Annotated in this window: 223 protein-coding genes, 4 tRNA genes and 4 pseudogenes (2 of these 231 cut by a window edge); 93 read left to right on the top strand and 138 right to left on the bottom strand. The window is 38.9% G+C overall.

What is annotated here, in order from left to right; all coding sequences use genetic code 11:
* The 5 genes in view from QAP06_RS05170 to hopJ are tightly spaced (at most 45 nt apart) and all read right to left on the bottom strand, a layout consistent with a single transcriptional unit that may run on beyond the window.
* Nucleotides 1–391, bottom strand: the start of a protein-coding gene (locus tag QAP06_RS05170) for a DNA adenine methylase (RefSeq protein WP_286465190.1). 539 nt of this gene lie to the left of the window's left edge; 391 of the gene's 930 nt are visible here — the first part of the coding sequence; its start codon is at nt 389–391; the stop codon falls past the left edge of the window.
* A 15-nt stretch (nt 392–406) separates the two neighbouring features.
* The gene (gene typA / locus QAP06_RS05175) at nt 407–2206 is read right to left on the bottom strand and encodes a translational GTPase TypA (RefSeq protein WP_000790221.1); all 1800 of its coding nucleotides are present in this window, start codon (nt 2204–2206) and stop codon (nt 407–409) included.
* Between the two features lie 45 nt (nt 2207–2251).
* Nucleotides 2252–3100 carry a glycosyltransferase family 9 protein gene (locus QAP06_RS05180; protein WP_286465192.1) on the bottom strand — a complete coding sequence of 283 codons (849 nt, stop codon included), beginning with the start codon at nt 3098–3100 and terminating at the stop codon, nt 2252–2254.
* Complete coding sequence (locus QAP06_RS05185) at nt 3066–4703, bottom strand: class I SAM-dependent methyltransferase (protein ID WP_286465193.1); 1638 nt, start codon at nt 4701–4703, stop codon at nt 3066–3068. The genes QAP06_RS05180 and QAP06_RS05185 overlap by 35 nt, the downstream gene beginning before the upstream one ends.
* Before the next feature lie 8 nt (nt 4704–4711).
* The gene (gene hopJ / locus QAP06_RS05190) at nt 4712–5821 is read right to left on the bottom strand and encodes a Hop family outer membrane protein HopJ/HopK (RefSeq protein ID WP_286464960.1); all 1110 of its coding nucleotides are present in this window, start codon (nt 5819–5821) and stop codon (nt 4712–4714) included.
* Nucleotides 5822–5938: 117 nt separating this feature from the next.
* Here hopJ and gltX point away from each other — a divergent pair, with 117 nt between their 5' ends.
* Nucleotides 5939–7330, top strand: coding sequence for a glutamate--tRNA ligase (gene gltX / locus QAP06_RS05195; RefSeq protein ID WP_286465195.1), 1392 nt, complete (start codon nt 5939–5941; stop codon nt 7328–7330).
* 168 nt (nt 7331–7498) lie between these two features.
* Here gltX and QAP06_RS05205 read toward each other — a convergent pair whose 3' ends face one another.
* From QAP06_RS05205 to modA, 3 genes are read right to left on the bottom strand one after another with little or no spacing between them, the layout of a single operon-like run.
* Nucleotides 7499–8296, bottom strand: a complete 798-nt coding sequence (locus QAP06_RS05205) for an ATP-binding cassette domain-containing protein (protein ID WP_286465196.1) — start codon at nt 8294–8296, stop codon at nt 7499–7501.
* The gene (modB, locus tag QAP06_RS05210; RefSeq protein ID WP_286465197.1) at nt 8293–8967 is read right to left on the bottom strand and encodes a molybdate ABC transporter permease subunit; all 675 of its coding nucleotides are present in this window, start codon (nt 8965–8967) and stop codon (nt 8293–8295) included. The genes QAP06_RS05205 and modB overlap by 4 nt, the downstream gene beginning before the upstream one ends.
* 21 nt (nt 8968–8988) lie before the next feature.
* Nucleotides 8989–9729, bottom strand: coding sequence for a molybdate ABC transporter substrate-binding protein (modA, locus tag QAP06_RS05215; protein WP_286465198.1), 741 nt, complete (start codon nt 9727–9729; stop codon nt 8989–8991).
* A 222-nt stretch (nt 9730–9951) separates the two neighbouring features.
* Here modA and QAP06_RS05220 point away from each other — a divergent pair, with 222 nt between their 5' ends.
* From QAP06_RS05220 to QAP06_RS05345, 26 genes and pseudogenes are all read left to right on the top strand, one after another.
* Nucleotides 9952–10512, top strand: a complete 561-nt coding sequence (locus QAP06_RS05220; protein WP_033602689.1) for an outer membrane beta-barrel protein — start codon at nt 9952–9954, stop codon at nt 10510–10512.
* Nucleotides 10496–10678 (top strand): hypothetical protein, encoded by a 183-nt coding sequence (locus QAP06_RS05225; RefSeq protein ID WP_286465206.1) that lies wholly within the window; start codon nt 10496–10498, stop codon nt 10676–10678. The genes QAP06_RS05220 and QAP06_RS05225 overlap by 17 nt, the downstream gene beginning before the upstream one ends.
* Nucleotides 10679–10830: 152 nt before the next feature.
* Complete coding sequence (locus tag QAP06_RS05230) at nt 10831–12081, top strand: cation:proton antiporter (protein ID WP_000431950.1); 1251 nt, start codon at nt 10831–10833, stop codon at nt 12079–12081.
* Between the two features lie 97 nt (nt 12082–12178).
* Nucleotides 12179–13915: a M3 family oligoendopeptidase gene (locus QAP06_RS05235; RefSeq protein WP_286465210.1), complete on the top strand. Its 1737-nt coding sequence runs from the start codon at nt 12179–12181 to the stop codon at nt 13913–13915.
* The gene (locus QAP06_RS05240; protein WP_286465211.1) at nt 13900–14388 is read left to right on the top strand and encodes a hypothetical protein; all 489 of its coding nucleotides are present in this window, start codon (nt 13900–13902) and stop codon (nt 14386–14388) included. The genes QAP06_RS05235 and QAP06_RS05240 overlap by 16 nt, the downstream gene beginning before the upstream one ends.
* Nucleotides 14389–14399: 11 nt before the next feature.
* On the top strand, nt 14400–15887 hold the full coding sequence (locus QAP06_RS05245) for a DUF5644 domain-containing protein (protein ID WP_286465213.1): 1488 nt from the start codon (nt 14400–14402) through the stop codon (nt 15885–15887).
* A 1-nt stretch (nt 15888) separates the two neighbouring features.
* On the top strand, nt 15889–16203 hold the full coding sequence (locus QAP06_RS05250; RefSeq protein ID WP_286465215.1) for a hypothetical protein: 315 nt from the start codon (nt 15889–15891) through the stop codon (nt 16201–16203).
* A gap of 9 nt (nt 16204–16212) precedes the next feature.
* A complete protein-coding gene (locus tag QAP06_RS05255) occupies nt 16213–16980 on the top strand; it encodes a TerB family tellurite resistance protein (protein ID WP_286465217.1) in 768 nt (255 codons plus the stop codon).
* Nucleotides 16981–17005: 25 nt separating this feature from the next.
* Nucleotides 17006–18901, top strand: a complete 1896-nt coding sequence (locus QAP06_RS05260) for a motility associated factor glycosyltransferase family protein (RefSeq protein WP_286465219.1) — start codon at nt 17006–17008, stop codon at nt 18899–18901.
* A gap of 47 nt (nt 18902–18948) precedes the next feature.
* Entirely contained in the window at nt 18949–19611 is a 663-nt protein-coding gene (locus QAP06_RS05265) for a type I restriction endonuclease (protein WP_350317255.1), read from the top strand.
* Between the two features lie 196 nt (nt 19612–19807).
* Nucleotides 19808–22078 carry a DEAD/DEAH box helicase family protein gene (locus QAP06_RS05270; protein WP_286465221.1) on the top strand — a complete coding sequence of 757 codons (2271 nt, stop codon included), beginning with the start codon at nt 19808–19810 and terminating at the stop codon, nt 22076–22078.
* Nucleotides 22071–23702, top strand: coding sequence for an N-6 DNA methylase (locus QAP06_RS05275; RefSeq protein ID WP_286465223.1), 1632 nt, complete (start codon nt 22071–22073; stop codon nt 23700–23702). Before QAP06_RS05270 ends, QAP06_RS05275 begins: the two co-directional genes overlap by 8 nt.
* Nucleotides 23695–24786, top strand: coding sequence for a restriction endonuclease subunit S (locus QAP06_RS05280; RefSeq protein ID WP_286465224.1), 1092 nt, complete (start codon nt 23695–23697; stop codon nt 24784–24786). The genes QAP06_RS05275 and QAP06_RS05280 overlap by 8 nt, the downstream gene beginning before the upstream one ends.
* A 65-nt stretch (nt 24787–24851) precedes the next feature.
* A tRNA-Pro gene (locus tag QAP06_RS05285) sits at nt 24852–24929 on the top strand.
* A 93-nt stretch (nt 24930–25022) separates the two neighbouring features.
* Nucleotides 25023–27050 (top strand): RNA degradosome polyphosphate kinase, encoded by a 2028-nt coding sequence (locus QAP06_RS05290; protein WP_286465226.1) that lies wholly within the window; start codon nt 25023–25025, stop codon nt 27048–27050.
* Between the two features lie 36 nt (nt 27051–27086).
* Complete coding sequence (locus QAP06_RS05295) at nt 27087–28142, top strand: quinone-dependent dihydroorotate dehydrogenase (protein WP_286465227.1); 1056 nt, start codon at nt 27087–27089, stop codon at nt 28140–28142.
* Entirely contained in the window at nt 28139–29473 is a 1335-nt protein-coding gene (gene pqqE / locus QAP06_RS05300; RefSeq protein ID WP_286465229.1) for a zinc protease PqqE, read from the top strand. Before QAP06_RS05295 ends, pqqE begins: the two co-directional genes overlap by 4 nt.
* A 14-nt stretch (nt 29474–29487) precedes the next feature.
* Entirely contained in the window at nt 29488–30390 is a 903-nt protein-coding gene (gene dapA, locus QAP06_RS05305; RefSeq protein ID WP_286465231.1) for a 4-hydroxy-tetrahydrodipicolinate synthase, read from the top strand.
* Nucleotides 30387–31175 carry an enoyl-ACP reductase gene (locus tag QAP06_RS05310; RefSeq protein WP_001014516.1) on the top strand — a complete coding sequence of 263 codons (789 nt, stop codon included), beginning with the start codon at nt 30387–30389 and terminating at the stop codon, nt 31173–31175. Before dapA ends, QAP06_RS05310 begins: the two co-directional genes overlap by 4 nt.
* A 9-nt stretch (nt 31176–31184) precedes the next feature.
* The gene (locus QAP06_RS05315; RefSeq protein WP_286465234.1) at nt 31185–31793 is read left to right on the top strand and encodes a hypothetical protein; all 609 of its coding nucleotides are present in this window, start codon (nt 31185–31187) and stop codon (nt 31791–31793) included.
* Entirely contained in the window at nt 31790–32329 is a 540-nt protein-coding gene (gene pgsA, locus QAP06_RS05320) for a CDP-diacylglycerol--glycerol-3-phosphate 3-phosphatidyltransferase (protein ID WP_001890782.1), read from the top strand. Before QAP06_RS05315 ends, pgsA begins: the two co-directional genes overlap by 4 nt.
* A gap of 214 nt (nt 32330–32543) precedes the next feature.
* On the top strand, nt 32544–33986 hold the full coding sequence (locus QAP06_RS05325; RefSeq protein WP_286465237.1) for an amino acid permease: 1443 nt from the start codon (nt 32544–32546) through the stop codon (nt 33984–33986).
* Nucleotides 33987–34030: 44 nt separating this feature from the next.
* Entirely contained in the window at nt 34031–35461 is a 1431-nt protein-coding gene (locus tag QAP06_RS05330; protein ID WP_140607757.1) for a Do family serine endopeptidase, read from the top strand.
* A 21-nt stretch (nt 35462–35482) separates the two neighbouring features.
* Complete coding sequence (locus tag QAP06_RS05335; protein ID WP_286465251.1) at nt 35483–36703, top strand: bifunctional 2-C-methyl-D-erythritol 4-phosphate cytidylyltransferase/2-C-methyl-D-erythritol 2,4-cyclodiphosphate synthase; 1221 nt, start codon at nt 35483–35485, stop codon at nt 36701–36703.
* A gap of 21 nt (nt 36704–36724) precedes the next feature.
* Complete coding sequence (locus tag QAP06_RS05340) at nt 36725–37621, top strand: OriC activity response regulator (protein WP_140471266.1); 897 nt, start codon at nt 36725–36727, stop codon at nt 37619–37621.
* A 408-nt stretch (nt 37622–38029) separates the two neighbouring features.
* Nucleotides 38030–38711: pseudogene (locus QAP06_RS05345) on the top strand (5'-3' exonuclease).
* 92 nt (nt 38712–38803) lie between these two features.
* On the opposite strand, the gene QAP06_RS05350 reads toward QAP06_RS05345, so the two are convergent.
* Nucleotides 38804–40054: a hypothetical protein gene (locus QAP06_RS05350; protein ID WP_286465256.1), complete on the bottom strand. Its 1251-nt coding sequence runs from the start codon at nt 40052–40054 to the stop codon at nt 38804–38806.
* Nucleotides 40055–40221: 167 nt separating this feature from the next.
* On the opposite strand from QAP06_RS05350, the gene QAP06_RS05355 reads away from it, so the two are divergent.
* The 4 genes from QAP06_RS05355 (at nt 40222) to fur (ending at nt 43253) form a co-directional block, all read left to right on the top strand.
* On the top strand, nt 40222–41088 hold the full coding sequence (locus QAP06_RS05355; protein ID WP_286465259.1) for a DnaJ C-terminal domain-containing protein: 867 nt from the start codon (nt 40222–40224) through the stop codon (nt 41086–41088).
* A 9-nt stretch (nt 41089–41097) separates the two neighbouring features.
* Nucleotides 41098–41469, top strand: a complete 372-nt coding sequence (locus tag QAP06_RS05360) for a heat shock protein transcriptional repressor HspR (protein ID WP_000332994.1) — start codon at nt 41098–41100, stop codon at nt 41467–41469.
* A complete protein-coding gene (locus QAP06_RS05365) occupies nt 41466–42641 on the top strand; it encodes a replication-associated recombination protein A (RefSeq protein WP_286465262.1) in 1176 nt (391 codons plus the stop codon). The genes QAP06_RS05360 and QAP06_RS05365 overlap by 4 nt, the downstream gene beginning before the upstream one ends.
* Before the next feature lie 159 nt (nt 42642–42800).
* Nucleotides 42801–43253 carry a ferric iron uptake transcriptional regulator gene (gene fur, locus QAP06_RS05370; RefSeq protein ID WP_001253272.1) on the top strand — a complete coding sequence of 151 codons (453 nt, stop codon included), beginning with the start codon at nt 42801–42803 and terminating at the stop codon, nt 43251–43253.
* Between the two features lie 20 nt (nt 43254–43273).
* Here the strand turns inward: fur and QAP06_RS05375 are convergent, their stop codons facing one another.
* The 13 genes from QAP06_RS05375 to rpsO all read right to left on the bottom strand — a co-directional run bounded on the left by QAP06_RS05375 (nt 43274) and on the right by rpsO (nt 53400).
* Complete coding sequence (locus QAP06_RS05375; protein ID WP_000780285.1) at nt 43274–43771, bottom strand: DUF2147 domain-containing protein; 498 nt, start codon at nt 43769–43771, stop codon at nt 43274–43276.
* On the bottom strand, nt 43768–44304 hold the full coding sequence (locus QAP06_RS05380; RefSeq protein WP_286465265.1) for a NanQ anomerase/TabA/YiaL family protein: 537 nt from the start codon (nt 44302–44304) through the stop codon (nt 43768–43770). The genes QAP06_RS05375 and QAP06_RS05380 overlap by 4 nt, the downstream gene beginning before the upstream one ends.
* A gap of 28 nt (nt 44305–44332) precedes the next feature.
* Entirely contained in the window at nt 44333–45196 is an 864-nt protein-coding gene (gene fliY / locus QAP06_RS05385; protein ID WP_286465267.1) for a flagellar motor switch protein FliY, read from the bottom strand.
* A gap of 3 nt (nt 45197–45199) precedes the next feature.
* Nucleotides 45200–46264 carry a flagellar motor switch protein FliM gene (fliM, locus tag QAP06_RS05390; protein ID WP_078296028.1) on the bottom strand — a complete coding sequence of 355 codons (1065 nt, stop codon included), beginning with the start codon at nt 46262–46264 and terminating at the stop codon, nt 45200–45202.
* Nucleotides 46257–47024, bottom strand: coding sequence for an RNA polymerase sigma factor FliA (locus QAP06_RS05395; protein ID WP_140499285.1), 768 nt, complete (start codon nt 47022–47024; stop codon nt 46257–46259). Before QAP06_RS05395 ends, fliM begins: the two co-directional genes overlap by 8 nt.
* Complete coding sequence (locus tag QAP06_RS05400; protein WP_000868000.1) at nt 47002–47316, bottom strand: hypothetical protein; 315 nt, start codon at nt 47314–47316, stop codon at nt 47002–47004. The genes QAP06_RS05395 and QAP06_RS05400 overlap by 23 nt, the downstream gene beginning before the upstream one ends.
* A 4-nt stretch (nt 47317–47320) precedes the next feature.
* Nucleotides 47321–48205, bottom strand: coding sequence for a flagellum site-determining protein YlxH (gene ylxH, locus QAP06_RS05405; protein ID WP_097567158.1), 885 nt, complete (start codon nt 48203–48205; stop codon nt 47321–47323).
* Nucleotides 48202–49578: a flagellar biosynthesis GTPase FlhF gene (flhF, locus tag QAP06_RS05410; protein WP_033761289.1), complete on the bottom strand. Its 1377-nt coding sequence runs from the start codon at nt 49576–49578 to the stop codon at nt 48202–48204. Before flhF ends, ylxH begins: the two co-directional genes overlap by 4 nt.
* The gene (gene folK / locus QAP06_RS05415) at nt 49575–50063 is read right to left on the bottom strand and encodes a 2-amino-4-hydroxy-6-hydroxymethyldihydropteridine diphosphokinase (protein ID WP_194150195.1); all 489 of its coding nucleotides are present in this window, start codon (nt 50061–50063) and stop codon (nt 49575–49577) included. The genes flhF and folK overlap by 4 nt, the downstream gene beginning before the upstream one ends.
* Nucleotides 50063–51136 carry an aminopeptidase gene (locus QAP06_RS05420; protein WP_286465280.1) on the bottom strand — a complete coding sequence of 358 codons (1074 nt, stop codon included), beginning with the start codon at nt 51134–51136 and terminating at the stop codon, nt 50063–50065. Before QAP06_RS05420 ends, folK begins: the two co-directional genes overlap by 1 nt.
* 12 nt (nt 51137–51148) lie before the next feature.
* Entirely contained in the window at nt 51149–51679 is a 531-nt protein-coding gene (gene aroQ / locus QAP06_RS05425) for a type II 3-dehydroquinate dehydratase (RefSeq protein ID WP_140547901.1), read from the bottom strand.
* A 129-nt stretch (nt 51680–51808) separates the two neighbouring features.
* Nucleotides 51809–53098: an O-antigen ligase family protein gene (locus QAP06_RS05430; protein WP_286465284.1), complete on the bottom strand. Its 1290-nt coding sequence runs from the start codon at nt 53096–53098 to the stop codon at nt 51809–51811.
* 29 nt (nt 53099–53127) lie between these two features.
* Entirely contained in the window at nt 53128–53400 is a 273-nt protein-coding gene (rpsO, locus tag QAP06_RS05435; protein ID WP_001207122.1) for a 30S ribosomal protein S15, read from the bottom strand.
* A gap of 137 nt (nt 53401–53537) precedes the next feature.
* Between rpsO and flhA the strand changes: the two genes are divergently transcribed.
* Nucleotides 53538–55739 carry a flagellar biosynthesis protein FlhA gene (flhA, locus tag QAP06_RS05440; protein WP_001262894.1) on the top strand — a complete coding sequence of 734 codons (2202 nt, stop codon included), beginning with the start codon at nt 53538–53540 and terminating at the stop codon, nt 55737–55739.
* Nucleotides 55740–55769: 30 nt separating this feature from the next.
* Nucleotides 55770–56813, top strand: coding sequence for a 3',5'-cyclic-nucleotide phosphodiesterase (locus tag QAP06_RS05445; protein WP_286465287.1), 1044 nt, complete (start codon nt 55770–55772; stop codon nt 56811–56813).
* Nucleotides 56814–57175: 362 nt separating this feature from the next.
* Here QAP06_RS05445 and hsrA read toward each other — a convergent pair whose 3' ends face one another.
* Together hsrA and QAP06_RS05455 are read right to left on the bottom strand one after the other, a co-directional pair.
* Nucleotides 57176–57847, bottom strand: coding sequence for a response regulator-like transcription factor HsrA (gene hsrA, locus QAP06_RS05450; RefSeq protein WP_286465290.1), 672 nt, complete (start codon nt 57845–57847; stop codon nt 57176–57178).
* 340 nt (nt 57848–58187) lie between these two features.
* Nucleotides 58188–59300: a metallophosphoesterase gene (locus QAP06_RS05455; protein WP_286465294.1), complete on the bottom strand. Its 1113-nt coding sequence runs from the start codon at nt 59298–59300 to the stop codon at nt 58188–58190.
* 204 nt (nt 59301–59504) lie between these two features.
* Between QAP06_RS05455 and acs the strand changes: the two genes are divergently transcribed.
* Entirely contained in the window at nt 59505–61493 is a 1989-nt protein-coding gene (gene acs, locus QAP06_RS05460) for an acetate--CoA ligase (protein ID WP_286465297.1), read from the top strand.
* A 107-nt stretch (nt 61494–61600) separates the two neighbouring features.
* On the opposite strand, the gene rimP is transcribed toward acs, so the two are convergent.
* The 12 genes from rimP to QAP06_RS05520 are packed head-to-tail and all read right to left on the bottom strand — an operon-like array spanning nt 61601 to nt 72207.
* On the bottom strand, nt 61601–62041 hold the full coding sequence (rimP, locus tag QAP06_RS05465) for a ribosome maturation factor RimP (protein WP_120992172.1): 441 nt from the start codon (nt 62039–62041) through the stop codon (nt 61601–61603).
* Nucleotides 62034–62369: a 30S ribosome-binding factor RbfA gene (gene rbfA, locus QAP06_RS05470; RefSeq protein ID WP_286465300.1), complete on the bottom strand. Its 336-nt coding sequence runs from the start codon at nt 62367–62369 to the stop codon at nt 62034–62036. The genes rimP and rbfA overlap by 8 nt, the downstream gene beginning before the upstream one ends.
* Nucleotides 62369–65227, bottom strand: coding sequence for a translation initiation factor IF-2 (gene infB / locus QAP06_RS05475; protein ID WP_286465302.1), 2859 nt, complete (start codon nt 65225–65227; stop codon nt 62369–62371). Before infB ends, rbfA begins: the two co-directional genes overlap by 1 nt.
* A complete protein-coding gene (locus QAP06_RS05480) occupies nt 65224–65478 on the bottom strand; it encodes a DUF448 domain-containing protein (protein WP_194145791.1) in 255 nt (84 codons plus the stop codon). The genes infB and QAP06_RS05480 overlap by 4 nt, the downstream gene beginning before the upstream one ends.
* A complete protein-coding gene (gene thrB, locus QAP06_RS05485) occupies nt 65465–66346 on the bottom strand; it encodes a homoserine kinase (RefSeq protein WP_286465308.1) in 882 nt (293 codons plus the stop codon). Before thrB ends, QAP06_RS05480 begins: the two co-directional genes overlap by 14 nt.
* A gap of 53 nt (nt 66347–66399) precedes the next feature.
* Nucleotides 66400–66873 (bottom strand): tRNA threonylcarbamoyladenosine biosynthesis protein TsaB, encoded by a 474-nt coding sequence (locus tag QAP06_RS05490; protein ID WP_286465309.1) that lies wholly within the window; start codon nt 66871–66873, stop codon nt 66400–66402.
* Between the two features lie 20 nt (nt 66874–66893).
* On the bottom strand, nt 66894–67781 hold the full coding sequence (lpxC, locus tag QAP06_RS05495; RefSeq protein WP_120804046.1) for a UDP-3-O-acyl-N-acetylglucosamine deacetylase: 888 nt from the start codon (nt 67779–67781) through the stop codon (nt 66894–66896).
* Nucleotides 67778–68365: a septum site-determining protein MinC gene (minC, locus tag QAP06_RS05500; protein ID WP_180605045.1), complete on the bottom strand. Its 588-nt coding sequence runs from the start codon at nt 68363–68365 to the stop codon at nt 67778–67780. The genes lpxC and minC overlap by 4 nt, the downstream gene beginning before the upstream one ends.
* A 2-nt stretch (nt 68366–68367) precedes the next feature.
* Entirely contained in the window at nt 68368–69690 is a 1323-nt protein-coding gene (locus QAP06_RS05505) for a M23 family metallopeptidase (protein ID WP_286465318.1), read from the bottom strand.
* 9 nt (nt 69691–69699) lie between these two features.
* Nucleotides 69700–70644, bottom strand: coding sequence for an outer membrane beta-barrel protein (locus QAP06_RS05510; RefSeq protein WP_286465321.1), 945 nt, complete (start codon nt 70642–70644; stop codon nt 69700–69702).
* An 8-nt stretch (nt 70645–70652) separates the two neighbouring features.
* On the bottom strand, nt 70653–71495 hold the full coding sequence (locus QAP06_RS05515) for an outer membrane beta-barrel protein (RefSeq protein ID WP_286465323.1): 843 nt from the start codon (nt 71493–71495) through the stop codon (nt 70653–70655).
* A complete protein-coding gene (locus tag QAP06_RS05520; protein WP_121100754.1) occupies nt 71485–72207 on the bottom strand; it encodes a hypothetical protein in 723 nt (240 codons plus the stop codon). Before QAP06_RS05520 ends, QAP06_RS05515 begins: the two co-directional genes overlap by 11 nt.
* A 148-nt stretch (nt 72208–72355) precedes the next feature.
* On the opposite strand from QAP06_RS05520, the gene panB reads away from it, so the two are divergent.
* From panB to QAP06_RS05565, 9 genes are all read left to right on the top strand, one after another.
* Entirely contained in the window at nt 72356–73168 is an 813-nt protein-coding gene (panB, locus tag QAP06_RS05525; protein WP_140528355.1) for a 3-methyl-2-oxobutanoate hydroxymethyltransferase, read from the top strand.
* Nucleotides 73169–74179: a Holliday junction branch migration DNA helicase RuvB gene (ruvB, locus tag QAP06_RS05530; RefSeq protein ID WP_000664489.1), complete on the top strand. Its 1011-nt coding sequence runs from the start codon at nt 73169–73171 to the stop codon at nt 74177–74179. It begins immediately after the preceding gene.
* 67 nt (nt 74180–74246) lie between these two features.
* The gene (gene tatB / locus QAP06_RS05535) at nt 74247–74729 is read left to right on the top strand and encodes a Sec-independent protein translocase protein TatB (protein WP_286465335.1); all 483 of its coding nucleotides are present in this window, start codon (nt 74247–74249) and stop codon (nt 74727–74729) included.
* Nucleotides 74722–75468: a twin-arginine translocase subunit TatC gene (gene tatC / locus QAP06_RS05540; RefSeq protein WP_120936260.1), complete on the top strand. Its 747-nt coding sequence runs from the start codon at nt 74722–74724 to the stop codon at nt 75466–75468. Before tatB ends, tatC begins: the two co-directional genes overlap by 8 nt.
* The gene (gene queA / locus QAP06_RS05545) at nt 75469–76506 is read left to right on the top strand and encodes a tRNA preQ1(34) S-adenosylmethionine ribosyltransferase-isomerase QueA (RefSeq protein ID WP_286465337.1); all 1038 of its coding nucleotides are present in this window, start codon (nt 75469–75471) and stop codon (nt 76504–76506) included.
* Nucleotides 76503–77039, top strand: coding sequence for a 16S rRNA (guanine(527)-N(7))-methyltransferase RsmG (gene rsmG, locus QAP06_RS05550; protein WP_286465338.1), 537 nt, complete (start codon nt 76503–76505; stop codon nt 77037–77039). Before queA ends, rsmG begins: the two co-directional genes overlap by 4 nt.
* Nucleotides 77033–77263 (top strand): PP0621 family protein, encoded by a 231-nt coding sequence (locus tag QAP06_RS05555; protein WP_000944428.1) that lies wholly within the window; start codon nt 77033–77035, stop codon nt 77261–77263. Before rsmG ends, QAP06_RS05555 begins: the two co-directional genes overlap by 7 nt.
* Before the next feature lie 2 nt (nt 77264–77265).
* The gene (locus QAP06_RS05560) at nt 77266–77673 is read left to right on the top strand and encodes a hypothetical protein (protein WP_180665649.1); all 408 of its coding nucleotides are present in this window, start codon (nt 77266–77268) and stop codon (nt 77671–77673) included.
* Nucleotides 77674–77716: 43 nt separating this feature from the next.
* Nucleotides 77717–77804 (top strand) — tRNA-Ser (locus QAP06_RS05565).
* Nucleotide 77805: 1 nt separating this feature from the next.
* Here QAP06_RS05565 and QAP06_RS05570 read toward each other — a convergent pair.
* Nucleotides 77806–78408 carry an outer membrane protein gene (locus QAP06_RS05570; protein ID WP_000291621.1) on the bottom strand — a complete coding sequence of 201 codons (603 nt, stop codon included), beginning with the start codon at nt 78406–78408 and terminating at the stop codon, nt 77806–77808.
* Nucleotides 78409–78698: 290 nt separating this feature from the next.
* Between QAP06_RS05570 and QAP06_RS05575 the strand changes: the two genes are divergently transcribed.
* The 7 genes from QAP06_RS05575 to copP are packed head-to-tail and all read left to right on the top strand — an operon-like array spanning nt 78699 to nt 85359.
* Entirely contained in the window at nt 78699–79073 is a 375-nt protein-coding gene (locus QAP06_RS05575; protein ID WP_000772148.1) for a chemotaxis response regulator CheY, read from the top strand.
* A 12-nt stretch (nt 79074–79085) separates the two neighbouring features.
* Complete coding sequence (gene prmA, locus QAP06_RS05580) at nt 79086–80063, top strand: 50S ribosomal protein L11 methyltransferase (RefSeq protein WP_286467566.1); 978 nt, start codon at nt 79086–79088, stop codon at nt 80061–80063.
* 8 nt (nt 80064–80071) lie between these two features.
* Nucleotides 80072–81970 (top strand): ATP-dependent zinc metalloprotease FtsH, encoded by a 1899-nt coding sequence (gene ftsH / locus QAP06_RS05585; protein ID WP_286465344.1) that lies wholly within the window; start codon nt 80072–80074, stop codon nt 81968–81970.
* 2 nt (nt 81971–81972) lie between these two features.
* Nucleotides 81973–82233 (top strand): hypothetical protein, encoded by a 261-nt coding sequence (locus QAP06_RS05590; RefSeq protein WP_286465346.1) that lies wholly within the window; start codon nt 81973–81975, stop codon nt 82231–82233.
* Complete coding sequence (pssA, locus tag QAP06_RS05595; RefSeq protein ID WP_286465348.1) at nt 82223–82936, top strand: CDP-diacylglycerol--serine O-phosphatidyltransferase; 714 nt, start codon at nt 82223–82225, stop codon at nt 82934–82936. Before QAP06_RS05590 ends, pssA begins: the two co-directional genes overlap by 11 nt.
* Nucleotides 82933–85158, top strand: coding sequence for a copper-translocating P-type ATPase CopA (gene copA, locus QAP06_RS05600; RefSeq protein WP_286465350.1), 2226 nt, complete (start codon nt 82933–82935; stop codon nt 85156–85158). Before pssA ends, copA begins: the two co-directional genes overlap by 4 nt.
* The gene (gene copP / locus QAP06_RS05605; RefSeq protein WP_000869069.1) at nt 85159–85359 is read left to right on the top strand and encodes a copper-binding metallochaperone CopP; all 201 of its coding nucleotides are present in this window, start codon (nt 85159–85161) and stop codon (nt 85357–85359) included.
* Between the two features lie 158 nt (nt 85360–85517).
* Here the strand turns inward: copP and QAP06_RS05610 are convergent, their stop codons facing one another.
* Nucleotides 85518–85652: a hypothetical protein gene (locus tag QAP06_RS05610; protein WP_286465351.1), complete on the bottom strand. Its 135-nt coding sequence runs from the start codon at nt 85650–85652 to the stop codon at nt 85518–85520.
* A 379-nt stretch (nt 85653–86031) separates the two neighbouring features.
* Entirely contained in the window at nt 86032–87348 is a 1317-nt protein-coding gene (gene csd4, locus QAP06_RS05615) for a DL-carboxypeptidase Csd4 (protein WP_286465353.1), read from the bottom strand.
* A 135-nt stretch (nt 87349–87483) separates the two neighbouring features.
* Between csd4 and QAP06_RS05620 the strand changes: the two genes are divergently transcribed.
* Nucleotides 87484–87999 (top strand): flagellar FLiS export co-chaperone, encoded by a 516-nt coding sequence (locus QAP06_RS05620; protein ID WP_286465357.1) that lies wholly within the window; start codon nt 87484–87486, stop codon nt 87997–87999.
* A 3-nt stretch (nt 88000–88002) separates the two neighbouring features.
* On the opposite strand, the gene QAP06_RS05625 is transcribed toward QAP06_RS05620, so the two are convergent.
* The 6 genes from QAP06_RS05625 to pyrB form a co-directional block, all read right to left on the bottom strand.
* Nucleotides 88003–88998 carry a HoxN/HupN/NixA family nickel/cobalt transporter gene (locus tag QAP06_RS05625; protein WP_050842103.1) on the bottom strand — a complete coding sequence of 332 codons (996 nt, stop codon included), beginning with the start codon at nt 88996–88998 and terminating at the stop codon, nt 88003–88005.
* Between the two features lie 124 nt (nt 88999–89122).
* Entirely contained in the window at nt 89123–89692 is a 570-nt protein-coding gene (locus QAP06_RS05630) for a restriction endonuclease (protein WP_286465360.1), read from the bottom strand.
* Nucleotides 89693–89695: 3 nt separating this feature from the next.
* Nucleotides 89696–90319 carry a neuraminyllactose-binding hemagglutinin family protein gene (locus QAP06_RS05635; protein WP_286465361.1) on the bottom strand — a complete coding sequence of 208 codons (624 nt, stop codon included), beginning with the start codon at nt 90317–90319 and terminating at the stop codon, nt 89696–89698.
* Nucleotides 90313–91968: an ABC transporter ATP-binding protein gene (locus tag QAP06_RS05640; protein WP_286465363.1), complete on the bottom strand. Its 1656-nt coding sequence runs from the start codon at nt 91966–91968 to the stop codon at nt 90313–90315. Before QAP06_RS05640 ends, QAP06_RS05635 begins: the two co-directional genes overlap by 7 nt.
* A gap of 91 nt (nt 91969–92059) precedes the next feature.
* Nucleotides 92060–93499 carry an outer membrane beta-barrel protein HofB gene (gene hofB / locus QAP06_RS05645; protein ID WP_286465365.1) on the bottom strand — a complete coding sequence of 480 codons (1440 nt, stop codon included), beginning with the start codon at nt 93497–93499 and terminating at the stop codon, nt 92060–92062.
* 293 nt (nt 93500–93792) lie between these two features.
* Nucleotides 93793–94716: an aspartate carbamoyltransferase gene (gene pyrB, locus QAP06_RS05650; RefSeq protein WP_286465367.1), complete on the bottom strand. Its 924-nt coding sequence runs from the start codon at nt 94714–94716 to the stop codon at nt 93793–93795.
* 66 nt (nt 94717–94782) lie between these two features.
* Between pyrB and QAP06_RS05655 the strand changes: the two genes are divergently transcribed.
* The 8 genes from QAP06_RS05655 (at nt 94783) to QAP06_RS05690 (ending at nt 105924) form a co-directional block, all read left to right on the top strand.
* Nucleotides 94783–95298: a hypothetical protein gene (locus tag QAP06_RS05655; RefSeq protein ID WP_000523557.1), complete on the top strand. Its 516-nt coding sequence runs from the start codon at nt 94783–94785 to the stop codon at nt 95296–95298.
* On the top strand, nt 95298–96005 hold the full coding sequence (tlyA, locus tag QAP06_RS05660) for a 23S rRNA (cytidine-2'-O)-methyltransferase TlyA (RefSeq protein WP_286465369.1): 708 nt from the start codon (nt 95298–95300) through the stop codon (nt 96003–96005). The genes QAP06_RS05655 and tlyA overlap by 1 nt, the downstream gene beginning before the upstream one ends.
* Nucleotides 95971–96813, top strand: coding sequence for a bifunctional riboflavin kinase/FAD synthetase (locus QAP06_RS05665; protein ID WP_286465371.1), 843 nt, complete (start codon nt 95971–95973; stop codon nt 96811–96813). Before tlyA ends, QAP06_RS05665 begins: the two co-directional genes overlap by 35 nt.
* Before the next feature lie 46 nt (nt 96814–96859).
* Nucleotides 96860–98785 carry a transketolase gene (gene tkt, locus QAP06_RS05670; RefSeq protein WP_286465373.1) on the top strand — a complete coding sequence of 642 codons (1926 nt, stop codon included), beginning with the start codon at nt 96860–96862 and terminating at the stop codon, nt 98783–98785.
* Complete coding sequence (gene addB, locus QAP06_RS05675) at nt 98782–101118, top strand: ATP-dependent deoxyribonuclease AddB (protein ID WP_286465375.1); 2337 nt, start codon at nt 98782–98784, stop codon at nt 101116–101118. The genes tkt and addB overlap by 4 nt, the downstream gene beginning before the upstream one ends.
* Nucleotides 101115–103613: a DNA translocase FtsK gene (locus tag QAP06_RS05680; protein ID WP_286465377.1), complete on the top strand. Its 2499-nt coding sequence runs from the start codon at nt 101115–101117 to the stop codon at nt 103611–103613. Before addB ends, QAP06_RS05680 begins: the two co-directional genes overlap by 4 nt.
* A 167-nt stretch (nt 103614–103780) precedes the next feature.
* Complete coding sequence (locus QAP06_RS05685; protein WP_286465379.1) at nt 103781–105061, top strand: MFS transporter; 1281 nt, start codon at nt 103781–103783, stop codon at nt 105059–105061.
* A 53-nt stretch (nt 105062–105114) separates the two neighbouring features.
* Nucleotides 105115–105924 carry a flagellar hook-basal body protein gene (locus QAP06_RS05690; protein ID WP_286465381.1) on the top strand — a complete coding sequence of 270 codons (810 nt, stop codon included), beginning with the start codon at nt 105115–105117 and terminating at the stop codon, nt 105922–105924.
* A 218-nt stretch (nt 105925–106142) separates the two neighbouring features.
* On the opposite strand, the gene QAP06_RS05695 is transcribed toward QAP06_RS05690, so the two are convergent.
* From QAP06_RS05695 to QAP06_RS05730, 8 genes are all read right to left on the bottom strand, one after another.
* Nucleotides 106143–106355, bottom strand: a complete 213-nt coding sequence (locus QAP06_RS05695) for a hypothetical protein (RefSeq protein ID WP_286465383.1) — start codon at nt 106353–106355, stop codon at nt 106143–106145.
* 279 nt (nt 106356–106634) lie between these two features.
* Nucleotides 106635–107393: a protein NO VEIN domain-containing protein gene (locus QAP06_RS05700; protein WP_286465385.1), complete on the bottom strand. Its 759-nt coding sequence runs from the start codon at nt 107391–107393 to the stop codon at nt 106635–106637.
* 15 nt (nt 107394–107408) lie between these two features.
* Nucleotides 107409–109199, bottom strand: a complete 1791-nt coding sequence (gene lepA / locus QAP06_RS05705; protein WP_286467579.1) for a translation elongation factor 4 — start codon at nt 109197–109199, stop codon at nt 107409–107411.
* Between the two features lie 14 nt (nt 109200–109213).
* Nucleotides 109214–111064: a 1-deoxy-D-xylulose-5-phosphate synthase gene (gene dxs / locus QAP06_RS05710; RefSeq protein WP_286465386.1), complete on the bottom strand. Its 1851-nt coding sequence runs from the start codon at nt 111062–111064 to the stop codon at nt 109214–109216.
* A gap of 2 nt (nt 111065–111066) precedes the next feature.
* Nucleotides 111067–111843 (bottom strand): flagellar assembly protein FliH, encoded by a 777-nt coding sequence (gene fliH, locus QAP06_RS05715; RefSeq protein ID WP_286465387.1) that lies wholly within the window; start codon nt 111841–111843, stop codon nt 111067–111069.
* Nucleotides 111830–112861, bottom strand: a complete 1032-nt coding sequence (gene fliG, locus QAP06_RS05720; protein ID WP_077656576.1) for a flagellar motor switch protein FliG — start codon at nt 112859–112861, stop codon at nt 111830–111832. Before fliG ends, fliH begins: the two co-directional genes overlap by 14 nt.
* 17 nt (nt 112862–112878) lie before the next feature.
* Nucleotides 112879–114582: a flagellar basal-body MS-ring/collar protein FliF gene (gene fliF / locus QAP06_RS05725; protein WP_286465391.1), complete on the bottom strand. Its 1704-nt coding sequence runs from the start codon at nt 114580–114582 to the stop codon at nt 112879–112881.
* A gap of 43 nt (nt 114583–114625) precedes the next feature.
* Nucleotides 114626–115288, bottom strand: coding sequence for a phosphatase PAP2 family protein (locus QAP06_RS05730; protein WP_286465393.1), 663 nt, complete (start codon nt 115286–115288; stop codon nt 114626–114628).
* A gap of 258 nt (nt 115289–115546) precedes the next feature.
* Here QAP06_RS05730 and pyrG point away from each other — a divergent pair, with 258 nt between their 5' ends.
* From pyrG to QAP06_RS05745, 3 genes are read left to right on the top strand one after another with little or no spacing between them, the layout of a single operon-like run.
* Complete coding sequence (gene pyrG / locus QAP06_RS05735; protein WP_286465395.1) at nt 115547–117163, top strand: glutamine hydrolyzing CTP synthase; 1617 nt, start codon at nt 115547–115549, stop codon at nt 117161–117163.
* 8 nt (nt 117164–117171) lie between these two features.
* Nucleotides 117172–118722, top strand: coding sequence for a single-stranded-DNA-specific exonuclease RecJ (gene recJ, locus QAP06_RS05740; RefSeq protein WP_286465397.1), 1551 nt, complete (start codon nt 117172–117174; stop codon nt 118720–118722).
* Nucleotides 118722–119618: an RluA family pseudouridine synthase gene (locus QAP06_RS05745; protein ID WP_286465398.1), complete on the top strand. Its 897-nt coding sequence runs from the start codon at nt 118722–118724 to the stop codon at nt 119616–119618. The genes recJ and QAP06_RS05745 overlap by 1 nt, the downstream gene beginning before the upstream one ends.
* Here QAP06_RS05745 and QAP06_RS07750 read toward each other — a convergent pair.
* From QAP06_RS07750 to QAP06_RS05820, 17 genes and pseudogenes are all read right to left on the bottom strand, one after another.
* Nucleotides 119601–120155 carry a hypothetical protein gene (locus QAP06_RS07750; RefSeq protein WP_350317258.1) on the bottom strand — a complete coding sequence of 185 codons (555 nt, stop codon included), beginning with the start codon at nt 120153–120155 and terminating at the stop codon, nt 119601–119603. The genes QAP06_RS05745 and QAP06_RS07750 overlap by 18 nt on opposite strands.
* On the bottom strand, nt 120156–120821 hold the full coding sequence (locus tag QAP06_RS07755; RefSeq protein ID WP_350317259.1) for a hypothetical protein: 666 nt from the start codon (nt 120819–120821) through the stop codon (nt 120156–120158).
* Nucleotides 120818–121603 carry a hypothetical protein gene (locus tag QAP06_RS05755; protein WP_286465399.1) on the bottom strand — a complete coding sequence of 262 codons (786 nt, stop codon included), beginning with the start codon at nt 121601–121603 and terminating at the stop codon, nt 120818–120820. The genes QAP06_RS07755 and QAP06_RS05755 overlap by 4 nt, the downstream gene beginning before the upstream one ends.
* Nucleotides 121603–121984, bottom strand: a pseudogene (locus QAP06_RS05760) (DUF1294 domain-containing protein). The gene QAP06_RS05755 and the pseudogene QAP06_RS05760 overlap by 1 nt, the downstream one beginning before the upstream one ends.
* A 303-nt stretch (nt 121985–122287) precedes the next feature.
* Complete coding sequence (locus QAP06_RS05765; RefSeq protein WP_001883605.1) at nt 122288–122554, bottom strand: hypothetical protein; 267 nt, start codon at nt 122552–122554, stop codon at nt 122288–122290.
* 20 nt (nt 122555–122574) lie between these two features.
* Nucleotides 122575–122712, bottom strand: a complete 138-nt coding sequence (locus tag QAP06_RS05770) for a lysozyme family protein (protein WP_286465401.1) — start codon at nt 122710–122712, stop codon at nt 122575–122577.
* A 57-nt stretch (nt 122713–122769) separates the two neighbouring features.
* A complete protein-coding gene (locus QAP06_RS05775; protein WP_286465402.1) occupies nt 122770–122922 on the bottom strand; it encodes a glycoside hydrolase family protein in 153 nt (50 codons plus the stop codon).
* A 50-nt stretch (nt 122923–122972) separates the two neighbouring features.
* The gene (locus QAP06_RS05780) at nt 122973–123533 is read right to left on the bottom strand and encodes a hypothetical protein (RefSeq protein WP_286465404.1); all 561 of its coding nucleotides are present in this window, start codon (nt 123531–123533) and stop codon (nt 122973–122975) included.
* Nucleotides 123517–123855 (bottom strand): hypothetical protein, encoded by a 339-nt coding sequence (locus QAP06_RS05785; RefSeq protein ID WP_127943425.1) that lies wholly within the window; start codon nt 123853–123855, stop codon nt 123517–123519. Before QAP06_RS05785 ends, QAP06_RS05780 begins: the two co-directional genes overlap by 17 nt.
* Before the next feature lie 127 nt (nt 123856–123982).
* Nucleotides 123983–124066, bottom strand: a pseudogene (locus QAP06_RS07800) (sel1 repeat family protein); the annotation flags it as partial.
* Nucleotides 124035–124448 carry a tetratricopeptide repeat protein gene (locus tag QAP06_RS05790; RefSeq protein WP_434059340.1) on the bottom strand — a complete coding sequence of 138 codons (414 nt, stop codon included), beginning with the start codon at nt 124446–124448 and terminating at the stop codon, nt 124035–124037. The pseudogene QAP06_RS07800 and the gene QAP06_RS05790, both read right to left, overlap by 32 nt.
* A 129-nt stretch (nt 124449–124577) precedes the next feature.
* Nucleotides 124578–124982: a Holliday junction resolvase RuvX gene (ruvX, locus tag QAP06_RS05795; RefSeq protein ID WP_140471383.1), complete on the bottom strand. Its 405-nt coding sequence runs from the start codon at nt 124980–124982 to the stop codon at nt 124578–124580.
* A complete protein-coding gene (dprA, locus tag QAP06_RS05800; protein WP_286465405.1) occupies nt 124979–125779 on the bottom strand; it encodes a DNA-processing protein DprA in 801 nt (266 codons plus the stop codon). Before dprA ends, ruvX begins: the two co-directional genes overlap by 4 nt.
* 11 nt (nt 125780–125790) lie before the next feature.
* Entirely contained in the window at nt 125791–126024 is a 234-nt protein-coding gene (gene minE / locus QAP06_RS05805; RefSeq protein WP_000051412.1) for a cell division topological specificity factor MinE, read from the bottom strand.
* A complete protein-coding gene (gene minD / locus QAP06_RS05810) occupies nt 126021–126827 on the bottom strand; it encodes a septum site-determining protein MinD (protein ID WP_015643959.1) in 807 nt (268 codons plus the stop codon). Before minD ends, minE begins: the two co-directional genes overlap by 4 nt.
* 23 nt (nt 126828–126850) lie before the next feature.
* Complete coding sequence (gene ilvC / locus QAP06_RS05815; protein ID WP_286465407.1) at nt 126851–127843, bottom strand: ketol-acid reductoisomerase; 993 nt, start codon at nt 127841–127843, stop codon at nt 126851–126853.
* 87 nt (nt 127844–127930) lie between these two features.
* Nucleotides 127931–128007, bottom strand: a tRNA-Arg gene (locus QAP06_RS05820).
* 84 nt (nt 128008–128091) lie between these two features.
* On the opposite strand from QAP06_RS05820, the gene QAP06_RS05825 reads away from it, so the two are divergent.
* Nucleotides 128092–128874: an NAD+ synthase gene (locus QAP06_RS05825; protein ID WP_286465409.1), complete on the top strand. Its 783-nt coding sequence runs from the start codon at nt 128092–128094 to the stop codon at nt 128872–128874.
* Complete coding sequence (locus QAP06_RS05830; protein WP_286465410.1) at nt 128871–129809, top strand: tetraacyldisaccharide 4'-kinase; 939 nt, start codon at nt 128871–128873, stop codon at nt 129807–129809. Before QAP06_RS05825 ends, QAP06_RS05830 begins: the two co-directional genes overlap by 4 nt.
* Here the strand turns inward: QAP06_RS05830 and pseH are convergent.
* The 4 genes from pseH to flgH are packed head-to-tail and all read right to left on the bottom strand — an operon-like array spanning nt 129742 to nt 132558.
* Entirely contained in the window at nt 129742–130284 is a 543-nt protein-coding gene (gene pseH / locus QAP06_RS05835; protein WP_286465411.1) for a UDP-4-amino-4,6-dideoxy-N-acetyl-beta-L-altrosamine N-acetyltransferase, read from the bottom strand. The genes QAP06_RS05830 and pseH overlap by 68 nt on opposite strands.
* On the bottom strand, nt 130281–131153 hold the full coding sequence (locus QAP06_RS05840; RefSeq protein ID WP_286465412.1) for a CMP-N-acetylneuraminic acid synthetase: 873 nt from the start codon (nt 131151–131153) through the stop codon (nt 130281–130283). Before QAP06_RS05840 ends, pseH begins: the two co-directional genes overlap by 4 nt.
* On the bottom strand, nt 131144–131827 hold the full coding sequence (gene pseF / locus QAP06_RS05845) for a pseudaminic acid cytidylyltransferase (protein ID WP_286465413.1): 684 nt from the start codon (nt 131825–131827) through the stop codon (nt 131144–131146). Before pseF ends, QAP06_RS05840 begins: the two co-directional genes overlap by 10 nt.
* Nucleotides 131828–131844: 17 nt before the next feature.
* Nucleotides 131845–132558, bottom strand: coding sequence for a flagellar basal body L-ring protein FlgH (flgH, locus tag QAP06_RS05850; protein ID WP_286465415.1), 714 nt, complete (start codon nt 132556–132558; stop codon nt 131845–131847).
* A gap of 140 nt (nt 132559–132698) precedes the next feature.
* Here flgH and QAP06_RS05855 point away from each other — a divergent pair, with 140 nt between their 5' ends.
* A complete protein-coding gene (locus QAP06_RS05855) occupies nt 132699–133436 on the top strand; it encodes an outer membrane protein (RefSeq protein ID WP_001905615.1) in 738 nt (245 codons plus the stop codon).
* A 6-nt stretch (nt 133437–133442) separates the two neighbouring features.
* Here QAP06_RS05855 and QAP06_RS05860 read toward each other — a convergent pair whose 3' ends face one another.
* Nucleotides 133443–133985: a phospholipase D-like domain-containing protein gene (locus QAP06_RS05860; protein ID WP_000932496.1), complete on the bottom strand. Its 543-nt coding sequence runs from the start codon at nt 133983–133985 to the stop codon at nt 133443–133445.
* A gap of 142 nt (nt 133986–134127) precedes the next feature.
* On the opposite strand from QAP06_RS05860, the gene QAP06_RS05865 reads away from it, so the two are divergent.
* The 6 genes from QAP06_RS05865 (at nt 134128) to QAP06_RS05890 (ending at nt 140434) form a co-directional block, all read left to right on the top strand.
* The gene (locus QAP06_RS05865) at nt 134128–135537 is read left to right on the top strand and encodes a hypothetical protein (RefSeq protein ID WP_286465416.1); all 1410 of its coding nucleotides are present in this window, start codon (nt 134128–134130) and stop codon (nt 135535–135537) included.
* The gene (gene gmk / locus QAP06_RS05870) at nt 135530–136150 is read left to right on the top strand and encodes a guanylate kinase (RefSeq protein WP_000551231.1); all 621 of its coding nucleotides are present in this window, start codon (nt 135530–135532) and stop codon (nt 136148–136150) included. The genes QAP06_RS05865 and gmk overlap by 8 nt, the downstream gene beginning before the upstream one ends.
* 70 nt (nt 136151–136220) lie before the next feature.
* A complete protein-coding gene (tatA, locus tag QAP06_RS05875) occupies nt 136221–136460 on the top strand; it encodes a twin-arginine translocase TatA/TatE family subunit (protein WP_000508588.1) in 240 nt (79 codons plus the stop codon).
* Between the two features lie 2 nt (nt 136461–136462).
* A complete protein-coding gene (gene argS, locus QAP06_RS05880; protein ID WP_286465417.1) occupies nt 136463–138088 on the top strand; it encodes an arginine--tRNA ligase in 1626 nt (541 codons plus the stop codon).
* A 60-nt stretch (nt 138089–138148) separates the two neighbouring features.
* Entirely contained in the window at nt 138149–138904 is a 756-nt protein-coding gene (locus QAP06_RS05885; protein ID WP_286465418.1) for a HugZ family heme oxygenase, read from the top strand.
* Nucleotides 138905–139288: 384 nt separating this feature from the next.
* Nucleotides 139289–140434, top strand: coding sequence for a YbfB/YjiJ family MFS transporter (locus QAP06_RS05890; RefSeq protein ID WP_286465420.1), 1146 nt, complete (start codon nt 139289–139291; stop codon nt 140432–140434).
* Between the two features lie 5 nt (nt 140435–140439).
* On the opposite strand, the gene QAP06_RS05895 is transcribed toward QAP06_RS05890, so the two are convergent.
* The gene (locus QAP06_RS05895) at nt 140440–141402 is read right to left on the bottom strand and encodes a CobW family GTP-binding protein (RefSeq protein ID WP_286465421.1); all 963 of its coding nucleotides are present in this window, start codon (nt 141400–141402) and stop codon (nt 140440–140442) included.
* The gene (locus tag QAP06_RS05900) at nt 141402–141776 is read right to left on the bottom strand and encodes a hypothetical protein (RefSeq protein ID WP_128073264.1); all 375 of its coding nucleotides are present in this window, start codon (nt 141774–141776) and stop codon (nt 141402–141404) included. The genes QAP06_RS05895 and QAP06_RS05900 overlap by 1 nt, the downstream gene beginning before the upstream one ends.
* A gap of 95 nt (nt 141777–141871) precedes the next feature.
* On the opposite strand from QAP06_RS05900, the gene QAP06_RS05905 reads away from it, so the two are divergent.
* Together QAP06_RS05905 and QAP06_RS05910 are read left to right on the top strand one after the other, a co-directional pair.
* Nucleotides 141872–142981: a DNA-methyltransferase gene (locus QAP06_RS05905; RefSeq protein ID WP_286465423.1), complete on the top strand. Its 1110-nt coding sequence runs from the start codon at nt 141872–141874 to the stop codon at nt 142979–142981.
* 10 nt (nt 142982–142991) lie between these two features.
* Complete coding sequence (locus tag QAP06_RS05910) at nt 142992–143684, top strand: restriction endonuclease (RefSeq protein WP_286465424.1); 693 nt, start codon at nt 142992–142994, stop codon at nt 143682–143684.
* 51 nt (nt 143685–143735) lie between these two features.
* Here QAP06_RS05910 and QAP06_RS05915 read toward each other — a convergent pair.
* From QAP06_RS05915 to rplU, 15 genes and pseudogenes are all read right to left on the bottom strand, one after another.
* Nucleotides 143736–144616, bottom strand: a pseudogene (locus QAP06_RS05915) (polysaccharide deacetylase family protein).
* Nucleotides 144617–144628: 12 nt separating this feature from the next.
* Nucleotides 144629–145513 (bottom strand): carbon-nitrogen hydrolase family protein, encoded by an 885-nt coding sequence (locus tag QAP06_RS05920; RefSeq protein WP_286465425.1) that lies wholly within the window; start codon nt 145511–145513, stop codon nt 144629–144631.
* Nucleotides 145514–145596: 83 nt separating this feature from the next.
* Entirely contained in the window at nt 145597–145998 is a 402-nt protein-coding gene (locus tag QAP06_RS05925; RefSeq protein ID WP_286465426.1) for a hypothetical protein, read from the bottom strand.
* A 15-nt stretch (nt 145999–146013) separates the two neighbouring features.
* Complete coding sequence (locus QAP06_RS05930; RefSeq protein ID WP_162970701.1) at nt 146014–146277, bottom strand: AtpZ/AtpI family protein; 264 nt, start codon at nt 146275–146277, stop codon at nt 146014–146016.
* A gap of 5 nt (nt 146278–146282) precedes the next feature.
* On the bottom strand, nt 146283–147575 hold the full coding sequence (gene hemL / locus QAP06_RS05935; RefSeq protein WP_286465427.1) for a glutamate-1-semialdehyde 2,1-aminomutase: 1293 nt from the start codon (nt 147573–147575) through the stop codon (nt 146283–146285).
* 9 nt (nt 147576–147584) lie between these two features.
* The gene (locus QAP06_RS05940; RefSeq protein ID WP_286465428.1) at nt 147585–148139 is read right to left on the bottom strand and encodes a YceI family protein; all 555 of its coding nucleotides are present in this window, start codon (nt 148137–148139) and stop codon (nt 147585–147587) included.
* Between the two features lie 248 nt (nt 148140–148387).
* The gene (locus tag QAP06_RS05945; protein WP_286465429.1) at nt 148388–149383 is read right to left on the bottom strand and encodes an alginate lyase family protein; all 996 of its coding nucleotides are present in this window, start codon (nt 149381–149383) and stop codon (nt 148388–148390) included.
* Nucleotides 149384–149419: 36 nt separating this feature from the next.
* Nucleotides 149420–150502 carry a GTPase ObgE gene (gene obgE, locus QAP06_RS05950; protein ID WP_286465430.1) on the bottom strand — a complete coding sequence of 361 codons (1083 nt, stop codon included), beginning with the start codon at nt 150500–150502 and terminating at the stop codon, nt 149420–149422.
* A gap of 19 nt (nt 150503–150521) precedes the next feature.
* Entirely contained in the window at nt 150522–151328 is an 807-nt protein-coding gene (locus QAP06_RS05955; RefSeq protein ID WP_000770452.1) for an ABC transporter ATP-binding protein, read from the bottom strand.
* Entirely contained in the window at nt 151325–152188 is an 864-nt protein-coding gene (locus tag QAP06_RS05960; protein ID WP_000599882.1) for an ABC transporter ATP-binding protein, read from the bottom strand. The genes QAP06_RS05955 and QAP06_RS05960 overlap by 4 nt, the downstream gene beginning before the upstream one ends.
* An 11-nt stretch (nt 152189–152199) precedes the next feature.
* Nucleotides 152200–153057: an ABC transporter permease gene (locus QAP06_RS05965; protein ID WP_000443372.1), complete on the bottom strand. Its 858-nt coding sequence runs from the start codon at nt 153055–153057 to the stop codon at nt 152200–152202.
* The gene (locus QAP06_RS05970) at nt 153057–154061 is read right to left on the bottom strand and encodes an ABC transporter permease (RefSeq protein WP_000947972.1); all 1005 of its coding nucleotides are present in this window, start codon (nt 154059–154061) and stop codon (nt 153057–153059) included. The genes QAP06_RS05965 and QAP06_RS05970 overlap by 1 nt, the downstream gene beginning before the upstream one ends.
* 9 nt (nt 154062–154070) lie before the next feature.
* Nucleotides 154071–155720 carry an ABC transporter substrate-binding protein gene (locus QAP06_RS05975; RefSeq protein ID WP_286465432.1) on the bottom strand — a complete coding sequence of 550 codons (1650 nt, stop codon included), beginning with the start codon at nt 155718–155720 and terminating at the stop codon, nt 154071–154073.
* Nucleotides 155721–155836: 116 nt separating this feature from the next.
* Nucleotides 155837–156103, bottom strand: coding sequence for a 50S ribosomal protein L27 (gene rpmA, locus QAP06_RS05980; RefSeq protein ID WP_000940618.1), 267 nt, complete (start codon nt 156101–156103; stop codon nt 155837–155839).
* Between the two features lie 14 nt (nt 156104–156117).
* Nucleotides 156118–156432: a 50S ribosomal protein L21 gene (gene rplU / locus QAP06_RS05985; RefSeq protein WP_000119324.1), complete on the bottom strand. Its 315-nt coding sequence runs from the start codon at nt 156430–156432 to the stop codon at nt 156118–156120.
* A gap of 231 nt (nt 156433–156663) precedes the next feature.
* On the opposite strand from rplU, the gene flgL reads away from it, so the two are divergent.
* The gene (flgL, locus tag QAP06_RS05990; RefSeq protein WP_286465433.1) at nt 156664–159150 is read left to right on the top strand and encodes a flagellar hook-associated protein FlgL; all 2487 of its coding nucleotides are present in this window, start codon (nt 156664–156666) and stop codon (nt 159148–159150) included.
* An 82-nt stretch (nt 159151–159232) separates the two neighbouring features.
* Here flgL and QAP06_RS05995 read toward each other — a convergent pair whose 3' ends face one another.
* The 13 genes from QAP06_RS05995 to QAP06_RS06055 all read right to left on the bottom strand — a co-directional run bounded on the left by QAP06_RS05995 (nt 159233) and on the right by QAP06_RS06055 (nt 181275).
* A complete protein-coding gene (locus tag QAP06_RS05995; protein ID WP_286465434.1) occupies nt 159233–160252 on the bottom strand; it encodes an aliphatic amidase in 1020 nt (339 codons plus the stop codon).
* Nucleotides 160253–160446: 194 nt separating this feature from the next.
* Complete coding sequence (locus QAP06_RS06000; RefSeq protein ID WP_286465435.1) at nt 160447–162126, bottom strand: bifunctional chorismate-binding protein/class IV aminotransferase; 1680 nt, start codon at nt 162124–162126, stop codon at nt 160447–160449.
* Nucleotides 162127–162999, bottom strand: a complete 873-nt coding sequence (locus QAP06_RS06005) for a DUF2156 domain-containing protein (protein ID WP_286465436.1) — start codon at nt 162997–162999, stop codon at nt 162127–162129.
* A gap of 12 nt (nt 163000–163011) precedes the next feature.
* Nucleotides 163012–163302 (bottom strand): chorismate mutase, encoded by a 291-nt coding sequence (locus QAP06_RS06010; protein ID WP_001171435.1) that lies wholly within the window; start codon nt 163300–163302, stop codon nt 163012–163014.
* A 4-nt stretch (nt 163303–163306) separates the two neighbouring features.
* The gene (gene lysA, locus QAP06_RS06015) at nt 163307–164524 is read right to left on the bottom strand and encodes a diaminopimelate decarboxylase (protein WP_286465437.1); all 1218 of its coding nucleotides are present in this window, start codon (nt 164522–164524) and stop codon (nt 163307–163309) included.
* A 48-nt stretch (nt 164525–164572) separates the two neighbouring features.
* Entirely contained in the window at nt 164573–173293 is an 8721-nt protein-coding gene (imaA, locus tag QAP06_RS06020) for an immunomodulatory autotransporter protein ImaA (RefSeq protein WP_286465438.1), read from the bottom strand.
* A gap of 48 nt (nt 173294–173341) precedes the next feature.
* Nucleotides 173342–173815 (bottom strand): DUF4149 domain-containing protein, encoded by a 474-nt coding sequence (locus QAP06_RS06025; protein WP_286465439.1) that lies wholly within the window; start codon nt 173813–173815, stop codon nt 173342–173344.
* Nucleotides 173816–173827: 12 nt separating this feature from the next.
* Complete coding sequence (gene bioV / locus QAP06_RS06030) at nt 173828–174346, bottom strand: pimelyl-ACP methyl ester esterase BioV (protein ID WP_286465440.1); 519 nt, start codon at nt 174344–174346, stop codon at nt 173828–173830.
* Nucleotides 174347–174348: 2 nt separating this feature from the next.
* Nucleotides 174349–176001 (bottom strand): AAA family ATPase, encoded by a 1653-nt coding sequence (locus QAP06_RS06035; RefSeq protein WP_286465441.1) that lies wholly within the window; start codon nt 175999–176001, stop codon nt 174349–174351.
* Nucleotides 175988–177244 (bottom strand): tRNA (N(6)-L-threonylcarbamoyladenosine(37)-C(2))-methylthiotransferase MtaB, encoded by a 1257-nt coding sequence (gene mtaB / locus QAP06_RS06040; RefSeq protein ID WP_286465442.1) that lies wholly within the window; start codon nt 177242–177244, stop codon nt 175988–175990. The genes QAP06_RS06035 and mtaB overlap by 14 nt, the downstream gene beginning before the upstream one ends.
* Nucleotides 177241–178812 carry a mechanosensitive ion channel family protein gene (locus tag QAP06_RS06045; RefSeq protein WP_286465443.1) on the bottom strand — a complete coding sequence of 524 codons (1572 nt, stop codon included), beginning with the start codon at nt 178810–178812 and terminating at the stop codon, nt 177241–177243. The genes mtaB and QAP06_RS06045 overlap by 4 nt, the downstream gene beginning before the upstream one ends.
* Nucleotides 178803–179834 (bottom strand): 3-dehydroquinate synthase, encoded by a 1032-nt coding sequence (gene aroB / locus QAP06_RS06050; RefSeq protein ID WP_286465445.1) that lies wholly within the window; start codon nt 179832–179834, stop codon nt 178803–178805. The genes QAP06_RS06045 and aroB overlap by 10 nt, the downstream gene beginning before the upstream one ends.
* A gap of 4 nt (nt 179835–179838) precedes the next feature.
* Nucleotides 179839–181275, bottom strand: a complete 1437-nt coding sequence (locus tag QAP06_RS06055; RefSeq protein ID WP_286465446.1) for a COG3400 family protein — start codon at nt 181273–181275, stop codon at nt 179839–179841.
* Between the two features lie 56 nt (nt 181276–181331).
* On the opposite strand from QAP06_RS06055, the gene tgt reads away from it, so the two are divergent.
* A complete protein-coding gene (tgt, locus tag QAP06_RS06060; protein ID WP_286465448.1) occupies nt 181332–182447 on the top strand; it encodes a tRNA guanosine(34) transglycosylase Tgt in 1116 nt (371 codons plus the stop codon).
* A gap of 60 nt (nt 182448–182507) precedes the next feature.
* On the opposite strand, the gene QAP06_RS06065 is transcribed toward tgt, so the two are convergent.
* The 19 genes from QAP06_RS06065 to QAP06_RS06155 all read right to left on the bottom strand — a co-directional run bounded on the left by QAP06_RS06065 (nt 182508) and on the right by QAP06_RS06155 (nt 200143).
* On the bottom strand, nt 182508–183494 hold the full coding sequence (locus tag QAP06_RS06065) for a lipid A biosynthesis lauroyl acyltransferase (protein WP_286465450.1): 987 nt from the start codon (nt 183492–183494) through the stop codon (nt 182508–182510).
* Entirely contained in the window at nt 183491–184501 is a 1011-nt protein-coding gene (gene waaC / locus QAP06_RS06070; protein WP_286465451.1) for a lipopolysaccharide heptosyltransferase I, read from the bottom strand. Before waaC ends, QAP06_RS06065 begins: the two co-directional genes overlap by 4 nt.
* On the bottom strand, nt 184498–185952 hold the full coding sequence (locus QAP06_RS06075) for a Ppx/GppA family phosphatase (RefSeq protein ID WP_286465452.1): 1455 nt from the start codon (nt 185950–185952) through the stop codon (nt 184498–184500). The genes waaC and QAP06_RS06075 overlap by 4 nt, the downstream gene beginning before the upstream one ends.
* 9 nt (nt 185953–185961) lie before the next feature.
* On the bottom strand, nt 185962–186216 hold the full coding sequence (locus QAP06_RS06080; protein ID WP_000055463.1) for a YfhL family 4Fe-4S dicluster ferredoxin: 255 nt from the start codon (nt 186214–186216) through the stop codon (nt 185962–185964).
* 56 nt (nt 186217–186272) lie between these two features.
* On the bottom strand, nt 186273–186830 hold the full coding sequence (locus tag QAP06_RS06085) for a beta/alpha barrel domain-containing protein (RefSeq protein WP_286465453.1): 558 nt from the start codon (nt 186828–186830) through the stop codon (nt 186273–186275).
* The gene (locus QAP06_RS06090) at nt 186818–188113 is read right to left on the bottom strand and encodes a tetratricopeptide repeat protein (protein ID WP_286465454.1); all 1296 of its coding nucleotides are present in this window, start codon (nt 188111–188113) and stop codon (nt 186818–186820) included. Before QAP06_RS06090 ends, QAP06_RS06085 begins: the two co-directional genes overlap by 13 nt.
* A 36-nt stretch (nt 188114–188149) precedes the next feature.
* Nucleotides 188150–188548 carry a YkgJ family cysteine cluster protein gene (locus QAP06_RS06095; RefSeq protein ID WP_286465455.1) on the bottom strand — a complete coding sequence of 133 codons (399 nt, stop codon included), beginning with the start codon at nt 188546–188548 and terminating at the stop codon, nt 188150–188152.
* Nucleotides 188549–188563: 15 nt separating this feature from the next.
* Nucleotides 188564–189103 (bottom strand): hypothetical protein, encoded by a 540-nt coding sequence (locus QAP06_RS06100; protein ID WP_021305042.1) that lies wholly within the window; start codon nt 189101–189103, stop codon nt 188564–188566.
* Nucleotides 189100–189633 carry a hypothetical protein gene (locus QAP06_RS06105; RefSeq protein ID WP_286465457.1) on the bottom strand — a complete coding sequence of 178 codons (534 nt, stop codon included), beginning with the start codon at nt 189631–189633 and terminating at the stop codon, nt 189100–189102. Before QAP06_RS06105 ends, QAP06_RS06100 begins: the two co-directional genes overlap by 4 nt.
* A complete protein-coding gene (locus QAP06_RS06110) occupies nt 189623–190603 on the bottom strand; it encodes a DUF8569 domain-containing protein (protein WP_286465458.1) in 981 nt (326 codons plus the stop codon). The genes QAP06_RS06105 and QAP06_RS06110 overlap by 11 nt, the downstream gene beginning before the upstream one ends.
* Nucleotides 190596–191249 (bottom strand): lysophospholipid acyltransferase family protein, encoded by a 654-nt coding sequence (locus QAP06_RS06115; protein ID WP_000053540.1) that lies wholly within the window; start codon nt 191247–191249, stop codon nt 190596–190598. Before QAP06_RS06115 ends, QAP06_RS06110 begins: the two co-directional genes overlap by 8 nt.
* Nucleotides 191250–191287: 38 nt before the next feature.
* A complete protein-coding gene (gene miaB / locus QAP06_RS06120) occupies nt 191288–192601 on the bottom strand; it encodes a tRNA (N6-isopentenyl adenosine(37)-C2)-methylthiotransferase MiaB (RefSeq protein ID WP_286465459.1) in 1314 nt (437 codons plus the stop codon).
* A gap of 9 nt (nt 192602–192610) precedes the next feature.
* The gene (locus QAP06_RS06125; RefSeq protein WP_000780041.1) at nt 192611–192853 is read right to left on the bottom strand and encodes a nuclease; all 243 of its coding nucleotides are present in this window, start codon (nt 192851–192853) and stop codon (nt 192611–192613) included.
* A gap of 60 nt (nt 192854–192913) precedes the next feature.
* On the bottom strand, nt 192914–194143 hold the full coding sequence (locus QAP06_RS06130) for an adenosine deaminase (protein ID WP_286465461.1): 1230 nt from the start codon (nt 194141–194143) through the stop codon (nt 192914–192916).
* Complete coding sequence (locus QAP06_RS06135; RefSeq protein ID WP_286465462.1) at nt 194128–195264, bottom strand: amidohydrolase family protein; 1137 nt, start codon at nt 195262–195264, stop codon at nt 194128–194130. The genes QAP06_RS06130 and QAP06_RS06135 overlap by 16 nt, the downstream gene beginning before the upstream one ends.
* Before the next feature lie 9 nt (nt 195265–195273).
* Nucleotides 195274–195993, bottom strand: coding sequence for a cytochrome c biogenesis protein CcdA (locus tag QAP06_RS06140; protein WP_286467583.1), 720 nt, complete (start codon nt 195991–195993; stop codon nt 195274–195276).
* A gap of 56 nt (nt 195994–196049) precedes the next feature.
* Complete coding sequence (locus tag QAP06_RS06145; protein ID WP_286465463.1) at nt 196050–198620, bottom strand: ATP-dependent Clp protease ATP-binding subunit; 2571 nt, start codon at nt 198618–198620, stop codon at nt 196050–196052.
* Nucleotides 198621–198692: 72 nt separating this feature from the next.
* A complete protein-coding gene (locus QAP06_RS06150; RefSeq protein WP_286465464.1) occupies nt 198693–199451 on the bottom strand; it encodes a DNA-methyltransferase in 759 nt (252 codons plus the stop codon).
* On the bottom strand, nt 199448–200143 hold the full coding sequence (locus tag QAP06_RS06155; protein WP_286467586.1) for a BsaWI family type II restriction enzyme: 696 nt from the start codon (nt 200141–200143) through the stop codon (nt 199448–199450). Before QAP06_RS06155 ends, QAP06_RS06150 begins: the two co-directional genes overlap by 4 nt.
* A gap of 182 nt (nt 200144–200325) precedes the next feature.
* On the opposite strand from QAP06_RS06155, the gene QAP06_RS06160 reads away from it, so the two are divergent.
* Complete coding sequence (locus QAP06_RS06160; protein WP_286465465.1) at nt 200326–200940, top strand: hypothetical protein; 615 nt, start codon at nt 200326–200328, stop codon at nt 200938–200940.
* Between the two features lie 10 nt (nt 200941–200950).
* Complete coding sequence (locus tag QAP06_RS06165; protein WP_286467588.1) at nt 200951–202087, top strand: DNA methyltransferase; 1137 nt, start codon at nt 200951–200953, stop codon at nt 202085–202087.
* A 35-nt stretch (nt 202088–202122) separates the two neighbouring features.
* Here the strand turns inward: QAP06_RS06165 and xseA are convergent, their stop codons facing one another.
* The 7 genes from xseA to hopF form a co-directional block, all read right to left on the bottom strand.
* Nucleotides 202123–203385 (bottom strand): exodeoxyribonuclease VII large subunit, encoded by a 1263-nt coding sequence (xseA, locus tag QAP06_RS06170; protein WP_286465466.1) that lies wholly within the window; start codon nt 203383–203385, stop codon nt 202123–202125.
* A 12-nt stretch (nt 203386–203397) separates the two neighbouring features.
* Entirely contained in the window at nt 203398–204444 is a 1047-nt protein-coding gene (gene rseP, locus QAP06_RS06175; protein ID WP_286467603.1) for an RIP metalloprotease RseP, read from the bottom strand.
* Entirely contained in the window at nt 204444–205103 is a 660-nt protein-coding gene (locus QAP06_RS06180; protein ID WP_286465467.1) for a MotE family protein, read from the bottom strand. Before QAP06_RS06180 ends, rseP begins: the two co-directional genes overlap by 1 nt.
* Complete coding sequence (locus QAP06_RS06185) at nt 205096–205524, bottom strand: flagellar export protein FliJ (protein ID WP_286465468.1); 429 nt, start codon at nt 205522–205524, stop codon at nt 205096–205098. Before QAP06_RS06185 ends, QAP06_RS06180 begins: the two co-directional genes overlap by 8 nt.
* Nucleotides 205521–206756, bottom strand: coding sequence for an adenylosuccinate synthase (purA, locus tag QAP06_RS06190; RefSeq protein WP_286465469.1), 1236 nt, complete (start codon nt 206754–206756; stop codon nt 205521–205523). The genes QAP06_RS06185 and purA overlap by 4 nt, the downstream gene beginning before the upstream one ends.
* Nucleotides 206757–206854: 98 nt before the next feature.
* Nucleotides 206855–208288 (bottom strand): Hop family outer membrane protein HopG, encoded by a 1434-nt coding sequence (gene hopG, locus QAP06_RS06195; protein ID WP_286465470.1) that lies wholly within the window; start codon nt 208286–208288, stop codon nt 206855–206857.
* A gap of 12 nt (nt 208289–208300) precedes the next feature.
* Complete coding sequence (gene hopF, locus QAP06_RS06200; RefSeq protein WP_286465471.1) at nt 208301–209743, bottom strand: Hop family outer membrane protein HopF; 1443 nt, start codon at nt 209741–209743, stop codon at nt 208301–208303.
* Between the two features lie 163 nt (nt 209744–209906).
* Here hopF and QAP06_RS06205 point away from each other — a divergent pair.
* From QAP06_RS06205 to QAP06_RS06215, 3 genes are all read left to right on the top strand, one after another.
* Nucleotides 209907–209982 (top strand) — tRNA-Ala (locus QAP06_RS06205).
* A 104-nt stretch (nt 209983–210086) separates the two neighbouring features.
* The gene (locus QAP06_RS06210; RefSeq protein ID WP_286465472.1) at nt 210087–211109 is read left to right on the top strand and encodes an ABC transporter permease; all 1023 of its coding nucleotides are present in this window, start codon (nt 210087–210089) and stop codon (nt 211107–211109) included.
* Between the two features lie 9 nt (nt 211110–211118).
* Entirely contained in the window at nt 211119–212669 is a 1551-nt protein-coding gene (locus tag QAP06_RS06215) for a dipeptide ABC transporter ATP-binding protein (protein ID WP_286465473.1), read from the top strand.
* 38 nt (nt 212670–212707) lie between these two features.
* Here the strand turns inward: QAP06_RS06215 and QAP06_RS06220 are convergent, their stop codons facing one another.
* The 3 genes from QAP06_RS06220 to QAP06_RS06230 are packed head-to-tail and all read right to left on the bottom strand — an operon-like array spanning nt 212708 to nt 215841.
* Entirely contained in the window at nt 212708–213247 is a 540-nt protein-coding gene (locus QAP06_RS06220; RefSeq protein WP_286465474.1) for a DUF2393 domain-containing protein, read from the bottom strand.
* Nucleotides 213248–213253: 6 nt separating this feature from the next.
* The gene (locus QAP06_RS06225) at nt 213254–214342 is read right to left on the bottom strand and encodes a prohibitin family protein (protein WP_001121047.1); all 1089 of its coding nucleotides are present in this window, start codon (nt 214340–214342) and stop codon (nt 213254–213256) included.
* A 20-nt stretch (nt 214343–214362) separates the two neighbouring features.
* The gene (locus tag QAP06_RS06230) at nt 214363–215841 is read right to left on the bottom strand and encodes a DEAD/DEAH box helicase (protein ID WP_286465475.1); all 1479 of its coding nucleotides are present in this window, start codon (nt 215839–215841) and stop codon (nt 214363–214365) included.
* Nucleotides 215842–216029: 188 nt separating this feature from the next.
* On the opposite strand from QAP06_RS06230, the gene QAP06_RS06235 reads away from it, so the two are divergent.
* The 12 genes from QAP06_RS06235 to hcpE all read left to right on the top strand — a co-directional run bounded on the left by QAP06_RS06235 (nt 216030) and on the right by hcpE (nt 226347).
* A complete protein-coding gene (locus tag QAP06_RS06235; RefSeq protein ID WP_286465476.1) occupies nt 216030–217058 on the top strand; it encodes a flagellar basal body P-ring protein FlgI in 1029 nt (342 codons plus the stop codon).
* Nucleotides 217055–217372, top strand: coding sequence for a hypothetical protein (locus QAP06_RS06240; RefSeq protein WP_286465477.1), 318 nt, complete (start codon nt 217055–217057; stop codon nt 217370–217372). The genes QAP06_RS06235 and QAP06_RS06240 overlap by 4 nt, the downstream gene beginning before the upstream one ends.
* Nucleotides 217369–218514: an acid survival sensor histidine kinase gene (flgS, locus tag QAP06_RS06245; protein WP_140528291.1), complete on the top strand. Its 1146-nt coding sequence runs from the start codon at nt 217369–217371 to the stop codon at nt 218512–218514. The genes QAP06_RS06240 and flgS overlap by 4 nt, the downstream gene beginning before the upstream one ends.
* Nucleotides 218515–218737: 223 nt before the next feature.
* Nucleotides 218738–219172, top strand: coding sequence for a DNA starvation/stationary phase protection protein (dps, locus tag QAP06_RS06250; RefSeq protein WP_286465478.1), 435 nt, complete (start codon nt 218738–218740; stop codon nt 219170–219172).
* A 21-nt stretch (nt 219173–219193) separates the two neighbouring features.
* A complete protein-coding gene (locus QAP06_RS06255; RefSeq protein ID WP_001206044.1) occupies nt 219194–219478 on the top strand; it encodes a DUF2018 family protein in 285 nt (94 codons plus the stop codon).
* Nucleotides 219471–219866 carry a hypothetical protein gene (locus tag QAP06_RS06260; protein WP_286465480.1) on the top strand — a complete coding sequence of 132 codons (396 nt, stop codon included), beginning with the start codon at nt 219471–219473 and terminating at the stop codon, nt 219864–219866. Before QAP06_RS06255 ends, QAP06_RS06260 begins: the two co-directional genes overlap by 8 nt.
* A 9-nt stretch (nt 219867–219875) precedes the next feature.
* On the top strand, nt 219876–220799 hold the full coding sequence (locus tag QAP06_RS06265; RefSeq protein WP_286465481.1) for a polyprenyl synthetase family protein: 924 nt from the start codon (nt 219876–219878) through the stop codon (nt 220797–220799).
* Complete coding sequence (hemA, locus tag QAP06_RS06270) at nt 220799–222148, top strand: glutamyl-tRNA reductase (protein ID WP_286465482.1); 1350 nt, start codon at nt 220799–220801, stop codon at nt 222146–222148. Before QAP06_RS06265 ends, hemA begins: the two co-directional genes overlap by 1 nt.
* A gap of 3 nt (nt 222149–222151) precedes the next feature.
* On the top strand, nt 222152–223885 hold the full coding sequence (gene proS / locus QAP06_RS06275; protein ID WP_286465483.1) for a proline--tRNA ligase: 1734 nt from the start codon (nt 222152–222154) through the stop codon (nt 223883–223885).
* A gap of 10 nt (nt 223886–223895) precedes the next feature.
* On the top strand, nt 223896–224816 hold the full coding sequence (hemC, locus tag QAP06_RS06280; RefSeq protein ID WP_286465484.1) for a hydroxymethylbilane synthase: 921 nt from the start codon (nt 223896–223898) through the stop codon (nt 224814–224816).
* Nucleotides 224816–225187: a c-type cytochrome gene (locus tag QAP06_RS06285; RefSeq protein WP_286465485.1), complete on the top strand. Its 372-nt coding sequence runs from the start codon at nt 224816–224818 to the stop codon at nt 225185–225187. The genes hemC and QAP06_RS06285 overlap by 1 nt, the downstream gene beginning before the upstream one ends.
* Nucleotides 225188–225279: 92 nt before the next feature.
* Complete coding sequence (gene hcpE / locus QAP06_RS06290) at nt 225280–226347, top strand: Sel1-like repeat protein HcpE (RefSeq protein WP_286465486.1); 1068 nt, start codon at nt 225280–225282, stop codon at nt 226345–226347.
* Nucleotides 226348–227067: 720 nt separating this feature from the next.
* Here the strand turns inward: hcpE and QAP06_RS06295 are convergent.
* The 4 genes from QAP06_RS06295 to dsbK are packed head-to-tail and all read right to left on the bottom strand — an operon-like array spanning nt 227068 to nt 230263.
* Nucleotides 227068–227598: a hypothetical protein gene (locus QAP06_RS06295; RefSeq protein ID WP_286465487.1), complete on the bottom strand. Its 531-nt coding sequence runs from the start codon at nt 227596–227598 to the stop codon at nt 227068–227070.
* Nucleotides 227598–228770: a glutathionylspermidine synthase family protein gene (locus tag QAP06_RS06300; protein ID WP_286465488.1), complete on the bottom strand. Its 1173-nt coding sequence runs from the start codon at nt 228768–228770 to the stop codon at nt 227598–227600. The genes QAP06_RS06295 and QAP06_RS06300 overlap by 1 nt, the downstream gene beginning before the upstream one ends.
* A gap of 23 nt (nt 228771–228793) precedes the next feature.
* Nucleotides 228794–229450: a UPF0323 family lipoprotein gene (locus tag QAP06_RS06305; protein ID WP_286465490.1), complete on the bottom strand. Its 657-nt coding sequence runs from the start codon at nt 229448–229450 to the stop codon at nt 228794–228796.
* A gap of 15 nt (nt 229451–229465) precedes the next feature.
* On the bottom strand, nt 229466–230263 hold the full coding sequence (dsbK, locus tag QAP06_RS06310) for a protein disulfide-isomerase DsbK (RefSeq protein WP_286465491.1): 798 nt from the start codon (nt 230261–230263) through the stop codon (nt 229466–229468).
* Between the two features lie 111 nt (nt 230264–230374).
* Here dsbK and kdsB point away from each other — a divergent pair, with 111 nt between their 5' ends.
* Nucleotides 230375–230686, top strand: partial view of a 3-deoxy-manno-octulosonate cytidylyltransferase gene (gene kdsB, locus QAP06_RS06315; protein WP_286465493.1) — the 5' portion only. The gene runs 420 nt beyond the window's last position; only the first 312 of its 732 coding nucleotides appear in the window; the start codon lies at nt 230375–230377; its stop codon lies off the right edge, out of view.

Raw genomic sequence — 230686 nt, forward strand, 5'->3', positions numbered from 1 at the left:
TTTTATAGTGGGCTTTTAACTCTTGTTTGATAATGCTGTAAGTTTCTTGATTAGGTTCTAAAGAGAACAAATTATCATAAAGAGCTTGTTTGTCTTTGAGCAGCGCTTGATAAAAATTCACTAAAATGTCAAAAATATCAAAGCCTAGCACTTCTAAACCCAACTCTGTTGCGCATGCAATTTCTACGCTCCCCCCACCTATAAAAGGGCTAATAACCCTACGCACACCATTAGGTATATACTCCACTATTAACCCTACAGCTAAAGACTTGCCCCCACCATATCTTAAAGGGGCTTTTATGTAGCGTTTGTAACGCCCATTATTGGAGCGTAAATTGTGCAAAAAAACATCTTTTTTACTAGCGTTTTGGTTGAATAAATTCGCATGCATTCCAAAAAATTCTATTTATTTCTTCGCCCTTTTCCTCATGTTAGGGTCTAAAATCTTTTTCCTAATCCTTAAATTCAAGGGGGTAACTTCTAAAATCTCATCTTCTTCAATCCATTCTAACGCTCTTTCCAACACCATAGTCCTAGGCGGGGTGAGTTTGATCGCATCATCGCTCCCGCTCGCTCTCATGTTGGTTAAATGCTTGGATTTGATGGGATTGACATCTAAATCATTATCCCTACTGTGCTCGCCAATGACCATGCCCACATAAACCTTAGTTTGGGGGTTGATAAAAAGCGTGCCTCTTTCTTGGATATTGAATAGCGAAAAAGCGGTCGCTTCGCCATTTTCCATGCTGATTAGCGCCCCATTTTTGCGCGATTCCACGCTCCCGCTGAAAGGGCGGAATTCTAAAAAGCTATGATTCATCACGCCTTCGCCCTTAGTGTCGGTTAAAAACTCGCTCCTATAGCCGATAAGCCCTCTTGCAGGGATTTCAAATTCTAATCTTGTATAGCCGTCGCTCATGGGATTCATCGCTTTCATCTCGGCTTTTCTTTTGCCTAATCTCTCAATGATAGCCCCGCTAAAATCTTGGGGCGTGTCAATCACTAAATGCTCAAAAGGCTCGCATTTAACGCCATTTTCTTCTTTAATGATGACTTCAGGGCGTGAAATGCTAAACTCAAACCCTTCACGGCGTAAATTTTCAGCTAAAATAGTGATTTGCAATTCCCCACGCCCGCTCACTTTAAACTTGCCTTCGCCCATTTCTTCGCATTTCATAGCGATATTGGTTTGCATTTCTTTTAAGAGCCTGTCTTTCAATTTATTGGCAGTAACATGCTTTCCTTCTAACCCGGCTAAGGGCGAATCATTGACGGCAAAATACACGCTCATTGTAGGCTCTTCTAAATGCATGGGGTCTAAAGGCATGGGGTTAGCAGGATCAACGACGCTATCGCCCACATCCATTGCGTTAAAGCCGGCAATCGCTACAATATCGCCCGCATAAGCGTTTTCAATCTCAGTCCTAGCCAGTCCTAAAAAGCCTATAAGCTTAGTGATACGGCCATTCTCTTTACTCCCATCGCTTTTCATCAACAGCACGCTTTCATTCTTTTTAACCGAGCCGTTAAACACTCTAGCGATACCGATTTTGCCTACATAATTGTCATAATCAAGCGTAAAAATTTGCATTTGCAAAGGCTCATCAACGCTCCCGCTAGGGCTTGGCACATGCTCTAAAATCGTTTCAAACAAAGGCTCTAAATTTTTCTTTTCATCGTCTAAACTTTTCATCGCATAGCCATCTCTAGCAGCAGCATACACCACAGGGAAATCCAATTGTTTATCGCTAGCCCCCATCGCTACGAACAAGTCAAAAACTTCATCCACCACTCTGTCCGGTTCAGCGGCAGGCTTATCAATTTTATTCACCACCACAATGGGGCAAATCCCAAAACTCAAAGCCTTTTTAACCACGAATTTAGTTTGAGGCATGACCCCTTCTTGAGCGTCCACTAAAAGCAACACCCCATCCACCATTTTTAAAACGCGCTCCACTTCGCCCCCAAAATCAGCATGCCCGGGAGTGTCAATGATATTGATTTTAGTGTCTTTGTAATAAATAGCGGTGTTTTTAGACAGGATAGTAATGCCTCTTTCTCTTTCTAAATCGTTGCTATCCATCACCCTTTCATCCACTTTTTCCCTCTCACTAAATGTGCCAGATTGAGAAAGTAAGCCATCTACTAAAGTGGTTTTCCCATGATCAACATGCGCGATTACAGCGATATTTCTAATATTTTTCATGAATGTCCTAACAAGCAAAATTGAGATTAGAAGTATAACACAATATTACAATAGCCCCAAATGACGGAATTTTTTGGCTAAATCCTGTTCTATAGAATGGCTTTTGTGGGCTTTTAAAAAATTTTCATTTCCGCCATTAGGCGGCATGAAATCGTCATTATCCCTATAAAAAAAGATAAAATAATTTTTCTTTAAATAGTAAGCCAAATGGATCAAAAACGAATCCCCCCCTATATACAAATCGCTTTCTAAAATCAGATTTTTAACTTCTTCTAAACTGGTTTTAGCGCGATAATGAGCGACTTCATTTTGTAAAAAAGTGTATCGTTCTTCAAAATCTAAAAGCGTAACACAAAAGGGTTTTAAGAGCTTTAAAATAATTTGCAAATGCTCTAAAGGGATACTTCGGTCTATGGATCTTGTGAAAGGGTTGATCAAAATCTTTTTAGGGTTTTTTAAATTCATGGGATATGAAGAATTGTCAAAAACATGCCCATAAACTTGAGAAAACAACTCCTGGCGGTTGTGATAAACATTTTTAATTTCTTTATTGGGAGTGGTTATGGGAATGAATTTGGCTAAAAGAGCGCTTCTAAAATCCTGTTTTTCTAAAATCAAATGTTTGATTTTGTGCTTTTTAATCGCTTTTAACAACCATAAAAAATCCTTCATCGCTAAAAAAACGCCTTGTTTTTTAAAATCATAAAAAGCAGGGACATTTTCAAAAAGAGGAATGATTTCAAAATATTTTTCGCATTCTAAAAGCCTAGCGATCTTTAAAGTCAAATGAGTGCCTAGGATTTTAAGGGGTTGTTGCTGTTTGAAAGCGATTTCTTTTAAAAGGCTAAGCGTGATGAGATTATCCCCTAAAGCCAAAAGGCAAGCAACATGCATGATTTTTCCTGATTGTAAAATGTTTAGGGTCTTTTTTTTCTATCCCTAAATTTTTTAAATAAAATTTTTCATCAAAACTATTGTTAATAAATTGCACAAATAGGGGCAAACATTCCAAATCTTTTCTTAAGATTTTATGCGTTTTAAAAAGCGATTCAAAAATAAATTGCATTAAATCGCTGTTCAATAATTCTTTTAGCGCATGAGCGTTGATGGGGAAATTTTCTTTTAAAACAAACATGTTCGCGCTATTTAAAAAAAGGCGTTGCTTATTATCATAAAAAAAGACAAGCTTTGAAGAAATGAATTTATACACGATTTTTTCTCTAGATTGATAAAGGCTTAAGGGAGCGACTTGCTGGCAGTCTTTTAAATCAGCGTTAATGAATTGGCTAGGGGCTTTCAAGCCGTCTTTTAAAATATCTGAACCCCTAAAAATAGGAATGGTATTTTTTTCTTGTTTGGAGTGTAATTTTTCTTTATTGTTACCTGTAACAATCCCTAAAGCAAAATGAGCGTTATTTTTTAAAGTTATATGAGGAATGGAAAAAAGGTGGTCTAAAATTTTATTTTCTTTGCTAGAGCAATGGATATTAAAAATCTTTTTAGGGTTGTTAAAAAAAGAAGAGGGCGAGCGTTTGAACTTGCTATTTTGATAAAAGCATGAGATTTTTTGATCCTTGTTAGGGGTTTTTTTAAGCACCAAACCCACAGCCTTAGTCATTAGATTTTTAAAAGGTTTGTCAAAATCAATCAGGCTTCTAATTTGAAACTTTAAAGCCACTTCTCGCATTTTGCTAAACGCATCAATATTCAAACAACTTTCGGGTAATAATAGCCCCAAATGAGCGTTTTCTTTTAAGCAATTCAAACTCGCTACAAAAAAGAGCGACGCGCTATCTAGGCTTTGAGAGAGGTTGAATTTCTGTTTGAAATTTTCTTTTTGGTTTTGGTTGTATTTCTTACCCCATGGCGGGTTAGTGAAAATGCAATCAAATTGCGGGGTGTGTTTTAAATTTAAAAAATCTTTTTGCGCAATATTAGGGCAATCTAAATGGTAACGCTCTTTAATACGCTTCTTAGTCAAAGCGATAGCAAAAGCGTCCGTATCATAGCCATAAATATTTTCAACCTTAAACCCCAGTTTTAAAGCATGCATGATAAAATTCCCACTCCCCACAGCCGGATCGCAAAAAACCGCTTGAGAGGTATCAAAATCTTTAGGGAGCATGAAAAGTTGTTCTACTATTTTATTAGGAGTGTAGTAAATGCCTTCTAAATTTCTGGTGGTGTTAGAAAGCTCTTCTTCATAATAAGAACCCAACTTTTCTAAATCAGAGCTATTTTCTAGTATTTTTAGGTATTTTAAAATCAATTCTTGATGGTTATGCACGCCTTTTAAGGATTTGTTAGCGTATTTGTTGAGCTTGTTTTTCCCTAAATGGTTGCGGCAAAAATCTAAAAAAGAGCTTGTTTTCACATAAATTTTACGATCAATCTCTAGTTTCTCTAAAAGATTGGTTTTGATCCAATTATGCACGCTGCTGTGAGAAACATTGATTAGGCGAGCGACTTCTTCAATCAAAAGAGCGTTTGAAGGCATTTACCCCCCTAAAAACTATAAACATAACTCACATTAAACATGACAAGGCGTTTAAAAAACAAAGAGGTGTTCAACCCTTTGCCATGCGTTTCATAAAAGGAATTGACCGCTAAAGGGATTTTTAAGCCCATTTCAAAGCCGTTATGCCTATTGACATTCACGCGAACCCCAAAATTCAAAGGGATTTGGAAAAAACTCGTGTGCATTTTAGCCTGATAATTGGTCAAATAGTTGTTGATAAAATCCGTTTGGCTCACCCACATGCTCAAACCACTCCCTACCCACGAACTCCCCGCTAAAGCAAAGCCCGCATAAAAACCCACGCTAGAATGTTTTTGCGCATTATCAATGAAATTATAAAGATAGTCTATTCCAAGCCCATAAAGGTGGTTATTCATTTTGCCCAAACCATCAAAGCCATTACCCACAAAACCAAAATTAGTATAGCCATAGTCATAGAACAAGTAATAGCGAAACCCTTGATTTTTTTTCTTGGTAAAGAAATGCTTATACCCTACGCTCAAACTCACCCCATACATGCTTGAAATGTTTTTAGAATAAGAGTTAGGATCAAGCGCGTTTAGGGAATTTGAAATTTGAGCGATTTGAGAAGATAAAGAAGAAAGCATGCGGTTTTGGGATTGATTGAATTGCACTTCTAAATTTTTTAAGTTTTCTTCAAATTCTAAAGGGCTATTAGTGGGTTCTTGTATTTTTTCTAATGCTTGGACTAATTGGGGGTTAGATGCAACGCCACCGCTAAGTGTGATGATTTTTTCAATATTTTGAAAGGTGGATTGGAGGTAGTATTTCTCAGCTTGCATTTCAGTGGGGGTTAATTTAGAATGGTTTTTTAAATTATTGTTAATATAGGCAAAGGTGTTAGGCATGCTGGTGATTTCATTTTTAACTTGATTGAGCTTATCGATCTTATTTTGAGCGTTAGAAATGGTTTGGATGCGTTCTTGATTGAAAAAAGGGTTATTGTGTTGGATAGCATGACTGATAGAATATTCAAACCCCACGCTCGCATACGCCCCATTTTCTTCAGCGATACAAAAAGATAAAAATAAAGGTAAAAAGAATGATGAATGTAATAAGGCTTTTGGAAATTGCATGGTTAATCCTAATCAAAAATAATCTCAATCATACACTAATTTTAATAGAAAAAAGTGAAACCATTTTTAAGCCATTTTTGAATACAATAAGCGTATTTTATTTTTAAGGTTAGAATAATGAGTTTGATCGTTACGCGCTTCGCTCCATCGCCCACTGGCTATCTCCACATAGGAGGCTTAAGAACAGCCATTTTCAATTATCTTTTTGCACGAGCCAATCAAGGAAAATTTTTTTTACGCATTGAAGACACGGATTTGAGCCGCAACTCTATAGAAGCGGCTAACGCCATTATAGAGGCTTTCAAATGGGTAGGGCTAGAATACGATGGAGAAATCCTTTATCAATCCAAACGCTTTGAAATTTATAAAGAATATATCCAAAAACTCTTAGATGAAGACAAAGCCTATTACTGCTACATGAGTAAAGATGAGTTGGATGCTTTGAGAGAAGAACAAAAGACCAGGAAAGAAACCCCACGCTATGACAATCGTTATCGTGATTTTAAAGGCACGCCCCCTAAAGGCATAGAGCCTGTGGTAAGGATTAAAGTCCCGCAAAATGAGGTGATTGGTTTTAATGATGGGGTTAAAGGCGAAGTGAAAGTGAATACTAGCGAATTAGACGATTTTATTATCGCCAGGAGCGATGGAACGCCCACTTATAACTTTGTGGTTACCATTGATGACGCTTTAATGGGGATTACTGATGTGATTAGAGGCGATGATCACCTTTCTAACACCCCTAAACAAATCGTTCTCTATAAGGCTTTAAATTTTAAAATCCCTAATTTTTTCCATGTGCCGATGATTTTGAATGAAGAAGGGCAAAAATTAAGCAAACGCCATGGGGCCACTAATGTGATGGACTATCAAGAAATGGGCTATCTTAAGGAAGCCTTGGTGAATTTTTTAGTGCGTTTGGGGTGGAGCTATCAAGATAAAGAAATTTTTAGCATGCAAGAATTGCTAGAATTATTTGACCCTAAAGATTTAAATTCTTCGCCCAGTTGCTTCAGCTGGCACAAACTTAATTGGCTCAACGCTCACTATTTAAAAAACCAAAGCACGCAAGAATTGTTAAAACTTTTAAAGCCTTTTAGTTTTAGCGATCTCTCGCATTTAAACCCCGCTCAATTGGATCGCTTGTTGGACGCTCTCAAAGAAAGATCCCAAACTTTAAAAGAATTAGCCCTTAAAATAGATGAGGTTTTGATCGCTCCTATAGAGTATGAAGAAAAGGTTTTTAAAAAGCTCAATCAAGCGCTCGTTACGCCCTTGTTAGAAAAATTTAAGCTGGAATTGAATAAAGCCAATTTCAACGATGAAAGTGCGCTAGAAAACGCCATGCACAAAATCATTGAAGAAGAAAAGATTAAAGCGGGTAGTTTCATGCAGCCCTTAAGATTAGCCCTTTTGGGTAAGGGGGGCGGGATAGGCCTTAAAGAAGCGCTTTTTATTTTAGGCAAAACAGAGAGCGTCAAAAGAATAGAGAATTTTTTGAAAAGCTAAAAGATTGACTCTGTTTTCATTGAACGCTAATCATAAAAGGGTTTGATTTTGGCGGTTGTTATGAGAGCCACTCCCTAAGACTTTAGCGTTATTTCTAATCCTAAAATGGGCGCATAAAGTTTGCATTTTTGAAAAATAAGAGGGTTTTAAGAGAAAAGTAAAATATTTCTAAAATTTTTTGCCTTGATTGAAATCAAGCTTAAAAGTTGGATTCAGACAATCTTTTGGCAAACTGATCGTTTGAGGAATGACCTCATAATGGCAATAATTTTCATCTTCAAAGAGAGGTTTTATCAACAAGCGGTTTGAAAAAAGCCGATTTTCTTGATTAGGATCAATAACGCCATTGTTTAAAAAGAGAGAAGTTTGCGCGAGTTTGGTTATTTCATTGGGGTTATGACTGACTAATAGCACGCTTAAATTTTCACGCTTGATAAAATCAAGCAAACCTTGTTGTACTTCGTTTTTTAAGGCGTTATCTAGGGCGTTTAAAGGCTCATCTAAAAGCAATAAATTCTTGGCTGCAATTAAAGCTCTTGCTAAAGCAACTCGTTGGGCTTGTCCGCCAGAGAGTTGAAGAATTTTTTGCTGGCTTAGATTTTCTAAACGCATTAAGCGTAACACTTCGTGGATTTTATTTTTATCTTTAGGGTGAGCAAAGGCGATGTTTTGATACACGTTTAAATGAGGAAATAGAGCGTAATCTTGAAACACAAAGCCGATTTTTCGTTGTTGTGGTTTTAAAAAAATCTTTTTTTGAGTGTCTAGCCACACTGAACGATTGACTTCAATATAGCCGCTACTCACCGCTTCAAGCCCTGCTAAAATGCGTAAAATCGTGCTTTTACCCGCTCCCGATTCTCCTAATAAAGCGACAACTTCCGCTTCTTTCATTTCTAAGTCTATATTCAAATCAAACGCGCCCCTAGATCCTAAAAGGTGTTTTTTAAACCGCGCTTTTATCATAAAAACGAGCTTTGTTTTTTATTCAAAAATAGGGTAACAAACAAGAGGCTAAAACTGATAAGCGTGAGCGTTAAGGCGTATTGGTAGGCTTTAGGGTAATTGAGCGCTTCAGTTTCGTTAAAAATCGCAATACTAGCCACTCTTGTTTCCCCTAATATATCACCCCCAAGCATCATCACCACGCCAAATTCACCGATAGTGTGCGTGAAAGTGGTAATGATAGCCATCAATAAACTGGGTTTGATGTTAGGGAGTAGGACAAAAAAAAGGGTGTAATATTCCCCCTTACCCAAACTATAACTGGCTTCTTTTAAAGAAGTGGGCAAGGAAATTAACGCGCTTTTAATAGGGCTTACCATAAAAGGTAAAGAAAAAATCACACTCCCTAAAACAAGCCCTTGAAAACTAAAAACAAGTTTCACATTTAACGCATCTTGTAAAAACGCTCCCAAAAAAGAAGAAGGCGAAAAGATTAAAAGAAGATAAAACCCTAGCACGCTTGGAGGTAAAACTAAAGGCATATACACAAGCGTTTCTGTTAAGCTCATTAAGAGATTGCGTTTAAGGCTTAAAAAATAGCCTAAAAAAATCCCTATAGGGAGTAAAATAAGGGTGGTAATAAAGGCTAGAGAAAAGCTCAAACGCATGGTAATCAAAAACTCATGATCCATTGCTCGCCTTTTTTATGCGTTTTAATCCACAATATAGCCGTATTCTTTAAAAATAGCTCTAGCTTTAGGGTTGAATAAAAAATCTTTAAAGGCTTTGGCTAAAGGGTTATTAGCCCCATTTTTAGTAGTGATCAAGGCTTGTTCAATAGGGTTATAAAGGGCTTTATCAATGATGAAATAAGAGAGGTTTTTATCTTTTTTATCCATCAAGGATAACGCTCCAAAGCCTATTTGAGCGTTTTTAGTAGCGACAAATTGATGGGCTTGAGAAACAGAAGTGCCATAAATGATTTTAGGTTTAAGACTGGAAGTGAGTTTTAAATGCTCTAAGACTTCCATACTGGCTTTTCCATAAGGGGCTAGTTTAGGATTAGCCATAGCGATATATTTAATTTTAGGGTCTTTAAGAATTTCTAAAGAATCCACTTTTAGATTTTCACTCCACAAAACCAACACGCCTTTAGCATAGACTTCTTCTTTAAAAGGGGTTATTTTTTCATCATAAAGCTTTTTAGGTCTAGTAATATCTGCTGAAATGAATAAATCAAAAGGGGCGTTTTGAGTGATTTGAGCGTAGAGTTTGCCTGAAGAATTAAAACTAATTCTAATAGCGTCTTTTTGGTGTTCTTTTTGAAATTCTTTAACAAGGGCTTTTAAAGCGCGTGTGAGATTAGCAGCAGCAGCGATTTTTAAATCCTGTGCCAACAGAGCGCTTGAAAAAAATACGATTAAAAAGGCAAACGCTTTGAAAGTATTTTTCATAGAACTCCCTTTTGTTAAATGATTAAAGTTGGTGATTATACCTATTTGTATCTTAAAAATTTGTATTTTAAAAGTTTGAGGTAGTTTTGTGGGTGTATCCCGCTTATGCCTATTCAATTAATATTTTAAGCTCTAAAAATCTCATCTTTGATAAAAAATTAAACCTTTTAGAAAAATAACCGATTTTAGGGCGTAACTTTAATTCAACAAGAAGGATTTATTATGATTAAAAGAATTGCTTGTATTTTAAGCTTGAGTGCGAGTTTAGCGCTTGCTGGCGAAGTGAATGGGTTTTTTATGGGTGCGGGTTATCAGCAAGGTCGTTACGGCCCTTATAACAGCAATTACTCTGATTGGCACCATGGCAATGATCTTTATGGTTTGAATTTCAAATTAGGTTTTGTAGGCTTTGCCAACAAATGGTTTGGGGCTAGGGTGTATGGCTTTTTAGACTGGTTTAACACTTCAGGGACTGAACACACCAAAACCAATTTGCTCACCTATGGTGGCGGTGGCGATTTGATTGTCAATCTCATTCCTTTGGATAAATTCGCTCTGGGTCTCATCGGTGGCGTTCAATTAGCCGGAAACACTTGGATGTTCCCTTATGATGTCAATCAAACGAGATTCCAGTTCTTATGGAATTTAGGCGGAAGAATGCGCGTTGGGGATCGCAGCGCGTTTGAAGCGGGCGTGAAATTCCCTATGGTTAATCAGGGCAGCAAAGATGTAGGGCTTATCCGCTACTATTCTTGGTATGTGGATTATGTCTTTACTTTCTAACTCATTCTTTCATTCGCTCTTCTTCATCAAATTAAACCCTAGCCGACTCTTGAAAGGTTGGGGTTCAAAAATCTTTTTCATAAATAGAAAGTTTGCCTTAGCGCAGTATAATCTTGGCGTTTTAATTTTTATTTTACTCAATAGAGTGTTTGGTGTTTGCGTTTGAAGGCGGATTTAGTAAGATTTAAATAATAAATTACTTATATATATTTGATAGATATTATTTTATTCAATAGTGCTATTTAATGGCTCAATTTAATAGGATAGTTTCGCTTTGATTTCTTTAAAACAAATCGATTCTACTGGGGAAAGGTTTTTATGGAAAACAGCACACTTTATATTGTTATTGCTGGCTTATGGCTTGCTGTAGGCTTTGGAATCTTTTTAAAGAAATTAGACATGCCTGTTATCATTGGCTACATTTGCACAGGAACGGTCTTAGCAGCTTTTTTTAAAATTAATGATTTTAATTTGTTGTCTGATATTGGTGAATTTGGTATCGTCTTTTTAATGTTTATGATAGGCATTGAGTTTAATTTTGACAAGCTCAAATCCATCAAACAAGAAGTGCTGGTTTTTGGGCTTTTACAAGTAATTTTATGCGCTTTAATCGCTTTTTTAGTGGGGTATTTTGTTTTAGGTCTTTCACCCATTTTTTCCCTTGTTTTAGGCATGGGGCTTTCGCTCTCTTCAACCGCTATTGTGCTGAAATTCTTTGAAGATTCCAAACAGCTTAGCACGCCCATGGGAAAGAGTGCGGTGGGGATTTTGATTTTCCAAGATATTGCCGCCATTCCCATGCTTTTAATTCTCACTATTCTAGGCAGTAAAGATTCTAATGTCAATTTACTCATTCTTAAAACCCTTATTTCAGCAGGGATTATTTTAGTTCTTTTATTATTGCCTGGAAAAAAAGGGGCTAATCTCATCTTAGAGCAAGCAAAAGACACGCGCTTGCCTGAAATCTTTATAGGCACGATTTTAGTGATTGTTTGCAGCGCAGCAGGGTTGAGCCATTTTTTTGGGTTTTCTATGTCTTTAGGAGCGTTCATTGTGGGCATGGCGATTTCTAAATCGCGCTATAAAATCAATGTCCAAGAAGAATTCGCGCAATTAAAAAATCTCTTCTTAGCCCTTTTTTTCATTACGATAGGGATGCAAATTAATGTGAGTTTCTTTATGGAGAAATTCTTTGTTGTCATCTTCTTACTCATTTTAGTGATGGGTTTTAAGACTGCTATCATTTATGCGCTTTTGCGTTTTTTTAGAGACGCTAAAACTGCCATCAAAACCGCCCTTTCTTTAGCGCAAATCGGGGAGTTTTCTTTTGTTATCTTTTTAAATTCAGGCTCGCACCAGCTCTTTAATTTGCAAGAAAAAAAAGGGATTCTTGGTTTTTTGCACCAAAAAAATATCTTAAATATCGCTCAAAATGACATCCACCAACTCCTTATCCTCATGGTGGTCTTTTCCATGTTAGCAACCCCTTTTATTTTAAAATACCTAGAATCCATCGCTCAATTCATTTTGCACCAAAAGAGCCAAGAAAATGAGCCGGCTAAAAAATAATGGCGCAAAAACCAAATGATAAGTTTGCTTGTATTGTCAGTGTTATGTTAAAATACAAGCATATTTTAACTCCAAATTGGTATAAAAAGGGGATTTCATGAAAGAACAAGAATGGGATTTAAGTGCTTTATTTGAAAATAAAGAAAGTGCAGAAGAATTTTTAAAAACCTTACAAACAGAAGCACAAGAATTTGAGAGCGCTTATCAAAACAACCTTAAGAATTTAGACACTGCAGGATTTGCCAACGCTCTTAAACATTACGAAGATTTGTCAGAAAAAATCTCTAAAGTGATGACTTACGCCCAATTGCTTTTTGCTAAGAACGCCAAAGAAGCGAAGTTTTATTCGCAATGCGAAATGGCTTGCACAAATATCCAACAACACCTTTTATTCTTTGAAATTGAATTTAAGAATTTGGACGCCAAAAAACAACTCGCTTTCATTAAAAAATGCAAAGATCATGCTTTTTATCTAAACAATCTCATAGAAAAGAAAAAGCACACCTTAAATTTAGATGAAGAAAAGATCGCTCTAGCCCTTTCACCTGTGGGGGTGGGCGCGTTTAGCCGTCTTTTTGATGAGCATTTTTCTTCTTTGAAAATCCCTTTTGAAGAGCAAAATTTAAGCGAAGAAGAAATTTTAGCCCTCTTGCACAACCCCAAACGCAAGATCCGTAAAAAATCTCAAAAAGCTTTCAGCAAAGTGTTAGAAAAATCCCGCCCTTTACTCACTTACATTTTAAACATGGTGCGTAAGGATTTGCTCATTGAAACTAGGCTAAGAAAATACGATAAAAAAGAGAGTTTCCGCCACATTGACAACCAGATCTCCCAAGAGAGCGTGGATAGCATGATAGAGATTGTGAACGCTAATTTTTCTTTAGTGCATCGTTACTACCATCAAAAAGCACAAATTTTAGGGCATAAACTCAAAGATTACGATCGCTACGCCCCTTTAAGCGATGAAAACACCACCATGACTTACTCTCAAGCTTTAGAAGAAGTGCTTAACACCCTTAAAGCCTTTAGCCCTGAATTTTATAAAATCGCTTCTAAAGCAATTAAAGAGGGGTGGGTGGATTCACACCCTAAAGACTTTAAGCAAGGCGGGGCTTTTAGCCATGGTGGGGTGCCTAGCACTCACCCTTATGTGCTATTAAACTACACAGGAAACCGCCGAGACGCTTTCACTATCGCTCATGAATTTGGGCATATGATCCACCAAGAATTGTCCAAAAAACAAGGCGTATTGAACATGGATACGCCCTTAACCACCGCAGAAACCGCTTCCGTCTTTTCTGAAATGCTGTTTTTTGAGCATTTAAAAAAGGGTTTAAAATCTGATGAACTCCTTTTCATGCTGGCAGGCAAGCTAGAAGATATTTTTTCTACCCTTTTTAGGCAAGTGGTGATGACTAATTTTGAAAGAAGAATCCATGAAATTGATGAAGAATTAGACACCAAGGATTTTGATCGAATCTGGTTTGAAGAAAATCAAAGAATGTTTGAAAAGAGCGTGAAACTCACTAAAAACTACCATTTATGGTGGAGCTATATCCCCCATTTTATCCATTCGCCTTTTTATTGCTACGCTTATAGTTACGGGCAGCTTTTAACTTTGGCGCTTTATGGGCTTTATAAAAAAAGCGACGCTAAAGAGTTTGTTAAAACTTACACGGAATTTTTGAGCTTAGGAGGGTCAAAAAGCCCTAAAGAATTAGTGTCCATGTTTGGCTTTGACATTGATAGCAAGGAATTTTGGGAAATTGGCATGCAAGAGGTGCGTCATTTGTTAGAAGAATTTGAAAGGTTGCTCGCATGCAAAAAGAATTAAGGCTTTTAAACAACAAGCATTGCATTGAATACTTGCAATTTCTGTCCAAAAACCATTTGAGTTTCAACCTTTTGTGCGAAAGAGATGCGATTGATTTTTCCCCCAAGCTCCCTAAAGAAATCCATGAAAAATTCGGCACATTAGTGCTGTTTGTTTTAGCCGGATACACCTTAGAAAGCTTGATGATTGATGCAAAAAGCGTGCAGTTTGAAGCCGGGTTTGGCCCTAATAACATTGGCAGCGTGGTTCAAGTGGAACTTCCTGGCATCATTCAAATCCTTATCAAAGAAAACAATGAAAATGCCGTTTTATTCAATCGTTGCGATTCGCTTGAATTGTTTCAAAAAGAAGAACCGCTCCTTCAAGAGCCAAAAAATGATGAGCGGGAGTCTAAAGAATGGTTGGATTCTAAAGAGGCCCTTTTTTCCAATTCCAAAAACCGCACGATTTTAGAAAATCTGCACAAAAGCTAAAGGAATCATTGATGAGCGTTTTGAAATTGCATGTAAAAGTCTTTCGTTTTGAAACCAACAAAGATTACAACCCTGCTTATGAGTCTTATTTTTTAGAATACCAAGAAGATCAATACCTTTTGGATCTTTTAAAACAACTCAAAGGCGTGAGCTATAGTGAAAATATCGCGCTTAAAATCAATCAAATTGCGGTGTTTGAAGACGCTAAAGTGAGCGATTTGGTGGCGTTTTTTTCTAAAGAGTGGGTGCTAGATCCCCTATCCAAACGATACGCTTTAAAAGACTTAATGATTGATGAAAAGGCGGTTTTAAAAAACTATGAAGATTTTTTCAAACAAGTCCCCTACATCACTAAAGGCGAAAAAGAAGAATTAGAAAAGTTTATTCAAATCAATTTTATCAACCCCCAAACAAACCCTAAATATCTGGGCGATGGCTTTTTCTTGTATGTTAAATGGCTGATGAAGCGCTACCCCACAGAGCGCAACCGGTTATTAGAGATGATTTCTCAGCCTGAAAGCGGCGTGATGAATTTTTTAAGCGTGGTGCATTACCTCTATAAAAACGATGACAATATTGACCATGAAATCTATGAATTGCAAGAAATCCTAACCAATTCCAAAATCAAGCCATGGAAAGATTTTTCTAAAAACCTTTTAAGCCTTTTCCAATACCATTCTAACCCCCCTAAAACGCCTAACCCCCCTAAAACTTGCGCGCTCTTTAACGCTTATGCGAAGCATTTAAACGCGCAATCGCTTCTAAAAAGCGCTAAGCTCTATTTAGAAAAAATGGGGCAAAAAATCATTGATCTGCCTTTTTGTTATGATGGAGGCTATTATGGGAAGATTATAAGCACGCATGATTTCCTCACAGCTTCTGCGTATAATCTGGCTCTAGCCAAAGCCAATGGCGTTTCGCTCATTTTTTGCGAAGAAGACGCGTATTTGAATATCTTGCATGCTAAAGAAGTTTTAGACAACAACCCTGAAATCATCGACTCCGTCAATGAAAAATTGAAAAAATACCAGCTTGTTTATGAAAAAGGCGTTGAGATAGTCTATCTTAATGAGTGGGTTAATGAATTTTTGGCATGGGAATTGAAAAGCCCTTTTGATGCGTTTTTGGGGGCTGAATTTTCCCGCATTAAACAAAGCGATCATTTTTTCAATAAAATCCATTTAAAAGCCCCCTATTTTTTAGAGTCTTTTCAAAATTACGCCCCCCTTTTAGAAGTCAATGAAGAAAGCGGCTTACTCCAGTGTGCGCATTTACGCTATTTAGGGATTGATTTGGGGGCGGATTTTTTAATCGCGCATTCTTTGGGGCTTTTTCATGCTTTTGAAAATTTAAGCTTAAAAGCTTCAAAAGTTTATAAAAGAGATAATGACAACACCCCCACTTTATTTTTACCTCAAATCGCGCTAATGGCTATGGGGGAAAAAAACACGCAAGCTTTAGGGCTTGATACGCATTATCATAAGGTTACTTTCATTTAAGATGAACGCTTTTTTAAAACTCGCTCTCGCTTCTTTGATGGGAGGGCTTTGGTATGCTTTCAATGGCGAAGGCTCTGAAATTGTCGCTATAGGGATTTTTGTGTTGATTTTGTTTATTTTTTTCATCCGCCCTGTGAGTTTCCAAGACCCAGAAAAACGAGAAGAATACATAGAACGGCTTAAAAAAAACCATGAGAGGAAAATGATCTTACAAGACAAGCAAAAAGAAGAGCAAATGCGTCTTTATCAAGCCAAAAAAGAGCGAGAGAGCAGGCAAAAACAAGACCTCAAAGAACAAATGAAAAAATACTCATAAAGGAAAATCATGGAAATCATTTTATTAATTGTTGCGGCGGTTGTGTTGTTTTATTTTTACAACACCCTCAAAGAATATTTGAAAAACCCCCTAAACCCTAAAACCAAAACCGAAGAATACGACTTGAAACATGACCCCTATTTGTTAGTGCAATCTAGCCCCCTAGACAAATTCAAACAAACCCAAACAGGTGCGTATATGCGTCTTTTAAAGTTTTTAGACATTCAAAAAAACGCTTTGGATAACGCCTTAAGAACACTTTTTATCCATGAATTAGAGCAGCCCTTAAACAGCGAACAGCAAAATTTAGCCAAAGAGATTCTCAATGAGCCTGTGGATAAAAAAGAAAATTTTGAATCCTTATGCCAAGAAATCGCTGAGCACACGCATGGGGAATACGCCAAACGCTTGAAATTAGTGGAATTTCTTATGTTATTAGCCTATACTGACGGGATTTTAGATGGCAAAGAAAAAGAATTGTTTTTAGATGTGGGGGCGTTTTTGCAGATAGACAATCAGGATTTTAACGAGCTTTATGATAATTTTGAACGCTTCAATTCCATAGAAATCCCCATGTCTTTAGAAGAAGCAAAAAATCTTTTTGGAATCCAAACTAATATAACCAAGCAAGATTTAGAGGAAAAAGCCCTGAATTTAAGCACCCCCTATTACCATAAAATGAATGACAACAAACGCTACAGCGAACAAGATTTTATCTCTTTGAAAAAAATCGCCCTCGCTTCCCAACTCTTAGAAAATGATTTAAAAGACTCCTAAGGGGTCTTGTGAAAAAGGCTATTGAATGCCCTTTTTAAAAGCCCTAGAATCTTTTGATGCGCCCTTTTTAGAAAAAGAAATTTTAAAGCGTTTTAGGGATAATTTAGTTTTTTTCAAATCTTATAATCCTAATCTTTTTAACGCTCTCAATACGCCTTTTAAAAATTACCAATTGCTTTTTGAAAAAAACCACTTCAATCTCTTACACACGCCCACAAACGCTTTAAGCTACCCTAAAAATCAAATGATAGAAACCGCTTTTAACATGGCTTCTAACCCCCTGAATAATCCCAGATGGTCATTAGACAATAACCATCTCTCTTTAAATTATTTAAAAACTCAAAACAACCCCAAACTCCCCATAACCCTTAAAGCCACGCATGCGATCTCAAACTTTTTAGATAATGATCAAACGCCTTGCTCTTTAAAGAAATTCTTACCCCCTACCATGATTTATGGCGTCTTGGACGGCTTGTTTTTGGCTATTTTGCAGGCTCAAAATTACCGCTTCCATTCGCTTTATTTGTTTGAAGAAAATTTAGATTTGTTTAAAATCAGCTGTTATTTTGTGCGTTATGAAGATTTGATTACAAAAGGGGCTAAACTCTTTATTCAAGGGTTTTTTAACCCCAATGAATTGAAAATGGATTTTTTGAAACGCCCTATCACGCATTCTTTTTTAAAGTTAGAAATCATGCCCTATAAAAGCACTTTTAATTCACGCATGCGAGAAACCATTCAAAGCTATTACAAACAGGCTTTAAGGGGTTGGGGGAGTTTTGAAGATGAATTACTAGGGTTAAAAAACACGCTTAAAAACTTACCCTTATACCAAACTCTAAAGATTAAACCTAAAAAGATTAACGCTCCCATTTGCGTGGTGGGTAACGGGCCAAGCCTGGATTTATTGCTGGATTTTTTAAAAGAAAATGAAGATCATTTCATTATTTTTTCATGCGGAACCGCTTTAAAGCCTTTAAAAACGCATGGCATCAAAGTGGATTTTCAAATAGAAGTGGAGCGCACAGACTACCTTAAAGAGGTTTTAGAAAAAGCCCCCCTAGAAGACACCCCCTTAATGGGGGCTAACATGCTCAATCCTAACGCTTTTAATACAGCCAAAGAAGCGTTAATGTTTATGCGTGGGGGGAGTGCTTGCGCGTATATAAGCCCTTTAAGTATAGAATACGCAGCGCCTTTTGTGGGCAATGCTGGGGTGGCTTTAGCGGGTTTGATGAGCGATGAGATTTATTTGTGCGCTTTAGATTGTGCTTACATTAAAGGGTTTAAAAAGCACGCTCAAAATTCCTATTATGAAAATGAAAAAGAAATTGACACTTCATCTTTAATCAGCATAGAGGGTAATTTTAAGGGTTATGAAACTTTTAGCGACTCGCTTTTTTTGCTCTCTAAAGAAAGGATTGAAGAAGCCCTTAATTATTACCGGCCTAAAAAAGTCTATAATTTAAGTTATGGGGCTAAAATCAAGCATGCTGTTAGCCTCAATCGCTCTCAAGTGAAATTGAAACAAATCAACAAACAAGACACTATCGCTCGCATTAAAAGCATGTTTAGCCCTAGAAGTCATCATGCTAAGGATTTAAAAAATTTACAAAAAAATCTTATTAGTTTTAAAGAGGATTTTTTCATGCGTTTAAACACGCCTTGCAAAACCAAGCAAGAAATATTTGAATGGGTGGATAGCTTGAATGAATTTTGCCAAACAATAAGTGCTAAAACTCCTACTATAGGCATTTTATTTGAAGGGAGTATCGCTCATATCTTACAAAGCGTTCTAATCGTTTCATTGCATCTTAAAAAAAATGAGCTGACGCGTTTTATCAAATTCTCTCAAAACGCCTTGAAACAATTCCTTAAAAAAGCTTGTTTGTTGTTGCAAATGCAACTCAAACAACCATGATTTTCACTTTTACACTATAATAACAACCTTAAATCTAAGGGGTGTGCATGCCATACAATGAAATCACAAGGGTTCAAATCCCTGCCTTAATGCATTTAGCCAAGTTGGGCTATAACTTTATTTCTCAAAAAAATAAGCTTAACCCAGACACGGCCACTAATATTTTAACAGAGAGTTTCACTCAAGCGTTTAACCGATTAAACCCCTTAAACCCTACTAAAGACGCAAAAGATGTTCTTGCTGAAATGAAAAAACGCTTGAATTATGATGATTTGGGCAAAAGCTTTTATGAATACTTGCTCAAAAGCGAGCATCAAATCATAGACTTTGATAACCCTAACAACAACCTTTATGAAATGATGGCTGAATTACCCTATAAATCCTTTAGGCCTGACATCACCCTTTTTATCAATGGCTTGCCTTTGGTGAATATAGAAGTTAAACAGCCTTTAGCCGGACAAGGCATTAGAGAGGAAAAAGATCGCCACATCAAACGCTATAAAAACCCTGAAAACAAAGTTTTTTATAACCTTGCGCAAATCTGGCTCTTTAGCGATGACTTAGCCTATGATGAAAACAACCCCGATCAAGGCGCGTTTTATAGCGCTTCTTATTCGCCCATTTTCCAACGCTTTATTGAAGCCAATAAGTTAGATATTACCCCCCCCCCCCGAAAATCATCAAAATCATCAAAACCATCAATCGCTTGAAGAAATTCAAAAACGCGTCTTAAACGAATTTAACCTTAAAGACACCGACTACCTAAAACGCCCTAAAGACAGCCCCACAAACTCCCTTTTAACTTCGTTTTGCTCCAAAAAAAGGCTTTGCTTTATCCTAAAATACGGCATCAGTTTCCTAAAAGAAAAATCAGAGTTTAAAAAACACATTTGGCGTTATGCGCAGATGTTTGCGAGCTTGAATGTTTTAAAAGAATTACAAAAGCATTATGAAACTAACCCAAAAGATCCCCCAAAAGACCCCTTAAAAGGCATCATTTGGCACACGCAAGGCAGCGGTAAAACCGCCTTAACCTACCATTTAACCAAACTCATCAGAGACTTTTTTAGCCAATCCAACCTAAACAAAAAGACTAAATTTTATTTTATTGTGGATAGGTTGGATTTATTAGAACAAGCCAAAAACGAGTTTTTAAAAAGAGGCCTTCAAGCGCATGAGGCAGAAAATAAAGAGGACTTGAGCCAAAAATTAAAAAGCTCTAGCGTGTTTGAAAGCCTTCAAGGGAATGATGAAATCATCGTTGTGAATATCCAAAAATTCAAAGCCCCCAATGAAGACTCCTCTGATAGCACTCCTAAAGAAATTGTTTCTAAAACGGACTTGCAAGAATCCATTCAAAATAGCCACGATTTACAAAGGGTGTTTATCATAGATGAAGCCCACAGGAGCTACGATCCTAAAGGTTGTTTTTACGCTAATTTGATAGAATGCGACAAAAATGCGATTAAAATCGCTCTCACAGGCACGCCCCTGTTAGAAGACAACGCACAAGATAAAGCCACTAAAAAAACTTTTGGCAACTACTTTCACACCTATTCTTATGCAGAATCCATTAAAGACAGACACACCCTAAAACTCTTTTTAGAAACCATTGAAAAGAGCTACAAAGAAGAACTGCAAGAAATCTATCGCCTTTTACAAGAAAGCATCACTATTGAAGACATAGAGGTTAAAAAAGAAATGATCTTTAATGATGAGAAATACATTAAAGCCATGCTCTCTTATATCATTAGAGATTTATTGGATTTCAGGCGTTCGAATGGCAATGATAAACATTTAAAGGCTATGGTGGTTTGTTTTTCAAGCCAGCAAGCCAGATTAGCCAATTTGCTTTTTAATGAAGTCCAAGAAAAAATCTTACAAGAAAACCCTAACCTGCAAATTTTAAACAAACTCAAATCCAGCCTGATTTTGCATGACGAACAAGAAGTTAAAGAAAAGATTTATTCTTTCAAACATGAAGATACGGATATAGCCTTTGTGTTTAACATGCTTTTAACCGGCTTTGATTTACCCAATCTCAAGCGCCTTTATATCCACAGAGAGTTAAAAGATCACAATTTACTCCAAGCCCTAGCCAGAGTGAATCGCCCCTATAACAACATGTCTTTTGGCTACCTTATAGATTTTGTAGGGATTGAAGAAAATTTTGACAAAACGACTGATGATTATTTGAAAGAATTAAACCGATTCAATCAAAGCGATGCCAACAGCGATTTTAATATCAAAGACATTTTTGCGGATCGTGAGGTTTTAGAAAAAGACATTAAAAACGCCTATAATGATCTTTTTGATTACCCCATTGACAATATAGAGGGCATGACTAGCGCCATTGTCAATATGAGCGGAATTAACGAGTTACAAAAAGTCTCACACGCTATTAAAACGCTCAAAGAGCGCTACAATTTAATCCGCACTTCTATTGATGAAACAATCCTTTCACTAAAAGAAAAAATTGATATTGAAAAGATCAATAAAATCTCTTTCATGCTCAGCCAAAAAGCCAAACAACTCCATGCATTAAAAAATATCAATGAGCCTAAAAACCCCAACGATTTAATCATTTTAGAAGACCTCATCGCTCTTTTAGACTTTAAAATAGCGTTTAAAGAACGCAAAGAATTACACTTTAAAGAAAGCGAAGAAATTAGCGCCAAACAAAAGCAAGTTAAAGAGATTTTAGAAAAAATCCCGGATCAAAAAGATAAAGAAATCCAAAAGATTTATAAAGAACTTTCAAAACTGCTCCAAACGCCCGCAACAAGCCAGAATTTTGATGGGATTTCTCATTCTTATAGCGCGATCATTTCACAACTCAAACAACACAACCAACAAACCACCCACTTATTAAATAAATACGATAATAATTTAGCTTATGCGATCACGCATAAGCGCCTTATGGAAGAAAACATTTCTGACCCAGTGGGAATTTTCACGCTTTTAAGCGTGTTAAAAAGCGCTATTGATGATCGTATTTCTAAGCGTCAAGAAATCTTAAACGAAGAAGATTACCTAAAAAATGCCATAAAACTAGAATTAAGGAACGCCTTCAAAGAAAACCCCTCCTTAAAAGATTTAGAAAAAGAAAAAGAATTTATCATTCAAACCCTTTTTAACGAGCTGCAAAACCACCATCAAGGAAATTTGAATGCCTAATAACGCTTTATTACAAATCAAACAAGACACCCTAAGCCTCATTGATGAGTTAAAAGCCACTTGCGCGAGTTTTGGTTTAGGGAACGACGGCAACGAATACAAAATCATCACGCAATGCTTTTTGTATAAATTCTTATGCGATAAGTTTGAATTCCTTTTTGAACAAGAATTTCCTAACCAAACAATACAAGATTACAAAGACTTTAACGAAGAAGAGAAAGAAAATTTTTTTATTACCTTAATAGATAAAAGACTCCCCAAACTCGCCTATGATGATCTTTTAAGCTATCTTTTTGAAAAACATTTTAACGATAACGATTTACACCTAAAGCTAGATATTATTTTTAATCGTATTTCTAGCAATAATGCCGAGCTTTTTAACACCACAAGCACGGATAAAACCACTATCGCCCTATTTGAAAGCGTCTCACAATACATTAATGAAGAATCTAAAAGGGCTAATTTCACCAGAGCTTTACTAGACAAACTCAAAAATTTTAATTTCAAACAAGCTTTTTTAAACTTGCAAAACCAACAAGGCTATGATTTTTTCGCCCCCATTTTTGAATACTTACTCAAAGATTACAATAACGCCGGCGGAGGCAAATACGCCGAATACTACACCCCTTTAAGCATCGCTAGCATCATTGCTAAGCTTTTAATTAATGAGCCAACTCAAAGCGTCAAAATCTATGACCCAAGCGCGGGCACAGGAACGCTTTTAATGGCATTAGCCCACCAAATAGGCACGGATTCTTGCACCCTTTATGCCCAAGACATTTCGCAAAAATCCTTAAGAATGCTCAAACTCAACCTCATTTTAAACGACTTGACCCACTCTTTAAAAAACGCCATTGAGGGAAACACTTTAACCAACCCCTACCATTCTAAAGACCTTAAAGGGAAAATGGATTACATCGTGAGTAACCCCCCTTTCAAGCTGGATTTTTCCAACGAGCATGCCGAGATTTCGCAAAACAAAAACGATTTTTTCTTAGGCGTGCCTAATATCCCTAAAAACGCTAAAGACAAAATGCCCATTTACACGCTCTTTTTCCAGCATTGCTTGAACATGCTTAGTAATAAGGGTAAAGGGGCTATAGTCGTGCCAACCGGATTCATTAGCGCTAAAAGCGGGATAGAAAATAAGATTATCCGGCATTTAGTAGATGAAAGGCTCGTTTATGGGGTGGTTTGCATGCCCAGTCAGGTTTTTGCCAACACCAGCACTAATGTGAGCATCATCTTTTTTCAAAAAACGCCAAGCGCAAATGAAGTAGTTTTGATTGACGCTTCCAAACTCGGCGAAGAATACACCGAAAACAAAAACAAAAAAACGCGCTTAAGAACAAGCGATATTGATTTGATTTTAGAAACTTTTCAAAATAAAACCCCAAAAGCGGATTTTTGCGCTCTGGTTTCTTTTGATGAAATCACAGAAAAAAATTATTCTCTAAACCCCGGGCAGTATTTCATTATAGAAGACACCAGCGAGAAAATCAGCCAAGCAGAGTTTGAAAATTTAATGCAGCAATATTCAAGCGAACTCACAAGCCTTTTTGATGAAAGCCAGAGCTTGCAACAAGAAATTTTAGAAACTTTAAAAGGGGTTAGGTTTGAGTGATAATAAAACATATAAACTTAAAAATATAGGAAAAATCGTAACAGGAAAAACCCCTAAAACTTCTAATTTAGACTTTTTTAATGGCAAATACATGTTTATTACACCAAATGATTTGCATGGCATATATCGTATTATTAAAACACCAAGAACGCTTAGTGATAGTGGTTTAAAAAGCATACAAAACAACACAATAGATAACACAAGCATTCTTGTAGGGTGTATAGGTGATGTGGGTATAGTTCGCATGTGTTTTGATAAATGCGCAACAAATCAGCAAATAAATTCTATTACAAACATTAAAGATTTTTGTAATCCATTCTACTTATACTACTATCTATCTAACAAAAAAGAGCTTTTTAAAAATATAGCTCTCTCTACAGTTGTGCCAATTATTCCAAAAACAATTTTTCAAGAAATAGAAGTCTTATTGCCAAATATAGAAACACAACAAAAAATAGCCCGCACGCTTTCTGTCTTAGATCAAAAAATAGAGAACAACCACAAAATCAATGAGCTTTTACACACGCTCGCTTATAAAATCTATGAATATTATTTCAAATACAAACCTAAAAATGCAAAGCTAGAACAAATCATTATTGAAAATCCTAAATCTAGTATTATGGTTAAAAATGCCCAAAAAACCCAAGATAAATACCCCTTTTTTACAAGCGGAGATAATATCTTATCCTATCCTAAAGCGATCATTGATGGCAGAAATTGCTTTTTAAATACTGGAGGTAATGCTGGTATTAAATTTTATGTAGGCAAAGCTTCTTATTCAACGGATACTTGGTGTATTTGCGCTAACGAATTTAGCGACTATTTATATTTACTGCTCTCAAGTATAAAAACCCATATCAATCAAAGCTTTTTTCAAGGAACTAGCCTTAAACACTTACAAAAAAATTTGCTTAAAAAATACCCTATTTACATGCCGTCCGTGCATGAAATTAAAAAATTCAATCAAATTATTATGCCACTACTCACGCTTATATCCATTAACACAAGAACTTCTAAAAAATTAGAACAAATCAGAGATTTCCTACTCCCCCTACTTTTAACCCAACAAGTCAAACCCCAATGAAAACATAAAAACCAAAAATAAGCAACAACTAAGCAAACTCGCGCTACAATCTCTCTTTTTTATTGCGGAGTATGGCGCAGCCTGATTAGCGCGCACCCTTGGGGTGGGTGAGGTCGTGGGTTTGAATCCCGCTACTCCGACCATGACTTTTTAAAAAAACTTCAATGATTATCATTTCATTATATAATCACACTAAACAAACTGATTTTTAAACATGATGATTTAAAGGATTTTTATTGAATCGTTTCTTTAACCGAGAGCTTTCATGGTTAGCTTTTAACACAAGGGTTTTAAACGAAGCCAAAGATGAGAGCTTGCCTTTATTAGAGCGCTTGAAATTTTTAGCCATTTATGACACGAATTTAGACGAATTTTACATGATAAGAGTAGCAGGGCTTAAACAACTCTATGAGCATAAAATCGCTTCTAAAGGCATTGATGGCGCAAGCCCTGAAGAACAATTAGAAAAAATCAAGCATTATTTAGCGCATGAAATTGAAGAAAGGGAGTTGGAATTCCAAAAAATTCAAGCCCTACTCTTTAAAAAAGGGCTTTGTATCACCCCCTATAATGAATTGAATTTAGAGCAAAAAGCTAAGGCTAAAACCTATTTTAAAGAGCAACTTTATGCGTTAGTTTTGCCTTTTAAGTTGGATTCTTCGCACACTTTCCCGCCTTTAGCGAATTTGACTTTCGCGCTTTTTGCCCGCATTAAAGACAAAGAAACCCAAACCACCTCCTATGCACTCATCAAACTCCCCTCTTTTATCTTCCGTTTTGTAGAGCTAGAAAAAGGCTTGTTCGTGCTGGCTGAAGAAATCGTAGAAGCGCATTTAGAAGAATTGTTTTTAGAGCATGAGATTTTAGATTGCATGGCGTTTAGGGTAACTTGCGATGCGGATATTGCCATCACTGAAGATGAAGCGCATGATTATGCGGATTTGATGAGTAAGAGCTTAAGGAAAAGAAATCAAGGCGAAATCGTGCGCTTGCAAACCCAAAAAGGGAGCCAAGAGCTTTTAAAAACCCTTTTAGCGTCTTTAAGGAGTTTTCAAACCCACTCTCACAAAAAACACAAACCCACCGGCATGCATGCCTATAAAAGCATGATCATGCTCAATTTAGGGGATTTGTGGGAATTAGTCAATCATAGCGATTTTAAAGCGCTCAAATCGCCCAATTTCACGCCCAAAATCCACCCTCATTTCAATGAAAACGATCTCTTCAAATCCATAGAAAAGCAAGATCTGTTGCTGTTTCATCCTTATGAAAGTTTTGAGCCTGTGATTGATTTAATAGAGCAAGCCGCTAGCGATCCAACCACCCTTTCTATCAAAATGACGCTTTATCGTGTGGGCAAGCATTCCCCCATTGTCAAAGCTTTAATTGAAGCGGCGAGCAAGATTCAAGTGAGCGTTTTAGTGGAATTAAAAGCGCGCTTTGATGAAGAAAGCAATCTGCATTGGGCAAAAGCTTTAGAAAGGGCGGGCGCGTTAGTCGTTTATGGCGTTTTCAAACTCAAAGTGCATGCTAAAATGCTCGTAATCACCAAAAAAGCAGACAACCAATTACGCCATTTCACCCATTTAAGCACGGGCAATTACAACCCTTTGAGCGCTAAAGTCTATGCCGATGTGAGTTTTTTTAGCGCTAAAAATGAAATCGCTAACGACATTATCAAGCTTTTCCATTCCTTGCTGACGAGTAGCGCCACTAGCAACACATTAGAAACGCTTTTTATGGCGCCTAAACAAATTAAGCCTAAAATCATTGAACTCATTCAAAATGAAATGAATCACAAACAAGAAGGCTATATCATTTTAAAAGCCAACGCCCTAGTGGATAGCGAAATCATTGAATGGCTCTATCAAGCCTCTCAAAAAGGGGTTAAAATTGATCTCATTATTAGAGGGATTTGCTGTTTAAAGCCCCAAGTCAAGGGGTTGAGCGAAAATATCAGGGTGTATTCTATTGTGGGGAAATATTTAGAACATGCACGCATTTATTATTTTAAACATGAAAATATCTATTTTTCTAGCGCGGATTTAATGCCCAGGAATTTAGAAAGGCGCGTGGAATTGCTTGTTCCCGCCACAAACCCAAAGATCGCCAATAAATTGTTGCATATTTTAGAAATCCAATTAAAAGACACCCTAAAACGCTACGAGTTAAATTCTAAAGGCCGTTACGCTAAAGTTTCAAACCCTAACGATCCTTTAAATTCACAGGATTATTTTGAAAAACAAGCCCTTAAAACCTTTTAAAGGTTATCGTTCAAATCATAAAAGACAAGGATTTAAATGTTTTATTCATTAGTAAAAAAATATCTTTTTAGCCTGGACGCTGAAGACGCGCATGAAAAGGTTTGTCAAATTTTAAGAACGCTTTCTAGATCGCCCTTTTTGTGTAATTTAATCCATTCTCAATGGGGTTATAAAAACCCAAAACTTGAAAATGAAATTTTAGGCTTAAATTTCCCTAACCCCTTAGGCTTAGCCGCCGGCTTTGATAAAAACGCTTCCATGCTTAGGGCGTTAATCGCTTTTGGGTTTGGCTATTTGGAAGCAGGCACATTGACTAATATTGCGCAAAGCGGGAATGAAAGACCAAGGCTTTTCAGGCACATTGAAGAAGAGTCCTTACAAAATGCGATGGGGTTTAATAATTACGGGGCGATTTTAGGAGCGAGATCGTTTAAGCGCTTCGCCCCTTATAAAACCCCTATTGGCATCAATTTAGGCAAAAACAAACACATAGAGCAAGCGCATGCCTTAGAAGATTACAAGGCGGTTTTAAATCAATGTTTAAACATTGGCGATTATTACACTTTCAACCTTTCTTCTCCCAACACCCCTAATTTAAGGGATTTACAAAATAAAGCGTTTGTGCATGAGCTTTTTTGCATGGCGAAAGAAATGACCCATAAGCCTTTATTTTTAAAAATCGCCCCGGATTTAGAAACAGATGACATGCTAGAGATTGTCAATAGCGCTATTGGAGCGGGAGCGCATGGGATTATTGCGACTAACACCACGATTGATAAAAGCCTAGTGTTCGCTCCTAAAGAAATGGGGGGCTTGAGCGGGAAATGCTTGACTAAAAAAAGCCGTGAAATCTTTAAAGAACTGGCTAAAGCTTTTTTTAATAAAAGCGTTCTTGTTTCTGTGGGGGGGATTAGCGATGCCAAAGATGCTTATGAAAGGATTAAAATGGGAGCGAGTCTGTTACAAATTTATAGTGCTTTTATTTACAATGGGCCAAATTTATGCCAAAATATTCTTAAAGATTTGGTAAAATTACTCCAAAAAGATGGATTTTTGAGCGTCAAAGAGGCTATAGGAGCGGATTTAAGATGAAACATTTTTCTGTTAAAAGACTTTTGAGGCTTAGTTCTGTCTTGCTAGTCACTTTAGGAGCGAGCATGCACGCACAATCTTACTTACCCAAACATGAGAGTATTACTTTAAAGAATGGGTTGCAAGTCGTAAGCGTCCCCCTAGAAAATAAAACCGGGGTTATAGAAGTGGATGTGCTTTATAAAGTCGGCTCTAGAAACGAAGTCATGGGCAAGAGCGGGATCGCTCACATGTTAGAGCATTTGAATTTTAAAAGCACTAAAAACCTTAAAGCCGGCGAATTTGATAAGATCGTTAAGCGTTTTGGGGGCGTGAGTAACGCTTCTACGAGCTTTGATATTACACGCTATTTCATTAAAACTAGTCAGGCTAACTTGGATAAATCTTTAGAATTGTTCGCTGAAACCATGGGTTCTTTGAATTTAAAAGAAGACGAGTTTTTGCCTGAGCGTCAAGTGGTCGCTGAAGAAAGGCGATGGCGCACTGATAATTCCCCTATCGGCATGCTTTATTTCCGCTTTTTTAACACCGCTTATGTCTATCACCCCTACCATTGGACGCCCATTGGTTTTATGGACGATATTCAAAACTGGACTTTAAAAGACATTAAAAAATTCCATTCGCTCTATTATCAGCCTAAAAACGCTATCGTTTTAGTGGTAGGCGATGTCAATTCCCAAAAGGTTTTTGAATTGAGTAAAAAGCATTTTGAATCCTTAAAAAACCTTGATGGAAAAACTATCCCCACCCCTTACATGAAAGAGCCTAAGCAAGATGGAGCCAGAACGGCGATCGTGCATAAAGATGGGGTTCATTTAGAATGGGTAGCGTTAGGGTATAAAGTGCCTGCTTTCAAGCATAAGGATCAAGTCGCCCTAGATGCGTTAAGCAAGCTTTTAGGCGAAGGTAAAAGCTCATGGTTACAAAGCGAATTAGTGGATAAAAAACGCCTGGCTTCTCAAGCTTTCTCACACAACATGCAATTACAAGATGAAAGCGTGTTTTTATTCATTGCGGGGGGTAATCCTAATGTCAAAGCCGAAGCCTTACAAAAAGAAATCGTAGCGCTTTTAGAAAAGCTTAAAAAAGGCGAAATCACTCAAGCGGAGTTAGACAAGCTCAAAATCAATCAAAAAGCTGACTTTATTTCTAATTTAGAAAGTTCTAGCGATGTGGCGGGGCTTTTTGCGGACTATTTAGTGCAAAACGATATTCAAGGCTTGACGGATTATCAGCAACAATTTTTGGATTTAAAAGTGAGCGATTTGGTGCGTGTGGCCAATGAATATTTTAAAGACACCCAATCAACCACCGTGTATTTGAAACCTTAAAAGAGCCTTATAATATGCAATTCCATTCATCTAGTGCGTTAATTACGCCTTTTAAAAAAGATTTGAGCGTTGATGAGGCCGCTTATGAAGCCTTGATCAAGCGCCAGATTTTTCAGGGCATGGACGCATGCGTGCCTGTTGGCACGACAGGAGAATCCGCCACGCTCACCCACAAAGAGCACATGCGTTGCATTGAAATCGCCATAGAAACTTGCAAAAACACTAAAACGCTCTCCAATTCGTGCATGAAAGTGTTAGCCGGCGTGGGCAGTAACGCCACAAGCGAGTCCCTTTCTTTAGCAAAGTTCGCTCAAAAAATCGGCGCGGATGCGATTTTATGCGTAAGCCCTTATTATAACCGCCCCACCCAACAAGGCTTGTTTGAACATTATAAAACGATCGCTCAATCGGTGGAAATCCCTGTCATGCTTTATGATGTGCCAAGCCGAACGGGCGTGTCTATTGAAGTTCCAACCGCTCTCAAACTCTTTAGAGAAATCCCTAACATTAAAGCCATTAAAGAAGCGTCTGGCTCTTTGAAAAGGGTAACAGAATTGCATTATTATGAAAAAGATTTTAAAATTTTTAGCGGGGAAGATTCACTCAACCACTCTATCATGTTTTCAGGGGGGTGTGGGGTGGTTTCAGTGACCGGTAATTTAATGCCTAATTTGATTTCACAAATGGTCAATTGCGCGCTCAAACTTGAATACCAACAAGCCCTAGAAATCCAAAATAAGCTTTTTCATTTGCACCAAGCCCTTTTTGTAGAAACAAATCCTATCCCTATTAAAATGGCTATGCATTTAGCCGGCTTGATTGAAAACCCAAGTTACAGACTGCCTTTAGTGGCCCCAAGCAAAGAAACGATTCAACTTTTAGAAAAAACTTTACAACAATATGAGGTAATTGCATGAATGGTTCCAATCACATGAAAAATAAAACCCTAGTGATCAGCGGCGCGACGAGAGGGATTGGCAAGGCGATATTGTATCGCTTCGCTCAAAGCGGCGTGAATATCGCTTTCACTTACAATAAAAATGTTGAAGAAGCCAACAAAATCATAGAAGATGTGGAGCAAAAATATTCCATCAAAGCCAAAGCCTACTCTCTCAATGTTTTAGAGCCTGAGCAATACACAGAGCTTTTCAAGCAAATTGACGCGGATTTTGACAGAGTGGATTTTTTTATTTCTAACGCTATTATTTACGGGCGCTCTGTTGTGGGGGGATTTGCACCTTTCATGCGATTAAAACCTAAGGGGTTGAACAATATTTACACAGCCACCGTGTTAGCGTTTGTGGTAGGGGCTCAAGAAGCGGCAAAACGCATGCAAAAAATAGGCGGCGGGGCGATCGTGAGCTTAAGCTCTACCGGGAATTTGGTCTATATGCCTAATTATGCTGGGCATGGCAATTCTAAAAACGCCGTAGAAACCATGGTCAAATACGCTGCTGTGGATTTAGGCGAATTTAACATTAGAGTGAATGCGGTTAGTGGCGGGCCTATTGATACGGACGCTTTGAAAGCCTTCCCTGATTATATGGAGATTAAAGAAAAAGTAGAAGAGCAATCGCCCCTAAAACGCATGGGTAATCCTAACGATCTAGCCGGAGCGGCTTATTTTTTATGCGATGAAACCCAAAGCGGTTGGCTTACAGGGCAAACGATCGTTGTAGATGGCGGGACCACTTTTAAGTAAAGATTTTTCTTGCAAAACATTATCCACATCCACCAAAACAAAGAGTTGCAATTCATTAAAAAATGCTTGTTGTGCTATTTTTTCGCCCCTTTGTGTGGGGCTATTTTGTTGGTGCTTTTTCTTGTTTCAAGCGGGGCGAAATCGTTTCAAATTTCTAACCTATTCAGCCATCAACTAGCTTATATCGTGTTATTGTCTCTTTTTTTGTGCGCGCTTGGGTTTATTGCCGGAGCGATTGGTTTTTACAGGCTTTCTAAAATCACGCACCATCTGAGTTTTTTTGAAAATTTCGCTTTCAGTTTTTTAGCGGTGATTTTATGCGCTCTTTTAAGCTATTTTGTCCCTAACGCCAGTAACGCCCTTTCGCTAATCGGTAATGGCGTTTCTATTTTTTATTTGCACAAACTCTATAGAGAATTGAGCCTTTACGCGCAAGAAAGATTTTTTTTAAGCGGGTTTAGGTTATTGCTTTTTAGTTTCATGCTGGCTCTTTTGGGGGTTTTAGCACAAGCGTTAGTTATCATCTTTTTAACGATCGCTGTGATTTTAATGTGTGTGGCGCTTAGCTTTTTAGGGCGCGCGTTTTTGAATTTTTCACAAGTCTTTTTGAAAGCATGAAAGTTTTAAAACTCCTGCCTAATTTTTTGACGATTTTACGCATTGTCTTATCCTTATTTTTATTATTTTTATTGTTAAACACCCATACTTATTTTAGTTTTTTAACCCCCTTTCACATCAACATGATCTCTTCATTGGTTTTTTTGTTTGCTGCGCTCACGGATTTATTGGACGGCTATATCGCTAGAAGCTATAAAGCCAAATCGCGCTTTGGGGAAATCTTTGATCCTTTAGCGGATAAAATCCTTATTTTGAGCGCGTTTTTAGGGTTAGTTTATTTGGATCGTGTGAATGCGTGGATCCCGTTTGTGATTTTAGGGCGCGAATTTTTTATTTCAGGGCTTAGAGTCTTAGCCGCTAATGAAAAAAAGGATATTCCTGTCAATGCGTTAGGCAAGTATAAAACCGTGTCTCAAGTCGTGGCGATTGGCGCTTTATTAGCCAATTTAACTTATTCTTATGTGCTTGTGGCTATAGCGGTTTTTTTAACCCTTTATTCGGGGATAGATTACACGATTAAATATTATAAATCTTAATGTTTTAAAAGAAGTTTTTAGCGTTCTTTAAAAAAACCTTAAAACGCTTAAAAAACTATCGCTTGATCAAGCTCTTTTGCTATTTAATCTTTAAAAAATGCTTTTGATCGTTTTTTTTTAAATTTTATTTTCAATATTCAATTAAAAAAAATCATTTTATTTTATTTTTGTTATAATTCAAGCTATTTTTATTTTCAATCTAAGGAGGTGCCGCATGGACAATCAAAAGATAACGCATCAAGAAATAACGCAAAAACAAGGCGAGCTTAAAAGAGACATGAAAATGCGCCATCTCTTAATGATTGCATTTGGGGGAGCGATTGGCACAGGGCTTTTTGTAGGCACTGGGGGTAATATTGCGAACGCTGGCCCTTTAGGGACCTTGATCGCTTATTGTTTTGGAGGGCTTGTGGTTTATTGCATCATGCTCTCTTTAGGCGAATTGGCTAGCGTTTATCCCACTACGGGAAGTTTTGGGGATTATGCGGCTAAATTCATAGGCCCTGGCACGGGCTATATGGTTTTTTGGATGTATTGGCTTGGCTGGGTGATCACGGTGGCGTTAGAATACATCGCTATAGGCATGCTCATGCAACGCTGGTTTGCTGGTATTCCTATCCATTATTGGGTTATTTTATGCATTGCGTTAGTTTTTTTATTGAACTTTTTTTCGGTTAAAATTTTTGCCGAGGGCGAGTTTTTCTTTAGCCTGATTAAAGTTTTAGCGGTGATCGCTTTTATAGGCATTGGCGCGATTGGGATCATCTATCAAATCTATTTGCATGGGTTTAGTTCTATTTTTGATAATTTCCATTTTGGCGATAAGGGGTTTTTCCCTAACGGGAGCGCAGCGGTTTTTAGCGCGATGCTTGCGGTGATTTTCGCATTCACTGGCACAGAGGTGATTGGGGTGGCTGTGGGAGAGACTAAAAACGCTAGCAAAGTGATGCCTAAAGCGATTAAAGCGACCTTGTGGCGGATTATCTTTTTCTTTTTAGGCTCTGTGTTTGTCATTTCTGTTTTTTTACCCATGAATGATTCTTCTATCACGCAAAGCCCTTTTGTGAGCGTTTTAGAACGCATCAACTTGCCCTTTATTGGCATGGGTATCCCTTATGTGGCTGATATAATGAACGCTGTTATCATTACGGCGATGTTTTCTACCGCTAATTCAGGGCTTTATGGAGCGAGCCGCATGATTTATGGGCTGTCCAAACAAAAGATGTTTTTTAAGGTTTTTTCCAAACTCAACCGGCAAGGCACACCCACTTATGCGATGTTTTTTTCTCTTTCTTTTTCTCTCATAGGGCTTTTAGTCCAAATTTATGCCAAAGAAAATGTCGTGGAAGCTTTGATTAATGTGATCAGTTTCACGGTGATTATTGTGTGGGTTAGCGTGTCTGTTTCGCAATATTCTTTCCGCAAGCAATACTTAAAAGCCGGGCATTCTTTAGAGGATTTGCCTTATAAAGCCCCCTTTCTACCCTTTTTGCAACTCATAGGGATCACTGGGTGTATCATCGGCGTGATTGGTTCGGCTATGGATAAAGATCAACGCATTGGGATGATTTTAACGATTGTTTTTGCTGTTATTTGTTACATTGGATACTATTTTACACAGAAAGCTAATGAAAATAACAAAAAAGATTTGATATAATCTCTTTTTAATTTTGAAGTTTAGCACATTTTAAGGAAGTAACCATGATGAAAAAAACCCTTTTTATCTCTTTGGCTTTAGCGTTAAGCTTGAATGCGGGCAATATCCAAATCCAAAACATGCCCAAAGTTAAAGAGCGAGTGAGTGTCCCCTCTAAAGACGATACGATCTATTCTTACCACGATTCTATTAAGGATTCGATTAAGGCGGTGGTGAATATCTCCACTGAAAAGAAGATTAAAAACAATTTTATAGGTGGCGGTGTGTTTAATGACCCCTTTTTCCAACAATTTTTTGGGGATTTGGGCGGCATGATCCCTAAAGAAAGAATGGAAAGGGCTTTAGGCAGCGGCGTCATCATTTCTAAAGATGGTTATATTGTAACTAACAACCATGTGATTGATGGTGCCGATAAGATTAAAGTTACCATTCCAGGGAGCAATAAAGAATATTCCGCCACTCTAGTAGGTACTGATTCTGAAAGCGATTTAGCCGTGATTCGCATCACTAAAGACAACTTGCCCACGATCAAATTCTCTGATTCTAATGATATTTTAGTGGGCGATTTGGTTTTTGCGATTGGTAACCCTTTTGGCGTGGGTGAAAGCGTTACGCAAGGCATTGTTTCAGCACTCAATAAAAGCGGGATTGGGATCAACAGCTATGAAAATTTCATTCAAACAGACGCTTCCATTAATCCTGGGAATTCCGGTGGCGCTTTGATTGATAGCCGTGGAGGGTTAGTGGGGATCAATACCGCTATTATCTCTAAAACCGGAGGCAACCACGGCATTGGCTTTGCCATCCCTTCTAACATGGTTAAAGATATTGTAACCCAACTCATCAAAACCGGTAAGATTGAGAGAGGTTACTTGGGCGTGGGCTTGCAAGATTTGAGTGGCGATTTGCAAAATTCTTATGACAATAAAGAAGGGGCGGTAGTCATTAGCGTAGAAAAAGACTCTCCGGCTAAAAAAGTAGGGATTTTGGTGTGGGATTTGATCACTGAAGTCAATGGGAAAAAGGTTAAAAACACGAATGAATTAAGAAATCTAATCGGCTCCATGCTACCCAATCAAAGAGTAACCTTAAAAGTCATTAGAGACAAAAAAGAACGCACCTTCACCCTCACTCTTGCCGAAAGGAAAAACCCTAACAAAAAAGAAACCATTTCTGCTCAAAACGGTGCACAAGGCCAATTGAACGGGCTTCAAGTAGAAGATTTAACTCAAAAAACCAAAAGGTCTATGCGTTTGAGCGATGATGTTCAAGGGGTTTTAGTTTCTCAAGTGAATGAAAATTCCCCAGCAGAACAAGCCGGCTTTAGGCAAGGCAACATTATCACTAAAATTGAAGAGGTTGAAGTGAAAAGCGTTGCGGATTTTAACCATGCTTTAGAAAAGTATAAAGGTAAACCCAAACGATTCTTAGTTTTGGATTTGAATCAAGGTTATAGGATCATTTTGGTGAAATGATAGAGGTGGGTTGTTGGTCGCATGTCTTTGATTAGAGTGAATGGGGAAGCTTTTAAACTCTCTTTAGAAAGTTTGGAAGAAGACCCTTTTGAAACTAAAGAAACGCTAGAGATTCTTGTTAAACAAACGAGCGTTGTTTTATTGGCTGCTGGGGAATCGAAACGATTTTCTCAAACGATTAAAAAACAATGGTTGCGCTCTAATCATACCCCCTTATGGCTCAGCGTTTATGAAAGCTTTAAAGAAGCCCTAGACTTTAAAGAAATCCTTTTAGTCGTAAGCGAATGGGATTATATTTATATCAAACGCCATTACCCTGAAATCAAGCTTGTAAAAGGCGGGGCATCAAGGCAAGAATCCGTTCGTAACGCTTTAAAAATAATTGATAGCGCTTACACGCTCACCAGCGATGCGGCTAGGGGTTTAGCCAATATGGAAACGCTCAAAAGTTTGTTTTTGACTCTCCAACAAACAAGCCATTATTGCATCGCTCCTTACTTGCCTTGCTATGACACAGCGATCTATTATAACGAGGCTTTAGATAGAGAAGCGATCAAACTCATTCAAACCCCGCAATTAAGCCACACCAAAGCACTCCAATCAGCCCTAAACCAAGGGGATTTTAAAGATGAAAGCAGTGCGATTTTACAAGCTTTCCCTGATCGTGTGAGTTATATTGAAGGCAGTAAAAATTTGCACAAACTCACCACGAGCGACGATTTGAAACATTTTGCTCTCTTTTTTAACCCAGCAAAAGACACTTTTATAGGCATGGGCTTTGATACGCATGCGTTCATTAAAAATAAGCCTATGGTTTTAGGGGGGGTTGTTTTGGATTGCGAGTTTGGGTTAAAGGCCCATAGCGATGGCGATGCTTTGTTGCATGCGGTTATTGATTCGATTTTAGGAGCGATTAAAGGAGGGGATATTGGCGAATGGTTCCCTGATAATGACCCCAAATACAAAAACGCCTCTTCTAAAGAGCTTTTAAAAATCGTGTTGGATTTTTCTCAAAGCATTGGGTTTGAATTGTTTGAAATGGGGGCGACCATCTTTAGCGAAATCCCTAAAATCACTCCTTACAAACCGGCGATTTTAGAGAGTTTGAGCCAACTTTTGGGTTTAGAAAAATCTCAAATCAGCTTGAAAGCCACTACAATGGAAAAAATGGGGTTCATTGGCAAACAAGAAGGGCTGTTAGTCCAAGCGCATGTGAGCATGCGTTATCAACAAAAACTTTAAACGCGATAAAAGGAAGAATGGATGAAAATCTTAATCATTGAAGACGATTTAGCGCTAGCTAGGAGTATCTCTCATAATTTGCATGATTTAGGGCATTTTTGCGAGATCATCTCTAGCATTTCAGAAGAAAACAAAGAGCCTTATGATGTGATTTTAGTTTCTTCTAAAGTTTGCACTCAAGGGCGTTGCGAACATTTTGTGCGTTATAATTCCAAGCAAATCATTATCATGATGGCTTCGCATGTCAATGAAGATGGCGTGAATAAACCCATTCAAGCGGGAGCGAGAGATTATATTCTAAAACCTTTTAAAATGGATGAATTGTTGCGCAAAATCCAATACCACAAAGCCTACCAAGAAATGACCGCTCGCTTGGGATTTTATGAAAATTACTTAGACTTTATCCATGCGGAATTGCCCTTGCCTAAAGATTTTTCTTACCGGCCGCCCTTTATCATCCACACGCCCTCTCAAGAGCTTGCGAACGCTTATTTATTGCAATACGCTAAAGAAAGGCAAATGGATTTTTCTTTTTTCTCTTTAAAGGATACCACTTGGAAAGAACTATACAGGAATAAAGACAAACTAGAACGCCCTTTTTACATCATGCATTTAGAAGAGCTTAAAAAAGATGAGCAATTGAAATTGTTAGAATTGGCCCGTTCATGCCCTATTGTTTTGTCCTATACCCATAAAGAACCCTTAGAATTTCCTAAAATTGTGAGGATTGAGTGCGGCAATAACCCTCTATCTTTGTTCAGCAACCACACGACTTTCCTTTCCATTCAAGAATATGAAAGAGAAGCGATCAGGCATTTTTCTTCTACTTGCACCGATACAGAATTGGCTAACAAGCTTGGCATTAGCCGCAAAAGCCTTTGGGAAAAACGCCGTAAGTATAATTTGCCGCGCAAATAAAAGAAAATCCTTAAGCCCTGTTTTTTGTGGGCGTTCGATCATAAAATGTAAAAATGCCAAAAGCGTTTTTACAATCAAAAGATCTAAAGCGAGCGATAATCTCTCAAAATTTAGCGTATTTAATGAGAATAGAGCTAATTATTATTAAAATAACTTATTATTTGCTATATATTTACTATAATAGTTTAGCCTTTAAAAAAGAGAAATTCAGCTTAAGGATTAACCATTAGACAAGCGTTTAACAAGGCAAGATTCACGCATTCAAAAACCCTTTTACTAGACATTGATTGTGTTATCCCTAATATTGTTAGGCGTTTGCTCTCTAATAAAACGCTCCCTAAAAGATTCGCCGCTTGTAGCTTGCAAGAGGTGGGCATCATCTTTCTTACCACTCAAATTTTATCCATCATGCGCAAAACCCGTTGCTCTAAAACGCTTTTTTTTATCACTAGGGGCAGAGAGTTTCCGCTACCAGCTGTGCGATCATTACAAACAAAAACGCCACCAATTTGATGAAGATTTTAGATCCCTTTTAAAAGCTCTAAAGATCGCTTTAGTGGAAAAATACCCCCTAAAAAAAGGGGCTAGAATCCGGGGCGAACATTGTTTTGAATATGAAGCCGATGATATTATCTCTTATTACAAAAAGAAAGACCCCAACAATTATGTAATAGCCAGCATGGATAAGGATATTTTGTATTCCAATAGAGGCTCTCATTTCAACCTCAAAACCAACGCTTTTTTCAATGTGAGTCAAAAAGAGGCTCATTTTTTTGCTTATTATCAGTGCGTTGTGGGGGATAAGGGGGATAATATTAAAGGGGTTAAAGGGATTGGTGGCTTCAACTATAAAGATTTTTTAAACGAAGACGCTAAAGAGCATGAGCTGTGGGAGCAAATCATTCAAGCGTTCAAAATTAAAGAAGATTTGAGCGATAGCGAAGCTAAAGAAAAGGCTCTTTTAAACATGCGTTTAGTCAATATGCACCAGATGACCCACCATGGCGTGATCAAATTATGGGAACCTGAGTTTAAAAAAGCTTTTTTCCCTAAAAAACCCCAAAGACCTGATTTTAAAAGAATTTCTTAAAACATTTTTATTTTTGATTTTTTAAAAAGAAGAAATTATCGCTTACTTTATTGCACAATCTCTTCCGCTATTGATTGCAAAGATGGTGTTTTTTAAAACAAAAACTTCCCAAAAAAGACAAAAGAACTATTTCCAAGACTTTTTCTCGTGGCTTTAGAATTGTAAGCATACACATACCCCCCACCCATATCAAAAGACAAACCCCTATAAGTCCAAACCCTAAAACTGCTCATTAAAGAATATTCTTGGTAATCCCCAAAAGCCACCATCGCGTCTAAACGCACCCTTTTAGTCTTAAGCCCTAAAAAAACATAGCCTGAAATGCTAGAGTTTGCAAAATAAATCGCTGGCACGCCGGGTGCGTTGATCCCACGACCATAGAATTTAGTCCTGTCATTAAAAGTCCATAGATAGCCATTATTGTTTCTTGCCGGAACGATATAAAAACCCGTTCCAAAATTAAAAATTTTGTATTTAAAAGTTTGATCGATCAAAAACAAGCCGGCATTTTTAGCGTTGGTGGCACTATCAGTGTTGCCGTATTGATACATGCCATGCACTAGAGTGTGCGAAGTGAAACCCTTAGCTAAAGAAGCGTCATACTCCAACTTACCCCCCACTTGCACCAAAACATTTTGGGTGGGCAAAGGCAAGCGGGTGTCCGTTAAAATAAAAGGAAGCACTTTAAGATTTTCATGCCTGTATTCTGCGCCTAAAACAAACACTTCCCCCCCAACATACAAGCGTTTAGACACAGGGTCATAAGACGCTAGAGCGTTTAGGGAAGTAGCGATCCGATTCCCTTGCTCTTTGTTGATTTGATGCCCATTATAAAGCATGCTATCCATAAAAATCCCAAAATAACGCATGGAATTTTGCTTAAAAGCCACAGAAACCCCTTGAATATTACCCCCTATCCAATCAAAATCCACAAAATCGGTATTGAAACGCCCTAAAGCTATTTTAAAACGCTGGTTAGTGTATTGAACATACGCATCTGAAACATCGCCAGCGCTCAAATAAGGTTTAACATTGTTAGAACTACCAAAAAAATTCCCTAGACTGATGTAAAGGTTGGCCAAACGCTGTTTGTTATAAATATTCCAAGCTCCAATCGCTCCAATGCCAAAGGACCACCCATTGCTATAAGAAAAATCCACCCCAAGGCGCGCTAAAGCCCCCACATAGCTGTGAGGGTTTTTTTGCACCCCTTGATTATACAATAGCCCCAGATAGCCAAAAGGTTTGACTGCGATTTCTAAAGCTTTCAAAGACAGACCATTTAAAAAAAGGATCCATAACGCTAAACAATAATATCTTTTCTTATTTTTCTTGTATTGCATTAAAAACTCATCGTGGATTTAAACCCAATATTTTAGTTAAAATTCCTTTTAATTGCACTGAAACGGGTTTAAAATCTCCATTACCTAAAAGCATTATCAATAAACTTGATTGACTAACACTAAAGATTTATGATAGTATTCTAATAAAACTATTTTAAAGGTGATCCATGAGCAAGAGCTTATACCAAACTTTAGATGTGAGCGAAAACGCCAGCCAAGATGAAATCAAAAAATCCTACCGCCGTTTAGCCAGAAAATACCACCCGGATTTGAATAAAACCAAAGAAGCCGAAGAAAAATTCAAAGAAATCAACGCCGCTTATGAAATTTTAAGCGATGAAGAAAAACGCCGCCAATATGATCAGTTTGGCGACAACATGTTTGGCGGGCAGAATTTCAGCGATTTTGCCAGAAGCCGCAGTGCTAGTGAAGATTTAGACGATATTTTAAGCTCTATTTTTGGGAGAGGAGGCTTTTCGCAAAGATTTTCTCAAAACTCGCAAGGCTTTTCTGGCTTTAATTTTTCCAATTTCGCCCATGAAGATTTAGATATAACCACCACTTTAAATGTCTCTGTTTTAGACACCCTTTTAGGCAATAAAAAACAAGTGAGCGTCAATAATGAGACTTTTAGCCTTAAAATCCCTATCGGCGTGGAAGAGGGCGAAAAAATCAGGGTTCGCAACAAGGGGAAAATGGGGCGAACGGGCAGGGGCGACTTGCTCTTGCAAATCCATATTGAAGAAGATGAAATTTATAGGCGCGAAAAAGACGATATTATCCAAATCTTTGATTTACCCTTAAAAACGGCTCTTTTTGGAGGGAAAATTGAAATCGCTACTTGGCATAAAACCTTAACCCTAACCATTCCCCCTAACACAAAAGCGATGCAAAAATTCCGCATTAAAGACAAAGGGATTAAAAACAGAAAAACTTCGCATGTGGGGGATTTGTATTTGCAAGCTCGTTTGATTTTGCCCAAAACTGAAACGCTTTCTAGCGAGTTAAAAGCGTTATTAGAAAAAGAATTGTAAGGAGGAATCGTGTGCGATTATGATGAACCGCTTTATTTGATAAGCGTTGTGGCTAAAATCTTAGGCGTACACCCTCAAACCTTGCGCCAATACGAAAAAGAGGGTTTGATAGAGCCTAGTCGGACTGATGGGAAAATGCGCTTGTATTCCCAACGAGACATGGATAAAATCAAAACGATTTTACGCCTTACAAGGGATATGGGGGTTAATCTAGCGGGCGTGGATATTATTTTGCGTTTAAAAGAAAAGCTTGATGAATTAGACAACCTGAATAAAGAATTGCAAGACGCTCTGCACAAACACTCTAAAAACACCAAAACCCCAACGAAAAATTTAAACACCCCTACCAATTTTTATGAATTGATTTTATTTAAAAAATGAGCCTGACTTCGCTTTTAAACCCCACAAGCCTAGAAGATTTTTTAGGCCAAGAGCATCTAATAGGGAAAGATGCCCCCTTATTTAAAGCCCTACAATCCAAACACTTCCCCCACGCCTTTTTCTATGGCCCTCCTGGCGTGGGTAAAACAAGCCTGGCTCAAATCATCGCCCGCATGCTAGAGCGCCCCATTCTTTTATTCAATGCGACAGATTTCAAATTAGAGGATTTACGCCTTAAGCTTAAAAATTACCAAAACACCCTTTTAAAACCCGTTGTTTTTATTGATGAAACCCACAGATTGAATAAAACCCAACAAGAATTTTTACTCCCCATTATGGAAAAAGATCACGCTTTAATCTTAGGGGCTAGCACGCAAGATCCTAATTACAGCCTAAGCCATGCGATCCGCTCAAGAAGTTTTATTTTTGAATTAACCCCCCTAAACAAAAGCGATTTAGACAAGCTTTGTGCTAAGGCTTTAGCATTGTTAAAAAAACAAATAGAGCCTGACGCTAAAACCTATCTTTTAAACAACAGCACTGGCGATGCTAGAGCGTTATTAAACCTTTTAGATTTGAGCGCTAAAGTAGAAAATCCTATCACTTTAAAAACGCTCAAATCCTTACGGCCCCATAGCCTAAATGACGGATCTTATAGCGATGATACGCATTATAACCTCACTAGCGCATTAATCAAGTCTTTAAGAGGGAGCGATGAAAACGCTTCCATCTATTATCTGGCGCGCTTGATTGCTGGCGGGGAAAACCCGGAATTTATCGCCAGAAGACTGGTGATTTTTGCGAGCGAAGATATTGGTAACGCTAACCCAAACGCCCTTAATTTAGCCGCTTCTTGCTTGTTTTCAGTCAAACAAATCGGCTACCCTGAAGCGCGCATTATTTTAAGCCAATGCGTGATTTATCTGGCTTGTTCGCCCAAGTCTAACACGGCTTATAGAGCGATCAATCAGGCTTTGGATTGCGTTCAAAAAGGCTCACTCTACCCTATCCCTAAACACCTGCTGCCTAACGCTAAAGACTATCTTTACCCGCATGATTATAACGGCTATGTCAAACAAGATTATTTGGAAAAACCCCTAGATTTGGTTTCTTCTCAAGGCATAGGGTTTGAAAAAACCCTTTTAGAATGGCTTGATAAGATAAGAAATTGATCTTATAAATTACATTAAAATGCGACAATGGTAATAAAAAATCAATATTTTTTGATTAAATTAAAATAATAATGAGTTTTATCTATGGTTCATCGCATTATTATTGTATAATAATATTCTAGTTATAAAAATCATTTTACGGACAAGGGAAATATTAGCATGAGAAGATTAGAAACTTTAGAATCTATTTTAGAGCGCTTGAGGATGTCTATCAAAAAAAACGGACTCAAAAATTCAAAACAAAGAGAAGAAGTGGTGAGCGTTTTGTATCGCAGCGGCACACACCTAAGCCCTGAAGAAATCACGCATTCTATCCGCCAAAAGGACAAAAACACCAGCATTTCTTCAGTGTATCGCATTTTGAATTTCTTAGAAAAAGAAAATTTTATCTGCGTTTTAGAGACTTCAAAAAGCGGTCGGCGCTATGAAATTGCGGCTAAAGAACACCATGATCACATCATTTGTTTGCATTGCGGTAAGATCATTGAATTTGCAGACCCCGAAATTGAACACCGCCAGAACGAAGTCGTTAAAAAATATCAAGCCAAGCTAATTAGCCATGACATGAAAATGTTTGTGTGGTGTAAAGAATGCCAAGAGAGTGAATATTAAAAGATTTTAAAAAAGCTAGCTTAAATAGGGCTATCTTTAATGGTTTTAAGGACTTCGTCCAAGTTAAAACGCTTGAGTTTTAGATTTTTGATTTCTTCATCGCTCAAGCGTTTCCAAGTGAAAGTCTTGCCCACATACCCCCATTTATCATAGCTTGAAGTGAATTCTAAATCCCCGTTTGAATTTTGAGTGACTCTCACATAGTAGGTCTTGCCGTCATAAAAATTATACGCTTTACCGCCTTTATAAGATCGTTTTCCAACCTTAATCAAATCGCTTAAAAACACCACGCCTTTATCGCTGCGATTCCTTAGCTTTGGGTTAGGGTTAAGCTTGTCTTTTTTGGCTTTAGAGCCATCCACATCAGAAATACCATAGGCATAGAACTTCCCATTATGCTCAAAAAACTCCACAAAAGAGCTTTTCATGTATAAAAATTCTTGAGTTTGATAAATTCCAGGCAACTCTACAGCCCCTAAAAAACAACAAAAAACTATAACAAGACTCACCAATTTCATAATTTTAATTTGATCAATCCATTAGGCGCTTTAACGACCGCTTTGAAAATCGGCTCTTCCCTATATTTTTCAAAAGACTCCCCATAAAACCTCAACGCATGCACGTCGCTTTCAAAAAAAATAGCCAGCATGCCCGCATCTAAACGCAAAAAAGAAGCTTCACTAACCGGCTCATAAACGATCAAATCTCTTTTTTCATCGTAAGGGTTTTTAATGACAGCTTGATTGATACCCACCACTTTAGCCCCCTCAACGCCTTTGACAATCAGCTGGAAATCCACATATTGTTTGTGGCTTTCAAAAAAGCCTTTCTCGCTTTCTTTGGCATGTTCTAAACAATAACTCTGCTCTATGCTAAAGATGCCATGCCCTAAAGGCGTTTGAAATTCCGTATTAGGATCGAGATTTAAAACCCTTTGATTCGCTCCACTACCCTTTTGCACAACATCTTTTAAATACCCATGCAAAATTTCTAATTCTTGCGTTTTTTTAAACAAATGCCCAAGCGAGCTTAATTCCCCAAAAATGGCCATAATCCTTCCTTTTTTACTCTAAAATGGTTTAATTTTTCAGTTGCTCTAAGCGTTCCTTTTTAGTGCCAATATCCGTGATCTGAATGCCAAAATTCCCATCCACGATCACCACTTCGCCCTTAGCGATCACCTTGTCATCTACAAGAATTTCCAAAGGATCATTCACCAATTGATCCAACTCCACCACGCTCCCTATATCCATAGAAACCACATCTTTTAAAATCATCTTTTTTTGCCCGATACGCACCTTAACGTTCAATTTCACATCCAAAAGCATGCTGATATTGCGGATTTCTATGTTTTCTAAAGACGCATCATGGGTTTTAATCTCTTCAGTAGTGCTCTGTGTCGTTTCTTCTTTTTCTTCTTTATGCGTTTTTTCAAATTGGCACTCAAAAGCCTCCGTAGTCAATAAAATGATTTGGCTTTCTTTGATGGCTTCCATTTTAAAAGAAAACACCATCGCTTTAGCGTAATCTTCTTTTTTAGGAAGCTCTTTAGCGATTTCAGCGTTCGTGGTAGTGAAATTGAGTTTGGGGAGCAATTCTTGAGACTTCAAGCTCGTAGCGATCGCGCCAAAAATATTAGAAGCCATTTCTTTAAAAGCGTCTAAATCGTCATTATCCATTTCTTCCTTACTCGCCCCCTCACCTCCTAACATCAGATCGCTTAAAGCGGTAACTAAATCTACCGGAGTCAATAATTCAATAGGGCTCTCTTCTTTTTCAATCGCATTAATCTTAACCCTTGCATAAGGCACGCTGATTAATTTCAAAAAAGATTCTTCACTACTAGAAATTTCTTTTTCTAATCCCACGCTCGGAGCCTTACCCACTAACCCTTCTAAAGTAGAGACAACCTCTTGAATAAAAATCTTAATAAAATCTTGCATTTCTCACTCTTCTTCTATTTTCATAATATCGCCCACTTTGCCTCTGCGCTGTTCTTCTAACATTTCTAAAATTTCTTTAGTGCGTTCTTTTTCGCTATAGATCACTTCTTTAATTTGAATGGTTTTTCTATACCCTTGAAACCCCACGCTCGCTAAATAACGCTTTTTTTTATGCACATACACGCTCACTTCATCATTAGCGACTTTATTCAACCGGATAGTATCCCCCACATCTAAATCCAACATTTCTTTCAAACTCAATTCCACCGCGCCCAAAAACACCATCATATCCACGCTCACCCCACTCAATAGCGCTTGCAATTCCTTATTACGGCTCTTTTTAGAGTTCGTTTCTGAAAGCATCAAATCCCTACTCCCCATTTTAGAAAGAATGCTCTCAATGGAAATCACCGGGTAACAAATGTTCATCATCCCACGGCTATGCCCAATGATAATCTCTAAAACCACCATGATAGAAATTTCATTTTGAGCGACGATTTGGACCACATTCGCGCTGGATTCTTTAGCGTCAATGGTAGGATACATCTCCACCACGGGCGACCACACTTCTTTTAAAATTTGCATCACCTGGCGTAAAATCGTATCCAATAAATTCAATTCAATATCGCTAAACTCCCTGTTTTGATCATACGCGCTCCCCTTACCTCCTAATAGTCTGTCAATCATAGGGAAAGCGATGCTAGGATTAATTTCTAAAACCCCTGTTCCTCCCATAGGCTTCATGGAAAAGACATTAAAGCTCGTAGGGCTAGGCAAACTCATCAAAAATTCGCCATAAGTCATTTGATCCACGCTATGGAGCTGGATCTCTACAATAGAACGCATGATAGAAGAAATTTGACTGGAAAGATTCCTAGCCATTTTGTCATGGATACTCCTAAAAGAACGCAGTTGCTCCTTACTCACACGATTAGGGCGTTTGAAATCATAGAGGGTTACGCTGCGCTGCGGGATAATATCCTTTTTTTGGACATTTTGAATATCCACGTTCTCATCAACGACTTCTAAAAGCGCATCAATTTCTTCTTGGCTTAAAATATCAGCCATGATCCACTCCTAAGGATTTACGCACCTTTTTAATCACTTCTTTAATGATTTGAGAAATACGCGATTCGGTAATGCCTAAAATCTCTTTAATCTCGCTCAAATTCAACTCTTCAAAGTAATAAAGCTGGATAAGGATTTGCTCTCGTTCGCTCATTTGATCCAGTGCTTTTTGGACATGCTCTAACAACTCTTCTGCTTCAATCTTTTTAGTGATTTCATCTTGCTCAATCGCATTGAATTGCTCATCTATTGGCACTAGCGCATAAATATCTGAGGCCGTTTTGGCTTCTCTAATTTTTTCAATATTCTCGCCTAAAACTTCCGCTAAATACGCATCGCTAGGCTCTTTCCCATGCTCATTAAGGTGTTTGGTAATTTCAATATCAATGCTTTTAATGAGTTTCCTGCTAGAGCGAGAAATCACATCTAAAGAACGCAAATAATCTAGCATCGCCCCATTGACACGAGTTTTAGCATACCCCCAAAAAGAATCGTTTAACGCGCTCTCATAACGCCTAGCTAATTTAATCAATTCTTCAGTGCCAATAGAAACCAGATCGTTAAAATCAATAGAGCTGGGCAAGCGCTCTTTTAAACGAAACGCCATAGCGCGCACGGCCGGTAGATACTGGATAGCGAGATCGTCTTGATGGTGGTGTTGTTGCTTATCATAGGCGTTCAAAACCTTTTCTATATTTTTTTCGCTTGTTTCAGTTTTTTGAATTCCTTTGGGCATTCTATTTTCCATCATCAAAATCATAACTTCTAATGTATTCTAAAATACTAGCCACTTCTTTTTCTCTGTTCTTAAACTCATGGTTGAAACGAAGCAAGCTCTCTTCAGTGCCTTTTTTGTCAAAAAGACAAATATCTAAATCCGTGCAAGCGATAAAAATAGACGCAAACAATAAGGCGATCAAGTATCCCCCAAGCGTGGATAACACCGTCCATAATAAAATGCTCTCTGGCTCATTGAATTTCAACACCGAAAACACTAACCCTAAAAAAAACCCTACCACAACAGAAAAATGGATAAAATTTTGCACTTTCATCAGCCTACCCCAAATACTTCAAAAGCCTTTTAAAAAAGCTTTTCAAACCTTCTTTTGGTATTTCTAAAGCACCGGTTTCTAATTTAGAAACCAAAAGACCCGCTATCTGGTCAATGGATTGCGAAAACAAATCGTTAGGGGCTATTTTTCTTAAAATTTTGCGCTCTCTCACATAGCGTTTCAATAAGGAGCTGTTTTCAATCGCTCCTAAGTAATGCAATTCTAATGAAGCGATATTGTTTTTAGCCACTTTAAACAGCCTTTCATAAGTCGCCCTACCCTCTTTAGGTTGGGCTACCATGTTAGCGATAAGAAACAATTCATCTTTATTCTTGGAGTTGATTTTAATGCATGCATACGCATCCGTAATCGCTGAAGGATCGGGTGTGGTAACAATCACCACGCAATCGCTCGCATTCAAAAACGCTTGCGTAGTAGCTCCAATCCCAGCACCTGTATCAACCACAATATAATCTAAAGAGCTTAAAACCCCCTCTTCATCCACAAATTGATCTAAAGCTTCCGCGCCGCTAATGTATTTTAATATTTCTTCACCGCTATCCCCAGGGATTAAGCAAAGCCCGGGTTCAATCTCGCAAATGATTTCTTGCAATTTGGCTTCACCCTTTAAGGCATGCAAGATATTTTTATGGGTTTTCACCCCAAAAATCACGTCTAAATTCGCTAAACCAATATCCGCATCAAACACCCCCACCTTATAACCTTTCTTGTATAAAGAGTAAGCTAAATTAGCGCTAATATTGGATTTCCCCACGCCTCCCTTACCGCTTGTGATAGCGATGAATTTGGTATTCCCCTTATTATCAAAAAAACTTTTGGGATTTTTAGCGTTCATAAAATTATCCAAATGGCTCGCTTGATTGTTCATGCTTGTTCCTTATTAGGGTTACTAAAGCCATCTAGCATGCAATCCACTAAATACTCATTAGTAGCCACTTTCAAATCCATAGGCACTTCTTGGCCGACAGAAAGATAGCTGATAGGCTTTTGGCTTTCATGCACTAAAGAAAACAAATTCCCTAACCCCCTACTCTCATCTAATTTCGTAAAGATTAAAGTGTCAATCCCTAACACCCCAAAAGAATCATAAATATCTTTCATGTCTTCATACTTAGTGGTAACCGAAAGCACTAAGGACACATCAATATTATAACCCCCATCTATAAATTCCTTCAAACCGGCGATTTTTTCTTTATCGTATTGCGAATGCCCTGTCGTATCCACTAGAATAAAATCGCAGTATTCCAAAGCTTCAATTTCTTTAGCAAAATCTTTAGCGTCAATCACCGCTTCTATGCTCATTTTCATTTTATTAGCATACCAGCTTAATTGCTCCAAAGCCCCAATGCGATAATTGTCTAAAGTGATAATGCCCACCTTGTATTTTTTAGCTAACATCCTAGAATAGCGCGCGGCTAATTTGGCTAAAGTCGTCGTTTTCCCCACGCCTGTTGGCCCTACAAGCATTAAGATGCGTTTTTGCCTTAAATTCAAATCTTCAGGGCGGCACAAGATCATTTTGCGCAACACTTCCCTGAAATAACGCTTAATCGTTACGGAATTTTCCCGCATGCGTAAAGGCATCAATTCCAGGCTCAATTGCATGATTTCATCTAAATGGCTGGATTTCATCCCGCTTTGTTTGGCCAATTTGTAAATTTCGGCAAATTCTTGAGGGATATTGACAGAGTTGGGGTTTTTCTCATCCCAAAACATGTTTTGAATGAGTTTCAGGCTGTCTCTGATTTTGCTTAATTGCAGATTGATGTCTTTAATCTCTTCTTCTTGTTTGACTTCTCTTTTTTCTCTTTCTTTTTTATGGTTGGCTTCATCTTTTAAAGCTTGCAACAAAGCGTCTTGCTTATTAGCCTCTAAAGGCGCATCCTCTAAGGGAGCGTCTTTTTCTAAAAGGGTCTTATTTTTTGAAAAACTATAGTTGCGCTGATTAGATGAAACCCCGGCGAGTTTGCGCATTTCTTCTACAGTGCTTGAAAGCTGCATGACCACATCTTCTTCATTCAATTCTTCATCATACAAACTTTCTGGAATAAGGGGGGCTTTAGGGGGTTTGTTTTCGTTTTCTTCTTCAACCGCCACAACGATTTCATAAAGCCCAGAAGAAGTGAGCGTTTTTTTACGGATTTCTTGGGTTTTAAACACCAGCGTATCCACCCCATGGTGGCTTTGAGCGATCTTTAGAGCTTCAGCGGCCGTCTCCCCACTATAGGTATAGAATTTCACCACTCCCCTTTTTTAAAAAGAATTTGTTGCAAAATTAACGGCACCAACACCGAATCCCTTTCACTCCATTTAGGATGAGGTAAAGTCAAATCATTCTGTCTTAAAATGACTTGATTAAAAGCGATAATATCAATATCTAAAGTTCTTGGAGCGTCTTTAAAATCGCGCTTCCTTTTGCGCCCAAAACGCCTTTCTATATAAAAAACCAGAGCGAAAAAATGGCGCAAACTTAAAGATGTTTTAAGGATAATCGTAGCGTTATAAAAGTTAGGTTGGTTAGTGTAACCAAAAGGCGGATTGATATAAATGGGCGAAGAAAAAATTTTCCCGATTTTACTATGATTTTTAAAATACAAAAAACAATTTTTTAATATTTTTAAAGGATTTTTAAGATTAGATCCCAACCCTAAAACCACCCTGTTAGAAAAATCAAGCCTTTTTTTAAAAAGGCTAGGGAAAAAGCGGTTAGTAAGGATCTCTCGCATCACAAAAGCTCAGCCCTAGAATTTTTGATCACCACTAAATCTTCAATGCGCACCCCAAAAAATCCAGGGATATAAATCCCAGGCTCTACAGAAAACACCATGCCATCTTCTAAAATGGTTTCACTGCGCGATGAAATATAGGGAAGCTCATGGATGTCTAAGCCAATGCCATGCCCGGTGCTGTGAGTGAAATATTGCCCGTAACCATAACCGCTAATCACTCCCCTAGCCAAGCTGTCCGCTTCTTTACCGGTCATACCCGCTCTAATGCCTGAAATAGCCTTTTCTTGCGCTTCTTTCACAATGTCATAAATCTTTTGACGCTCTTTATCCTTGAAATTCTGCTCTCTTTTGAAGACAAAATCTTTAGGGTCAAAAAAAGCCGTGCGAGTCCTATCAGAGCAATAGCGTTCGTATTTGATCCCCATATCCAAAAGAATGCTATGCTCCGCTTTTAAAAAATCCTTCGCGCTAGGCAAGGCATGGGGCTTGCTCGCATTCGCATTCAAGGCTAAAATAGGCTCAAAACTCAGATCATAAACCCCCTCTTTAGTCAAAAAGTCCTTAACCTTATGCTGCAAATACCGCTCGCTCAATGACTCTTTTTCATCAAAAACCTTTTTCACATACTCAGCAAAATTTTCAAAAGCTTCAACATTCAGCGCTTGAGATTTTTTGAGGAGTTGGATTTCATGATCGTTTTTAATGATGCGTTTCTGGCGGTGGTAACTAGGCACGCCCTCTAAAGTAACCTTATCCCCAACCGCTGAATCCAAACGCTTATAGGTTTGCAAATTCACTTGATTGGGGTCAAAAAAGAGCTTTTTAACCGAACTCTTTGCGATCAAATCAATCGCACTCTGCACTAAATCGCTGGATTCTATCACTTCCGCTAAAACGCCATTTTTAGGCTGAACGCTTTCTTTAGCTTCTTGAGTGTAGCGAGAATCAGTGATAAAAAACGAGCGATCGTCTAATTGCAAAAACAAAGCGTTATCGCAACTATAAGCGCATTCAAAAAACATCGCGTTCTCATTGAGCGTGAAATGCGATTCTCTTTCTAATCCTTTCATCAATAACCCCTTTTACTTTTGATTGTTGATCGGGTTATTAGGGTTATTAGGGTTATTAGGGTTATTAGGGTTGTTTTTTTGGGCTTCTTGGAACGCTTTCATTTCGGCTAAAATATTGACCATCGCCATTAAAGCCATGTTGTAGCCAAGCGGACCAAATCCCATGATCACGCCTCCACAAGCCGCTCCAGTGTAAGAATTTTTCCTGAATTCTTCTCTGGCTTGAATGTTAGTGAGATGCACTTCAATAACGGGTTTGCCCGCTAGCATGATCGCATCCGCAATCGCAATAGAAGTGTGCGAAAACGCTCCAGGGTTAATGATGATCCCTTCATAATCGCTGCCCACACTCTCTTGGATTTTATCAATGATTTCGCCCTCAAAATTGGTTTGAAAAAACTCTAATTCCACATCTAAATTGCCTTGTTTCACGAAAGTTTGCATGATTTCATGGATTTGGTCTAAGGTTACCATGCCATAAAGTCTTGGGTCTCTGTGTCCTAACATGTTTAAATTAGGCCCTTGAATCACTAAAATTTTCATTAATTTATTTCTCCTTGTTGAATATGGAATGAAACCACATTATAGCATAAGTTTTTATCTTACCCCTTAAATCCCCCTAAGAGCGCCTCACAAGAAACTACCACTTGACTAACATCAAACTCTTTGATGCTAAAAAGCGCTTTTATCCTTTTTTAAAAAAACAACCATCATGACCATTCCTACAAAAAAACTTCCCGTAATGAAGAAATCAAAAGGGTCAAACCCAATACCAAAAATGAGGTAAAAAGTGAATGCCGTTAATATAAAGAATGATATTAAAGAGTTTTGCTTGATCCCGCTCCAAAAAATCTTTACAACCGCTAATAAAAAAAAGAGCCAGATCAAAAAGCCTATGATCCCCCTAGTGGCTAGAACATGAATGATTTGATTGTCGTATCTTTCATAACAAAGAATCAAGTCTTTGGCTCTGTAAGAATGCGATAAAGATAAAATCTCTTCTAGCCTCTGGCATTTCTCGCTAGCGGCCATACCAAAAAAGGGCCTTAAACGCAAAACCGTTAGGGCTTCTTTCCAGCGCTCCAAACGCCACCCGATACTGCTATCAGCGTCCTTTTTAGCGTAGCGTTTCAAATCTTCTTCAAAGCTTTGGTTTTGAACCCTAGATTGCTCTATTGCCCCCTTTTTTTCTAAAGCACTACTCCCCATATATAAAGCGCTCAAAATAAGACTCACAACCACCATATAACCCAATGGTTTGAGCGATTTTTTGGCGTATAAAATAAAGCAAGAAAGGATTAAAAAAGTAGCCACAAAAGCGATTGTCGCGCTCCTTGTGGCGCTTAAAATAACCACTAAAAACCCCACGAAAACAGAAAGGGTGAAAAAAAGTTTTTCTTTTTGATTTTGCGAATAAAGCGCATAAATATAACAGCCTAAAATGGAAACGCTCACTAAAACCACATACTCCTTAACCGTGCTAAACCCTTGCGCTCTAGGCATGTTAAAATAAATTTTTTGCACCAATGAAAGCAAGCCGTTGATGAAATTTGCAACAGCCATGCTGTAAAAAAGGATTTTTTGATTCAATTTGATTCTTAAACAACTGGCAAAAAGCAAGCATAACGCCCCGCAAGCGTAAGTTAAGGACATGTTTAGAGCGAATAAATTGTAGCGGAAGGTTTGGCTATCATACATGTTAAACATGTTAGGGAAGATGCTTAAAAACACGCCTAAAAAAGCCAGAGTGAGCCATTTAAAAGGCATGGTTTTTAAATGATTAATCGTGAAAGTTTCTTTCAAAGACGCTTGGAAATAACACCTAAGAAACAAAAAAACCATTAAAACAATCAATAAGACTTGAGTTAAAGGTTTTTTAAACGAAGTGAGAAAAAAAAGAGCAAAAATTAGAGTGAAAACAGAGTCCGCACTAAAAAAGGCCTTCAAACGCTCTTTCAACACAAACTCGCCATACCCTAAAACCGATAAAATTATCTGTCTTTAATGCCTAACTTTTCAATCAAAACCACATAACGCGCATGATTAGTGCGTTTGATGTATTTCAACAAGTTGCGTCTTTGAGCGACTAATTTTAAAAGCCCTAAACGACTGGAATGATCTTTGGGGTTAGCCTTTAAATGCTCGGTTAAAAGCTTGATCCTTTCATTCAGCAACGCCACTTGCACCTCACAAGAACCCGTATCGTTTTCTTTAGTGGCAAACGCTTTAATGATTTCTTGTTTTTTCTCCAGATTCAAAGCCATAACGACCTCCTAATTGGTAATTTAATAAAGGTCGTATTATAGCGTAAAATAAGCTTTTTTGTGTCATACGCTTAAACTTTATATTATAATAAGCCTAAAAAGACAAACCACCTACCTTAAGGCATTGATTTTAGATTATGGCAAACGAACGCTCCAAATTAGCTTTTAAAAAGACTTTCCCTGTTTTTAAACGCTTCTTGCAATCCAAAGACTTAGCCCTTGTGGTCTTTGTGATCGCTATTTTGGCGATCATTATCGTGCCGTTACCGCCTTTTGTGTTGGATTTTTTACTCACGATTTCTATCGCACTGTCGGTGTTGATTATTTTAATCGGGCTTTATATTGACAAGCCGACTGATTTTAGCGCTTTCCCCACTTTATTGCTCATTGTAACCTTGTACCGCTTGGCTTTAAATGTTGCCACAACTAGAATGATTTTAACGCAAGGCTATAAAGGGCCTAGTGCGGTGAGCGATATTATCACGGCATTTGGGGAATTTAGCGTGAGCGGGAATTATGTGATTGGGGCTATTATCTTTAGTATTTTAGTGTTAGTGAATTTATTAGTGGTTACTAATGGCTCTACTAGGGTTACTGAAGTTAGGGCGCGATTCGCTCTAGACGCTATGCCAGGAAAGCAAATGGCGATTGATGCGGATTTAAATTCAGGGCTTATTGATGATAAGGAAGCTAAAAAACGCCGCGCCGCTCTAAGCCAAGAAGCGGATTTCTATGGCGCGATGGATGGCGCGTCTAAATTCGTCAAAGGCGATGCGATCGCTTCTATCATTATCACGCTTATCAATATCATTGGAGGGTTTTTAGTGGGCGTATTTCAAAGGGATATGAGCTTGAGCTTTAGCGCTAGCACTTTCACTATCCTAACCATTGGCGATGGGCTTGTAGGGCAAATCCCTGCCTTAATCATTGCGACAGCGACCGGTATTGTCGCCACTCGCACCACGCAAAACGAAGAAGAGGACTTTGCTTCTAAACTCATCACACAGCTCACCAATAAAAGCAAAACTTTAGTGATTGTGGGAGCGATTTTATTGCTTTTTGCCACCATTCCTGGACTCCCTACCTTTTCTTTAGCGTTTGTAGGGACTCTCTTTTTATTCATCGCATGGCTGATTAGCAGGGAGGGAAAAGACGGACTGCTCACTAAATTAGAAAATTATTTGAGTCAAAAATTCGGCTTGGATTTGAGTGAAAAACCCCACAGCTCCAAAATCAAACCCCACACCCCCACCACAAGGGCTAAAACCCAAGAAGAGCTTAAAAGAGAAGAAGAACAAGCGATTGATGAAGTGTTAAAAATTGAATTTTTAGAATTGGCTTTAGGCTATCAGCTCATCAGTCTTGCGGACATGAAACAAGGGGGCGATTTGTTAGAAAGGATTAGGGGTATTAGAAAAAAGATAGCGAGCGATTATGGTTTTTTGATGCCTCAAATCCGGATCAGAGATAATTTGCAGCTCCCCCCAACGCATTATGAAATCAAACTTAAGGGCATTGTGATTGGTGAGGGCATGGTGATGCCAGACAAGTTTTTAGCCATGAATACCGGTTTTGTGAATAAAGAAATTGAAGGCATTCCTACTAAAGAGCCGGCTTTTGGAATGGACGCTTTATGGATTGAAACTAAAAATAAAGAAGAAGCCATCATTCAAGGCTATACCATTATTGATCCAAGCACCGTTATTGCGACGCACACCAGCGAATTAGTGAAAAAATACGCTGAAGATTTTATCACTAAAGATGAAGTGAAATCCCTTTTAGAGCGCTTGGCTAAAGACTATCCTACGATTGTAGAAGAGAGTAAGAAAATCCCCACCGGTGCGATCCGATCAGTCTTGCAAGCCTTATTGCATGAAAAAATCCCCATTAAAGACATGCTCACTATTTTAGAAACGATTACCGATATTGCCCCATTGGTTCAAAACGATGTGAATATCTTAACCGAACAAGTGAGGGCGAGGCTTTCTAGGGTGATCACTAACGCTTTTAAATCTGAAGACGGGCGTTTGAAATTTTTAACCTTTTCTACCGATAGCGAACAATTTTTGCTTAATAAATTGCGAGAAAATGGCACCTCTAAGAGCCTGCTACTCAATGTGGGCGAATTGCAAAAACTCATTGAAGTGGTCTCTGAAGAGGCTATGAAAGTCTTGCAAAAAGGGATCGCTCCGGTGATTTTGATCGTAGAGCCTAATTTAAGAAAAGCCCTTTCTAATCAAATGGAGCAGGCCAGGATTGATGTGGTCGTGCTAAGCCATGCGGAATTAGATCCTAACTCCAATTTTGAAGCTTTAGGCACGATCCATATTAACTTTTAATGGATAAATAATTAATAAAAAAGGAGAATGATGCAAGTTTACCACCTTTCACACATTGATTTAGACGGCTATGCATGCCAGCTTGTTTCAAAACATTTTTTTAAGAATGTCCAATGCTATAACGCTAATTACGGGCGTGAAGTCTCAGCGAGAATTTATGAAATTCTAAACGCAATCGCTCAATCTAAAGAAAGTAAATTCCTTATTTTGATTAGCGATTTGAATTTGAATTTAAACGAAGCAGAGTATTTGCAGGATAAAATCCAAGAACACCGCTTGCAGAATAAGAACATTCAAATCCAGCTTCTAGATCACCATATCAGCGGTAAAGAAGTGGCTGAGAGTTTCCATTGGTATTGTTTAGACACGAACCGCTGCGCAACTAAAATCGTGTATGAGTTTTTGAAAAAGCATTACGCTATTTTAGAGCCAAAAAACACAACATGGCTAGAGCCTTTAGTGGAAATGGTCAATTCTGTGGATATTTGGGACACGCAAGGTTATGGCTTTGAATTAGGCAAGGTGTGTATGCGCATGATTAACCAAAGCTCTGAATTGAATCGTTTCATGTTTGATGGTGAGAACCGCAATTATAAATTAAAGCTTTTAGAAGAAGTTAAAAACTATTTGTTTTTAGAAAATGCCCCTGTAGCCTATGATAACGATTTGTTCAGGCTTAAAAAAATCGCTTTAGGGGGCGACCCTAATACAGAAACGATGGACAATATCTCTTCAAATGCGCAAACGCATTTGCTCTCTTTAAAAAAGCATGATTGCAGCGTTTATTACCAGGATAAAAAAGGGTTTTTAAGTTATTCTATGGGGGGCATTAGCGTGTTGGCTAACCTTTTTTTAACGCAAAATCCGGATTTTGATTTTTATATGGATGTGAACGCTAAAGGGAATGTGAGCTTAAGGGCGAATGGGAATTGCGATGTGTGTGAACTCAGTCAAATGTGTTTTAATGGGGGCGGGCATAGGAATGCGAGCGGAGGCAAGATTGATGGCTTTAGAGAGAGTTTCAATTATAGGGATATTAAAGAACAAATTGAAGAAATCTTTAATAACGCTTAAAACTAAGCTGTTTGTAACAAGCTAACAAAAGCTAACAAGAGTTTAAAAACTCTTTTTGATAAGGTTTAAAAATTTTCATCCCATCGTTTTATAGCAAAAACTCATTTCTTTAAGGATAGAAGATATTTTAAAACAACTTCTCTCCCTATAAACCTCCAACTAACCCCCATAACCCCCAAAAGAGCGCTTAAAAAATTATCGCTTGATTAAGCTCTTTTAATCATTTGATTGTAAAGAATGTTTTTAGCATTCTTTAAGTTTTATGATCAATATTTGACAGAGCCAAGTTTGCATTTTTGTATAAAATATTTGATTCTACCCGCCCCACACCCTCACTTTAATCTATTTTTAGCAAAAAGAATTTATTCTTCACACGCCGGTTTGGGGTAGCAAAAACGATAGCCTCTGCGCCTTACGGTTTCAACCGTGGAAATCCCCAAGGGTTTATCCATTTTTTGGCGGATTTGATTAATAGCCACTTCAATGACATTAGGGGTAACCATTTCAGGCTCTTCCCAAATAGCGTCTAAAAGCTGTTCTTTGGAGACAATCTGATCCCTATGTCTGGCAAGATGGGTAAGCACTTCAAAAGGCTTCCCTTTCACTTCAACTTCACGCCCCTTGTAAATAATCTTTTCTTCATCAGGGCTAATGGTCAAATCCCCAATTTCAATCACATTAGAACCCCAAAACCTCAAACGAGCCTCAATCCTTGCGACTAAAGCTTTAATGCTGCGGTAAGGCTTAGCGATATAATCGTCCGCGCCCTGCTCAAACGCATGGACTTCTTCTTCGCTTGTAGGGTTATCAGAAGAAACTAAAACAACAACAGAAGAATGCTTTTCCTTGATTCTAGAAACAAAACTTAAAGCGTTTTTATCGCTAACCATAACTAAGTCATAGTTCCTAACATCCATAAGATATTCCCCATCCTCCAAACTCTCTGTTACATCAGCCATAAAGCCTTTAACATTTAAGCCCTTTTCAATTTCTCCGCCTAAAACAGAATTTTTTTCAATCAGTAGAACGCGCATGGTTTGTTGGCTCCTGCATTTAAGAGTAATTCAGACGCTGATTATATCATAATTTTAAATTAGTTTAAGAAAATATTAATAAAAGTTATCGCTTGATCAAATCAAGCCCTTGATTATTGGTTGTAAAAAACGCCTTTGAGTGTTTTTATAGATAATTTTTAAAATCATTTGCTAAAAATCACCATTTTATTGTATAATTAAAAATCCAACCATTCCTTATGGTTTGGTTGGTGCCGCTAAGATTGAAGGGTCACCTCCCCCTCCTTTCCCTTTATCTTGGCGGTTGTTTTTTAACTCCTTGTTTTTAACCGCTTGATTACGATTTTAAGATTTTGTTCAACTAAGCTTGATTTTTAGGTAAAAGCCTAAGGTATGCGATCTCGCTAGGGGCTAAAAACCTTAAAGGAACGCCCCAATACCCTGCCCCACTGCTCACATAAATTTGAGTGGTGGGGCTGTGCTTGTATAAACCATATAAATAGGTTTGCGCTAACTTGACTAAAAGACTAAAGGGGAAGATTTGCCCTGCATGGGTATGCCCTGAAAGCACTAAATCTACAGAGTGGCTTTCTTTGAGACTTCTAATTTGTTTAGGTTGGTGGGCTAAAAGGATCGTGGGCTTACTCTCATTGCACTTTTTTAAAGCTTTGTCAATATCAGGGGCAAAATTTTGACACTTTCGCGCAAAATAATCATACACGCCGCACAAATTGATCCCCCCTAAATGCACGCACTCATTCCCTAAAATCGTCAAATTAAGCGTGTCAAGAAACGATAAAATCGGCTCTATGCCATGATAATACTCATGATTTCCTGGCACATAAAAAGTGCCATGCGTGCTTTTAAGGTTGTTTAAAGGCAGTAAAAAAGATTTGACTTTTTCAATGTTTTCATCCACTAAATCCCCCCCAATCAGCACCATATCCACTTCTTTTTGATTGACTTCTTCTACAATGTAATCAACAAAATCTTTTTGCAACAAACTCCCCACATGCATGTCTGTGAGTAAAATAATCTTTAATTCTTTATCCAGCTTATCCAAATAAATAGGGGTTTCTTTGATTTTAGGGCGGGCCAACCCTTCATAAAACCCGCGCCAAAAATACCCCAATAGCGCCAGATAAAACCCCAATTTTAAAAAATTTTTTAAACTTTTACGCCTTGAATGCAAAAAATCTATTTTTTCTATGGAGTAGGAAAACCCGTAAAAACTTAAAGAAAAAATAAACGCAATGAAAGATACAAACGAACACGCCGAAGTCAAAACAAACAAATGGCTAGGCATGGTATTTCTATAAAAAACAAAAGCCGTCTCGCCTATGCTCAAAAGGATAAAAAACCCTAAATAAGCGTATTGAGAGATTTTCTTTAAGGTTAAAAACGATTTCAACATCCTAAAAGAACTATAATTCAAAAGACACAAAACCAATAAAAACGCTATGGAGATCAGCATACCACCCTTTTTGTAGTCATAATGTTTTGGCTATATTAGCATATTAACGCTAACATCCCCTTTAGGTTTCATCGTGCTATTGTTTCCTTATTTTATCAGTCTCAATCCCCACAGAAAGAGAAAAGTATCTCTCCCCTTAAAAGAGTGTGAGTTTGGATACAATAATGATAAAAAATGCACTTAAAGCCATAGAAAGGAGATGCGATGCAATTAGACGATGATTTAGAATTCGCTAAAAAAGTCTTTAACCCTAACAGAGCGTTTGCCAAGCAAGCCAGGATTAAAAACATGTGCGAATATAAAGATTTAGTGCATGAAGCCAATGAAGATTATGAACATTTTTGGGGCGAGTTAGCCAAGCAAAAACTCACATGGTTTAAACCTTTTGATAAGGTTTTAAACAGCGATAACGCCCCTTTTTTCAAATGGTTTGAAAACGGCAAAATCAATGTTTCTTACAATTGCATAGACAGGCATTTAAAAGACAAAAAAAATAAAGTGGCGATCATTTTTGAAGGGGAAATGGGGGATTATAATGTCATCACTTACAGAAAACTCCACTCTGAAGTCAATAAAACAGCCAACCTTTTAAAAAACGAATTCAATGTCAAAAAAGGCGACAGAGTCATTATCTATATGCCCATGATTGTAGAAAGCGTTTATATGATGCTCGCATGCGCTAGGATTGGAGCGATCCATAGCATCGTTTTTGCTGGGTTTAGCCCTGAAGCCTTGAGGGATAGGATCAACGACGCTCAAGCCAAATTAGTTATCACAGCGGACGGGACTTTTAGAAAAGGCAAACCCTACATGCTCAAGCCAGCCCTTGACAAGGCTCTAGAAAATAACGCCTGCCCTAGTGTGGAAAAAGCGCTCATTGTGATACGAAACGCCAGAGAGATTGACTATGTGAGAGGGCGCGATTTTGTCTATAATGAAATGGTCAATTACCAATCCGATAAATGCGAACTTGAAATGATGGACTCTGAAGATCCTTTATTCTTGCTCTATACAAGCGGATCAACCGGGAAACCTAAAGGCGTTCAACACAGCAGTGCGGGGTATTTGCTATGGGCACAAATGACGATGGAGTGGGTTTTTGATATTAGAGATAACGATAATTTTTGGTGCACCGCTGATATTGGTTGGATCACAGGGCACACTTATGTGGTTTATGGGCCCTTAGCTTGTGGGGCGACAACTTTGATACTAGAAGGCACGATGTCTTATCCAGATTATGGGAGATGGTGGAGGATGATAGAAGAATACCGCGTGGATAAATTCTACACTTCCCCCACCGCTATAAGAATGCTGCATGCTAAAGGCGAAAACGAACCCTTAAAGTATAATTTAGAATCGCTCAAAGTTTTAGGAACGGTAGGAGAGCCCATTAACCCTACGGCATGGAAATGGTTTTATGAAAAAATCGGTAACTCAAAATGCAGTATCGTGGATACTTGGTGGCAGACAGAAACAGGTGGGCATATCATCAGCCCTTTACCGGGAGCTACGCCTATAAGGGCTAGTTGTGCGACCTTACCTTTGCCTGGCATCCATGCAGAAGTTTTAAACGAAGACGGCACTAAAACAAAGTCCGGAGAGCAAGGGTTTTTATGCATCACTAAGCCATGGCCTTCTATGATAAGAAACATTTGGGGCGATGAACAACGATACATTGACAGCTATTTTTCTCAGATCAAGTTGAATGGGGAATATGTCTACCTCTCTGGAGATGGCGCTATCGTGGATGAAAACGGATACATCACTATTATTGGGCGCACCGATGATATTGTGAATGTGAGCGGGCATAGGATTGGCACGGCTGAAGTGGAGAGCGCTATTTCTAAACATGAAATGGTGGTTGAATGTGCGGTAGTGGGTATCCCTGATACGATTAAAGGAGAGGGCTTGTTTGCGTTTGTGGTGCTGTGCGATGGGGCTAAATGCAATCTTGGCGAGAGTTTAGAATTGCTAAAAGAAATGAATCATATCTTATCCATTGAGATTGGAAAGATCGCTAAATTAGACAATGTCATGTATGTGCCGGGTTTGCCTAAAACTAGGAGTGGGAAAATCATGAGAAGGCTTTTGAAATCTATCGCCAAAAAAGAGCCCATCACTCAAGATTTAAGCACGCTAGAAGATGTGAATGTGGTCAAAGAAATAATGAGTATCGTTCAAATGGAAGAGTGAAACCTAAAAAATGCTTTTTAGCGTTTTTTAGCCAAATAATGAAAGTCTAATTTCAATCAAGCAATAATCTCTCATAAAGTGTAAGGACGCTACCGCTTTGCGTTATTTCACCACTCAAAAAGCGTTTTAACTTTCTTTAAATCTTTATACTCCACGCTTTTGATAGCGTGATCTTCTAATTCAAAATCCGCGTTCAAATCGTTAGCGTCTTTAAGGACAGCTTGAAAGCTTTCTTTATTTGTGAGTTTGACTTCCACTTTTTCGCCTAAAGAAAGCTTGAAGTGTTTGGGGGTTTTAAGCGTTCTTTCTAACCCCATGGAACTCACTTCCAAAATATAAGCGTCTTGAATAAAATCGCACACATCTAATAAGGGCGAAATAATCTCGCTCACTTGTTGGCAAATGTCCAAACTAACCGCTCCATTAGGGTTTTTAAGGCTCACTCTTAAAACATGCTGCTCATTTTCTTTAATCAAACTCACATCATAAAGCAAATAGCCCAAACTTTCAATCACGCCCTCTATTTTCTCTTCTATTTTTTTAGTCATTATCTTTCCCTTTAGCGATTTCATTAAATATGGCGTCTAAACGGAGCTGCTTTTCTAAACTATTGTCTAAAACAAAACTGAGTTTTGGGCATTTAAACCACCCGCTCGCTTGCAAAACAAATTGCCTAATCAAACCCTCAGCTTTTTTCAATTTAGAAAGGATTTTATGATCTGATGAAAGCACAAACACCAAAGCGTGGTGCTTCCCTTTAGAGCATTCCACTTTAGTAACGCTTAAAGAATTCAACTCGCTGTCGTTCAAATTCGCTAAAGCCTCTTGTAATAACTCTAAAAGATTGGATTCTAAGCGTTCTTTATGAGGGTTCATTAGAGGGTTCTTTTTTTATGGATTTCTTTATAGGTTTCAAACACATCGCCCACTTTAATCTCATTATAATTGTCTAGCATGATCCCACACTCATAGCCCTTAGAAACTTCTTTCACATCATCTTTAAAGCGTTTTAAAGAAAGGATTTCGCCGGTATGAACCACCACGCCATCCCTAATCAAACGCGCCTTAATGCCACGAGCGATCACCCCATCGCTCACCACACACCCAGCTATCGTGCCAACTTTAGGGATATTAAAGGTTTCCCTCACTTCCGCTTGTCCGGTATGCTCTTCTTCAATGATAGGACTCATCAAACCTAATAACAGCGATCGCATTTCTTCAATCAAGGCATAAATCACCGTGTAAGTTTTAATGCTCACATTGTATTCTTTAGCCTTATTTTTCACATTACCGGTGGGGCGGATATTAAAGCCTAAAATCACGGCATGCTCACTGCTAGAAACTAGACTCAAATCATTCTCAGTAATGCCCCCCACCCCTGAGTGGATCACTTGAATCGCTACTTCTTCGTTATTAAGCTCTAACAAGCTGTTTTTAATAGCCTCTAAGCTTCCTTGCGTATCCGCTTTAATGACTACAGGAATATTTTTCAATTCCTTATTAGCGACCATTTCTGAAAGCTCATCAAAAGACACTTTAGTGCTTTTACTCAACGCTTTTTGGCGTAAATAAGTCGCCCTTTTTTGAGCTTGCAAGCGCGCGATAGAGTCGTTTTCTACCCCTATGAGAACCGATCCTGCAGGTGGCACTTCGCTTAAGCCTGTGATGAGAGCCACCATAGAGGGTTTTAAGCTTTGAATGCTCTTGCCTTGATCATCAGTCATTGTTCTTACTTTACCAAACGCCGTTTCGGCAAAAAAACTATCCCCCACGCTTAAAGTCCCGCTTTGGACAATCACAGTGGCTACTGCCCCACGCCCTTTTTCCACGCTTCCTTCTAAAACAACCGCTCTAGTGCTGCCTTCTTCTATGGCTTTTAATTCCATAATATCCGCTTGAATAAGAATGGTTTCTAACAAATTATCAATGCCATCGCCCGTTTTAGCCGAAACAGGGATAAACTCATACTCTCCGCCCCAATCCACAGGGTTATAGCCAAGCTCAGCGCATTCGGCTTTGAGTTTGTCCGGATTCACATTAGGCTTATCCATTTTATTCATCGCAAAAATCACAGGCACATTAGCGGCCTTTGCATGCTCTAAAGCTTCAATAGTCTGTTGCTTCACCCCATCATCAGCCGCTATCACAATCACTGCAATATCGGTAACTTGAGCCCCACGATTACGCATCTGGCTAAAGGCTTCATGCCCTGGGGTGTCAATGAAAGACACCCACTTATCGTTCTTTTCCACCATGTAAGCGCCAATGTGCTGAGTGATCCCCCCAGCTTCCGTGTGAGCGACTCTTTTATCACGGATTTTATCCAGTAGTGAAGTTTTACCATGATCAACATGCCCCATGATAGTAACCACAGGCGGGCGTTCTTTTTTCACCCCCTCTAGCACTTCTTCTACTTCAAATTCTTCCAAAGTGTTTTGAACAGAAATTTCTAAATGGAACTCTTCGGCTAAAATTTCTATGCTATCCTTATCCAAAAAATCGTTTTTAGTTACCATAAGCCCTAAATTAAAGAGGGTTTTAATCACATCAGCCAAATTCAAATTCGCTTTTTGCGCGAATTCATAAACGCGCACTTCTTCAGGGATTGAAATCGCGCTTTGGATCACTTTTTGGCTGTTATCGTTACGGAATGCGTGCTTTTTCTTGGATTGTCGTTTGATCCCGCTTTCATTCATCCAAGGGTTTTTTCTTTGGACGCGCACCCTGTCGTTGATATTCTGGCGGATTTCTTTTTCTTCTTCTTCCTTATTGAGATTATCTTGTTCATGCAGATCAAACAATAAGATTTCATCGGTTTCATCATCATAAATATCATTGCCCTTAAAATCCCTGACATCGCTAAAATCAATTTTATGGGATTTGTTGTTTTTGGCTGTGGGGGTGGCTTTGGGCTTACTTGGTTTTTTGGCTTTTTTAGCCTCTTGTTTGTCTTTTTCTTGCCATTCTTTTTTAATGTCTTCAAAAATAGCCGCCGCACTTTGAGTGGGTTTTTTGCTTACGCTGTTTTCAATTTCATTTTCTACTTCATCGTTGCGTTTAATCACCCTAAAACCGGTGCGTCTTTTAATGTTTTCATGGCGTTTGATTTCTTGCTCTTGCTTTTTAACTTCGCTGATTTCTTTTTTAGCGTTATTAACATTATTAGCGTTATTGGTGCCGTTAGCGTTGTTAGTGTTGCTTTGGGTGAGCTTGTTTAGGGCTTCTCGGCTTTTTTGGATTTCTTGGAGCTTTTGCTTGGCTTTTTCTATTTGAGAGTGGCTAACCATTTTAGGGGTGTTTTCTATAGGGGGCGTTTGAGGGGGCGTTTGGTCTTCAAAAGTATTGACAATTTCTATCCCTCCTTTTTTTTTGGCAATGGGCGCAGGAGCTTCTTTTTTCTTCTCTTTAGTTTTCTTGGGCTTTGGTTGGCTTTTTGTTTCTTCTTTTTTAGGCGTTTTGGAAACCTTTTTGTTAAGGGGTTTGGGCGTTGCGGCTGTATTCAAATCATCTTTATTGTCTTGTTCAGGATTTTTAGTGGGTTGATTGGCTTGTATTTGTTCTTTAATGCCATCCACAATGTATTTGTATAGCTTGTTTGCTTGCTCTGGGGTCATTTTAGAATTTGTCTTAAGCTCTAAACCAATATCTTTGGCTTGCTCGATCACATTTTTAAGCTCTTTTTGGGTCTTACCAAGCTCGGCTAAAAATTCTTTTAAATCAACCATACCACTCATGCTATGCTTCTCTCCTTAATCCAAGTAATGATATTTTTGGTATCTTTTGGGGCGTTCTTTATTTTTGAAACCGCTTTCAACAACTTTTTTTCTCCATTTTTCAAACAATTTTCACACACATAAAAACTACGGCCTTTGCCATCAAATTCCATGATTTGATTTTCAAAGCTTTTCAAACGCAACAAATCCTTTTGAGGTTGGCGCATTCTGCACACCACACACATGCGGATTTTAATTTCAGTCTTTCTCAATAAGGACTCCATCATTATCAAAATCTAAAACCGCTACCCTAAATTTAGGGAATTTCTTGCTCAAAACCTGCTTTAATTTAGGAGCGTCCTCTTCATAACACATGTTAAAAAACGACGAACCGCTCCCTGAAAGCGTGCTCATTAGGGCATTATTTTCTAAAGCGAGCTTTTGGATCACAAACAACACGGGATAAGTTTGCATGCGCTTATATTGATGCATCCTGTCTTTAGAGCAACAACGCAATAAATCCCACTTCCCCTGCACAATCGCCATCGTCATCAAGCTCGCATGCGAAAGGTTAAACACGCTTTCTTGCACGCTGTAACGCTTGGGCAAGAGATGGCGCGATTGCTTAGTAGAAATGGCCCTATTAGGGATCACCATCACCGCTTTTAAAAAAGAAGGGATTTTGGTTTTTAAACTTATCACTTTCTTTTTTTCCACAAACGCTACATTATACCCCCCAAACACCGCCGGGGTGATATTATCCGGGTGGTTTTCATAAATTAAAGCGGTATTGACAATGTTTTCTCTATCAAAAGCAAACCCTAAAAACGCAAACGCTGAAGCGACCGCCCCCACAATCATCGCCGAACTAGACCCCATGCCCCTTGTAATAGGGACTCTATTATGCAATAAAAATTTAAATGAGCCGTCATTCCCATGCTTTTTTAAAATCTCATAAAACACTTTAGTGAAAATATTGTTGGTCAAAAACTTAGGGATCCCTTCACCCTCCCCAACCAATTTCACCGCATGAAAACTGCTAGGCTCAATAAAAAAACGATTGCGTAAATTCAAGCTCAAACCCAAGCAATCAAAACCGGGGCCTAAATTCGCACTTGTTGCAGGAACACTCACTACCAAATTTTAAACCCCTATTTTTGATACCCTTTCATTTTTAAAGCTAGCATTATACACTAAATAGGAGGCAAAATGTAAAACGGCGTGTTCAATTGGGTGAATTTGTCTTTCTCTAAAAAGAGGGGCAGCATGAAATCTTTTGGCGCGATTTTCAAATCTTTAAAATCGGTCAAGCTTCCCGTTTCTTTTGAAACAAAGTATTTATTGGTATACGCTAAAATGGGCGTGTTGTCGTTAAAATCAAAGCCCGTGGTGGAATAGAGTTCAAAGTCATGGATTAAAGCCAAAGTGTGTAAGAAAACATGCGTGAGTTTTAGGCTAGTGAAACTCCCTGGCCCTTTAGCGTAATAAACCCCCTTAATCGCCGGTAAAGCAGGGTTTTTAAAATCTTCAAATAATTGCGAAAAAACTTCCACTAAAGCTTCGCTTGTTTTTAATTTGGAAGTGTAAGAAGCACACAAAAAATTGTTTTGATACACCCCAAGCGAAACCCCCTCGCCTAAAGAGATAAGCACTAAATCCAATTCCAAAAATAAACCCCAACTTAGGATTAAGCGAAAGCCTTTTGCAACGCAAATTCTTTAGCTGGATCTGTAGCGATCAAAACTTCGTAATTTTTAGCGTCCGCCAAAATGGCTTTAACCAACATGGAATTGAGCTTATGACTCCCTGAAAAAGAAGTGTATTTGCCCATCACAGGCATGCCTAAAACCATTAGATCCCCCATAGCGTCTAAAATCTTATGGCAGACAAATTCCTTTTCACATCTCAAACCCTCTTTATTCAAAATGCTGTTTTCATCCAGCACGATGCAATTATTCAAACTCCCCCCTTTAGCCAAACCAATGGATCGCAAGTAATTCACTTCCTGCAAAAACCCAAAGGTGCGGGCTTTAGCGACTTGCTCTTTGTAAGCGGTTTTACTAAAGACGAAATGATGGGCTTGCTTAGCGATAACCGGATGGTTAAAATCAATCGTGAAATTCAAAGAAAGTTGGCTGTCTGGCTCAATTTTAACGAATTTATCGCCCTCTCTAATCTCAACAACTTGCTTAATTTCCATCACCTTTTTAGGAGCGTCTAGTTCTTTAATCCCTGCTTCATCTAAAAGCATGCAATAAGTCAAAGCACTCCCGTCCATGATAGGGATTTCTTCGTTATCCACAGAGATCTTAAGATTGTCAATACCATACGCATGGACAGCCGAAAGCAAATGCTCAATCGTAGAAATTCTAGCGTTATCCTTACCCAACACGGTTGCCATTTTGGTATCCACGATGTTTTCAGGTTTTAAGGGGAGCTTCACGCCCAAATCAGAGCGGTAAAAAACAATGCCTTGATTTTCTCCTAAAGGCTCTAAAACAAGCTTCACAGGAACGCCTTTGTGCAAGCCTATCCCTACTAATTCCACAGAGTGGTTAATGGTTGTTTGTTTCATAATACTTCCTTTATGTCTAGTATATCGTCATTTTTAGTGATTATTTTAATATTTTTATTTACCAAAAGCCGTTCAACCTCTTTTAGAGATAAAATTTTATTTTGGAAAACGATCTGAGCGCTCTTGACTTCTTTCAAAATCAAGCACTCTCCAAAGCACACAATCGCCCCTTCGCAAACCCCATAAACCGACACACAGCCCTCTGAAATAATCTTCGCTCCATTGTGGATATTGCCCAAAAAAATAAGGTGATTAGCGCTATAAATCTCTTCCCCGCTCCTGATATGGCGCTCATAAATCGTTGTTTTAGGTTCTGTTTTAGAATGATTGGGTTTTGAGTGGTTGGTTTCTTCTTTTAAAGGCATGGTTTTGATATGGCGTCCGTTTAAAGCACGATTGGTTTCTAAAAACAAAAGCTGGTGTTTGCGCAAAATGGCTTTGACTTCTGGTTCAATATCATATTTAAATATAATAAGAAAATACTGCAAAAGGGCATGGTTTTTTTCTAAAAATCCTATGACCGCTTCAGGCTCTTGCTTTTCAATTTCAAACGCATGCACATTTTTTTGATTCGTTTTTAACATGACTATCCTTTCATTAAAATCCGTTTGGCTTGCTCTATGGGGGCGATGATATTGGTTTTTATCCATTGCTCATTAAGCCATTCATTAGGCCTAACAAAAACCCCTTGCAAAAGCATCCCTAAATGCAACCCAATCCCTAATTTCAAACCACTACTCCCCACGCTTTCATCATCTTTTAAATGAGCTAAAAAAACGCACAAACCCAACCCATAGCAATTGATTAAACTATTACCATAAAAATCGAACTCCCCCTTAAAAACCCTCTTCACAGATAAATCAAACGCTAAAGATAAATCCTTTCCAGGCATCAAATCCACCCCTAAATGCAAGAACTGGAACAACACCTGATTATCCTTTAAGATACGCCGATTTTCTAAAAAATTGCTTGTCATTTTAAAAGGCCCATTCAAGGGTTTTAGCGCTTGAAAATGAGAAAAATCCTTATAAAAATCCCCTTGCTCTAAAGCTATCTTTTGGATTTTTTCTAAATCTTTTAAACGCATGTTGGAAAATCTTTCTAATAAAGTTTGTTCAGTGTCGTTTTGGAATTTTTCTTGCTTTGCAATCTTATCTTTTAAGGCGCTTAAGTCTATATCTTTTTCCCTCAAACGATGGGTTTTTCGTTTGAACAATAAAGGGGTGGTATTAGAGTTATAGGCTTTATCTTTAGCGACAATGAACGCCTTAAAATCCTTATTTTTATAAGACCAAGGCACTAGAGCGATAAAAACATTACGCTGTTTGAATTCTAAAAGCCTGAAAGCTTCAAAATCCTTTTTTTTGACGCGCACAAACGCTTGAGACAAATTCTTATCCAAAGCTTCAAAGACAACTATCGCGCTCCCTCCATAAGCGATGCTTGGGGATCGAGATAAAATAGTAATTGAGGGTTTTATCGTATCAACACACACTTCTTGTTTGAAAGACGCCTTATTGCCATTGAAGAAATTAGCATAACTCCAATCATTAGCTTGAATTTCATACAAAAGGCACTTGTCTTCTAGCCCCATGATTTCAGGCTTGATCAAAGGCACTTCTAAAGACTTGGGTTTATCCAATACCAAATTTTTTTTTTCGTATAAGATCAAATCATCTTGTGTGGTTACTTTTAAATTATAGCGTTTGATGCCCTTTGGGGCTACTATTTTAATCTTAATGGGTTTTTTTAAATCCCAAAAAAGCGCTTCATCATTGCCATTAAGCGCTTTCTCTTCGCTGCTTAAACTAAAACTTAAAGCTTTAGGTTTTGTGATTAAAGCGTTAAAAACCAAATAACCCCCTAAAATTAAAACGACTAACGCTAAAATTTTAAACCTTAACTCCAAAATCAAGCCTTAAAAAATAAACGCATAATTCACTAATAAAAAACTGGATCGCTTGAACTGGTTGTTAGCCGAAACCAACAAACGCTCATCATCTTCTTTATTTTGATAAATCGCTCCCTCTTCCACTCCCATTCTCAAATAGCTAATCGGTAATTTGGTGCCAATCTCTAAGCGGTGTTTCCTATAAAGCGTTAAACTCACGCCCACATTAAAAGTGTAATCCACTTCAATCAAAGATTTCCATAAAAAATTAGGGCTTGAATAGCCCCCCACTACCAAATTCCTCCCGTTTTGATTAGGCTTGTCTTGATAGAGCATAAGCCCTATCCCAAAACCCGCATAAACGCCTAAAAAATGCTTTTTAGTTTTAAAATCTAAAGGCATATCAAACAATAAATCCGTATTCATAGCCCCTAAAACATAAATAAACGAGCCTACAGGTTGCTTGATTGCATTCTCTTTTAACACCCCTCCCCCAAGCAATAAATCCCCATAAAATCGTGTCCCAAAATAAGGCACAAAGTATTTTTGATACCCGAATTTAACGCTAATCATAGAAACAGGAGCGTTAATATTGATATTGTTTTTAAACGCGCTAGGGGCATTCGCACCGTATCTGTCTAACATCTCCCCTTGATAAGACAAGTTAAGTTCCCCATAAGCATACCCACCCCCTAAAAAAACCCCACTCTTATCATCGGCTATGGAAAAAGATTTGAGTAATTTCTCTTTTTTCTTGGAGGAAATTTTAGGATAAGATCGATTGATGTATTCTTCTTCAAACTTATCCTTATCCATCTCTTTGGGCGAAACCCCTTTTTCGGTGAGCTGTTGCTTTAAATGGTTTATTTTTTCGCCTAATTGTTGGTTTTCTTCTTCTAAATTGTCATAATCTGCCGCTTGAAGTCCCAATATGAACACGATGTAAATCAAACCATATTTAAATTTCAACATTTTAGCCTTTACAATAAATAGTTATAACTAATATAATAAATATTAGTGCTTTTAAAATAATATAAAAAGGTTTGCGAAGTTTCTTTTAAGGGAGGCATTTTTAAGGCTAATTCAAAGCGGTGTTTAAGATTAAGCGTCATGCTCACCCCTAAATTCAACACTAATCCAAAAGCGTTAGGCTGTGAATACCCTTTAATCTCTTTTAAATTTTGATACATCCCATTCCACCCCACTCCAACGCCTCCAAATATCCCTAACGCAAACCTTTTTTCTTTGTCAATAGGCTTATCCATCAATAGATCAATATTCAAGCTTGCGGTTTGATAAGAGGCTAAAGAATCGCTTTTAAACCCTTTCATCGCCCCCCCTAAATACTCCCCATAAAAGCGTAAGGCGCTAATCCCGTTAGCAAAATACTTTTGATACCCGCTCCTTAACCCATACAACAAAGGAGAATCTTGAATGTTATTTAAAAGTTCAAACTTCTCGTAAGGATGAGCGTTAGTCCCTATATCGCCAAGAATTACGCCTATAAAAAAACCGCTCTTGTTTTTAGCCATTCGTTGGAATAAAATGGATTCATTTTTTTCATGCAATTCCCCTTTGAGCATGTAAAGCTGGCGTTTTTTCTTATGGATTTCTTCAAGCAGGCTTTTTTCATCAATATTCTTTTTAGCTTCCTTCTTTTCTTCAAACTCTAGCGTTTGGGTGCGTTTTTCTTCCAAAAGAATGGGAGCGTCTCTAGAGGTATTTTCTTCAGTCATACTCTCTTGAGCCGTATTTTCTTCAGCGTGCAAGCTTAAAATAAAACCAAAGCATAAAATAAGATTTCTTATTTTTTTAGAACACATATTGATACCCAATACTTGCTATAGCTCCCCACCAAGTCTCTTTTGAAGAATTAGATTGCAAAAAAGGGAAATTATTCAAAATTTTAAATTCAAATTCAATGCGGTTTTTTTCTAACACCGTTAGAGCCAATCCTGCGTTAAAAGACATCCCCCATTCCGCCGTATAATTCACCCCATGCGCCACAACCCCTAAACCCAAACCCATATAACCCCCCATATAAAGGTATTTTCCCACAAAGGGTAAGGGAATGTCCAATAAAAAATCCCCATTCAGCATAACCGATTGAAACCCCACGCTCCCAAAGCCCGCTTTTTTAGGAGCTCCTCCATAATATTGGATATAAATGCGCCTGCCAATGATATTTGGCTTGACCAAGCGCGCAAAAAAAGACGGCCTGAAAGTTTGATAGCCAAAACGCAAGCCGTAAGCGAACAAATAATTTAAAATATTCCCCGTGATGCTAGAGCTATTGGTTTTGACCATGATTTCATGGTTGTAAAAAAAACCGGTATTGATCCCTAAAATAAGCCCGCTTTTAGCGTTCGCTCTCTTTAAATCTCTGATCAATTCCTCAACTTCTTTATCTTCATAAGCCTTATAATACTTGATATATTTGTAATATTTTGGGTCTAGGGTATCATAATCAAGCGCACTCAATCCCGTATAAAACCCCATTAAAGACCATAAAATAACATGTTTTTTAAGACCCAAAATCGCTAAATCCCTTGAATTGTTTGTTAAAAGTTTCTTTCAATTATACTAAAATAATTAAAATGACCGGTTAAAATGGAGTAAAATTTTTACCCACCCCAATAAAGTCATGCTACAATGCCACTATATTTAACACTTAGGATTTTTAATGAGCATGCAAACCGCCCCAATTAAAAAGATCACTCTCAACCACCTCCAAGCTAAAAAAAATCAAGAAAAAATCATTGCTATCACCGCTTATGACGCGCTGTTCGCTCAAATATTTGATCCGCTAGTGGATGTGATTTTAGTGGGCGATAGTTTGAATATGAGTTTTTTCAACCAAAACGACACTTTAAGCACGAGTTTTGAGATGATGCTCTATCACACTAAAGCCGTGTGCGCGGGTGCTAAGACTCCTTTTATCATCACAGACATGCCCTTTGGAAGCTATAAAGATGAAAAAACAGCCCTAAAAAACGCCATTAGGGTTTATAAAGAAACCCAAGCGAGCGCGATCAAACTAGAGGGCGGAAAAGAAAAAGCGAAACTGGTTAAAACGCTCACTAATGAGGGTGTTATTGTGGTAGGGCATATTGGCTTGATGCCCCAATTCGTGCGTCTTGATGGAGGCTATAAGATTAAGGGCAAAAATGAAGAGCAACAAAAAAAGCTTTTAGAAGACGCCTTGAGTTTAGAAGAAGCCGGAGTGGGTTTATTGGTTTTAGAGGGCATAACCACCCCTATCGCTCAAACGATCACGCAAAAAATCAAAATCCCCACGATCGGCATAGGGAGCGGCAAGGATTGCGACGGGCAGATTTTAGTGTGGAGCGACATGTTGGGTTTTTTTGATAGCTTTAAGCCTAAATTTGTGCGAGAATACCTTAAGGGGAAAGAATTGATTCAAAACGCTATCAAACAATACGCTGATGATGTGAAAAAGGGAAACTTCCCTAACGAATTAGAAAGTTATCATTAAATGAAAGAACGGATAGTCAATTTAGAAACTTTGGATTTTGAAACTTCTCAAGAAGTGAGTTTGCGCCCCAATCTTTGGGAAGATTTTATCGGTCAAGAAAAGATTAAAAGCAACTTGCAAATTTCTATTTGCGCGGCTAAAAAACGCCAAGAAAGTTTGGATCACATGCTCTTTTTTGGCCCGCCCGGTTTGGGTAAAACTTCAATCAGCCATATCATCGCTAAAGAAATGGAAACCAATATCAAAATCACCGCCGCTCCCATGATAGAAAAAAGCGGTGATTTAGCCGCCATTTTGACTAATTTGCAAGCTAAAGACATTCTTTTTATTGATGAAATCCACCGGCTTAGCCCAGCGATTGAAGAGGTTTTATACCCGGCTATGGAAGATTTTAGACTGGATATTATCATAGGCTCAGGCCCAGCCGCTCAAACCATTAAGATTGATTTACCCCCTTTCACCCTCATCGGCGCTACCACTAGAGCCGGAATGCTTTCTAACCCCTTAAGAGACAGATTTGGCATGAGTTTTAGGATGCAATTTTATAGCCCTAGCGAACTAGCCCTCATCATCAAAAAAGCCGCCGTTAAACTCAACCAAGACATCAAAGAAGAAAGCGCTGATGAAATCGCTAAAAGGAGCAGAGGCACGCCAAGGATCGCTTTAAGGCTTTTAAAAAGGGTGCGCGATTTTGCGTTAGTCAAAAATTCAAGCCTGATGGATTTAAACATCACTTTGCATGCTTTGAATGAATTAGGCGTGAATGAATTGGGCTTTGATGAGGCGGATTTGGCGTATTTGTCTTTGTTGGCTAACGCTCAAGGACGGCCGGTGGGTTTGAACACGATTGCAGCATCTATGAGAGAAGATGAAGGCACGATTGAAGATGTGATTGAGCCTTTTTTACTCGCTAATGGTTATTTAGAGCGCACCGCTAAAGGCAGAATCGCCACGCCTAAAACCCATGCGCTTTTAAAAATCCCCACTTTAAAGTCTCAAACTTTATTTTAATCTTGTTTAGAAAGAAAATTACACTACAATAACGATAAAATTTTAAAGGGTGTGAAAGTAGATTATTATGTTTGGCATGGGCTTTTTTGAAATCCTTGTGGTGTTGGTTGTGGCGATTATTTTTTTAGGGCCAGAAAAATTCCCCCAAGCCGTCGTGGATATGGTGAAATTTTTTCGTGCGGTTAAAAAAACGCTCAATGACGCTAAGGACACTTTAGATAAAGAAATCAATATTGAAGAAATCAAAAAAGAAACCCTAGAGTATCAAAAGCTCTTTGAAAATAAAGTGGAGAGTCTTAAGAGCGTTAAGATTGAAGAATTAGAAGACGCTAAAATAACTTCAGAAAATGAGATTAAAAGCATTCAGGATTTGATGCAAGATTACCAACGCAGTTTAGAAACCAACACGCCACCTAACCATTTAAATGAAGAAGTTTCCAATGAAGAAGCCTTAAACAAAGAAGTTTCAAGCGATGAATCTCCTAAAGAAGTCAAATCAGCAACCGATAACAACACCAAAGAACACGACAAAGAAAAAGAGCATGTTTGAAGATTTAAAACCGCATTTACAGGAATTAAGAAAGCGTTTGATGGTTTCTGTAGGAACGATTTTAGTGGCGTTTTTGGGGTGCTTTCATTTTTGGAAAAATATTTTTGAATTTGTTAAAAATTCTTATAAAGGCACGCTCATTCAGCTCTCCCCTATTGAAGGGGTCATGGTAGCGGTTAAAATCAGTTTTTCAGCCGCTATCGTCATTTCCATGCCTATTATCTTTTGGCAATTATGGCTCTTTATCGCTCCAGGGCTTTATAAGAATGAAAAAAAAGTGATTTTGCCTTTTGTGTTTTTTGGGAGTGGGATGTTTTTGATTGGGGCGGCGTTTTCTTACTATGTGGTGTTCCCTTTCATCATTGAATACTTAGCCACTTTTGGGAGCGATGTGTTTGCGGCTAATATTTCTGCATCCAGTTACGTGAGCTTTTTCACACGCTTGATTTTAGGCTTTGGCGTGGCGTTTGAACTGCCTGTTTTGGCGTATTTTTTAGCTAAAGTGGGCTTGATTACCGATGCGAGCTTGAAAGCGTATTTTAAATACGCTATTGTAGTGATTTTTATTGTAGCAGCCATTATCACTCCCCCTGATGTGGTGAGTCAAATCTTTATGGCGTTGCCTTTAGTGGGGCTTTATGGGCTTTCTATTTTAATCGCCAAAATGGTCAATCCGGCTCCCAAAGATAACGAAAATAACAACGAAAATGATAACGAAAATAACACCAAAGAGAATTAGTTGAAAGAATTTGATTTAGAAAGCTATGATTATTATTTACCTAAGGAATTGATCGCAAACTACCCCGTTTTGCCCAAAGAAAAGGCTAAATTACTTGTCTATGAAAGGCGTTCGCAAACAATCACGCACACCACTTTTGAGCATGTTTTAGATTTTTTCCCTAAAAACGCCCTTGTGGTGTTGAACGACACTAAAGTGATGAAGGCCAGGCTTTTTGGATCTAAGCATGCCCTTTTGCCATCAAAAACGACCGAAGTGTTTTTCCACCGCTTTTTTAAAGACAATACCGCCCTAACTCAAATCAAGGGTAAGATCAAAGCGGGGGATAAGATCTTTTTTGATGCAAATTATTACGCCGAAGTTTTGGAATTGCTTCATAACGGCCAACGCTTGATCGCTTTTTATAACCATAAAACCCCCTTAAATCAAGAAAATATCTTAAAGCTTTTAGAGCAATACGGGCATATGCCCTTACCTCCTTATATTAAAAGAGCCGATGAAAGTTTGGATGCGCATGAATACCAGAGCGTGTTCGCTAAACACATCGGCGCGGTGGCTACCCCTACGGCATCATTGCATTTTTCTCAACACGGCTTAGAAAAATTATTGAAAGATTTCAAGCACGCTTTTTTAACCTTGCATGTGGGAGCTGGGACTTTTCTTAGCGTAGAAACTAAAGATATTAGAGAGCATCAAATCCATACAGAAGTTTTACACATTCCTAAAAAGAGCCAAGAAATTTTGCAAGAATCCCAAGAGATTTTATGCATCGGCACGACCGCTTTAAGGAGCGTGGAATATTTCAAACGCTTAAAAAACCCTAATCAAGAGGCGTTTGAATGCGACATATTCTTGCATCTTGCCAATCCTATTTTGCATGTTAATTATTTGCTCACTAATTTCCATTTGCCCAAATCTAGCCTTTTAATGCTTGTGAGCGCGATGATAGGCTTAGAAAAAACCAAAGAAATCTACAAAATAGCCATAGAAAAGAAGTATCGTTTTTATTCTTATGGCGATGGGATGCTGATTTTATGAACCCCTTATTGCAAGATTACGCGCGCATCCTTTTAGAATGGAATCAAACGCACAATTTGAGCGGCGCAAAAAATTTAAGCGAGTTAGAACCCCAGATCACAGACGCTCTAAAGCCCTTAGAATTTATCAAAGATTTTAAAAGCTGCTTGGATATTGGGAGCGGGGCGGGACTTCCTGCTATCCCTTTAGCCCTTGAAAAACCTGAAGCGCAATTCATTCTTTTAGAGCCAAGAATAAAAAGAGCGGCTTTTTTAAACTACCTTAAAAGCGTTTTGCCTTTAAAAAACATTGAAATCATTAAAAAGCGTTTAGAAGATTATCAAAATCTTTTACAAGTGGATTTAATCACTTCTAGAGCGGTCGCTAGCTCTTCTTTTTTGATAGAAAAAAGCCAACGCTTCCTAAAAGATAAGGGGTATTTTTTATTCTATAAAGGCGAGCAGTTAAAAGATGAAATCGCTTGTAAAGACACTGAATGCTTTAGGCATCAAAAGCGTATTTATTTTTACAAATCAAAGGAGAGTTTATGTTAAGAATTTTAATCCCCTTGCTCATTATTGTGTGGGTTTTATGGCGTTTGTTTTTGAGACAAAAACCCCTTAAAGACAACCACTCTTATACGCAACAAACCCCTAAAGAATTAGAAGATCACATGATTGTATGCTCTAAATGCCAAACCTATGTCTCTAGCAAAGACGCTATTTATAGCGGGGCGGTAGCCTATTGCAGTGAAACTTGTTTGAATAATAAGGGGTAAATATGCTTATTTTAGGACACCCTTTAATCCCTAGCGATCGTTTTATTTTCATTAAAAACACCGACGGCATTCATTCTAGCACCAATAACGATATAGTGTGTTTTGAAGCACACCCAAAAAATTTGGAATTAGCTAAGTATTGCTGTGAAAATAGCGTCAATTTTAGCGTGATCTTTTTATCGCACAAGATAGAGACAGACACCTTTTTTTTATTCAACGCTTTCAAACCGCTCTATTGTATTTTTAAGGATATTAAACAAGCGATACTCGCCCAACAACACGCCACTAATTACTTGTTAGATAGCAAAATCTTATTTTTTATGGATTTAAACGATACAGAATTGTGGGAAATTTGCGCTAAAAGTCAGATTGATGGCGTTATTTCTAAAGATTCACTCCCTTTAAAATAAGCCCTTTTTAAACAAATCTTAGTTACAATAAGCCCTTTTTTAAGGGGAGATGTCCGAGTGGTTGAAGGAGCACGCCTGGAACGCGTGTAAGGTGCAAGCCTTCGAGGGTTCGAATCCCTCTCTCTCCGCCATTTAAAAATGCCACGAATGCGAAACAAAAAACAAAAAGCTCCTTTCAAACAAGCTGCGCCTTTCAGGGGTTAGAAAGATTTTCATGCCAATTTCCACATCCACCTTATGATACAAAACGATCGTGCGAAACTGCACCCCAAATTTCCCGATAGCCCTGAAATAAGTGTTGTGAAAATTGAAATCTTTTAATGAATCCCAAGTATTCACCACCAAATCTTTGACTTTATTGTTGAGTATCCATGTGTTAGCGGCCAGTTGCAAGCCAAAGAAAAAAGCCCAGCGGTTGATAGGGTTTTTAGCGTAGGCGACCATAAAATCCCCTCCCACCCCATAAGTGAACATGTTCGCTTGCAAAGTAGAGTCATTATTAAAAAGCACATTGCCATAATCTATAAAGAAATAATACCTAGAATAAGCCCAATCGTTTTTAGGATTCACTTCATAGCCTTGAAGGATTGAAGCCCCTTGTAAAAGCTTGTTAGTGTTTAAAGGGCGCATAAACACCGTGCCTATTTGATAAGAAGAAGACATGTAACTCAAATTTTCAGCATTTAAAATATTTAAAAAACTTATACCCAGTATTAAAATTCTTAAATAATACACTTACTTGTAAAATCCTTGTCTTTCTTTTTTTCAAACCATCCAATGACCCTTTATCGTGCTCAAAAGTTATTTTATTACTTTTAAACTATTATGATAGCAAACAAACTGAATTTTTTTACAAATGAGAACGCTCATTAAACGCTCCATTTAGCCAATGATTATTGTTGGTCAAGGTAATTTTAATCAAAACATGCTATTATTTGGAATGATTTATTATTATAGGGCGTTAGAGACGCTTTGGCTGTTTAAAAAGAGCCTAATTTAAATGCAATCTTAAAAGGAGAAGCGCTTTGAAACTACTAGTAGTAGATGATAGCTCAACTATGAGAAGAATTATTAAAAATACACTTTCACGCTTAGGCTATGAAGATGTTTTAGAAGCTGAGCATGGGGTGGAAGCTTGGGAGAAACTAGACGCTAATGCGGACACTAAGGTGCTTATTACAGATTGGAACATGCCTGAAATGAACGGCTTGGATCTCGTTAAAAAGGTGCGTGCGGACAGCCGTTTTAAAGAAATCCCTATTATTATGATCACCACAGAGGGCGGTAAGGCCGAAGTCATTACGGCTTTGAAAGCGGGCGTGAACAACTACATTGTGAAACCTTTTACCCCCCAAGTTTTGAAAGAAAAATTAGAGGTTGTTTTAGGGACAAACGATTGAGTGTTAAAGCCAATGTATTATGAGTTTTTCTTTATCTTCCCTAAGGAGCGAGAGCTTTTTGAAAGCTTTCTTTTAGACACTACGCATCTAGCATTAGAAGAATCAAGCTTAGAAAATTTAAAAGCGTTTGACGATAAAGAAACCATTGAATTTATAAGCCAATCCAATTGGCATTATTTCGCCACTCATGACCCCCTAAAGAAAGATTTAAAAGAAAAACCCCCACATCTCAAAAATTTCGTTATTTTACGCTCTCAAAAGGATTTGAATAACTCGCTCATTCTAGCATTAGAAGCGTTTTGTTTGAATTTAAAACAAAACTTGCAAAGTGAGTTTGATTTTTTCTATCTTTCACGCAATTTGGCTTCAAAAGATTGGCTAGAAGCCTACAAACAAGCTGTTTTGCCGGTGCGATGTGCCAAATTTTACATACACCCTAGCTGGCATCAAAAGCCAAGCCATGCCGCTATAAATGATTGCATAATGATTGATCCGGCTTTGGCCTTTGGATCAGGCCATCATGAAAGCACTTCTATGTGTTTGGAACTGCTCTCTAACCTTGATTTAAAACGCAAAAACGCTTTAGATGTGGGCTGTGGGAGCGGGATTTTAAGTATCGCTTTAAAAAAACAAGGCGTTAGTGCTTTAGTAGCTTGCGATACGGATAGTTTAGCCGTTGAAGAAACCCTAAAAAATTTTAGCTTGAATCAAATACCCCTATTAGCGCAAGATAAGGTCATTTATGGCTCTACGCAAAAAATTGAAGGGCGTTTTGATATTATTGTGGCGAACCTTGTCGCTGATGTGATTAAGAGTTTGTATAGTGAATTTGTGCGGCTTTGTAACCACACTCTTATTTTATCAGGGATTTTAGAAACCCATTTAAACTCTGTTTTACAGATCTATTATAATGGATTTGAGGTTTTAGAACAGCGACAGCGTAACGAATGGGTCGCTCTAAAATTGCTTAAAAAACAACCAATAAATTAAGGATTATAATGAAACCAACGAACGAACCTAAAAAACCTTTTTTTCAAAGTCCCATTATCCTTGCAGTTCTTGGAGGGATTTTACTCATCTTTTTCCTACGCTCTTTCAATTCTGATGGCAGTTTTTCGGACAATTTCTTAGCTTCTAGCACTAAAAATGTGAGCTATCATGAAATCAAACAGCTCATCAGCAATAATGAAGTGGAAAATGTGAGTATCGGTCAAACCTTGATCAAAGCCAGCCATAAAGAGGGTAACAATCGTGTGATCTATATCGCTAAACGAGTGCCTGATTTGACCTTAGTGCCTTTGTTAGACGAGAAAAAAATCAATTATTCTGGTTTTAGCGAGTCTAACTTTTTTACGGACATGTTAGGGTGGCTCATGCCTATTTTAGTGATTTTAGGGCTATGGATGTTTATGGCAAACCGCATGCAAAAGAATATGGGTGGGGGTATTTTTGGCATGGGAAGCACGAAAAAACTCATCAACGCTGAAAAACCCAATGTGCGTTTTAATGACATGGCAGGCAATGAAGAAGCCAAAGAAGAAGTGGTAGAAATCGTAGATTTCTTAAAATACCCCGAACGATACGCCAATTTAGGGGCTAAAATCCCTAAAGGCGTGTTATTAGTAGGGCCTCCAGGAACTGGTAAAACCCTTTTAGCAAAAGCGGTAGCCGGCGAAGCGCATGTGCCGTTTTTCTCTATGGGGGGGAGCAGTTTCATTGAAATGTTTGTGGGCTTAGGGGCAAGCAGGGTTAGGGATTTGTTTGAAACCGCTAAAAAACAAGCCCCTAGCATCATTTTTATTGATGAAATTGATGCCATAGGTAAGAGCCGAGCGGCTGGAGGCGTGGTGAGCGGGAACGATGAAAGAGAGCAGACCTTAAACCAGCTCTTAGCCGAAATGGATGGCTTTGGGAGCGAAAACGCACCTGTGATTGTCTTAGCCGCAACGAACCGCCCTGAAATCTTAGACCCAGCTTTAATGCGTCCAGGGCGCTTTGACAGGCAGGTTTTAGTGGATAAGCCTGATTTTAATGGCAGGGTAGAAATCTTAAAAGTGCATATAAAAGGCGTGAAACTCGCTAATGATGTGAATTTGCAAGAAGTCGCCAAACTCACCGCAGGCCTTGCTGGGGCGGATTTAGCGAATATCATCAATGAAGCCGCGCTTTTAGCAGGAAGAAACAACCAAAAAGAAGTCAGGCAACAGCATTTAAAAGAAGCGGTTGAAAGAGGGATTGCAGGGTTAGAAAAGAAAAGCAGGCGCATCAGCCCTAAGGAAAAGAAAATCGTCGCCTACCACGAAAGCGGGCATGCCGTGATTTCTGAAATGACTAAAGGGAGCGCTAGGGTGAATAAAGTTTCTATCATTCCAAGGGGCATGGCGGCTTTAGGCTACACCCTTAACACGCCCGAAGAAAACAAATACTTGATGCAAAAACACGAACTCATCGCTGAAATTGATGTGCTTTTAGGCGGGAGGGCGGCTGAAGATGTCTTTTTGGAAGAAATTTCTACCGGTGCGAGCAACGATTTAGAAAGAGCGACTGATATTATTAAAGGCATGGTGAGTTACTACGGCATGAGCAGTGTCAGTGGGCTTATGGTATTAGAAAAACAGCGGAACGCCTTTTTAGGAGGTGGTTATGGAAGCAGTAGGGAATTTAGCGAAAAGACCGCAGAAGAAATGGATCTTTTCATTAAAAACTTGCTAGAAGAACGCTATAAGCATGTCAAACAAACCTTAAGCGACTATAGAGAAGCGATTGAAATCATGGTCAAAGAATTGTTTGACAAAGAAGTCATTACAGGCGAAAGGGTGCGTGAAATCATCAGCGAATACGAAGTTACCAACAATTTAGAAAGCCGTTTGATCCCTTTAGAAGAGCAAGCGAGTTAAGAGTGCGAGCTTACAAACAGATTTTTGATAAGGGTTTAAAGCCTTATGATAAACATTCTGTTTGTTTAAAGTTTTTTTTTAGATTTTGTTTTCTAAAAACTCATGCTTATCAACAGCGTTATAAAGCGTTTGCTCTAACGCTCTTTTTTTGTGAGTTTTTTAGCGCTTGTAAAATTTTTATTCCCATAATTGATTTTAAAATCGTTTTTATTCCTACTCTAAAACACCAAGCCAAGTTACAAAGAATCTCTAATGCCTATTAACCCTCTCTATCTTTTCCCTAATCTTTTTACCGCTAGCAGTATTTTTTTAGGCATGATGAGTATTTTTTACGCTTCCAGTTATCAATTTGTCATGGCGTGTTGGTTAGTGGTAGCGAGTCTTATTTTAGACGGACTTGATGGGCGTGTCGCAAGGCTTACCAACACCACTAGCAAGTTTGGTATAGAATTTGACTCCTTAGCTGATGTAATCGCTTTTGGGGTGGCCCCAAGCTTAATCACTTACTTTTATGTGGGGTATAACTTTGGGCGCATAGGCATGGCGGTGAGCGCGTTGTTTGTGATTTTTGGAGCGATACGATTGGCGCGATTCAATATCAGCACCAACACAAGCGACCCCTATTCTTTCATCGGTATCCCCATTCCTGCGGCGGCGGTATTGGTGGTGCTTTGTGTGTTGTTGGATAACAAATACCATTTTTTAGAAGGGAATACCGAAAAGTTATTTTTAAGCTTTATTGTCTTACTAGGGGTGCTTATGGTGAGCAATATCCGCTACCCTAATTTTAAAAAAGTCAAATGGAATCTCAAGCTTTTCATCTTAGTGTTGATTTTTTTATCGTTAGTGTTTGTGCGCCCTTTAGAGGCTTTAAGCGTGTTTATGGGGTTGTATTTGATTTATGGCATCATTCGGTGGCTCTTTTTAATGGTAAAAATTATTTTTAGTAAAAATAAGAGTGCATGAAAGAATCTTTTTACATAGAGGGAATGACTTGCACGGCGTGTTCTAGCGGGATTGAACGCTCTTTAGGGCGTAAAAGTTTTGTGAAAAAAATAGAAGTGAGCCTTTTAAATAAGAGCGCTAACGTTGAATTTAACGAAAACGAAACCAATTTAGACGAGATTTTTAAACTCATTGAAAAACTGGGTTATAGCCCTAAAAAAACTCTAGCAGAAGAAAAAAAAGAATTTTTTAGCCCTAATGTTAAATTAGCGTTGGCGGTTATTTTCACGCTTTTTGTGGTGTATCTTTCTATGGGAGCGATGCTTAGTCCTAGCCTTTTACCTGAAAGCTTGCTTACGATTAACAACCATAGTAATTTTTTAAACGCTTGCTTACAGCTTATAGGCACGCTCATTGTCATGCATTTAGGGAGGGATTTTTACATTCAGGGGTTTAAAGCCTTATGGCACAGACAACCCAACATGAGCAGCCTTATCGCCATAGGCACAAGCGCTGCCTTAATTTCAAGCTTGTGGCAATTGTATTTCGTTTATACAAGCCAGTGGTCTTATGGGCATTATTATTTTGAAAGCGTGTGCGTGATTTTAATGTTTGTGATGGTGGGCAAACGCATTGAAAATGTTTCTAAAGACAAAGCTTTAGACGCTATGCAAGCCTTGATGAAAAACGCCCCAAAAACCGCCCTTAAAATGCACAATAACCAACAGATTGAGGTTTTAGTGGATAGCATTGTGGTGGGGGATATTCTAAAGGTTCTCCCTGGAAGCGCGATTGCGGTGGATGGCGAAATCATAGAGGGCGAAGGGGAATTAGATGAGAGCATGTTAAGCGGCGAAGCGTTACCGGTTTATAAAAAAGTCGGCGATAAAGTCTTTTCAGGGACGCTCAATAGCAACACAAGTTTTTTAATGAAAGCCACGCAAAATAACAAAAACAGCACCTTGTCTCAAATTGTAGAAATGATCCATAACGCTCAAAGCTCAAAGGCAGAGATTTCTCGCTTAGCGGATAAGGTTTCAAGCGTGTTTGTGCCAAGCGTGATCGCTATCGCTATTTTAGCGTTTGTGGTGTGGCTCATCATCGCGCCTAAACCCGATTTTTGGTGGAATTTTGGAATCGCTTTAGAAGTGTTTGTATCGGTTTTAGTGATTTCTTGCCCTTGCGCCTTAGGATTGGCTACGCCTATGAGCATTTTAGTAGCGAACCAGAAAGCGAGTTCTTTAGGATTATTTTTTAAAGACGCTAAAAGTTTAGAAAAAGCAAGGCTAGTCAATACGATCGTTTTTGATAAAACCGGCACGCTCACTAACGGCAAACCTGTCGTTAAAAGCGTTCATTCTAAGATAGAATTATTAGAGTTATTGAGTTTAGCGGGCAGTATTGAAAAGAGCAGCGAACATGTCATTGCTAAAGGGGTTGTAGAATACGCAAAAGAGCGTAACGCCCCCTTAAAAGAAATGAGCGAGGTTAAAGTGAAAACGGGTTTTGGCATTAGCGCTAAAACAGATTATCAAGGCGCTAAAGAGATCATTAAAGTAGGTAACGGCGAGTTCTTTAACCCCATTAACACGCTAGAAATTAAAGAAAACGGGATTTTAGTGTTTGTGGGCAGAGCGATTAGTGAAAAAGAAGACGAGCTTTTAGGGGTGTTTGTTTTAGAAGATTTGCCCAAAAAAGGCGTGAAAGAACATATCGCTCAAATCAAAAGTTTAGGCATTAACACGCTTCTTTTAAGTGGGGACAATAGGGAAAATGTCAAAAAATGCGCGCTTGAATTAGGGATTGATGACTATATCAGCAACGCTAAGCCACAAGACAAGCTCAATAAGATTAAAGAGCTTAAAGAAAAAGGGCAGATCGTTATGATGGTGGGCGATGGCTTGAATGACGCTCCCAGTCTTGCGATGAGCGATGTGGCGGTGGTGATGGCTAAGGGGAGTGATGTGAGCGTGCAAACAGCGGATATTGTGAGCTTTAACAACGATATTAAATCGGTTTATAGCGCGATTAAATTAAGCCAGGCGACCATTAAAAATATCAAAGAAAATTTGTTTTGGGCTTTTTGTTATAATAGCGTGTTTATCCCTTTAGCTTGTGGGGTTCTTTATAAGGCTAATATCATGTTAAGCCCAACGATTGCGGGTTTAGCGATGAGCTTAAGCTCTGTGAGTGTGGTTTTAAACTCCCAAAGGCTAAGGAATTTTAAAATTAAGGATCATTGAATGAAAGTTACTTTTCAAGTGCCAAGCATTACTTGCAACCATTGCGTGGATAAAATTGAAAAATTTGTGGGCGAAATTGAAGGCGTGAGCTTTATTGATGCGAGCGTGGAAAAAAAGAGCGTGGTTGTGGAATTTGACGCTCCAGCGACACAGGATTTGATTAAGGAAGCCTTATTGGATGCGGGGCAAGAAGTGGTGTGATATAGAAGGTGGTTTGATATAAAATAAGCTAGAGACCGCAACATTCAAAAGGGTTGTTGTCTTTTAATATTCGGGTTTATTGGGGTGTTTTTACGCCTTTTTAATTGTGATTTATCATAACCATAAGAAGAGAAAGAAGTTATCGTATTTTCCTTTTCTCATTTCCATTTTTGATACAAACGAATCTGCTTGTTCAAGCCGCTAATCACACCACCAATCAAAGAAAGGGAGTCGCAAGATAAATGGCTTTTGAATGATGAGCGAATAAGTTCACAGATTTTAACAAACAACATGCATAGCTCCATCAGGTTTCATATTGTTGCCAACAAGGCATAAGCCTTGTATGCATTCAATAGGGACACGAATACGAGAGTTACCATCTTTTAAGTCATTGTCTAGTCGCTGTATTAAGCCATCCATACCCTTTTGGACCCTTTTGGATTATCTCATGCATTATTTCTAAAACACAATATTCCCTTGCTGAAAAAGAACAAGATGAATGCATGGCGTAAAGTCTATTGCTTATTTTGCTTAGCCTATTTGTTAAGTCAGGTAATGATAAATAAAGATTTCTAATGTCTGGCATCACTATCCTTTATTGGCGGCTATCATATTTTATCAGGCATTGCCTTAAAAAACACTATTAGATCTTTTGGCAAGGTTTATCTATCCCTACACAAATTTCACCAAGATCATCCCACTAAACGCATCATTTTTGTAAAATTCTATGCGATAGATCCTTTCTTGCTTGTCCAGTGAAAAGCGTTTTTGAAAATCTTTAAATCTAATCGTATAACCCGTTTCATTAGGCTTACTTTCATTAGAAACGCTAAAGCCAATCACATTCGCACGGATATTGTCCATAGCATGGATATAAAAACTCTCTTTCACTTCAACCACGCTCCCTATTTTAACCATTTGATCCTTATTGTCAATTTGCATTTTCACTTCTTCTAAAGAAGGATCAAACTCTATATAAAAGGGCGATAGTCGTGTCATGAGCTTGTTGCCGTATTTTAAAAACACTTCTTGTTTATTTTTGACTAGCCCCACAATGTAAGCGTTGCTCTCTATGGGGATTTGTAGGATTTTAGTGTTATTAGGTAAAGGGAAATGATTGAGTTTAGGGCGTAAGTTAAAAAGGGGCATTTTAGGCAAAGAGCCGATTTTTGCCCATAAGTTTTTATCATTGATTAGGGCATGCACGCTGTTAGGGTTAAGTTCAAAATCGCGCTTAAAAGGGATATTGAGTTGATTGAGTAAGCCCTCAATGGCTTGCAAATGGTAAAACACCCTTGACGCTAAAGGGAGCTCTTTGCTGGCTTCATTGGCAAAAGCACTCTTTTTTTGATTGATCGCATAAAAAGTTAGGGCTTTTTGCATTTCTGTATCGCCTTGTGCGGTGTGCGTGTTTTTTAAATGATACTCCTCAATGGGGTGCAATAAATGGGCGTTGATGCTCTCAATCGTATTGTTTGCAAAAGCAAGCAAGTTAGGGAATTTCGCCCCTTTAACCTCATCTTGATCAATAATAAAGCAATTCCCCCAACGATTAGGATTGAGCGTCGCATCAATATAAACAGGGCGGTAATACCCACCGCCATCATGCAAGTGCAAGACAGCGTCTATATTGGGTTTTGCAATCAAGGATTTGATTTCCTGGATAGTGGGGTATTCAGGGTCATTCTTGTCTAAAGCGGCAAATTTGCGGTTCATATCCCCATACAAGCCCCTATGATTTCTTAACATGGAAGGCTTATTCAATACGGGAACCACTTCCACCAAGCCTTTTAAAACGCTATAGTGCATTAAAAACAAATTAGTTGCATTAAACCCCCCAGGCTCATCGCCTTGAATCCCTGCTAAAAGCAACAAATGGGGGGCTTTGTCTCTGTCTTCTACATTTGTAGGGGCTTTTTCTATCGTTTCTATCGCATGCAAAAACACCCAAGAACACAAGCCCCACACCAAAAGCCATATTTTTTTCATCCCATCTCTCTACTATTTGAAACTAAAAGATCGCTAATTATACCTAAAAACCTTTTTAAGGGTGTTTTTTAAAGTTTCCATAAAAAAGGAACGAAAAATGCTTGTGAATGATCAATTCTATTTAAAAGGTTTTTTATGGATATTTTAAAAACTCTTCAAAAGCATTTGGGCGGTGTTGAAACAAGCGATTTTAAAACCAATGCGATAGAAAAATCCCAACAAATCGCTAAATTCAGTAGGGACATGAAAAATATAAACGAGAGCGTTGGAGCGTTACAAGTCTTGCAAATCGCTTGCAAAAAGCTTTTCAATAAGAGCATGGGTTTAGAAGATAAAGACGCTTTGCAAGCTTCTATCGTTAAACAGGAATTGCGAGAAATTGTAGAAAATTGCCAGTTTTTAGCCTCTCCTTTGTTTGACACTCAGCTCAACATTGCCATTAACGATGAAGTTTTTTCCATGATTGTGGATAATCCTTTGAATTTATTGGAAAATGTGGGCGGGTTTCAAGCTTATTTGGAAGAAAAATTAAACGAAATTAAGGAATTATTAGGCTATTTGAGTGAAAGCCTTTCAAACCCTAAAGCCTTTATGCCAAGTTTTTCAAATAAAAGCCTTAAAGATTTGTTAAGCGATGATTTGAGGGCTTAAAATCTAGCCCTCTAATTTAGAAAACTTGATTTTCCATAAAAAGAATGAGCCTAAAAACGCTATCACGAATAAGCCCACCAAGTAATAGCCTAAGTCTGTAAATTCCAGGCTTTGTAGGGTGCTTAAAAGGCGGTTTTCAAATTTTAAATGGAGTTTCTCGCTAACGACTTGAAAAAGCTCAATCAACCCGATAAAAAGCGCGATAAACACGCTTAAGGCTGTAATAGAAATATTGTAATAGATTTTTCTTAAAGGGGTTTTGAACGCCCAATCATACGCCTTGAGCATGAACGCCCCATCTAAAGTGTCAAACAAACTCATGCCAGCAGCAAAAAGAATGGGTAAAGAGAGCATGCCCACAACACTCACTTTAATCGCGCTGCTAGAGAGGGCCAAAAGCGCGATTTCACTAGCGGTATCAAAGCCTAGCCCAAAAAGAAAACCCACAGGATAAATATGCCACGACTTGGAAACGAAATTAAACAAGGGCTTAAAAAAGCGATTGAGTAAGCCCCTACTCGTTAAAAGCCGTTCAATCTCTTCATTTTGTTGCTGGCTCAGGCTTTCATTAGAATGCGATTTTTTAAATATTTTTAATAAATCCAAGAGAATAATCGCATTCAATAGCCCTATAATGAGCAAGAAAAGCCCAGAAACTAAAGTCCCCACTACCCCCCCTATTTCTTCTAGCATCGGCGTGTGCTCTTTAGCCCAAGCGATCGCAAACGCGCTGATGATGGTCATTAAAATCACCACGCTTGAATGCCCCATAGAAAAGTAAAACCCCACACCATAGGCGTTTTTGCCTTGTTGGGTGAGCTTTCTAATGGTGTTGTCTATGCAAGCGATGTGATCCGCATCAAAGGCGTGCTTTGCCCCTAGCATGTAAGCCATAGACGCCGCCGCATAAAACGAAGCGTTATTAGCCATAAAGAGCAACGCTAAACCTAATGCATGCAAGAACACAATCGCTAAAAAATAAGGAAACCACAATTTCACAGCGTGCCTTTTTGTAAAAATAATATTATTTAGATAATTGTAATATATTTTGTTAAATTAGAAAATTTTAAGACTTGTTTTTTGATTATTTTCTGCAAATTGCTCTAAAAAATTTTTAACCAGATTAGTTTTTCCCACCCAAAAACCTGACCCATTCGTCTCTATCAATCAAAAGCACTCCGTTAGCTTGAGCCAGTTTTTGAGCGGCTTGCGTGAAATAGCTATTGGTGATCACGCAAGCTTTTTCGCAAGCGTAGTAAGCTTTAGAAGAGACCACCTCTTGAATGGCTTTGGGCGAAACTTTATGCGAGTAGCGTTTGGCTTGAACCGCCCACTTGATGCCGTCTTTTTCTATAATCAAATCCGCTCCATAATCGCCGCTTTTTTGCGTGATGCTCACTTCAAAACCCTTTGAAGTGAAAAAGATTTTGGAATATTCTTCAAATTCAAAGCCGTTCATGGCGTCTATTTTTTGTAAGGTGCGTTTGAGTTGACGCTTCTTATACGAAGAAATAACGCCTTGAAAAAGCACTAACATTGAAAAAACGCCAAGAATTGCTAACAATTTTAAAAGCAAATCATTAGCTGATGTTACTAATTTCAATTCTAGGGCTTTTTCCAATAAAACATGCCACGCCAAATAAATCCCTACCGAAAACAAAATGACAAAAATAAACAATGCAATCTTTTTCATGCTTTAAAGCCACTCTGCATTTTCTATAGCGTTCAAACGCTTTTCTAAACCCTCCATAAGAGAATAGTAAGCCTTATTAAGGGCTTTGATTAAAGCGTTATGATAGGTTTTGTCTTCTTGGGAAAAAAGAGAGGGGTTATCGCCCAAACGATTAGCGTAATAAACAGGCACGCTGAAAGCGGTGGGGATTAAAAGGGTGTCAAACGGGCAAGCGGTTTGCGGGACGCATTCTAAAATCAAGCTCGCTTGAAGGTTTAAAAAACGCATGACGGATTTTGGGTCAGCGTTAGGCTCAATCGTCTTTTTAAGCCTTTCTTTAATGGTTTTTAAATTTTTAGGACTCTCTTCAAAAGAAAAAAAAACATTGCCTGAAACATTGAGAGTGAAACCCTTTTTATCTTTTAAAAAATAAGCGATTTGTTGGGTGATCGCTTTTTTAAATTCTTTTTGGTAAAAGGGCGGCACAAAACGGGCGTTAAAAAAGATTTTAGGGGGGGTTAAAGTGGAAGCGGTTTTTAAAGCGCTATTTTTGGGGTAATCTTTATATTTCAAATGGAGCGTTGTTTTGTTGAAAAACTGACACCCTAGTAAAACAAAAACAACACCAACGCTTAAAACCCTTAGCATTCTATCAGACGCCCATGCTCTAATTTCACATGCTTAGTGGCTAATTTTAGCGTGCTTGGGTTGTGCGAGATGAGAATGATCAAACGATTTTGTTTCAATTCTAAAATGCTTTGTTTAACGCTCTCTTCTGTGTTATTGTCCAAAGCGGAAGTGGCCTCATCAAAGATTAAAACTTGAGCGTCTTTATACAAAGCTCTTGCAATGGCGATTCTTTGGCGTTGGCCGCCGCTAAGATTGGTGCCAAATTCATCTAAAACACTCTCTATCCCATGAGGCATTTTTTCCACAAAATCTAAGGCTTGAGCTTTTTTTAAGCATTCTTTGATTTTGACCTCATCAATTTCTAAACCATACGCCACATTTTCAGCCACGCTCCCGTTGAAAATAAACACCCTTTGAGTGACAACGCTAATCTTTTCTCTCAAGGATTTTTGAGTGATGCTCTCTATTTTTTGATCATTAATGAAAATTTCGCCCTGGCTTGGCTCATAAAGGCGTAAGATCAGATTCACTAATGAGCTTTTACCGCTCCCGCTTTCGCCTTTTAAAGCGATGATTTCATTTTGTTGGAATTTCAAACTAATATCGCTTAAAACATAGTGCTCTTGATTATCTAGTGCATAAGCCAGCCATACCTTTTTAAATTCTATGGTGTGTATAGCGTCATCTAGCGTTAATTCCCCATCAACAATAGCCGGCTCTCTTTCTAAAATCTCATGGATCCTGTCGCTAGCGACAAAGGCTTCTTGAAAATTAGAAACGATCCTAGTCAAGCGTTTGATCGGCGTATAGAGCATAAAAAGGGCCGTGATGAAAGAAAAAAACGCCCCCACGCTAATATGGCCCCTAATCACTTCATTCCCCCCTAAATAAATCACTAGCGCTATAGCGATTGAGCCTAAAAACTCCATTAAAGGCGAAGAAATTTCAGCCACGGCGATGTTTTTGATGCCGATTTTAAAAAACGCTTCATTTTCTTTCACAAAAGCCTTATGCTCTAATTTTTCGCCATTAGAGATTTTAATCGCTTCCACATTGTTAAAGACTTCACTCAAACGAGCGGTGATTTTGGCGTTACTCTCTTGATGGGATTTAGCGAGTTTTTTAACCTTACGAATGATTTTACTGATAGGAATGGCGGCTAGTGGCATGATCACTAGCCCCACTAACGCTAATTTAGGGCTTTGATAAACCACCACCCCCACTAACCCAACGATCGTTAGCCCCTCTCTTATGCTCTCTGAAAGGTAATTGGACAAACTCGCTCTGATCAAACCTATATCATTGGTGATTCTTGCGATCAATTCGCCCTTTTTCGTCCTGTTAAAAAAATCCATTTCCATTTTGAGAAGGCTTTCTAGCATAGTGTTGCGTATTTTTTTGACAATATCAAGCCCGATAAAGTTAGTGAAATAAGTGCCTAAATACATGCCCCCACTCTTACCCAAATACGCCAAAATCACTAAAAAAGGCAGGATTTTGAGCATTTGAGTGTCTTTATTGATAAAAATTTCATCTAAAGTGGGCTTGACTAAATAAGTCCCCCAAGCCGTGCTTAAAGCCACCACTAAAGAAGAAAATAAAACCACTATAAAACTTTTATAATGCTCTTTAAGATATTTAGAATAACGCCTGAAAAAGAGTTTCAAATGTTTAACCTTATGGATTTGATTAAACTCGTATTATAGTGTTTTTATTAAGGGATTTTTAACGCTTTAATAAACAGCTTAAAGCGATTAATTAGAATTTAGCGCTAAGAGTTGTCATCAAATGGCTCCTGTCTGAATAAAGCGCTTTAGAGCCAGGCGTGGGCTTATAACTCCCTACCATAAAGCCTGCATGCGTCATCACGCCCAAATATTCTAATTTCACGCTCGCTGTCAAACTCTTACTGATCTTATAGCCCACATTAACAGCCGCACTCGCTTCATTAGCTAAAGTGCCGCTAGTCCAACGCCATAAAGTCCCCCACAGCCACTTTTTATGCACGCCCCCACCAAAAACCCAACCAGAGACGGCATCAGCGGTTACCACATGGCTTAAGGCTTGTCCTATATCATAAACGCTATTGGTCCAAAAATCAATGCCTAAAGGATTTCCTGTCGTGCCGATGTAAGCGTTTGCGTTTTTCCACACTTTATAAAACGCTCCTCCAAAATTAAATTCATTGTAATCAAATCGTTGCCTAATGAGCAAGCTTTGCCCGGCGGTGCCTGCTTTTATAGCGTAACGATAAGTATCCCTTTTTAAGGGGGCATGGACAGGGAGCAAAATATAAGCTTTTGTTTCTGATCTAAAGCCCACGCCATTAAAATTAGGGTTACTATCATAGCCTACAACCACTCCAGGGCTATAATAAGTCCCGGGCGAAAATTGGAAAAAAGGGCTAACACTAACCCCTTTTCTTTCATAAGTGTAATTCACTAAATGGATACCATAATTCAAAGTGCGCCCGTTTTTAATCACGGTTCTTGGAGAATAGAAATCATAAATCCATTGCCCATAAGCGAACGCCCTACCCCATGAGCTAAACCACCATAATTTATGGATCCCTTCATTTTTATCCTTGACTTTAGCGCTGATTTCAAAACCTTGCGTGTAAGAGCTCATGTAAGGAGCGCTAGATTGGTAACGCCCTCCTTTAGCTAAAAAAATATCCTTATAGCGGTATTCTAAAAAAGCGTTATTCATCACATAATTACGGCGGATTTTATTGGCCCTAGCATTCCCACACGCTATAGAATCAATCACCTTGCCATCCGACCCAAGCGCGCACTCATGGATACTCGTGCCATCCAGCAAGGCTCTTTTACCCCCTAAATAGCCATCCCAATAACCGATGTAATTATAAATAACCGATCCGCCTTGATTGAATTTCGTGCTATCATAAGCGACCCCACCGATTGTTCCGCCAATTTTTCCCTCTAAAACATGCCCTTGATCTTTAAGGTCTTTGGATAAAAAATCCGCATAGATATTGCCCTGCCCTACAGCGGTTACAAAGGTTTCTGTAGGATAAATCCCCCTAGCTATATCAATCTTTTTTTTATTAAAGCCAACTTTAGAAAAGGACTCCGCTAAAACTTCAATTTTATAATCAAACGCTTGCAAAGAAGTGCTTAAACTTAAAACATATAACCCACAAAAAACTTTATTCTTTAAAGGCGTGCTATTTTTCATTTTTTTCCTTTTAATAGCCAATACATCTTAAAGACTACAATTCTTAACTGATCTAAAAACAAAGAAGCGTAATCAAGCTATTTATTTACTTTTAATTAACTCAACTATTTTAGATTATAACGAAATTTTTTTAGTTTCATAATAAAATGAGATAAAGTAAATCAAAACTTAATCAAATTGGGGTTTTTGTGCCGTTTTATAACCAAACCCATTTTTTTAATGTGAAAGTTCTCATACAAAAGTTCTCATATTGATTTTAAAAAATGCCAAAAAGCATTTTTTAAGTTTGATGCTTAATTTAATAGCAAAAACTCCAACACCGCCATGCGCATCGCCACGCCGTTTTTGACTTGCTCTAAAACTTTAGATCGCTTATCTTCTAACACTGCACTTTCTATATCAATGTCCCTATGCACCGGGCCTGGGTGTAAAATAATGACCTCTTTATTTTTAGCGTGAGTCTCTAGGCGTTTTTGAGTAATGCAATAAGCGTTGCCATAATCTTTCAAGCTCGCAAAAATGGGCGCGTTGTGCCGTTCGGTTTGGGTCCTCAAACTCATTAAAATGTCTGCAAATTCTATCGCTTCTTCAATGTTGTGCGTCGTTTTTAAAGAAACGCTAGGGAGCATGGAGCTTGGAGCGCACAGCATGATCTCAAGCCCTAGCCTTTGGAGCAATTTAATGTTGCTATTAGCCACTCTTGAATTTTTCACATCGCCTATGAAAGCGATTTTTTTCCCTTTTAAATTTTCTAAACCGCCAAAATGCTGATAAAGGGTGAGCAAGTCCAATAACGCTTGGGTAGGATGAGCGCTTACGCCGCTTCCTGCATTAATCAAGGGGCATTGTGAAAATTCGGCTAATTTAAAAGGCGCGCTTGAAAAAGCATGCCGTGTGATGATAGCATCAGGCTGCATGGCATGGATATTTTTAAAAGTGTCTATTAGAGTTTCACCCTTTGAAGCGGAGCTTGTTTGCATGTTTAATTTCACGATTTTTGCCCCCAATCTCAAGCTTGCGATTTCAAAACTAGAAACCGTTCTGGTGGAATTTTCAAAAAATAAAGCCACGATGATTTTATTTTGCATTTTTTCTTTTGTTTCTAAAGACACGGCGTTAAAATCGTTCGCATAAACGCTCGCTTTTTTTAATAAAAGCTTGATTTCATCTAGGCTTAAATCGCTGGTTTGGAGCAAGTGTCGGCATTTTTTTGGCATAAAACCCCCTTTTGGTTATAATATGGGTTTTATTTTATCTAAAAATGGCATGGGTTTTAGCAAGGAATGGGCTTGAAAAATCTCTCAACGCTTCTGGTGTTTTTATTCTTTTGTTTAGGGTGTGTGAGCAATTTTAATGAAGACACTTACACGCCGGATCTCATTTTAGAAAAAAAGATCCAAGCCAGCAGGAAAGGCGAAATCACCCAAAATAATGTGCCTATCATCACGGCTATCGCTACGCATTTAAACGATGTGGATAGCGGCGCTTACTATGACCATGAGTATTTTTTAGTGGAGATTTTCACGCAAAATAACGACTGGATTGATGATGGCTATATTTCTTATGAACTTTTTGGCACAAAACCTATAGGAAAAGAGCCTTTATGGGTGCGAGAAATCACAAAAGATGAATTTGATGGCATTTTAGAAACCACGAATCGCTGGAGCAGAGCCTTTTTACTCGCTTTTGACAAATTGGATTATTTAGCGGTGCAAGAAGCCAAACTAGAGCTTGATGCCTATAGTTTAGGCAAGATTGTTTTTAATTTCGCTTATCAAGTCCCCTTACCTCAATTTTAATGCGCTTAGATTACGCTTTATTCAACCAGCATTTAGTGAATAGCAGAGAAAAAGCTAAAGCGTTGGTTTTAAAAAATCAGGTTTTAGTCAATAAAATGGTGGTTTCTAAACCCTCTTTTATGGTGAGAGAGGGCGATAAGATTGAACTCATCGCTACAAACCTATTCGTTAGCAGGGCTGGGGAAAAATTAGTGGCTTTTTTAGAAGATCACTTTATAGATTTTAAAAAAAAGGTGGTTTTAGATGTGGGAGCGAGTAAGGGGGGCTTTAGTGAAGTGGCTCTTTTAAAAGGGGCTAAAAAGGTGCTTTGCGTGGATGTGGGGAAAATGCAATTAGATGAGGGTTTGAAACAAGACAAGCGCATAGAATGTTATGAAGAATGCGATATTAGAGGGTTTAAAACGCCAGAAAAAATTGACTTAGTGCTTTGTGATGTGAGCTTTATTTCTTTATATTGTATTTTAGAAGCGATTTTGCCTTTAAGCGGTGAATTTTTGGCGCTTTTCAAACCTCAATTTGAAGTGGGCAGAGCGACAAAACGCAATAAAAAGGGGGTGGTGTTGGATAAAGAAGCCATTTTGAACGCTTTAGAAAACTTTAAAAACCATTTAAAAACAAAGGATTTTCAAATCTTAAAGATCCAAGAAAGCTTAGTGAAAGGGAAGAATGGGAATGTTGAATTTTTTATCCATTTCAAGCGAGCCTGAGATTAAAAGCTTAGCTATTGGTAAATTTGATGGCTTGCATCTAGGGCATCAAGCCCTTTTTAAGGAATTAAAAGATCCCAAAGCCCTTTTAATCATAGAAAAAAAATATTACACTAAAGGCTATTTAACCCCCCTAAAATACCGCGCTAAACTCGTGGGCATGCCTTTATTTTTTGTGTATTTAGAAGAGATTTCGCAATTAAACGCTTTAGAATTTTTAGATCTTTTAAAAAAGAAATTCCCCCATTTAGAACGCCTAGTGGTGGGCTATGATTTCAGGTTTGGGCATGAAAGACAAAATGACGCTTTGTTTTTAAAAGAGCGTTTTGAAAAAACCATTATTGTGCCTGAAGTGAAAATTCAAGAGATTAGCGTGCATTCTAAAACCATCAAACTAGCCCTAAGTCATGGCGACTTGTCTTTAGCCAACAAGCTCTTAGGCAGGCCTTATGAAGTGTGCGGGGAAGTCATTAGCGATCAAGGCTTAGGGCATAAAGAATTAGCGCCTACTTTAAATATAAAAACTAAAGATTTTATTCTCCCTAGTTTTGGGGTGTATGCGAGTTTAGTGAAAGTAAAAGATCCAATTTATCAAAAAAGCGTGAGTTTTATAGGCAATCGCTTAAGCACGGATCAACATTTCGCCATAGAATGCCATGTGCTTGATACCATCATAGAAAAACCGCCCAAAGAAATCGCTTTGCGTTGGGTTCAAAAAATACGAGAAAACATGCGTTTTTCTTCGTTAAAAGAGCTTAAAAATCAGATCCAACAAGACATCTTAAGAGCCAAAGAGATTTTGAGATAATTTGTGTTAAAATGGCTTTTAAAAACCTTAAAAATGGAAAAATTTGATGCAATTTAGTAACGCTGACTTGGAACGATTAAAAAGCATGGCCAACACGCTGCGCTTTTTGTGTGCGGACATGATAGATATGGCCAATAGCGGGCATCCGGGCGTGTGCTTGGGATTAGCCGATGTGATGGTGGTTTTAAGCTTGCACCTAAACCTAAACCCCACCAACCCTAAATGGCTCAACAGGGACAGGCTGGTTTTTAGCGGAGGGCATGCGAGCGCGTTAGCGTATAGTTTGTTGCATTTGTGGGGCTTTGATTTGAGCTTGGAAGATTTAAAGCGTTTCAGGCAATTACACTCTAAAACCCCAGGACACCCCGAATTGCACCACACCGAAGGCATTGAGATCACGACTGGGCCTTTGGGGCAAGGTTTTGCTAACGCTGTGGGCTTTAGCATGGCGAGTCAATACGCTCAAAACCTTTTAGATAAAGAAGCCATTTCTCATAAAGTCTATTGCTTGTGTGGGGATGGGGATTTGCAAGAAGGCATTAGTTATGAGAGCGCTTCTTTAGCCGGGCACCTCAACCTGAATAACCTCATTGTGATTTATGATAGTAATCAGATCAGTATTGAAGGCGCTATTAATATTAGTTTCAGCGAACAGGTCAAGATGCGGTTTTTGGCGCAAAATTGGGAAGTGCTAGAATGCGATGGGCATGACTATCAAGCGATTCATAACGCTTTAGAAGAAGCCAAAAAATCCACCAAACCCACGCTTTTAATCGCTCATACGATTATTGGTAAGGGAGCTATTGGCTTAGAGGGGAGTGAAAAAACGCATGGCTCACCCCTAAATAAAGAAGTGTTAAAGCAATCCAAAGAAAACGCTCAAATCAATCCTGATGAAAGCTTTATCATTAGCCCAAAAAACAAAATGCATTTTGAAGAAGTGAAAGTTAGGGGCGTTAGTTTAGAAGCCTTATGGGAAAAATCCTTAAGCCCTAAAATAAAAGAAAAGATCCATGCGTTAAAGAATTTTGATTTTAACACCATCCATTACCCCACCTTTAAAGAAGGCGAATCTTTAGCCACGAGAGTGAGTAACGGCATGATTTTAAACGCTATCGCTAAAGAATGCGAGGGCTTTTTGGGGGGGAGCGCGGATTTAGCTCCGTCTAATAACACGCAATTAAAACACTCTGGCGATTTCCCTTTAGGGCAAAACTTGCATTTTGGGATCAGAGAGCATGCCATGGGGGCTATCACTAACGCTTTAGCGGCGTATGGCTTGTTTGTGCCTTTTTGCGCGACCTTTTTTGTGTTTAGCGATTACTTGATGCCCAGCATTCGTTTGAGCGCTTTAATGAAATTAAAAGCCCTTTTTATCTTTACGCATGACAGCATTGGCGTGGGCGAAGACGGGGCGACGCACCAGCCTATAGAGCAGTTGAGCCATTTGCGCGCTTTGCCCAATTTCTATGCTTTCAGACCCAGCGACGCTTTTGAAAATACGGCTTGCATGCAAGTAGCGTTAAGTTTGAACGCTCCTAGCGGGCTTATTTTATCGCGCCAGAATTTACCTGTGCTTGATGAGGTCTCTAAAGATCAGGTTTTAAAAGGGGCGTATGTTAAACACCACTCTAAAGATCCCATTATCACGCTGGTTGCGAGCGGGAGCGAAGTTTCTTTGGCTTTAGAGAGCGCTAAAATTTTAGAGCGAGAAAATATCCCCACTCAAGTGGTGAGCGTGCCATGCTTTGATTTATTGATAGAGCAAGATGAAAGCTATCTTAAAGAACTTTTTAAGGGTAAAGTTTTAGTGATTGAAGCGAGCCGCGCGATAGAGTGGTATCGTTTTGCGGATAAAATCATTGGCATGGATTCTTTTGGGAGTTCAGCAAAGGGCGATAAACTCTTTGAAAAATTTGGCTTTAGCGTTGAAAACATCACCGCTCAAGCTAAAAGGTTGCTCAACGCATGAACTTAGAAAAACTTTTTTTAGAAAAAACCCCCTTGTTTGTTTTTAGCTCCACTAGGCGTTTAAAACATTTCTATTTAGAGCAAGGCGAAGGGTTTTTGCCTAACGCAATGAGCATGGGGAATTTTTTTGAACAGGCTTTTTACATCCCTAATAAAAAGAAAATCCCTAAAAACGCACGCCAAATTTTAATGATAGACACCATTAAGGCTATCGCTAAAGAAAAAAAATCCATTCTTGAAGGGCTTTTACTTTTTGAAAACAGCTTTTTAGGGTATTTGGAAAGCACCTCCTTTTTGTTTGATTTGTTTGATGAGTTAAGTTCTGCTTGCATCAAGCTCAATGAACTTTCTTTTAAAGACATTTACTTGGATTATGAAAAGCATTTAGAAGTCTTAGAAATGATTTATGATCGCTACATTAAAAAGCTAGAAGAATTAGGCTTTTATGACAAAATCATGCAAGAAAAGCCCACCATTTTAAAAGAATTTTTTGCACATTTTTCCTCCATTGAATGGCATTTAGACGGCTTTATGAGCGTTTTTGAAAGGCAATGCTTATTAGAAGTGGCGGAGTTAGTGCCTATCACTTTACACCTGTCATGCGATAAATACAATCAAAAATTCTTGGAATTTCTCAATCTCAAATTAGAAACAGATTGCGATTATTCCATTGATTTTAAAACCCAAAAGATCCTTTCTCAAACTTTTAATGATCAAAAAATAGAGCCAAAGCTTTATGCTAACTCCAGTTATTTAAAACAAGGCGCTTTAGTTTTACAAACCATAGAAGAATATTTGCAAAAAGATAACGATCCTAATAAAATGGCGATCATCACGCCTAATGCGGATTTTTTACCTTTTTTAAAACTCTTAGACAAAAACAACAATTTGAATTTTGCGATGGGATTAGGGGCTAAAAACAGCCCTTATTATACAGAGCTTGTCAAAATCTTAGAAGATTTAGAAACAAGCGGTTTTGATTTGAGCGCATCGCCTTTATTGGATTTGGAAAATCTCACGCTCCCGCTTTTAGAACAACAAAGCTCTAAAGAAAAAGCACCCTTAAAAGAAGTGCATTCTCAAATCATGCACCAGTATCATCTTTTAAAAGACACGCTTAAAAACTACAGCCTTAAAGATTTATTGCATTTGTATTTGCAAGAATTTGAAGCCAATTTCCGCTTAGACGATTCTAGCGGGGGCAAAATACGAGTCATGGACACTTTAGAGACAAGGGGCATGCAATTTGATAAAATCGTTATTGTAGATTTTAATGAAACTTGCGTGCCAAGCCTTAAAGATTGCGATTTGTTTTTAAACTCTGCTTTAAGAAAATCGCTCAATCTCCCCACTTTATTAGATAAGAAAAATTTGCAAAAACACTATTACTACCAACTCTTTAAAAACTCTAAAGAAATAACACTTTCTTATATAGAGAGCGAAACTTCAAAAGTTTCTAACATGCTTTTAGAATTAAATTTGCATACAGAGCCTATCAAAGACGCTTACACGCTTTTTGCACCAAGTCCTTTAAAAGACTACCAAGAAGAAGAAATCAAAGCCGCTATCCCTAAAGATTTTAGCTTTAGCGCTAGCTCATTGAACGCTTTTTTAACTTGCAAGCGCCGTTTTTACTACCACTACATGAAGCGATTCAAAGAAAGCCCTAAAGACGAAAGTAATAGCGCTGTGGGCAGTTTGCTCCATGAACTTTTAAAAGAAGCTTATGAAAAAGACAAAAACCCCTATGCATTAGAAGAGAGGCTTATTTGGCTCTTAGAAACAAGAGAAAACATTACCCCTAAAGAGCGTTTAGACACTCTTATAGCGCTTAAAAAAATCCAGGCTTTTTATACTAAAGAAAAAGAACGCTTTAAGGCAAAAATCAAAATCCTTGATCTTGAAAAAAGCTTTGAAACGGCCATTCAAGGCGTTGCGTTTAAAGGGCGCATAGACAGGATTGACAAAACGGCTGACAATGAGATTATTTTATTGGATTACAAATTCAAAAGCGAGTTGAAATTAGACAACATGAGCAAAAAACAAAGAGGAGGCTTAAGCCCCATAGAAATCGCTCAAATCAGCACCGATTATCAAATGGCCATCTATGCGTTTGCCCTTAAAAATCTGGGCTACAAAGAGCCTATAAAAGCCTTTTTTTATGATTTGAGAAAGGGCGAATTAGTGGAAGAAGATGAGCTTATTTTACAGGCCAAAATGGATCATTTGGAATTTTCCCTTATCCCCAAGCTCAAACAAGAAATGGATTTTGAAAAAACTTTAGAAGTTAAAGATTGTGAATATTGCTCTTTTAAAGACATGTGCAACCGATGAAATCTAAAAAACTTTATTTGGCTTTAATCATAGGGGTTTTATTAGCGTTTTTAACCCTATCTTCATGGCTGGGTAATAGCGGTTTAGTGGGGCGTTTTGGGGTATGGTTTGCCGCACTCAATAAAAAATATTTTGGGTATCTTTCATTCATCAACTTACCCTATTTAGCGTGGGTTTTATTCCTTTTATACAAGACTAAAAACCCTTTTACAGAAATCGTTTTAGAAAAAACTTTAGGGCATCTATTAGGCATTTTATCTTTACTCTTTTTGCAATCTAGCCTATTGAATCAAGGGGAAATCGGCAACAGTGCGTGTTTGTTTTTACGCCCTTTTATAGGGGACTTTGGGCTTTATGCGCTGATAATGCTTATGGTAGTTATTTCTTATTTGATTTTATTCAAACTGCCCCCTAAAAGCGTTTTTTATCCTTATATGAACAAAACACAAAGCCTTTTAAAAGAGATTTACAAACAATGCTTACAAGCCTTTAGCCCTAATTTTAGCCTGAAAAAAGAGGGTTTTGAAAACACCTTATCAGATCTTCAAAAAAAAGAAACCAACAACCCTAAAGAAAAAGAAAATCTCAAAGAAAACCCCATTGATGAAAACCACAAAACCCCTAACGAAGAATCGTTTCTAGCGATCCCCACCCCCTATAACACGACTTTAAACGATCTAAAGCCGCAAGAAGGCTTGGTTCAAATTTCCCCAAACCCCCCTACCCATTACACCATTTACCCTAAAAGAAACCGATTTGATGATTTTTCCAACCCCATTAGCCCCACTTTAAAAGAAATTAAACAAGAAACTCTTACGCCCACCACGCCCAAACCTATCATGCCCGCATCTGCGCCCAACACAGAAAATGACAACAAAACACAAAACCACAAAGCCCCAAACCATCCAAAAAAAGAAGAAAGCCCGCAAGAAAACGCGCAAGAAGAAATGATAAAAGAAGAAGAAAAAGAAACACAAGACGCTCCAAACTTTAGCCCAGCAACCCCCACAAGCGCTAAAAAACCCGTTATGGTTAAAGAATTGAGCGAAAATAAAGAGATATTAGACGGATTGGATTATGGCGAAGTGCAAAAACCCAAAGATTATGAGCTTCCCACAACGCAATTATTGAATGCGGTTTGTTTGAAGGACACTTCTTTAGATGAAAACGAGATTGACCAAAAAATCCAGGATTTATTGAGCAAACTGCGCACCTTTAAAATTGATGGCGATATTATCCGCACTTATTCAGGCCCTATTGTAACCACTTTTGAATTCCGCCCAGCCCCCAATGTTAAGGTGAGCCGCATTTTAGGCTTGAGCGATGATTTAGCAATGACTTTATGCGCTGAATCCATTCGCATTCAAGCCCCTATTAAGGGTAAAGATGTCGTTGGCATTGAAATCCCTAACAGCCAAAGCCAAATTATTTATTTAAGAGAAATTTTAGAGAGCGAATTGTTTCAAAAATCCAGCTCGCCCTTAACTCTAGCTTTAGGCAAAGACATTGTGGGCAACCCTTTCATCACGGATTTAAAAAAGCTCCCCCACTTGCTCATCGCCGGCACGACAGGAAGCGGTAAGAGCGTGGGCGTGAATGCGATGATTTTATCCTTACTTTATAAAAACCCCCCCGATCAGCTCAAATTAGTGATGATCGATCCCAAAATGGTAGAATTTAGCATTTATGCGGACATCCCTCATTTACTCACGCCCATTATCACCGACCCTAAAAAAGCTATTGGGGCTTTACAGAGCGTGGCTAAAGAAATGGAGCGCCGATATTCTTTAATGAGCGAATACAAGGTTAAAACCATTGATTCTTACAACGAGCAAGCCCCAAATAACGGCGTTGAAGCGTTCCCCTATTTGATTGTAGTGATTGATGAATTAGCGGATCTCATGATGACAGGAGGCAAAGAAGCGGAGTTTCCTATCGCCAGAATCGCTCAAATGGGGCGAGCGAGCGGTTTACACCTCATTGTAGCGACCCAACGCCCAAGCGTGGATGTCGTAACCGGCTTGATTAAAACCAACTTGCCTTCAAGGGTGAGTTTTAGGGTAGGCACTAAAATTGATTCTAAAGTGATTTTAGATACCGATGGGGCACAAAGCTTGTTAGGAAGGGGCGATATGCTCTTTACCCCCCCAGGAGCGAATGGGTTAGTGCGCTTGCATGCCCCCTTTGCCACTGAAGATGAAATCAAAAAAATCGTGGATTTTATTAAAGCCCAAAAAGAAGTGGAATACGATAAAGATTTCTTGCTAGAAGAATCGCGCATGCCTTTAGACACCCATAACTATCAAGGCGATGACATTTTAGAAAGGGCTAAAGCGGTGATTTTAGAAAAAAAGATCACTTCTACGAGTTTTTTACAACGCCAATTAAAAATCGGCTACAACCAAGCCGCTACCATTACTGACGAATTAGAAGCTCAAGGCTTTTTATCCCCAAGAAACGCCAAAGGCAACAGAGAGATTTTGCAAAACTTTTAGGCTTTGTTTTCATTAAATATTGGCAATAGAAACATTATTTTTAATTTTTAAAAAACTTTTCTCAATGATACAAACGATACCAACCTTTCATCTATTAATCAAATATTATCTGTGGTTTCCCTAACTCCTAGTAAAATTACCTAAAAATTTCATGTTCAAGGATAGCCATGAACCCCCAACTCGCCACCAAAAAACCCTTAAAATCCCTTTTAGCCGCTAGTTCAGGCAATTTAGTGGAATGGTATGACTTTTACGCTTATGCGTTTCTCGCTCCTTATTTTGCTAAGGAATTTACCCACACGAACGACCCCACTTTAGCGCTAATTTCAGCTTTTTTGGTTTTTATGCTAGGGTTTTTCATGCGCCCTTTGGGGAGTTTGTTTTTTGGTAAATTGGGGGATAAAAAGGGGCGTAAAACTTCTATGGTGTATTCCATTATCCTTATGGCGCTAGGCTCTTTTTTGCTCGCATTGCTCCCCACTAAAGAAATCGTAGGGGAATGGGCGTTCTTGTTTTTATTATTAGCCAGGCTTTTACAGGGCTTTAGCGTGGGAGGAGAATATGGCGTGGTCGCTACTTACCTCTCTGAATTAGGCAAGAATGGCAAAAAAGGTTTTTATGGATCTTTCCAATATGTAACTTTAGTTGGAGGGCAACTCTTAGCTATTTTTTCTCTCTTTATCGTTGAAAATATTTACACGCATGAGCAAATCAGCGCGTTCGCTTGGCGTTATTTATTCGCTTTAGGGGGTATATTAGCCCTACTCTCGCTCTTTTTAAGAAATATCATGGAAGAAACCATGGATAGCAAAACAACTTCCAAAAACACTATTAAAGAAGAAACCCAAAGAGGCAGTTTAAAGGAATTGCTCCACCATAAAAAAGCCTTAATGATAGTCTTTGGGCTAACTATGGGAGGGAGTTTGTGTTTTTATACTTTTACGGTGTATTTAAAGATCTTTTTAACCAACAGCTCATCATTCAGCCCTAAAGAAAGCAGTTTCATCATGCTTTTAGCGCTCTCTTATTTTATCTTCTTACAGCCCTTATGCGGGATGCTTGCGGATAAAATCAAACGCACCCAAATGCTGATGGTTTTTGCGATCACAGGGCTTATTGTAACGCCTGTTGTCTTTTATGGTATCAAGCATGCCACTAGCGTGTATGAAGCCCTATTTTATGAAATACTCGCATTGAGCAGCATGAGTTTTTACACTTGCATTGCTGGGGTCATTAAAGCGGAATTATTCCCTGAACATGTGCGAGCGCTTGGCGTGGGTTTAGCCTATGCGATTGCGAATGCGCTTTTTGGAGGGAGCGCGAGTTATGTAGCGTTGCAATTCAAACAACATGGTTTTGAAGCGGGATTTGTGGGCTATGTCATGTTGAGTATTGTTATCTTTATGGTTATGGTTATCATATTCCCTAAAAAAACCTATTTGGAATGAATCTGTTTTTATTTAATTTTTGCTATAATTTTTCTTTTTAAAAGGATTCTTGCATGCAAAATGGGTATTATGCAGCCACTGGAGCTATGGCGACACAATTTAACCGCTTGGATTTAACTTCTAATAATTTAGCTAATTTAAACACCAATGGCTTTAAAAGAGACGATGCGGTTACGGGCGATTTTTTAAGGCTTTACCAACAATACCGAGAGCAACTGCCCTTAGAAGATCAAACCAAAGCGAGCGCGAAGTATTTAAACCGCAATCTCAATCGTGTGCCTATTCTATCAGAAATCTATACGGATAGAAGCCTTGGCGCGTTTGAAGAAACGCATAACCCCCTAGATTTTGCCCTAACAAGCCCTAACCTCTATTTTGCGATACAAACTAATGAGGGCGTCGCTTATACCAGAGATGGGCATTTTAGCGTGGATAAAGACGGCTTTTTAGTTACTCTTAATGGCTTTAAGGTGCTTTCACGCTCTGGCTTGAACGAAAAAGGAGGGATCATGCTCATGCCTGACGCTGAAATTGAAGTGGATCAAAATGGTGGAATCACTTTTAGGGATAATGAAGCCCAAATTCAAGCGGGCGCGTTAGCTTTAGTGAGTTTTAGCGAACCAAAAAACCTTAAAAAAATAGGGCAAAACCTTTATACTTATCAGGGCGAAGGCGTCCATCAAGTCTCTGACTCTGGCGCGTTAAGACAATCCATGCTAGAAAAAAGCAATGTCAATGCGGTGCGTGAGATGAGCGCTTTGATTGAAATCAACCGCTTTTTGGACATGTATTCTAAAGTGCTAAAAACCCACCAAGACGACATGAACGCTGAAGCGATCAACAAACTCGCTACAAAAGCTTAAATTTTTGGCGATTTTAAAATCCATAGGAGGGTTTTTGCGATACCCTAACTCCCTAATAACGCTTTTTTAAAAGCCTTGTTAATCTTTTTTATATAGGATTAGTTTTAAAAGAGTTTAAAGAATTAAATGCCTTTTCTTTTGTAATCGCTTGCAAAGTAGACGGTAACGCAAGCTTCTCTTTATAGCCGCTAGCTATTCAACAATAATTCAATTTTTAATTATTTCGTTTGTTGTTTAAAAACGCTCTTTATTGTGGTATTCTGTAAGCAAGTGTCCCAATTTTGATTGTTATGGTTCTTGTGGTTTAAGCTCGTTTGTGGTAGGATATTCCCATTAAGGTTTGAGACGCTATAGTTGGTGCCGTCTCCGTAATGATTAGAGAGTGTCCCATTGGTTTCTAATTCCCTTAATGTTTTTATCGCCCCAATCAAGCTTTTTTATTATCCACTTGATTATCAGCGTTCATTTTAAGATAGAGCCATTCCAAAAGCTTGTAAAAATTTTCTTTCTGCTTCCACTAAACTAGGGTTTAAGAGCAAGTCATTCTTTTCTAATTTGATTGCGCCTTTTTAGCATAACCAACACCCTATCTAAAGAGATCTTTTTTTTTATTTATAAATGTGATTTTATATTTTTACTCCAACGCCAAGTCAATCAAAATCTGCCAATTCTCTTTATAGTGTTGGAGTTGCAACAAGCTCTTTGTGAAGCTATTTTATTTGCCCTATTAAGTGGTATTCCAAAATGCTTTTTTGCTTCCTCTCGCATGCCTTAAACTCTAAATGTTTTAAGGGGTTAGCAATGGACAAAAGATGGGGTTTTTCACTTAAATTCAATACCACCACAAGCACATAATCATGGCTATAAGTTTGTGCTTGCTCATATTCTTTTTGAGTCAATCTCAATGGCCCTTGCTTTTCCCTAATCCCCTTAACTTCCACTAAAAACGCTCGCTTGTTGGTTTGAATATAGAAGTCATACCCATCGCCAAAAAGACGCATGTCTTTTAAATGCCCACAAGAAAATATTTTGATGTTTTTATAGTGGTTTAAGAAATACAATTCGGCTTCTAAACCTGTTTCTTGCATGCTTTTATATTGGGTTTTGAGGTAAGCGTTAGGGGTAATGCCTAAATCTTTGATTCCGTATTGTTCTTGCAAAAACCATTTCACAATATGGCTAAAACCTTTAGCGTCTTCATCTTTAAACAAGCTATCAATCCATAATTTTCTATGGATATAGGCATCGCCTTTTTGCCACCAACCTTTGCGTTTGTTAGGAAAAAAATAATCAAATAAATCCATGCGATTTTTGATAACGCCAGTCGTGTCAGCTAGGCCAATTTGGACGCAATATTCAAAAAAAGCATTTTTAGTAGAAAAGCCAAATTCTTTAATAAAATCATTATCAAATTTCGCCAAAGCATAGCCTATGAGATTTAAAATTTCATAATTTCTATGTTTTGCCATAGACTTAGCAATGCCCTAATCGATCTTTAATATCGCTAAAAACGCTTCTTGGGGAAGCTCCACCTTACCGATAGCTTTCATGCGTTTCTTGCCCTCTTTTTGTTTTTCTAAAAGTTTTCTTTTCCGTGTAATATCGCCCCCATAGCACTTAGCCGTTACATTCTTACCGACAGATTTGATCGTCTCTCTGGCGATGATTTTATTCCCCACGCTCGCTTGGATAGCGACTTCAAAAAGCTGTCTTGGGATAAGCTCTTTCATCGTTTCCACTAAAGCGCGCCCCTTTTCATACGCCTTGTTTTTATCTATAATGATAGAAAGCGCATCCACCACATCGCCTGCCACCCTCACATCTAACTTCACCAAATGGGCCTCTCTGTTTTCTATCGGCTCATAATCAAAGCTCGCATACCCTTTAGTGCAAGATTTGAGCTTGTCATAAAAATCCATCACAATTTCGTTGCTCGGCAAGGAATAAGTGAGCATGATACGAGATTGGTTCAAATATTCCATTTTTTCTTGAATGCCTCTTTTATTGTTCAATAACTGCATTAAATTACCCAAAAATTCACTCGGCGTGATGATCGTCGCCCTCACAAAAGGCTCTTTGATGCAAGCGATACAATTTTCAGGGGGCAATTCGCTAGGGTTTTGAACGTATTTGATGCTATTATCCGTCAAATGCACTTCATACACCACCGTGGGAGCGGTAGCGATGAGGTTAAGGCCAAATTCCCTTTCCAGCCTTTCTTTAATCACTTCCATGTGCAATAGCCCTAAAAAGCCCACCCTAAAGCCAAAGCCAAGCGCCACAGAGCTTTCAGGCTCAAAATTTAAAGCGCAATCGTTAAGCTGGAGTTTCAATAACGCTTCTCTTAAATCTTCAAACCGATCCGTTTCTATAGGGTAAAGCCCCGCAAAAACAAAGGGTTTAGCCGGCATAAAGCCTTCAATGGGTTTAGGGGTAGGGTTTTTAGCGTCTGTGAGCGTGTCGCCTACCGCAATATCCGTAACGCTTTTTAGCCCTAAACTCACAATGCCAATCTCACCGCATTCTAAACTTTTAGTAGGGATTTTTTTCAAAGGGTTGGGGTAGTATAGCCCTAAAACGCCGTGTTTTTTACCCGTTCCCATCACTAAAATTTCTTGCTCTGTGTTGATTCTCCCATCCATGATGCGCACCAACGCTAGCGCCCCTAAATAATTGTCAAACCATGAATCATAAATGAGCGCTTTTAAGGGAGCGTTAAAATCACCGCTAGGGGCAGGAATGGTCGTAATGATTTTTTCTAACAAATCTTTAATGCCAAGCCTGGCTTTAGCGCTCACTTCATTAGCATTAGAGCAATCAATCCCTATCGTGTCTTCTATATCCTGTTTGACTTCTAAAACATTCGCATTGGGCAAATCAATTTTATTGATCACTGGTAAAATTTCTAAATGGTTATCTAAAGCGATATAAGTGTTGGCGATGGTTTGCGCTTCCACGCCTTGAGTGGCATCTACCACTAATAACGCCCCTTCGCATGAACACAAAGAGCGAGACACTTCATAGCTAAAATCCACATGCCCTGGGGTGTCAATGAGGTTTAAAACATAATCCTCCCCCTTAAAAGTGTAATTCAAGCGCACGCTTTGAGCCTTAATCGTAATGCCCCTTTCTTTTTCAATATCCATAGTGTCCATCACTTGGCTGGTCATTTCTCTGTTACTGATAGCGTTGCATTCAGAAATCAAACAATCCGCTAAAGTGCTTTTACCATGGTCAATGTGAGCGATAATGGAAAAATTGCGGATATTTTTCATTGGCGTCTTTTCTTTCATCTCTCTTGTCCTAAATCTTTTAAAATAGCGTCAGTCAAACTCTCTGTGTCTAAGCCTAAGGATTTTTCCACTAAAGCGGTGTTCCCATGCATGATAAATTCGTCAATGATTTCAAAGCTTTTAACAGGCTTTAAAATATTTTGTTCGCTCAAAAACTCTAAAATCGCGCTAGCCACCCCCCCAAGCTTGTAATTATCGCTAAAAACATAGAGCTTTTGATAAGGGGCAACGATCGCGCTTAAATTTGGATCTAAGGGCTTTAAAAACCTGAGATCCAAAAGCGCACATTCTATGTTTTTTTCTTTTAAAGCCAGTTGGACCAAATGCGCCCGCCCCACGCCATTACCATAGCCTATGAGTAAAATTTCGCCCTCTTTTTTCAACAATTCGCTTCGCCCCAAAACAAAACCGCTAGGCTCAAAAACCCTCTCTTTTAATACAAACGACCCCCTAGGGTAGCGGAACGCGCAAGGGCTTGAATCATGCTCATTAGCAAAATACACGGCGTTTTTTAAAGTCTCATTGTCTCGTGGGGCAAAAATGACCATGTTAGGGATAGAGCGCAAATACGACACGTCTAAAAGCCCTTGGTGCGTCTCGCCATCTTCGCCCACAATCCCAGCCCTATCAATGGCTAATTTAATCGGCAAGCTAGAAATACAAGCGTCATGCACAATAGAATCATAAGCCCTTTGCAAAAAAGTAGAATAGATGCTCACAAAAGGTTTAAACCCCTCTTTAGCCATAGCACTGCTAGAAGTCAGGGCGTGTTGTTCAGCGATAGCGACATCAAAAAAGCGCAAAGGGTAAGCGTCAATGAGTTTGTCTAATCCTGTGCCGCTAGGCATCGCAGCGGTTACGCCTACGATTTTTTCATCTTTCTTGGCCAATTCTAAAAGGGTGTTAGAATACGCTTCAGTGGGCGATAAAGTCGCGCTTTTGGATTTTTTAGACAAGCCGGTATCCAAATCAAAAGGCCCCACCCCATGCCATTTTTCATAGCGCCCTTCAGCGATTTTATAGCCTTTGCCTTTTAAGGTTTGCGCATGGATTAGCACCGGTTCTTTAAGCTCTTTGGCTAATTTCAAGGTCTCAATAATCGCATTCAAATCATGCCCGTTAATAGGCCCTATATAGTTAATGCCCAATTCTTCAAAAAATACGCCCGGGGTGATGAGTTTAAAAGATTCTTCAAAACGGCTCGCTAAGTAATTCACGCTTTCAGGTAAGGTACTTAAGATTTTTTTAACTTTAGAGCGGAAAGACTGGTAAAACGGGCCTTTCATCAGCTGGCTAAGGGCTTTAGATAAGGCTCCAATAGGCGTGCTGATACTCATTTCATTATCGTTCAAAATCATGATCATGGGGTATTTCCTATCGCCCAGTTCGTTTAAGGCTTCATAAAAAATCCCTGCGCTAATGCTCCCATCGCCTAATAAAGCTATAGGCATGCCTAGCGCTTGTTTCAAACAAAAAGCTTTAGCCACCCCCACGCCTATAGACACAGAAGTGGAGCTATGCCCGGCAATGAAATAATCGTATGCGCTCTCGCTGGGCTTAGTAAAGCCACTCAAACCTTTAAATTGCCTTAGAGTGCTAAAGCTTTCAAAGCGCCCGGTTAAAAGCTTGTGAGCGTAAGCTTGATGCGAAGTGTCAAAAATGAAAGGGTTTTTTTGGCAATCAAATAAGGCATGCATGCTTACAATCAGCTCCACAGCCCCTAAAGAAGAGCTTAAATGCCCCCCATTAGCGCTCACCACTTCTAAAATACGACTCCGCAGCGTTTGGCACACCAACTCCAAACCTGCAATATCATTAGGGTTTAAATCAAAAGTTTTATTTTGCAAAATCACACCTTAAAATTTTCCAACACGCTTTCTTTGAGCGTTTTAAAGCGCTCCATTAAATTCCCATCAAGACTCCCGTTAGAGCTAGTGATCATAACGCCTCCTTTAGAAATAGCCTCATTGCTCTCTAATTTGATTTTAGAAACGTTTTGCAAACGCTCGTTTAAATAAGGGTAATCCAAGGGATTGACTTTTAAATGAATATCCGTTGCGTCTAAAACATTTTTTAAAAGCTCTTCAGCCAAAGCTAGGGCCACTTTTTGGCTGTTGTCTTCCACTTCTTTAAGGATCACTTCTTTAGCTATATCTATCGCAATCGCGCTCAGTTCCTTTTCTAAAGCCATTAAATGATCTTCTGATTTTTTCATTTTTTCATCTAAAGCCGTGATCGCATGCAAAAGCTGGTTTTTTTCTTCATTCACGCTGTGAGTGAGTTCGTTACGCATTTTTTCTTCACCCTCTTTAAAGCCGATTTTATAGCCGTCGTTTTTAGCGTTTTCAATCAAAGCTTTGCTCTCTTCTTGGGCTTTTTCAAATTGCATTTGCAATTTCACTAAATGGCTTGAAAGCTCATCGGTTTTTTTCAATAAGCAATCAATCAAATCGTTTTCTATCGCTTTTTTTTCCAAAGGCTCTTCTGGGTTAGGCGTTTCTAAAGACGCGCCATTAGGATTAGTTTTAGGGGGTAAATTTGCCATGCTCTTAAATTCGTATTTTTGAATGTCATGCTTATTCAAATGGTCTTTTTGGATCAAGTTTTTACGGCTATTCAATGACATCTTCCTCTTCACCGGTTTGGATCACGCCTTTTTCTTGCAAGCTCTGAACGATTTCAATGATCTTTCTTTGGGCCACATCCACATCTTTGATTTTGACCGCCCCAAGATATTGCATTTCTTCTACAAACTGCTCTGCAGCCCTACTGCTCATGTTGTTTAAGAATTTATCGGTTAAATCTTTCGTGGAAGTTTTTAACGCTAAAGACAAGTCTTTTTTATCCGCTACTTTCAAAATCTCTCTGATAGCGAAATTGTCTAGTTTGGCTATGTCTTCAAAAGTAAACATCATTTCTTTAATCGCGCCGGCGAGCTTGTTATCCACGCTTTCAATGCGAGCGAGCGTGGTTTTGGCGCTCTTTTGGCCTAATCGGTTAAAGATTTCAGCCACCGCTCTTAAGCCACCCACTTCAATTTTATAGCTAGTGAGCGATTCTAGTTTGTTTTCTAACACCGTGGAAACCCTTTTAACCACTTGGGGCGATATTTCGCCTAAATTCGCCATTCTAATGGAGATCTCCGCTTTCATTTCATCAGGGAAATAGCTCAAAGTTTCAGCCGCATTAGGGGCTTCCATGTGGGCTAAAATCAAGGCAATGGTTTGAGGGTGTTCGTTAATGATGAAATCAGCGAGTTGTTGGGGTTTGATTTTGCCTAAATAAGCGAAGTTTTTTTGCGTTTGCAAGCTTTTAGTGAGTTTATCCATCACTTTTTTGGCTTCTTCGCTCCCTAAAGTCCTGGTTAAAAGCTCTCTGGCGTATTCTAAACCGCCGGTATTGATGTATTGGTTAGACTGAAAAATCGCAAAAAATTCCTCTAAAACCGCCGCACCGATCTGCTTGTCTGTGCCGTTTAATTGCACGATTTGCTTAGAAATCTCTGTAATGGAGTCAATGTCTAAATGCCTTAAAATCTCGCCTGTGGTGTCTTCGCCCACTTGAATGAGTAAAATAGCGATTTTTTCACTCATGGAAAGTTCGTCTAATTGAGCCTTTTGTTTGGGGGTAAGCTTGGTTGCCATTTTTAACCTTTTATCTTTTAACCTTTCGTGCTGTCTGAAGAGATTTCATCTTTGATTAGGAGTTTAAAGAGCATTGCGATTTCATCAGGGCGTTCTTTAAGGGTCCCTCTAATCTTTTCTAAGATAATTTCGTATCTTACTTCTTCTTCGCTAAAGGTTGCATTAAGCCCTAATTGATCTTCTACTTTTTTTCTCAAATCGCCCAGTTTGTTCAATTCATCTTCTTCTTCATCCATTTCTTCAAACATGGATTTCACTTCCTTATCTTCATCAGGCACCACTTCTAGCATGCGTTCGCTGAAAGGCACAATCACTTTTTTATAGAAAATAAATAGCACTATAAACACTAAAATATACTTGATTAAAGGCGTGAATGAGCCTAAGATTTTTTGAGTCTTGTGCATGATTTTTTCGCTCAAAGTAGCGTTATCAATCATGGACGCCATAGGGTTAAACTCAAAATTACTCACCGCTACATCATCGCCTCTATTTTGATTATAGCCAATGGCTTGTTTCACCAGAGCGTTGATTTTTTGAAGCGATTCATCGCTCAAAGGCTCGTATTCTAAAGTGTTTGCCCCGTCTTTAAGCGCGATTTTATACTTGCCATCCACCACAACCGCCGCATTCAAACGCACTAAAGTGCCAAACTCGCCCTTAATCTCGCTAATGGTTTTACCCACTTCATAATTGGTCGTGTTTTGAGATTTTTCGTATTTTTCTGGCTCTTTATTGTCTTTCAATCCTTGCACAGGCCCAATATTGCTCACAACCCCAGGCACGCCGCCGACTTGTTTTTTAGAAGCGCCTTCTTTTTTTTCTTCTAAATTTTGCTCGCTCCTTACAACATTATTGGGATCAAAAGTCTCTTTAGTGCTTTTCTTTTGGCTGAAATCAAACTCCGCATTGACCCTTGCGACCACCCTGTTTTTACCCCCCACAATAGGGGCTAATATATTGACAATCTTATTTTCTAAAATGTTTTCAAAATTTTGTTTGTAATGCAATTGCTCTAGGGCTAATTCTTTGGAATTTTCCAATATATCGCCCTCGCCTATGGATTCACCATTTTCATTCACGATTTTCACATTTTCTATCGTGAGTTTAGGCACAGCTGCAGCGATTAAATTTTTAATCCCTAAAATTTGAGTGGGTGAAAGCTTCATGTCAGGCTTGAGTTTGAGCATCACCGAAGCGCTAGGAGGGACTTCTTTAGCCACAAACACGCTGTCTTTAGGGATTGCAATATGCACATTGGCTTTCAAAATGGGGTTTAAACTTTCAATCGTGCGCGACAATTCGCCTTCAATGGTGCGAATGAGTTTGATATTTTGATCAAAATCAGTCGCTCCAAAGTCTTTAGTGTCAAAGATTTCAAAGCCCACTTTACTCGTTTTAGGGATCCCTTGAGAAGCCAAAGTGATCCTTTCTTCATACACTTTATCTTTAGGGATAAGAATGGTGTCATCTTTTGAGACTTTATAAGGGATTTGGTTTTGCTGGAGGTGCTGTAAGATTAAAGCGTTATCGCTAGAGTCCAATCTTTCAAATAAAACCCCATAGCCCCCTTGCGCGTAGTCTTTTTCTTTAAAGGGATAGAGCAACAAAAACACAAGCAAGGCGGTGATCAAAACCCCCGCTGCGATCAGGGCGATTTTTTGCTTTTTATTGAGCTTGATGAAAAAATCAACAATCCGTTGCAATAATACCTTTAAATCCAATATTAAAACCTTGATAAAATTTTCATTCTTTTAAGCCGTTCGCTTAGATCTTTTGAAACACGCTCAAATAAATCCCTATGGAAAAACAAGCCCCTAACGCCCCTAAACAAAACCCTCCTAAAACACTGCTAAAAGAAACCCCTAAAACAATCAGCACCAACCCTATTAAAAAAATCAAACCAAACAAGCTATAAAAAAGAATATTTTTAAGCGTTTGATGCGTGATCAAATGGGGTATCAATAAAACAAGCAACCCATAAAATAGTGCTAAAGAAAGCGCAGTAGCGTTAGGGAAATTAGTGCTGTGCGAAAACCATTGAACAGAGTGTGTAAAAAGGTGTTTTAAAGATTCTAAAAGGGCTTCAAACAGGATCACGCTTAGCACAAACCACACCCCAAGCGCTAAATTTCTGCGATAAAGGCTTAAAAACACCCCCACTAACAAACTCAAAGGCAACACGAATTGAGAAGAGCCTAAAAAAACAATGCGTTGGAGCGTTTGATCTAAAATAGGGCTAGAAGAATTTGAACGCATCAAGCTAAAAATGGCGTTATCCATTGAATTAGTATAATCAAAAAAAACCAAGCCAAAAATAAGGATAAAAAACGCGCTAAAAACGCCTCCTAAAAGAAACAGGGTTTTCACTGGTAATAAGAAAAATGGTTTGGGTTGTGTGGAAACATTTTTGAAAGAATTTTCAGCCATTATTTAAAACCCTTTTAGTCAGTTCATTCAAACTGGATATTATACGCCAACGAACTTTAAAATTGCTCCTAAAAAATTTAAGACAATGAAGTTTAAACACATAAAAGCTTTTTATTTTAATCAAACCTAACTAATAAGAAACTGAAATTGTTTTTTTTTTTTTTTGAAATCGCTTTAATTTTTGCCCTCTTTTAAAGCTTTTTAACCCTTTTTAGACTACAATTTTGAGAAGTAAAAATCAAAGGAACGCAATAACTTATGGATAGAGCCAAATTTATTTTCGTTACAGGGGGCGTGTTAAGCTCTCTAGGGAAAGGGATTTCATCTTCTTCAATCGCTACGCTTTTGCAGCATTGCAATTACCAGGTTTCTATTTTGAAGATCGATCCTTATATTAATATTGATCCAGGCACCATGAGCCCTTTAGAGCATGGGGAAGTGTTTGTTACTAGCGATGGCGCTGAAACGGATTTAGACATCGGGCATTATGAACGCTTTTTGAACAGGAATTTAACGAGATTGAATAATTTCACTACCGGGCAGATTTTTTCAAGCGTGATAGAAAATGAAAGGAAAGGGGAGTATTTAGGCAAGACCATTCAAATCGTCCCCCATGTAACCGATGAAATCAAAAGGCGCATTAAAAGTGCGGCTAAAGGGTTGGATTTTTTAATCGTGGAAGTGGGCGGAACCGTGGGCGATATGGAGGGCATGTTTTATTTGGAAGCGATCCGCCAGCTTAAATTGGAATTAGGGAATGAAAAAGTCATCAATGTGCATGTAACCTTGATCCCCTATATCCAAACCACTAACGAACTAAAAACCAAACCAACGCAACACTCCGTCCAAGAATTACGGCGTCTTGGCGTAACCCCTCAAATCATTTTAGCGCGATCGCCTAAGCCTTTGGACAAAGAATTGAAAAATAAAATCGCTTTGAGTTGCGATGTGGAGCAAGACAGCGTGATTGTCGCCACAGACACTAAAAGCATTTACGCATGCCCTATTCTTTTCTTGCAAGAAGGCATTTTAACCCCCATTGCCAGACGCTTTAATTTGAATAAACTACACCCCAAAATGGCAGCTTGGAACACTTTAGTAGAAAAGATTATCGCTCCTAAACACAAAGTCAAAATTGGTTTTGTGGGCAAGTATTTAAGCTTAAAAGAATCTTATAAATCCTTGATTGAAGCCTTAATCCATGCGGGCGCGCATCTGGATGCGCAAGTCAATATTGAATGGCTGGATAGCGAGAATTTTAACGAAAAGACGGATTTAGAGGGCGTTGATGCGATTTTAGTGCCTGGGGGCTTTGGAGAAAGGGGGATTGAGGGCAAAATTTGCGCTATTCAAAGGGCTAGGCTAGAAAAACTCCCCTTTTTAGGGATTTGTTTGGGCATGCAATTAGCGATCGTTGAATTTTGCCGCAATGTTTTGGGTTTAAAAGGGGCTAACTCTACGGAATTTAACCAACGCTGCGAATACCCTGTGGTGTATTTGATTGAAGATTTTATCGATCAAAACCACCAAAAACAGGTGCGCACCTACAATTCGCCTTTAGGAGGCACCATGCGATTAGGGGAATATGAATGCGAAATCATGCCAAATAGCCTGTTAGAAAAAGCTTATAAAAAGCCTAGCATTAAAGAAAGGCACCGCCATCGTTATGAAATCAACCCCAAATACCGCCAGGAATGGGAAAATAGGGGCTTGAAAGTGGTGGGTTTTGGAGCGAATCATTTGATTGAAGCGATTGAGTTAGAAGATCACCCGTTCTTTGTGGGGGTGCAATTCCACCCGGAATTCACCTCCAGGTTGCAAAGCCCTAACCCTATTATTTTGGATTTCATTAAGAGCGCTCTTCATAAATCCTAATCTAAAGAATGAAACAAAAGCTTAAAGCTCAAATCAAAGAGCGAGTGGCTTCTATCGCTTATAATGAAAAAGGGTTTCCTAGCCCCTTTTTATTTAAAGACTTGAAAAAAGCCGCACTCAAAATCATAGAAGCCATGCGCGCAAACACAGAAATTTTAGTGGTGGGCGATTATGACGCTGACGGCGTGATTAGCTCTACTATCATGGCAAAATTCTTTGAAAGCCTGAATTATAAGCATGTTCGCATTGTGATCCCTAATCGCTTCATTGATGGCTATGGGATTTCTAAAAAATTTTTAGAAAAACACCACGCCCCTTTAATCATCACGGTGGATAATGGGATTAGCGCCTTTGAAACCGCACGATTTTGTAAAGAAAAAAACTACACCCTTATCATTACGGATCATCATTGCTTACACCATGATGAAGTCCCAGACGCTTATGCGGTGATCAACCCCAAGCAACCGGATTGTGATTTTATCCAAAAGGAAGTGTGTGGGGCGTTGGTAGCGTTTTATTTGTGCTATGGTATCCACCAGCTTCTAGGAAAAGAAAAGAGCCATTCTAGTGAGTTATTATGCTTAGCGGGCGTGGCGACTATTGCTGACATGATGCCTTTGACTTTTTTTAACCGCTTTTTAGTTTCTAAAGCCTTGTATTTTTTGCAAAAAGAATCCTTAGGGGCGATGGGGTTTTTGCGCCAAAGAGAAGTTTTTAGAAAACGCTCTTTAAAAGCGAGCGATATTTCTTTTAATATCGCCCCTTTAATCAACTCCGCAGGGCGCATGCAAGATGCGAAAATGGCTTTAGATTTTTTAAGCGCGAATAATTTTCAAGATGGCTATTCTTTGTATGAACGCTTGAAAGCATGCAATTTGAAGCGCAAAATGATCCAACAGCAGGTTTTTGAAGAAGCCTTTAAGCATGCGATGGTTGGAGAAAAAATCATCATCGCTTTTAAGGATAATTGGCATGAGGGCGTGCTTGGGATTGTGGCTTCAAAATTAGTGGAAGCCACTCAAAAGCCAAGCCTGGTTTTTACCTTTAAAGAAGGGGTGTATAAAGGGAGCGCTCGTAGCTCTCCAAATATTGATTTGATTGACGCTTTGAATGGGGTTTCTTCTTTGTTGCTCGGCTATGGGGGGCATAGGCAAGCTTGCGGGTTGAGCGTTGGAAAAAACAATATCGTCTCGCTCTTTGAAACTTTAGAAAATTTTGATTTTAAAGTCTTGCCTTTTTATGAAAAAGAACCCCCTTTAACGCTCAAATTAAAAGACATTGACAGAGAGCTTTTAGAGATTATAGAAGCGGGCGAACCTTATGGGCAAGAAAACCCTGAACCCCTATTCCAAGCAAAAAATTTAGAAGTCATAGAAGAAAAAATCATTAAAGAAAGCCACCAGGTTTTGCGTTTTAAGGATAAAGAATGCGTCAAAGAGGCTATTTATTTTAACGCTGAGCGGTTTTTGAAAGCGGGCGAAAAGGTGAGCGTGCTTTTTAGCGTGGAATTAGATGAGTGTTCTAATGAGCCTAAAATGTTTGTTAAAAGTTTGTTGTAGTGCCTTTTGTTGAAGAAGAATTTGAAATTTTAAAACCCACCAAAGCCTTGTTTTTGGTGCGCGATGTTTTAAAATGCTCTTTAAAAGAAGCCCAACGGCACCTTGACAAACAACGCTTAAAACAAAACCAACAAGTCGTGCGTAAATCTCAAATGATTCAAGGGGTCGTTCGCTTGATTTATTTCAAGCCTAATGAAAAACAAGAAAAGCTTGTTTTTGAGGCTAAGGATTTTGGCGTATTTGACAAACCCGCTCAAGTCTATACCCACCCTAAAGGCTATTTTTACCATGAAAGCTTATTAGATTGTATCCAATCTCATTTTGGCAAAAACGCCCACCCAGCCCACAGATTGGACTATGAAACGAGCGGGTTGGTTTTAGCGGGTAAAACCTTACAAAGCACCAAAGATTTAAAAGCGCTTTTCATGCAAAAAAAAGTGAAAAAAACTTATTTAGTGCTAGCGTATGGGTTGGTGGATAAAAGTATCATCATAGACAAACCCATTCTAACGCCACAAAACATTCAAAAAGATTTGCGCATTCGATCTCAAATTTCTCCTTTAGGCAAGCCTTCAATTACCCTTGTTGAGCCTTTAAGCTATAATCCTTTTTTGGATATAAGCTTGCTTAAAATAACCCCACTCACCGGGCGCACGCACCAGATCCGCTTGCATTTAAGCAGTATAAATCATAGGATCGTTGGCGAGGGGCTTTATGGGGTGGCAGATGAAAACGCCAGAGAATACCTTCAATTGAAGCGTGAAAATAACGCCCCAACCCTCATGCTCCATGCCGCTAGTTTAGAGTTTGAATTTAAAGGGGCGATCTACAAAATCGCTTCCCCAATGCCTGAACGCTTCATGCCGTTTTTAAAAGATCTACCGCTCTTTTACTGATTGTTCTTTTGGTTGTCCTCTTTCTGGGGTTTGGTTGAGATCATCTATATGCTCTTTGATGGTTTTTTTCTCCACCACAGGAGCGTTTTTGAAACTCTCTTGAAGTTCTTGACTGATCTTAATAAAGCTATCGTTAAATTGCTGTTTGTAGCTGTTTTTGAGGTTTTCTTTCACTTCGTTGATGTTGTTCAAAATTTCTTTTTTGAATTTGTCTCTGTGGAGCCATTCATCAATAAAATTGATCGCCGCATCGCTTCCAAACCAAAGTGTAATAACGCAAGCAGGAGCGAAAGGCCCGCAAGTCCAAGAACCGCTCACTGCTGTGCCAATCTTTGCGAGGAATTTACCCCCTACTTTCGCCCCGAGTTTAGTGCCAATTTTTGCCACAAGTTTTGGGGTTAGCTTTGCCATAATAGCCAAGCCACTCACGCCAGCCGTTGCCCCTATAGTTCCTGTAAAATTGGCTTTCAATTTCCTTGCCACTTCATCGCCAAGAGTGTCTAAAATTTTTGCGTTTTGAGAAAGATCGGTATCCACTCATTTTAGAGCGGTCTCACTCACAAATTTTTCGTGTTGGTTTAACAAACTCCCATAAGTTTTAGAAAGCTTCTTGGTTATAGCATCCAATCTTTGTTTATAATCTTTCCCTAAAAGTTTTTCCTGCAACACATTAGCCACCGCATCTTCGGCACTCAAGCCGGTCTTTTTAGCTACAAAAAGAGCAAGCTCGCTATAATCCCCCTTGATAGAATAATGCCAGTCCAAGAACTTATCCACATTGTTTTCTACTATATCAAAAAACCCATCTATTTGAGTGTTTATCTTGCCATTCATTTCCTCTATGCCACTATTCAGAGCAGCGTTGATTTTTGATTGATGGTTATTAAGATTATCTTTTATAATATCGGTAGGTAAGAGTTTCTCAATATATCTCTTAGCGGGTTTAATGATTTTTTGGGTACGAGCCGTTTTTGTCTCCTGACTAGGTTCGCTATACGCAAAGAATTTGACGCTAAAATAGACGACAAGTAAAACAATAATTGTCCCCCAAAACATTCTGCTGGATTTCTTCTGCTTTCTCTGCTTTTCTTGTTCCTTGCTCTCTGGACATTCTTTTTCTTGTGTTGGTTTTTCTTGCTCTAACTTTTGTTTTTCTAGTTCTGGCTTTTGTCTTGCCCGCTCTAGATATTCTTTAAACATCATTTTCCATACTCACTCCTAAAATATTTTGATAACCAATAAATGATTTGAGCGCTCAGCCTGCTGATGGCTATCCCGCTAAGAGCGTTATAGGTGATAAACACCACCCAGCCCGCAACAATAAACCCTTTATTTAAGCCCATGCTCTCCGCTTTGAACATGCCCCACCAAGTAACCCCCTCTAACATCTTTCTAGCCTTCAAAAAATAATCCATGTAGTCGCAGCTGGAATAGATGGAGTTGCCCACTTCTTGGATCGTGTCTATTAAAGTTGGTTTCAAATAGGTGGGCATGTTGCCATGATAGATCACATAGCAACTCAAGCCAATGAAGAAAAGAGCCCCCACAAAAGCACTCACTTCTCTAGACATCAGCATCAAATAATCTTCTTTGATGATACTCTTGAGCACTTTTTCAAACGCACCAAACACCGCAGCACAAACAACGATAGTGCAAAAAACAAGCCCCCACATCATCCAATTATAGTCCAGCACGCTATAAGCGATGGATATGGATGTGAAAATTGAAAAAATAACATAAAAGCAACATACCATTATTGGGGAGTGTAGCATCTTGGATAAAAAAGATTCGCTATTCACAAAGCACTTGGCGAAGCATTTCCTCTGATGCATTTTTAAAGAAATATAGCTGTAAGCGACAATCCCTAGTATCAGCAGCACAAAGACCAACGAGAAACAGGACTTATCGTAAGTCCAACGCCACAAGCCCAACAACACCCCAACGATCACGCTTGTGCCCAGAATGATTTTAAAAAAATAAGACATTATCTTTTATACCTCTTGTTGTTTTTGAAGCGTTTGTTAGGGTTGTCTTTAAGGAGGAAGATCTTAAACGCTACCAGTATCAAAGATAGTGAGAATATCGTTAGCGCTACTATCCAAAAAAGATCCTTGCTGACAAAGTAAAGGATTGCGCTCTCTATCAAGCAAATGAGCGAAACGCCGTATTTAAACTCATGCTTTAAGATCTTATGGCGGGACACAACCATAGCGACCAAAAACCCGACAGACCCGCCAAGGAGCGATAAAACCCACAAAGCTTTTTCAGGAATACGCCACATTTTTTGCTCAATTTTTATCCACCAGCATGAGAATAAAGATCAGAATATTGACTATGAGCAACCAAACGATAGAAGCAAATTCCACGCTCACCCTTTCAAGAGCGTTTTAACAACCCAAACGCTACCACTTGGCTTTTTAGAGAGAGAGAGAGAGAAAGCAAAATTTTAAGATTGATTCTCAAATCTATTCCTTTACAAAAGTTAAGACTGGGTGTTTTAACATGATTTTTGGCCTGCTCGCATCAAGCCCTTACTTTTTAACATTCCCGCTCCCTTGCTTTTTTAAAGCCTCCCTAAATTATTACACCCCACACCAATAAACACAACGCGCCCAAGCACAAAGCCCTAAAAAAGGTCTTTTTGAAATTCTTTAGTATGACACCCTTCCTTATTCCCCAAGCAAAATACAGCCCTCGTTCAAATATTCTTTCAAAATTTCTCGCCCCTTAGGGGTTTTCATCAAAATAGATATTATTTGGCTTCTCAACCTCTCAGGCTCTTCTCTGTTGGCGTTTTTGGTCAGATCGTATTCGTTGAAAAAATACGGCATGACCGATTTTGATTTGAGCTCAAGCCCCACCTCTTTGATCACCTTTTCTATCGTGTATTTTTTCTTACAATGTTTTTCGCAACCCCCCAATTTCAAAATTTCCATATTCCTTGACGCTCTTTTTTTCACTTGATTGAAATACGGGTTTTTTGCAGTCTCTCCACAGCCAAAGCATAATTCTTATCCTCTATGGCCTTGATGAATTGCTTGAATTTGAGCAGCCCGTTCAAGCCTAAATTGTAGCTCAAATCCAAGATGACCATTCTCCTCATTGCGTCCAAATTTTTATACCACCCATAAGAGAGGGGGGCCTTACGATTTTATTTTAATATGTCAGTTAAAAGCCCATACGCTTTGGTGATACGCTTACTCCCATAAGAATAAACGCTCACATTATAGCCATAGCCAATCGTGGGATGCCCCGTCTTGTCGGTATAAATGGAAGGCGAAAACCCCTCTGAATCCACTATCAAAAACGACGCCGCTAAGATCAATTTGCTAAGATAAAGCGTCCAACACCCTTTTAGCTGCCTTTATTATTCTTAGCTTTCAATTCTTCTAGTTTTTTTGAAATGATTTCTTCAGTAACGCTAGAGAGTCTCTCTCCATCATGCTTACCCTCTGGGGTTTCTTTGCTCTGTAATTCTTCTTGTTTTTTTGAAATGATTTCTTCAGCGATGCTAGAGAGTTTTCCCGCATTTTTGGTGTCCTTGTAGTTGGAGCGGTTTTTTAAATTCTCTCTGATTTGCCTTTTTCTTTGAATGAGTGCAAACATTTTTTGGCTGAATTGGTAGCATTTACGCGCGCTTATGACAATCACGCCCCACTTGATTAATAAAGCGATCAAAAGCCAAATAAAAGAGCTAGAAGTGTCCAATAAAAACTGGCGCACATCGCTATAAACCCAAATATCCACTAAAATAACCAACAAAGTGATCAAAATAGAAAACGCAATGCTTTTAAACCTAAAAAGCCACGCCACTATCACAAACCCCCTCGTGTGCCTGTGGGCTAATAGCCAGCGTTCATTCTTTTCGCTAAAAAAATTCATTAAACCAGAAATCACGCTATTTTTCTTGCTCATTTTCGCCCTTTTCCCAAACTTCTTTAAAATGCTTGGTGGTTTTTTCTTGTTTTTCTTTCAATTCTTTAGCGTGGATTTGCTCTAATAACCTTTTTTCTTCGGCTTCAAACATGATTTTTAATTCTTCTTCGTTAAAATCGCTCAATTTCATGCCCTCTTTTTTCAAGCGTTTTTCCACGATTTTAACCGCTTGTTCCCTGATTTTTTGAGATTCTTCTTTAAAAAGCGCTCGTTTGGTTTTTTGAAAGACTTCATTAGAATTTTTTTGGATCGTTTGTTTGCAAGAATCTAAAAAATCCCTAACTTGATGCATGATTTTCATTATTATCCGTTTTTAAAGAGTTTTTAAAATAATGATCTCTAAAAGAATACCAAAAAAAAGATTAAAACTCTCTAGTAAAAATATTTTCTTAAAAGAATAGGGGGCATTTTGGCGATACCCTTATCCCTTATTTTTCTTTGAGTGCCTCGCATGCCTCTTGATCTCCTAATTTGCAGGCTTTAGAGTAAAATTGAGCGGCTTTTATTAAGTTTTTTTCTACCCCTTGACCATATCCATACAACATCCCTAAAGCACCACACCCCCCTATTATTCAAATCGCATGCTTTTTCAAACAGAGCAAGAGCTTTTTTAAAGTCTTTTTCCACTCCTTCTCCATAATAATATAGTCTCCCTAAATTAAAACACCCCTTACCATCTTTCAAATCGCATGCTTTAGAGAAGTATTGAGCGGCTTTTTTCAAGTTTTTTTCCACCCCTTCTCCATTTGCATATAGCCACCCTAAATTACCACACCCCTTAGCATAGTTTAACTCACACGCTTTTTCAAAATACTTCCTAGCTTTAGAAAAATCTTGCTTGTCATAACTCAGCATACCCAAATTGAAAAGCTCTTCAGGGGTTGGCTCTGCCATTAATCCCCCCCCCCAATCAACACACAACACAAGCACAAAACCCTAAAAATCGCTTTTTTGAAACTTAGTATGACATTTCTCCCTTTATTAAAAAACTTAGACTTTATTATAATCAAATTGCAATCAGATCTAATGATTTTTTAAAACCTGTTGGCAATAGCGCTCTAAAATCCTACAAGCGCTCAAAGAGTCTAACCGGCCGTCTTTGATAGCGAGCCGCTTGTTTTTCCTACCCAAATGCTCTAAATTATCATAAGCTTCTATGCTAGATCTGTCTTCATTGATAAAAACGATTTCGCCCTTAAAATCTACAAGCTTGATAAAATGCTCAATGCGCGCGTTCGTGTCCGCATAGCTTTCATTGGGCTTGCCCACCACCAGCACCTGAATGTTTTTTTCTCTCAACAAATTGCTCAAATCCCTAGAGGCCTGATTCCTGTTGTGGCGTAAAATCGCTTCTAAAGGTAAAATAACGCCGTTTAAAAGCGCAGCAATCCCAATGCGTTTTAACCCCACATCGCATGCCAAAATCACGCTAACACCACGATATGATTGATGCGTTTAATCTTACCCAACAGCTCGTATTCTAAAAGCTTGTCCCCAAATTTGAGATACGCCTCTTCATAGCTTGGGTTTTTGGCGCAATATTCCAAAAATTCGTCTTTGATTTCAGGCATTTCTTTTAAATGGTGGTCTTTTAAAAGGGTGTTTATAAAATTTTGAATATTAAATATCCCTTGAGCCTGCCCTTTTTCTAAAAGCTCATTAGTGCCATCGCTCTCATTCAGGCGCTGAGGCAAAACAAATAAGGGTTTTTGATACTTTTGGGCTAATCTCGCACTGCTCATAGAGCCGCTTTGTAAATCCGCTTGGGGGATAATTACCGCATCGCTTAAAGCGATCACCAGGCGGTTTCTCGCTAAAAAAGAGCCTTTAACGGGCATAAAATCCTTTTCATATTCGCTTAAAATCAAGCCGTTTTGCGCGATTTCTTGGATCACTTTATGGTTGTTCGTGGGATAGACAAAATCCAAACTGCAAGGCGAAAGCATGATCGTTTTTGGTAAGGCGTTTTCTTGAGCGATAATATCCACGCCTAACGCTCCTCCGCTCACAATAACCGCGCCATTTTTAGCAAGCTCTCTGGCTAGAGTGATGGTGTGTTGCTTGCTATAAGGGGTGGGTCTTCTTGTGCCGATGATAGCCACTTTTAAAGGTGCATCTAAAAGCTTTATATCGCCCGCACAATAGAGCTTTTTAGGGGGATCTTTGAGAATGTCAAAGGCTTTAGGGATATTCTCTAGCGCACTGTATTGGAAGTTGCTTTTCATTCGTTGGTTAACTATTTAGGCAATATAATCTCCACTTCAATCGTTTCCACGCTTTGATTGCCATCAAGGGTTTTGAAATGGATGTCTGAAGATTTAGTGTATTTTTGAATAACGGCAATGATTTCTTTACGCATCTCTTCCATGTAGGGTAAATTTAAGGTGCGCTCTTTGGCTAGAATCAATTTCAATCGGTCTGTTGCGGTAGCCGCGCTCCCTTTGTTTTTAAAAAAATCAAACAAACTCATGAAAATATCCCTTTTAACGCCCCAAAAAAGCCTCTTTTAGCCTTAAATTCCACGTATTCCACTTCTTCGCCTAAAATCCTTCTGGTGATGCGTTGGTAAGCCTTCGCACTCTCGCAATCCGTGCGAATCACCGGCTCGCCCTTATTGGTCGCTGAAATAATATGGTGATCTTCTGGAATGATCCCAATTAAAGGCAGGCATAAAATCTTAAGCACTTCTTCTATGGAAATCATCTCGCCATTTGCCACTAACTCAGGTTTTAAGCGATTGATTATCAAATGCTTATGCACTTCTTCGCCCCTTTTGGCCCGATTAGACTTCGCGTCAATAATGCCAATCACTCTGTCGCTATCCCTTAAGGAACTCACTTCCGGCGTTACCACCACTAACGCCATGTCCGCATGCAAAATCGCATGCTCAAAACCGCTTTCAATCCCAGCCGGTGAGTCAATCAAAATATAGTCAAAATCCGCCCTTAAAGCGTTGATTAAAATCGCTACTTTTTCCTTATCTAAAATATTTTTATCCTTGCTTTGTGAGGCCGCTAAAAAAGAAAGGTTTTTAGTCTTTTTATCCGTGATCAAAGCCTGCGAAAGGTTGCAATTTTTTTCCATCACATCCACCACATCATAAACAATGCGATTTTCTAAGCCTAAAATCATATCCAAGTTCCTAAGGCCTATGTCAAAATCAACCGCTACGACTTTTTTACCGCTCTCAGCCAAGCCAATCGCTAAATTAGCCGTGGTGGTGCTTTTACCCACGCCCCCCTTGCCTGAAGTGATAGTAACTACTATTGCCATATAATTCCTTTTAATTTAATGATTTATTTTTTATGATTGAATGGGGCGCGCAAAATTTCCCCAATTTGTTCTATTTTAGTCTCTTTAAGGGCTTTCCTCTCTGTGTTTAACCTGGGGTAATTCAAGCTCTTTTCTAGTAAAAAATCCTTAGCGAATGTGCCGTTTTGAATCTTTTTTAAGATTTTTTGCATGCGTTTTTCTAACAGATTTCCCATAGGCTCTCTAGCTTTAATCGCCCCAAATTCAGCGGTGTTAGAAATGTGCTTCCTTAAACCCTCTACCCCCTTATAATGCAATAAATCCGCCACTAATTTCACTTCATGCACGCATTCAAAATAGGCTAATTCCTCAGGGTATCCTGCCTTAATTAAAGTTTCAAACCCCATTCTTACAATCGCTTCTAACCCCCCACACAAAACCGCTTGCTCGCCGAATAAATCGCTCTCGCATTCTTCTTTAAAGCTCGTTTCTAAAACCCCCATTCTCCCTCCGCCCATCGCTTTGGCGTAGCTTAAAGCCACCGCTTTAGCGTTATTTTTTGAACTTTCTTGCTCTATGGCGATCAAATGGTATAAGCCCCTGTTTTTAAGGTATTCTTCTCTTAAAGCGCTCCCAGGCCCTTTTGGCGCGACTAAAATCGCGCCCACGCCTTTTGGAAGAACAACCTGATTGAAATGCACGCTAAAACCATGGGCAAAGCCCACAATTTGCCCCTCTTTTAAAAAAGGGATCACTTCTTTTTCTAACACTTCCTTATGCAATTCGTCCGGAAGTAACGCCATGATCACATCGGTATTTTGGACTAGCTCTTTGACTTCTAGCACCTCAAAGCCCTCTGCTTTTGCTTTTGAAGCGCTCAAACTCCCTTGATACAAGCCAATACGCGTTTTTACTTTAGAGTCCCTCAAATTGAGCGCTTGGGCTTCTCCTTGTGCGCCATAGCCAATAATGCCCACTTGTAAGGATTGGATAACGCCTAAATCAATGTCTTTATCATAATAAACGGGTAATGCCAAAATCAAATCTCCTAGCGTGTTTAAGCAAGTATTTATTTTACCATAATGGGAGCGATAATGTTTAAAAACATGCAGAATGTTAAAAAATGGTGTGCTCGGAGGGATTCAAACCCCCGACCTACAGGACCGCAACCTATTGCTCTATTCAGCTGAGCTACGAGCACTTTTAAAGAAGTGAAACGATGATTATAGCAAGAAAAGCTAATTTTTCACTTAAACGATGCGTTTTTTCTATTATAATTTAAGGCATGCAAAAAGATTACCAAAAACTCATCGCTTATTTATGCGATTTTTTAGAAAAAGAAGTTCAAAAAAAAGGCTTTAAAAAAGTCGTTTACGGGCTGAGTGGGGGGCTAGATAGCGCGGTCGTTGGGGTGCTGTGCCAAAAGGTTTTTAAAGAAAACGCTCATGCCCTTTTAATGCCCTCTTCAGTCTCTATGCTAGAAAGTAAAACAGACGCCCTAAATTTGTGCGAAAAATTTTCTATCCCTTATACAGAATATTCTATCGCTCCCTATGATAAAATTTTTGGCTCTCATTTTAAAGATGCAAGCCTTACTAGAAAGGGGAATTTTTGCGCAAGATTGCGCATGGCTTTTTTATACGACTATTCTTTAAAAAGCGATTCTTTAGTCATTGGCACGAGCAATAAAAGCGAAAGAATGCTAGGCTATGGCACTTTATTTGGGGATTTGGCGTGCGCGATTAACCCGATTGGGGAATTATTTAAAACCGAAGTTTATGAACTCGCTTGCCATTTAAATATCCCTAAAAAGATTTTAAATAAGCCCCCTAGCGCGGATTTATTTGTAGGGCAAAGCGATGAACAAGATTTAGGCTATCCTTATAGCGTGATCGATCCTTTATTGAAGGATATTGAAGCGTTGTTCAAAAACAAGCCCATTGATGCAGAAGCGCTCACTCAATTAGGCTATGATGAAATTTTAGTAAAAAACATCACAAGCCGTATCCAAAAAAACGCTTTTAAATTGGAATTACCCGCCATCGCCAAACGATTTAACCCTAAATGAAAAGCGATAAACCCTTTTTAGAGCGCTATTTTTATGATCCCACTCTTTTGCAAAAGGGGTTGATTTTTGCGCTCTATCCTTTTTCTTTGATCTATCAAGGCATCGCCACCCTTAAACGAAAAACCGCTAAAAAGCATGATTTTAAAATCCCCATTATCAGCATAGGCAATTTGATCGCTGGGGGAAGCGGTAAAACGCCCTTTATTTTAGAGATCGCTCCAAGATACCAAGAAGTGGCGGTTGTCTCTAGGGGGTATAAACGGGATTCTAAAGGCTTAGTGGTGGTGAGCATTAAGGGAAACATTTTAGTTTCTCAAAAAACAGCGGGCGATGAAGCCTATCTTTTAGCCTTAAATTTAAAACAAGCGAGCGTGATTGTGAGCGAAAAAAGAGAGCTGGGCGTTTTAAAAGCCCTTGAATTAGGGGCAAAGATCGTGTTTTTAGACGATGGTTTTAGGTTTAATTTCAACCAATTCAATGCGCTTTTAAAACCTAAAGTCCCCCCCTACTACCCCTTTTGTTTGCCTAGTGGGTTGTATAGAGAAAGCATTAAAAGCTATAAAGAAGCCCATTTGGTCATCACCGAAGATAAGGATTATCAAAGAATCACCTCTATTTCCCACCCCACCAAACGCATGCTTTTAGTAACGGCTATCGCTAATCCTAGCAGGCTTGATGCGTTTTTACCTAAAGAAGTGGTTAAAAAATTGTATTTTAGAGATCATGCCCCTTTTGATTTGAAGCTTTTAGAAAAAGAGTTTTATCAAAATAACGCCACTTCCTTATTGGTTACTTCAAAAGATCTCGTCAAATTACAAGATTGCAACTTGCCCTTAAGCGTTCTGGATTTAAAACTAGAAATTGATCCTAAGATTTTAGAGAGAATTGATCACTATATCCTTTCTTATCCTTGTAATACAAAAGAACGTCTATAAATTCCTTTTCTTTAAAGATAAAGCCTTTCAAACGCCCCTCTAACTCATAATGGTTCTTTTCATAAAAAGCGATCGCTTTGAAATTGTTTTCCATCACTTCTAAGTGTAAAGAATTTAATTGGAGTTCTTCAAAAGCGATGCGTTCTAAAGCTTTTAAAATAGTTTCTCCCCTATTTTTCAAAAAAGGGTTTTTATAAATCCCCAAATACCCATGCTTATGAAAAAAATTGATTTTAGTGATAGAGCCAACCCCTAAATAAACGCCCTCTTCTTTAAACAAAAAATAGCGGTGGTTGGGCGAGTTTTTTAAATCTTCTATGAATTGCAAATGCGTTTTTAAAGAAATAAAAGCGCTATACATCCATAAGGCCGTGTTTGGGTGGTTGCGAAATTCTAAAACCAACAGCTTTTCTTCATCGTTTAAATGGGTAAAATCAATCGCTTGGGTATTTCCATAAGAATAATTTTTTTTCAAATTTCTAAAAACTCCCTTAACGCACCCTCTAGCTCACTCCCAAAGGCCAGGTTTTTTGCCCAGGCTTGATTTTTTTGAATTTGTAATTTTTTAAAATCTCTAGCTAAAGTTTTTAAACTCGTTTGTTTGAAGATGCCTGAATTTTCAAATTCTTGGCTTTGAATGATTTGATTAGAAGCAATGGGAATGATAAGAGAGGGCGTTTGAGAAAGGGCTAATTCATAGAGGGTTTGGCCTGCAGCGCTAATGGCGCAAGCGCAAAATTTCATCAAAGAACTGAACTCTAAAGGGTTTAAAGGGCTGTAATAATGCGTGTTCTTGGGAGGATTTTTAGGAGTATAAGGTGAAATGATATGCAAATGCATGTCCTTATTTTCTAAAATTTTGACTATCTCTTTAAGCGTTTTTTGCTCGCTCCCCCCTAGAGTGATCAGCACTTCTTTATTTTCTGCATTAATAGGGCGCTCATAGACAAAGCGAATATCAACAGGGTAAAACCCCACCCCCAAATAATACTGATAATCTTTTGATAAATAATGGTAGTGTTTTAAAGCGTTCAGCGTGAAATTTAGGATCTTGGTGTTTTTAGGGTAAAACCCCTTAGCATGCTCTTTATCTTCTATCACCATTAGGCTTTTGGCTTTTTCTTTTAAAAGATAAAAATCCTTTGAATTTAAACAATAGCTGTCTGCAATCAAAAAATCATCATTGCCAACGCCCTCTAAAAAAGCGCTTATATTATTTTGCTTGTGTGAATAAAGATCCGCTTTAACCCCTAATTTTTCTATAAAAGAAAGGATTTTTTCACAACGCCTCACATGCCCTAAACCGCTTGTTAAAAACGCATCGCACAAAATTTTTACTGGCATGCGTTTTTCAAACGGCTGTATTTGAGCTTGGCTAATTCTAAATCTTCTAAAGTGTCAATATCTTGGACTTCTAAGGGCGATAATTCTAAAGCGATAGAATTTTGACTGAAAATAGGCCGCATTTCTTTAAAGGCTTGAGCCTTCCCCATATAAAACAATCCTGCGTCATGATAGAGCGTTTTTAAATCTTGCGTGCGCGTGTTTGAATGCTCTTTAAAAGCCATTTGAACGCCGTTTTCAAGGCTAAAAGAACGATAGGGCGAAGCACTAAAGGGAGAGCATGTGAAGACATAATCCGTATTTTCTTTTAAAGTTTCAAAAGCGTTTTTTAAATGCTTTTCTTGTAAAAGCGCTGAAGTGCCATACAAACAACACGCAATATCTTCATCTTTTAACTCTAATTCTTTCATGTGATAAGCCATCACTTCTAAAGTCGTAGCTCTATCGTCCGCTAAAACTTTAGGGCGTAAATTCAAAAAACTCGCCCCATAATTTTTAGCTAAATTCACATACTCCATGCTATCGCTAGAGATAAACACCTTTTCAAAAAGCTTGGAATTTAGTGCTGTTTCAATAGGGTAAGCGAGCATGGGTTTATTGAAAAAATCAATAATATTTTTATTTTTGATCCTTTTACTGGAACTTCTAGCTAAAACAATAGCGATCGCTCTCATGCTAGGCTTTGCTCTTTTTAATAAGGCATTTGGGTTTCCATCGCATCAGCAGCGAATTTCTTTTTATTAGAATCGCTCAAATGCCCTAAATTCGTGTATTCAATCTTAGCGTCAGCCAAAAACTTGGATTGGATGGTGTTATTCCTTTCAATATCATAAGGGCGGATCACCCCACTCACCTTAAGGATTTGCTTTTCCCCATCCACTAGCACCTCCTTATTCCCATAGATGAAATAATTCCCGTTTTCTAACACTTTAATGATTCGAGCACTCAACACGATCTCTAAATCTTCGCTCTTTTTTTGCGATCCACCGCCTTTAAAATTCGTGTTGTTGCTGGATTTGGTGAAATTGTAATTATTCTTATCGTCTAAATACTGCGCTTCTTTTCTCTTCCTTTCATCTAGCCCGTTATAAGTGAGTCTTGGAGGCGTGGAATTACCCCCTGAAGCGCTTTTATAATCTTTAGAGCTAGAATAATTCGCGCTCGCTTTTTCAGAAACAATGATTGTGATCAAATCGTTAGGCTTCATCGCCCTCCTATCCGCAAATAAAGGGCGTTCGCCCTGCCCAAACAAACTCCCCAACTTGTTCAATTCAGGGATAAATTCTTTAGAGGGGGTTTCTTCTACATAATTAGGAGGGTTAAAATCAATGTTAGGCTCATTGGCTGATGCCATGCTGAATGCAACGCTAAACGCAACAGCCCCTAAATAAAGCGCCTTTTTCATCCACTAGCCTTACTTTTGAGTTATTTTAAGCCCTAAATTATACTCTCTTATAAAGAATAAATGCTTAATTTTGAGCAAGTTGTTGTAAAATTTAGATCTTTAAGATCTTTATAATGAAACTTACTATGCAGGAGATACAATTGAGAACCTTGTTAAAAATGTTAGTTGGTGCAAGCTTGCTAACACACGCCTTAGTAGCTAAAGAAGAAAGTGCAGCGCCTTCTTGGACAAAAAATTTGTATATGGGATTCAATTACCAAACAGGTTCTATCAATTTAATGACTAATATCCATGAAGTTAGAGAAGTTACTAACTATCAAACCGGTTACACCAATATCATAACTAGCGTTAATAGCGTTAGAAAACTCACCAACATGGGATCTAATGGGATTGGATTAGTCATGGGCTATAACCACTTTTTCCATCCGGATAAAATCTTGGGCTTGCGCTATTTCGCTTTTTTAGACTGGCAAGGCTATGGCATGAGATACCCTAAAGGTTATTATGGCGGCAATAACATGATCACTTATGGCGTGGGCGTGGATGCGGTGTGGAATTTCTTCCAAGGGAGTTTCTATCAAGATGATATTAGCGTGGATATTGGCGTTTTTGGGGGGATTGCGATTGCGGGGAATAGCTGGTATATTGGCAGTAAAGGGCAGGAATTATTAGGCATCACTAACAGCAGTGCGGTTGATAACACCTCTTTTCAATTCCTCTTTAATTTTGGCCTCAAGGCTTTATTTGTAGATGAACATGAATTTGAAATCGGTTTTAAATTCCCCACCATTAATAACAAATACTACACCACTGATGCGCTCAAGGTTCAAATGCGTAGGGTCTTTGCCTTTTATGTGGGGTATAATTACCACTTCTAAAGGGCTTTAAAACCCAACACAACTTCCTAACATCTTTTGGTAGTAACTCTTGGCTTTGAGGATTGTCTCTGTGTCATCGGTTTTTAAAAGCACTTCGTAATTGTTTTCAAAAGCGTTTTTGCTCCAATTCGCTGAGCCTAAAAACACGATCTTATCATCAATGATCGCTACTTTTTGGTGCATGATGCCGTAATAATTCCCGTTTTTAGCCTTAAGCCCTTTCAATAAGCACACTTTCGTGTTAGGGTATTTGTCTAAATAGCCAATAGTGGATTGCTTGTTATTATGATTGCTTTCATAATCATAAATGATTTGCACCTTGATCCCCCTACTCGCTACGCTTTTAATGGCTCTTGCAATATCTCTGTGCGTGAAACTATAAATAGCGATTTTCACGCTCTCTCTAGCGTTACTAATGCCAGAAACTAAAGAATTGAGAGCGTCTCTTTGCTCATAAGGCAAGACAAATAAGCTGTTTTTAGCTTGCAAAACCCCTAAACAGCCCACTAACACGCCCACGCCAACGATTTTTTTAAATTTGTTTAACATCAAATGATCCTTATTTTAAATTACACTCATGATAAAAACAACCAACCAAGTGGATTTTTGATTATAATAAAAGATTTAAAAAAAGCGATAAAAATGGATAGGCTTAAAGAAGCGTTTCTTAATAAAATAAGGAGTCCCTAAAATGAAAATGATTCTATTCAACCAAAACCCCATGATCGCAAAGCTGCTTGAGAGTGTTTCTAAGAAATTAGAATTGCCTATAGAAAATTTTAACCACTATCAAGAGCTATCCGCGCACCTTAAAAAAGATCCAGAATGGCTTTTGATAGCCGATGATGAATGTTTGGAAAAACTAGACCAAGTGGATTGGCTAGAATTAAAAGAAATCATCTCTCAAAATAAAAACAGCGTGTGCATGTATAAAAAGGGCAATGAAGTGCAACCCTTCTTAGAGGGCTTTGAGATGAAAATCCAAAAACCTTTTTTACCCACTGAGATTTTAAAAATCCTTCAAAAAAAGCTTGGTTCTGACATGAGCGAGCTAGAGCCTAGCCAGAATTTATACCCAACTCAGGAAGTTTTAGAAACCAATTGGGACGAATTAGAAAATTTAGGCGATTTAGAAGCCCTAGCACAAGAAGAACCTAACAATGAAGAACAATTGCTCCCCACTTTAGATGTGCAAGAAAAAGAAGAGGTTAAAGAAGAAGAAAAAGAAGAGGTTAAAGAAGAAGAAAAAGAAGAGGTTAAAGAAACGCCCCAAGAAGAAAAGCCTAAAGATGATGAAACGCAAGAGAGTGAAACCCCTAAAGATGAAGAAGTTTCTAAAGAGTTGGAAACGCAAGAAGAAGTTAAAGAAGAAACGCAAGAAGAGCCAATCAAAGAACAAGAGCCAATCAAAAAAGAGACACAAGAAATTAAAGAGGAAAAACAAGAAGAAACACAAGATTCCCCAAGCGCGCAAGAATTAGAGGCCATGCAAGAATTAGTCAAAGAAATCCAAGAAAACTCTAACGAGAATAAAAAAGAAGCGCAAGAAACCCAAGAAGTTGTTACAGAACAAACACAAGCACAAGAATTAGAAAAAGAAGAAATCGCAGAAACACCGCAAGAATTAGAAATCCCCCAAGCGCAAGAAAAAGAAATCCCACAGGAAGAAACCCAAGAAAAAGAAACACCCAAAGATGAAAGCATGCAAGAAAGTGCACAAAATTTACAAGATAAAGAAACCCCCCAAGAAGAAACCCAAGAAGACCATTACGAAAGCATTGAAGACATTCCTGAGCCGGTGATGGCTAAAGCGATGGGGGAAGAATTGCCCTTTTTAAATGAGAGCGTTGCAAAAACCCCTAATAATGAGAACGACACAGAAACCCCTAAAAAGAGCATTACAGAAACCTCCAAGAATGAGAACGCCACAGAAGCACCGCAAGAAAAAGAAGAAAGCGATAAAATTTCTAGCCCCCTAGAATTGCGCTTGAATTTGCAGGACTTATTAAAAAGCCTGAATCAAGAGTCCTTAAAAAGCCTTTTAGAAAACAAAACCTTAAGCATTAAAATCACTTTAGAGGATAAAAAACCTAATGCATAACGATTTTAATTTGCTCATCCTTTCAGGCCCTAGCGGAGCGGGTAAAAGCACCCTTACAAAGTATTTGCAAGAAAAAATCCCAAAAACCCATTTTTCCCTTTCCACCACCACAAGGAAGCCCAGAGAGGGCGAAGTTGATGGCTTGCATTATAATTTTGTCAGCGAAGAAGAATTCAAACAAGGCATAGAAAAAGGGCAGTTTTTAGAATGGGCGATCGTACATAACCACTATTATGGCACTTCTAAAATCCCTGTAGAAAAAGCCTTAAAAGAGGGCAAAATCGTCATTTTTGATATTGATGTACAAGGGCATGAGATCCTTAAAAAGCATTACCCCAATGCATGCTCAGTCTTTATTAGCACCAAAAACCAAGAGATTTTAAAAGAGCGCTTGCTTTTAAGGGGGACGGATTCTAAAGAGACGATAGAAAAACGCTTGATCAACGCTTATAAAGAAATGCAGTGCTTGGAGAGCTTTGATTATCTCATCATCAATGAAGATTTAGAAAAATCCAAAGAAATCATCTTAAGCATCGCCAAAACTCTCGTTTATCGCTTAAAAGCGTTTAATTTTGAAAAAATATGCAAGGCTTGGAAAAACGAATCCTTATAAAACCTATCAATTATTTTTTAAAAAAGCTATAATTCGAGAAAAAACCAACCAATAGTTTAAGGAGTAGAATATGGGCGGATTCACAAGCATATGGCATTGGGTCATTGTTTTATTAGTGATTGTGTTGTTATTTGGGGCTAAAAAGATCCCAGAGTTGGCTAAAGGTTTAGGCAGTGGGATTAAGAATTTCAAAAAAGCCGTGAAAGACGATGAAGAAGAAGCTAAAAACGAGCCAAAAACCCTAGACGCTCAAGCAACGCAAACCAAAGTGCATGAGAGTAGCGAGATTAAAAGCAAGCAAGAAAGTTAAACATGCACACTCTCATTAAGGGCGTTTTAGAAGAGATTTTAGAAGAAGAAGTCATTATTGAATACCCTAAAGACAGAGAGCACGGGCATTACGCTACACCCATTGCTTTCAATCTCGCCAAAGTTTTTAAAAAATCGCCCTCAGTTATCGCTGAAGAGTTAGCCCTTAAAATCAGAACGCATGAAAAAACTCAAGGGCTTTTTGACAGCGTAGTGGCTTGTAAGGGCTATGTCAATTTCACGCTTTCTTTAGATTTTTTAGAGCGTTCCACCCAAAAAGCTTTAGAATTAAAAGAACAATTTGGCTCTCAAGCTAAAAGCGAGCATTCTCAAAAAATCTTTTTAGAATTTGTGAGCGCTAACCCCACAGGGCCTTTACACATAGGGCATGCTAGAGGGGCGGTGTTTGGCGATAGTTTGGCTAAAATCGCTCGCTTTTTAGGGCATGAAGTTTTGTGCGAATATTATGTCAATGACATGGGTTCTCAAATCCGCTTGTTAGGGCTTTCTGTATGGCTCGCTTACAGAGAGCATGTTTTAAAAGAAAGCGTAACTTACCCGGAAGTCTTTTACAAGGGCGAATACATCATTGAAATCGCTAAAAAGGCTAACAACGATTTAGAACCGAGTCTTTTTAAAGAAAACGAAGAAACGATTATTGAAATTTTAAGCGGCTATGCTAAAGATTTAATGCTTTTAGAAATTAAAGACAATTTAGACGCTTTAGGCATTCATTTTGATTCTTATGCGAGCGAAAAAGAAGTTTTTAAACATAAAGATGCGGTGTTTGAACGATTAGAAAAAGCGAACGCCCTTTATGAAAAGGATTCTAAAATCTGGCTCAAATCTTCACTCTACCAAGATGAAAGCGATCGGGTGCTCATTAAAGAAGATAAGAGCTACACTTATTTAGCCGGCGATATTGTCTATCATGATGAAAAATTCAAGCAAAATTACACCAAATACATCAACATTTGGGGGGCAGACCACCACGGCTATATCGCTAGAGTGAAAGCCAGCCTTGAGTTTTTGGGCTATGATTCTAATAAGCTTGAAGTCTTGCTCGCTCAAATGGTGCGCTTGCTCAAAGATAACGAGCCTTACAAGATGAGTAAAAGAGCGGGTAATTTCATTTTGATTAAAGATATGGTTGATGATGTGGGTAGAGACGCTTTAAGGTTTATTTTTTTGAGCAAACGGCTTGACACCCATTTAGAATTTGATGTCAATACTTTAAAAAAGCAAGACAGCTCAAACCCCATTTACTATATCCATTACGCTAATTCGCGCATCCACACCATGCTAGAAAAATCGCCCTTTTCTAAAGAAGAAATTTTACAAACCCCTTTAACCCATTTGAACGCTGAAGAAAAATACCTGCTTTTTAGCGCTTTAAGCTTGCCTAAAGCAATTGAATCTTCTTTTGAAGAATACGGCTTGCAAAAAATGTGCGAATACGCAAAAACTCTCGCTTCAGAATTCCACCGCTTCTATAACGCTGGCAAGATTTTAGACACCCCTAAAGCTAAAGAGCTTTTAAAAATTTGTTTAATGGTGAGCTTGAGTTTAAGCAACGCTTTCAAACTTTTAGGCATAGAGATAAAAACCAAAATTTCCGCTAAAGATTAAGCTAATATTTAATTTTTTGTTATAACATTCCCCTTATTTTTTGAAACTAAGGAGAATATTATGCTTAATCGTATTATAGAACACATGAACGCTCACCATGTTGAAGACATGAAAGGTTTGTTGAAAAAATTCGGACAAGTCCATCACGCTGAAAATGTCGCCTTTAAAAGCGTGGATCCTCAAGGCGTTGTGATTGGTTATAACCACAATCAAACCTTAAGGATTGAATTTAACCACGAAGTTAAAGACCCTAAAGACTATAAAAATGCGATCATTGAATTGTGTCAAAGCGTAGAAAAAACCCATGACTTAAAAGGCGTAGAAGAAGAAGTTAAAGCCTTTAAAGAAGGCTTTGATTCTGTTTGTTTAGCGACCTTACACCCTAGTGGGCATGTGGTATGCTCTTATGCGCCTTTAATGACAGATGGCAAACAATACTACATTTATGTGAGCGAAGTGGCTGAACATTTTGCCGGCCTTAAAAACAACCCCCACAATGTGGAAGTGATGTTTTTAGAAGACGAGAGCAAGGCTAAATCCGCTATTTTGAGAAAACGCTTGCGCTATAAAACCAACGCTCGTTTTATTGAAAGAGGGGCGGAGTTTGACAAAGCGTTTGATTCTTTCATTGAAAAAACCGGCGGTGCTGGGGGCATTAAAACCATTCGCACCATGCAAGATTTCCATTTGATCGCATTGGATTTCAAAGAAGGGCGTTTTGTGAAAGACTTTGGTCAAGCTTATGACATTTCAGGCGACAAAATCGCTTATGTTGGGAATAAAGGCAACCCGCACAATTTCGCTCACAAGAAATAAACTTCCTCGCTCATAAGGGGCAAACGCCCCAAAAGACCGCTTTTTAAAAAGGTTACGGCAAATCAAGCTCTTTACTATTTGATCTTAAAAAATGCTAAAAGCCTTTTTATGGGCTAACACGAAACAAAAAGCATCAAAATCAAAAAAATGACAAAGTTTTTCCAAAATGACAAAAAAACGCTTTCATGCTATAACGCTCTAAATACATTCCAATGCAAATGTATTCCAATGTATGAAATCCCTAATACTAATAATTTAATCCAAAAAGAACGCTCCTTCAATTTATTCTCATCTCGCTTCCATTATGCACTATTATGTGCTATCAATTAACAAGTTTCAATATAATATAAGATCTTGTTTTTTATAACTTTGTTAAGGATCAAAATGCGCATGTTTGTTTGCTTTTTAGGGGTTTTTGTGTCTAACGGCTTGGCTCGTTTTGGCTATGTGGTTTTAATCCCCCTACTCATTTTATCAGGGAGTTTAACCCCACACCAAAGCTTCCAACTGGGTATTGCGGTGCTAATGGGCTATGTTTTTGGGAGTTTTTTAATCCAATTTTTAAGCCCATTAATGTCATTAGAAAGCATCGCTAAAATCAGTTTTGGCTTAATCGCTTTGAGTTTTTTAGTCTGTTATTTTGATAGTATCCCTTTCTTTTGGCTTTGGATCTGGCGTTTTATCGCCGGTGTGGCTAGCAGCGCGTTAATGATTTTAGTCGCTCCTCTCTCTTTGCCCTATGTCAAAGAACATAAAAAAGCCTTAGTGGGGGGGTTTATTTTTAGCGCTGTAGGCATTGGATCTGTCTTTAGCGGGTTTGTTCTGCCTTGGATCAGCTCTTATAATATCAAATGGGCATGGATTTTTTTAGGGGGCAGTTGTCTGATAGCCTTTATCCTTTCCTTGGTGGGGTTAAAAACCCGTTCTTTAAGGAAAAAATCCGTTAAAAAAGAAGAAAGCACGTTTAAAATCCCCTTTCATTTGTGGTTATTGCTCATTTCTTGCGCGCTCAATGCGATTGGTTTTTTACCGCACACGCTTTTTTGGGTGGATTATTTGATCCGTCATTTAAATATCTCCCCCACTATCGCTGGGACTTCATGGGCGTTTTTTGGCTTTGGCGCTACGCTTGGCTCTTTAATCAGCGGCCCCATGGCTCAAAGGCTAGGGGCTAAAGAAGCCAATATCTTTATCCTCATTTTAAAATCTATCGCATGCTTTTTGCCCATTTTTTTCCACCAGATCTCTTTACTCAATTTAAGCATCTTCATAATGGGAGCGGCCACAACCGCCAATATCAATTTATTCAGCATGATGGCTTTAAAAATTGCAGGCGCGAAGCATTTCGCTAAAGCGTCTTCGTGGGTGGTGTTTTCTTTTGGCATTTTCCAAGCGCTTTTCTCGTATCTTTTTACGATCTTTTTAGGGGATTTGGGCTATGTTTTGATTTTTGTTATTTGTGGGGTGTGTTTGGTTTTAAGCTTCATCGTTCTTTTCCCTATTAAAATGCAAACAGCTATCCATAAATAGAAAAATTATGGGGTTTCAAAACCCTTAATGCCGAGAAAATCCTTAAAACCTTTTAAGGAATTTAAGATTTTTTCACGCTCTAAATGGCGCATGATAAAAACGAGGTTAGAGCCGTTTTGATCCTTTAAAATATGCTTAGGCGGGTAAATGACATGCATCACGCCGTTAATACTCACTAAAAGATCGCTTCCAATATCAATAATCCCCTTTATGCGTAAAATCTGCGTGCCGTATTGATGCAACAACAAACTTAGCCAAATCCCAAACGCGCTCCACTCCATCGCCCCTTCAAAGCTAATACTTAAAGTCTCAAAACCTTGCGAGTGCGAATCTTTTGCTGGCAAGATCACACGATGCGCTCTATTTTTGCGTGAAAAGAGGCTCTCATAGTCTATCGCCCTCTTGTCAAAAATTTCTGCGCTAGGGTTAATGGCTTGCAAGCGCTCTTTTAATTTGATTAAAGCCACACTGTCGTTTTGCAAATCCGTTTTGGTCAATAAAACGCTATCAGCAAAAACGATTTGCTCTTTAGCTTCGTTGTTTGTTAAATGCGTTTTAGCGTTCAAAACATCCACGCAAGCCACCACGCTTTGAATCTCAAAATGCGCCCCTAAAAAAACATCGCTCAAAATCGTCCATAAAATCGGCGCTGGGTTGGCTAAACCGGTGGTTTCAATGATGATGCGCTTTAGAATTTCGCCGCGCCATTCATAGTTGTTGAGCACGGCTTTTAGAGACTCCACTAAATCCATGCGCTTGTTGCAACACACGCACCCTGCGTTAAGATAGAGCATTTTTTCACCGCAATATTGAACGCTTAAGATGCGTTGATCCAAGGCGGCTTGACCGATTTCATTGATGATAAGAGCGACGCCTTGGTGATCTGTTTGGTTTAAATATTCGCTTAAAAAACTCGTTTTACCGCTGCCTAAAAAACCGGTGATGAGCGTGATAGGGATTTTTGGCATCAGCGAATGGCATTGGTGTTTTGATTTAAAAACGCTAACAGATGAGAATCTAGCGCGTCCATCTCTTTTTTGGCTAATTTTTGTGCCTTATCCCACAAATCGCCCAAATCATTCACGATCACGCTTTGCCCTTTTTTATCGCACAGCACAAACTTCGCGCCTTGCCAATCATTAATTTTTAGCCCATAAAACGCCAGGATTTGATTGAGCAATCTTACTCGTTTGAGTCGTGCTCTTTTGCGTTCTCTAGCGTTTTCATTAGCGCTAATAAGCGCATTTTGCCCTTTCAAATTCTCATTCTCACAACTATCGCTCCCATCGGTCCCATCGGTCCAATGAAAAGAACTGATAAGCTCTCCGCATAAAACGCACATCTTCCAACCTTTTAAAACTAAATCATGCTACAATTTTACTGAAAAAACAAGAATAAATCTTGTGCTGTTTAATTGTTTGTTGATTAGGAAATTTAATGCAGGATTATAAAACTCTCACGCTAGAAAATATTTATGCACCAGATGAGATAACAGACGCGCTTTCATTGTTACAATCTTGCGGTATTGAATCGATTGTTAATCCTTCAAATATCACGCTTAATTTTGACATTGTGGATTTAAAAATGCTTGAATCTACTACACAAAATATGCTGGTTCAAAAGACATTAGAGGAGTTGTATAAAATTCGCTCATTTTCTAGTCAAAATGGCAAAATCGTATTTAAGAGCTTCAACAAAGCCAAAAAAGTCGCCAACAAAAAGCAAAACGCAAAGGCAAGATTGGCTTACGAATCTTACAAAAAAGAGTTTAGCAAAGAGACAAATGAGATTCAAAGCTGTCTGAATCAAATTTACTGCGAAGATAGCTTGGAGTTTTTGAAAAAGCTCCCAAATAATTGCATAGATATAGTGCTGACTTCACCACCTTACAACTTTGGAATCAATTACAACGCAACGCAGGATGCAAATCTTTGGCAAGAGTATTTCAACACGCTTTTTGCCATTTTTAAAGAGTGTATTCGTGTATTAAAAAGCGGAGGGCGAATCATTGTCAATATCCAGCCTATGTTTAGCGATTATATCCCTACGCACCATTTTATTAGCAAATTTTTCATTGATGAAGGGCTTATTTGGAAAGGCGAGATTTTATGGGAAAAGAATAACTACAACTGCAAATACTGCACTTGGGGAAGCTGGAAAAGCCCTGCTGCACCCTATTTAAAATATTCGTGGGAGTTTATTGAAATTTTTTGCAAAAATAGCCTTAAAAAAGAGGGCGATAAAAACAGCATTGACATAACCGATGATGAGTTTAAAAAGTGGGTTTATGGAAAGTGGAACTTTGCTCCAGAACGCAACATGAAACAATACGGGCATGATGCAATGTTCCCAGAAGAATTAGTAAAGCGATGTTTAAAACTATTTTCCTATCAAAATGATATTGTATTAGACCCATTTAATGGTGCAGGGACAACGACAAAAGTCGCCAAACAACTAGGACGCCGTTTCATAGGCATAGACATTAGCGAAAAATATTGTGAAGTAGCAAGAGCAAGACTAGAAGAAGTAACAAATTTATTTAATTGAGAGATGTGATTTGAGTTCTATAGAAGATATTATACAAGTTTATAATAGCGTGGTTAAAGATATTGATAAAGATGCTCTGGAGCAACATGACAGGGCGTATGGCGGAGTTATAAGAAGCGCTAAAGGCAAATTACTAGAACACATCAGCGAAGAGATTGTAAAAATAGCGTGGCAAAATATTGGCGCTAACACTAATAGGCTTGAAATAAATTCTAATAAAATAAAGATTCCTATCAAAGACAGCTACATAGAAAATATAGCTAACAAACAAGTAAGGGCATATATATTAGAGCGTAAGAAAGATTATTATTACGGATTGAGCGTTGATAAACATATATTTGTGGATAATCAATTGGTTATGGGGATAGAGTGTAAAGCCTATACGGAAAATGCTATGCTAAAGCGAATATTAGTAGATTTTCATCTCCTTAAAACTTTATATCCAAATATATCTTGTTATTTATTTCAGCTAGAAAGTCAATTAGGAGGGGATTATTCAGCTTTACCAGAAACCCTATTGGGATCAAAACCCACGCATTCTATAATGAGCTACTTTGAAAGCGTGAATCTGAATATAGTAACCTTACTCAAAGGCGAAAGAAACATAAACCAACCCACACACAAAAATTTCAAACCTTTAGATGAACAGATTCTCATTAAAGCAATCAAACTAATAGAGAATGAATTGAAAGTTTATTTATAGCAGTTAGCGTGAATCACTAAATTCACACCAACTTAGATACAATTCCAATCGCTATTTTTTTCTAGGGCTTCGTTTTAAGAAATCATCAGCGATTTCATTGAATGTTACCCAACGCACGCCCTCGTGCTTGTTGATATGCTCAATGATTTTTTCATGCATGAGCAACACTTGCGGGCGTCCGCTCACATCAGGGTGGATTGTCATGCTAAACACCGCATAGTCCATCTCACGATAAACCCAATCAAATTGATCGATCCACATTTGCCCTATATCGTGCGGGCTTACAAAACCAAAACTATTGGGGGATTTTTTGATAAACATCATCGGCGGTAAATCGTCTAAATACCAGTTCGCAGGGATTTCCACCAGATCGGTTTCCGCCCCACGGATTAAAGGCTTCATCCAATCCTTGGCTTCCAAACTATAATCAATCTTGCTCCAACTATCCCCCACGCGCACATAATAGGGCGTGAAATCATTGTGCATGAGCGAGTGGTCGTATTTGAAGCCGTGTTTTAAAAGCAATTCATTAGTGATATTGGAAAACTCCCACCACGGTGCCACATAGCCTGTGGGGGCTTTGCCGGTGAGATCTTTAATCAATTCAACGCTTTTTAACAAAACATCTTCTTCTTGCTTGGCCGTCATAGCGATAGGGTTTTCATGCGAATACCCATGCGCGCCACTTCATGCCCTCCATCCACGATCATTTTCATTTGTTCAGGAAAAGTTTCAATAGAATGCCCCGGCGAAAACCAAGTCGCCGGGAGATGGTATTTTTTAAACAATTTCAAAAGCCGTGGGATCCCTACTTCACCCGCAAAAAGCCCGCGCGAAATATCATCAGGCGAATCCTCCCCACCATAGCTCCCTAGCCAACCAGCCACCGCATCAATATCCACGCCATAAGCCACTAAAATTTCTTTTGCCATAATCGCTCCTTTTTAAGTGAGTTTTCCAAACCCCTTTTTGGTGAGTTTGGTGTCAAAATCTTGTAAATAAGGGATTTTTTGGCGTTGCAACGCCACTTCGTTTAAATCCATTTCGGCGATAATGACTTCATTAAGCTTGGTGGCTTGCGCGATGATTTTCCCATTGGGCGCGATGATTCTTGAATCGCCGGCAAACTCTAGCGTTTGTTTCAATTGAGCGTTAGTTTCTTCCCCACTATGATTGCACGCGCACACAAAACAGCCATTTTCTAACGCTCTAGCCTTGCTCAATAAATCCCAATTATAAGCCCTAGCTTTGCCAAACGCGCTAGGATAGATTAAAACCTCAGCCCCTTGTAACGCTAAAAGATTTGCACCCACGCCAAAGCCGATTTCATAGCAAATTTGCAAACCCACTTTCGCACTAAAATCCCCAAAATCCAGCGTAAAAACCTCGTATTTTTTACCCCTTTTGAAGCGCGATTTTTCATCGCCCCACAAATAAATCTTGCGGTGTTTTCCAACGATCCCGCCTTTTAGTGGAATGATATAAGCACTGTCGTAGAGTTTTTTATCCGTTTTTTCAATGCTGCACGCCACTAGATGCACTTTATTAGATTTTGCAAAATTACTCAACGCGCTCAACGACTCGTTTTTTAGCGTTTTTTCACCATGCTCCATCGCTTTAAGATCTATCCCAAACTCTGCGTCTTTATCATTCACGCAATAACCGCTATCAAACAATTCCGGTAAAACAATGAGATTCGCACCTTTGTCGTGGGCTTCTTTAGCCAGATTGAGCGCTAATTGCAGGTTTTCATTTAAGGCGTAGGGTTTGGATTGCATTTGAATCACAGCGGTTTTTAGGATTCTTTTAGCGGGATTTTTTGTTTTCAAGATCCACTCCCATTTTTGTTTTTATTGTATAGGATTAAAAATTAAAAGAGGATTAAAGGGGTTAAAATCCATAGGAGTTTGTGTCAAAACTTACCATTATTATTCAAAAATCGTAATAACGCGCTAGAGAGCGAGCTCACAAACACGCCGATAAGAAAGATTAACCCGTTAAAAAGATGCAAGAATAAAAGCGCTCCTAAAATGCCTAGTAAAACCCCATACCCCCCTAAACGCCACACATTAAAAGACATTTCCAAACCCAGGGCGAATTTTTGGAATTTTTGCTTTTCTTCTTTTTCTCTATTTTGTTTCCTTAAATCCAAACGCTTTTTAACGCCGTAATACGAAGACAACGCCACGATAAAAAACCCTAAAAACCCCCCTTCAAAATTCAAAACCCCTTGAAACGCTTGGAAAAAATAAACGATAATCGCGCTAACTATATTGATAGAAAGTAAAATAAGCAAGCATTGGATTTGGCACATGGGATTTGATTGGATTTATTTTGTTTTGTTTTGTGTGTGTTTAGGGTCTTTGGCTAATTCTTCATAATCTTTTTGCATGCTTTTATAAGCTTTATAGACATTGAGAAAGCTCGCTAACACGCCCCAAATAACCCCAAGCCAAAAAAGCCACGAAATATGAGTGAGTTTTTTAAGCCCATAGCCTATAGCCACGCCCATAAGGATCGCTACCACCATAGACAGCCCCAAGCTCAAATAATTCGCCCCCTCTATGAATTTATAATACTTTGGCTTTTTCAAAAAATTCACACACCTTTTATGATTTCATCAAAACTTTCATCAGCCTTTGCAACCACCAAATCAATCATCTCTTCAGTCATAGGCTCACAAATAAAGCCGGTTTCAAAGCTTGAACATGCCAAATAAACGCCCTTAAAGAGCATTTTTTGGTGGAATTTTGCAAACATTTCCGTATCGCTTTTTAAAGCGTCATCAAAATCGTGCACCGCATTTTCGTTAAAGAAAAAGCCAAACATGCTCCCCATGTTAAGCGTCTCTAAAGCGATGTTATAGCTTTGAGCGCTCTTTTTTAAACCTTGAGTCAAACGAACGGCTAAAGCGTTTAAGCGGATATAAAGGGTTTTGTCTCTTTTGATTTTATAAAGCGCACTCAACCCCGCGCACACCGCTAGGGGGTTACCGCTTAACGTGCCTGCTTGATACACGCCTCCAATGGGCGAAAGCAAGTCCATAATTTCCGCACGCCCCCCAAAACACGCCAAAGGAAGCCCAGCGCCTATCACCTTACCAAAGGTTACCAAATCCGGCACCACGCCATAAAATTCTTGCGAACCGCTCAAACTCGCTCTAAAACCGCTCATCACTTCATCTAAGATCAGCACCGCTTGGTATTTTTCACACAAAGCCTTTAACCCCAATAAAAACTCTTTTTGAGCCGGCACTAACCCCATATTCCCGGCAATGGGTTCAATGATGACGCAACCCACATCGCCTTTTTTAAAGCACTCTTCTGTAGAGTTTAAATCGTTATAACGAGCCACTAGAGTGTGTTTGCTAAAATCGTTCGGCACGCCTAAAGAAGAAGGAGAGCCAAAAGTGGCGCACCCGCTACCCGCTTTCACTAATAACGAATCGCTATGCCCATGATAGCACCCTTCAAACTTGATCAAATCGTCTTTTTGGCTATAAGCCCTAGCGAGTCGTATCGCGCTCATGGTCGCTTCCGTGCCGCTACTCACTAAACGCACCTTATCTAAGCCTTCATAACAAGAAATGACTTCCTTAGCTAAAGTGGTTTCTAACTCTGTGGGAGCGCCAAAAGAAGTGCCTTTTTTTAATGCATTAATAATATTTTTTTCAATCTCCTCATCAGCATGCCCAAAAATCAAAGGCCCCCAGCTTTGCACAAAATCTATATAATGGTTGTTATCCACATCATAAAGATACGCCCCCTTGCCTTTTAAAATAAAGGGGGGAGTGCCTTTAACGCTCTTAAACGCCCTCACAGGTGAATTGACCCCCCCAGCGATCACCTGCTTAGCTTCATTAAAATCATTAATGCTGTGCAACAACTCCATGATTTTACATTATCCCTTAATCATGCTTTCAAATTGGATTTCCACTTGCGACCAAGTCAAGCCCTCATGAAAGCTCTCGCATCGTTTAGCCAAACTCGCTAATTCGTTTTTCAAGCCAAAATTCAATAGATCCAAGACCCCTTTAACCACGAACTTATCGCCAGCAACCGTGTATTGCATAGGCACTTTCACCAGCTTTTCATTCATCCTCACATAAGCCGTAAGAGAACCTTCATGATCGCCTTCTATCACATTCCTAAAAGTAACTTTAATGTTAGTGTTTTTAAAAAGAGCGAAAAAAGCCTCTTTAACATTTTTGTTTTTAGCGTCATCGCCTAAATTGACTTTCAAGCTATCCATGCTCGCGCTTGCCCCTTCTAAAAGGGTTTTTAAACTATCTTGAGATTTACCCAATTTATAGGTGATGCTTTCAAAACTCCCATTTACTGGTGTTTTAGCCTTAGATTTAAAGGCTGTCCATGTTAGCTTAGCCGAAGATAAATCCAAATTCACCGCTTGCAAAAACCCTGCTAGTAAAACCGATACCAAAACCATTTTTTTCATTCATTATCCTTTAATGTGGTCTTATCAATCACGCTCAATATTTTAGTGTAATTTCAGCACGCTTACAACTAAAATTATCCATTTTGATAATCATTTGCACTCTAAAGACGACTCAAGAGATACAATTGCGTTTATTTTAAACTCTTTTTGTAAATAATGCTGACTGAAACAAACTTTCTAAACCATTCATAAAAAGGTTAAAGCGCATGGGGCTATCCTTAAGGCTATAACCTTGGATACAGAAAAATTCACAGCGATCGGAGTTTAAGCCTGAAACCATCTTCGTGTAAATCGCCTTGCTTTAAAAGCTCATTTGCGCTAGGGCTAGAATAATGCTTGGCTAAAATAATGAAATAGGCGTTGTTATGCACCCCGATAAGGTTAGGCTGGAAATAAGGGAAAGTTTCAGGGTTTAAAATCCATGTTGCGGTTTTGTTATACGCCACAGAGAGCCTTTTTCCGGCTCCACTACCCCACAAATCATACCCGTTCTCAAAAAGCAATTCGCCTGATATGGTTAGCGCAAGAAGCGCAAAATTGGTATAAGCTATCCCCTTAATGCCCTTTGTAGGGCCGCCATGATAATCGCTCGTATCGCTCCTAGTGATCGCGCTAGCAATAACCCCATTCTCATCTATGGCTTTAAACACCCACTCCTGCCACCGATTAGCGCTATTTTGCAAAAGGGCATGATCATCTAACGCTAGCGCAGAGCTCACATCAAAGAGAATGCCCCACGCCCCATGGTTAGTGTTAAGAGCTGATTGCGAATACTGACGCATCCGCTTAATGAAATCTTCATATTCTGGGCTAGGAAACGCCTTTTTGACAAACCAATAAGCCATGTTCATATAAGGCATGTAAAAATTGATATTATCCTCGCTCTGATAAGTGTCTACGCTTTGAAGCTCTTTAGCCCAAGCGTTTAAAATTTCTATAGCTTTTAAGCCGTATTGTTTGTTTTTGCTCACCCAATAGCCTAGCGCTAAGTCATAGGACATGAGAGCGGATTTTTTAAAACTCTTTGTGCATTTATCAGGCTCTCTAGCCCCGGTAGCAGTGTAGTGTTTTGATGCGTTAAGTTGCGTGCATGGCTGTATTTTTTGGGAGAGCTTTTTATCAAGATGGAGTTTTTGGGGCAAATCTCTAGATTTAAAATCCCTAAAAAAGTAATCTTGCTCGGCGTAAGCTTGAACGCAAACGCAAACACCCATGAGTGATAAAAACAAAACAAATCTTTTCATTTCTCGCCTTTATTTGAATGGTTTAAAAATAGCGTTTTAGGGTAACGCTTTTAACAACACAAATTTAAGCGCATGCACATTAAGAGCGCTAACCGCTGACAGGGGTAAGACAAAGAGCGCTGATTTTTCATTAGGGTGTTTTTCAAAATCGCTGGTTAAATGGGGGTGCAAAAACCCCAAATACGGCTCTAAATCAAACGCGTTTAATTTTTGTGCTTCTAAATTTAAAAAGGCGCAAAAATCCTTAGTCAGCTCATCAATGTTTTCTACAACATCGCATTTATTGAGCAACACCCCAAAAGGCTTATTGGCCAAAGCGGGTGAAAATTTTTCCAGCTCCAATCTCAAGCGTTGGTATTGCTCTTTAATGCCCAAATCCAGCCTAGAAGCGTCTAAAACAAAGGCTAGAACTTTGGTGCGTTCAATATGCTTTAAAAAGCTAATCCCTAAGCCTTTTCCCTGACTAGCCCCTTCAATGATGCCAGGAATATCAGCCATTAGAAATCCGCTTTTTTCATCCACGCTCACAACCCCTAAATTAGGCACTAGAGTCGTGAATTCATAATTAGCGATTTTAGGCTTAGCGTTAGAGATTGTGGAAATGAGCGTGGATTTACCCGCATTAGGGAAGCCCACTAACCCTATATCAGCGATGAGCTTTAATTCCAAACGCACGCATTTTTCAACCCCCTCTAGGCCTTTTTGCGCGTAAGTGGGTTGTTGTTTGGTCGCGCTTTTAAAATGCGCATTCCCTAACCCCCCCTTGCCTCCTTTTAAGGCTAACACCCTTTCTTTAGGCTCCACTAAATCAAGCCACAACTTATCACCTACAAAAACTTGCGTTCCTGGTGGCACGACAATAATTTTGTCTTCGCCCTTTTTGCCCGCACAATTTCGTGTGCCTCCTGGAGCCCCATTTTTAGCCTTATGGTGTTTGGTGCCTCTAAAACTCGCTAGAGTGTCGGTATTGTTATCCACTTCAAAATACACATCGCCTCCATCGCCTCCATCGCCCCCATCAGGGCCTCCTTTGATGACAAACTTTTCTCGCCTAAAACTCACCATTCCAGACCCCCCCTTACCCGAAGCGATGATGATTTCCACGCTATCTACAAACACAGCTTAAAAGTCCTTTCTTTTATTCAGCAAATCTTTGCATGGATTTTTCCAAATGCGGCACCGCATTGAGTAATTTCTGCGTATAAGGGTGCTTTGGAGTGCTTATCACGCTATCCACATCCCCGGTTTCTACGATTTGCCCTTGATTCATTACGATGATTTTATCGCTTATATGCTCCACTACCCCTAAATCATGGCTGATAAAAATATAAGTCAGCCCCATTTCTTTTTGCAAATCCAAGAGCAAATTCAACACTTGCGCTTGAATGGACACATCTAACGCAGACACAGGCTCATCGCAAATCACCACGCTAGGATGCAAAATGAGCGCCCTAGCAATGCCGATTCGTTGCCTTTGACCGCCTGAAAATTGGTGGGGGTAACGATCAATCCATTCTAATTTCAAGCCCACTTTTTGCATGATCTCTAGCACTTTTGTTTTGATTTCTTTTTTTGAAAAATGAGAATTTAAAAGCAAGGGTTCAGCGATGATCTCGCCCACTTTCCACCGAGGGTTAAGGCTAGAATAAGGGTCTTGAAAAATCATTTGCACCTTTTTGCGGTAATCAAACCAATCCTGTTTGCTAAAATGCAAATGGCGCTTACCATTGAAATAAATCGCCCCGCTATCTTGCCTTTCAATCCCGGCTAAAATTTTGGCTGTCGTGCTTTTTCCGCAACCGCTCTCCCCCACAATGCTTAAAACTTCATTTTGTTCCACTTCAAAACTAATCCCGTTGAGTGCATGGATGATCCTCTTGGGTTTGAATAACCCCCTGTCTATCGCATAGGATTTTTTCAATTCTTTAATTTCTAAGAGCTTCATCGTAACTCCTTTTGAAAACTCAAATAATCTATATTTTCATCCACGGTTTCTAAGCGTTTTTTGCGGTATTCTTTGCCCGGTTTAGGGATCGCGCTTAAAAGAGCTTTCGTATAAGGGTGTCTTGGATCAGCAAAAAGCTCTTTCGCGCTCGCTTGCTCCACCACATGCCCCTTATACATCACCACCACTTCATCAGCGATTTGCGCCACCACCCCTAAATCATGGGTGATAAACAAAATGGAAGTGCCTTTTTTTTGTTGCAACTCTTTCATCAATTCTAAAATCTGCGCTTGAATGGTTACATCTAACGCTGTCGTAGGCTCATCAGCGATCAAGATTTCAGGCTCACACACCATAGCCATAGCGATCATCACCCTTTGGCGTTGCCCTCCACTGAGATTGAAAGGGTATTCGTGGTATTTGTCCCCTGCATGGGGAATGCCTACGCGCTCTAACTCATAGACCACCCTTTCTAAGCGTTCTTTTTTATTAAGGTTAGGGTGGTGTATTTTCAACACTTCATTGATTTGAAACCCCACCGTGTAGGAAGGGTTCAAGCTTGTCATAGGCTCTTGAAAGATCATACCAATTTTTTTACCCCTGATTTCTTTTTGCATCTGCTTTTCTTTGAGCTGCAACAAATCCTGCCCTAAAAATTGAATGCTCCCTCCCACAATTTGACCCGGTTTTTCAATAAGCCCTAAAATAGAAAGCGAAGTGATGCTTTTCCCGCTCCCGCTCTCCCCTACAATGCAAAGCGTTTGAGACTTTTTCAAGCCAAAACTCACGCCATCTACTGCTTTATTCACGCCCTTATCGGTGAAAAAATAAGTTTTTAAATCTTTAACTTCTAAAATCATGCAAGCTCCTTTTAAGAGGCCCGTTTAGGATCTAAAGCGTCCATGATACCATCGCCTACCAGATTAAAACTCATGACCGTTAAAAAAATCATCACCCCAGGGAAAACAAGCATCCAAGGAGCGGTAGCGATGTATTGCATGGAGTTTATCAGCATCGCTCCCCATTCAGGTTTGGGAGGTTGGGCCCCAAGACCTAAGAAGCTCAGCGCGGCCGCTTCTAAAACCGTGGAAGCAAAACCCATTGTCGTTTGCACGATTAAAGGGATGATGCAATTAGGGAAGATCACCTTACACATCAAACGAAGATGCGAAGAGCCATTGATTTTAGAAGCGATCACGTATTCTTTTTCTTTTTCGCCCAGCACGGAACTGCGCACCAATCTTGCAAACCCAGGAATCCCCACAAACCCAATAGCGAGCATGGCGTTAGTGAGTGAAGGCCCTAACACAGCGACCACAATCACGATCAATAAAATAGAGGGTAAAGCGAACATAATGTCCATGATACGCATGATAACCGCATCTGTTTTCCCCCCAAAATACCCCGCTATTAGCCCTAATATCGTGCCAAAAAAGACCGCAATCCCCATAGAAACAATCCCTATGGTTAAAGAAATCCTAGCCCCATAGATCAAGCGACTCAAAATATCGCGCCCCAAATCATCGGTGCCTAAAAGGTATTTAGCATTCCCTCCATGCTCCCATATAGGTTTTAGAAGGCGATCTTGCGCATTTTGGACATAAGGATCATGCGGGGCTAAAAGGGGCGCAAAAATCGCGCAAACCACCAATAAAAGCACAATCCATGCGCCAACTACTGCCGCCTTATTTTTTTTGAATTGTTGGATAAATTCTCTAAAAGACTCCATTATGACAACCTTATTCTAGGATCAATAAAAGCGTATAAAATATCCACTAAGAGATTAGCCCCAATATACATCATGGCAATAATCAAAGACATGGACTGGATAATCGGGAAATCGCGCTGGTTGAGCGCATTAACGATCCACTTACCAATCCCAGGCCATGAGAAAACCGTTTCAGTTATCATGCTCCCCCCTAAAAGCCCGGCCAGCATCAAGCCTGCGATAGTCGTTACAGGGATTAAAGCGTTACGCAAAGTGTGCACAAAAATCACCCTAAAGGAGCTACACCCTTTAGCTTTAGCGGTGCGCACATAATCTTCTTTAGACACTTCTGCCATGCTCGCACGAGTCATTCTGGCAATAACAGCGGTAGAAACCGTGGCTAACACAATGCTAGGCAAAATCAAGTGCTTGATCGTATCCACAAATGCCCCATAATCCCTTGCGATCAAGCTGTCTATCAAATAAAAACCTGTGGGGCCATCTAAATAATACACATCGCTCAAACGCCCAAAAACAGGCAACCACCCCAATTGAACGCTGAAGATATAAATCAGCATAAGCCCTAGCCAAAACACCGGCATAGAAATCCCGGCTAAAGCGAAAGTCATGCTGGAATAATCAAACACGCTATAGCGTTTGATCGCCGCTAACACGCCAACGCTAATACCCAAAACAAGAGCCATAAACAGAGCGATCAAAGCCAATTCCACCGTAGCCGGGAATCGTTGCAAAAATTCATGCATCACAGGCTCACCAGTCATGATAGAAGCGCCAAAATTGCCATGCAACACATTATTGATAAAGAAAAAATACTGCTCTATCAAAGGCTTATTCAAACCAAATTGTTCCCTTAAAGCGTCAATAGCGGCTTGATTGGCCTTTTCGCCTAAAATCACTAACGCCGGATCTCCTGGCACTAAATGCACCATCATAAACACAATGATACTCACTCCAAACAGCGTGGGGATCGCCCACAAAATACGCTTAATGATAAAACTCAGCATACAACCCCTTTATTTTTCTAAATACACCTTAAAGAAGCGATTCACATTCACTCCAGTCGTCTTATAACCCTTAACTTTAGACAAGTGCGGCACCACCGAATAAGGGTAGGCTAAAGGGACATAGGGCGCATCTTTATGGATAATTTCTTGAGCCTTTAAATAAAGGGCTTCCCTCTCTTTTTGATCAGAAACCCGTTTAGCCTTTACAAGAAGATCTGAAAAGGCGTCGCTCTTATAAAAGGAACCATTTTGAGTGGGTATAGCTGAAGCCGCTTGCTTGCTCCATAAGGTGTATAAGAAATTATCCGGATCCGCAATGTCTGCCATCCAGCCTGCAAACGCCATTTCATGCTCGCCTAAGCCCGTTCTTTTCAAATAAGCCCCCCACTCATACACTTCAATTTTCACATCAATGCCAATTTTAGCCAGGCTCGCTTGTATGAACACCGCTCCTTTTGGGTTACGAGTAGAAGTGGTAAAAATGGTGGTTTTAAAGCCGTTAGGATACCCCGCTTGCTTCAATAACTCTTTAGCCTTTTTCAAATCGTATTCATAGGGTTTGATGTTGTAGTTATAACCCCATATGGTGGGCGGGAAAGGATTGACCATTTTTTGGGCAAAGCCTTCATAAAGCACCTTGATATAATCATCCACATTAATCGCATGGTTGATAGCTAAACGCACCAAAGGGTTGTTAAAATACTTTTTTTGCGTGTTCAATGAAAGCCAACTCGCCAACAACCCAGCGCTCTTATCCACCACGATATTAGGAAGTTTTTCTAACTGCTCCACTTCATTGAGATTAGGCCCGGTCATGAGCATGATCTCACCGGTGCGTAGCGCTAAAGCGCGAGTGGAAGAATTAGGAATGGTGCGCACCACCACCTTATCCAAATAAGCCTTAGGCCCCCAATAATCCTGATTTTTTAAAAGAATGATTTTTTCATCTTTATTCCATAAAAAGAATTTGAAAGGCCCTGTCCCAACAGGCTTTTTAGCCAACTCGTCTTTTTTATTATTTTGTTCTAAATAATCAGCGTAATCCTTACTCAAAATGCTCAAAAAGTCCATGCCTAAATTGGCTAAAAACGGGGCTTCTGGCCCATTAAGCGTGAATTTGATCGTGTAATCATCTAAAGCTTCAATGCTCTTAATAATATGAGACATGCCCATGCCTTCCCAGTATTTATAGCTTTTAGCCCCTGGGCTATAGTATCGTTTAGTCTTATGCATTTGGCGCTCAAACGAAAACAGCACATCTTTAGCGCTAAACTCCACTTTTTTATCCCAATACTTCGTCTGGTGGAAATAAACCCCTTTGCGTAAATGAAAGGTATATACAAGACCATCTGGGGATATTTCCCAGCTTGTCGCTAAGGCTGGTTCAATTTCTGTGGTGCCGTATTTGAATTGCACGAGCGTGTCATAAATATTGCCCGTTGCCACATAGCTTTCGCCATCAGTTACTAAGGCGGGATCCATGCTTGAGCCATCAGCACCTCTAGCAAAAACCAAAACGCCTCCAAAACGCTTTTGCTCTTCAACAGAAACATTTTCTTTAGATGGATTAAGAGTAGCGTCTGGGCTTTCTGAAGCTTTCAAAAAGAACCCAAACAACAAAAGAAAAAAAAACAAACCCTTAACAAAAACATTATTCATAAGCCAGTCTCCACAACAAATTCTATAAAGGATAGAGATCTAAATTATAAATACTTTATTGCGTTTATAGGTGTTTAACGAACACCCAAAGGTTTAATTGACCTTTAAAGGTTACCCTACTCCCCAAAGTTTTGACTAACTACAGAAACCTTCTTGCGGTTTCTGTCTTTATGCTCAAACTTCACAACGCCATCTATGAGTGCATATAAGGTATGGTCTTTCCCCATGCCCACATTATTACCCGGATGCATTTTAGTGCCTCTTTGGCGCACGATAATATTCCCTGCTCTCACAAATTCTGAGCCAAATTTTTTCACGCCTAAGCGTCTTCCTGCAGAATCTCTGTTGTTCTGCGTGCTCCCTTGACCTTTCTTGTGTGCCATTGTTTAATACTCCTTTATGCTACAATTTTAGTGATTCTAACACGAGTGAAATCCCTTCTAAAACCACGCTTGGTTTTGCTGTCTTTGCGGCGGCGTTTTTTGAAAGTGATGACTTTTTTAGCACGCCCTTCATTGATCACTTCCGCTTCAATTTTAGCCCCATTCACAAAGGGTTTCCCACAAGAGAGTTTGCCCTCTTTGGATACGGCTAACACTTCCACTAATTCCACTAAAGCCTTAGGCTCTTTATTCATTTTATCCAGTAAAACAATATCGCCTTCAACGACTTTGTATTGCTTACCGCCATGCTTGAATATTGCGTATGACATTTCTATTCCTTAAAAATTGAACGCTCTTTTTAAAATAAACGCTTATTATAGTGAGTATTTGCTAAAATTTAACTTTAAATTTAGATTAAATTCATATTAAAAGAATTTTTTTACTCAAAATAACCCCATTTAACCCCGCATTATTACCCCACTCAAACCACTCATAATTGTTATTAACTTGTTTTGGAATACTTTTAGCTTGTTTGTTAAAAAACCAATAAGGATTTGATCATGCGCGTTACCTTTGGCTCAAAATACAACCAAATGAATAACTATCAAAACGCTTTACAAAATAAAATCAACGACGCTAACACGCAGATCGCTTCAGGGTTAAAAATCCGTTATGGTTATCAAAACAGCGGCATTAACAACCAGAATTTAAAATTCCAATACGAAGAAAACACCTTAGATCAAGGCATTGATGTGGCTCAAAACGCTTACACTTCAACGCTAAATACCGACAAAGCCTTGCAAGAATTTTCTAAAACGATGGAGACTTTTAAAACCAAGCTCATCCAATCCGCTAACGATATGCATTCAGAAACTTCTCGTGCCGCTATCGCTAACGATTTGGAGCGTTTGAGGGAGCATATGATGAATGTTGCTAACACCTCCATAGGGGGGGAATTTTTATTTGGGGGCAGTAAAGTGGATAGACCTCCCATTGATAGTAATGGGAAATACCATGGCAATGGCGAAGATTTAAACGCACTTATTAGCTCTGATAACCTTGTGCCTTATAATATCAGTGGGCAAGATTTGTTTTTAGGCGCGGATAAAGACAAACACAAACTCATTACCACCAACATTAAATTGTTCAATCAAAACAAGCTCCACCCTGATGTGATGGACGCTTTAGAGCATTCTTCATTGCCTGAGGAAGTTTTTATTAAACCCAGCGATACCTTACGAGAACTCATCGGCGATAACGATAAAGACCCCACCAATGACCCTAAAGAGTTTTTTTATTTGCAAGGCGTTAGGCCTGATGGCTCTAGTTTTAAAGAAAAATTCGCGCTCTCTAAAGCCTATCAAAACCAAGAAAGCGCAACTAAAGTGAGCGATTTGTTGGATAAAATCGGTCATGCTTACGGGAACACTTCGCAAAATAAAGTCGTGGATGTGAGTTTGAACAATTGGGGGCAAATTGAGATCAAAAACCTAACCCCCGGCAGTGAAAATTTGGATTTTCATTTAATTTCTAGCGATGGGGATTTTGACGATTTAGACGCCTTGCGTTCGAGCGCTAAAAGGGTTACTGAATATGTCAAAAGCGCGTTTGTAACGGATAGGAGTTTGAGCCAAGTTAAAGCGGTGCCTAACATGTATAATCCCAAGGTGCTTGAAATCCCTAGCGTGTTTGTCACTAAAGACAATGTTTTAGCTAACAAAAACACTAAATTGAGCGAGATTTTTGGCGATAAGGTGGAAACTTTAAAAATCAACGCTAGCCGTTTGGGCGATACAAGTGCTCTTCAAATCCCAAACCTCCCTATTAATTTGGATATTCCCATTCTTTTAGATGTGAAAAATTCTACGATTAAAGATTTGAAAGACGCGATTAAAGAACGCTTTAATAATGAAGTGGATGTGGAAATTGAAACAAACGGGCGTTTGAGGATTATTGACAATTCTTCTAACCAATCGCCTATTTCTTTTGCTTTAAGCACCCTAGATCAAAAAGGGCTAGAAGTGGCTGGTATCCCTACTAATAACGCGAGCGAATACCAAAAAACCTATTTCAATAAAGAAGGGGCAAAATTAGAAAGCAATGTGGCTCAAATCGCTCAAAATGGCACAGCTAATGGCTCTACTAAATTGAGTGAAGTGGCTAATGGGAGTTTAGAAAATAGCGTTTTCAACATGAAATTAAACGATGTGAATGGTTCGTTTTTAGAAGTGCAAATGATCTTGGATAATAATGGGGCTTTTTTGAGTTTGCCTAATGGCATTAAAATCCCGCTTTATGACCCCACAAGTGCTGATATTCAAGCTTCTAAACCCAATGAAGTCACTTACAGACAGCTCATGGATGCGATGAGTATCGCGCTCAATTACAGCAATACTGACCCTGCAATCTACCAACAAATCAGCGATAACCCCACTTCAAAAAAAAGCAAGGAGCGATTTATTGGATTGTTAAAACAAGCTAAAGACAACCTTTCTATTAATTTGAATGAAGAGGGAAAAGTCATTATCCAAGACAACATGCATTCAAACACCAAAATGCAGTTCATGCTTTTTGATAAAGACGCGAATGATTTTTCTCAAAACGCCTTGCACAGCGACAAACCAAGCCTTAAATTAAACGCTAATAACGCTCTCATCATTGACAAGCCAAGCGTGAATTTTTTTGATCAATTAGAAAATATTATCACTTCGGTAAGAAAAGGGATTTATCGCCCGGACGCTTTAGGGGATACTTATTCTAGCGACATGCGTAATTTAGGCATTCAAAACGGCATCACCCTTATAGATCACTTGAGCGATCACATAGAAAAAATGATCGCTAAAAACGGCGCTCATGGTAAAGCGTTTGAGAACATTATCAGGCGTAATGAAGTTTTAAAAACGCAAGTTCAAAGCATTCGTGGGGAAACGACCGGCACGGATATGGCAGAAACTTACAATAAATTTTCCAATCTCACTAACAACTATAACGCTGTTTTGGCTTCCACGAACAAAATCAATAATTTGTCTTTAACGAAATATTTGTAGTCTTTTGGTGGTTTTTAAGCGTTCTAAAAAGAAGTATTAAAATGCTTTTAAGCTTCTGTGAAGCCCCCCTCCTTTTGCCCCTTTATTTCGTGGGCAAATCGCCTACAGGACAAGCGGCCACACCCACGCTTGGGCGAGTGAATTTTTCTACATTTTCTTGAGCCTTTTTGGGGTCATTAACCCAAGTTTTATAGAACTCAAAAGGGCATTCCGCCACACCCTTATCCCCATCGCCACTAGCAAAAACCCCACTATAGCCTCTGTGTAAGAGTTTGAAGGGTTGGTTTTGGCTTTGGTCGTATTTTCTTGCATCACGGATTTGTTGCACGGAAAGTTGAGCGTATTGAAGACCATTTTCTTCTTCCCCGCATTCGCCCAAAGTATGCCCGTCAAAACCAATAATGCTAGAATGCCCAAAATAGGAATACACCCCATCAAAGCCGGTCGCATTCGCTACCGCTACATAACATTGATTAGCCCACGCCATAGCTTTCACTATCGCAATTTGTTGCTCTTTAGCCGGATACATGTAACCTTGACAGCGCACAATGAGTTCTGCCCCACGCATCGCGCAATCGCGCCAAATTTCAGGGTAGTTACCATCATCGCAAATAATCAAAGAAACTTTCAAGCCCTTAGGCCCATCAACCACATAAGTTTTATCCCCAGGATACCAACATTCAATAGGGCACCAAGGCAAGATTTTGCGGTATTTTTGCACGATCTCACCCTTATCATTGACAAGAATCAAAGTATTATAGGGATTCTTTTTGGCTTGCTCGTGTTTTTCCCCAGTCAAAGAGAACACTCCCCAAACCTTGTTTTTCTTACAAGCCTCAGCAAGGATTGCGGTTTCTTCTCCAGGAACGCTTGCAGCTGTGTCAAACATTTCTTGTCTGTCATACATAATCCCATGCGTGCTGTATTCAGGGAAAATAATCAGATCCAACCCGGGCAGACCCTGTTTGACCCCACCAATCACCTTAGCGATATTGCGACAATTTTCCAACACCTCATTCTTAGTGTGGAGTCTGGGCATCTTATAATTAACTACCGCTACACCCACAGTATCTGGGCTGCTACTAATATCTCCATGTCTCATGTTATATTCCTTATTTTTTGATACGAGAGTTCCTACAAACCCTCTACTTGGATTTATAAAATAATTGTGTAAATGGATCTATAATGAATATGAAAACTTTAATCATTATGATTATTATGGGCGAGTTTTAACTTTTTTGCTCTATTTAGTAACCTATTTCTAAAAATGAGATTTTAGTTGCTCTATTTTTATGGTTATTTGATTTTCACTTCCACTAAGCCGTATAGCGCGTTAATACAATAGATTTTAGCCGCTCTTTGCAAATCTTGCAATTTCAAAGGGGCATGCCCAACAAGACCCTTTTTTAACAATCCCACAACACCCGTCCCGTTTAACGCGCCCGAGCTGAAATAAGGGGTTAAAAGCCTGTTATGGATTTCTAAAACAAGATTGCTCCTAGCGCCCTCAGTGAGTTCCAAATCCTGGTTATAAAAGATTTCATCAAAAATAACGCCTTTTTTAATGAGCACTCGAGCGTTTTGATAAAAAGGGGCATAAGTGGTCTTATGGTATAAAAAATCATTGTGTTTATCAATGGGGGTTTCACTCAAACGGATTTCTAGGCTTTTTAAAGGCTCTAAGGTTTTGTATTCTTTAATGAGCTTGCCCTTTTTATTGAGTAAAACCCTTAAAACCCCTTCTTTTTCCAATTCAAAGTCTAAAAGATTGTCATCGTATTTAAAGTTAAAGTATTGGGCGCTACTAATAAGGCGTTCTTTATGGGCGTTTTTATTGTTAATCTCTAATTTTTGATCCCTTTTGATAATTTTCATCGTCTCCACGATCTCAAATTCTATTTTGGGCATCACAAAAAAGGATTTTAAAAAGCTCTCTTCATATTCCTTTGAAGCTTTACTTTGATAAGTTACCCCACTCCCTACCCCCAAATGCAAAAAATTTTCATGCGCTCTTTTTTCTAAAGTGCGGATAGGCACGCTAAAAAGGGCTTTTTTTCCTTCAACCATGCCTATCGCCCCGCAATACACCCCCCTAGGGCGTTTTTCTAAATCTTCAATGATTTGCATGGTTTTGATTTTAGGGCATCCGGTCACCGAGCCGCAAGGGAACAACGCCTTAAAAATCTCAAACAAGCTTGTTTTTAGGGGCAATTTCGCTTCAATCTCGCTTATCATTTGATACACGCTCGGCAAGCTGATGATTTCAAACAATTGATTGACTTTCACGCTATTTTTTAAAGCTAAACGGCTCAAATCGTTACGCAATAAATCCACAATCATCACATTTTCGCTTCTGTTTTTGTCATCATTTTGCAAAAACAATCGGTTTTTTTCATCTATCAAGGGGTTTTTTGAGCGAGCGATCGTGCCTTTCATGGGTTTTGTAATAATCTTAATCGCTGTGTCTAAAAACTCTAATTCAAAAAACAATTCCGGCGAAAAGCTTAAAATACTCCCAAACTCATTTTCTATCAAAGCCTTAAAAGGCGTGTTTTGGTTGTGTACCACTTCCTTAAAAACGCGCTTTGGTTTGGCTTTAGTGTCTAAAAATAAATCCATCGTGAGATTCACTTGATAGGTATCGCCGTTTTTGAGACGCTCTTTAACGGCTTTAAACTGCTTGAAATAAGTTTCTTGATCTAAAGAGCTATGGATTTTAGGGTAAAACGCATGCTCTTTTAAAGGCTCTAAAGAGTATTTTTTTCTTTCTAAAAATTGTTCAAAATACAAAAAAGGGGTTTGGCTTTGAAAAGTTTCATCTAAAAACGCTAAACGCGCTTCATATAAAAGATACCCCACAAAATACCCCTTCCCCCTATTTTGAGAGATGAAATCCAGGGCGTTTTTAAGCTCATTAAGATTAGTGGCGGTGAGTTTTTTAACGCTTTTTTGATATTTAAAATCCCCAAAAATCATTTAATTTTTAGCAACGGCTTCGTATTTGTCTATCAAAAACACCGGGTTATAGCTCATTTTAGACCTTCTCAAACCCTCTAATCCTAAATCTTCTTCTCTGTTAGCGTAAGTTAAATGGCTAAATTCATTCAAAAGCAATTGCTGGTTGATGATTTGATACGCGCCTGCAATATCTGCACGGGCTTTTTCAATGTGAATGAGTGCGGTTTCTTCGTTTAAAACTTCTCCAAAACTAAACGAGACTATTTCCCCATTAACCCTAACAAGCCCCCCCTTTACATCCAAGCTTTCATAATTTTCTAACACGCTTTGAATGCCCTTATTTTCATTGATTAGCCCTATATCATCGGTCTGGCTTTCTAAAAACCACTCTTGAAAGGCCTCCAAAACTTCCTTTCTGTTTTGAGAAGAAATTTTTTCATAAACAAAATTCGCATGATTGGTTAAAAACTGGTTTAAGTGGTTTTTTTTCTTATGGTATTTTTTCCCTTTTAAAGCGATCAATTCTTCAACAGAATAAACATAATCGCTTCTGTCTCGGTTGTAAGTGAAATCAAACACCCCTACAAAATTGTCTTTCAAATCGTCTTTTTGCTCTAAAGTCAAAGAGTGGAACCTTAAATTTTTTTCTAATTTCAAAAGCTCTTTTACGCATTCATGCGGCCTCTTACCGATAGGATAGAAATAAAAGGGTTTTTGATTTTCATAAGTGGTTTGAATCACCAAACAATCCCTAATCACCGCCACTTGAATAAGCCTTGCGTGCTGCCATAAAAAGCAATTGGTAAAACTCACATCCGATAAAACGATTTTTTGAGTGCTTAAAAACCTTGAAAACAAGTCCTTATGCGCTAAGGTAATTTTTTCAAACATAACAACTCTCTTTTATTTTTTTAACTCTTTGAGGGCGTTTTCTTGAAATTTTCTAGAAATCTTAAAAACCTCTGTATAAAAACCCGTAAGAATTTCTCCATTCAAATGCTTGAAATCCCTTTGGCTGAGTCGTTTTAAAATTTCTCGCTCTCTTTTAGGGCAATAAATGGGGCTTTCTTGTTTGATGAGAGCGATTTTTAAAGCGATTTCTAAGCGTTTGTCTAAAAGATCGCTCAATTCATTATCCAACACATCAATTTCAGCCCTTAAATTTTCTAAAAGACTATCCAAATTCTTTTGCATCTAGTCAAACCCCTTTTAAGCCTTCTTCTTCTAATCGCCACAAATCTTCTAAAGCCTCTCTTTTTCTTATCACTCTGATTTTGTGATCTTCTAGGGCTAATTCTAAGAGTTTGGGGCGCGAATTGTATTGACTGGCCATGCTAGAACCATAAGCCCCAACCTTTTCTATGACTAATTTATCGCCTGGCTCTAATTCTGGCAAATGGACATCTTTTAAAAAAGTGTCGCTGCTCTCACACACAGGCCCTACCACATCGCAAGGCGAGATCTCACGCCCCTTAGAGGGCGTTATAACCCTTATGGCATGCTTAGCATGATACAAACTGGGGCGTAAAAAATCATTCATGCCCGCATCCACAACCACAAAGCGCTTGTTTTGAGCCTTTTTTTCATACAAAACCTGCGTGATCAATTCCCCACTCTCAGCCACGATGGATCGGCCCGGCTCACAAATAATCGTCAAATCCAAGCCTTGAAGTGCGTTTAAAATCCCTTGCGCGTAATCATAAAGTTTAATCGTTTCTTCATTTTCATAGCTCACGCCAATCCCTCCGCCCACATCAAAAAAACGCAAATCTATCCCTAGCGCTATCAAAGATTTAGCGATTTTAGCTACCTTTTGGCTCGCTTCTATAATCGGCTCTAAATCTAAGAGCTGTGAGCCGATATGAAAATGCACGCTAATAGGCTCTAAAAACGCGCTTTTTTTAGCCCAAAGAAACATTTCTAAAGCTTCTTTTTCTCCCACGCCAAACTTATTTTCTTTCAAACCGGTAGAAATATAGGGGTGCGTTTTAGCGTCAATGTTGGGGTTGATTCTAATGGAAATCCTGGCCTTTATCCCTAAAAATTGGGCGATTTTCTCAATCGTTGTTAATTCCATAAAACTTTCTACATTCAAAAATAAAATGTTGAGTTTTAGGGCTTGTTCTATTTCAAATACGCTCTTACCCACCCCGCTAAACACGATCCTATAAGGCTTGATCCCAGCTTTTAAAGCCCTATATATCTCGCCTATGGAAACGCAATCCGCCCCACTCTCTAAATGGGCTAATAAAGAGAGGATACTCAAATTGGAATTCGCCTTTAAAGCGTAGCAAATCAAAGATTTACGCCCCTTAAACGCTTCTTTATAACTCAAAAAAGCCTGTTTGATTTTGTCAAAATTATAGAGGTAAAAAGGGGTTTTATAAATTTGAAACAGCTCTTCATAATTAAACATAGAAAAACCTAACCATAAAATTTGAACGAAGCATTATAGCAAAAAAAGCTAAAACGCCACTCGCATGCCCACATTCCCGGTTATATTAATATCTTGGTATTGCAAGCCCATCTTAAGCCCCACCCCCGCATTCACATACATCAAACGCCACAAATGCATTTCGCCCCCTGTAATCACGCTCGCAAAAGTGTTGAAAACTTCCCCCTTGCGATACAATAAAGTGTTTTCACCCACAAAACGCACCGTATTGCCGCCTTTAGATTTGATCAAAAGATCCCTACCCAATCTCGCCGTTACAAAATAATAGGAATTTTGACCAAAATATTTACGGCTCTCCAACCCCATGTTGAGCGTTAAAACCGATTCGTTAGAGAGGTTTGAATGCATGAGAAATTGTTTGTAAGCGGCATCATTCATTTTGCCTTTCATCCCGCTCAAGCCTATAAAATGATAGCTCAAGCCCACTTGAGGTTTTAGCACCACGCTTTTTTGTTTGAACATGAAATCATAGCCGTAATTCCCATTCACGCTCGTTGTCCAGGTGTTGTAGCTGTAGCGTTGGTTCAACACAGAGAGCAAAGAATTAGAAGAATTGATACTAGTTGCATTGCCTCCATAAGTTTCATTCGCACTCAAAGTGAATTCGTTTCTTTTTAAAAAAGCCCTCGCATACATCCCCACATCCACATTATTACCCAAAGAATGCATGATGTTCCCATTAAAGTCGCTATAGCCATAAGCTACATAACCCCCAAGGATCACATTTTTAACCAACCTATCATAGCCCACATTCAAGCCATAAAGCGTGCCATTGCCCCCAGAAATAAAGCTCGCTCCCCCCACCCCTTGAACCCAAAGGTTATTTGGGTGTTTGCTAAGTTGAGAGTGTTTGACAAAAACCTCTCCAGGGTTAGGATCGCTAAAACGCTTGTTTTTAAGCTCTAACAAAGAAAAATCAGACTCTCCCTCTCTAGCCCTAAAATCAGAGAGTTTGGTTAAACGGCTGGTTTGTTGGGTGTAACTCGCCAATTCTAAAAGGTTGGTAGCGTTATCCCTAAAATTAGGGTTAGAAATCAAGCTTGCGGTGTTTTGAAGATCTTTTGTTACGCCTAAGATTTCATTCAAAGAGTGGTTTTTTAAATAAATCGGCGCAAAAAGCGGGTTTTCTTTAGTGTCCATCATCAATGTTGAAAGCCACTTGATAGCGTTATTCCCCCCTATAGCTTCAATTTGATTCAATGCACTTTGCCCTTGAATGCCCACAATGTAATCTTGTAAGGTAGGGGGGGTAAAATCCATCACTTTATCGCCGTAAGACATTTTAATCTGGTTATAAAGGACAGAAAGGCTTAAAATGTTGTTTTGATGGGCGTTGTTTGAGTTAGGCAACGCCACGCTTAACAATAACCCCTTATCTTGCAACAAAACCCGTTGGCCCAAATAAGTCAATACGCCATTTTTTTCCTCTATGTGGTTCCCGTTGATATTGATTAAGGTATAGAGCTTCAAATACGATTGCAAGCTGTTGGGGTTGATATTGTAATCAATGTAACGGCTGCTTTTCAATAAAGTGTAAGTCGTGTTATCCGCCATGCTGTTATTGACATTCATAAAAGGCGCTTGGGTGGTGTTGAGATTAATGATCCCTTCTGCTTGAATGAGCGGCACTGGCGTTTGGATATTTTCTAAATTAAAATGGATCGCTCCAAAATGATTCAAAGCCCCCCCTACTTCTAACCCATAAACCCCGGTGCTTAAAGAAGCACTTGAAGCGATCGTTAAATTTTGAAGCACCTCTATTTTGTGCGTGGCGTTGTTGTTAAACGCTCCTTGAATGTTTAAATTATTCGTTACAAAGCTGGCGTTTTTTTCTAACACCGCTTGATTGGAAATAGTGAGGTTGTTGGCTTGGAATTGAGCGTTATTGTAAAGATACAGGTTTTTAATGGTTGCAGAGCCTTTAATCTTTGAAAAATCAACCACCCCATTAGCGTAAATATTGCCTGAAAAATTGAAATCATTCGCCGTAATTATCAAGCTTTCATCGTTATTATTTAAGGCGATTTGCGCGTTATTTGACGCATTACTAGAAGAAGTGTTATTCGCGCTTTGGGTGCTAAGCGTGCAAGGGTTTGCAATGTTAGCTGTAGTCGGATTATTTTGTCCCACACAGCTAGCGTTGATAAACAGATTGCCTTGAGACACAGAAACATTGTTATTAGAAGCATTAATTTTAAGGCCGTTGCTAGCGTTAAGCGTGGTGATGTTAATGTTAGAAACTTGATTGGACAATAAATTGAGCGCTCCAGCATGGTTAGTGAATGAAATGCGGTTGTTTCCGGCAAAAATGAGCATATCGCCTGCGTTAAAACTAATCGCACCTCCATTGGCGTTAGAGAAAGTGGAATTTTGCACAAAAACATTGCCTTGCGCGTTGAAACTAAAATCCCCTTTTTGCCACACTTGACTCAAGCCATAGGGAGCGAAAAGCCCTTTTTTACCAAGACTAGGCATCAAATCCCCCAAGCCTTGTTCATAAATAGACCCTAAGCCTTTAGCCGCTAGGACTTTATCTAAAACGCTTTTAATCTGCTGGTTTTGCAGCAAGCTTTCTAAAGAATTGAGCGTGTCTTGGCCTAAAAATTCGCCAATCATTTGTTTGCCTAAAGCGACTACATCGTTTTTTAAAGCGCTGCTCGGTTTGACAATATCTTGCAATATCACGCTTATGACTTGCCCTATATCGTTAGCGGAAATAAAGCCGGTGATCTGATTGAACAACCCTTTTTTACTCAATAAATCATTGATTGACATGCTCCCTATAAGCTTTTCAGGGTTTTGCAAATCAATGCCCCCTAGTCCGGCTAATCCCCCCACTAGCCCGGTCCAAAAGCCTAATTTTTGTCTGATCAAATCCTTAATCGCTGTATTCAAACCGCTATCGTTCATGAGATTATCAAAATTATTCTGCCCTAAAAGCTGGCTTAGGGTTTGATTTTTTTGTTCAGGCGTTAAATACCCCCCAATCACACTACCACTCCCTAGCGTATTTACTATCAAATTCCCTAATCCCCCGGCTTTATTAATGGATTGCACCGCCACTTCGCCCAAAATATTAGCGAGCCCGGCCTGGTTGAAAACCTTATTGATGCCCTCTTGGCCTAGCATGCTAAAAATCCCATCGGTTTGCGAGCTTACGATATTAGCCTGGTTGAGAATGAGCGAAGTTTGGCTGTTAAAAGTTACGCTCGCGCTCCCCCCAGTCCCCCATGCGTTCCCGCTCCCTAAAGTGCCGGTAAGATAAATTTCTTTAGCGTTAAAAGTCGTGTCAATATAGCCCAAATCAGCCGAGCTAGACTCCAAAAGCTGCCCCAAATAAGTGCCTCTAAATTTTTGGCACACAATATCGGTGTAATCGCAAGGCTTTTGATAGCCTAAGCCCCCAAAAACAACCGCGCTATTGGTGTTTGTTTGCCCTATTTTAGTCGCTCCTACAATCAAAGCGCCGTTATTGAAATTTTGCACGACCGAATTGTTTGCGTTATCAATCAACTCGTTAATGTTTTTCCAATCGCTAGGGGTGATGAGTTTGGTAAGCTGGTTTAGTGCATCGCCTTTTAAATCGCTCAAACTTGAAAGCGAAAAATCATTCCCCAATATCTTTTTGATTTCAGGGTAGAGTTTGAGCACCATTTGCCCTAACGCTTTGATATTATTGAAATTATAGCCCTTGTTATAGATGTGTAACGTGCTAATAGGGTTGCCTTGCGCGTTATAGGTTTGCGAGATGATAGAAGACTCAGAGGTTAGATTATTATTTTTCGTGGTGTTATTGCTGCCGTTGGCTTGATAGGATTGGTTGGGGTTGTAATAGCCTTTCACATTGCTAGTGAGATAAAACACGCCTTCTGCATCATCGCTATAAGAGTACACGCCGTTAGCGTTGTTATAGACTTTTTGGTAGTTAAAGACTTCAGAGCCAATGTTATAAAGCGTGTTTTTAATACCCGGGATTTGAGAGAGCGTAACGCTTAGTTGGTTATTTTTAAAGCTCTCGGTGATTTTTAGGGCGTTATTGAGAGGGTTAGTGAAACTATAAGTTTGGTTTTTAGCGTCATAAATCCCATCATTGATACGCATGCCAAAGAAGCTGATACGCTCATACCAATTACTATTCATGTTCGCTTGAATGATGTTATACACACGATTTTTATTGTCGTTTAGATCGCTTAGTAAATCAATGTTAGCGATGTTCAAACTCCCTTGATCGCCAAAAACAAGCTGGCTGTTTTTTAAATTCAACACGCTACTGTTGTTAGGGGTTAAGAGGTTGCCTCCCAAACTCAAGGGCGCTTTAATATCAAGGACTTGATGGAAAGTGATGGGGCTTTGAGAAAAAGCGTTATCATAGAAATTAAACGCCGTGTTAGAGGTGATAGTGCTAGAGCCTTGAAAATCTAAAGAAGAGTTATTGCTTAAATTAAACTGCCCTCCTAAAGAGATCGCTCCCTTAAACACGATAGAAGAATCATTCAAACTCGTAGTAATATTCGCTGAATTGAAATTGGTTGTCCCATTAAAATTGATATGAGCGTTATTACTCGCAATCAAGCTCGCATAATCGTTGATCGTAGCATTATTGGAAACATTAATGGTGCTTTGGTTGAGGTTGAGCGAGCTGGTGTCGTTTAAATTCAAATCGCCTTGAAGTTCTAAGGTTGAATGGTTGCTCGCATTGATAGAGGCGTTTTGAGAAAAATTGATCGCATTGGCTTTAATACTGCTTGTCCCCACTGAAACGCTTAAATTGGAATTGTCAAACGACACGCTATTAGCTGAAATTTGATACAAACCAGAGCTTAAATTCGTGCTGTTGGTGAAACTGATCGCATTAACGGCGTTGAATTTAAAAACAGATTGCGTTGTCCCCACATAGCCCCTAAAAGAGCTGTTAGAAAAATCCAGATTCAAAGCGTTGAAACTAAAATTAGGGTTGCCGCCATTTTGCGCGGTATCGTCTATAAAATAGGAGTTTTGAGCCTGAATATCCGCGCTGTTAGAGATAAAATTCATAGACGAGCTTTGCGTGCCAGCAGCGCGGTTATACAAAGTCGCGTTCGTTAAAAGAACGCCTTGAAGCCCGTTAAAATTAAGGCTCGCGCCCCCACCGCTAGAAATGCGATTCCCGCTTTCAATGCTTGCGGTGATGTAAATCTTTTGCGCTTCATAATGCCCTGTAATAAAGCCTATGCATTGCAAATTCCAGCAATGCCCGCTCGCATCATTACTCCCTGCTCCCTTATTGTCCCCAAAGCGAATGATGGCATTAGATTGCGGCGCATCGCTCGCATTTGTCCATATATTTTTAGCCCCAAAAACGATCGCGCTGTTTTGCCCGGTGAATGTTTGAGAAAATTCCGCCTTAGTGAATAAAGTTTTCCCGCTCGCATAAAAATCAATGCTGTTGTCGTAATAGTAAATGGTGTTGTTTGCATTCCCTAAATTATTGTTATAGCTGTTAGGCATGTAGGTCATAAAACCGAGAGCGTTTTGATAATACAAATGATCCGATTTTTCCATATCCATATAATCAAACACCATGCCAACACCCAAACGCCGGACAGAAATGCTGTTGGGTGAAAAAATCTCTTGGAAATTATAGGTTTGGTTATTGAAAGAATACACCACATCATAGACGCCATTACCCGCACTAGAGACGAGCTTTTCACTACTTGCCCCATGCCCTTGGTAGTTGATGAGCTGCCATAGATTTTTACTAAAAGCGTTGTTGTATTCAATTTCTTTAGAAGAGCTTACAAGGGTGATAGGGTTGCCATTAGTGATAGCTTCACCAATATTAATAACAGAATGAGCGTTAAAAGTGATTGTCCCATCGCCAAAAGACAAAGGGGCGTTCAGGTTTTTTAAAGTGATATTATTGAGAATAACCTGCCCTTTCACGCTCGTATTCGCAGGGCTGTTAAAAACCACATTATCAAAAGTCGCATTCCCTGAAATATTCACAGAGCCGGTATTATTAAAATTAGCGTTATTTAAAGAGCCATTACTATTGGTAGAGTTCCCGAAAACAGCGTTCCCGGCGATTTGCAGATTTGAATTAGCGTTAGTGAAATCCCCCACAAACGAAGTGGTTGCGCCAGAATTATTGAAATTAAAAGAAGCGCTGTTGTTGAAGTGAGCGTTATTGAACGAAGCGTTTTTTGCGCTAATCTCAAACGAACCGCTATTAAACTGGTTGTTATTTGAAAAATTCAAGCTATCACCACTGAATTGATAACTCCCTCCATTAAAGTTGGTGTTTTCAAAAACCGCTTGCCCTGCATTGAAAATGAATTTCCCATCTTTAGCTTGGTTAGTGAAAGTTGTGCCATACACTGAAAGCGTGCCGTTAGCGTTTAGAGTATTCAAATTCTGCGAATTATCCATGCTTTGCGTGGAAAAAGTCATAGAGCTTGAATAAATCCCGGCGTTATGTTGCGTGATGGTAGCGTTAGCGATATTGACGCTATCTATTCCATTAAAGACCAGATTGGCTGCCCCACCCGTGCCTATACGATTGCCAGAATGCAGATTCGCTGTGATATACACATGATAAGCGCTATAAGTGCCATTAGTCGTGCCTGTGCATTGATAATACGGCCAAGGCCCGCAATGCCCGTTAAGAGCGCCCCCTGAAGTGTCCCCAAAAGACACTGTGCCGCTAGAAGAAACATTATGATCAGTCCATGTTGCGTTATACCCGATCACCAGATTACTATTACTTGCGCTAAAGGTTTGTTTAAACGAGTTAGTATAGCTCCCCCATATTTGAACGCTCGGCAAGTAATAAGTCCCGCTCTCTGTAAAATTTTGAGATTTAGGAATATAATATTTATGGTTATACCAAGGCATGTCAGCATTAATATAACTTGAAGCGGATAAGTCAAATTGTGATCCGCTGATTGTAGGGGGTGGCGTGTAAGTCCCGCTCTCTAAAGCTTGGATGATAATGGAATTAGGGCCAAAAGTTTCTTGCAGTTTGTAGATAGTATCCCCTATTTTATAGCCCACTTGATAGACTTGCGTAGAGTTTGAAGAGGCTTTAGAGGGCGAAGAGTCAGCGGGTTTAGATGCCGTAGCGTTTTCATTCAAAAGCTGTCCGGTAACCCCATTATAAGTGATCGTCTCCCACAAACCTTGAGTGAAACTTTGCGGATCTGAAGGGCTTTCGCTCGTTTTTAGGGCGTTTGTCAAGCCGTTGATCGCATGGTTTAAAAGATTATTATAAGTGATCCCACCGCTAGAATTTAAAATCGTTACGCTCTTCTCACTGCCTAAACTTGTAAGGTTGAAAGTCGTCCCTTGAGCGAGAGTGATTTTAGAACTCCCAAAATCAAGGGTTGAGCCATTTTTCAAATCATTCTTACCGCTTAAAGTAACGCCACCACTAATGGTCATGTTGTTTGTATTAATAGAAGTGTTGAATATCGTATTGTTAAAACTCGCGCCCTCATTAATAGTGATTTTACCGGTATTGTTAAAATTAGCGTTATTAAAGGAAGCGTTTTGCATTGTCAATTGGTGGCTTGAATTGTTAAAGGCTTGCTGGAAAATTACAGAACCCTTAAGAGTAATAGCGTTACCACTAAAAGAGCTGTTTTGAATTTGGGGGTGCTGAGCGCTTTGATTATTTTGGTTATTGAAAGTAAAAGTCCCCCCATTAAAGGAGCTGTTTTGGAAAGTGGCTTGATTGTTAAAAGTGTAGGAAGCGTTACTAAAAGTTGCACCATTAAAGGAACTTGCGCCTTTAAAATTAAAATTGCCGCTATTAAAAGCGGTATTATTGGTAACGCTAAACTCCTTATTAAAAGTGAATGCCCCCCCATTCAATTTCGCCCCGCTAAAAGTGGCGTTCTCTTCAAAAGTGAAACTACCGCTTGCATTATTAAAAGCCGTATTAGTAGCGTTAGTCGTCCCTTTAAAAGAATAGCTAGACCCAGAAGTGGAGCAATTAGCCCCTACGCCAACCCTAGCTAAAGAACTGCAAGTATCCCCACTTAAAGAAACCGAACCGATAGTAATAGCGCTGTTAGCATTGCCTATATTCACTTGCGAAGTTTTAAACGTGCTGATATTAGAATTGATATTGACCTTATTAGCGTTCAAGTTTAAAGTGGCTGTGCCGGTGTGCGTGCCAGCTCCAGATCCCACACGATTGCCCACTTCTACGCTGTTATTCACATTGATAGTCCCAGCGCTAAAAGTAACATTAGTATGCCCATTAGGATACCAAGAAGTGAAACTATTCCCATTGTGTGCACCCAAATCAAAAGTAGCGTTACTGCCTAATTCAATATTTAAATTCCCCCCATTATTTTCCCCTCCGGTGTAGTTATACAGACCGCTTAAAAAATAAGTGCCGTTATCATTTTTTAAATTGGCTGTGATGTCTTGGTTGTTTTGAGAGTGGTAGTAGTTAGCCGCATTACCCCCTGCCCAAGTTTTTGTGATGAGTTGGTTTCCTGTAAATTGTTGTGTTTTTTCCTCCCATTTATCGCAAAGCCATAGAGCATACCATGGATGATGCACGCATACCTTTTGGCTTTTTTCCCCCCAACTAAGCCCCAAAATATCTGTTCCATCAGCATACACCCCACTAGCAAACCCACCGATCAGTAAAGGCGCAAGCCATAAAGGACGCTTTAAGATTGTTTTTTGATTTTGATACGATCGTTTTATACTTTTTGATTTCTTTTTAAACTTTTTCATTAAATACTACCCTCTCATTTCCTAGATAGTAAAAACCTCCCCTTTAAATCAAAGTGCGTTTTTTCCAAGCAAACGCCAAAAAAACAAAGCACACACCAACACAAACAATTCCTTAAACAGCCATTCGCTTTGAGCGTGCGAGCGGGCAAATTCAGCGCTTTGGAGCACGACTTCGCCCGCTTTTTGAGCGTTTAAAATATAAGGCGTGTAATAAAAAACAAAGAGCAAACACAACGCCCCTATCGCCACGCCAAGGATCAAATACACTAACGATCTTTTATAATAAATAAACGAAATGATTTCATAAAGTAACACCACAAAACCGATCGCGCCTAAAACATAATTGAAACGCACAATGATTTGCGCCATGAGTTTCCCGCTCTCAAATGAGGTTAGATTCAATTCAGGTAAAATGCTTGAAGCTTTGAAAACAATGGGCGCGACTATCGCTCCTAGAATGATCAAAGAGCCGCCCAAAATACCTAAAAGAAGCAAATACACCCCTAAACCAAATTTTTTCATCTTCCACCTTTTTTAAGATTTTTGCAACAAATGGTTACAATCCTTAAACTGCCACACTTGAACTAATGGCGTAAAAAATTCTAACAGAGCTTGAATGTCAGTGATTCTGTCCTTTAACCCAATAAACACTTCAATCTTCACGCCTTTTTCTAATAAAAATCTAATTATAGAATCACTATACTTGTAATTCAATAAAAATTCTAATTCTTCTAAAGAACCCTCTTTTTTAAAACGCTCCCATTTAGCATTCAAGCCCGCTTCTTGATAAAAGTTATCCATGTAGCTTTGCGGATCTTTTTGAAACGAAGAAAGTTGCAAGCGTTTGAACGCCAAACTCTTATGCACTAACATGCAAGGCGAAAACAACAACAAGGAATTGATGCGGCGCTGTTGTAAGATTTCATTATAAGCGTATTCTATCGCCTTAATCGCTCCCATAGAAAAGCCTGACACATCATAAACCCCTTTTAAAAGCCACTCTTCAAACAAAACGCTTTCATTGATGAACCCAAAACCACTAAAAAAACGCATTTTCACCCGTTCAACAAATCATACAAATGAGAATGTTCTAAACATTCTTGCTCCAATAACAGAACGCTCAAGCGCCTACAAACCGCTATTTGCGGCTTTAAAAACTCCAGTTGCTCTTCATAAAGAACGCTTAAAGACTCTTTTGTAGGGGCTAAAAGAAGCTCACTAGCCATAAATTCATTCAAAAATTTCGCTTTTTGCAAGTCTTGCTTAGACAGACTATAACGCTCCTTATAGAGCAACTCTAAAATAATCGTCCCGCTCAAATACACTTTAATGTAATTTTTAATCTCGCTCTCGCTGTGGATTTTATTTTCATTAAAAGCGATAAATTCCCCCAATAAAGGCGCTTTATCAAATTCAATTTCTAACCAATACGCGCTCAAGGCTTTCGCGCTTTGATACAAAGCGACTAATTCTTTTTGGTTTTCGTCTAAAGTTTGGGGCTTTTTCTTGCCATAAGCGATCTTGTCTTTCACTTCTAAAATGTCGCTCTCAGCGATTTCGTTTCGTTGGTGTTTTAGGGCGTTTAAAGCGCTTTCATTGATTAAAGTCGCTAACATCGCCCCGCTAAAACCCACGCAAATTTTAGCGATCTTAAGATAATTGAGCGCATGCTTTTTGTTTTCTAAAAGCTTTTCTAAAATGCTTTGTCTTTCTAACAAATCCGGTAAAGAAATGAAAATACGCCGATCAAAACGCTTGCTCCTTAATAGTGCTTCATCCATCACTTCCATTTGGTTAGTCGCTCCTATCACCACCACCTCATCGTTTTGCAAAAACCCATCCATTTCGGTTAAAAGCTGATTGAGCGTGGCCTCTCTTTCATCGCTCCTATGCCCTCCCCTAGCCTTACCCAAAGCGTCAATTTCATCAATAAAAATAATAGAGGGGGCATGCCTTTTAGCATGCATGAAAAGTTCATGCACTTTTTTAGCCCCAGCCCCCACATAAATTTGAGAAAACGCGCTCCCGCTTTCATAAAAAAACGGCACTCTAGCTTCACTCGCTAAGGCTTTAGCGATCATGGTTTTCCCCACTCCAGGAGGCCCGATTAAAAGCACGCCTTTAGGGAGAAAAATCCCTAAATCCTGGTATTTTTTAGGGTTTTTTAAATAATCTACCACTTCTAATAATTCTTCTTTGACTTCATCCACCCCTGCAATATCTTCAAAACGCACCCCCAACGCATCGTATCGCTGGAATGCATTTTCCAATTCGTTTTTGTGCGCGCTTTCTAAACTCATTTTAGTGTCCAATCGTTTAGGCAAGCGCCAAAAGATCCCAAAAAGCATGCTAGAAATGAAAAAAAGCAACGCCAAAAAGATTTTAGAAACCTTGTTTAAATTTTCTCGTTTTTCTATGGGCATGCTTTCTGGGATTTTGTAGGCTCTTAAAAAGGCTTCTTTGTTGGTTTTATAAAGACCTTTGTTAGCGTAAAAATAATTTTCATCTTCAATTAGAGTTTGCTTAGGGTGGGATTGGATCACATAAAAAAAGTCCTTACCCGATATGAGCCTAGAAACATCGCTTAAAATTAAAAAAAGAAGCAAGCAAAAAGTAAGGATCAAAAACCCTAACGCCAAAACAAGCGAGCGGTTTTTAATGCGTTTGAAGGGAGCGGTAAGGTTTTCTAAATTTTTAGAAAACAGCATGATTTTCCCTCTCCTTAATTTCATACTCTTTGATTTCTAAAAAACTAGCCCTTAAAGGCTTATCGCTTTTGATTTTAATGGGGTTAAAAAATTGATCTAAGGCTTTAAATTCGCCGTCTTTTTGCGCTTCCACTAAGGCTTTTAGGGGCGTGTTGAGCTTGAGTTGCAATAGCCTGAACGCCTTATTTTTATGTGAAATCAAATCTTTAATCGCATTCAAACGCTTTTTAGAATCTTCCAAGCTCACGCTATCAGTCATCAAGCTAGAGGGGGTGTCTTTTCGTTTGCTGTAAATAAAAGGGTGGATGTGCGTTAAAGGCAAGCTTTCTAAATTTTTAAACGCTTTTTCAAAAACGCTTCCGCTCTCGCCCGGATGCCCCACAATAAAATCCGTGCCGATAGCAAAATTCTTAGAAGCGATTACCTCTAATAATTCCCTATCGCTTTTAGTGCGGTTTCTTCGGTTCATCTTCTCTAACATGAAATCATGGCTGTGCTGTAAAGCGATATGCAAATGTTTTTCTAAAAAATCCTCTTCTAAAAGCTCTAAAAATTCATCGTTGATTTGATTAGGCTCTAAGCTCCCAATCCTTATGCGTTTTAATCCAGCGATCTGGCTTAATTTTTTAATCAATCGTGCGATATTGCTTCCTCTATCTTTCCCATAGCTCCCCACATTGGTGCCGGTTAAAACCACTTCTTGAACCCCTTTAGAGCATAAAAGGCTTACTTGCTCTAAAATTTTCCTCTCTTCAAAACTCCTAGCCCTCCCTCTCACGCTTGGGATAATGCAATAATTGCAATCAAAATCACAGCCTTCTTGGATCTTGATAAACGCCCTAGTTTTTCCCACAAACTCGCTCACCATCGTGGTGTCTAAGTGCTTGTTTTCTAAATTGTCATCTATAAAAAAACGCTTTTTTTCTTGTAAAAGCATGTTAATCTTTTCTTTATTGTCATGCCCAAAAACGCCCTTTAAAAACCCTTTTTCAAAAAGCTCCTTGCCTTGGGTTTTCACCCCACAACCAGTAAATAGCACTTCCTTATTTAATCGCGCCATTTTTTTAGCGTAACTCCTTACCGCGCTATCGGCCCCATTGGTCACGGTGCAAGAATTGATCACAATAATATCGGCTTCTTGTTCTTCTAAGGTCGCGCTAAAATCCTTTAAATTTTCGCCCATCACTTGCGTGTCAAAAAGATTCGTCCTGCACCCAAAAGTTTTGAAATAGACTTTTTTCATTTTTGTTCCCTTTTATTCCCAAAGCCATCGCCTAAAAAATCAGCATCCACTTTAAGCAACTTGCTGGTCGTATAAGCGATATGGATATTTTCTTCTTTCAAAAAAGCTTCAACGATTTCAGCCACAATCTTGCTCCTTAAAGACATGGTCGCATACGAATTGGTTTGATACCACACCGAGATTTTTATCCCGTTATTTTCAGGCATCAAAAAGCATCGAGGCTTCACACTCAAACTCCTTAAAGAATACCGGTCGCGCATTTTATTGAGCTGTTTATAGGTAATATCCGTGTATTCTTTAGACAATTCTGTAGCGATGTTGAGTGCAATTTTAGAAGCTTTTTTAAAATCAGAATCAAATGTGATGCAAAAATCCACCCCATCCCAAACCGTTTTCATCCCAAAATGGCTGTAATTAGCAAACATGGTGGTGAAAATATAATTATTAGGCACAAAAATAATCCGGCCCGCTCTCCTGTTGTTCGTATAAGTGGTGAAGGTTACATCTTCTAAAATCGTAATGTGCAACATAGAAATATCTAGCACATCACCAATAAAAATATCCGTCCCCTTAGCGATACGCACCCTATCGCCCACATGCACGCTCCCTCCAATCAAAATAATAAACCACCCGAGCAAGCTCATGAACAAATCTTTCATCGCAATCGCTAAGCCTGCGCTCGCAAAGCCTAAAACCGTAACTAAATAGGTTACATTTTCTAAATAAGAAAAAAGAAAGATTAAAATGATCACGCTCACATTCACGAAGTTGATGGCTTTATTCACGGTATAGACGCGCTCATTATTTTCAATGTATTTACTGGAAATGATTTTTAAAATCCAAGCAAACACCACGCTCAAAAGGGCTGCTAAAAACACATAAACCAATTTAAAAAGCTGGTTTTTAACTTGAGATTTGACAATGCTTATAGCCTCATCGCTGTCTTTTTGGAAAATCCCGATCGTGGTTTTTAGAACGTTTTGAGCCCCTTGCAATTCCAGGCGTTTGGCTTGAGTTTGATAGATCTCATCGCTTAATTTCGCGCTTTTATCCAAAGCGTGCCACTGATTTAAAAGCTGGTGTTTTTGATCTAAAAGCCTTAAAACTTCTTCTAAAGCAGTCTGGTTATTTTTAAGATTTTCATGCTTTAAACGCATGCTTTTAATGAAAGAAATGCCATCAATGATCGCAATAGGGTTAGCGATATTAGGGATATTAGGGATATTGGGGCGCTCTATCAAGTCCTTAAAAGGATTGACCCCATAGCTTTCAAACATTTTTTGCTGGGACTCTAAAGCCTTTAGGGTATGCTCTAAGGTGCTAATCTTTAATAAATCCTTGCTTTTTTTGTTTTTTAAACGCCTTAATTCCTGCCTCACGCTCTCTTTTTCGGTATAAATTTGATTGTAGATCTTATAGTTTTCAAATTTTTTCAACCACACGTTATCGTCTTTGGCGAGTTTTTTATCCACCAAAGCCATTTGTTTTTGTATGGACAACAGCTCCTGGCTTTTATCTTCTGCTTGTAAAAACAAAAAACAAAAGAATAATAATACCCTTAATGCCATTTTTCTAACACCTTTATGATCGTTTCTTTAGGGATATGAGAGGCAACCTCAAACGCTCCAATGCCTTTAGGCAGAATGAATTTGATTGTCTTATCCTCGCTTTTTTTGTCTAAAAACAAGCGTTCGTAAAATTTTTGAAGATCAATGATTTTGTAATGGAATATCAAATCAAATTTTTTCAATAAATTTTCTATGCGTTCGTATTCTTTTAAAGTGAGCATGCCTAAAGAAAGGGCTAAATCATTAGCCATGCGCATGCCAATAGCGATCGCTTCGCCATGCAAAAATCGCTCATAATCAGTCTCTTTTTCTATCGCATGCCCAAAGGTATGCCCGTAATTCAACCCGGCCCTGATGTTTTGCTCTTTTTCATCTTGTATAATAACTTGAGCTTTGATACTGACGCTTTGGAAAACCACTTCTTCTAAACAATCTTTTAAATCCTTTGTTTCCAATCTTTCTACCAAGTTTTTATCAAAACACACCGCCATTTTAATGATTTCAGCAACCCCTGCTTGAAATTCCCTTTTTTCAAGGGTTTTTAAAAAAGCTAAATCAATATAAACCGCTCTAGGCTGGTGGAACGATCCGATTAAGTTTTTGCCATAAGGCGTATTGATCCCTGTTTTCCCCCCCACGCTCGCATCCACTTGAGAAAGTAAAGTCGTAGGGATATTAATAAAATCAATCCCCCTAAAATAAATACTGCTCGCAAACCCCACCATATCGCTTATCACTCCCCCACCAAGGGCTATCATTAAAGAATGGCGGTTTAATTGCATTTCAAAGGCGTTGTTTAAAATCCGCTCTAACGAATGAAAATTCTTGTATTTTTCCCCGGACTCTATCACGCACACTCTGACTTCTAAGGCTTTCAAGCGCTCTAATAAATACGATAAATGCAACCCGGCCACGATGCTATCGCTAATGATGAGCGCTTTTTGTTTCAATTTTATTTCAGGCAATTCCCCCAAAAACACTTTATAGCTTTTTTCTTTTAAAGGGATTACAATTTCTTGCATTCTTTCACTCCGCTACAGGGATAAAAATTTGAGGGTTATCATCGTTTAAAAACGCTAATTTTTCCACTTTAGTGGATAAAAACCACCAAAAGCGCGTGTGCGTGATACACTCTTCAAAAGGCATGAAATGCAAAATGGGATTTCTTAAAGAATTGAGATACATGATAGGATTTCTAATATCGGTTTGAAAAATCTCAATCTTGCGGTTGAATGCGTTGGCTAAATTTTCATAATGATTAACAATCTCGTTTTTATAGCGCTTGTTAGGGTCAAAATCATAGAGCAACAAGCCCAAATCCATTTGCATAGACACATCAAAGATCACTGAAGACATGTCCTCATTAATATCCAAGCTTTCATTCAATACCACCACGCTTTGAGAGGTTTTAGACAAGCCGGAAGTGTTGGTTTTATAAACCGGGGTGGCTGTTTTATACAAGGCTTTTCGGTGTTTTTTAGATAAAAAAAGCTCTCTGCCTACCACGATCAGGCCCATTTTTTTCTGGTGGTCTTCATGGAGTTTTTGGATAAAACTTTTCCCATAAAAATCAAAATTCACTTCAATGCTTTCGGTTTCTAGCGCTAAAAATTTATGGTAAAACTTAGGGCTAGTAGGGTGTAAAACCTGGATATAGAGCTTGTAGCTCTTTAAATGTTTGTGCAAAAACAAGGCTTGATACACATCGCGCATCATCGCTTTTCTGCTCTGCAAGCGCATATCAATATATAAATAAATGCTCTTACCAAAGGGGGCCGGGAACTGCCCCACATTGCTTTTGACCTGAAGATACACCGCGTTTAAAATCTCTGGATTGCCTGCCACTAAGAGAATATCTCGCGGCTGGATAACCAAAGATTTAGTGGAGAGCAACAAAACATCGTTGCGATAAAGCCCTACAATCCTGTATTCTTTTTGCCTGATAGAGCCAATGTGTCTGTAAGCAAAAACGCTCCCAAAAGGCACATCAATCTCCATGATCTCGCCCCTGCCTAACCCAAACTCTCTAGGGGTGCTAGGGATATTAGGCAAACGAGAAATGAATTTATTGGCTAAAACTTCAAATTCATCAATCAAAATGAGCTTTTCATCTTTGTTTTCTTCATTATTTTCTAAAGTTTTTTCACCATCCCTTTTCACGCTCAAAACCACGCGCATGCGTTTGAAATGGGTTTGAATGATTTTATGAATGATGCACTGTTCTTTAAAATCTTGTATGATTAAAAACGCATCGCTCACCTCATCGTTTAACACTTGCAAAAGCCTGAAACTAGAAGTCGCATCAAAACAATGAAAAGCGAAAGTGCTCGGGTAGTTTTTAGGGATAAGGCTCTCATTTTTGACAACCACTATATAAAAATTATGATTAGAATAATGCCTTAGCACCAAGTCTAAAAAATTTTTTGCTACAATGCCATCTAAAATAAGGGCGATTTTTTTCAATTCCAAACTTCCTAAAAAATGATTACGCCATTATATCCAAGATTAAGGCTTAAACGATGGATTTTCAACTCCAAGCGACTGACAATAACGCGCGAGCTGGTCTTTTAAATTTAGCCCATTCTCAAGTGGCAACGCCCGTTTTTATGCCAGTAGGCACGCAAGGCTGCATCAAATCTTTAGACGCTACAGATGCGCAAGAAATTTTAGGCGCTAAACTCATTTTAGCCAACACCTATCACATGTATTTAAGACCGGGTGAGGAAGTGGTTGGACAATTAGGGGGCTTGCATCGTTTCGCTCAATTTCATGGGAGTTTTTTAACCGATAGCGGAGGGTTTCAAGCCTTCAGTTTGAGCGATAATGTTAAGTTGCAAGAAGACGGGATTGTTTTTAAATCCCATATTGATGGGAGCAAGCATTTATTCACGCCCGCTAAAGTTTTAGACATTCAATATTCTTTGAATAGCGATATTATGATGGTTTTAGATGATTTGGTGGGCTTGCCCGCTCCCTTAAAACGCCTTGAAGAATCCATTAAAAGAAGCGCTAAATGGGCGAATCTTAGCCTAGAATACCACAAAGAAAAAAACCGCCCCAACAACAACCTTTTTGCCATTATCCAGGGCGGGACGCATTTGAAAATGCGCAGCCTTAGCGTGGGATTAACGCATAAAGGTTTTGATGGCTATGCTATAGGCGGTTTAGCGGTGGGGGAAAGCACAGATGAAATGCTAGAAACTATCGCGCACACCACCCCCTTGCTCCCCAAAGACAAGCCTCGCTATTTAATGGGCGTAGGCACGCCTGAAAATATCCTAGACGCTATCAGTTTAGGGGTGGATATGTTTGATTGCGTGATGCCCACCAGAAACGCCAGAAACGCCACCCTTTTCACGCATTCTGGCAAAATTTCTATCAAAAACGCGCCCTATAAATGGGATAATACCCCTATTGAAGAAAATTGCACCTGTTATGCTTGCAAACGCTATTCTAAAGCCTATTTGCACCATTTGTTTAGGGCCAAAGAACTCACTTACGCTCGTTTGGCCAGTTTGCACAATTTGCATTTTTATTTAGAGCTGGTTAAAAACGCCAGAAACGCCATTTTAGAAAAGCGGTTTTTGAGTTTTAAAAAAGAATTTTTAGAAAAATACCACTCTCGCTCTCATTGAATGATGGAAGTTTTTCTTCAAATAAGGCTTTAGTTTTTAAGTTTTAATTAAAACAAAACCCTATCTTTGATAAATCTCAGGGTGGGTGCTTTTAAAACGCCTGTGGAACCAAAAATAACTTTCTGGGTGGTTTCTAATCACCTCTTCACACAAACTCGCTTGGGCTTGCGTGCATTCTAAAATATCGCTTTCAGCGTTATCAGTGATTTTAGAGCGGATACTCGGGTAATAGGTCGCTGTGTAATGCGAATAATCGTCATTAAAATCAATGAATACCGGCTGAATGTCTATATTGTAACGGCGCGATAAAATAGAAGCGATCGTGGTGTGCGTAGCGTCTTTATTGAAAAATTTCACCACCACCCCATCTTTAGGCACGACATTTTGATCCACTAAGATCCCCACCAGGCCGTTGCCTTGATTATACATTTTAATGAGTTCTTTCATCGCTCCCACTTTATTGACAAAACGCACCCCAAACGCTTCTCGCCTACTCATAATCATGTGATTGATGGGAGCGAATTTAGTCAAACGCCCCAAACACCCCCTACCATAATCCTTATAATATTGCGCTAAAGTCGTGCCTACCGCTTCCCAATAGCCAAAATGCATGCATAAAGTGATCGCTTGGCCTTCCTTGTTTAAAGACTTCCACACATTCTCTTCATTGATGAGCGTGAAACGAGAGTCGTATTCATCTTTAGGGATAAAGATCACTCTAATGGTTTCTAAAATGATGAAAGCAAAATTTTCATACCCCTTTTTAATGATCCTTTTTTTCTCTTCTTCGCTTTTAGAATCTCCAAACACAAAATCCAAATTGGCTTTAGCGTCAAAATAACGGCGCCTATCAAAGGTTCTCATCAGCCACGCCACAGCTTTAATACACCTTAAAAACCACGAATGGGGCATTTTAGCTAAAATAAACCCTAAAATATTCACTAAAAATTCCACGATAAAAACGCTCAAAATGCGCAATTCTGTTTTAAAACCCTTGTCGTCTTTGTTTAATATTTTTTCGTGTATGAGTCGTTCTTTATAAGTCATTCTTTTTCCTTTAAAATGTTTAAAACGCATTCTTTAATTTTTTTAGGATCTATGTTTTGGATAGAAAAATCCTTTTTATGGTAGTTGGCGTTTGAATTACCGGTGAGCGAAACATTGATCGGGCTTTCTAATTTAAAACGCTCCATGGGCGTGTTGCCATAAAGGGTGATGCTGGGTTTTTGCAACGCCCATGCTAAATGTGTAATACCCGTATCGCCCCCAATAATCAAATCCATTTTAAAGAGCAACGCCTTAACTTCGTTTAAAGTGAGTTTGGGGAGCAATAACACATCGCGCTGGTTTTTTAAAGCGCCATAAAGCGCATTAGCCTTATCTTCATCAGCATGCCATAACAAGCAAATTTGAAAATTTTCTAACGCTAACGCTAACTCTTTAAAACGCTCTATGGGGTAAGTTTTATTGATTTTAGAAGTTTCTAAAACAAAAAGGATTTTTAGCTTGTTTTGATTCAAATTTAACGCATCAATTTTTGGAGAATCTTGGTAAGAAAACACTTTAAATCTAGAGCTTAAGCCCTCTGAAATTTCTTTTTTGGGCAAGTTTAGGGCATGAGATAGGAGCGTGAAATTGCGCTTTAAAATAGATTCACTATAAGCGATAGAAACTTTTTCTGAGTAAAAAAATGCGCTCAAACTCTCCCTAGCCGAAGCGTAATCAAAGCCGACTTTTTTAGGGGCTTTTAACATTTGCGTGATGAGAGCGGATTTGACTAGGCCTTGCATGTCAATGACTATATCGTATTCATAAGCCCTTAAAGATTTAAAAAGTTTGAAAATCTTCAAAGGGTTCAATGTTTTGAGTGCGCTTTTTAAAGCGATGGGGTGTAATTTATCAATATAGGGGGAATGCTCTAAAATCGCGCTAAATCTTTCATCCACGAACCATTCTATTTGAGCGTCAGTGAAACGCTCTTTAATGGCCGCTAAAAATACCGCGCTCACGATAATATCTCCGAGCGCTGAAAGCCTGACAATCGCTATTTTCAAGCAAACTCTATCGTCAAAGGAATGGGCTTAATGAGTTTGGGGAGCATTTCTTTAGCCAAGTAAAGCGTGTCATTAGAATGGATCACAAGCTTGTTTTTTTCTAGCGTGTATTTTAAATGGTGGCTGTCTGTTAGGCACAAATTTTCGGCTAAAGAAAGGATAAAACTCAGCCATTGTAAGGTTAAAAGGCTTGGCATCATCGCGCTCATGTGGGCGATAGCGTTGTCTTTAGGGATTTTTTTATGGCTGAATTGGGCTAATAAGCAAATGATCGCTCTATCCTGGTGGCTAAAGCCATAACTCAAAGCGTTCAAAATAAAATACGCGCTGTGCTTGTGGGCTAAATAGACGCTTAAAATCTTACCCATGCTCGCTAATTCCCCCGCAATCTTTAAGTGGAAAAGGTATTTTTCATCTATTTTATGCAAAGGCGATAGGGCTTCAAACAATTTTACGCATTCTTTTTTGACCTTTTGGCTGTGCTTTTCATGGGGTAAAAAGCGATCTTTTAAAGAGATGAGAGAGGGGTTGATATTGGGGGGGAATTTATGGTAATGGTGGCGCAATAAATCGCTTAAGAACACGCCTTCTCTCACCCCTACGCCGCTGGTGATCATCAAAGAAGTTTTTAAATGCTCCAAAACGACTGATAGAATCAACGCCCCACTCCTGATGCTATCCAAACGTTCTTCATTCACCCCCAAAAGCCGTAATTGATCTTCTTTGAGTGCGACAATCTTTTCAATGAACGCTAAATTTTTATGCACATCTATTTCATAACCATGTAAAGAATCAATGGGGTAATCAAAGCGTTTCATCAATACCTTACTCAACGCCCTGATCGTCCCCCCCACCCCAAAGGCGTTTTTGTGCTTAAAGGGCAGTTTAGAGACCTCTTTTTGGATAAAGGCTTTAGCCAGTTTGACATCTAAGTCTTTGTCTAAAAACACTTCTTTAATGCGAATCGTGCCGACATCAAGCGAAATGAGATCCTTAATCTTGCCTTTTTCAATCAACGCGCACTCCGTGCTACCCCCTCCAATATCTATCGTGATCCCTGAATTTTTATGCAACAAATTCGTGCACGCGATCCCACCATAGAGCGCTTCTTTTTGCCCATCAATGATTTTGATTTGCAAACCGCAAGCCTTTTTCACCCTCGCTACAAACTCTAGCCGATTAGGGGCATCGCGCACCGCTGAGGTCGCCACGCACAAGATTTTTTTGCTTTTGTATTTAAGAGCGATTTCTTTAAATTCGCTCAAGGCTTTAATGGCTCTTTGCATGGGGATTTCTTGTAAAACCCCATTAAACGCATAACAACCCTCTGAAATCCTAACCCTAGACTTAGTCTCAAAAAGCAAGTAAAACCCAAACTGGCTCGTCTTTTTAAAGATAGCCAAACGCACTGAATTAGAGCCTATATCAATCACGGTTGTGATTTTAGCCATTGCTAGCCTTTAATCTTGCTCTTTCAAGCTTTCGTATTTGTATTTCAGTTCCTCTTTGCTCTCTGCATTGTTAGGATCCGGCAAAATCGCATCTACAGGGCATACGCTCACGCAACGAGGCTCATCATCATCATACCCGTAACACTCCGTGCATCTGTCTGGATCAATATTATAAATGGGATCGCCCTCTTCAATCGCCTCACTAGGGCATTCTTCTCTGCAAGCATCGCACGCAATGCATTCATCATTCACCAATAATGACATGACTAACTCCTTTTAAAAAGTTTGAATACGATTTTTACTCTAAATTAGCTTAAAATTCAATCTAAAAAGACTATTTTTTTTTGATTATAAGAATGGGGGCTAATTTCTAGCACGCCTAAAACCCCTAAATCTTTTAAATGGGTGTAATCTGGCTTGTGGGTTTCTACAAACACGCTTAAGCCCAAACGCCAAGAAAATTCTACCATGCCCTTTAAATCTTCTTTCAAAAGCTCTTCGTCTAAAATGACCCCATCAGAGCCTTGAACAAGCGATTCTAAAAGCTGGTAGTGGCTGATGAAAAGATCCTGATGGACAATCAAAGAACTCGCATGGCGGCGCAATAACCCTAAAACTTCTAAATCAAACACGCTTGGTGCACCTATTTCGTATAATCCTTTGAAATTGACAACAACGCATTCTGTGCGGGTGTTTTCTTCCAAAAGCTTTCCTAAAACCTCATCAGGGGTTACAAAAACGCAATCTTTAGTTTGAGGAATGACTCTAGGCAAGTAAGGGTTATACGACAGGCTTTTACCTAACATTTCATAAGAAAGCATGCCCTCTTTTAAGGCCAAGCTTTTTTGTAAATTTTCTAAAATCCCTATTTCTTGCATTCTTGAATAATCTTATTGTGTTCTTTTAATTCAGGTTCGGCTTGGATAGACTCTTTAGCGATGCTAGAAAAGATTTTTTTAGCCTCCAAACAATTCCCTAATTTATAATAACCCCATGCTAAAGAATCCAAATAAAGCACTGAGCCAGAATCCAACGCTAAGGCTTTCCTCACAAAATCCATGCCCCTTTTAATATCCATGTCATAATCTATTAAGGAATACCCTAAAAAATTATAAAAGAAAGCGTCTTGCGCGTCTTCTTTATCTTTAGTTTTAGCGAGCCAAGCTTGGCGCTCTTTGGTGGCTTGCTCTAATTTTTGAATGATAGGCAGCATCTCTTGTTTGGTGAGTTTTTTATTTTTCGCGCTCAAGCTTTCATAATGATAAATCGCCTCTAATCCTAAGAATTTAGGGTCTTTTTTTTCTTGATAGATCAAAGAAGCCTGTTTGGAAGCTTGAGCGAATTTTTTTTGTGCGGTGTATAAGTCTAACAACAAACGCCTATCAAATGGGAATAATTCTGCGATTTGCTGGGCCTTATCAAACTCTTTCAACAAGATTAATACCCCTATGTAAAATTGGGCGTTTTGAACAATAGGGTTTTTTTCATACAAACGAGCGAAAGTCGTTTTAGCCAAATCCAACTCATTAAATTGCGTGAAAGTGTTGAGCGCTTTTTGGCACAATTGCTCTGAGCAACCATACCTGTCTATATGAGATTGCAACAAATCCAAGCCCTCTTTTTTACGATTTTGCAAAAAATAGATCGTAATGAGTTTTTCTAAGCTGTCTTCATCATGCACTTGGTTATAAAACTTATTCAACAACGGGAAAGCCTTATCCAAACGCTTTTGAGTCAAATACAAAGTCCCTAACACATTGTCTGTGGCTATGGTCTTTTCTTCTTTACGGATTTTGTGTAACAATTCAATCGCCTTATCAATCTGCCCCATTTGTGCATAGCCATCCACTAAAATCTTATTGATAGAAACATCGTTACGATTATTGGTGATTTTTTGATAGAGCATGGCTAAATGCATAGCGGTTTTAATATCCCCTAAACTCGCCGCTGAAATGGCCGCTTCTTTAGCATACACCACCTTATTGGTTTGCTTATAGAGATTCATATAGCCTTTTTGAGCGGCAGCAAAATCCCCTCTATGGAAAGCGTCTGAACTCAACAGGATTTGATGATCTTCTGAAAGGGTTTCAGCCTTAAGGCAAGAAAACAGACTAAAAAGCAATATATTTGCTAAAAATCTTTTCTTTGTTTGAATATTCATTATTTTATTTCCTTTTTTGTGTAACTAAAGTGAATTTTAGCGCACTTTAGTTTCTTTGGTTTTTTGTGTGATGCCCGGACAGCTTTGACAAAAAGCTTCCTTTCGCTCTTTAGAGAAAGTTTTCACGCTCTCCCAAAAAGGAAAAGTTTGGCATTGTTTAGGGCGCACGCTATAAATCTGGCATTTTTTCGTCTCCAAATCCAAAAACACGCACGCTAAACCCAACTCTTTAGCGTCTTTTTCTAATAAAGAAAACTTATACCCTACCTTTTTAACGTATTTTTGACTGAATTCTTCTAATTCTAATTTTAAAAAAGCACTAATTTGTTGCATTTCTTGGATATTCAAAAAAATATACCCGTTTTCCCCCACGCAACACTTTGCCCCACAACCCTCGCATGCCTTAGGATTAAAACTGAAATCAAAATCTTGCATTAAACTACCCCTATCCTATTGGAGATCAATACTCACGCTAAATTGCACCAACAGCCCTTCATCATCTTTAGAAATTTTTAAGGGTAATTGGCTTTGAGCGCTCGGTAAATGCTTGTTGATTAAGGTGAAAAAAAGATAGGTTTTTTCTAATTCGCTCGCTCTGGCCATGATAAAAAATTGGGTTTTTTGAAGGGGGTTTTGAGAGAGCAAGGGTTTGATTTTATAAGCGTCAAAACATTTTTTTAAAATCTTTTCTAAAATCCGCCTGGACTCTTCATCATTAAAAATCTTTAATAAGGATTCGCTTGTTTCTTTTTGATTACGATAGTTTGCTAGAGCTGTTTCAAAATGCCTTTGCGCGTATTCTAAAACGCTTTTTTTACGATTTTCTTCTAAAAGGATTTTTTTCAATTCCAGCATGTTAGGCCATAGAAAATACTCGGTATTCAACCAACCAAATAAGGAAAAAACCCCCAAAAAAATGAGGTTTTTAATGATAAACCCCACATCGCCTGATTGCTCTCTGTCCAGGTGCGAAAAATGCAATGGCTTCATTTAATAGACTCCGGGTTTTTTATCAGTAAGGAATTAGAAAAGTTGGTGGAGACAAAATTAAACCACCCGTCGCTTAAGGGGAAAAATTCCGCCCTAGAATAATCAAACATGGGGTTTAGTTTGTTTTGAAACAAAAAATAAAAGGCTTCTTTAGAAGGGGTTTTACCACTAACCACTACGCTTTGCTGGTCTATTTCAATGCTATTAATAGTGATGGAATCCGGCACAATATTTAAAAGCCCTTGCAAAACATCTCGTATATCATCGTTATAATTCAAACGCTTTTTGGCTTCTTTAATGAGTTTTAAGGTTTCATCAGTCTTAACCTGTAAGCGGCTGATTTCATGGCGGTAGAGCTTTTCTTGGATCGTCAAACTGGACGCATTGTATTGAGTGCTTTTAATAGCGTTGTGCATAAACCCCACTAACCCCCCTATTACCACAAAAGATAAAAAAATGTAAAAAACCCAAATTTTAGAAAGCTTGCTGATAAGGTATTTCGCTCTTGGCTCAATATAACTAAAACGCATGCTTTTCATTCTCCATGCGTGCTAAAATGTTCAAGCGCTCCACTAAAGAAAAATCAAGCCTATCCACTTCTATCATCAAAGTTTCTTGCAAATGCATTAACGCTTTTTGGTGGATTTGGCAGCTGTCTAAAACAACCACTTTTTCTATAAAGTCAATCTCTCTAGAATGATAGACGCCACGCAATCCCTCTTGCAAGGCGTTTGCAATCAAAGGGATATTCGTCATGCCTTCAATCAAACTATAAGCGTCCTTATTTTTTTCGCTATTATCCTTACTGCTGTCTAGGCCTATCGCTTCTTCAAGGCTGTCAATATCTTCTTGGATTTCACTCAAAAACAAATCCACAGCCTCATTATCCATTTCCATAGAATCCTCTTCCTTGCTCTCTATAAACTCTTCAGGTTGCTCTTCTAAAAACACGGATTTGGCTAAAAAAATCTCTTTTTTATCCGCAATCAAAAAATAAAATCTTGAACGCTCCAAAAGCAAATACAACAACGGCTTATTTTCTAAATTATCGCGCACAAAATCATAAATAAGGCTAAAAGGCGAAAATAAAAAATCCACATCCTGGATTTTAAAACGCTTGAAATCCTTTAAAAAATCCTTAGATTCCACATAAACGCAATACTTTTGATTGATTGCACAAGCATGATAATCTTGATTTTCTTGTTTGATTTGTTCAAACGCCTGCTTTTCGCATAAAACCTCTTTAGCTTTACTCATCGCGCTGAAATAAGTGTAGGGGTATTTTTGGCTATAAGTTCTGGCGATTTTTAAGGCTTGAATAGGGACTTCACCATTTTTAGTCTCCACTTTAGTCTCAAAAGTTTTAAAAAATTTCTCTTTAATGCGATCGTTTTTGATCCTTATGACTTGAGTGGATAAAAGATTGTGATCCACATTAAAAGAGATATACACTTGAGAGCAAAACCTCTCCTTAAACGCTTTTTTTAACCCCTTAAGCACCCAAACCCCTTTGAGATTCTTCAAATCCAACAGAATCCATGCGCGTTTTTAAATATTCTTTAGCCTTTGAAAGCTCCCATTCTTTAGGGATGATCACAGATTCTAGCATGTAATAATACACTTCGCTAAAAGGCTTAGGGATTTCAAATTGATCCCAAGTGTTCAACCGCCATGCGTTTTTACAAACCACCCGACAAGCGCTAATCCCCACGCCTGATTTTTGAGCTAAAGCGATCACCCCATCCGCTATGCTGTGCCGTGGGCCTTTGGGGCCATCAGGAGTGATAGCGACATCGCAACCTTCTTTCAATCGTTTAAGCCCTTCTATCAAAACCTTAACCCCCCCTTTTTTGCTAGAGCCTCTAATGTTTTTAAAACCAAAGCTTTCAAACAAACCCGCCGCAATAGAGCCGTCAAAATGCTGGCTTGCGATCACATAAACAGAAGGTTTTTGAAGCCTTAAATACGCAAACCCGATCATGCCAAGCTCCCCATGCCAACAGCTTACAATAAAGGGTTTTTCTTTTAAATTTTGAGCTAAAAAATAGCGGTTTTTACAAGTTTTATGCAACAACCAAAGGACTCCAAACGCCAAACGAGGGACAACCTTTAAAACGATATTTTTCCTGAAAAATTTTAAGCTCAATTCTCGCCTTTAAACCCGCTCTTCATTGGTTATTTTGATTAGTTGCCTTTGATGGCCGCTATCAAGCGCCCTTTGGAATGAGAAACAATCTCCACTTTTACAAGCTCGCCCGGATTTCTTTTTTCTTTACACGCTACCTCAATGAATTTCCCCGTATCGCTGCGCCCTTCAAAACCCACGATTTGATTATCCATTTCACGCCTATTTTCCACCAACACCACATGCGTTTTACCCACTTCCAGCTTGGCTTTTTCTTCTAAAATTTCTTTGTGCCTGTTTTGCAACCTCTCTAGCCTCAAAGATGAAACTTCTAAGGGCACTCTTTCCTTCCAAGCTCCCGCTTCAGTGAAAGGGCGTGGGGAATAAATGAAACTATAGAGTGTGTCAAAGCGCACTTTTTCTAGCACTTCCATCGTGTCTTCAAAATCCTTATCGCTCTCATTAGGGAAGCCTACGATAATATCCGTGCTAATGCCCACTTCAGGAACTAACGCTTTTAACCTCTCCACCCTATTTAAAAACCACTCCTTACTATAACCCCTTCGCATCATCTTTAACACCGCGCTAGATCCGCTCTGTAAGGGCATGTGGATACTCTTGCACACTTTAGGGTTTTTGGCAAAGCGCTCTAAAAATGCATCATTCATGTGCAAGGGGTGAGGCGAAGTGAATCGTATCCTTTCAATGCCTTGAATTTCGCTCAATTTATCCAACAAATCGCTAAAATCCACTTTCGCATGATCGCTGCTGAAACGCGCGCCGTAATTATTCACATTCTGCCCTAAAAGCATGAGCTCCTTAGTGCCGTTATTCGCCAATTTCTCGGCTTCTTTTAAAATCAAATCCATAGGGATAGAAATTTCTTTCCCCCTAGTGTGCGGGACAATGCAATAAGTGCATTTCTTATCGCACCCTATAGAGATGTTTAGCAACGATCGGATTTGAGCCTTTTTTTCAAAAAATTCAAACGCATACGCGCTTTCATCATAATCAATCGCCACTTCAACCGCTTTTTCTTTATGGATCACCTGAGAGATTTTAGACACATTCCTAGCCCCTAACACAAAGCTCACGCTCGGGGCTTTTTTCAAAATATCCGCTCCCATGTGGCTTGCAGTGCACCCGCAAACCCCGATTTTGGCGTTGGGTTTTTTGATTTTAGCGAATTGACCGATTTCTGAAAACAATTTCCGTTCAGGCTTTTCGCGCACGCTGCAAGTGTTGATTAAAATCAAATCCGCTGTTTTAGGATCGCTAGTCTCTTTATAGTCTAGTTTGGACAGCTCGCTCAATAAATGCTCGCTATCCCTAGAATTCATGGCACAACCCATGGTTTCAATATAAACTTTCAATACAAGCCTTTAAATAATGTGCAATTCATAAAGAAAATCTTTTTCATCGCTGCTGACCCTCACCTCATCTAAATAAGCCGTATGGCCTTTTTCTTTGAAAAAATCCACCGCTTTGAGCATGTCTTTGTGGGCATTTGTGGGGGCAAAATAGAAAATAGAACGCTTGTCTTCACTGAATTTGTGATACAAATCCTCTAATTCCACGCTCTTGGCGTCTGATTTTCTTGTATTCTTGGCTAAAACTAATTTCATTGACTCTTTCCTTAATTGATTTAGATTTCTCATTTTAACGCATTCTGTCTTTAAAACAAATTAGATCACCCTTTCCCCCCCTAAAAACAAGCGCTCCACTTCTTTAGCATGCAATAAAAATTGCAAAATCGCTTGCTCTTTAGTGAATTTTTCATTAAAACTAAACACGCTCAAATCCGCCCTCTTATTAGCTTCTATCTCGCCATTATTTAAAGCTAAAGCTTTAGCCCCATGCCTAGTCGCTCCTAAAAGAGCGATCTTGGCTAATTCTAATAACGGCATGTTATGAGTGAGCAAGAACGCCCTTAATTCGTCTAAAAGGCTCAGCGAAATGTTAGAACTCAAGCCATCAGTGGCCACGCTCACGCTCAAACCAGCCTCTTTGGTTCTTTCTAAATCCAACGCTTGCCCGCTCAATAGGCGGTTAGAAAAGGGGCATGTGATTAAAAAAGCGTTTTTGACTTGAGATTTAATCCTTTTTAACGCTTCCAAAGAAGCGAACTGGTTATGCACAAACAAAGTGTGCGTGTCTTTAAACATGTCAATGTAATCGTTCGCGCCCTTATAGAGCGATTTGAAATGAGACTCCTTTAAAAAATGCTGGTAAAAATTTTCAAACCACCCTTTAGAGTTTTCTACCCATTCTAATTCTTCAAACGATTCTAAAAAATGCGTAGAAAGCAGGCTTTGTGAATCTTTGGCTAATTGGATCACGCTTAAAGCCATGTCTTTTTGAACCGAATAAGGGGCATGCACCGCAAGAGCGGCTTTAAGCTTTTTATCTTCTAAATCTTTTAACTCTTTAAATTTGGCCTCAAACGCTTTTAGTTTTTCTAAAGAATAGCTACTCCCTAAAAACTCTAAAAACACGACAGCACTCAAGGGGCTTTCTTTTAATAAATTAACTTCTATCAGGTGGTTAGAAATCGCTCCTACGCTCCCCACACCGCTTTTTAATTGCGCACTAATGGCGTTTTGAATAGCCCCTTGGCAATTTTCTAAAATCGCCCCCCCATTGTTTAACACGCTCCCTAACCAGCCAGAAAAACTCCCATAATCAAAACTCGCCTTATTGTTGGAAAATTCAAAATGGGTGTGCGCGTTGATAAAAGCGGGCAATAAAACGGAATTTTCAAAAAACTGCACCTTTAAGTGGGGGTGTTTAAGCGTTAAACTTTGATAATCGCCTATTTCAACAATCTTTTCATCAAAGACTACGCCACAATCTTCTAACACTTCGCATTTTTCATTGCATAAAAAAACTAAAGACGCTCCTATGATTTCTTGCATGCATTCTCCTTAATAAATGTGGTTTGCCCCTTTAAAATCATTCTTTGAACTCCGCCGTATAATTCTAAACCATAAAAGGGCGAATTTTTATTATCAACTCTTGTTTGAGCGTTTAAATCTACGATCATGAGATTGGCTAATTGGTTTTCTTTAACCTCGCCTGCATTGAGTTTTAAAAACCTCGCTTGATTAGTCGCCATGACTTTAATGAGCTGTTGGAAGCTGATAACCTTTTTTTGAACTAAAAAAGTATAAGCCACGCTAAAAGCGTCCTCTATGCTCTCACACCCAAAAGCGCTTTCTTCAAAAAGCTCTGCGCTAGAGTTTTTAAAAACATGAAGGCTTGTGAGCATGGCGATTTCATTATTTTTTAGGGCCTCTTTTAAAGCGTTTTGGCTTTCTTTATCCCTTAAAGGAGGAGCGATTTTAAATCTAGGCTCATAATCTTCATACACGCTCTCATCTAAGATTAAATGGCTTAAGGGCGTTTGGGCTTGCAAACGCGCTCCTAAATCATTAAAGGCTTTGATGAGTTTGAGTGTGGCGATGCTACTCACTTTATCTAAAAGCATAGGGATTTGTAACGCTCTAGAAACTTCCATAAAACGCACCAAGCGCGTGTTTTCAAACGCATTTTCCACAAAATTTTGCCCCAATTCATAGGCTAATGCCCCACTATTTAGGGGTTCAAAAGAATTTTCCAAAGAAATTAAAAGAGGCAAGTTGTAGGATTTAGCGTAGTGGCTGATGAGTTCTAAAAAAGCGTCAGATGGCGCGATTAAAATTTCCCCTCCTTTATTTTTAAGCGTAGCGATGTCGGCTAGTTGGTTGTTTTTAATCGCCATAATATTTTTAATGCCGCTTTGATCGCAATCAAAAACATTGAGCAACCCCACCCCCCCTTTAAAAGCCTTTTGTTTTAAATTTTCATAACCCTCCAAAGCAGTAACGCTCAAATCAATGAAGCTTGGCAGCACGAATAAATTCTTGCACTCAATCACTTCTTCATTTGTGGTAGGGCTTAAGTTATCTTTAATCTCTATAATGAGAGAATCTTTTAAGCGGATATCCGCTCTTTTTAAAACCCCATCATCATAAAACGAAGCGTTTTTTAACAACATCAAACCCTCCTATTTTTGCAAGAAATCCGTCAGGCTTTCTAAAGAATTTGTCATGATCAGTATTCCCATTAAAATAAGCACCAACCCTGAAACAATTTCAATCGCACGGTTGTATTTCTTTAAGGATTTTAAAAACAAAAGCGCTCTTTCTAGCATTAAAGCCACCAATAAAAAAGGGATCGCCAAGCCCATTACAAACACCACCATAAGCATTAAGCCATAAGCATCCTTACTTGCGCTCATGATCACTATAGAAGTGAATATCGGCCCGATGCATGGCGTCCAGCCTAAAGCGAAACTCATGCCCAAAAGAAAGGGGTAAAAGCGCTGCATGCTATTAGATTTGCTCGCCAAACGAACGCTTTGAGTTTTATACAAAAATGCAAAACGAAACACGCCTAAAAAATGCAAACCAAAAAGGATCACAATCCCCCCAGCGATATAATTCACCCAGGAAAACGAAAAGCTATGGATAAGCTTAGCCATAGACATGCCCACGCCCAAAAACACGAGCGAAAACCCTACCACAAACATCAAGGATTTTAAAAAAACCGAAACCCTTTTAGCCTTACCATCTTTAATATCCTCTAAAGAAATTTGAGAAATATAAGACATATACGCCGGGATCAAGGGCAACACGCAAGGGCTTAAAAAAGTTAAAATCCCGGCTAAAAGCGAAGTTAAAAGAGGCGCTGTGTCAAATAAATTGATAAGCGTGTTATCAAACATCATTCAATCCTTTTTTAAAAATAACCATTTCTTGTCTTTTTTAGGATAACAAAATCTCACTTAATCTTAGGCGTAATTTCGTTATTTTCTACCACAAACGCCACGCTGTCATTCTCTTTAATTTTATCCTCTAAAATGAGTTCAGCGAGCTTGTCTTCTACCATTTCATAGAGCGCGCGCTTTAAGGGTCTAGCGCCATAAAATCTGTCAAATCCCGCTTTGGCGATCAATTCTTTTGCCTCTTCGTCTAGGGTTACATTAATGCCCCTTTCAAGCGCTTTTTTTTGAATGTTTTCAAAAAGTATCCCCACGATATTGGCGATAGCATGGCTATCTAGGGCGTTAAAGGAGATGATTTCATCTAAGCGGTTTAAAAATTCCGGCTTAAAAAATTGCCTCAAACTCTCTTTAATCGCTTGTTGTTTATCGGCTTCACTCAAATTCTCTTCCAAAAGCGCGCCGCTAGCCACATTGCTGGTTAAAATCAAAATCGTGTTTTTGAAATCCACTCTCACGCCCTTACTATCGGTTAAATGCCCTTCATCTAAAACCTGCAACAAGAGGTTAAACACATCCGGATGGGCTTTTTCCACCTCATCTAACAGCACCACGCTATAAGGCTTTCTGCGCACCGCTTCGGTCAATTGCCCGCCTTCTTCATAGCCCACATACCCAGGAGCAGCCCCAATAAGACGGCTTATGGCATGCTTTTCCATGTACTCGCTCATGTCAATTCTTATAAGATTTTTATCGCTATCAAACAAGAATTGCGCCAAAGCTTTAGCGCTCTCAGTTTTACCCACGCCTGTTGGCCCTAAAAAGAGAAAACTCCCTATGGGCTTGTTGCTATCGCTTAGGCCGGCCTTATTCCTTTTAATCGCTTTAGCGATCGCTTTGATCGCTTTTTCTTGCCCCACCACTCTTTTTTGCAATTCGCTTTCAATGTTTAAAACCCTGTTTTTTTCGCTCTGGAGCATTTTTTGGACCGGGATATGCGTCCATTGGCTCACGATCTCAGCGATGTTGTTTTCGCTTAAAGCGTTTTGCAACAACGCCCCGTTTTGTTGCATGACTTCCCATTTATGCTGCAATTCTTCTTCTTTCTTTTTGTTTTCAGGGATTTTAGAGTATTCAATTTCGCCCGCTTGCTGGTAATCCCCATTGCGCTTAAACCTCTCAGCCTCTCTTTTCAAATTTTCTGTTTCCATTTTCAAGCGTGAAATCTCTTTAAACACTTCTTTTTCGTTTTCAAATTGCACTTCTAATTGGATTTTTTCTTCTTTCAAACCGCTCAATTCTTTAAGGATTTCTTGCATGCGTTTGGCATTGCTCTCTTTTTTTTCCATTTCAAGGGCTTGTTTTTCCATTTCCAGTCTTTGGATGGAACGTTTAACGCTAGAGAGTTTTGCCGGCTCTGATTCCATTTGCATTTTTAATTGAGCCGCTCCCTCATCAATCAAATCAATCGCTTTATCGGGTAAAAACCTATCAGTAATGTAACGGCTAGAGAGTTTAGCGCTCGCTATGAGTGCGGAGTCATTGATGGTGATATTATGGTGCGTTTCTAAAGTTTCTTTTAGCCCCCTTAAAATCTGTAAAGCTTCATTGATGCTAGGCTCATTGAGTAAAATGGGTTGGAAACGCCGTTGTAACGCCATGTCTTTTTCAAAATACTTGCGGTATTCTTTTAGAGTGGTCGCTCCAATCGTGTGCAATTCCCCCCTAGCGAGCGCGGGTTTTAAAATATTAGCCGCATCCATGCCCCCCTCACTAGCCCCAGCCCCCACAATCGTATGGATTTCATCAATGAATAAAATCACATTCGCGCTTTTTTTAACTTCTTCAATCACCTTTTTCAAACGCTCTTCAAATTCGCCTCTGTATTTCGCTCCAGCCACCAATAAGCTCAAATCTAAAGCGATAACTCGTTTGTTTAAAAGCGTTTTAGGCACTTCCTTATTCACAATGCGTTGGGCTAACCCTTCCACAACCGCTGTTTTCCCCACTCCAGGCTCACCTAATAAAATAGGGTTATTTTTTGTTTTTCTGATCAAAATTTGCATCATGCGAATGATTTCTTCATCTCTTCCGATCACGGGATCCAGCTTATTTTCTAGGGCTTTTTGCGTCAAATCAATGCCAAATTTTTCTAAACTTTCCAAATTGGAATCATCGTTTTTATTTTGGATAGTCGCGCCTTTTCTCAAAGATTCTAAAGTTTTTTGCAATTCCTTAGTGTCTAAATAAGGTTTTAAAACGCTTTCAAAAAGGCTCATATTCGCCAAAAGATACACATCGGTAGCGATGAAAGAATCGCCAATTTTAGCCATCAAGCCTTGAGCGTTTTCCAAACTTTGGATTAGAGCTTGGTTTAATTGGATATTTTGCTTGTTGATTTGTGAAACTTTAGCAAACTTATGCAACTCGCTTTGAACGCTAAGCCTTAAAGCTTGAATATCCACAGACATTTTTTGCAAGGCTTGAATGAGGATGCCTTGGGAGTTATTGAGCATGACAAAAAGCATGTGCAAGGGCGTTACTTCAGCGTTTTTATGGTGTAAAGCTAAAGCGAGTGCGCTGTCTAAAGCCTCATGCAATTGGTCCGTCATTTTTTCAAATAAATTCATTATCAATCCTTTTTGAGTTTTAAAATCTTTACTATTTTACACTATTTTAACCCTCAAAGGTTTTTAAAACGCTCACATTAATGACAAACTCTCTAAAATACGCTTTTTAGACAACTCGCAATATTCTTTTTCAATCTCTAAACCCACGCTAAAACGCCCTAAAGCGTTGGCCTCTAAAATAGTCGTGCCAGATCCGCTAAAAGGATCAAAAATCGTGTCTTCTAAAAAAGAAAACAATTGGATGCAACGCCTGGGTAATTCCCTTGGGAATGGGGCTGGGTGCTTTAAGCGCTTTTTGGATTCACCGCTAAAATTCCAAAGCCCGTTCGTGTAGAGTAAAAATTCCTCTTTACTCATTGTAGAAGTTTGTTTTTTTCGTTTGTATTCGTTTTTATAAAAAACAACAATCAACTCCACAGGAGCGATCGCATAGGGTGCGCTAGCTTGCAGCCAACTCCCCCAAGCGGTGCGTCTTGAAATATTGCTTTCATTCCAAATGATCGTATTTTGGTATTTCCAACCGCATTCTTTAGCCACTATAGTAATATCAGCCCCCAAACTTTGCTTGCCATGTTTATTCGTATCTAAAGGGACATTCAAGCACAATCTCGCCTGTTCCTTACCCCAAAAATAACAATTTTTAAGCCAATTTTTACACCAATTCAAATAATCATCATAAGCCCTAAAATCATTACTCCCTTGATATTCAATACTCAAATTATAGGGCGGTGAAGTGATGCATAAATCATAAAAACCTTTTTCAAAAGTCTCTAAAACGCTGGCATCGCCATGGTATAAATCCAATTTTTCCAAACTGAAATAAGGTTTCATAAAAGCCTTTTTAAATCTTCTAACAAGTTTTCTATACCCTTAATCTTAGAGCTTTGATCAAAATGGCTTTTGGCTAAATAGAGACCATCTAATTCATGCTCCATGACGATCCTGGCTTTTTTAGGCTTGTCTTTAAAACTGATTTCATCATCATTATCCGGCGTTATCATAAAGACTCTAATGTGAGAAGTTATGGGCGATTGTAAGAGTTTTAATTTCCAATAAGGCGTTTCGGTGAAACGCTCTCTAAACGAATTTTTTACCGACAAGATCGCTAGGATTTTGATATTATCCTTGTTGGTTTGATAAAGAATAATATCCCCATCAGGTAAAACGCTATACTCTCCAAAATGCACCAATAAAGCCCGTTTGACTCTATCCAGCTCGCCATTAATGCGTTTAGCCCTTAAGATTTTATCGTTCGTCATTTTTACATTGTTTTTAATACAAAAATCTTTTAATAAAAGTTCTATGATTTTTTCTAACACCCTTCCTATGGTGCTGACAAAGCCTTGTCTGGCCAAAATACTAGCCTCTTCCTTGCTTTTATTTTGCTTAATATAATCGTTCATTTTATCATTTAAAAAGCGCTCTTTTTCTTGTGTGTAGAAAACCTGTAAAAACTTGTAAGGTTCAGGTTGTTCTCTCATAAAATCTTTAAAACGCTCTAAAATAATGTCGGCCAAACTCAATTCAAACACCTTAATCAAATCAATCAAATTATAATACAAAATTTTTTGATAATGGCTGGTGTTTCAACAAGCTTATGATAAAAATGAAATGCAAGTTTTAGATATTCTGCTTAAAAGTATTGCTAATGAATCATATATTTTCACTAAAATAATATTGACAGAGTTTAATCAAAGGGCTAGATATGCAATTTTTAAATCAGTCTTTAGGATTTTTTAATAAGGGGTGCTTTGAACCTATTGATAGAAACTTCATTACAGAAAGCTATCAGGCATTAAAGCCGATTGAAGAAATTCAAAATAAATACAATAAACATGACAACGATTCATTTTTGAATGAATTGAGAGACAGCATGGTGGCTCTATATTTAGATTATGAGCTTATCAATATTCAAAAGCATGGTCTTGATGCCAAAAGAAGTTCAAGCGATGAATTTTTAGAAATCAAACAAGTATCCTTTCAAAGTAAGACTTGGAGTGCGACTTTTAATGACACCACTTTAGAAAAAGCCAAAGTTTTTTGCGATATTAAAACGACTTTAGCTGTGGGCGTGTGGAATAATATTTCTAATCTTTTATTCATTGTTTATGGAAAGCACCCCGAAATAGGCTTGTATTTAGAACAAAAAGTAAAAGAGTGTCATAATGAGAGCAGGCGTTCAACTCAAACGATAGGGGTTAGTAAATTAATCAAAGAATTTGATTCTAAAATGAAACCCATTGATTCAAAAGAACAAGAGCTTATCAATCTTTTTAATCTCAAGTTTGGTCGTTTTTCTTGGGAAAACCATCTTGCATAAAGTTTTTATTATGGAGGCTTTGGAGTGTTTGAAAAGAATAGAAAAAGAAAGCATCCAAACTATCTATATAGACCCCCCTTATAACACCAAGAGTTCTAACTTTGAATATGAAGACGATCATGCTGACTATGAAAAATGGATTGAAGAACATTTGATTTTAGCAAAGGCTGTGTTAAAACAAAGTGGTTGTCTTTTTATTTCTATAGATGATAATAAAATGGCTGAAGTTAAAATCATTGCCAATGAAATTTTTGGAACGCGCAATTTTTTAGGCACTTTTATCACTAAACAAGCCACAAGGTCTAACGCTAAACATATCAATATTACCCATGAATATGTTTTAAGCTACGCCAAAAATAAAGCGTTCGCTCCTGGTTTTAAAATCTTACGAACGCTTTTGCCCATTTATGCTAAACCATTAAAAGATTTAATGCGAACGATTAAGAATGTTTTTAGACAAAAAGGACAAGATCAAGCCCAACTTGTCTTAAAAGAACAAATCAAAGAGTTATCTCAAAAAGAACATTTTAATTTTTTAAAAAATTATAATTTAGTGGATGAAAAAGGTGAGATTTATTTCGCTAAAGATTTATCCACGCCTTCACACCCACGCAGTGTAGCGATAGAAGAAATCAATCTTTTTTTAGAACCCTTAAAAAGCAGAGGGTGGAGCAGCGATAAAAAGCTTAAGGAGTTGTATTATCAAAACAGGCTTATTTTTAAGAACAATCGCCCTTATGAAAAATATTACCTAAAAGAATCGCAAGATAATTGTTTGAGCGTGTTGGATTTTTATAGCCGACAAGGCACAAAAGATTTAGAAAAATTAGGATTAAAGGGGCTTTTTAAGACACCAAAACCTGTAGAATTGATTAAATATTTATTGCTATGCTCCACCCCTAAAGATTCTATTATTTTAGATTTTTTTGCAGGCAGTGGGACAACAGCGCAAGCGGTTATAGAAGTTAATAAGGATTATTATTTGAATTGGTCTTTTTATTTGTGCCAAAAAGAAGAAAAAATTAAAAATAACCCGCAAGCTGCCAGCATTTTAAAAAACAAGGGGTATCAAAACACGATTTCAAACATCATGCTGTTGCGTTTAGAAAAGATCATCAAAAGCCATGAATACGAAATTTTAAGATAAAACGAATAGCGTTTTAAATATTATTTTTCAAACCCCTACACCCTATCCACGCTCAAAATTTCAGCGCTCGCTCTGGCTTTTTCATTACTCAATTCAATTTTATCGCCCCTTTTTAATGCCTCTAATTCTATCGCTTGATTATTCTTGCTCACCAACACCCCGAATTGGGGCAATTTCAAATTGGCATGAGCGAGTTTAAGGGCATTCTCTAGCCTATTTAATCGCTCTGTTTTAGTTTGTAAAAAAGGGCTTGTTAATGTTTGAGTAGAGATTTTTTCTAAAAGCGTTTTTTTAAAGCGTAAAAATTCTAAGGTTTTATTTTCTAAAGCGATTTTTAGTTTCTCTAGTTTTAAGGTGTTTAAATGGTGCTTGTTTTCAAAACTCAATCGTTTTAAAAAATCCGCTAAATGCTCTAAATGCGCCTTTTTTTGGTGGAGCAAAGTTTTAAAAGAGCGGTGCAATTTCACATTAAACCCATCAAGTCTTTGCAACCATTCATCGCTATTGGGGAGTAAAATCTCCATCGCATTTGAAGGCGTAGAAGCCCTTAAATCCGCCACCAAATCGCTCAATAAAAAATCGCTCTCATGCCCAATAGCTGACATGCTGAAAGTTTTAGCCAAATGCAATGCATCAGCGATTTTCTCATCATTGAAAGAATACAAATCCTCCATGCTCCCCCCACCCCTAGCCATTACAATCGCATCAAAAGCGTTTTTTGTGTCATGAAAACTATCCGCATAAGCGATGCTCTCCACCACGCTTTGAACGCACCCCTCCCCTTGCATTAGAGTATTGATGCAAACCAATTCACACATCGGCCATCGTTTGGAAGCGATCTTTTTCATGTCCGCCCAAGCGGCTGAATTTTGAGAAGTGATGACTGCCACTCGTTTAGGAAAATGCGGTTTGGGCAATTTATTGGCTTCATCAAAATAGCCTTTAAGGCGTAATTTTTCTTTCAATTGCTCTAAAGCTAGGGTTAATGAACCTATCTCTTTAGGCTCTATTTCAAAGCAATTGATTTGATAATCCCCCCTTGGAACATACACGCTAACACCCCCAAAAACAACCACTTCCTGCCCTTCTTTTAAAGCGAATTTAAGCCTGTTAGCGTTCCCTTTAAACAGCACGCATTTAATAACTGACTGGCTGTCTTTGAGCGAAAAATACGCATGGCCGCTCACCTTATGGACAGTCAAATTACTCACTTCCCCTTGAACCCTAATTTGCAAAAAAGTCACTTCTAAAAGGGCTTTGATTTGCGTATTGATTTCGCTCACGCTCAACACATGCACCAACTCCCCCTTTTATAGCAAACGAGTGAGATCATTGAAAAGCCCTAAAAACATGACAAAAACCAAAAACCCCACCCCCGCTAGCCACAACGCATTTTGTATGGGTGTTGGCAAAGCGATATGAAAAATATTTTTAAAAACAACCCCTAGCATTTGTGCCCCATCTAAGGCTGGAATGGGTAGTAAGTTTAAAATCCCTAAATTGATAGACAAAAACGCCCCAAACAACAAAAGCATGCTCAAACTATTGGCATGGCTTAACGCCCCCACAATGCCTATTACCCCACTCAATTCCTTAACTGAAGCGCTCCCCATAATCAAACGCTTTAAAGAATCCACGATCAAAACAACGCCCTCTTTAAACCGACTCAAGGCCTGCTTGAACGCCTGAATTAAGGAATAAGAAACAATGCCTGTTTTTTGCATGTCCGGTTTAATGCCTATGATTTTATACCGGATCATTTCATTAGGATCGTTAGAATCGCTTATCACCGCCACGATTTTAGGGGTCAGTCGTTTTTCTAAAATCTGATGGTTGCGCTCTATTTCTAAAACCAACTCGCCTCTAGAACGCGCCACTACGCTTCTAATCTCTCTAAAACTCGCTATTTTTTTGTGGTTGATAGAAAGGATTTTATCCCCCTTTAATAGCCCGGCTTCTAGCGCGTTTTTTTCTAAATCGCCAATGACAGGCAGTAAGACTTTTTCCCCACCCAATGCCAGAAAAAAATACACTAAAACCGCAAAAAGAAAATTAAAAAACGCCCCCCCAAATAGTATCCATAGTTTTTGGAAAGGGCTTTTTTGCGCATAGCTATCATTCGTGCTTTCATTCGTTTCATTTTCTTCTTTATCCATGCCCTTTAATTTCACATAGCCCCCAAGCGGGATCAAAGACAAAGCGAATTGCGTGCCAAAAAGCTTAAAAAAATAGAGTTTTTTACCAAAACCAATGCTAAACACTTCTACCTTGACCCCACAAATCCTAGCGATAGTGAAATGCCCTAATTCATGGACAAAGATTAAAAACGCCAGCATTAAAACTGCTATAACAAACATCATACCCCTGCAGGCTCTTTGGTGTTAGGATCTTTTATCATCGGCTCTTTTGAAGGCGTGGGCACTATAGGGGGCGTGGGCGTTGTGGTTTTTGGGATTTCTTTATCTTCTCGTGGGGGTTTTTGCCACAACTCTGTCAAAGCCGCCGCTTTTTTAGGATCCATTTTGGCTAAAATTTTACCTAGTTCTTGGGGTTTTAGCGCCATTAAAATTTCTAAGGCGTTTTGAGTGGGTAGATTTTCTAAAATCAAGGCGGACTTAGAATCTTTCATTTTAGAGTAAGTCTCGCCAATCTTGCTGTCTTTAGCCTGCTTGATTTCTCTTAAAATGCCTTCGTTTTCTTCTATCAAATTTTTAAGGCGTTTTTTTTCTTCCGTTTGTAAGGTTTTAAAGGCTTCTTCTTTAGCGGCTAATTTTTTCAGTTTTTCTTCCACTTCTTTTTCTTTTTTGTTTAACAGATCGTTTTTTTCGTCTAAAAGGCGTGCATTTTCGGTTTGTAAGATCCTTAAAGACTGCTCTTTTTCGCTCAATCGGCGCAAATCGTCTTTCAATTCGGCTTTTTTGGATTCAAAAATCGCAGAGCATTGCAACAATTCTTGCGCGGCTTCTTCGCCAAAGAGTGCTTGTAAAATCAGACCCATTAACAAGATTTTACGCATGCAAGCCCTCTTTTTGCCAGTGTAAAATCATGGCGTTTTCGTCTAAAAGAGCCTGCTCTTTTTTTTCCAAAATTTCCTTTTCTTTTCGCTTTTCATTTTCTAAAATGATTTTAGCTTTTTCTAATTCCTGGTTAGCCAAAAGATAATCTTTTTCTAAAACTTTTAAATCCTTAGTTAAATTCTCGCCCTCTTGTTGGCAATATTCTATCTCCATTCTTAGAGCGCTTTTTAATTGCTGGGTTTGTAAAAAAAGGCTCATTCCCCCCAACTCAGGGTTTTTAAACGCGCTCAATTGGGCTTGTTTGTCCAAAACTTCTCGCTCGTTTTGCCGCAATTCTAAACGCTTGCTTTCAAGCTTTTGCTCTATTTTTTCTAACGCAAGGGTTTTTAATTGCACCAATACAGAAGCGAATTTTTTCATAGAAAAATCGTGTCTTCTCTTTCAGGGCTTGTAGAAATAAGGCCAATTTTCACCCCCACTTCTTTTTCAATGAAACGAACATACTCTCTAGCGTTTGGCTCTAAATCGTCTAATTTTCTCACGCCCACGCTTTTTTCCCAGCCTTTAAAAGTTTGATAAATCGGCACGCAATCTTTCAAATCGCTAGGGAAAGCCTCTAATCTTTCGCCCTTTCTTTCATAAGCCACGCACACCTTAATCGCATCAATCCCGTCTAAAACATCTAATTTCATTAAAGCTAATTGCGTGCAACCATTCAAAGCACAAGCGTATTTTAAAGCCACCAAATCCAGCCACCCGCAACGCCTTGGGCGCTTGGTTGTCGTGCCAAACTCCGCACCCTTAGTCCTTAAATGATCGCCCATGGGTGTAGAATCTTCGCTAGGGAAAGGCCCATTACCCACACGAGTGGAGTAGGCTTTTGTGATGCCTATGACTTCATTGATCGCTTTAGGGTTTAAGCCGGTGCTCACGCATGCGCTAGCACTCGTGGTGTTAGAGCTTGTTACAAAAGGGTAAGTCCCTAAATCAATGTCTAAAAGCGTGCCTTGCGCCCCTTCTAATAGGATTTTTTCACCCTTTTGGTTCGCTTCTATCAGCATGCTTGTCGTGTCTTTGATAAAGGGGCAAATTTTGGGAACATAAGTCTTAAAATATTCCCTCAAATCTTTTTCGTAATCCTCGCCCAAATCATACGCTTCTTTAAAAGGCTCAATAGCTTTGAAATGAGCGTTTAGCTTTTCTTCTAAGATTTTATCGTCTAATAAATCCCCCATTCTTATCCCGCTTCTGGCCATTTTATCCTCATAACAAGGGCCTATGCCTTTTTTAGTCGTGCCGATGTTTTGAGATTTTTCTTTAAAAGCGTCTTTTTTGGCATGATAGGGCAAGATCACATGGGCTCTGTCGCTGATAAACAAACGATTTTCTAAATCCTCAAACGCGCTGATTTCTTCGCACAAATCCTTAACGCTCACGACCACCGCGCTAGAAATGATGTTCTTGCATTTGGGGTATAAAACCCCTGAGGGCATTAAATGCAAAGAATGCTTAACCCCCTTATGCACAATGGTATGCCCGGCATTATGCCCGCCTTGATAGCGCACCACAAAGTCATAATCTTTAGCGATCCTATCAACAATTTTTCCCTTCCCCTCATCTCCCCACTGGATCCCCACAACGACATCTGCCATAAAATATTATCCTTAAAACAAAGTAGATTGGATTGTTTAAAAGCTTGTTAGAATACCAAAAAAAAGTAAAAAGCCTCTTTATAAGCCCTAAAAAGAGCTTAAAAACCTATCGTGTAATTGATATAGAACGCATACAAACGCCTGTAATCCACATCAGCCCCATTCGCTTTCAAATACCTTTGATTGATAGCCGGGATTTTCACGCCAAATTCCATCCCATGCTGAATGCTTTGAGACGCGCTCAAAAACCGGCGGTGCATGGTGCTGGCAAAATGAGCCCTTAAGCCCAAATTAAACAAAAATTGGAAATTCGTGGGAGTGGGGTATTCTTTAAACGAGTTTTCAATTTGATTCCTTAAAGAGCTATCCCAAGTGTTACCCGCTATTTGAATGCCTCCAAACACCCCCACATTCAAGGACTGATCGCTAAAAACCCTTCTAAAGATATTCCATAAAAAGTCTGTGCCAGCGCCATAAGTAAAGATATTCGCTTTAACAGCGCTGCTAAGACTGCCCAATTGCGTAAAGCCATAATCAAAGAAAGCGTAATACCGTAAGCCTATATTCCTCTTTCTCCCAAAAAATTGCTTATAGCCCATTTGAATGCCAAAGCCATTAATAACCCCATGCTGAGAGCTTGTGCCTGGCCCAAATTGGGGTAGGTATGGCTCATCGTAATTATTTAGCATTCCTCCTAGCTGTTTTAGATTCTCTTGGTAAGTAGCGATTCGATCCGAGATGGTTTTCACATCCTTTTGGAGCATTGATTGAAGCATCGATCCTGCACCACCGCTCTTATTCAAGCTTTCTGCGATCTGGCCTAGTTTTGCTGAAGAAGTGTCATTAAAAAGCTGCATTTGGGCTAAGAGTTCTTTTAAAAACACCGAATTACTATCTAGATTCACTCTTGTAAGCGCGTTTAAAAGCGCCACACTCTCCGTGGCTAAGAGACTGAATTCACTTTGAGAATTATAGAGAACTTTTATAATCCCTACATATTCAGGAACGACTCCATTATTACTGCCGTTATTATTATTGTTATTAACCAAGTTATAAAGCACATTACTCAAATACACTTGCAAGGCTTGAACGCTATAAGCGTTTTTATTCGTTTCAAAGCGTTGCTCAATTTGGGGGAGTATTTTTTTAAACTGGGTTAACTCTGCGTTGTTGTTGCCAACAGTTGTATTAGTATTGACAATTTGATTGCCTATCCCTAAAAGAGCGTCCATGGTCGTGTTTGTCGCTAAGGTTAAAAGCCCATTACCCCCTGCCATACCCACGCCCACTTGGCGGAAATCATCAATGACATTATTCCTTAAGGTGCTGCCTTTGTTATTGATATTTTGTTGCGCGCCGCCGATTTGATAGCCCACTCCCATGTAAAAGCCATCGTCTTCAGCTAACGCCATGCTTAAAGGAAGGCTAAAAAGCAGAGCGGTTTTTAAAAGCCCCTTTTTAAGCGCGTGGTATTGACTATAACCTTTTTCCATTCTTGTATTCTTTATCTCTTTTGTATTGGTGTTTTTCATCAAGAGCCTTCCTTAAAAACCGACTGAATAGCCCACATAGAAGCTAAAATTCCTCATATAGCTCGCGCTTGAGCCTTGGGTTGCAAAATATTTATGAGCGATAACAGGGATTTTCACCCCAAATTCTATCCCTTGGTCTAGCTTGTGCTTATTGAAATGGGTTTTTGCAAAGTTGGTGCGCAAGCCCAAATCAAACAAGAATTGGAACGAACTGGACTTGACATCAGGCCTTTGCCCGCTCAACAAGTTCGTTACATTAGTACTCCAAGTTTGCCCTGCAATTTGAGCACCAAAGAAAAGACCGATCGCAGTCCTTTCCCTTCTTCTGGAGCGTTCAAAGAAATTGTATAAAAAATCCGTTCCTACCCCATAAGTAACAAGATTCGCTCCCACTTTTAAATTCGTATCGCCAAAATTCGCATAGCCGTAATCTAAAAACCCGTAATACCTTAAGCCAATATTTTTCTTATGGGTGAAAAATTGTTTATAACCCATCTTAGCCCCAAAGCCGTTCATGCTCGCTGACTGGTAATCTTTGAGCGAAAAGAGGTTAGGGATATAAGAAATCTTATAAAGAGAACTAGCCGAATATTCAAACTGATTCAAGCTCGTATTGATGATGCCTATGACTCTGTCTAGCCCTTTCTTATAGATAAGCTGACTCCCAGTAAAACAAGGCGATGCACTGCTACAAATATTTTTTTCAATAAAACTCCCTAACCCCAAAGTCTCACGATCTAAAGAAATCCCGCTCTTGATCAAAGCGTTGAGTTCGCCAACCGTAGAATTAGCCCCTATCAAGCCCGTTTGCGAAGAAAAATTTTGCATGCCTGTGGCAATATCGCCCACACTCACGCCATTATACGCTCCATTAGTCCCGTCCGCGCCTAAAAGCATGACTTTCACAATGTTTTCGTATAGCTGTCTGTTATTGTTTTGTTGGATTTTGCTCAAATCCACTTGCCCTAAAGCTAAAACGATGTTTTGAGCCACTGAGAGCATGCTATCAGTGATACCGATTTGCTCTTTCCCTACATCCACCACCAAAGGCTTAATGACACCCTGATTAGCGTATTGTTGGGATAGATCTAATAGTTTTCCTAAAATCCCTAGAGATTGCTCTAAATTGACTAAGGCTTGGTTTGGTTGTGCGTTTTGCTGTGATGCTTGCGCATTGCCTTTCATGCTTTCACTCAAAAGAGTTTTTGTTTTATTCCCTAAAATATCCAAGTAGTAGGATAAGGGAATGGCAGAAGTTTGCAACCTCACAGCCCCATCTCTAATCAACTGCTTTAATTCTTGCGCTTGAGTGAAGCCTGGATTTTTCAATTCCTGTCTGGCCAAACTCGTTTGATAATCTATGACAAAAAACGCCCCATCTTCTTCAGCGTTACACAAAGACATGCTCGCTAGTAAGGAAAGAGCGATCGTTTTTTTAAAGGAGTGGTTTTTCAAAAATATCCTTTTTGCTTTGGCTTTGATAAGTGATTTTACTTAATCCATAAAAGAAACTTTCTAATTTTAAGATAATCATTCTTAATTTGCTATTAAGCGTTTCAAAAAAGCATCAAATTGACATCTTTTAAGCAAAATGTTATAATGATCGCTTAATTTTATTGGGGTGTTAGCTCAGTTGGGAGAGCACAACGCTGGCAGCGTTGAGGTCAGGGGTTCGAACCCCCTACACTCCACCATTATTATTACGCTTATCCTCTTTCTTTATGGATCAAACCCATTTTCTTGCTAGTATTACCCATAATTAATTATAATCTTAGGAATTGTTTTTCATCAAGGGAGTTTGAGCGTGAGCAGTTTGTTTAAAATGCGCATTCTTAGTTTTAAAAAGAATAAGCGGGCGGTGTTTTCACTCTATCTTTTTATCGCTTTATTAGCGCTTTCTCTTTTAGCCCCCTTATGGGTCAATGATCGCCCCTTATTCATCTATAAAGATAATAAGGCGTATTTCCCTATGTTTAAAAACTATGCGGAAGTGGAGTTTGGAGGCGATTTTTTCACCCCTACGGACTATAACGATCCTTATGTGCAAAACACGCTTTTAAAAGACGCTTTCATCATCCATGCGCTCATCCCTTATAACTACGATACGATCATTATGGATTTAGACTCGCCTGCCCCCACCCCCCCAAGCTTCAAGCACCTTTTAGGCACAGATGATCAAGCCAGAGATGTGTTAGCCAGACTGGTTTATGGCTATCGTGTTTCGTTAGTGTTTGGGATTTTACTCACCCTTTTTAGCGTTCTTATTGGCGTGAGTTTGGGAGCGTTTCAGGGGTATTATGGAGGCTTAATTGATTTAGTGGGGCAAAGGTTGAGCGAGATTTGGAGTGCGATCCCTATGCTTTTTTTACTCATTGTGATTTCTAGTGCATTTAATTCTAATTTCTGGATCATTTTATTTTTAGTCTTGCTCTTTAGTTGGATGGGGCTTTCTCAAGTCGTGCGCACGGAGTTTTTAAAAGCAAGGAACATGGACTACACCAAAGCCGCTAGAGCGCTTGGGGTGAATGATTTAAAAATCATTTTCTACCATGTTTTACCCAACGCTTTAGTGGCAACAATCACTTATGTGCCGTTTTTAATGGCGGCTAGTATTTCTACTTTAGTGTCTTTGGATTTCTTAGGTTTTGGCATGCCTATAGGGAGTGCGAGTTTGGGCGAATTAGTCAATCAAGGCAAGGATAATCTCACCACGCCCCATTTAGCCATCGTTGCGTTTGTAGCCATTAGCTTGTTGCTTTCTGTTTTGGTGTTCATTGGCGAAGGGGTGCGCGATGCTTTCAACGCTAACATGCTCAAATAAGGGGGTTACATGCTAGAAATCAAAAACTTGAATTGCGTTTTAAACGCGCATTTTTCGCTCCAAAACATCAATATTTCGTTAAATCCTAGCGAAAGGGTGGCGATCGTGGGCGAGAGCGGGAGCGGGAAAAGCTCTATCGCTAATATTATCATGCGTTTAAACCCCAGATTCAAGCCCCATAATGGCGAAGTGCTGTTTGAAACAACCAACCTTTTAAAAGAAAGCGAAGAATTTATGCAGCATTTAAGGGGGAATGCGATCGCTTACATCGCTCAAGACCCCCTATCCAGCCTAAACCCCTTGCATAAAATCGGCAAGCAAATGAGTGAAGCCTATTTTTTACACCACAAAAACGCTTCTCAAACGCTCCTTAAAGAAAAAGTTTCAAACGCCATGAAACAAGTCCAATTAGATGAAAAATTTTTGGATCGTTACCCTTATGAGTTGAGCGGAGGGCAGCACCAAAGGGTGTGTATCGCTATGGGCATTATTAATGCGCCCAAACTGCTCATTTGCGATGAGCCTACCACCGCGCTAGATGCGCAAATCCAAAACCAGATTTTAGACTTGCTCAAGCAATTGAGCGCAGAAAAAAACATCGCCCTTTTATTCATTAGCCATGATTTGAAAGCAGTCAAACGCTTGGCTGATAGGGTTTATGTGCTAAAAAAAGGCGAGATAGTAGAAACCAATTTGACTGAAGAGCTTTTTAATGACCCTAAGCACGAATATTCAAAACTCTTGATTCAAGCTTCAAACTTGCCCGCTAAAAATTTAAAAGCGCTAGACGAGACGCTTTTAGAGGTGAAAGATTTTAGCGTTTATTACTTGCAAAAACGCTTTTTTAGGTCTTCTTTAAAAAAGCCCCTTATCGCATCAGTCAATTTTTCCCTCAAAGCTAAAGAAAACATCGGCATCATTGGCGAAAGCGGGAGCGGGAAAAGCTCTTTAGCGTTGGGGCTTTTAAAGCTCGCTTTAAATAGCGGGGAAGAAAAGATTTTAGGCCAAAGCGTGGGGCTTTTAAATTCTAAGGCGTTCAAACCCTACCGCAAGATTTTGCAAATGGTGTTTCAAGACCCTTACGCATCGTTAAACCCTCGCTTAAGCATTCAAAGCATTTTAACAGAAGCTTTGCGCTTTGCTTACCCTAAAGCTTCCAAAAAAGAATGGCACCATCTCGCAAAACTTTGCTTAGAAGAAGTGTGCTTAAACCCTGAATTGCTTAACTTTTACGCTTATGAACTCAGCGGTGGGGAGCGCCAAAGAGTGGCGATCGCTAGAGCGATTGCTTTAAAGCCTAAAATCATTCTTTTAGATGAGCCCACCTCTGCTTTAGATAAAAGCATTCAAAAAAGCGTGTTGGAATTGTTGTTGGATTTACAAGAAAAGCAGGATCTGAGCTATTTGTTTATCAGCCATGATTTAGATGTGATCAAAGCGTTTTGCGATAAGGTGTTAGTGATAAGTGAGGGGAAAGTCGTAGAAATGGGTGCTATTAAAGAAGTGTTTGACAACCCTAAACACGCTTATACGAAGCGTTTGTTGGAATCCAGGCTTTAAAAAAATTCATGCCTTTAAGCGTTTTTAATCGCTTTTTTCTATGAACAAAACAAGGAAACTTGATAGGGGGCTGTTTTTAAATAAGGGTAGTTGTCAATGAAGAATGAAAAGACCTTGGATTCTTCAGGCAAAATCCTTTCTTTAAAGGTTTTTTCATAGCTTTTTTTGACAAACCATTTAAACGCATGCTCTTCTACAAAATTGTGAGGGTTTTTAAGCACTTCTAGGCGTAAAACGCATTTGTTTAAAGTAAATTTGGAATTGTTTTTGACTCCCACTTGCAAAGAAAAAGCATTGCTATAACTTAAAGGGTTAGCGTGTAAGATGCGTGTTTCTATGGGGTAAATCGCTTGAGTGAGTAAAACCTTCAAAACAAAAGGCATGCTTAAAAACGCGCCCAAAAAAGCTGCTGTTGCTATATAACTAACCCAGCGGTTTCTCAAAAGCAGAGCCAAAAGGAGCAAAACCGCGCAAAAAAGGATTAAAACGCTCGCTATTAAAACGCTAATTAAAGTCGCTTGGCTTAAAAATCCCTTAAAAGACTCTAAAAAAGCTTGGATAAAGGCAAGAGATGCCATGCGTTTTTAAGGCTCTTTAGTCTCGGCAATACTAGATTTAACCTTGCTTTTAGTGTCAATCCAAATATTAGGCACAGCCCCACCTGGAGTGAGCATGATTTGAGCGTTGTTGTTCGTTTTTAACGCTTCATTAAACTGGCCTTGAACTTCAATTTGGCGTAGCCTTAAAAGCTTGTCGCTCAGGCTTTGCGAAATGCTTAAATTGGCTTGAGATTTTGCCTTAGCCTCAATCACGATCGCATCCGCCACGCCTTGAGCCTTAATCCTGTTGGCGTCCGCTTCCCCTTTAGCCAAAGCGGCTTGTTTTTGAGCTTCTTGCTTGGAGCGCTCCACCTCGTATTTCACCCTTTCTGATTCTTGGCGCGCGATTTGGACTTTTTCAATTTGCTCTTTAATCTTAGCGGGTAAGACGATTTCTCTCAATTGGATAGAGCTTAATTCCACAGGGGTGTTGGGGAGCTTAGAAACTTCTTTATTGATACCGCTATTAATAAGAGCGGCGATTTCATTGCGCTTAATGGGTAAATCTTCAGCCGGATAGCGCCCCACGACAGATCGCACCACATCGCGCACCACAGGGTTGATGATTTTTTGCTCCCAAGATAAGCCATAAGTAGCGATCGTTTGGGGGGTGGTTTGAGGGTTTAGGCGGTATTGCACGGTGAGTTCAATAGAAACGGTCAAACCCCTACTATCCATCACATTAATAGCGTCGTTTCTAAAAATCCCTTGGTTTTTACCCGCCACGCCCATGTCTTCGGTGCGTGAAAAATTGATATTCCTGATCCTTGTATCTACAATGAGAATGTCTTGAATGATAGGCACAAAAAAGTGGATTCCTGGCTGTAAGGGGGTGGGTTCGTATTTCCCGGCGGTGATCTTAATGCCAATTTCTCCTGAGCTAATCACTTCAAAAGGCTTGGCCAAAAAAGCGATAACGCCTAAAAGGACAATGACGATTAAAACCGATAGTTTTTTAGAATTAAAAGAGTTAGACGGCGGAATGAAACGCCCCCCATTATTAGGCGTGTTGGGCGTTGGGTTTTCTCTTTGAGGATTTTTCTTTTTTAAATGTTCGTTCAAATCAATGGGCATGAATTTCCTTTTTAAATATTTTAACGGCGTTTGGGTTTTTTAGAATGGTGGTTTGTTTTAGGGTGTCTGTCCCTGTGCTGACCCTTTTTGAAAGAACGCGCTTGTTCATGCGGGTGCGTTTTTTTGTTAGGGGTTTTTGGCGTTTTTTCTTTAGGGTTTTGAATCGCATCAATTTCTTGTTGGTTTAAACCAATTTTGCTGGTTTCAAACTGCAAACTCAAAAGTTTTAAAACCAATTGAGACGGCTCAAAAATTTCGGTAAGCTGTTCATAAAGGCTGATGATCCCTTCAGACACTTTAGCGTCATGCAAGGTTTTGATGATCTGATTTTCGTTGATGGTGGGGATTTCAAAAAGTTCAATCTCTGAATCAATTTCTTTTTGCATGCGTAAAAGTTCTTTGTATTCTAAGGGGGTTACTAAAGTGATCGCCATGCCTTTTTTGCCCGCTCGCCCGGTTCTCCCAATGCGATGGATATAGCTCTCGGTGTTTAGGGGCAAGTGGTAATTAAACACATGGCTTACACCGCTAATATCTAGCCCACGGCTCGCCACATCTGTAGCCACCAACACATCAGCGTCATTTTTTTTAAACGCCATGATAGAAGAGCGGCGATCCCTTTGATCCATATCCCCATGCAAGGCGGTGCTTTTGTAATTTTTAGAAGCAAGGAATTGGTGCAATTCATCGGCTTCTTTTTTAGTGCGCATGAAAACGATACTCTTTTCAGGTGCTTGAGTGTCTAAAAGGCGCATGATCGCTTCAGCCCTCTCATGCTCATTGATCACATAAAAGCGTTGGGTGATGTCAGTGTTAGTGATATTAGAAGGGGCGATATGGATTTTAATAGGGTTTTCTAAAATCTTATCCGCTAGTCTTTTAATCGGCTCTGGCATCGTGGCTGAAAAAAGCAAAATCTGCGCTTCGCTAGGGAGGTAGTCAAAAATCTCTTCAATATCGTCTAAAAACCCCATATCCAGCATTTCATCGCTTTCATCTAAAACGACCACTTTAGGCACAAATTTATGGATGCGTTCGTTTTTTAAGTGATCGAGCAATCTTCCTGGTGTAGCGATCATCACTTGGGGGTTTTTCTTAATGAATTCGCATTGTTTTTTAACGCTCTGGCCTCCATACACGCACACGGTTTTAGTTCTATTGTGTTTGCCCAATTTGAAAATCTCATCGCTAATTTGCATGGCTAATTCTCTGGTGGGCGTGATCACTAAGGCCTCTATGGTGTGGTTGTTTTTAAGGTTGTTGATAATGGGCAGAGCGAAAGCGGCGGTTTTTCCTGTGCCTGTTTGGGCTTGTGCGATGACATCTCGGCCTTGCAAAACAGCCGGAATGGCCTTTTCTTGAATGGGGCTTGGGGAAGTGAAACCGGCTTCATAAACGGATTTTAAAACCGATTCTTTCAAGCCCAAATCATTAAAACTAGGCTTATGATAAGCGTCATCATCAATTTCTGTAGGGAGTGGTGGTTGATTAAATTCCATGGGAGATTCATACCTCAATTTAATTTGAAACTTTATAAAAAGCTAATAAAAGGCTAAAATTAAAATCTTTGATTTAAAGTTTATAAGATTTTTGAGTATAGCATAAAAATGCGCTCAATTAGGTTTAAAGTTTTTATAAAAGGCTTATGCTAAAATAATTAGAATTTAGGGAATAAGAAAGGGTTTGATTGAAACGGGTGTTTTTATGGCTTATTTTTGTATTAGCCTTTCACAAGCTTTTGGCCGAAAAAATAGGCGATATAGCGAGCGTGGTGGGCGTAAGGGATAACCAGCTGATTGGTTATGGGCTTGTGATTGGCTTAAATGGCACAGGGGATAAGTCCGGCTCAAAATTCACCATGCAATCCATTTCTAACATGCTAGAGAGCGTGAATGTCAAAATCTCTGCAGATGATATTAAATCTAAAAATGTCGCTGCAGTGATGATTACAGCCTCCTTACCCCCCTTTGCAAGACAGGGCGATAAAATTGATGTTCAAATTTCTTCTATTGGGGATGCAAAATCCATTCAAGGAGGGACTTTGGTGATGACCCCTTTAAATGCGGTAGATGGGAATATTTACGCCCTCGCTCAAGGGGCTATCGTTTCGGGCAATTCTAGTAACTTGCTCTCAGCCAATATCATCAACGGAGCGACTATTGAAAGGGAAGTTTCGTATGATTTGTTCCATAAAAACGCCATGACTTTAAGCCTGAAAAACCCCAATTTTAAAAACGCTATCCAAGTGCAAAACACTTTAAATAAGGTGTTTGGCAATAAAGTAGCCATAGCACTAGATCCCAAAACCATTCAAATCACTCGCCCAGAGCGTCTTTCTATGGTGGAGTTTTTAGCCTTAGTGCAAGAAATCCCCATTAATTACAGCGCGAAAAATAAGATCATTGTAGATGAAAAATCAGGCACGATCGTTTCAGGAGTGGATATAATAGTGCATCCTATAGTGGTTACAAGCCAAGACATCACGCTTAAAATCACTAAAGAGCCTTTAAATGACTCTAAAAACACGCAAGATTTAGACAACAACATGTCCTTAGACACCGCTCATAACACGCTGAGTTCTAACGGGAAAAACATCACCATTGCCGGGGTGGTAAAAGCCTTACAAAAAATCGGCGTGAGCGCTAAGGGGATGGTTTCCATCTTGCAAGCCCTAAAAAAAAGCGGCGCGATTAGCGCTGAAATGGAGATACTATGATAAACAACAATAAAGCCATGTTAGAGCAATACAACGTTTCTAAATTAGCGAGCGAAGAGAAATTAAAAGCGCTGGCTCAAACTAAAAACGACAAGCTCCTCAAAGAACAAACCGATTCTTTTGAAGCGTTGCTTTTAAAATTCATGCTAGATAGCACTATGAAAATGGATAACCCTTTGTATCCTAAAGCCCCAGGCGATGAAATTTATGCGTCCATGTATAAGGACACGCTTTCTAAAGAATTGAGCGGGAATTTTGGTTATAGCGAAATGCTGTTTAATTTCTTAAAAGAGCAAGAAAAACAAAAACCATGAAAAAATCCAAGCGCTTGAAACGCCCTTATTTAAAAAACTCCCCTTTGAAACGCTCTGATAAGGCTTCTTCTTTCAAGGGGTTGTTGGAAAACGAAAATAATGTGATTTCATTAGAAAATTTTAAACCCAAAGAGAGCGAAGATCTATTAGAAAATTTTTCCAACAAAAAAGACATGCAAGAATTGCTGGGGCTTTTAAACCAATTTATTTTACAAAGCTACAAGGTAGAAAAGGAATTTAAGGATTATAAAGCCCTTTATGAGTGGGTCATAGAGATTTTACCGCAAGCCATTTGGGTGATGAATGAAAACGGGAGCTTTTTTTATAAAAATTCTCTAGCCAATCAAAGCCATGAGGTGTTCAATAAGGCTAAATTAGAAAATTTTAACACCGAAATTGAACATGAAAATAAAAGCTATTTAGTCCAGCAAAACAGCATTCAAGGCAAGCAAATCATCACCGCAACCGATATTAGCGCTCAAAAACGCCAAGAGCGGCTCGCTTCTATGGGGAAAATCTCAGCGCATTTAGCCCATGAGATCAGAAACCCTGTAGGCTCTATCTCTCTTTTAGCTTCGGTGTTATTAAAGCATGCGAACGAAAAGACTAAGCCCATTGTTGTAGAATTGCAAAAAGCTTTATGGCGCGTGGAAAGAATCATTAAAGCCACCTTGCTTTTTTCTAAAGGCATTCAAGCCAACCGCACCAAGCAAAGTTTAAAAACGCTAGAGAGCGATCTCAAAGAAGCCCTAAATTGCTACACTTACTCTAAAGACATTGATTTTCTTTTTAATTTTAGCGATGAAGAAGGGTTTTTTGACTTTGATTTAATGGGGATTGTGCTGCAAAATTTCTTGTATAACGCCATTGATGCGATTGAAGCCTTAGAAGAGAGCGAACAGGGTCAAGTGAAGATTGAAGCGTTCATTCAAAATGAATTTATCGTCTTCACCGTTATTGATAATGGCAAGGAAGTGGAAAACAAAAGCGCTTTATTTGAGCCTTTTGAAACCACTAAATTGAAGGGTAACGGCTTAGGGTTAGCCCTGTCTTTACAAGTGGTTAAAGCCCATGAAGGGAGCATCGTGCTATTAGAAAATCAAGAAAAAACCTTTGAAATTAAAATTCTTAACGCTTCTTAATTTTGATAATTATCCCCCCTTAAAAAATGAGTTTTACAAAAATGAGTTTTACTATAAAACAAAATTTTAAAAATATTAAATAATATTAAATTGAATAGGGTTTATCAATATTTGACAAAAATAAGATCAAAAAAATTTTTTATTAACTCTTTTGGTGTAGGATAGCGATCAAGGTTTTTATGAAAATAAAAGCCTAAAACAATTTTAAAAAAAAGGACTTTTGATGAAAACATTTGAAATTTTAAAACATTTGCAAGCGGATGCGATCGTGTTGTTTATGAAAGTGCATAACTTCCATTGGAACGTGAAAGGCACCGATTTTTTCAATGTGCATAAAGCCACTGAAGAAATTTATGAAGAGTTTGCGGACATGTTTGATGATCTCGCTGAAAGGATCGTTCAATTAGGACACCACCCTCTAGTCACTTTAACCGAAGCGCTCAAACTCACTCGTGTTAAAGAAGAAACTAAAACGAGCTTCCACTCTAAAGACATCTTTAAAGAAATTCTAGAGGACTACAAACACCTAGAAAAAGAATTTAAAGAGCTCTCTAACACCGCTGAAAAAGAAGGCGATAAAGTCACCGTAACTTATGCGGACGATCAATTGGTCAAGTTGCAAAAATCCATTTGGATGTTGCAAGCCCATTTGGCTTAAGCTATCAAAAAGAAGCCCAGCATGAGAGATTACAGCGAGCTTGAAATTTTTGAGGGAAACCCCTTAGACAAGTGGAATGACATTATTTTTCATGCGAGTAAAAAGCTTTCTAAAAAAGAGCTAGAAAGGCTTTTAGAGCTTCTGGCTCTTTTGGAAACTTTTATAGAAAAAGAAGACTTGGAAGAAAAGTTTGAATCTTTCGCTAAAGCTTTAAGAATAGATGAAGAGTTGCAACAAAAAATAGAAAGCAGAAAAACAGACATTGTGATCCAATCCATGGCGAATATTCTCAGCGGGAATGAATGAGCTTATCCGCTATGGCTTGATATTCCTCTTTTTTTTAAAGGCGTTTGGGCTTGATTATGGGATAGATAAAACGCTAGAATTAAAAAAAGATGAAGTGTTTAGAACCGTTATCAAAGACACTTCAAACGAACAAACCAAAGAAATCACACTCTATTGGACGCTATATGCAAATAAAGGTTTAGTCATCAACATGCGTTTTAACCATTTCCCTTACCAGTTTATTTTATACACCGATCATGCGAGAAACACCTATAACCTCAAAGTTTTTGAAGAAAAATTTTCTTCTAACAGCACTCTGTCGCTTGTGTTTAAAGATTTTAAAGAAGATAAAGCCGCTTTAAGGCTTTTGGCCCTTATGCCCCTTGTTTTTTCTCCTAAAGAGCCTTAAGGAATTTGCATGCAAGAAAAACAACTTAAAACCATTCAAAATAAGATCGCTTCTTGGATCAAAGAAATAGAAAGCGGCTTTATAGACGAATTGTTTTCTAAGATCGGCCCTTCAAAAATGTTGCGCTCCAAACTCATGCTCGCTTTATTGAATGAAAAAACAAACGCTACTTTATTAGATAAAGCACTCAATTTGTGCGCGATTGTAGAAATGATACAGACCGCTTCTTTATTGCATGATGATGTGATTGACAAAGCGACCATGCGCCGAAAACTCCCTAGCATTAACGCTCTTTTTGGTAATTTTAACGCTGTGATGCTTGGAGATGTGTTTTATTCTAAAGCCTTTTTTGAATTGTCTAAAATGGGTGAATCCATCGCTCAAGCCCTCTCTAATGCGGTTTTAAGGCTCTCTAGGGGTGAGATTGAAGATGTGTTTGTGGGGGAATGTTTCAATAGCGACAAACAAAAATACTGGCGCATTTTAGAAGACAAGACCGCTCATTTCATAGAAGCGAGCTTAAAGAGCATGGCGATTCTTTTAAATAAAGACGCCAAAATGTATGCGGATTTTGGATTAAATTTTGGCATGGCGTTTCAAATCATTGACGATTTATTAGACATCACTCAAGACGCCAAAACTCTAGGTAAGCCCAATTTTAGCGATTTTAAAGAAGGCAAAACCACTTTACCCTACTTGCTTTTATATGAAAAATTAAATCAACATGAACAAGGGCTTTTAATTTCTTATTTTAAACAAGATAGCCATGAAATCATAGAATGGACTAAGGAAAAATTCAAGCAATATGGTATCATAGAAGAAACCCTTAAAATCGCTCAAGTTTATTCTAAAAAGGCCCTTGAAGCCATTAAAGGGGAAAACAATTTGATTTTAGAAAAACTAGCGCAAGATGTCATTTATAGGACTTTTTAATGGAGTTAGAAACTCATTTGTCAAAATATTTCACCCTAGCCTTTACGCATAAAAGCATGAGCTTAGAAATGCGAGAAAAACTCGCTATCAATTCGAACGCAACGCTTAAAGAATTTTTACAAACCATTAAAACCCACTGCCCTAACATCAAAGAGTGCATGGTGTTATCCACATGCAATCGCTTTGAAATCTATGCGAGCCTGAAACACGGCGCTAATACTAATGAACAAAAAAGCGCACTATTAAAGATTTTGGCTCAAAATAAAAAAATGAGCGTGTCTGATTTAGAAAAATGCGCTTTAATGAGCGTTGATGAAAGTGCAGTCCATCATGTCTTTAGCGTGTGCAGCAGTTTGGATAGCCTAGTAGTGGGGGAAACTCAAATCACAGGGCAGATGAAGAACGCCTATAAATTCGCTTTTGAAGAGAAATTTTGCTCCAAAGATTTAACCCGATTGCTCCATTTTGCTTTCAAATGCGCCGCTAAAGTGCGCAATCTAACCGGCATTTCAAAACAAGGGGTTTCCATCTCTTCAGTGGCGGTCAAAGAAGCGCTTAATATTTTTGAAAAAGAAAGGATTAAGGATAAAAAAGCCCTTGTGATAGGGCTTGGCGAGATGGCTCAATTAGTCATCAAGCACCTTTTAAACAAGCAATTTGAAACGCTTGTCTTAGGGCGTGATGCGGCTAAATTTGAAGATTTCATCAAAGAATTAGAAGAGCCTAAAAAAGTGAGCTTTCAAAATATAGAAAATTTAAACGCTTATATCAATGAATACGAACTGCTTTTTTGCGCCACTTCTTCGCCGCATTTTATCGTGCAAAATCGCATGTTAAAAGAAACGATTTTCAGGCGTTTTTGGTTTGATTTAGCCGTGCCACGAAATATTGAAAAGCCGGTATTCAATAATATTTTCTTATACAGCGTGGATGATTTAGAGCCTATGGTAAGAGGAAATGTGGAAAACAGGCAAGAGAGCAGGACGAAAGCTTATGAGATTGTAGGGCTTGCCACAATGGAATTTTACCAATGGATCCAAAGTTTAGAAGTAGAGCCTGTAATTAAGGATTTAAGGGAATTGGCTAGGATTTCAGCCCAAAAAGAATTGCAAAAAGCACTTAAAAAACGCTATGTGCCTAAAGAATACGAAAGCAACATTGAAAAGATCTTACACAACGCTTTCAATACTTTTTTACACCACCCTACCATCGCCTTAAAAAAGAACGCTCAAAAAGAAGAATCCGATGTGCTTGTGGGCGCGATTAAAAACCTGTTTAATTTGGACAAATCTAACGCTAACCATGCTCAGAATTTGAATCTCTATAAATGCGAATATTACGAGGAATAATGCATGCTATTTTCAAAACTCTTTGCCCCCACCCTCAAAGAACCCCCTAAAGATGCCGTGTTAAAAAGCCATAAACACTTAGCTCAAGCAGGATACATTTATCAAGTAGGCAGCGGGATTTATAATTTTTTGCCTTTAGCTAAAAAAGTGCTAGACAAAATAGAAAACATCACGCACAAACGCATGCAAGAGCATGGGGCGCAAAATATTTTAATGAGCTTTGTGGTTTTGGCGAGTTTGTGGGAAAAATCAGGCCGTTTGGATAAATACGGCAAGGAATTATTGGTTTTTAAAGACCGAAAAGACAATGATTTTGTTTTAAGCCCCACTTTAGAAGAAAATATCACCGAAATTGCCGCTAATTTCATTAAAAGCTACAAGCAATTACCCATCCATCTCTATCAAATCCACACGAAATTCCGTGATGAGATCCGCCCTCGATTCGGGTTGGTGAGAGCGAGAGAATTTATCATGAAAGATGGTTACAGCTTTCATGAAGACGCTGAAAGCTTGGATGAGGAATTTTTAAACACGCAGAGTGCTTATAAAGAGATTTTAAGCGATTTGGGTTTGGATTTTCGCATTGTGGAAGCGGATAGCGGGGCGATTGGAGGGAGTAAAAGCAGGGAATTTGTCGTTTTAACAGAATGCGGGGAAGACACGATCGTGGTGTGTCAAAATTGCGATTATGCCGCCAATATTGAAATCGCTAAACGCTCTAAAAGGCCTGAGCTTTTAAATGTCCCCAAAGCGCAATTAGCGAAATTCCCTACCCCTAATACCACCAGCGCTCAAAGCGTGGCGGAATTTTTTAAAACAGAGCCTTATTTTGTCTTAAAAGCGCTTGTTAAAAAAGTGATCCATAAAGATAAAGAAACTCTAGCGTGCTTTTTTGTTAGAGGCGATGACAATTTAGAAGAGACTAAAGCCCTGAACGCTTTGAACATTATAGGAGCGAACGCTTTAGAATTAAGAGAGGCCAATGAAGAAGATTTAAACCACGCAGGGTTAATAGCGGGCTTTATAGGGCCTTATGGCTTGAAAAAGCATGTTTCTTACATCATTTTTGATGAAGATTTAAAAGAGGGCGATTGCTTGATCGTTGGGGCTAATGAAAAGGATTTTCATGCGGTGGGCGTGGATTTAAAAGGGTTTGAAAACCTTGTTTATGCGGATATTGTCCAGGTTAAAGAGAGCGATCATTGCTCTAATTGTCAAGGGGCGTTGAAATACCATAAGAGTTTGGAAGTGGGGCATATTTTCAAACTCGGGCAAGGCTATGCTAAAAGCTTGAAGGCTAGTTTCTTGGATAAGAATGGTAAGGAGCGGTTTTTTGAAATGGGGTGCTATGGGATAGGTATTAGCCGATTGCTCAGTGCGATTTTAGAGCAAAAAAGCGATGATCTAGGCTGTGTGTGGACGAAAAATACCGCTCCTTTTGATGTGGTGATCGTGGTTTCTAATTGGAAAGATGAAGCGCAAAAAAAACTCGCTTTTGAAGTGTATGAAAGGCTGCTTCAAAAGGGCGTTGATGCGCTGCTAGATGACAGAGACGCGCGTTTTGGGGCAAAGATGAGGGATTTTGAATTGATTGGGGAACGATTGGCGCTCATTATTGGGAAGCAAACTTTAGAGAGTAAAGAGTTTGAGTGCATCAAACGCGCTAATTTGGAAAAACAAACGATCAAAGACACCGAATTAGAAGAAAAAATTTTAGAAATGTTAGCGAGCGAATAAGGGGGAGTGAGTGGGAAATTTAGTGATTGGCTCTAGGGGGAGCGAATTAGCCTTATGGCAAGCGAATCACATTAAAGAACGCCTGAAAAAAGAATGCTCTATAGAAAGCAAGATTCAAATCGTTAAGACTAAGGGCGATAAAATCTTAGACACCCCTTTAAATAAGATTGGCGGTAAGGGGCTATTCACTAAGGAATTAGAAGAATTGCTTTTAAAAGGCGAAATTGATTTGGCGGTGCATTCTTTAAAAGATGTGCCGGTCGTGTTTGAAAAGGGGTTAGACTTGGCATGCATCACCAAAAGGGCTGATGTGAGAGACACTTTTTTAAGCGTGAAATTCCCTAATTTGATGAGCTTGCCTAAAGGGGCAAAGGTTGGCACGACTTCTTTAAGGCGCTCCATGCAACTCAAAATGAAACGCCAGGATTTAGACACAGAAAGCTTAAGGGGGAATGTCCAAACCCGTTTGAAAAAGCTTGAATGCGGAGAATTTGACGCTATCATTTTGGCTGAAGCTGGGTTGTGCCGCCTAGAAATTCAAGGAGCGAAATACCGCAAGGCTTTTAGCGTGGAAGAAATGATTCCTAGCATGGGTCAGGGGGCTTTAGGGGTAGAAATGCTCAAAAACCACAAGCATTTTGCCACGCTTCAAAAACTCAACGACGAGAAAAGTGCGTTTTGCTGCCGTTTAGAAAGGGAGTTTATCAAGGGGCTTAATGGGGGGTGTCAGATCCCTATAGGCGTGCATGCGAGTTTAATGGGCGATAGGGTTAAAATCCAGGCGGTTTTAGGCTTGCCTAACGGGAAAGAAGCCATCACTAAAGAAAAGCGAGGGGATAAAACTAAAGCGTTTGATTTAGTTCAAGAGCTTTTAGAAGAATTTTTGCAAAGCGGGGCTAAAGAGATTTTAGAAAAGGCGCAGTTGTTTTAATGCGTTTGTTTATCGCGCTAGTTTTGTTTTGGTGGTGGTTAAGTTTGAACGCTAAAGAAGCGGATTTCATTTCTGATTTAGAATACGGGATGGCTCTTTATAAAAACCCTAGGGGTGTTGCGTGCGCGAAATGCCATGGCATTAAAGGCGAAAAGCAAGAAATCACCTTTTATTACGAAAAAGGCGAGAAAAAAATCCTCTACGCCCCTAAAATCAACCATTTAGATTTTAAAACCTTTAAAGACGCCCTGAGTTTAGGCAAAGGCATGATGCCTAAATACAATCTCAACTTAGAAGAAATCCAAGCGATTTACCTTTACATCACCTCTTTAGAGCCTAAAGAAGAGCGTAAGGATTCTCTTAAGCCTTAAGCAAAGCGCTTGATTTATGTTAAAATGGTGCGTTGCATTTTTTGTTTTGATTAAAGAGGGTTCTAAAAATCAGAATTTAAAAGAAGGTAGGAATGAGCGTCAAAATTTTAAAAATATTAGTTTGTGGGTTATTTTTTTGGGGCTTAAACGCCCATTTATGGGGGAAACAAGACAATAGTTTTTTGGGGATTGCTGAAAGAGCCTATAAAAGCGGGAATTATTCTAAAGCGGCATCTTATTTTAAAAAAGCATGCAACGATGGGGTGAGTGAGGGTTGCACGCAATTAGGGATCATTTATGAAAACGGGCAAGGCACTAGAATAGATTATAAAAAAGCCCTAGAATATTATAAAACCGCATGCCAGGCTGATGATAGGGAAGGGTGTTTTGGTTTAGGGGGGCTTTATGATGAGGGGTTAGGCACGACTCAAAATTATCAAGAGGCCATTGACGCTTATGCTAATGCGTGCGTTTTAAAACACCCTGAGAGCTGCTACAATTTAGGCATTATTTATGACCGAAAAATCAAAGGCAATGCCGCTCAAGCGGTTACCTACTATCAAAAAAGCTGTAATTTTGATATGGCTAAGGGGTGTTATGTTTTGGGCGTGGCTTATGAAAAAGGCTTTTTAGAAGTCAAACAAAGCAACCATAAAGCCGTCATTTATTATTTGAAAGCGTGCCGATTGGATGATGGGCAGGCTTGCCGCGCGTTAGGGAGTTTGTTTGAAAATGGCGATGCAGGGCTTGATGAAGATTTTGAAGTGGCGTTTGATTATTTGCAAAAAGCTTGTGCTTTAAACAATTCTGGTGGTTGCGCGAGTTTAGGCTCTATGTATATGTTAGGCAGGTATGTCAAAAAAGATCCCCAAAAGGCTTTTAATTTTTTCAAAAAAGCATGCGATATGGGGAGCGCAGTGAGTTGCTCTAGGATGGGCTTTATGTATTCCCAAGGGGACGCTGTTCCAAAAGACTTGAGGAAAGCCCTTGATAATTATGAAAGGGGTTGCGATATGGGCGATGAAGTGGGTTGCTTCGCTCTAGCGGGCATGTATTACAACATGAAAGATAAAGAAAACGCCATAATGATTTATGACAAGGGCTGTAAGCTAGGCATGAAACAAGCATGCGAAAACCTCACTAAACTTCAGGGGTATTGAAAAATTTTAATCAATCCCCTAAATCATCGTGTTTGACTCAAAACTTTTCAAAGATTTGGCTCTGTTTTAAGAGCTAAAGTAGAAACCCACCCTATTAATTTTTTAATCTTTAGTGTTTTTAGGGATTTGTCTATTTTCAAAAAGAAAACTTTTTGAATGTTTTTTGCGGTTGTTTGATTGTGTTTGTTGGCGTGTTTTTATAGTATAAATTTTTGTTAGGTTAGCTTGAAGTGGGTTTTAGGTTTAAAAGTCCTATAAAATAAAAATGTTTTAGCGTATTTTTGCACTACTATGGATAGATATGCGTTTGGTTGTGTTTTTCAATGGTTTTAATTTATGGCTTTGCGTGTTATTATTATAAGCACGCTACAAACACGAATCACACGATAATAGAGCGGTATGCATGTGCTATAAAAAGACTTGATAAAAATAACGAAAAATAGTTAAATTTCAAGCGTTCTTTTAAAAATTGTTGTCAGATGAGACAGATAAAAACGCTTTTAGTTTAAAGATAGAGTTTTAGGGGTTTTTTGTGTTGGTTTAATTGTTCTTTAATTTTTTAAAAAATGGGATTTTTAAAACTCATAAAAGGATAAGGGGTATTTTGAAATCATTCCCCTACAACCTCCAAACTCCCCCTAACCCCATAAGAACGCTAGAGCTATCACTCGCTTAGCTCTTTTATTTTAAGTTATAAAAAATACCTTTTGTTTTAAAACCCTACAAAGACCAATAGATCGCTCCAAAGAACACCAAAAACCCTATTAAAACGCTTATAAACATGCGTTTAGTGTCCTTAAAAGCCACCATTAAAAACGCGCTCAAATAAAACAACAATAAAAACACGCAAAAAATCCCCAAAAGCGCCTTAAACACAACGCCCACCTTAGCCTTATGCAGCATGATGAGCGCGCCTAAAAAACCCCTTTCAATGGTTTTGATTTTTGTTTGAGCGCCTTGAGTTTCAAGGTTGATTTCATACAAAGCCGTGCCAATAACCAACGCTCCCCTATACTCTCTAGGCTCTATCTTTTTAGGCATAGCGATATGGTTTTCTTTTAGAAAGTCTTTTAAAAAATCCAATCGTTCTTCTTTTTTTAAGGGTTTTTCTAAAACCCACTCTTTGATCTTAGCGCCAGTGTCTTGGCGCACCCCAAGGAGCAATGAAAACCCGCTAATCGCAAAAAGAAGCGCCAAAGGGAAGAAAAAAGTGGTCGCATAAATGTGGAAATAACGCATCATTGCACTCATTATTGCAACATGTGGCTCACGAATTTAGAAAAATTATCCAAGATCAACCCCCCTTTTCTAAACCCTAGCGCACAAGATTCATAAGCAAAAAACACATTAGGCTGATAATACAACCCGTTATGCGAATTGAGCTCGTAAAACTCCTGATAAACGGGTTTGTGGTTAGAATAAACGCCGTCCGTTTTCAAAAGCGATTGCATGGAAGCTTCAAAGATTTCACTATTCGCTCCTTCCCTACCAAAAGCCACTTTTTTGATTTGCTTTTTATTGGCCAAAGGTTCATAGCTCGCTTCTAACAATAAGGGGTGGTTGGGGTATCTGTCCCATAAAAGTTTTAAAAAACGCTTGGATTGGAAAAGGATCGTGTAAGCCGGATTTAAAAAAATCGTGTTTTTATTTTCCATCATGCCTTGCATCAAAAGGGCTAATTCTGGCTCATCAATAGCGATGTTTTCCCATGGGATTAACTTGAATAAAAACTCATAATTCAAGCCGTTTTTAAACACGCCCTCTTCTGCATTAAATTCTACCTCATCAATGTAAGAAAAATCCGTTTCAAACCCCACGCTCTGAGCAGCGTCTTGTAAAAAACGCATGGTGCGCTCTTCTTCAATATTCCCCCTAACGCTTGAAAAAAGGATTTTCCACCCCTCATACATTTCCTCAAAACGGCTCGTGTCTTCGCCTAAAGTTACCATGCGTTTGAAATTCTCGCCAAGCGCTTCATAAAGGTTATTGAATTGCTTGTTTTCATCATAGCCATTCGCTTTGAGTAACGCCCATTGAATCACCGCAGTTTCATAGAGCATGGTAGGGGTATCAGCGTTAAATTCCAGTAATTTAATGGGTTTACCATCAAGCCCCCCAGCTAAATCAAAACGCCCATAAATATGCCAATGCACTTCCTCTTCAAAACTCTGTTTGATCATAGGAATGAGCGCGTTAGGAATATCCAATTCAAAAAAGCGATCGTTTTTAATAGCTTCTTCAGCCGTCTCCACAAACATGTCATAAAGCTCATTACAAGCGTCATAATAAGCGTCCGCTTCTTTTTGAGAAACAACCACCATTTCATCAGCGATATAAGATGACATGTCGTCATTAGTGTGCCAATCTAAGCCGATTTCTTCTAAGGTCTTATTGTCTAAAGGTTTTAAAGGAATCACTTGCATTTTTTAGCCTTGAATAGATTAAATTATGAGTTAAAGCCCCTTGTCCCAGAGCTTACCGCAGGCGAACTGGTAGGTCTACTAGAGCCAAAAAACCCGCTCTGTCCCTTACTCGCTGTGCCCATGCTTGAAGCGCTAGGTGCGCTTTTAGAAAAGGAATTTTGAGAGCGTTGGTAAGCTTGTGGGGATTTGTAGGTCCGTTGGGCGTTTTGCTGATAATTAGGGTTATTGAAAAGCTTATTGCCAATATAACTCCCTAAAATCGCCCCCGCCGCACTCCCTAAAATCGCACTCCCCAAGCCAAAGCCTGAGCTTTCATTACTCCCTCCACTCCCTCCATTATTAGGCTGGACAAGCTTGCTCGTGCCGTTATCAATTTTGGCTTCTTCTTCTTTGATGAGCTTTTGAATCTCTTCGTTGCTTAGCACGCGTTCATTACCTTGCAAATCGCGCACTATAATGTGGGTTCTTGAGCTAGGGTATTCTTCAACAACCTTGTAAGATTTATCCTTTTGTTCTTCTAAAATCACAAACGCGCCTTTTTGAACACTTTGACTTAGAGAGCTTTGCTCTTTTGGTTTGTCATCGGCATTGCTCTTACACCCCACAATGCTCACCATCACTAACGCACTCAAACCACCCACGATCGCATAATCAGAAATCTTTCTGTAGGGTTTTTTCATGAGAGTAACCTTATATCATGCCTTATAATGGTATAAGAAAGGCACACCCTTAATCACGCCAGATTCAAAAATCTCTTTAGTGGTATTTTCCACTTTAGTGCGCAAATCTTCAGGCTCTTTTTGAGCGTTAATATCGTATTGGGTGGAATAAATCTTTTCAAGAATAGAGATTTTATCTTCCACGCTCGCTCCCCTAGCCCTAGCTTTCGCCATTTCTTCTTGGATCAAAGCCGCTTTTTTAGCTGAATTGACTCCAAGCCACCCCACTACAACCATTCTCACGGTGTTTTCTTTTAAGTGATCCCTGAGTTTAGTGAGCTCTTTTTGGCAATGCGGGCACATGGGATCAGAAACAATATAAAGGATTTTATCCTTATTTTTAGCGTTAGTAGAGGGCAACTCTATCGCATAATCAGCCGGTATTTCATTAAAAATAGCGTTCAATTTCGCGCTGTTTTGCTGGGTAGCGTTAAGGGCTTGGACTTTTTGATTGGTTTCTGCGACTAACTGCACATCTTCGCTTTTATTACTAAAAAAGATATTGCTAAGCCCTATGACTAAATTACCATCCTTACTCACTACAAGCGGAATATTGTATTTAGTGTCCGGATCTTCAATAACGACCATTTTTAAATCCTGGCTGGATTTTAAAGGTTTGATTTCTAAAATACGCACCTTTTTATTGGTTTGTTTTTCAATCACGCTCACTAAATTATCTTGCATCCGTTTGTCATTAGCTGAAACTGAATGTTTAGGGGCTGCCCCTAAGCCTACAAGAAGTAACGCGCTCAACACACTCGCTCTTAATATCATTAAAACTCCTAAAGTTCAATAGCCTAACCCTTACAATAAAAGGAATAAGCTTTTAATGGGTATAATACCATAAAAATCCCCTATTTTCATAAGGCTTAAAAAGGTTTAAAGATGATTATCATTCCTGCTAGATTAAAATCCAGTCGTTTTGAAAATAAAGCGCTAAAAGATATTTTTGGCTTGCCTATGGTAGTGCGTTGCGCTAAAAATGCGAATCTTGTAGATGAATGCGTAGTCGCTTGCGACGATGAAAGCATCATGCAAACATGCCAAAAATTCCGCATTAAAGCGGTGCTAACCTCCAAACACCACAATAGCGGCACAGAACGCTGTTTGGAAGCGGCGCGAATTTTAGGGTTAAAAAGCGATGAAAGGGTTTTAAACTTGCAAGGCGATGAGCCTTTTTTAGAAAAAGAAGTCATT

The organism is Helicobacter pylori, from assembly GCF_030323545.1.
Lineage (GTDB): Bacteria > Campylobacterota > Campylobacteria > Campylobacterales > Helicobacteraceae > Helicobacter > Helicobacter pylori_CO.

What these genes read in the sequence shown, in the direction of transcription:
- typA (WP_000790221.1), bottom strand. Translation starts at nt 2,206, where the DNA reads ATGAAAAATATTAGAAATATCGCTGTAATCGCGCATGTTGATCATGGG.
- QAP06_RS05180 (WP_286465192.1), bottom strand. Translation starts at nt 3,100, where the DNA reads ATGCATGTTGCTTGCCTTTTGGCTTTAGGGGATAATCTCATCACGCTT.
- QAP06_RS05185 (WP_286465193.1), bottom strand. Translation starts at nt 4,703, where the DNA reads ATGCCTTCAAACGCTCTTTTGATTGAAGAAGTCGCTCGCCTAATCAAT.
- hopJ (WP_286464960.1), bottom strand. Translation starts at nt 5,821, where the DNA reads ATGCAATTTCCAAAAGCCTTATTACATTCATCATTCTTTTTACCTTTA.
- gltX (WP_286465195.1), top strand. Translation starts at nt 5,939, where the DNA reads ATGAGTTTGATCGTTACGCGCTTCGCTCCATCGCCCACTGGCTATCTC.
- QAP06_RS05205 (WP_286465196.1), bottom strand. Translation starts at nt 8,296, where the DNA reads ATGATAAAAGCGCGGTTTAAAAAACACCTTTTAGGATCTAGGGGCGCG.
- modB (WP_286465197.1), bottom strand. Translation starts at nt 8,967, where the DNA reads ATGGATCATGAGTTTTTGATTACCATGCGTTTGAGCTTTTCTCTAGCC.
- modA (WP_286465198.1), bottom strand. Translation starts at nt 9,729, where the DNA reads ATGAAAAATACTTTCAAAGCGTTTGCCTTTTTAATCGTATTTTTTTCA.
- QAP06_RS05220 (WP_033602689.1), top strand. Translation starts at nt 9,952, where the DNA reads ATGATTAAAAGAATTGCTTGTATTTTAAGCTTGAGTGCGAGTTTAGCG.
- QAP06_RS05225 (WP_286465206.1), top strand. Translation starts at nt 10,496, where the DNA reads ATGTCTTTACTTTCTAACTCATTCTTTCATTCGCTCTTCTTCATCAAA.
- QAP06_RS05230 (WP_000431950.1), top strand. Translation starts at nt 10,831, where the DNA reads ATGGAAAACAGCACACTTTATATTGTTATTGCTGGCTTATGGCTTGCT.
- QAP06_RS05235 (WP_286465210.1), top strand. Translation starts at nt 12,179, where the DNA reads ATGAAAGAACAAGAATGGGATTTAAGTGCTTTATTTGAAAATAAAGAA.
- QAP06_RS05240 (WP_286465211.1), top strand. Translation starts at nt 13,900, where the DNA reads ATGCAAAAAGAATTAAGGCTTTTAAACAACAAGCATTGCATTGAATAC.
- QAP06_RS05245 (WP_286465213.1), top strand. Translation starts at nt 14,400, where the DNA reads ATGAGCGTTTTGAAATTGCATGTAAAAGTCTTTCGTTTTGAAACCAAC.
- QAP06_RS05250 (WP_286465215.1), top strand. Translation starts at nt 15,889, where the DNA reads ATGAACGCTTTTTTAAAACTCGCTCTCGCTTCTTTGATGGGAGGGCTT.
- QAP06_RS05255 (WP_286465217.1), top strand. Translation starts at nt 16,213, where the DNA reads ATGGAAATCATTTTATTAATTGTTGCGGCGGTTGTGTTGTTTTATTTT.
- QAP06_RS05260 (WP_286465219.1), top strand. Translation starts at nt 17,006, where the DNA reads ATGCCCTTTTTAAAAGCCCTAGAATCTTTTGATGCGCCCTTTTTAGAA.
- QAP06_RS05265 (WP_350317255.1), top strand. Translation starts at nt 18,949, where the DNA reads ATGCCATACAATGAAATCACAAGGGTTCAAATCCCTGCCTTAATGCAT.
- QAP06_RS05270 (WP_286465221.1), top strand. Translation starts at nt 19,808, where the DNA reads ATGTTTGCGAGCTTGAATGTTTTAAAAGAATTACAAAAGCATTATGAA.
- QAP06_RS05275 (WP_286465223.1), top strand. Translation starts at nt 22,071, where the DNA reads ATGCCTAATAACGCTTTATTACAAATCAAACAAGACACCCTAAGCCTC.
- QAP06_RS05295 (WP_286465227.1), top strand. Translation starts at nt 27,087, where the DNA reads ATGTTTTATTCATTAGTAAAAAAATATCTTTTTAGCCTGGACGCTGAA.
- pqqE (WP_286465229.1), top strand. Translation starts at nt 28,139, where the DNA reads ATGAAACATTTTTCTGTTAAAAGACTTTTGAGGCTTAGTTCTGTCTTG.
- dapA (WP_286465231.1), top strand. Translation starts at nt 29,488, where the DNA reads ATGCAATTCCATTCATCTAGTGCGTTAATTACGCCTTTTAAAAAAGAT.
- QAP06_RS05310 (WP_001014516.1), top strand. Translation starts at nt 30,387, where the DNA reads ATGAATGGTTCCAATCACATGAAAAATAAAACCCTAGTGATCAGCGGC.
- pgsA (WP_001890782.1), top strand. Translation starts at nt 31,790, where the DNA reads ATGAAAGTTTTAAAACTCCTGCCTAATTTTTTGACGATTTTACGCATT.
- QAP06_RS05325 (WP_286465237.1), top strand. Translation starts at nt 32,544, where the DNA reads ATGGACAATCAAAAGATAACGCATCAAGAAATAACGCAAAAACAAGGC.
- QAP06_RS05330 (WP_140607757.1), top strand. Translation starts at nt 34,031, where the DNA reads ATGATGAAAAAAACCCTTTTTATCTCTTTGGCTTTAGCGTTAAGCTTG.
- QAP06_RS05335 (WP_286465251.1), top strand. Translation starts at nt 35,483, where the DNA reads ATGTCTTTGATTAGAGTGAATGGGGAAGCTTTTAAACTCTCTTTAGAA.
- QAP06_RS05340 (WP_140471266.1), top strand. Translation starts at nt 36,725, where the DNA reads ATGAAAATCTTAATCATTGAAGACGATTTAGCGCTAGCTAGGAGTATC.
- QAP06_RS05350 (WP_286465256.1), bottom strand. Translation starts at nt 40,054, where the DNA reads ATGCAATACAAGAAAAATAAGAAAAGATATTATTGTTTAGCGTTATGG.
- QAP06_RS05355 (WP_286465259.1), top strand. Translation starts at nt 40,222, where the DNA reads ATGAGCAAGAGCTTATACCAAACTTTAGATGTGAGCGAAAACGCCAGC.
- QAP06_RS05365 (WP_286465262.1), top strand. Translation starts at nt 41,466, where the DNA reads ATGAGCCTGACTTCGCTTTTAAACCCCACAAGCCTAGAAGATTTTTTA.
- fur (WP_001253272.1), top strand. Translation starts at nt 42,801, where the DNA reads ATGAGAAGATTAGAAACTTTAGAATCTATTTTAGAGCGCTTGAGGATG.
- QAP06_RS05375 (WP_000780285.1), bottom strand. Translation starts at nt 43,771, where the DNA reads ATGAAATTGGTGAGTCTTGTTATAGTTTTTTGTTGTTTTTTAGGGGCT.
- QAP06_RS05380 (WP_286465265.1), bottom strand. Translation starts at nt 44,304, where the DNA reads ATGGCCATTTTTGGGGAATTAAGCTCGCTTGGGCATTTGTTTAAAAAA.
- fliY (WP_286465267.1), bottom strand. Translation starts at nt 45,196, where the DNA reads ATGCAAGATTTTATTAAGATTTTTATTCAAGAGGTTGTCTCTACTTTA.
- fliM (WP_078296028.1), bottom strand. Translation starts at nt 46,264, where the DNA reads ATGGCTGATATTTTAAGCCAAGAAGAAATTGATGCGCTTTTAGAAGTC.
- QAP06_RS05395 (WP_140499285.1), bottom strand. Translation starts at nt 47,024, where the DNA reads ATGATTTTGATGATGGAAAATAGAATGCCCAAAGGAATTCAAAAAACT.
- QAP06_RS05400 (WP_000868000.1), bottom strand. Translation starts at nt 47,316, where the DNA reads ATGAAAGTGCAAAATTTTATCCATTTTTCTGTTGTGGTAGGGTTTTTT.
- ylxH (WP_097567158.1), bottom strand. Translation starts at nt 48,205, where the DNA reads ATGAACAATCAAGCGAGCCATTTGGATAATTTTATGAACGCTAAAAAT.
- folK (WP_194150195.1), bottom strand. Translation starts at nt 50,063, where the DNA reads ATGCGAGAGATCCTTACTAACCGCTTTTTCCCTAGCCTTTTTAAAAAA.
- QAP06_RS05420 (WP_286465280.1), bottom strand. Translation starts at nt 51,136, where the DNA reads ATGAAAGGATTAGAAAGAGAATCGCATTTCACGCTCAATGAGAACGCG.
- aroQ (WP_140547901.1), bottom strand. Translation starts at nt 51,679, where the DNA reads ATGAAAATTTTAGTGATTCAAGGGCCTAATTTAAACATGTTAGGACAC.
- rpsO (WP_001207122.1), bottom strand. Translation starts at nt 53,400, where the DNA reads ATGGCTTTGAATCTGGAGAAAAAACAAGAAATCATTAAAGCGTTTGCC.
- flhA (WP_001262894.1), top strand. Translation starts at nt 53,538, where the DNA reads ATGGCAAACGAACGCTCCAAATTAGCTTTTAAAAAGACTTTCCCTGTT.
- QAP06_RS05445 (WP_286465287.1), top strand. Translation starts at nt 55,770, where the DNA reads ATGCAAGTTTACCACCTTTCACACATTGATTTAGACGGCTATGCATGC.
- hsrA (WP_286465290.1), bottom strand. Translation starts at nt 57,847, where the DNA reads ATGCGCGTTCTACTGATTGAAAAAAATTCTGTTTTAGGCGGAGAAATT.
- QAP06_RS05455 (WP_286465294.1), bottom strand. Translation starts at nt 59,300, where the DNA reads ATGCTGATCTCCATAGCGTTTTTATTGGTTTTGTGTCTTTTGAATTAT.
- acs (WP_286465297.1), top strand. Translation starts at nt 59,505, where the DNA reads ATGCAATTAGACGATGATTTAGAATTCGCTAAAAAAGTCTTTAACCCT.
- rimP (WP_120992172.1), bottom strand. Translation starts at nt 62,041, where the DNA reads ATGACTAAAAAAATAGAAGAGAAAATAGAGGGCGTGATTGAAAGTTTG.
- rbfA (WP_286465300.1), bottom strand. Translation starts at nt 62,369, where the DNA reads ATGAACCCTCATAAAGAACGCTTAGAATCCAATCTTTTAGAGTTATTA.
- infB (WP_286465302.1), bottom strand. Translation starts at nt 65,227, where the DNA reads ATGAGTGGTATGGTTGATTTAAAAGAATTTTTAGCCGAGCTTGGTAAG.
- lpxC (WP_120804046.1), bottom strand. Translation starts at nt 67,781, where the DNA reads ATGAAACAAACAACCATTAACCACTCTGTGGAATTAGTAGGGATAGGC.
- minC (WP_180605045.1), bottom strand. Translation starts at nt 68,365, where the DNA reads ATGTTAAAAACGAATCAAAAAAATGTGCATGCGTTTGAAATTGAAAAG.
- QAP06_RS05510 (WP_286465321.1), bottom strand. Translation starts at nt 70,644, where the DNA reads ATGTTGAAATTTAAATATGGTTTGATTTACATCGTGTTCATATTGGGA.
- QAP06_RS05515 (WP_286465323.1), bottom strand. Translation starts at nt 71,495, where the DNA reads ATGTGTTCTAAAAAAATAAGAAATCTTATTTTATGCTTTGGTTTTATT.
- panB (WP_140528355.1), top strand. Translation starts at nt 72,356, where the DNA reads ATGAGCATGCAAACCGCCCCAATTAAAAAGATCACTCTCAACCACCTC.
- ruvB (WP_000664489.1), top strand. Translation starts at nt 73,169, where the DNA reads ATGAAAGAACGGATAGTCAATTTAGAAACTTTGGATTTTGAAACTTCT.
- tatB (WP_286465335.1), top strand. Translation starts at nt 74,247, where the DNA reads ATGTTTGGCATGGGCTTTTTTGAAATCCTTGTGGTGTTGGTTGTGGCG.
- tatC (WP_120936260.1), top strand. Translation starts at nt 74,722, where the DNA reads ATGTTTGAAGATTTAAAACCGCATTTACAGGAATTAAGAAAGCGTTTG.
- rsmG (WP_286465338.1), top strand. Translation starts at nt 76,503, where the DNA reads ATGAACCCCTTATTGCAAGATTACGCGCGCATCCTTTTAGAATGGAAT.
- QAP06_RS05555 (WP_000944428.1), top strand. Translation starts at nt 77,033, where the DNA reads ATGTTAAGAATTTTAATCCCCTTGCTCATTATTGTGTGGGTTTTATGG.
- QAP06_RS05560 (WP_180665649.1), top strand. Translation starts at nt 77,266, where the DNA reads ATGCTTATTTTAGGACACCCTTTAATCCCTAGCGATCGTTTTATTTTC.
- prmA (WP_286467566.1), top strand. Translation starts at nt 79,086, where the DNA reads ATGTATTATGAGTTTTTCTTTATCTTCCCTAAGGAGCGAGAGCTTTTT.
- ftsH (WP_286465344.1), top strand. Translation starts at nt 80,072, where the DNA reads ATGAAACCAACGAACGAACCTAAAAAACCTTTTTTTCAAAGTCCCATT.
- pssA (WP_286465348.1), top strand. Translation starts at nt 82,223, where the DNA reads ATGCCTATTAACCCTCTCTATCTTTTCCCTAATCTTTTTACCGCTAGC.
- copA (WP_286465350.1), top strand. Translation starts at nt 82,933, where the DNA reads ATGAAAGAATCTTTTTACATAGAGGGAATGACTTGCACGGCGTGTTCT.
- copP (WP_000869069.1), top strand. Translation starts at nt 85,159, where the DNA reads ATGAAAGTTACTTTTCAAGTGCCAAGCATTACTTGCAACCATTGCGTG.
- QAP06_RS05610 (WP_286465351.1), bottom strand. Translation starts at nt 85,652, where the DNA reads ATGTTGTTTGTTAAAATCTGTGAACTTATTCGCTCATCATTCAAAAGC.
- csd4 (WP_286465353.1), bottom strand. Translation starts at nt 87,348, where the DNA reads ATGAAAAAAATATGGCTTTTGGTGTGGGGCTTGTGTTCTTGGGTGTTT.
- QAP06_RS05620 (WP_286465357.1), top strand. Translation starts at nt 87,484, where the DNA reads ATGGATATTTTAAAAACTCTTCAAAAGCATTTGGGCGGTGTTGAAACA.
- QAP06_RS05630 (WP_286465360.1), bottom strand. Translation starts at nt 89,692, where the DNA reads ATGAAAAAGATTGCATTGTTTATTTTTGTCATTTTGTTTTCGGTAGGG.
- QAP06_RS05635 (WP_286465361.1), bottom strand. Translation starts at nt 90,319, where the DNA reads ATGCTAAGGGTTTTAAGCGTTGGTGTTGTTTTTGTTTTACTAGGGTGT.
- hofB (WP_286465365.1), bottom strand. Translation starts at nt 93,499, where the DNA reads ATGAAAAATAGCACGCCTTTAAAGAATAAAGTTTTTTGTGGGTTATAT.
- pyrB (WP_286465367.1), bottom strand. Translation starts at nt 94,716, where the DNA reads ATGCCAAAAAAATGCCGACACTTGCTCCAAACCAGCGATTTAAGCCTA.
- QAP06_RS05655 (WP_000523557.1), top strand. Translation starts at nt 94,783, where the DNA reads ATGGGCTTGAAAAATCTCTCAACGCTTCTGGTGTTTTTATTCTTTTGT.
- tlyA (WP_286465369.1), top strand. Translation starts at nt 95,298, where the DNA reads ATGCGCTTAGATTACGCTTTATTCAACCAGCATTTAGTGAATAGCAGA.
- QAP06_RS05665 (WP_286465371.1), top strand. Translation starts at nt 95,971, where the DNA reads ATGTTGAATTTTTTATCCATTTCAAGCGAGCCTGAGATTAAAAGCTTA.
- tkt (WP_286465373.1), top strand. Translation starts at nt 96,860, where the DNA reads ATGCAATTTAGTAACGCTGACTTGGAACGATTAAAAAGCATGGCCAAC.
- addB (WP_286465375.1), top strand. Translation starts at nt 98,782, where the DNA reads ATGAACTTAGAAAAACTTTTTTTAGAAAAAACCCCCTTGTTTGTTTTT.
- QAP06_RS05680 (WP_286465377.1), top strand. Translation starts at nt 101,115, where the DNA reads ATGAAATCTAAAAAACTTTATTTGGCTTTAATCATAGGGGTTTTATTA.
- QAP06_RS05685 (WP_286465379.1), top strand. Translation starts at nt 103,781, where the DNA reads ATGAACCCCCAACTCGCCACCAAAAAACCCTTAAAATCCCTTTTAGCC.
- QAP06_RS05690 (WP_286465381.1), top strand. Translation starts at nt 105,115, where the DNA reads ATGCAAAATGGGTATTATGCAGCCACTGGAGCTATGGCGACACAATTT.
- QAP06_RS05700 (WP_286465385.1), bottom strand. Translation starts at nt 107,393, where the DNA reads ATGGCAAAACATAGAAATTATGAAATTTTAAATCTCATAGGCTATGCT.
- lepA (WP_286467579.1), bottom strand. Translation starts at nt 109,199, where the DNA reads ATGAAAAATATCCGCAATTTTTCCATTATCGCTCACATTGACCATGGT.
- fliH (WP_286465387.1), bottom strand. Translation starts at nt 111,843, where the DNA reads ATGTCATTGAATAGCCGTAAAAACTTGATCCAAAAAGACCATTTGAAT.
- fliG (WP_077656576.1), bottom strand. Translation starts at nt 112,861, where the DNA reads ATGGCAACCAAGCTTACCCCCAAACAAAAGGCTCAATTAGACGAACTT.
- QAP06_RS05730 (WP_286465393.1), bottom strand. Translation starts at nt 115,288, where the DNA reads ATGGCTGAAAATTCTTTCAAAAATGTTTCCACACAACCCAAACCATTT.
- pyrG (WP_286465395.1), top strand. Translation starts at nt 115,547, where the DNA reads ATGGATAGAGCCAAATTTATTTTCGTTACAGGGGGCGTGTTAAGCTCT.
- recJ (WP_286465397.1), top strand. Translation starts at nt 117,172, where the DNA reads ATGAAACAAAAGCTTAAAGCTCAAATCAAAGAGCGAGTGGCTTCTATC.
- QAP06_RS07755 (WP_350317259.1), bottom strand. Translation starts at nt 120,821, where the DNA reads ATGATGTTTAAAGAATATCTAGAGCGGGCAAGACAAAAGCCAGAACTA.
- QAP06_RS05755 (WP_286465399.1), bottom strand. Translation starts at nt 121,603, where the DNA reads ATGTCTTATTTTTTTAAAATCATTCTGGGCACAAGCGTGATCGTTGGG.
- QAP06_RS05765 (WP_001883605.1), bottom strand. Translation starts at nt 122,554, where the DNA reads ATGGAAATTTTGAAATTGGGGGGTTGCGAAAAACATTGTAAGAAAAAA.
- QAP06_RS05770 (WP_286465401.1), bottom strand. Translation starts at nt 122,712, where the DNA reads ATGGTCATCTTGGATTTGAGCTACAATTTAGGCTTGAACGGGCTGCTC.
- QAP06_RS05780 (WP_286465404.1), bottom strand. Translation starts at nt 123,533, where the DNA reads ATGAGCAAGAAAAATAGCGTGATTTCTGGTTTAATGAATTTTTTTAGC.
- QAP06_RS05785 (WP_127943425.1), bottom strand. Translation starts at nt 123,855, where the DNA reads ATGAAAATCATGCATCAAGTTAGGGATTTTTTAGATTCTTGCAAACAA.
- QAP06_RS05790 (WP_434059340.1), bottom strand. Translation starts at nt 124,448, where the DNA reads ATGGCAGAGCCAACCCCTGAAGAGCTTTTCAATTTGGGTATGCTGAGT.
- dprA (WP_286465405.1), bottom strand. Translation starts at nt 125,779, where the DNA reads ATGAAAAGCAACTTCCAATACAGTGCGCTAGAGAATATCCCTAAAGCC.
- minE (WP_000051412.1), bottom strand. Translation starts at nt 126,024, where the DNA reads ATGAGTTTGTTTGATTTTTTTAAAAACAAAGGGAGCGCGGCTACCGCA.
- minD (WP_015643959.1), bottom strand. Translation starts at nt 126,827, where the DNA reads ATGGCAATAGTAGTTACTATCACTTCAGGCAAGGGGGGCGTGGGTAAA.
- QAP06_RS05825 (WP_286465409.1), top strand. Translation starts at nt 128,092, where the DNA reads ATGCAAAAAGATTACCAAAAACTCATCGCTTATTTATGCGATTTTTTA.
- QAP06_RS05830 (WP_286465410.1), top strand. Translation starts at nt 128,871, where the DNA reads ATGAAAAGCGATAAACCCTTTTTAGAGCGCTATTTTTATGATCCCACT.
- QAP06_RS05840 (WP_286465412.1), bottom strand. Translation starts at nt 131,153, where the DNA reads ATGCCAGTAAAAATTTTGTGCGATGCGTTTTTAACAAGCGGTTTAGGG.
- pseF (WP_286465413.1), bottom strand. Translation starts at nt 131,827, where the DNA reads ATGAGAGCGATCGCTATTGTTTTAGCTAGAAGTTCCAGTAAAAGGATC.
- flgH (WP_286465415.1), bottom strand. Translation starts at nt 132,558, where the DNA reads ATGAAAAAGGCGCTTTATTTAGGGGCTGTTGCGTTTAGCGTTGCATTC.
- QAP06_RS05860 (WP_000932496.1), bottom strand. Translation starts at nt 133,985, where the DNA reads ATGTTAAACAAATTTAAAAAAATCGTTGGCGTGGGCGTGTTAGTGGGC.
- QAP06_RS05865 (WP_286465416.1), top strand. Translation starts at nt 134,128, where the DNA reads ATGAAAATGATTCTATTCAACCAAAACCCCATGATCGCAAAGCTGCTT.
- gmk (WP_000551231.1), top strand. Translation starts at nt 135,530, where the DNA reads ATGCATAACGATTTTAATTTGCTCATCCTTTCAGGCCCTAGCGGAGCG.
- tatA (WP_000508588.1), top strand. Translation starts at nt 136,221, where the DNA reads ATGGGCGGATTCACAAGCATATGGCATTGGGTCATTGTTTTATTAGTG.
- argS (WP_286465417.1), top strand. Translation starts at nt 136,463, where the DNA reads ATGCACACTCTCATTAAGGGCGTTTTAGAAGAGATTTTAGAAGAAGAA.
- QAP06_RS05885 (WP_286465418.1), top strand. Translation starts at nt 138,149, where the DNA reads ATGCTTAATCGTATTATAGAACACATGAACGCTCACCATGTTGAAGAC.
- QAP06_RS05890 (WP_286465420.1), top strand. Translation starts at nt 139,289, where the DNA reads ATGCGCATGTTTGTTTGCTTTTTAGGGGTTTTTGTGTCTAACGGCTTG.
- QAP06_RS05895 (WP_286465421.1), bottom strand. Translation starts at nt 141,402, where the DNA reads ATGCCAAAAATCCCTATCACGCTCATCACCGGTTTTTTAGGCAGCGGT.
- QAP06_RS05900 (WP_128073264.1), bottom strand. Translation starts at nt 141,776, where the DNA reads ATGTGCGTTTTATGCGGAGAGCTTATCAGTTCTTTTCATTGGACCGAT.
- QAP06_RS05905 (WP_286465423.1), top strand. Translation starts at nt 141,872, where the DNA reads ATGCAGGATTATAAAACTCTCACGCTAGAAAATATTTATGCACCAGAT.
- QAP06_RS05925 (WP_286465426.1), bottom strand. Translation starts at nt 145,998, where the DNA reads ATGTGCCAAATCCAATGCTTGCTTATTTTACTTTCTATCAATATAGTT.
- hemL (WP_286465427.1), bottom strand. Translation starts at nt 147,575, where the DNA reads ATGGAGTTGTTGCACAGCATTAATGATTTTAATGAAGCTAAGCAGGTG.
- QAP06_RS05940 (WP_286465428.1), bottom strand. Translation starts at nt 148,139, where the DNA reads ATGAAAAAAATGGTTTTGGTATCGGTTTTACTAGCAGGGTTTTTGCAA.
- QAP06_RS05945 (WP_286465429.1), bottom strand. Translation starts at nt 149,383, where the DNA reads ATGAAAAGATTTGTTTTGTTTTTATCACTCATGGGTGTTTGCGTTTGC.
- QAP06_RS05955 (WP_000770452.1), bottom strand. Translation starts at nt 151,328, where the DNA reads ATGAAGCTCTTAGAAATTAAAGAATTGAAAAAATCCTATGCGATAGAC.
- QAP06_RS05960 (WP_000599882.1), bottom strand. Translation starts at nt 152,188, where the DNA reads ATGATTTTAGAAGTTAAAGATTTAAAAACTTATTTTTTCACCGATAAG.
- QAP06_RS05965 (WP_000443372.1), bottom strand. Translation starts at nt 153,057, where the DNA reads ATGGAGTCTTTTAGAGAATTTATCCAACAATTCAAAAAAAATAAGGCG.
- QAP06_RS05970 (WP_000947972.1), bottom strand. Translation starts at nt 154,061, where the DNA reads ATGCTGAGTTTTATCATTAAGCGTATTTTGTGGGCGATCCCCACGCTG.
- QAP06_RS05975 (WP_286465432.1), bottom strand. Translation starts at nt 155,720, where the DNA reads ATGAATAATGTTTTTGTTAAGGGTTTGTTTTTTTTTCTTTTGTTGTTT.
- rpmA (WP_000940618.1), bottom strand. Translation starts at nt 156,103, where the DNA reads ATGGCACACAAGAAAGGTCAAGGGAGCACGCAGAACAACAGAGATTCT.
- rplU (WP_000119324.1), bottom strand. Translation starts at nt 156,432, where the DNA reads ATGTCATACGCAATATTCAAGCATGGCGGTAAGCAATACAAAGTCGTT.
- flgL (WP_286465433.1), top strand. Translation starts at nt 156,664, where the DNA reads ATGCGCGTTACCTTTGGCTCAAAATACAACCAAATGAATAACTATCAA.
- QAP06_RS05995 (WP_286465434.1), bottom strand. Translation starts at nt 160,252, where the DNA reads ATGAGACATGGAGATATTAGTAGCAGCCCAGATACTGTGGGTGTAGCG.
- QAP06_RS06000 (WP_286465435.1), bottom strand. Translation starts at nt 162,126, where the DNA reads ATGATTTTTGGGGATTTTAAATATCAAAAAAGCGTTAAAAAACTCACC.
- QAP06_RS06005 (WP_286465436.1), bottom strand. Translation starts at nt 162,999, where the DNA reads ATGTTTGAAAAAATTACCTTAGCGCATAAGGACTTGTTTTCAAGGTTT.
- QAP06_RS06010 (WP_001171435.1), bottom strand. Translation starts at nt 163,302, where the DNA reads ATGCAAAAGAATTTGGATAGTCTTTTAGAAAATTTAAGGGCTGAAATT.
- lysA (WP_286465437.1), bottom strand. Translation starts at nt 164,524, where the DNA reads ATGTTTAATTATGAAGAGCTGTTTCAAATTTATAAAACCCCTTTTTAC.
- imaA (WP_286465438.1), bottom strand. Translation starts at nt 173,293, where the DNA reads ATGAAAAAGTTTAAAAAGAAATCAAAAAGTATAAAACGATCGTATCAA.
- QAP06_RS06025 (WP_286465439.1), bottom strand. Translation starts at nt 173,815, where the DNA reads ATGAAAAAATTTGGTTTAGGGGTGTATTTGCTTCTTTTAGGTATTTTG.
- bioV (WP_286465440.1), bottom strand. Translation starts at nt 174,346, where the DNA reads ATGCGTTTTTTTAGTGGTTTTGGGTTCATCAATGAAAGCGTTTTGTTT.
- QAP06_RS06035 (WP_286465441.1), bottom strand. Translation starts at nt 176,001, where the DNA reads ATGCTGTTTTCTAAAAATTTAGAAAACCTTACCGCTCCCTTCAAACGC.
- mtaB (WP_286465442.1), bottom strand. Translation starts at nt 177,244, where the DNA reads ATGAAAAAAGTCTATTTCAAAACTTTTGGGTGCAGGACGAATCTTTTT.
- QAP06_RS06045 (WP_286465443.1), bottom strand. Translation starts at nt 178,812, where the DNA reads ATGGCATTAAGGGTATTATTATTCTTTTGTTTTTTGTTTTTACAAGCA.
- aroB (WP_286465445.1), bottom strand. Translation starts at nt 179,834, where the DNA reads ATGCAAGAAATTGTAATCCCTTTAAAAGAAAAAAGCTATAAAGTGTTT.
- tgt (WP_286465448.1), top strand. Translation starts at nt 181,332, where the DNA reads ATGGATTTTCAACTCCAAGCGACTGACAATAACGCGCGAGCTGGTCTT.
- QAP06_RS06065 (WP_286465450.1), bottom strand. Translation starts at nt 183,494, where the DNA reads ATGACTTATAAAGAACGACTCATACACGAAAAAATATTAAACAAAGAC.
- QAP06_RS06075 (WP_286465452.1), bottom strand. Translation starts at nt 185,952, where the DNA reads ATGGCTAAAATCACAACCGTGATTGATATAGGCTCTAATTCAGTGCGT.
- QAP06_RS06080 (WP_000055463.1), bottom strand. Translation starts at nt 186,216, where the DNA reads ATGTCATTATTGGTGAATGATGAATGCATTGCGTGCGATGCTTGCAGA.
- QAP06_RS06085 (WP_286465453.1), bottom strand. Translation starts at nt 186,830, where the DNA reads ATGCAAGAAATAGGGATTTTAGAAAATTTACAAAAAAGCTTGGCCTTA.
- QAP06_RS06090 (WP_286465454.1), bottom strand. Translation starts at nt 188,113, where the DNA reads ATGAATATTCAAACAAAGAAAAGATTTTTAGCAAATATATTGCTTTTT.
- QAP06_RS06095 (WP_286465455.1), bottom strand. Translation starts at nt 188,548, where the DNA reads ATGCAAGATTTTGATTTCAGTTTTAATCCTAAGGCATGCGAGGGTTGT.
- QAP06_RS06100 (WP_021305042.1), bottom strand. Translation starts at nt 189,103, where the DNA reads ATGAAGCCATTGCATTTTTCGCACCTGGACAGAGAGCAATCAGGCGAT.
- QAP06_RS06105 (WP_286465457.1), bottom strand. Translation starts at nt 189,633, where the DNA reads ATGCGTTTTAGTTATATTGAGCCAAGAGCGAAATACCTTATCAGCAAG.
- QAP06_RS06125 (WP_000780041.1), bottom strand. Translation starts at nt 192,853, where the DNA reads ATGAAATTAGTTTTAGCCAAGAATACAAGAAAATCAGACGCCAAGAGC.
- QAP06_RS06130 (WP_286465461.1), bottom strand. Translation starts at nt 194,143, where the DNA reads ATGCAAGAAATCATAGGAGCGTCTTTAGTTTTTTTATGCAATGAAAAA.
- QAP06_RS06135 (WP_286465462.1), bottom strand. Translation starts at nt 195,264, where the DNA reads ATGTTGTTAAAAAACGCTTCGTTTTATGATGATGGGGTTTTAAAAAGA.
- QAP06_RS06140 (WP_286467583.1), bottom strand. Translation starts at nt 195,993, where the DNA reads ATGTTTGATAACACGCTTATCAATTTATTTGACACAGCGCCTCTTTTA.
- QAP06_RS06145 (WP_286465463.1), bottom strand. Translation starts at nt 198,620, where the DNA reads ATGAATTTATTTGAAAAAATGACGGACCAATTGCATGAGGCTTTAGAC.
- QAP06_RS06150 (WP_286465464.1), bottom strand. Translation starts at nt 199,451, where the DNA reads ATGAAACCTTATTTCAGTTTGGAAAAATTGGATTTATACCATGGCGAT.
- QAP06_RS06160 (WP_286465465.1), top strand. Translation starts at nt 200,326, where the DNA reads ATGCAATTTTTAAATCAGTCTTTAGGATTTTTTAATAAGGGGTGCTTT.
- QAP06_RS06165 (WP_286467588.1), top strand. Translation starts at nt 200,951, where the DNA reads ATGGAGGCTTTGGAGTGTTTGAAAAGAATAGAAAAAGAAAGCATCCAA.
- rseP (WP_286467603.1), bottom strand. Translation starts at nt 204,444, where the DNA reads ATGTTTGTTATAGCAGTTTTAATGCTGGCGTTTTTAATCTTTGTCCAT.
- QAP06_RS06180 (WP_286465467.1), bottom strand. Translation starts at nt 205,103, where the DNA reads ATGCGTAAAATCTTGTTAATGGGTCTGATTTTACAAGCACTCTTTGGC.
- QAP06_RS06185 (WP_286465468.1), bottom strand. Translation starts at nt 205,524, where the DNA reads ATGAAAAAATTCGCTTCTGTATTGGTGCAATTAAAAACCCTTGCGTTA.
- purA (WP_286465469.1), bottom strand. Translation starts at nt 206,756, where the DNA reads ATGGCAGATGTCGTTGTGGGGATCCAGTGGGGAGATGAGGGGAAGGGA.
- hopG (WP_286465470.1), bottom strand. Translation starts at nt 208,288, where the DNA reads ATGAAAAACACCAATACAAAAGAGATAAAGAATACAAGAATGGAAAAA.
- QAP06_RS06215 (WP_286465473.1), top strand. Translation starts at nt 211,119, where the DNA reads ATGCTAGAAATCAAAAACTTGAATTGCGTTTTAAACGCGCATTTTTCG.
- QAP06_RS06220 (WP_286465474.1), bottom strand. Translation starts at nt 213,247, where the DNA reads ATGGCATCTCTTGCCTTTATCCAAGCTTTTTTAGAGTCTTTTAAGGGA.
- QAP06_RS06225 (WP_001121047.1), bottom strand. Translation starts at nt 214,342, where the DNA reads ATGCCCATTGATTTGAACGAACATTTAAAAAAGAAAAATCCTCAAAGA.
- QAP06_RS06230 (WP_286465475.1), bottom strand. Translation starts at nt 215,841, where the DNA reads ATGGAATTTAATCAACCACCACTCCCTACAGAAATTGATGATGACGCT.
- QAP06_RS06240 (WP_286465477.1), top strand. Translation starts at nt 217,055, where the DNA reads ATGATAAACAACAATAAAGCCATGTTAGAGCAATACAACGTTTCTAAA.
- flgS (WP_140528291.1), top strand. Translation starts at nt 217,369, where the DNA reads ATGAAAAAATCCAAGCGCTTGAAACGCCCTTATTTAAAAAACTCCCCT.
- dps (WP_286465478.1), top strand. Translation starts at nt 218,738, where the DNA reads ATGAAAACATTTGAAATTTTAAAACATTTGCAAGCGGATGCGATCGTG.
- QAP06_RS06255 (WP_001206044.1), top strand. Translation starts at nt 219,194, where the DNA reads ATGAGAGATTACAGCGAGCTTGAAATTTTTGAGGGAAACCCCTTAGAC.
- QAP06_RS06260 (WP_286465480.1), top strand. Translation starts at nt 219,471, where the DNA reads ATGAATGAGCTTATCCGCTATGGCTTGATATTCCTCTTTTTTTTAAAG.
- QAP06_RS06265 (WP_286465481.1), top strand. Translation starts at nt 219,876, where the DNA reads ATGCAAGAAAAACAACTTAAAACCATTCAAAATAAGATCGCTTCTTGG.
- hemA (WP_286465482.1), top strand. Translation starts at nt 220,799, where the DNA reads ATGGAGTTAGAAACTCATTTGTCAAAATATTTCACCCTAGCCTTTACG.
- proS (WP_286465483.1), top strand. Translation starts at nt 222,152, where the DNA reads ATGCTATTTTCAAAACTCTTTGCCCCCACCCTCAAAGAACCCCCTAAA.
- QAP06_RS06285 (WP_286465485.1), top strand. Translation starts at nt 224,816, where the DNA reads ATGCGTTTGTTTATCGCGCTAGTTTTGTTTTGGTGGTGGTTAAGTTTG.
- hcpE (WP_286465486.1), top strand. Translation starts at nt 225,280, where the DNA reads ATGAGCGTCAAAATTTTAAAAATATTAGTTTGTGGGTTATTTTTTTGG.
- QAP06_RS06295 (WP_286465487.1), bottom strand. Translation starts at nt 227,598, where the DNA reads ATGAGTGCAATGATGCGTTATTTCCACATTTATGCGACCACTTTTTTC.
- QAP06_RS06300 (WP_286465488.1), bottom strand. Translation starts at nt 228,770, where the DNA reads ATGCAAGTGATTCCTTTAAAACCTTTAGACAATAAGACCTTAGAAGAA.
- QAP06_RS06305 (WP_286465490.1), bottom strand. Translation starts at nt 229,450, where the DNA reads ATGAAAAAACCCTACAGAAAGATTTCTGATTATGCGATCGTGGGTGGT.
- dsbK (WP_286465491.1), bottom strand. Translation starts at nt 230,263, where the DNA reads ATGATATTAAGAGCGAGTGTGTTGAGCGCGTTACTTCTTGTAGGCTTA.